Source organism: Bacillus sp. FSL R5-0709, from assembly GCF_038004785.1.
GTDB lineage: Bacteria > Bacillota > Bacilli > Bacillales > Bacillaceae_G > Bacillus_A > Bacillus_A mycoides.
Genome location: NZ_JBBORT010000001.1, coordinates 1,982,649 through 2,213,334, shown reverse-complemented (window position 1 = coordinate 2,213,334; position 230,686 = coordinate 1,982,649). Strand labels below are relative to the sequence as shown.

Below are 230,686 nucleotides of genomic sequence, written 5' to 3'. Positions count from 1 at the left end.
AAACGCCCTATTTTTTTTATTCTTGGCAATTTATCAACTCATTTCCCTATAAAATATTGGTTTATTCCACACATACAACAATTATAATTCAAATAATTCAGAATTGAAAATTTGAAAGTAAGACATAAATAATCCTACATTGTTACGTCCTATCTCTTTTATCACCATTCATTTTTCGAATATATAATAAGTAATCTCTCCTGAGATCATAAAATAGAAGATAAATTAGGAATACCAAAAAAATAAGTTTATTTACTATTTCAAAATAAAAAATGATTGCATTTCACTAATTGTATATCTATAATGTTTTTATTGATTCTATACAGAATCAATGCGTTTAAGTTTTTAATTTTATAATTCGGATGAACCATTCAGGAGAAGGTCTATTGATCTACCGACGGGGCAAAAAGTTGCTGAACCAACTTTGAAACTCTCAGGTCTTGTTTACAAGTAGAACTGCATGGGGACGAATCTCTGGAGAGACTCCCTCTCGCTTAATATAGCGCGGAGGAAAACGAGCACCGAAGGAGCAAATCCGCTAATCTAGCGGATAATCTCTCAGGTAAAAGGACAGAGACAAGCGAAAGAAAATGCCGATTTGTATCGGTTTATTTTTCTATCCCTTGTTTCTCCAGAGACCATTTCATTTCCTTGAAGTGGTTTTTATTTTTTCTAAAAAAGGAGAATACAGATGGAGACAGTAAGTAAAGTATTAGAACAAATTAATCAGTATGTGTGGGGGTTACCAACTTTGTTGCTACTTGTTGGAACTGGTATCATTCTCACAGTGCGCTTAAAAGGTTTACAATTTAGTAAACTAATATACGCTCACAAACTAGCTTTTAAAAAATCAGAGGATACATCATCTTCTGGAGATATTAGTCACTTCCAAGCACTGATGACAGCTATGGCTGCAACGATTGGTATGGGAAATATAGCAGGTGTCGCAACTGCTGTGACAATCGGTGGACCCGGCGCAATCTTTTGGATGTGGATTACTGCTTTATTTGGAATGGCAACAAAGTATGCCGAAGCAATCCTTGCGGTGAAATACCGTGTTAGTAATGAAAATGGTGAATACTCCGGTGGACCAATGTATTATTTAGAACGTGGTTTAGGGAAAAAATGGCTGGCTGTTTTATTCGCTATATTCGGCACAGCTGCTTCTTTCGGTATCGGTAATATGGTTCAATCTAATTCGGTTGCAGAGGCAATGCGAATCAATTTTTCTTTCCCTCCTGCATTAACTGGTATACTCATGTCATTCTTAATCGCTATCGTTATTTTGGGCGGTGTAAAAAAGATTGGTAGAGTTACTGGATATATCGTTCCTATTAAAGCATTCTTTTATATAATCGCTGGCCTTATTATTATTTTCTATCACTTTGATCAAATTCCAGAAGCATTTTCACTTATTTTTTCTGGTGCATTTCAAGGTACTGCAGCTGCTGGTGGTTTTATCGGAGCAACAGTTGCATCTGCAATTCAAATAGGAATGGCACGTGGTGTATTTGCTAACGAGGCTGGTTTAGGAAGTGCTCCTATTGCTGCGGCTGCTGCCAAAACAGATTCACCTGCAAAACAAGCTTTAGTTTCTATGACTGGTACTTTTCTAGATACATTTATTGTATGTACAATTACGGGGCTAGTATTAATTACTACAGGCGCATGGAAATCAGGTAAAACTGGTGTTGAAGCTACAACATTAGCATTCCAATCCGTATTCGGTACTGCTGGTAGTATGATTCTCGGTATCGCCATTATATTATTCGCCTACTCTACTATTTTAGGTTGGTCGTATTACGGAGAGAAGTGTGTAGCTTATTTATTTGGACAAGGTGCTGTACGATATTATAAAGCAATCTTTATCGTTATGATTGCAATAGGTGCTAATTTAAAGCTAGGTGTCGTATGGACATTTGCCGATATTGCAAATGGACTTATGGCGATTCCAAACTTAATTGGTCTAATCGGATTAAGTGGTATTGTTGTCGCTGAAACGAATCGCTTTTTACAAGCAGAGAAATTGAAAGAAAGTCATAAAAAACAGGCAAGTTAATCACTAAAACAAGGAATGGCTCATTTATAATAAGCCATTCCTTTTTTCTCTATTTCAATTCCTTTCCCTCCTGAACCATATGTAAATAAAGTACAAAATCCATCATTGTAGATGAATAACCAAGTTGACGGATCATTGCTGTTATATTCCCTCTATGATATGTACCATGATTTACGACGTGTTGCACTAACTCTAAAATGGAAGTGTCTAATGCACCTGCATATGGGTTCTCAATAACAAATACAGTATTTACGTCTTGTATTCTACTTAAAAATTCTTTATATTGATTTGCCATGTTTTCAAACATTTTTTCTAATTCATGTAACGATTTAGTTTCGATTTGTTTTCGTAATTTTTCTCGGTCTTGTATTACTTCACTCATACTTTTACCATGCAATATGTGTAACCACACTTGATCTGTAATATAAATATGTACAAAAGTATCCTTAATTGATGGGAATACACTCTGTATCTGTTCATTAAAAATTGTCTCATAGTTTGGTAACTCTTTTAGTCGGTTGAATAATCGTGTATTAGCCCAAGCATGGTAATCAAACTGTTTTAACATGTAATCTTTCAATCTAAATCTCCTCCTTATTGTATGAAACGAATGTTTTGCTTCTTCATTTCCGCTTCTCTATCAGCTTTTACAATCCCTTTTTCTTTAACTTCATGTTTATTTATAGTTTTATATTTTACATATGTATAAAATTCCGTTTTAAATGGAAACGATGTAATTTGAATTGTTTCTTCATCCACCCATTCAGCTTGAATAGGCTTCTCCCCCTTACTATTAAACATTTCTGTTCCTTCAAAACCATCTTTAAATAAATCAATTTCATCTTTCTTTTTTACACCAGGTTTATTCATACATACATATAAAGAAAGTTCATCACAAAACTTTAATAATCTATAATGTTTATCAAACATCGCATATTGTTCTTTTGTTAACGTTTTCAAAATTCTTTTTTGTCGTTCCAATTCATTTTTATAAAAAGACATCATCTCTTCATCTTCCTCATTTAATGAAAATGATAAAAAGTGCTTACTACAAAGTAGCGCCCCGTATGGATTTGACTCTTCAATTGCATTCAAACCAATCGTATAAAAAACAAAGCGTAATGAACTTGGACAATCCATAAATGTATATGGAATATTTTTAGTATCATTCAAAATTGGTACTTTATCAAGCTCTATCCATCCTCTATCATGCTCATATATAGCATCAATTGTCTCTTTTAAGTATATTTTATCTTCAAAAAAATCTTCTATTATATGTCTTGCAATTTCACCAGCTAAAAAACCATGATCATGTTGACGTATTAATATACTTTCTTTCTCATTCTTTTCACGAAAAATCATCCGTATATTCCCCCTCATCCTCATATTACAGCTTGTTGTATGCATCAATTCTTAATTAATCCCTAAATATTAGCAGGGATTCAGTTTCTTTCAACGAAATTAACATAAACATACAGCATTCTTTCTAATCACAAAGTTAGCTTTATCTTTACTAACCATTATACTAAAACATTCATTCTAAAAAATTTTTTATGAGGTGAAAACATGAACAAAACAGAATTAGTTAAAAATGTAGCACAATCAGCTGATATTTCTCAAAAGGATGCTTCTGCAGCTGTACAATCCGTATTTGACACAATTGCTAATGCATTACAATCTGGCGATAAAGTGCAACTAATCGGCTTTGGAACTTTTGAAGTGCGTGAAAGGTCTGCTCGTACAGGGCGTAATCCGCAAACTGGAGAAGAAATTCAGATTGCTGCTGGTAAAGTTCCAGCATTTAAAGCAGGAAAAGAATTAAAAGAAGCTGTTAAATAAACAAGAAACCAGCCATTTTATAGGCTGGTTTCTTGTTTATTTCTTATTTAAGCAGTTCCTTTATATTCTCTGCATGATACACTTCACAAATATAAAATACACATTTGCAGTTACTTACAATTTGATATTTTCTAGTTGGATAAACATTCGCCGCAACAGAACATCCATCAAACAATTCGATAATATTTCCAGATGGCTGATATCCTTCATATAATACGTTTCTTCTTACTTCCATCTTTTCTATAAGGTTTTCAACAGGAATATTTCCACTCTCTAATTCACTCTTTATTGTATCCGGTAAAAACGAAGTGTCTGCAAAAATTAGATTTTCAGATAACACCTTACCTTTATAACTAACATTAGATACGCGATAAAGAAATGTTCCGTTTTTATCAAAGAAATTCTTTGCTTCTTTCGGAATGTATTGTCTATCGAGCGCTTCCTGTTCAAGTACATCAAACTGAACTGTATCTTTTACAAGTTTTTCTAAAGCTAGAATAGATGACGTATTTCTAGAAAACAACATATCTTTAATTGCCTGTACATTATAAGTTAATTCAGTTTTTCTATTTTCCGCTACTAACATGAGGAACACCTCTTCTATAAGAAATTTTATTAAAAATTAACGATGATTTAATAGCAATCCCGCGTCTAACTGCGTAATTTCAGTTACTTCTTTACTAAATATTGCAATGGAAGCCATATAATCTAAACTAGGTCTTACATCTTCCATCATTGTATTTTCTGCTAACTCTTGTCTATCTTTAAAAATCAACAATTTTGGAGGGTCATTTGGAGCTGATACTGTAATTTCTACTGGTGGGATCAATAGTCCTTCACCTGTCGCTTTCAGCACTGCTTCTTTTCGAGTCCAATATGTTAAAAATCCTTCTAGTCGCTGCTCATCAGGTAACTTCATAACTTGTGCTATTTCAATGTCTGTTAATACGCCCTCTGCCATTTTCATAACATCTACATTTGGATTCATTTGCTCAACATCAACACCCACAGGTGCAGATTTAGTAAATGCAACAACAACCCACTCACCCGAATGTGAGACTGATATTTGCGGCATCCCTTCTGGTAACTGTGGTCTGCCATGTTGTAATTTACATACTGGGCACATTCGATCAATTGGCACTTGAACTGGCGACATAGAAAGTACCTTTCCAAGTACTAATCTACTAATTACACAACCTATTATAAAACGCGCACGGTCTGCCGAATGATGATATGAATTTGCTTTCTCTCGCTCTACATCATTTAGTAAATTGCAATGCCATGATTGTAAATCTGAAATTCTTGCCCACCATATTTGACAACTATTCTCATTAAGGGTTGGTACAGAATCTACAACTTTACTCTCTATCATGTAAACTCTCTCCTTTTAAATGCCAATATTACTTTATTTCAAAAGAGTATTAGCATGCTGCAACTCATTCATTTACAACTTCTTTCTCTTTTTGTAATACAGATAACGGCTTTTTATTCTTCTTTGACATTACCTCTTTATCAGAAATACGTAAAGAAAATAGTAATGCTATGAGTAAAAATATTGCTGATCCAATTAATGCTGCTTGATATGGTAAAAAATCTGATTGTGCATTATTCTGTACGTTATTACTTCCAAAACCAGATAGTATACTAGCTAAAACAGCAACTCCTATTGCAGATCCTAATCGGTTTTGCACATTGAATATAGTAGTTGCTCTCCCCATAGAAGGTGGTGCAATATTGTTAAAAGCAGAAAATTGAACCGCACCGACAGATTGACCTAAGAAAATACCAATGCCAAACAATAGTGCCCGAATTTGCCATGGATTCGTATCATGATTTACAAAACTTAATAAAATAAAGATAACCGCCGTACTTACTAATCCAATAGAGATTACCTTTCGAGCTCCTAATTTCTTATATGACCATGGTATAATCTGCGAAGAAATCATTAATCCAATCGCCTCTGGGAATGTAGCAAGACCCGATTCCAGCGCGGAAACTCCTATTACATTTTGATACATAAGCGGAAAAATAAATAACATTCCTAGTAAACCAGCTGATGAAAACAACGAAATAAGACTCATTTTTCTAAAGACCGGTTCTTTTAATAAGTGTAAATCTAACATCGGTTGCTTTACTTTAAGTTCTACAATAATAAACAATGTAAGTAATACAATCCCAGCTATCCCAATACTAATTATTTCTGGAGAAACCCAACCTTTTGACGGGCCTTGACTGAGTGCATAGATGAGCATCGCAAAACCTGGTGCTGAAAGAACAAAACCGAGAGAATCAAAACGACCAGCCGATTTTTCAATATGCTCTGCTAAAAATAGAAGTCCAAATAGCAACGCAATGATACCAAACGGCAGATTAATATAAAATGCCCAGCGCCAAGACATTTGATCTACAAAGAAACCGCCAATAATTGGTCCGATCGCTGGTGCTACAGCAATTGGAAGTACAATAAATCGAGAAATTTTTGGTCTTTCCTCTGGTGAAAATGTTCGGAATAACATCGCCATCCCGACTGGTGTTAAAAGTCCGCCACCAGCACCTTGAATGATACGAAAAATATTTAATGAAGTAATATCATTAGCAATTCCACATAGTGCAGATGCAATTGTAAAAACGAAAAGGGCAGTTAAAAATACTTTTTTCGTACCAAAGCGATCTCCTAACCAACCAGAAATCGGAAGGAAAATAGCTAAGCTAACTAAATACCCAACATTTACAGTCCCCATTGCAGATGGGGGCACTTGCAGTTCTTTGCTTATCGTTTGCAGTGCTACATTCACAATCGTTGCATCCATCGCAGCCATAAACATCGCTGTTATATAAACGATGCTTACAACTACTTTTGGATTTATTTTTACTTTCATTATTGTTTTCCTACTAATATTTTTTCGCTAATTTGATTTTTTTTCGGCTCTAAATCATTCCAGTTAACTTCAACGTATTCTAAGCAAACTTGTCTGCTAGCTTCTTCATGTACGACATTCCATCCAATTGGTACATCGAGAAAGGCAGGCCAGAGAGAATACTGGCCCTCCTCATTCATTAATACTTTATATGTGTAATTATCATTTTCAAATGGATTCGTCATACTTTACTTACCCCTTTCTTATTCTGCAAATATTTCGCTAGCACTTGTCCAATTTCTGTAAGTGGACCTGGCTGACATAAATCTTTATGTCTACAATCAATGTCATGCTGCACGATTTCCCCGTCTAAATAATTTAGCCACGTATTTGGAGAAATAGGATCAAACCAGTCTGGTATAACAGTAGATCTAAAGAATAAAATATCCCCGTTATAAACTTTTGGCACGTATTTCCCTAACAACCCTACTGAATTTACATATGTTTCTTTCAAGTTTAAAATAGTCTCTTCCTCAAGACTTGCTAATGCACTTCCATCTTTGCGAAGTATTGCAACCGCACTTTCCATAGTAAGTGGTTTACCATCCATGTTATCTGGATCATATCCACCTAAAGCAAGTAATGCGATTAACGCTTCTTCTTCAGTAGGTGCTTCCGTATTCGGTAAGAAGTGACCAGGATACGAATCCAGCATAACGAGTAATTCTACTTCTTCCCCTTCATTTTGAAGTTGCGCCGCCATAGCATGAACAACATTTCCTCCAAGCGACCATCCGAGTAAACGATATGGTCCGTGAGGCTGTATTTCACGAACGTGTTTTAAATAATCCGCCGCCATCTCCTCTAAGCTTTTTGGAAGTTCTTCATTTTCAGCGATACCACGTGCTTGTACACCATAGATTGGATAATCTGTTCCTAAAGATTTCATAAGTCCTGCATAGCACCAACTTAATCCACCTGCTGGATGTACACAAAATAGTGGTAATTGATCTCCGCTTGCTCGTAATGGAAGCAACACATCAAGTGCACTTTGACCATTCCCCATTTCAAGTCTTTCAGCAAGCCCTGCAACAGTAGGTGCTGCAAATAAAGTTCCGATATTTAGTTCAACTCCAAGTGCCTCTTTAATGCGACTCATCAGCTGCACTGCAAGAAGTGAATGACCACCAAGATCAAAGAATCCATCATCAATTCCAATTTGAGACACACTTAAAACTTCTGTAAACAAGTCACATAACATTTCTTCTTGCGGTGTTCTCGGTCCGCGGCTAGAAGATGATGCAATAAATTCTGGAGCTGGCAATGCCTTTCTATCTAATTTACCGTTTGGAGTTAAAGGTAACTCATTTACTACTACAAAAGCGTATGGAACCATATAATCTGGCAAACTACCTCCAGCATACTGACGCATTTCATTCGTATCGATCGTTTCATTATTTGATGCGACGATATAAGAAACTAATCGTTTATCCCCTGGTTGATCTTCCCGTACAATAACAGCTACTTGTTCAACTTTAGGATGTTTCATTATTACCGCTTCTATTTCCCCTAATTCAATTCGGAATCCACGAATTTTAATTTGATGATCTGCACGTCCTATATAATCTAACGTCCCATCTTGACGCCAGCGCGCTAGGTCTCCTGTACGATACATTCTTGTACCTGGCTTACCAAATGGATCTGCGATAAAACGTTCAGCAGTTAATCCTGCTCTTCCTAAATATCCACGAGCGAGCCCTGCACCTGCAACATATATTTCTCCAACTACTCCAGGTGGCATCGGTTGTAAATAGTTATCTAATACGTATACTTTAAGATCCGGTATACTGCACCCGATTAAACTATTTGCTCGTAAAGATACAATACTTTCATCTAATTCAATATAACTAACATGTACCGTCGTCTCCGTTATTCCGTACATATTAATAAGCTTCGGTGCGTTATAAGGATGACGACTATACCAATCTTCTAATCGACTTAGTTCAAGTGCTTCTCCGCCAAAAACAACATATCGTAAAGATAATTTTTGACCAACCTCTTCATTTTCACGATCTGCTTGCATCAATTGATAGAACGCTGATGGAGTTTGGTTTAAAACAGTAACCTTTTCCTTAACAAGAAGCTGTAAAAATTCTTTCGGCGAGCGACTTACAGTATGTGGTACTACAACTAAACGCCCTCCATATAATAAAGGTCCCCAAATTTCCCAAACCGAGAAATCAAAAGCGTATGAATGGAACATCGTCCACACATCGTCTGCGTCAAATTGGAACCAATGATCAGTTGCTCCTAAAAGTCTTACTACATTTTGATGAGGTATCATAACCCCTTTCGGTCTACCTGTTGAGCCTGACGTATAAATAACGTAAGCAATATGTGAAGGAGATAACGGCTTCATGCGCTCCATTTCATCTATATTGTCTTCACTATATTTCTCAATTTCTTCTATTACGTTCACATCATCAACTAAAATCTTTAGTGCCTCATCACATTCAATTTCCACATCTGAATTTGTTAAAACACATGATGGTTTCGCATCGTGTAGCATAAACGAGATACGATCTGACGGATAATCCGGATCTAACGGAAGGTATCCCGCACCAGCTTTAAGAACAGCAAGTAAGCTTACAACCATATTTAAAGATCTCGGCATCGCTAAAGCAACAAGTTGATCAGGACCGATTCCTTTCGCTATTAACAAACGAGCTATTTTATTCGCTTTTCTATTTAACTCTTCATAAGTTAGCTTTTCATCTTCAAAGACGACAGCAATAGAATTTTGATTTACATGAGCCTGCTTTTCAAATAATTGTGGCAATGTCATTTCAGGTACAATTTGAAAACCACCATTCCACTTTTCTAAAACTGTATTTCGCTCTGCTAAAGTTAATATTTCTAATCTACCAATTGATTGATCCGGATGTTTCTCTGCATCATCTAATAATAGAATGAATCGTTCTATTAGTTTTTGAACCGTTTCACGTTTATATAAATCGGTACTAAACTCTAACAATCCGTATAAGCCGTTTGGAGTACCATCAACTCTGTTACTCTCGCTAATTTCAAATGTTAAATCAAATTTTGCAGAACCAACACTTTGAATTTCAAGGCTTGCTTCTAAATCCGGTACATTAAACGTTGCTTCTGGCGTATTTTGGAAAGCTAACATAACTTGAAACAGCGGATGACTATTTCGAGTTCGTACTGGGTTTAACACTTCAACAAGTCGTTCAAATGGAACATCTTGATTTTCATAAGCTGCAAGGTTTACCTGTTTCACTCTATTTAATAATTCTTTAAAACTTGGATCTCCTGATGTATTTGTGCGTAACACTAATGTATTTACAAATAAACCAACTATATCCGTGAGTACATCGTCGTTTCTTCCAGCAATCGGACTACCTAATGGTATATCAGTTCCAGCACCTAATCTTGTAAATAAGGCACTTAGTCCTGCTTGCAACACCATAAACAAACTAACTCCATTTTTACGAGCGAGCTCCACTAACCTACTATGCATACCTTCATCTAAATGAAAATGAATTGTTTCCCCGCGATAACTAGTTTCAATTGGGCGCTGATAATCTGTAGGTAACTCCATTTGATCTGGTAAACCTTTTAACTCTTCTTTCCAAAAATCTAATTGTGTTGAAATAATACTGTCTGGTTTTGTTTCATCACCTAATAGCTGTTGTTGCCATAGTGAATAATCTGCGTATTGAACTGGAAGGGTTTCTAGTTGAACACTATCACCTTGACATCGTGCTTTATAAGCCGCTGTAAAGTCTCTCGTTAACGCTTGTAATGACCATCCATCTCCTACAATATGATGCAAAAGAATTAGTAAAACATGTTCGTTTTCACTCACTTTAAAAAGTTGCAAACGAATTGCTGGTTCGATATCAAGATTAAAGCTATATCTTACAGCTTCAGACAGTGTACTTTCTAATTCATCCTTACATGTATTTGTTATAATCATTTTTAAATTCAATTTATCCATTTCTAGAATTCTTTGATATGAACTGCCAAGTGAATTCGGGAAAATCGTTCTAAGTGTTTCATGTTTCTCAACTACATCATAAAAGGCACCTTGCAGTGCTTCCTCATTCAATTTTCCAGACATACGAATGACTAACGGAATATTATAAGTAGGACTTGGACCTTCTAAACAATTTAAGAACCATAACCTGCGCTGTGCAAATGAAAGTGGAACTTCATTTGGCCTACTTACTTTCTTAATAGCTGGTCTTGCGCTTTTTGCACGATCCAACTGGTTCGCTAATTCAGCAACAGTTGGTGATTCAAATAGCTTTCCGATTCCTAATTCTACACTTAACGTTTCACGAATTCTTGCCATTAAACGAGATGCAAGAAGCGAATGGCCGCCCATTTCAAAGAAATTATCATCTATACTAATTCGCGAAACACCAAGTACTTTTGCAAATAAATCACATAGTATTTCTTCTTTCGGATTTCTAGCAACTCTCTCATTGTTCATTCCATTAAAATCAGGAGCAGGTAATTTCTTTCTATCAACCTTACCATTTGGTGTTAATGGTAATTCTTCTAGCACAACAAATGCTGATGGTACCATATAATTCGCTAAACTTTCTGAAACATAAGAGCGAATTTCTGAAAGATGAATCATTTCCTTCTCTTCGGCAACGATATACGCAATGATTCGTTTATCATTTGGACGATCTTCTCGTACCATTACCACTGCTTGTTGTATATTTTCATGTCGTTGTAATACCGTTTCAATTTCAGCTAATTCAATTCGGAAACCGCGAATTTTAATTTGATGATCTGCGCGACTAATGTACTCTAACACACCATCCTTACGCCATTTCACAAGATCACCTGTGCGGTACATACGTGCTCCAGCTTTTCCATAAGGGTTTGCAACAAACCGTTCAGCCGTTAACGCTGGTTTTCCTAAATATCCGTTCGCAAGTCCTTCTCCTGCAATATATAATTCACCGATAACTCCAGGTGGAACAGGCTGTAACCCTGCATCCAAAACGTACACTTCTGTATTCCAAATTGGTCTTCCAATAGGAGGTATACCATTTTCACTGTCATCAATATTCATGAAAGTAGACCAAATAGTCGTTTCAGTTGGTCCATATAAGTTAGTTATAGAGCAACCTAATTCTTTTAATTTATTTGCTAAATGTGCCGGAAGAGCTTCACCGCCAACGAGTACGTTTAGCCTTTGTAACCTCTCTGGATATTCAGTTATTAACGCCTGCCAGAGCGTCGGTGTAGCTTGCATAATTGTCGCTCTTTCTTCTTGTAACAATGTCGTTAATGCAGAAGGCTCTTGGATTACCTCTTTTTGTGCAATTGTTAAACTTGCACCACTAATAAGAGGTAAATAAATTTCTAGAGCAGAAATATCAAACGCAAACGTTGTAACTGCTAATAAATGATCGTTTTCATTTAATGAAAACATATCTTTCATAGCTAATAAGAAGTTACTTAAACCTTTCATAGTAACAATTACACCTTTTGGATTTCCGGTTGATCCTGAAGTGTAAATTGTATAAGCTTGGTTTAAAAGTGATTCATCATTTTTAAATGGTAGATTCATATGAGAATATGTTTTTAACGCTATTTTCGTTTCTTCGCTATCTAATATGATTTCTTTAATATCATTTTCTATAACTAAAGTAGATGAAACAGATGAATGTGTTATGATACAAACTGGATTTGCATCATTTACTATATAATGAATTCGCTCGGCTGGGTATTCTGGATCTATCGGTAAATACGCTGCACCAGCCTTTAGAACTGCTAGCATACTAACTACCATTTCTATTGATCTTGGAAATACTAAGGCTACAAACTGATTTACTTCTATTCCTTCTTCTAATAAATAGTGTGCTAGTTCATTCGCTCGTTCATTTAGCTCTTTATACGTAAGTTTTATCCCGTTACAAGTAACTGCTATTTTATTTGGATTTTTTTGTACTTGTTTTTCAAATAATATAGGTAGATTAATTAGCTCTTCAGCTTTCTTCGTTTCATTCCATTCCAATAAAACTTTATGATTTTCTTCAGGAAGAGTAATGTTTATTTTTCCAATCGGCTCGTCTTTATGATAATTATTTATCACTAATTCTAATAGACTCATAAATCTTTCTTTATGCAATGCTAGTTCCGCGCCGTTATATACTTCCGGATTCGCATCAAAATGAATCATTAACTCATTTTCATCGAAACGTTTATATACATTTATCGATAAATCATCAACAGGTCCTGCTGATAAATTATGTGTAATACCACGATTCCCAGCAAAGTTAAGCCCATAATCAAAAGGCATAACATTCACTAACGGCCCAAACAACCTTTGATTTTCACCTAGTAACTTTAAGTCTCTTCTTAATTCCTCATGACGATATTTATGATGACGACGTACGTCTCGAATTTCTTTAGAAACTTGCTGTATTAATTCTGCAAAAGTTATATTTGGAGTTAACTTTAGACGAAGTGGAACTAAATTCATTACCATGCTTGGTGTATGAATAGATACAGAACCAAGACGCCCCATCATCGGTAAACCTAAAACAATATCATTTGCACCTGTTAATTTATGCATGTAAATACTCGTTACGGCTACAACAAATTCGGGCCAACTCGTTAACGAAATATTAATATCTTCTAGTAAAGTTTTTGTACTAGCATTTGATAGATAAGCAGTTTCTCGTAAAAATCCATTTGATGTTCTCGGCGCTCGTTCTGCTAAACTTATAACTTCCGGTTCATCTGCAAACTTTTCTAGCCAAAAAGTACGATCTTCCTGAAATTGTTTAGATTCACGATACTCATTATCTTCTTGTACAATTTTTGCAAGAAAACCAAATGGCTTTTCATTCTTATTTGTTTCTTCTATAAGTGATGTATACTCATTCGCTACCTTTTGGCTAAGAAGTGAAAATCCATAGCCATCCATCACAATGTGATGGATGCGCTGATACCAAAAGAAACGATTATTTTCAACTTGAATAAGTGCTTCAGTAAATAATTTATCTTCTTTTAAATCTATCGGTACAGATAAATCATTTTTCATCCATACTTTAGCAGCTTCTTCAGGATTTTCTTCTTTACGAACGTCAATAAAATGCATATGAAACGTTGACGATTCCTCAATAACTTGCCATGGGCCAATTTCATCCTCTTCGAAACGAACATGAAGTGCTTCTGCTTCTTTTACCACTTTACGTACAGCTAACTCGAAAATTTCATGATTAATATTTCCGTTTATTTCTATATATTCCCCAGTATTATAAATCGGATTAAGCGGATCTAATTGTTGCGCAAACCACATACCAGACTGCGCAGATGATAACGAATGACGAATCTTTTGACTATTAGGCATTCTTTACTACCCCTTTATTATGTAGTCTATTTGTTACAGCACTTGTGCTGCTTGTGAAGATAGTAAACGGTACCAATCATCAACAGTTGGACGTTCTGCTAAATCTGCAAAAGTGATTTCTTTCCCTTCGCGACGCCATTTCTCTACTAAACTCATAATTCTGACCGAATCAAGTCCTCTATTTAATAAGTCTTCATCAACTTCAATACTCTCTACTGGCTCACGGAGTAGTTGTGCAACTAGTTCATGTACTTTCTGTAAAGTGATTCCTTCACTCTCATCGCTTTTTACACTTTGTAAATCTTTTAATAGTAAGTTTGTTGATGTCGTTACTGCACATCTATTTGATGCATACTGCAATGCTTGTTTATGATGCTCTAGTGAAAAATCAGCAACTGCATCTGCTACAAAAAATGGCTCTATACCATCCATAAATGCTTCACAAGCTGTTAAAAGGCAGCCAATATGCGCATAAATACCGCAAATAATAAGTTGATCTCTTCCCTGCTCATTTAAAATTTCTAATAGATTCGTCTTTTTAAATGCACTATATCTCCATTTGGTTAGGAATATATCATCCTCATCTGGAGTAAGCTCATCGACAATTTTCTTTTTATCTGGTCCAGCAGGAATACCGTCACCCCAAAAGTCTTGTAATAACCCTCGTTGTTCTAACGTTTGTCCACCAGGTTGTGCTGTATAAACAACTGGTATACCAAGTTCCTTGCATCTTTCTCTTATTACCTTAATATTTGAAATTAGTTCTACTTTTGGCGATTCTTTATCGCTATATGCATCAAGAAAATATTCTTGCATGTCATGGATTAGAAGAACCGCACGTTTCGGATCTGGCGTCCAATTCACTTTATTTTTTGGTAGTTCTGATTCAATTGGCATTTTATATACTGAAATAGATGGGATAGCCATCTAATCACTTCCTTCCGATTTTTATTATTGTTTTACTGTAATAAGTTTTTCAGCAATGACTTTACGTAATTCTTTTTTGCTTACTTTTCCAACACCTGTTTGTGGGAATGATTCAATAAATTCAATTCGATCTGGAATCTTATAAGCTGCTATACCACGTTCTCTTAAGAACATTTTTAATTCGTTTGCAGTTAGGACTTGTCCACGAGCGATAACAAAAGCGCAAGTGCGTTCTCCTAAATAATCGTCAGGCATAGATACAATTGCTACATCATGTACTGCATCATGTGCTAATAGATGATTTTCAACTTCTTCCGCAGCAACCTTCTCACCACCACGGTTAATTTGATCTTTATCTCTTCCTTCTACAATGATGTAACCTTGTTCATTTACTTTTACAAGATCACCTGTGCGATAAAAACCATCTTCTGTAAATGATCTTACATTATGCTCTTCCGCTTTATAATAGCCACGAATTGTATATGGCCCTCTTGTTAATAAACTACCTACTTCACCAGGCTTAACATCATTATCATGTTCATCAACAACTCGAACTTCATCAAATGTAGACATCGGTCTACCTTGTGTATGAATAATGATTTCTTCTGGATCATCTAGTCTTGTGTAATTTACTAACCCTTCCGCCATACCGAACACTTGCTGTAACGTACATCCGAATGTAGGGCGTATACGCTTCGCAACTTCGGCACTAAATTTCGCACCGCCTACTTGAATAACTTGCAGGCTTGATAAATCGTTATTACGGGAAGATACCGCATCAAGCCAAATCATTGCTAATGGTGGAACGAGCGCTGTAATCGTAACTTTTTCTTTTTCTATAAGAGCAAATGCCTCATCTGGACTACCTCCAGTTGCCAATACTACTTTTCCACCGGCATAGAAAGTTCCAAATGTCCCTGGAGAACTCATCGGGTAATTGTGTGCTACTGGAAGAACTGCCATATAGACACTTTCTGCATTTAAATTACAAATGTCAGCGCTAACACGTAAACTATAAATATAGTCATCATGTGTTCTAGGAATTAATTTAGAAAGTCCTGTCGTCCCTCCTGATAATTGGAGAAACGCAACATCACTTGGCTGAACTTCTGGTAACGGAATCGGATCCATATAAAGATCAGTTATGTTCACGAATTCTTCTTCTTCCCCCACTACGATTACATGTTGTAAAGCGGGAACTTTCTCTTTCACTTCTCTTGCTAGTTTTCGATAATCAAAGCCGAGAGCCTTATCTGAAATAACGTAAGCACTCGCTTCACCAAACTCGCAAAAATAACTAATTTCACTACTGCGATGAGAAGGTAGTGCAAAAACAGGGAGTGCTCCAATGCGAAATAGCGCAAAGCATATTTCGAAAAACTCTATAATATTAGGTAACTGGATTACAACTCGGTCTTCTTTCTTTATTCCTAAATTCAGTAAACCTGAAGCTAAGCGATCTACCTTTTTATCAAGTTCACTATACGTTATATGCGTATTACTACTTACAACCGCAATTTGATCCCCATATTTTTCAGCACGTTCTTTTAACATCGAACCAAATGTTTCTCCAAGCCAACACCCTTCTTCTCGATAGCGATTGGCAAATTCTTTTGGCCATTCCGTATAACCTATTAACATTCTTTCTTCCCCCTATTTTTCATTCAGCGCATTATCTCTTAACCCTAAAGCCTTCAACATTGTTTGGAACTTAGCTGATGTTTCTGCTAACTCATCTTCTGGCTTTGATTCAGCAACAACTCCAGCACCTGCATATAAGCGAAGTGTATTCTCTTGCACTTCAGCACAACGAATTGTAACAATCCATTCGCCATCTCCATTTAAATCGCTCCACCCTAACATTCCTGTAAAGAATTCACGGTCAAATGGCTCAATTTTTTGAATAGCCTCTCTCGCTTCTTCCATTGGAGTTCCACAAACTGCTGGCGTAGGATGAAGAGCAATTGCTAATTCTAAAGAAGACGTATTTGGGTCCTTTAGTTCACCTTTCACTTCCGTAGACAAATGCCACATTGCTTCACTATGAATAACTGAGGGTTTTTCTGGAACATGTAATATATGACAGTAAGGGCGAAGCGCAGCGGCAACCGATTCAACTACTACCGCATGTTCATGTAAATCTTTTGGAGAAGAAAGTAATTCTTCTGCCCTTCTTTTATCTTCTACTGGATCCTCACTTCGTGGTCTTGAGCCAGCCAACGGATTAGAAATTACTTGCATACCATGACGTGAAACAAGTAATTCAGGACTTGCTCCAATTAACGTCTTACTGTACTCGTTTTCATCTTTCGGCAAATTAACAGCAAATGTGTAGCCGTACTTATTATGTTCCGCTAATTCACGAAGTAGTTTTTGTTGATCAATTTTCTCGGAAGACTTAACATCCAACGATCTAGATAGAACGATTTTTCTTAAATCTCCGTCCTGAATTTTTGCTATTCCTTGCTTCACACCATCCATATAAACTTCAGGAGCTGGAACCGGTGTCATTTCAAATGTCAGTTTCTCATTTCGTTTTATCTCATTTGTTGTCTCTAACTGTAAACGCTCAGTAATTCTACTATGTTCTGGTACGATAAGTTGAACTTCTTTTCTACGATCAAAAGGCAAAGCACCAACAACGATAGGATTCGGATTTCCGGCTTGTTTTGCATTACTTAATACCGCTTGTACAAGTTCTGGAAAACTTTCAATTTCATGATGTTTTACTGTAGTAAACTCTCCTTCTGTCAATATCGTTCGAGTTGGTGAAGCGAAAAAGAACGAAGATTCAGTTTTATAATCTTCTAATAATTTTTCTGACAGTTCCTTTACGGCTATAAGTTCATTCATAGTATTAAAACCTCCTGAATTTTTTATTAAACTCCTAATGTAGCTCCGCCATCGACACATAAATTGTGCATTGTAATATGACTCGCTTTATCAGAAGCTAAAAACAATACAGCTTCAGCAATTTCTGAAGGTTGTGCAATTTTTTGTAACGGAATACCGAGTCTATATGTATTTTGAGAACCAGCAATTATATTTTCAGCTCCATTCTCATCAGCCCATAGTAATCTTTGCATTTCAGTTTCAGTAGAACCAGGAGAAACTAAGTTGCAGCGAATATTGTATGCTGCAAGCTCTAATCCTAAACACTTCATAAACATTGTCGTTGCGGCTTTTGATGCAGCGTACGCAGCCATTTCCATTCTCGGAGTATTTGCCGCATTTGAACCAACTGTAACAATTGCCCCTGACCTTCTTTGCATCATATGTTTACTTACTGCTCGAGACATATAGAAAACTCCTGTAGAATTTACAGAGAAGGTTTTATTCCAATCTTCATCACTTAAAGAGTGAATCGGTCCCATACGTAATACCCCTGCAACATTTATTAATATATCTATTGTTGCTATATCATTTTCAATACCGTTTACCATATCTTCAACAGCAGTACTATCACTCACATCTAAATGAAATGTTTTCATACGTGTTTCATTTAATTCATTTTCATTTAAGAGTACGTTTAACCCCTCTTCATTTTGATCAACCGCAATAACTGTAGCTCCTCTTTCTAAAAACATTTTGGCAACAACACTGCCTATACCTTGAGCTGCACCTGTTACTAAAACCGTTTTTCCATCAAATTCCCCTAAGTTCATTTCCTCTATCCTTTCATTTGAAAATTAATCTAATTAAACAAATAGCAATAATGATAACGATTATCACTATCAATGTAAAAAATAATACACTTACTAAACTAATTGGTCAAGTGTACTTTTCATCAAAATATTATTCATTGATAATGTTTTTCATTTAATATTCTTACACCGAAATGATAATCTTTCTCAATAAACTTGTCAACCTATTTTTATTTTTCAGATAAAATATTTTAGTACTTCTCAATACAATTACATCTAAAAGCATTAATAAGTACTTACATTAAAAAATTTAATTCGTACTCCTCTTTTTAAAATTGAAGAAGATAAACTGTAGATACCTTCATTTACAAAGCCTTACCAAAAACTCAAGTATATATTTTCTCAACATTTTTCTGAAAATATCGAGAAAGTATATCTTGCAATTACCGATGCATGTCGTGTTTATAATTTAAGATTTAATAAGTATTTCGAATATAATATATCAATTTATGATATTCCAATATAATCCAAACGGATACTTTACTCATTTTTTGCCTCTAGAAAATTCCACATGTTGTAATTCATAAAAAAGCATCCTATTAAATAGGGTGCTTTTTAGTAAACATAGTGTTAAAGAAGATTTATATACTTACGCTACACTGCGATACTCTTCTTCTTTTTCTTTTTTCTGCTTAGGCACTTGGATTAAAAGTGCGATAATAAATGATACGACACATAATACGCCGATCACCATGAAAGTTGGTTTGAATCCACCTAGAACTGCACCGATAAAGGAACCAGCGAGCGCTCCAAATCCAAATCCTTGATACACAATTCCGTAGTTCTTACTATGGTTTTTCATACCGTAGAAATCACCAACGATAGCTGGGAAAATAGTGATATTTCCACCAAAGCAAAACGCTACACTTGCTACACATACGAAGTAGATACCATAATTTAAATCTACGAAACTTAAAACCAAGACTGAAGCTGCCATAACAACAAATGTACCAGTAACGATTTTTAAACGGCCGATTTTATCTGATAACGGTCCTAAAATAATACGACCTAATGTATTGAAGATTGCAACCATAGCCACCGCATTAGCTGCTGTCGCTGCGCTAAGCCCTACAAGTTGAACACCAATGTCTTTTACCATACCAATTAAGTATAAGCCACTCATACATGATGTAAACAACATAATAAATAATAAGTATACTTGTTTTGTGCCTAACATTTCTTTCGTTGTATATTCCTGAGTTTTTGTTTCATGAACTGCTCCTTGATCTGCAGCTTGATGGATTAAACAAGCGCCAAGGACAATCATAGCTGTAACAATTAAACCCCAGTATATAAACGCTTGTGATACACCAACTGATTCAATTAACTGTGCGTTAATATATTTAAAAATTAAACTACCCGAACCATATGCAGAGACAGAAATACCAGCAATTAAACCTTTACGCTTTGGAAACCACTTTATTAAATTGGATAATGAAGTGATATATGCTGTACCATCTGCATAACCTACAACAACCCCTGCTAGTACATAAAGCAATATTAATGAGGAAGCTTGTGAACTAAGTATTAATCCACTTCCTAATGCTAGTCCAGCTATCATAATAAGTTTACGAAGTCCCCATTTTTCTTGCAATTTACTCGCAAACAAAGTTGAAAACGCTAAAGACAGGCTAGTAATTGAGAAAGTTATAGCAACAGCGTTAAGACTCCAACCGTATTTACTCACTAAGGGCTGATTGAATAAACTCCATGTATATATCGTACCAAGCCCCATTTGTACTATGACTGTTCCAAGGACAACAAGCCATGGATTAACCGATGATTTTTTCATACCATCTCTCCTCCTCTTTCTATTTCAATGCTATTCGCTAAATATGCTTTTTTTATTTTTATTTTCGCCACCTCATTCGACTTAACAACTTCATTGTATAGGATGTTTTCGCTTATGTAAGCACTTACAAGATGGAGCGTCAAAAATATGGAATCAGTTACAGAAAACGAAGGGTGAAATACAAAAAACTACTTGTTAAATACGTAGTAGTTTTTATAATGTTTTACATCAATACGACTTACGGAGCTTTCACATCCTCTTTTACCAAAAAAATTATCGAATTATCCATGGCTGGACTTCAATATTTTGCTTATCCTATTCTTATTTAACTCTTCAACGTTTATAACATGTTGCGTCTGTATTTCTTGATACAAATCATTTAATAGTCTTGTAATCAAAAATTCCATCTTTTATACATTTTAACTTCCATATATCTTGTTTTTTTAACGAAACATACAGAATTACAACGTTTTTTTACAATTTTATACATAAAAATAGAAAATATATAATTCATTTACATAATGTTGCACTTTAATTTTTACTAAACAACAAATATTTTATTGATAAATAAAACTAAACATTCACTAATATATCTATACGTGGTTTAATATATATAATAAACAAACATTTCTGACTTTTATAAGGAGGTACTATGAAAGCAAACGTAGGCGATACTATACTATTTCAACGAAATAACTTAAAGATCACAGCATCTGTACTAAAACTATACACTGAATCGGTCTTAGTTGAAGTCACAGATGTAAGCGGTGGTACTTTTGAATTTGACCGAACAATTGTAAATCATAAAAACTATAAAATTTTAAATGCAAATAAATAAAACAATACAATACAAAATAGCCCCTGCTTAACAGCGGAGGCTATTTTGTATAATAACAATTCATTAATTTACATATCCTAAAACACTAACAATCTTGCTTGCTTTTAAATTATTAATATAATAATAAATTTCTAACCCTCTTCTCTCAGCTCTTAGCACTTTACCTTTCATTTTTGATAAATGCTGCGAAACAGTCGATTGAGGAATATTCAATATTTCTGTTAATTGTGTTACATTACAAGTTTTGCGTGCACTTAATTCATTTACAATTTGTAATCGTATTGGATGCGCCATTATTTTTAAAATATCCACATCTTCTTCAGTTACTAAACTTTTTTTTATCTCGCTCGTATATGTTGTCATAAGACATTCCCCTTTTATTTGAATTCCTTTTTATTAAAATCTGCTTCTAAATAAAATATTATCTCTAAATATACAATTAAGACCCTTATATAGAAATAATAGGATTTTGATTATTTAAAAACAGCAATACTATACAATTTCATCTATTTGGTACATATACATAATACAATTTCAATTTGTGCTCTATGTGAAGTTAGCATAAATTTATAATGAAGATTTTTCAAACAATTCACATCTAACTATATACTTCCTCATAATACTATCCAGTGATTTTAACATATTTTAGGCATTTGTATATACTATTGCAAAACACATTCTTATTGAGGGGGACTTTATATGCCAACACCGTTACAAGAACAAGTTGAAGAAGCTCGTGAAACGTATGTCAGTCGTATTATTTTAGTTGGTGGTTCAGCTTTATTTTTAACAGGTGGTGTTATATCTGCAATTTCAGCCTTTAAAAGTTATAACCGTTTGGCAAATACGCCACCTTCTTCAAATGATTCATAATTGCATCATTCATTCCTTTAAATAATAAAGATGCCGCCTCTACTATAGAGACGGCTTTATATAAAAACATTATTAAATTCATTTGAACTTAATTGAAAAAACGTTATAACAATTTGGTACAATGTTCAAAGTAAGGATAGATACTTTCAATTTGACAAGCTTATTTCACCACAAACCTCGTCTGACTACACCCATCCTTCTGCTTCGTTACCTCTAATACAGCTGGCATTGCGTTTTTCAGTTCTTGAACGTGTGAAATTACACCGATAAAGCGACCTGATTTTTGCAAGTCGATTAGGGCGTCAACTGCTTTCGTTAATGACTCTTCATCTAATGAGCCGAATCCTTCATCGATAAACATCGTTTCGATGGAAATACCACCCTCATACGCTTGAATTACATCTGCCATTCCAAGTGCTAAGCAAAGTGATGCGTTAAATTTCTCACCGCCAGATAATGTTTTTACATCTCGGGTTTGACCTGTATATGCATCATATACATCTAATCCTAATCCACTTTGTCGATTCCTCTTTTCAACTCGTTCGCTTCGTTTTAAATAAAATTGTCCATTTGATAATTTACGTAGTCGTTCGTTCGCAATTTGAACAATTTGTTCTAAATACTCAATTAAGATGTAACGTTCAAAGGATATACGACTATCATTATCCCCTTTCATTACTTCATATAAATCAACAAGTTCTTGGAATGCTTTTTCTTCCTCATGAATTTGTTCATCAATTCGTTTAATATTTTCATGTAAATCCGTAATATATGATACGGCGTTTTGAGCACGTTGTCGTTTTTCTTTAATAATATCAAGGCTAATTTCCAATTCTCTCACTTGCTCATCTAATGAAGAAATGTCCATATACTCTTTATCTTTTAAGTCTGCTTTTAATTCGTCAATTTGTTTTGTAAGTACTTCTAGAGATGAGTAATAACTTTGGATTTCTTGTTGTAACTTATCCATCTCAGCATCATTTAATTTGGATTCTTTATATGTTAATTGATCTGTAAATCCGCTTTGTTCTAGCTCTTTCATAAAGCGTGTAAACGTCTCTTCTTTCTTCTCTTTTGCACTATTAAATTGATTAGAAGCATTATCATGTTCTGCTTGAATACGTATATTTTCATTTTGCCAATGTTGATACGCCTCTTGTACTTTCTCCCATTCATCTTCCATTAACCTAAGTTCTTGCAGAGCTTGGTCAAACTGTACTTTCCAAGCTTGTACCGTTTGCAAGCTTTCCGGAATATTTTGCTTATCATGTTCATATGACGTACGAAGCTGCATACACTCCATTTCAGTACGGTGCTGCACAGTTTCTACTTCACGCTTTTGTTTCTGGAGTTCTTCTACTTTTTCTTCTACGCTTTTTATATTCACAGCAATTTGCTTACGCGTTTCTTCACTTGCTTTTAACGCATTAACTTCTGCTGCTAATTGCTTTCCTTTTTGAACGAGCGCACTATATGTTTCTACTAATTCTTCTGAGCGATAGCCTCGCTTTAGCACTTCTTCTATCACTTGTTCATATTGAACTCGATAGAAATTCCACTTTTCTTCTAATTGAACATGTAATTTTTCCGCAATATTTTTCTTTTCTCTTAGCTCATTTAACTCTTTTTCATCAATTGCATTACTTTGCTCTGTAGCTTTTTTCGGGTGGTCCATACTACCACATACTGGACAAGATTCACCATCATGTAAATGAAGAGCTAATATACCAGCTTGTTCACTTAACCAGCGGCGTTCAATATTTTCATATGTACTAACTGCCTGTTGCATCTTATGAAACGCACTTTCTTTTTCTAGCTCGTATTTTTGTTTTTCTTGCCATACATCATATGCCTGCTTTAATACTTTTGCATCTTCTCGCATATTCGTTAGTGCTTCTACTTTAGCTACATATTGTTCAAGCGCTGCTTCTAATTGCTGTAATTCGCCAGACATTCTTTGTTTTTCATTTTTATGCGCTTCTAGTTGTTCATCTAACTTTTGCATACCTTCTTTTAATTTTCCTATTTGAATTTCAGCATTTTGCAAATTTAACTTTTTCTCAGCTAATGATGCAATAATTGGCTGTAACTCTTCTAGTCTTTGAACTTGTTTTTTAGCATTTTCTCGCTCGGATGCCTTATTCTTTAATGCTTCATATTTCTCCTGAGCAAGTGCAAAACTGTTCATTATATGCTCTTTTTTTGCGATTATCTGTTTTAACAAACTTTCAGACTGCTGTTCATATTGCATCGCTTCCTCATACCATTGCTCAAATGGTAATAATCGCTTCGCCTGTTCCGCATGTTTAAAAGATTTTTCTTTCATTTCGATTACGGCACGGTTTTCTTGTAAAATACTGTACTTCTCATTCTTTTGTTCTAAATCTTTGAATTTCTCATTTACAGCTTTTGCTGCATGAAAACGTGCCTCTGCTTCTTTTAATTGTTTCGTTTTGTCATTTTGTTCTAAGTGTAATTGCTCAACCTCTGCATTGTACCAAACTGTTTCTTGTTCTAATGCCTCTACTACTTGATGTGTATTTACATGCTCTTGTTCCACTAATGTCTCTAATAATGCCCCATCACGTATTGGTAATTTAAATACATTACGGAAATATAGCTCACGTTCTTTTTGTTTTTCTTGTAAGACGTCTTTCCATTGTTTGCGCTTTTGATCTAATATCTCACGCATTAATTTATAACGATCTGTTTTAAAAATGCGGCGTAGTATTTCTTCTTTATTTTCCGTTTCAGATGTTAATAATTTTCGGAACTCTCCTTGCGGTAACATGACAATTTGGCTAAATTGATGTTTACTTAATCCAATTAAATCTTCAACTTTTTTATTTACATCCGTTACATGAAAACGATCGACACATGGAACTTTTTCCTCATCAATTACTTCATATAATTCGACTGCATGTCCTGTAATTGTTTTATTTCCTTGTTTTTTATGGCCCAGTTGTCGTTTAATTTCATAACTTTTTCCTTTTAATTGAAAAGTTAATTCCACACTTGTATAAACATCATCATCAGCAAATTGGCTACGAAGCATGTTTGTATCACTGCGCTCTTCTCCACTAGCCTCTCCATATAATACATAACAAATCGCATCAAAAATCGTTGTCTTTCCAGCTCCTGTATTTCCAGAAATAGCGAAAATACGATGCTCACCAAGATCTTTAAAATCGATTACTTCTTTCTGTTTATATGGACCAAACGCGGTCATTATAAGCTGAATCGGTCTCATCCTCGCTCACCTTCCCGTTCTTGCACTGTTTGCAAAACATCTAAAAATAGACGTTCTTTCTCTTCTGATAAATCTAGCCCTTTCATTTCTTTATAAAATGCTTTTAAAAGAGATAAATCATCCGTTTTATGTCTTGAAACAGTTACTTCATTTTCATCTGTGAACTCTCGTCTTTGAATAGATCTTTCAACATGCATTGCATTTGGGTATACAGAACGTATTTTTTCCATTGGCTGCAAGACAGGATTTTCATCTAATAATTTCACAAATACATAATCTTCACTCACTGGATGAAGCAATAAATCGTCTATTTTCGCTTCTACTGTACGCATTTTACGACGTGGTGTAAGTAAACGTTTTTCAATTGTTGTTTCACCTTTTTCATCCAGTTCCACAATATAATATCCTTTTTTATGCTTTTCTTCAGAAATAGAATATGCAAGTGGTGAACCTGAATAACGAATTGTCTCATTACGTACAAAATGCGCTTGATGTAAATGGCCAAGCGCCGTGTAATGAAACTTATCAAAATAATGGCTATTTACATATTCAGCACCACCAATTGAAAGTGGTCGTTCCGCATCACTCGTATTTTCCTCTGCCTCTCCTGAAGAAGTTACAAATGCATGTCCTACAAATATGTGTCTCGCTTCTTTATCCATCGTTTCAGAGAGTTCGTTCATAAAAATACGCATCGCATCATCATGAGAACGAACATCTTCATTTTTCAATATATGTCTAACAATACTTGGATCTGCATACGGAACGAGATAGAAATGAACCTCTCCGTATTCATCATTTAAAACAACAGGATTGTATGGAAACTGGAATTGTCCAACAATATGTAATCCTTGTTTTTTCATTAAATTACTACCAAAATGTATGCGGTCCGGACTATCGTGGTTTCCTGCAACTGCAATTATTGGTGTTTGTAAATCAATAACTATCTTTTGTAATACATCATTTAATAAGTCTACTGCTTCTGTAGGTGGAATTGCTCGGTCATATAAATCTCCTGCAATAATTACAGCATCCGGTTTTTCCTCTTCAACAGCTTGTACAAACTGATCTAACACAATTTTTTGATCTTCAGTCATATATACACCATGAACAAGCTTACCTAAATGCCAATCCGCTGTATGAAAAAACTTCATATTACCCTTCTCCTTTTAGTTTACTGATTGTAGTGAAACAAGCTGATAGTTTAGTGTAGTTTTTCCGTTCTCCCATTCTAACTTTTGGACAATTGCACTACCGATTCTTTCTTCGTTTGATTTATATAAAGGCAATATTTCTTGAATAGTAAATAGATGATAACCATCTAAAATTAATTGAAATAAATTATCTTCTATATGTAATCTTACTTCTTTTTCATTTGAAATAATTTTTGTATGCATCTCAAATTTCATGCTAGATACAACCCCTTTTTTCTAATCTCTACATTTTAATAGTATAGTGGTCATGCAAGATTGACAAGTAAATACACCGCGATGTACATACTTTTTTAATTATAAATATTTTATGTTTTTTTATATGAAATACGGTATGTGAAATTATTAATCTACAAAAATAAAAATGCCCTTTCAGGCATCCTTATTTTTGTAAGTACTCTTTCATAACGTAGTACAATACAGTTATTAAGACAATCGCTACAAAAAACGCAAATACGGCCACAACATACCCATCTTTATTTAATAAAAAGCATATGGAAATAGATATTATAAAAATCGGAAACACGAGACGTACCTTAGCCTTCACTTCTTCTGTCGTATCTGTATGATGAAAATACTGTGTAATTCCTACCATAAGAGATGACAAAATAATAACCGACAATAGTAAAGGTCCTGGCATTCCGATCTCTCCTTTCTCTATTTCTAATTATATACAAACCCCGCGCTCTTTAAAAGTTAGATAATTCAGCCTTTTAACTTTTTCTACATCAACTCTTTAATTTACGCCACGTATACTAACTCAATATAAGTTATACATATAATAGCGCCTTCAACACGACATTTTCAAATAATAGCACTTACAGTAATGTTGTAATATTCCTCTTCATTCTCTGAAATCCTGCAAATATAACTCGTCAAAATATGCGATAAATACTAACACTAAGCACCTAATTTGGACAAAAATTATAGAGGACATTTCAGCATGTATCAAGAAATAAGAATAGAAAGATAAGTAAGGGAGGATTTATAATGACTGAACACGTTTTATTTTCTGTTAGCGAAAACGGCGTTGCATCTATTACTTTAAACCGTCCAAAAGCACTTAATTCTTTATCCTATGACATGTTACAACCAATTGGGCAAAAACTTAAAGAATGGGAGCAAGATGAGCGTATTGAACTCATCGTTTTAAAAGGAGCTGGGACGAAAGGTTTTTGTGCAGGTGGTGATATTAAAACGCTATACGAAGCACGTTCTAACGAAGTTGCATTACAACATGCAGAGCAGTTTTTTGAAGAAGAATATGAAATTGATACATTTATTTATCAATACAAAAAACCAATTATCGCTTGTTTAGATGGAATTGTAATGGGCGGTGGTGTCGGTCTGACAAATGGAGCGACGTATCGAATTGTAACAGAGCGTACGAAGTGGGCAATGCCTGAAATGAACATCGGTTTCTTCCCTGATGTCGGTGCTGCTTATTTCTTAAATAAAGCGCCTGGATATACTGGTCGATATGTTGCTTTAACAGCATCTATTTTAAAAGCTCCTGATGTATTATATATTAACGCTGCTGATTACTTTATGACATCAGATTCATTACCAAATTTCCTTACCGCACTTGAAAATGTAAATTGGAAAAAAGAAGATGTACATACTCATTTAAAAGAAGTTATTCGTACATTTGCAACTGCTCCAAACTTAGATGGCAATCTTTCTTCTTCAGTAGAAGAAATTAATTCGCATTTTGCATTCGATACAATTGAGGGAATCATTCAATCGTTAGAGAAAGATCAAAGTCCATTTGCCCAAACAACGAAAGAAAAGCTATTATCCAAATCCCCTGTTTCATTAAAGGTAACATTAAAACAGTTTATTGATGGCCAAGAAAAGTCAGTTGAAGAATGTTTCGCGACAGATCTTATACTCGCTAAAAACTTCATGCGACATGAAGATTTCTTTGAAGGAGTACGCTCCGTTGTAGTTGATAAAGACCAAAATCCAAATTATAAATATAAACAATTAAGTGATGTTTCAGAAGAAGATGTAAATCGATTCTTTAACTTACTTAACGCTTAAACAAAGAGGCCATATATTGTAGCACACTCTCAGCTACTCTATATGGCCTCTTCTTTTTAGTTAAATATAATTTAATTTTATTTAACTAAAATGTATGTTAAACTAACGTTAATCGAATTTTCTAAAAACAACAAAGGAAGGCGGATAACATTATGGAAAATTTTTTTCTGTTTATTATTATGTCTATATGTCTTATTATTCTACCCGGTCCTGATACAGCAATGGCTACGAAAAACACATTGATTGCCGGCAAAATCGGCGGCGTAAAAACTGTTTTTGGTACTTGTGTTGCGCTTTTAATTCACACTTTAGCTGCTGTAATTGGTCTTTCAGCACTTATTGTAAAGTCTGCTCTTTTATTTTCTATTTTTAAATATGTTGGTGCTGTATATTTAGTCTATATTGGTATTAAAGCCCTTTTAGCAGTAAGAAACACAGAAGACTTAAATACAAATGACGTTCCAATAAATAATGACAATAAACATACTTCTTGCTTTCGCCAAGGGTTTCTTACAAATTTACTAAACCCTAAGATTGCAGTCTTCTTTTTAACTTTTTTACCACAGTTTTTAAATCCAAATCATAATACATTTATACAACTTCTCATTATGGGACTTACTTATCTCATTTTAACCGTCATTTGGTTTGCTTTTTATATATTTTTAATTGATAAAATTAGTGCTTTTATGAAAAAACCGAAGACACAGCGTTATATTCAAGGGATTACAGGAATCGTCTTAATTGGGTTTGGTATTAAATTAGCCTTTGAAAGAAATAGTTAACACAATACAAACGAAAATACACTACTCCATTATGAGTAGTGTATTTTCGTTTGTATTATTTTTATAATGAGTGGGAATGCACCCCACTCATTATCATTTCACTTTATTAAAACCAGCGCTCAGTTACAACTTTTTTACGTGTATAAAATTGAACGCCATCCGTACCATTTGTACCAAGATCTCCAAAGAATGAAGCTTTGTTTCCTGCAAATGCGAAGAATGCCATTGGTGCTGGAACATTAACGTTTACACCAATCATACCAGCATCAATATTGTCTCGGAATGTTTGTGCATGTTTTCCATTTGATGTATAAATAACAGCACCATTCGCAAATTTCGATTGATTTGTCAGCTTAATACCTTCTTCTAAATCTTTTACTCTTACAATACTTAATACTGGAGCGAAAATTTCATCTTGCCAAATTTTCATTTCTTGATTTACACCATCAAAGATTGTTGCACCAACAAAGTAACCTTCTCCAACTTCTTCATTGATTTTACGGCCATCTACTAGTAAAGTTGCTCCATCTACTACACCACTATTAATATAGCCTAAAACACGTTCTTTATGAGATTCACGGATTAATGGTCCAACATAATTATCTTCGTTGAAACCGTCACCTACTTTTAACTTCTTCGTTTCCGCTACTAATACATCAATGAATTCATCAGCAATTTCATCAACTACTGCTACTACTGAACATGCCATGCAGCGCTCTCCACTACTTGCAAACGCAGACCCAATTACACCTTGTACTGTTTTCTCAAGGTTGCAATCTGGCATAACAACTGCATGGTTTTTCGCACCTGCTAACGCTTGTACACGTTTACCATTTTTTGTACCAGTTTCATATACGTAGCGTGCCACTGGCTCAGAGCCAACAAACGAAACTGCTTGAATATCTTTATTTTCTAAAATACTATTTACAACATCTTTTCCGCCTTGTACTAAATTTAATACCCCTTTTGGAAAACCAGCTTCATAGAATAACTCTACAAGTCGCTCAGCTAAAAGTGGCGTTCTTTCAGATGTTTTTAATACGAATGTATTACCGCAAGCAATTGCAAGTGGGAACATCCATAATGGAATCATCATCGGGAAGTTAAACGGTGTAATACCAGCAACAACTCCGATTGGGTAGCGCCAAATCGATCCATCAATTCCACTAGCAATATTCGGAAGAGCTTGTCCCATCATTAAATTTGGTGCTGATGTTGCAAGTTCTACCGCTTCAATACCACGCTGTACTTCACCAGTTGCATCCGTTAGCGTTTTACCGTTTTCTAGCGTAATGATTTTTGCAAGCTCATCTTTATTTTCTTGTAACAGTTGTAGATATTTGTATAGTTGTCTTGAACGATTTGGAACTGGCACTTTAGACCATGTTTTGTATGCCGCTTTTGCCGCTTCAACAGCTTTTTCAACATCTTCTTTTGGAGAAAGTGGAACGTAAGCGATGATTTTTCCAGTTGCCGGATTCGGAACCGCTTCTACTTCCGTACCAGTAGATTCTACCCATTCGCCATTAATATGATTTTTCACTCGTTTAATTTCAGTTGTAATCATTATATTCTCTCCTTTTTTATCATGGTTTTTATAAGTGCACTATTTTTGATTAGAAATTAATTGTTCGCTAACTTTCTTATATAAAGCAGCCATATCGTTTTCACCATATCCTGCCTCACTCGCTTCTTCATATACATTTAATAGCATCTCACTTACCGGTAAGTGAAGTTCACTTTCTTTAGCTAACTCTATCGCAAATCCTAAATCTTTCTTTAATAAATTTACAGTAAAGCCTGGCTCATAATTTTCTGATGCAATGAAACTTTTATAATTACGCTCATAAATTCTACTTTGACCGTAACTTACATTTAAAATATCAAACATTTTATCTAAATCCATATTGTTCTTTTTCGCTAATGTTAAAGCTTCACTCACACCAGCTGTATAAAAACCAATTAATAGATTATTAATTAATTTAACAGTTGTACCACTATCAATCTGCTCACTAACATGGAAAACATTCGCTCCAAGCACTTCCATGACAGATTCAGTTTTCTCATATACTTCTTTCGATCCACCAACCATAAACGTTAATGTACGGTTTTCTGCACCAATTACCCCACCGCTAACAGGTGCTGCTAAAAAGTCTACTTTCTTTTCCTTCGCCGATTCCTCTAATTGTTTGTTTAATTGTGGAGATACTGTACTTGTATCAATTAAAGCTACATTCGAGTGGCTATTTTCAAATAATCCTTCTTCCCCAAAATATACCGCTTCCACAGCACGAGGTGAAGGCAAACTTGTAAAAATCACATCGCATGTCTCTGCTAGTTTTGAGATTGATAGGCCGATAATTCCTCCTTCTTTTTCAAAGGAAGCTTCCGCCTCTTTATTCAAGTCCACTCCATATACTGTGTAGCTAGATTTAACTAAATTTTTAGACATTGGAAGACCCATGTTACCTAAACCGATAAAACCAATCTTTTTCATATCGCTTTCCTCCTATTTACACAATATATTTCCCGCGATTTATAATAACTTTCGCAATATCTCTCTTTTTCGTAAATAAGTTTGAGTATAAAGGCACTAATAATTGACGGATTTCAGCTAATATTTCTTGTCTATTTTGTTCTTCTGTGACAGCTGCTGAAAGAATGGAAATCGCAGCTTCTTCTACTTTACGATATCCTTCTTCACAAATAACACCTGTTATCATTTGCTTCGTACGCTCTTTTTCCTCACCATTTTTACTAACTGCTTTCCTCGTACGTAAAAATGCTGATTCCATGACGTACACGTCCGTCAACATATTTGATAATACGCGTGAATATTCTTGCTCTTGCTCAATTTTTATTCCTGGAGTTTTAGAGAGCGTTTTCAAAGATTGTTTCAACAATTTTTTCGCTAATAAAATGTAACGATGGTTTCTTTCTACATTTGCTACATCAATTTCTACTTCAGCATCTTCTATTTGCTCGATTTGCTTCATTAACATTTTTGCAACTGTTAATCTATTAATTTCATTCGTTCCTTCAAAAATACGACTAATTCTAGCATCACGATATAATCGTTCTACTTCGTATTCTTGCATATAACCGTAACCACCATGAATTTGTACAGCTTCATCTACGATATAAGCAAGTGTTTCAGAAGCGTTTACTTTATTCAGTGCACATTCAATTGCAAATTGGGACATTTTTTTCATAAGATCTTCATCACTCTCATGAATTGCTTCATCAATTACACCCGCTGTACGGTAAGCTGCACTTTCTGCTCCATATGTAGAAATAATCATATTGGCAATTTTCTCTTGAATCATCGTAAAATCTACTAATTCCGTTTGGAACTGTTTTCGCTCTTTTCCATATTGAACTGACAAACCGATTGCTTGTTTTGCTGTTCCAATATTTCCAAAAGCAAGTTTTAGTCTAGCGAAGTTAAGAATATTAAGAGCTACGTGATGCCCTTTCCCAACTTCCCCTAAAATATTTTCAGCGGGGATGACAACATCTTCTAAAATAAGCGTCGCTGTTGAAGATCCTTTAATCCCCATCTTCTTTTCTTCTAATCCTATTGATACACCTTCACATGTTCTTTCGACAATAAACGCTGTCATTCCTTTATTTGTCTTCGCAAAAACAACGTATACATCTGCCATATGAGCATTTGTAATCCACTGCTTCTCACCATTCAACTTCCAAGCAGTACCATCTTCATTCAATACTGCACTCGTTTTTGCACTTAATGCATCAGAACCAGCATTTGGCTCAGTTAAAGCATAAGCCCCAATCCATTCTCCCGATGCGATTTTCGGTAAATATTTTTCTTTCTGTTCTTTCGTTCCATAATATATGTAAGGCAATGTACCTACACCGGCGTGTATATTAAAAGAAACGCTAAATGCACCAGCGTAACCCATTTTCTCTGCTACAAGACCTGAGACAGCCTTTCCTAACTCGAATCCGCCATAATCTTCTGGTACCTCAATGCCTAATAATCCAAGTTCCCCAGCTTTCTCAAATAATTGGCGAGAAACTTTATAGTTATGTTGTTCAATATTCTCAATTTGCGGGACAATTTCTTGTTTAACGAATTGTTCTGTCGTTTTTGCAATTAAATCTTCATCCCCTGAAAAATCTTCTGGTGTAAAGAAAGTATTATTCACATCTTTATTGAGTGAAAAAAATTCATCCCATGGTAACTTCGTTTTCTCCATCTGAATCCCCCTATCATTTCGGCCTTCGTTGATCTTTGCATATGCTCGTCTACGATGAGTGGAATATCTTATTATTGAAAACAGAAGGCGATGATTTTTCACATCAAGCAGTTCGTTTTGCCAAAGATGTATTTTCATCGCCTAAATCCTTCTACCTATTGATCTTCAGATAATACTGTTTTTGCAATTCCAGTATCTAACTCTTCAAAGTCATGATATGAAATTGTTTCATATAATTCACTTCTCGTTTGCATATTAGAAAGTGCATCTTTTTGAGAACCTGTTTCCTTAATTAGCGTAAACACATTCTCATATGCTTTTGCAGCAACACGAAGTGAAGTTACAGGATAAATTACCATTTGGAAGCCCATATTCGCAAATTCCTCTGCACTATAATATGGTGTTTTTCCGAACTCAGTCATATTTGCTAGTAAAGGTGCATTCACTTTGCTAGTAAATAAACGGAATTCTTCTTCCGATTGAAGCGCTTCTGGGAATATTGCATCTGCTCCTGCTTTTACATATGCATTCGCTCTTTCAATCGCTGCATCTAATCCTTCCACGCCGCGAGCATCTGTGCGTGCTACAATATATAAACTTGGCGCAACTTCTTTAATCGCTTTAATTTTTTGAACTAATTCTTCTGTAGTAACAAGTTTCTTACCATTTAAATGTCCACATTTCTTTGGTAATTGTTGATCTTCAATCTGAACAGCCGCAACTTTCGCTTCCACCATTTCTACAGCTGTTCTCGCTACGTTTAGTACTCCACCAAATCCTGTATCAATATCAACAAGAACTGGTAAATCTGTAGCTCTAACTAGATCCCTTGCTCTCTCTGCTACTTCAGTAGACGTCACGATTCCTAAATCTGGTAGTCCTTTACTTGCAGTGTAAGCAGCTCCCGATAAATATAGAGCTGAAAAACCTGTATTTTTCGCAACAAGAGCCGCCATTGCATCATGAGCACCTGGAATTTGCAAAATTTCATTTGCTTCTACTAAAGCTCGGAAGCGATTCGTAAGCTCCTCTTGTGTCGACTGTTTATTCACAACCCAAGCCATTCTAAATTCCCCCTATTATTAAATTAAGAATAGATCTACAAATTCGTTTACATTCATATTTTCTAGTTTTTCTTCATTTAGACAAGCTTCATGGATTTTTTCTTGTTGCTTACTAGAATAATGACCTGCCATATTTGCAGTGAATTTTCGAACAACTTTTGGAATTGCTTCGTCTCTACGGAAACGGTGGCCAAGTGGATATTCACATTCCACATTTTCTGTTACAGTACCATCTTTAAAATGAACTTGAACAGCGTTGGCGATTGAGCGCTTGTTCGGGTCAAGGTAATCTAAACTGTACTGTTTGTTTTCAACAACAACCATCTTATTACGTAATTCATCTACACGTGGATCATTCGCTACTACATCCTCATAATCATCCGCAACGATATCTCCTTTTAATAAACCTATTGCCGTAATGTATTGTAGGCAGTGATCGCGATCAGCTGGGTTATTTAATGGACCTTCTTTATCGATAATACGAATTGCTGACTCATGAGTTGTAATTGTAATACGATCAATTTCATCTAATCTTTCTTTAAGTTCCGGATGTAATTTCACTGCACATTCTGCAGCTGTTTGTGCATGGAATTCTGCTGGGAATGACACTTTGAATAATACATTTTCCATTACATAAGCTTCTAGCGGTCTTGCTAATTTTAATTCTTGCTTGTTAAATAACACATCTTGGAATCCCCATCCTGGTGCAGATAATGCCGTTGGGTAACCCATTTCACCTTTTAATGCAGTCATTGCAAGATGAACACCGCGGCTCGTCGCATCACCTGCTGCCCATGATTTACGTGAACCTGTATTTGGAGCATGACGATATGTACGAAGACTAGAATTATCAATCCACGCATGTGATAATGCATTAAAGATTTCCTCACGCGTTCCGCCAAGCATTTTTGCAACTACTGCAGTCGTCGCTACTTTTACGTATAATACGTGATCAAGACCAACACGGTTTAAACTGTTTTCTAAAGCAAGTACACCTTGAATTTCATGTGCTTTAATCATCATTTCTAGTACTTCACGTACTTTTAATGGTTCTTTTCCTTCTGAAATACGAACGCGGCTAATATAATCTGCAACTGCTAAAATTCCGCCTAAGTTATCAGATGGATGTCCCCACTCTGCTGCAAGCCAAGTATCGTTATAGTCTAACCAACGGATCATACATCCGATATTAAATGCGCCTTTTACTGGATCTAGCACATAAGATGTTCCTGGTACACGTGTACCATTTGGCACGATTGTTCCTGGTACAACTGGTCCTAATAATTTCGTACACTCTGGGTATTGTAGTGCTAAAATTCCACATCCAAGTGTATCAAGTAATACGTAGCGAGCCGTACTGAATGCCTCTGCACTTGTAACCTCTTTATTTAATACATAGTCCGTAATTTCTTCTAATAATGCATCTTTTTGTTTAATTTCATTTGTTTTAATCATGCTATTCTTCCCTTTCTGTCGAAAATTCGTTATTATTAATGATGGGTGTCGGTCAAACACCCATCTGGCGGGCGGCGCTAACAACTCCCCAGTTGTTTTTATTTACTAAATGCATGTCGCTCGCCAATATAATTTACACGTGGGCGGAACAAACGATTGTTCGCATGTTGCTCAATTACGTGTGCACATAGCCCTACTGTTCTAGAACTAAAGAAGATTGGTGTGTAAAGTTGAATTGGAATACCAAGCATCCAATATACTGGAGCAGCATAATAATCAAGATTCGGATAAATCCCTTTTTCCTTCTCCATAATTTTTTCTCCAGCTTCACACATTTCATATAGTGTATAATCGCCTTTCACATCACATAACTGCTTTAATGCTTCCTTCATCATAAGTGCTCTTGGATCCATCTTTTTCATATAAACACGGTGTCCAAAGCCCATAATTTTTTCTTTGTTATATAGTTTCTTCTGTAATAACTCTTCAAATTTCTCAACATTACCAGCTTCTAAAAGCATGTACATAACCGCTTCATTCGCACCGCCATGAAGACTTCCTTTTAAGGATGCAACTGCTCCTGTTAAAGCACCGTATAAGTCGGATTGCGTTGATGCAATAACGCGTGCTGTAAATGTAGAGTTTGGCATTTCATGTTCACTATATAAAACAAGGGAACGATCAAAGATTTTCTCTTCAAGTTCAGTTGGTTTCTTTCCAGTTAACATATAGAAGAAATTCGCACTATATGACAATTCTTGAAGAGGCTCAATTGGTTCCTCATTATTTAAAATATGGTAGCTATTCGCTACAATATTTGGCACTTTACTTAAAAGCTTGTATCCTCGACTTTTATTCACTTCTAACGAGCGGTTTTCGATATCACTATCGTAACCAGCTAATGCAGACACACCTGTACGTAGCCCATCCATAGGATGCGTTTCCTTAGGCAATGCCTTTAGAACATTGAATACACCTTCTGGCACTGTATATTCTTCTTTTAATTTCTTTTCAATTGTTACTTTCTCATCCTCATTCGGTAAACGTTCTTCTAATAAAAGGTGCACAATGTCTAAATACTCTTTTGTTTTTGAGAGTTCGATTAAATCATACCCTTGAATTACAATTTCACCTTTTACTGTGTCAAGAAACGAAATTTTCGTTTCCGCTGCTACTACACCATCTAATCCCGGGGAAAATTTTTCTTCAGCTTTCATCATTATTTCCTCCAATCCTAATAGATCTTCGTGCACATAACTGTAAGCCTTTACAATAATATGAAACTACATTTCTATTTCAATGTATCAGAGTTTTTAGAAGATTTCAATTTATTTTATAATGATAAGTTTCCTATACTTTTACCGATGTAATAATACAATTTTTCAAAAATAACTTTCATCTTTTATAAAGAAAGGACAGACATCCTTTTACAATTTTTTAAAACGAAATATAACAATTATCCATATAATCCCACTAAATATACCTTTAATCCCTTTTTCTTCAACAAACATAAAAAACCGAGCTGCACTCATGCACAGCTCGGTTTTTTATAATATTTATTTCATATGCCCATAAATATAATTCTTATATAAAATTTATTTATTTTTAATAAAATTATTATTTTACATAATTAAATTAAATTTCTTCCGTTTCTTTACGATAGCTTACAACTAATTCATAGTTTTGAAAGTACGAAAGATCATCAAAATCTATAAAAATAAACTACCGTCTTTCTCAACTGACACTATTTCCCCATCTGATTTTTCAGAAATAATCCCTAAAGAATATCCGGGCTGAATTGAGCTATTTCCTCCGTACCTTACAATACATCAAATAGATTCATCATGCTTTATACGCAATTCTTCCTTAAAGCATCGTCGAGCATCATGTTCAATTGAAATTTTCATCTTCGCTCTTCCTGTTTACGCAAAATCCTTTTTGCCTAATCTTTGTTTTACAAAAATGACAAATATAATTAAAGCTATTAATCCTGAAATTGCACTACCTGCGAATAAAATACGGTAACCAAACATTTGTGAAACAACTCCAAGTAAAATCGCACCTAATCCAATACCTAAATCAAATGCAGTAAAGAATGAAGCGTTAGCAACTCCTCTTTTACTAGGATCAACAATTGTCAGCATCGCTGCTTGTAAAGCGGGCTGTGCTGAACCGAATCCAACACCATATAATGCCGCTGCAATCATTACACCTATCAAACCATTTGAAATCGTTAGTACAACTATCGCTAAAATAGTAATACATAGTGCCGGAAGTATGATAAAAACTTCTCCATACTTATCTAATAGTTTTCCTGAAATAGGTCGTACAATTGTTAAAGCAATTGCATATACAAGAAAGAATGTCCCAGGATTCACATCAATTGATGACGCGAATAACGGTAAAAATGTTGTTATTCCTCCATATGCAAATGATAAAAAGAAAACAACAACCGTTATTGATAAAACGGATTTTTCAAACAGCTGAATTTTCCCTTTTTCTTTTTGTGGCGTGAATGGCATTTTCGTTATTAACGATAATACGACTGCCATAAAGGATAAAAGAGTTGCTAACAAGAATAGACCATGAAATGAATAATTTTGTACAACCCATAATCCAATCATCGGGCCAATTGCCATCGCGATTGTCATCGCCATGCCATACCAGCCCATCCCTTCACCACGACGTGAATCTGGAATAATATCAGTTATCGCTGTTCCAACTGCTGTTGTAGAAACAGCCCACGTCACTCCGTGAATAACGCGTAAAACAGCTAAAAGGGCAATAGTCGATGCTAAATTATACGAATACATCGTTATCCCAAAAAAGATGAGTCCGAAAATAATAAAAGATCTTCTACCATATTGATCTAACATTCCTCCAATAATCGGTCGTATTACAACCGCAGCTATTGTAAACATTCCCATCATCAGTCCAACTTGTGATTCATTTCCACCAATCTCTTTAATAAAGAGCGGGAGCGTTGGAACAAGTAAATAAAACCCTGTAAATAAAAATAACATCGCGATAGTCATTTGAATAAATGATTTCGTCCATAATCGTTCCATTAAAATTCCTCCATAAACACGTAAAATATTGCAATCAACATATCAATTGTATATTTTTCATGTTCCCTTGCCCTCCGCTAATAGACGTATCTTTTCATAATAAATGGTCTATCCTCAATTTAAGTTGGTCTTACGACTTTATACCTATGTTTTAAGCAAAAACCCTATATATGTACCTTTATATGTTCTAAAAGAATATACTATTTTATTATTAAACTTAGGAGTGATCGTTTCATGTGGGTATCACCAAGAATAACCGCCGTTGTCCCATCAGCTCCCTCAATACATGTTCCTGCCGTTCATACAGCTAGTTCTGATGTTGGTATCGAACTTCCTGCCGCTTGGCAACATTATCAATCGCCTGACCAAGTCACCCCTTCATTTTGGCATCATGGTACACACCCTAGTAGTAGTACTACTTTTTATAGCCCTAGTTATCCAATACCACCAACTCAAATTTTTTATCATTTCCCATCAATTTACTTTCAAAATTTCTATGGTACTTTTAACATTTAAAAATAATATTAACCTTTATAATATAAAAAGCACCAAAGGAACCGTTTTATCGGTACCTTTGGTGCTTTTATATACATTACTTATTGTCCATTATTGGCAGGGACTTCTCCTGTGTTCCCGCCAGTAGTTGGTGGCGTTGTTGCTGGTGGCGTTGGAGTTGTATTCCCTTGGCCTCCTCCACCGTTAGTCGGTGGGGTAGTATTTCCTTGATCCCCACCGTTGTTCGGTGGCGTTGTATTCCCTTGGCCTCCACCATTGTTCGGTGGTGTTGTATTTCCTTGGCCTCCACCATCGTTCGGTGGTGTTGTATTTCCTTGGCCTCCACCATTGTTCGGTGGTGTTGTATTTCCTTGGCCATTTCCATTATTTTGTTCATTTTTCTTATTTAATTCATCCTGTTTCTTTTGCTCTTCTTGCTTCTTTAGCTCTTCTTGTTTCTTAAGTTCATCTTGTTTCTTTTGCTCTTCTTGTTTCTTAAGTTCTTCCTGTTTCTTTAATTCTTCTTGCTTTTTCTCTTCTTCAGTTTTTTGCTGTTGGTCTTGTTTTGGTTGTTCCGTTGTATCCGGTACGCTCGTATTTGGAGATGAATCACGTTTTTCACCTTTTATACGTAACTCACTACCTTCTTGAATAACACTACTTGGCATTTTAAAGCGTGATTTATCTGTAGCCATCTTGCTCATCATTTCTTTAAAGATCAACTGTGCAATTTTCGTATTTTTACTACTAATATACTCGTCTTTACCATCTTTCGTATATCCAGTCCATACTGCCATCGTATATTGCGGTGTATATCCTGCAAACCAACTATCACGAGTTGCACTTTCTGGAATTCCATATTGTGCTAGTTGTTTTGAAGAATAGTTAGTTGTACCTGTTTTACCAGCTACATCTAAAGAGGCCACATTTGCCGATGTACCAGTACCTGATGTAACTACAGAACGAAGCATATCAGTAATCATATATGCTGTAGAATCCGCCATAACTGGTTTTGGTTTTTGTCCAAAACTTTGTGACTTGCCGTCTGGATAAACTACTTTCTTAACAAAATGCGGCTTCGTATACTTACCGTCATTCCCAAATGCCGCATAAGCACCTGCAATTTCAGTTGGTGACGCTTCATTTGTACCGATCGCTGTTGATTCTGTCGGTGCTACATTAAATGTAATACCTAATTTCTCAGAGAACTCTTTCGATTTACTAATACCTACCTCTTTAGCTGTTTTAATAGCTGGGATATTACGTGACTTTGTTAGTGCTTCACGCATTGAGATTGGCCCTAAATGACTTCTATCTGCATTTCTCACTTCTTGGCCAGTTGAATACTTAAATGGAGAGTCATCGATTTGATGATACGTAGCCCATTTTAAATATTCAATAGCCGGTGCATAATCAAAAATTGGCTTCATAGTTGAACCAGCTGCACGATCTAATTCAATCGCCATATTATGCCCTTTAAATACTGCTTTATTTTCACCACGACCACTACCTATAGCACGAACTTCACCAGTTTTCGTATCCATAAATGTGAAAGCCCCTTGGAACTTATCGTTTGGATAATTAATAATATTTGCATTTAAAAGCTGATCAGCAAAATCTTGCGCTTTTGGATCCAAAGTTGTATAAATTTCTAAACCGTCAGATCCAATATTAACATCTGGTATTTCTTTTTCTACTTCTTTCACAACTGCATCCATAAATGCAGTATGTGGCATCGCTTGTAGTTCAGCTGCACTCTTAATATTTTTATCCACTGGTACTTTCGATGCTTCTTCCATTTCTGCCTTTGTAATATAACCATGTCGATTCATTAACCCTAGTACAGTATTTCTTCTTTCTGTTGCCCTTTGAACATTTTCTTTTTTCGTTGGGTCATAGTTATTCGGTGCTTTTGGTAAACCGGCAAGCATCGCAACTTCTGGTAATGTTAAATCTTTCAATTCTTTACCGTAGTAGTTTTGTGCTGCTGTTGCGATTCCATATGAACGATTACCTAAATTAATTTTATTTAAATACATCTCTAAAATTTCATGTTTTGAATACTGTTGTTCTAGCTTATAGGCTAAATATATTTCCTGAACTTTACGTTTTGACGTTTTTTCCATCGATAAGAAGTAGTTTTTAATAACTTGCTGCGTTATCGTACTACCACCTTGAGAGCCATAATCTCCCTTAAGACTAACTAAAACTGCACGAGCAGTACCTTTAAAATCTACTCCGCTATGCTCATAAAAACGCGAATCTTCTGTTGCTAAAAATGCATTTTCTACCAATTTAGGGATTTGATCATACGTAACATTCGTCCGCTTTTCTTTCCCATATTCATATACCAAATTCCCGTCTTTATCATAAATTTTTGAGGATAACGGATTAACAAGTTTTGCTTTCTCAAGTTTTGGTGCATCCTTAATCATTACGAAAAAGGTAGCAACCCCTGCCACTAATCCTACAATACCAAGTAGTAAACAACTGATTAAAAATTTACGAAAAAACGATGTTTTACCTTTTGGTTTTGTTTTTTTAGAAGCTGGCTGTTTTTTCTTTTGAACTTGTCGTCGCTCCTCTCGAGAACGATAATTTTCTGACATGTTACTTTCTCCTGCCTTTCAATTCTCCCGTTGATTTACTTGAAAATATTGAGGTCACTTTCCCAAATACATTTAATCAAGAAAGTATATCGACCTGGATCATTCAATATTTTCCCAATTCACAGATTATACATTTTAGAATACTTCTTATACAAACTATTTTCACTTCTATTTTTTCTAATAATACTGCCCCTTAAAGCATAGAATGTAAGAAGTGAATTTTTAATACCTCGTATAAATAATATACCTTTTTTTCAAATGGTCAATATTTTCTTATTTATAAATCAAAGGTGAAATAAAAATAGCACAACGATATGTACTTCGTGTGAACTTCCTTATAATTACGTATAACAAACATTTAATATATTGCATATAAGTATAATACTCCTTTAATTATTAGGATTTCAACACGACAATCCCCTTCTCTACAAGAAACCATCTAAAATGAAAAATAAGGAGTTGCGTAATGATGAAGCTATCTCCCGTTATTTCAAAAAAATTAGTTGCTGTTGGCTATAATCCTTTTTCTATGATTTTACGTATTCAACTAAAGAATGGTATGTATGATTTCTTTAATGTGCCAGAAAGCATTTACACCGGTTTATTAAACGCACACTCTAAAAGTTATTATCATAATACTTATATTAAAAATTCTTACCGCTATACTAAAATTTAAACTTGATTGGCATACAAAAAAGAAAGGCGAATCAAATCCCCTTTCTTTTTTGTATGTCAATCGCAATTTACCTTCTATTTCTTTTATTAATTTCATCATACGCTTGAACTTGTTTTTTAAGTCGCCTGTCGGCTTTTTTATCATGTACGACAAGAACTGCGTGTATCGCGCCTGGAACCCAAAAAATTAAGGTTAAAATGAAATTAATAATCGCTTGAAACGGCTTTCCGCAAAATAAAACAGCTACCGGCGGAAGTAAAATTGCTAATAAGTACATCATGTCTGAAAAACTCCTTAATGTTTATTTTTCGATTCTTCCCCATCCATCTCCTACACTATCAAACCTATGAAATCATGTTATTTCTAAAAGCGTATATAAGAACTCATCATTACAAAAATCACATATAATAGTATAACTAAATGAGAAGCCTCTCACTAACGTTAACAAGTTATTTTCACCTGTTCATTTATATGTATATTCTACGCCTATATGAAAAAGCCTACAAAAACAATTAACACATCCATCTTGTCCTACTTCTAAAATTGAAATACTCCAAACTTCATTGAAATGAGTATTTCATCACCTTTTCTTAGATTCCAATCGTTGTTCCTCTACTATTTCGGTTAATCCAATTGCTGAAATTACAGTACCTATTGCCTGTATCCAAATACCTATTAGCCCTATTATACGTTGATCTTCTTTATCTATATTACTGTCTTCTTTTCCCTTTTCTTCTTTTGGTATATTTTTAATACCTTCATATGCTTGTAATCCCGCACCTAAACTTTGCATTGAATTCCCTAATACGATAATCCACTGTATTCCATTTATCTCATTCAATGCTACTTCTACTCCTAAAAAAGCGCCAATTGATTGCAAACTATTTCCAGTAATTATAAGGAAATCATTTTCTTTCATTTGTTCATTGAGATTAAAATACGTTCCTATTACATTTGAAATATTACCTAAAGCTAATAACTCAATCCCCGTTTTCGCTAGCGCTTTATTTTTATTATCTATAGTTACCTCTTGCTTCTCACATTTATCTTCATCTTTCGCATCATTAGTTGCTATAATTTGTAATATATATCCGAGAGCTTGTAATGAACTCCCTACAATAACGAGATCCGACTCAATCTTTTCTTCTCCTGCAAACCCTCTAGTTGTTCCAATTGCTGCTATAAGATTTCCTCCAACTTGAAACCATGCCCCTGTCAATTCTAAATCGCGTAGGTTCATTTTCCATCACCTATATTAAAATTTTCTAGTACATTCGAAATAAACAAATATCACCTTTAATTCATTATTCTATTTTTCATATGTAATTTTGTGCATCACATAATGTACTAATAATACAAAAGAGCACCTTTCTGGCGCTCTTTTTGACAAGGAGTTTCTCAATGAATGTATGCCGGACATGTCAATGACTCACCGTTTTTATCTATTGATATATTTAATATATAATGAATTGCTTTATGTGACCACATTTCAGGTGTAGGAGATTCTTTTACATATTGAGGTGCACATAAGTGAAGCATTGGAGTGCTAATACTGCCACCTGGATCTAAAGCAACTACTGCCATACCATTTGGTAGTTCCATTGCCATTGACTGCGTGATACCTTCAACAGCAAACTTCGAGGCACAATATGGCGCAAGTTCAGCCTCGCCTTCTCTTCCCCAACTAGAACTCATGTTAATAATAATTCCTTCTTTCCTAGCTATCATCGCCGGGACGAACGCCCTAATGACATTTACTACCCCGTTCACATTTACACTCATTACACTTTCAAATTCTTGTGCGGTAACTTTCCATAGAGGTGCATTTTGATTAACAATCGATGCATTATTTATTAACATATCGGGAGCCCTATACTTATTAAGAATACGACTTGCCCACTTACTAACTTGGTGATGATTTGAAACATCAATTATTTGAAAATCATGTGAAGCACCGTAATATTTATTAAGCTCTTCAATTTTATTTTTTGAGCGTCCACACCCTGCTATGTTCCACCCCAATTCATGAAACCTATCAACCATTGCACGTCCTAACCCTTGCGTTACTCCAGTAATAATTACAAGTTTCCCAATGTCGTTTCGCTCCAACTTCATCTCCTCCTTTCCATTAATATTACTCTTTTTATTCTTATTCAACTTCTCACTTAAGTATCAATTCATTTCATACTTTAGAAGTATTTTTGATATTACATATTACAAACAAAAAGAGTAACCATCATAGTTACTCTTTTTGTTTGTATCGTTATTATTTTTAAATTGTATCTTCTATTCCCTACATTTCTCACATCGATAAATATAGGTTACACCTTAATGAAAGTATATTTATGTTTACGGTTCGATTTATCCAAATACTTTTCAATCCACTTTTTCAACTTAACAGAGCCCACCTCTATCAATAAATTTCCACCTAGTCTTATAACATACTTTTATTTAAATTCTCAATCTCATTTTGCAACTTTTTAAATTGCTCAAAATGCATTGTTATAGATTGAATACTATTCCTTTCAACATTTTGCTTTACTAATAAAACGCCTGTATCGTGAAAAATTGCTTCAAGTTCTTTCCTTATAGATACTTTCGTAATATATGCGGTTTTAATTGCCGATAAAATTGCTATTTCATTAAACTTTAATTTTATTTCATTAGGACAAAATGCTTTTTCGATCAATGTGACATCATTACTATAAATATAAGCAACAAGTTTACTTGATTCTGCATCTGTTAAATCCACTGTTTTTATAACATTATCCATTACATTTTGCCTCCTTTAATTCCATATATATTAATTATTCAAATTTATTCTTTTTAAAATTCAGCTCTTCATTAATTTTAACATACTTTTTGCTCGATTGATTAAACAAAGCTTCAAACATTTTTCTATTCCGGAATATTTGTCAAATGAACCAATTAGACTATACCTTCATATAGTAATGCAAACAATTACTTATAAAGTAGGTGAAAATTATGCCCTCAGTTGTTGGGAATTTAGTTGTACAAAATAGTAACGGATCTTTCAACTTAGGTGATTTCTACAATGTTTCTCCAAAAGAGAATACGAAAGCTTATAACGGCTCTGGCGCATCTAACGTTGGTTTCGTAGTGAACACTTTTAGTGGGGTTAGCGCGACTAATACATTTGATTCTGATCTAGCAGATCAAAACCAAGTTGGTACGGCCTAACCAGATCTGTAATCATTTTTGTATAACATTTTAAAATTTGTCTATACTATACTCAGGCTGATACACAGCTATCATTGATTTTTTGAGTGCCAATCTTTTTCTCCCTTTCCCTGGGGCTAAGCAGCTAGCTTGCAGCTAGCTGCTTTTTCATTTAGTTCTTCACCTCTTCAAAAAATTAGGTTTTAACAGGTAGCCTGACTCACAGCCGAATTTTGAGGTGTGAATCTGCCTGTCCGTAAATAGCTAGATAAATTAAAGAAGCTAAACTTCAAAATTCAGCTTCTTTTAGGTTACATCAATTATGTCCATTGCAGAAAATATATATGTTTTATAAAATGCATCTGTACATTTTACAATTTGTTGAATTGGATTTATATGAACCACTGTCATATAACTCGTAAGTATGTATCCTTCTTCAAAATATGTCACTAACATCTCTTCTTCAGACAATAATGAAGTTAATAATTTGTCTGAAATGCTGTCTTTCGCTTCATTTGTTATTAGCGGTCTTTGGACTTTTAATTTCTCTCCAATAATTTTTTTCATACTTAATAATTGTTCCGACATTACTGTAAACGGAACCCACTCTCTTCCTTTTTCCTGTATCTTTACATAATTCATTTTCTTTACTCCTCAATTTTCTATATCTATCCATTCTTGAACTACCCCACTTTCACTTCGTTTAGAAGTGGGGGATTCCTAAATAAAGAGTTCTATCGAACTCTACTTTATTAGGCTATCTCCGCAGTCCTTGCGGTTAGAAGCCTTATCGCTTCATTCTTTATCCATCTCTTATTTATATGTAGCGTAGCTTTCCAATTCAAAACTATTTATGAATTTGTAGAAATCTCCACTTCGAAAGAACATTCGTTCTAATTATACACGAACGAACGTTCTTACGGAAGTGCAACATGTAAATTTTTCAAACAAAATGCAACTTTAATATATGAAGTTTATTCATACTCATTTATTACTCCCTTTTATTAATCAAATTTCTTTGCACTTCCTATCGCATCATAGAATACGTGTAGCAACAATAAAAGCGACTCCACCTAATGTGAAGTCGCTTTTATTGAACTAATTATATTTCTAATTTTACTTTTCTATCCTAACTAACGTTCTTTCTGGAATACAAATTTCAGCTATATCTCATTAACCATCCTTCAACAAAAGCATACACTTTTATTATGAACGAACTCACAAAGCTTTAGAAACTTATGATGTAAAACAATTCATTCCTCATAAGTTTCATACATATCGACAATTACTACCATTTATCCTGCTATTTGTAGGCAGTAAGATTCACACTCATCAATTTTTCACTTTCTTTATTGAATATGCTTGGGTTGCATTATAATATGTAATTCTCTTTCTGTTTCTGTTTTTTTCGGATTCCGATAATATTCCAGTTTATATTCTAATACTTCATACTCAACCATCCCAATCTTTATCCCTTTTGTTTCTTTTAATACAGCTAATAGAACGCTTATATTTTCATTAGATGATTCAAAAATTTTCCCTCCGCCTTCTCTCTTAAAAATAACTTTCATATATTCTCCCCCAAATTAATTTAATAATCTAGTAAATATAAAAATATTCATCCTATTTTAATAAAGTGAAGGCTAATAATCAGTGGGGGTTTTGTCCATCACCCACTGATTATTAGCCTTCACCAATCGGGCTTTTACGAGCAGTAAGACTCCCACAAATAGCGGGATAAATAATTCTTATCATCATTAAGAACATCCTTTTGTACTAAATGTTCAACATGTCACTTCCTATAAAGTTAATTTATACTCCAATAAATATGATATGTACCATTCTTTAAATTATGTCCTCAATTCACTCTCCACGAAAATATATTTAGTTTATATTTAACAAAATTAATTAACTAAAACATTATCATTTCAATATTTTACGAATTTAATTGCTTATTCCTTTTATCTACATCCAAATTTTCCTATTGTAATTCTTAATATTTAAATGTAATATTGTATTGTCTTACTATCTATTTATAACTCACACACTAACGCGAAAAGGGAACTCTATATGAGTTCCCTTTTCTATTGAAAACAAAAAAACAGAAATATAGCATTATGCTAAATCTCTGTTTTTCTTCTAAACCTTATTTCTCATCTAAGAATTTAAATGTATCTTTAAATTCTTTATCTGTTACTTTAATATCTGCTTCTTTCAATAGATCATTGATTACTTGTTGTTTCCATTTACCTGTCGCATCTTGCAGTCTTTGTTGTTCTAAATCTTTTCGAATCGTATCTTTTACTTCATCAAATGGTTTCAATTCTTTTTTATCCGTCACTTTTATTATATGATAACCATAAGATGTTTTTATTGGCTCACTTACTTGTCCTGCATCTAATTTATACGCAGCTTCCTCAAACTCTTTCACAGTTTGACCAGGAGCAAAACCAGCTATTTCTCCGCCCTGTTCCTTTGAACCAGTATCTTCCGAATACTGTTTCGCTAAAGCAGTAAAATCTTCACCATTATTTATTTTCTCTTTTACTTCTTTCGCAGTTTTTTCATCTTTCACTAAAATGTGACTTACCTTCATTTCAGGTTTATGGTTATCTTTCACATCTTTATCTGTGACAGTCGCTCTAATCGCTTTCTCAAGTGCAATTTCTGGCTTCATTCTCTCTTTTAATTCATCTTCATTCTTTAATCCTACTTGCTCTAAAGCAACTTTAAACTTGTCACCCATTTGTTCCTTCGCTGCTTCTACTTGTTTTTTAGCTTCTTCATCTGAAACTTTATATTTATCTAGCAATGCCTTATTTAACATCATTTGAGATAAAGTACTTTTTCCATATGTTTGCCTTAATTCTTTACTTAACTCTTTCTCTGTCACGTTTCCTACTTTTGATGTTGCAACATTTTCTGAGGAACCACACGCAGACAATGTTAGCGCCACACATGCAATAATAGTTCCCATAAATAGCTTTTTCTTTTTCAATTCAAATACCTCACTTTGATAAATGTATATTAGGAACTATACAGCGCTATTGTGAAATCAATGTGTTTTCTGCAAGTATTTCTCTTCATGCCAGAGACAAGCTTTATTAAATAAAAAAGCCGGCATAAAGCCAACTTTTTTATTTAATCTGCACATGTTCTTCTTTGATCCATTTGTTCCCACCTATATCTATATATCCATCTTGACGATTCCAAATACGATAAGGGACCTTCCCATCGACCGCACCTGTATCATTCCCGTTTGGCCCATCGTACGTTCTAATTTCATATCCAGGTGTGTACTTTGAATATGCATAAAACCATTGTACATTAAAATGTTCTAACTTAGCCCACTGTTGTTCACCACCTAAACAAATCATATCTTTTTCGCCACCTCCCCAATAACCTTTATAGATTAAATATGGGATTTTTTTCGTAAGTCTTCCTATAAATTGCGGATTCGCAGGATTTTCATATAAATTAATTCCGTATCCATCATCATATTTTGAAACTGCAATACCAATTCCATTTGGTTGCTTACTGTCTCCAATACTAGATTGATTTGTTTGATTTGAACCTATAAACCAAGAAAGATTTTTATTCCCAATTAATTGATTCAAATCACATTTTCCAATACCAGGAACATTTCCTGAATCAGTATATTGCCAAATATCACAAGGATATGTTGGTTTATTCCCTCCATAACGAGGAATCCAAATAAAATCAGCATCAATATTGCGAGCTCCAAATGATACATACGTGTGATGTCCTACATATAAACCAATTTTTTTTGCACCTAATCGGCGTAATTCATCAATAAATGCTTGAGTCCCGCCTTGCATATCTACCATTGTTTGAACTTCTACATCTGCCACCCAAAATTTAGCGTTTTTATCGCCACGATTCCAAAAATCTTGCGCTTCTTTTTTTGCATCTGAAATAGATATAAAACGGCAAAATGCATAATTCCCAAATGGGATACTACGTTTCTTCATTTCTTTCACATAACCTTGATACATAAAATCGACCGTATTCGAACCATCTTGAACTCTAGCAATAACTAAATCTAGCTGAGACGCTGCAATATCCCAATTAATATTTCCATTCCATTTCGAAATATCTACAATATAACCCATTACTAATCAACTCCTTTTTATTATCTTATTCAAAGCTTGTTTTATTGCTAGACCCATACGCCTAATAGCAAGCTTCTATAAGACAAATAAATATATTTTCATCATTTTTTAAAACTAAATAATTTCTTTTTATCCATAATAAATAAGTCCTTCTTTTTTTCATTTGTAAACGATAAACTTGCGTTTATTTCATACTAAATATTGAGATAAAACTATAAATAATGTACATACTACATATAAGCAATTTTTGCTTATACTCATGAATGACCTCCAAGATTTTTCAATCTCCCTGTAAAAAGGCAGCTAAAAAAAGCTGCCTTTTTACAATTTATTATATAGAGACAAGTTAATTAACGCTTATTCCCTCATATTAGTCTGTTTTTAAGCTTTTTATAAACATGATATATATTTTTTCACAACACTATTTTGATACGTAATAGAAATTACATCAACTCATACAGTATATGTAATAATCAACTACAATAAAAATTACATATTATATTAATATGTCTTCCTAATTAAAAGGAAATAAACATATAACCTCTGTTATGTAAGGAGTTTATTTAATGAAAAAAATCCCTATCGTATTCAAAGTTCCCCCGAATTCAAAGCTAAAAGTTACATTCTATGGTCCTTGTAACGAAGTAATTACAAATGTATCTTTAATTAATCAACTACTCACCCCTACCTGCCAAACTGTATCTCAATATCCAGACTTCAAGAAATATATAACTGAAGTCCGATCATTATCAAATTGTTAATCGTATAATTTTATGATTTATCATTTCGAACAGTACGATAACAAAATAATAAAAAGAGCCGCATCTTTCAAAAGAAACGGCTCTTTTTCATTTCACAAAACATGACTTCATTAAAAAACTAAAATAACTCATTAATTGATATTCTGTTGATATTTTATTGATATTTTACACATATTAATGAAATGCGCATATATTATCGTATGGAGATTCTCCACTCATAAAACCTATCTTTTTTTGAGCATACTTTATTTGTATGCTCCTTTTTTATTCTTTACTTAACGGCTTACCCTGTTAATATTTCCAAATATCATCTGAACGAACATTGAATATTTCAATTCTTTCTTATTATGTGCTACGAATATAAGTTTAATAATTTATCTGTAGCTACATTTTCAGTATCACTTAAATCGACAAAATAATGAAGTTGCCACAATTGACTCTTCTTAGCTTGATTACTAATAGGTTTATCCCAAATAGGGTAAACCCTCATAGCCATTTTCCCTTTTTGATTTTGAGTTTTTAATATTTTTTCTTTTAGAAGAATCTCTTTTGGAAAAATAAATTGTCCTAGTTTATTATCCGCTATACAAGTGATAACTAAAAGGTTAGGAGCTGAATCATAAGAAAATGCCTGATTGCTCATAGAGGCATTCTTCTCCCAAAAAGAAACAAATTGTCCAATCTTATTAGGCGTAATTTTTGATACCCTAAATCGGATGCTTCTATTATTTAGCTGGAATACCCCTCCTGCATATTCTGAATTTTGCTTTTCTTCTTTTCGTTTAGTAATTAATAGATTATTAGGTTTGTAAATCATTTCATCTAGTTTTTCAATTATATTACCAAAATTTGTCATGTAAACGCACCTTTTTTATTTTCCAGTATACCAAGAACATTCGTTCTTGTATATTAAACTTAAACAAATGTTGGCTTTGAATAGTCGTTCAAAGATTATTTTATCTACTCCATCCATAACTTCAAATTTACTTTTATAGTATTTATTACATTACTCTTCCAATTCCTTGTATTCTTCATTATTTCATTAATATATTAATAAAAAACGAGGTACATATTACATGAATCCATCCAAAATTGACTTCGGCTCCATAGAGCAACCTTTATTCCTATTAATTTTATATCTTATCGCAATTCTTTTAACACTCGGCATTACATTTAGTATATGTCATTCCCTTTTACTAAATTTAAATGCACCGAGATGGGTAGCAAAACTGTTAGCTATCGTATTAACTCTAGGTGTTGCTTATCAAGTGTTTATGAACTTATTTTAATATATTACCAATTTAACACCTTTAACTAAAAGGCCCTACCATAAGGTAGAGCCTTTTTCAAAAAAATAGTCCATAAATCACAAACATGTCTTTTATTTTATTGGAGATGGGAATCTTGCAGCCTCAAAATGAGAACCGTCTTCTGTACTACTAATAACCCCATCTATACTACTTTGTGCAAAAATCTCGACAATATCACCTGCATGTAATTGAAGTATTGTTGAAACACTTACGACATTACCGAAATTTATTGGACCAAAAAAGTCGTTATCTATAGCAATTGCCGCATTTCCATTCACTCGAACTTCTACACGCGCTCTATAATTTAAATTTGTATCGTTCGGAAAGAAACCAATCGTCCCAATTACGGAATAAACTCCTCTAGTCTTCGGAGTAAAATCTGATGTTGCTGGGTTATATTCGTTCGCTAAATCAAATTGTTCATTTTGAAATAATACTTTAACAAAAGTATTAGCTGGAAGGTTTTGATTAACTGTATTTACAGCTCTAAAAGCAGATGCTCTTACAAGGTTATTCTCCTTATGATCGCAAGAACAGTCATCACATCTTTTACCGCACTTATTATAATAATCACTTCTTTTTTTACAGCAATCATGATTTTTCTTTTGGTAACTCTCACAATTCTTACAGTAGTAATAACAAGACATATATAGTGCTCCTTTCTAATCTACTACTGCATAATATGTATGCTAGACTTGGAAAGTTTGGACAGGTTATTGCGATTACAAAAATAAAAATGCTCCACCATAAGGCAGAGCGAAGAGAAAGTATAACTTTTAAAAACAAAGCACTCATGTAATATTCTGGTTAAATCAGTAATACAAATTATCTAGTTTCATCAACTCGGATTTTCAGAAAAAACTCCTCTGTACGATTTTATTATTATTGAATAGATTATATTGTTAAGTGAGATATGCAATATTTCATATTTTATTATTTCAATATTCCTTTATTATCGTTGAGTTGTAAACATTCTCTTAAAAACACTTTAAAATCAACACTTACTCTATAGCAAATACTTTTTCATCCTTCAGAATTACCTGTAAGCATTATATTAAAATATTATTATTGTAAATTATTGACCTGTACAAACGTATAATTTTTGTGTATTCTATGGACAAGGAGTAAGGTAAGAGTTACTCTTTGCCATTTTAGGAAAGGCCCTGTTGGAGACAACAGGGCCTTTTTTCATATTTTTTTATAGTAAAACACCCAAAATTTATAGACGGTTGGCAATAATTTTTGCCAAATTCCTCTCTCATCATTCTTATCGTCACCTTTCATTTTGGAAAAATAATATCCCCCACTTAAGAATCCTTGCGTTGTATATAACTCATGAGGTTGTAACATTCTCATTCCAATATCTAAAATTTTATAATTGTTCCCTAGATACGAATCATTTCTTATAAGGGCGCTCTGTACTTGCGCTCTTATATAAATACTTAAATTTATTCCCCCGCATATTTTTATAAATTGTATACAGTTCCATATGGAATTGTTGAAACAGAAATTCCGTATGGTGTAATATGATGCATTGGGTAATAATACTCCATAGATGGATAGTACGGTTGTATGCCTTGCTGTATTTGTTGCATTTGCTGCTGTGCTTGTAACGCTTGTTGAACAGCTTGAATTGTAGTTTGTGCTCCGCTATACGTAATACCCGCCGTACCATACGGACGCATTCTATCTCGGGTATCAAAATATGAATAAAACATTATTATTCAACTCACTTCCATATAAGTTATTACAAAGTATGTTATGATTCTTAATTTCAGTGAGTGTTAAAAACTAGTCCACTAGCTTTTATTCAAATAGCGTTTTTGTTCACCTTCCTTCTTTTGACCCTCACTCTTTCCCGAAATATTCCGGCGATTTTTCGCATTCAAGGCTAATCTTTTCACCGACAATCAATCGGTCTACATTTGCAAGCATCCACGGGTATTCAGGATGCTGCAGGATTGCATTTCTGCGTTGTACCTTTAAATCCCGTACGCTTGGAATCGACTTATGGCATCTTGTAACTTTTCGGCATCGATAGACGTTGTCATGATACCTTCTTGCTCCTGTGGATCAGCTTTACCATAGCCATTGTGCATGGACATCGGGTTTTCTAGCATCTAGCTCACCTCCTTAAAAAATGCAGGATTTTCCTTTCCATTATCGAATTAGTAATGTTTGAAAAGGGGGTGTAATATGGCAGAAATTAAAGTAGGACTTACACAATTTTTAGACTTCACACTGAAAAGTAGTGCAGCTAAAACAAACTTTGTAAAAAATCTAAAATCTCAACCGGAATACCAACCAGCTTTTGATTACTGGAAACAATTACGAGATACTGTTATTAAATTTCATCAAAACGAACTACCTTTTGAATGTTTCGAAACATTAGTGCAAACGGTTGATCAGAAGAAAAAGCAAAACTATATTGATGTCATAAAACAGTACAAAAAATTTATTAAAAACAAAGACGTCTCTTGGTTCGATCCAGGTAAATCACATTGGATATCAGATGATTTAATCGTCCGCTCATCACCTGAACTCGGTTTGCTCATTAATGATGAGCCGCATCTTATCAAACTGTTTTTCAAAGGAAAAAAAGAGCGAATTGATAAATACAACATCAACTCAACGCTGACATTATTAAACGAATCGACATTTTCAAATGAACATAACGATGTGAATTATACGGTTCTTAACATCCAAAAGAACAGAATGTATACGAATAACTCTATTAATAATGATCATTTAATAGCGCTTGAATCAGAAGCTAACCAGCTTTGTTATATATGGAATAAGATGTAAAGAGTACTATTCATCTCTTTCAATACCTTTTCCATGCATAATTTGGGCACAATTTTCACAGATCCTATCAGTTTCGTTTAATTGAAGCTCACCTTCTTGTTCCTCACAAACAATGCAGGGTGGGCGTTTTTTCGAAAATAGTTTCTTTAACCATTTCCGCATCCTAACTCACCTCCTCCGAAAGAGTGATATAATGAGCTCTCTCCACTAAATCAGCGTTAACCCCCTGGTTTTTTAACCGATGAAGAAGATCTTCGTTTTTTAGAACATGCAAAAGAAAACCGTTATTATATCGCTTATCTTCTTGCTATTACATGTGGAATGCGTAAAGGTGAAATCTTAGGTCTACAATGGAAAAAGATTGCTGATTTTACCTGACATTACTTTAATGGCACTAAATGACCATCTGCAAAAAATCTCTGAGGAAAAAGAGCGATATGATGAAAGCTATAATGACTACGATTTGGTCTGCCGTTTCAGAAGTTTGACACAGCTCTGGAAAAAGCTTATAAAGAAAAGTGAGGTTCCTGATATTCGGTTCCATGTTCTGAGGATTATGTTAAAGCAAGGTATACATCCGAAGATTGTGAGTGAACGATTGGGGTATAAAAAAGTAGGTATCACCTTGGACACCTACTCACATGTTGTACCAGGCCTACAAGAAAAAGCAGTCGAGGATTTTGCAAACAACCTATTTCAAAAACACTAATGTTTGCAAAATGTTTGCAAACACGGATTTTGCATAAAAATACTAGCTTATCCGTGTGACATTGAGAGGAGTCAAAAACATGAAAGAAATCAAAGCTGAACAAGAATTCAAAGACATCATCGCAAGCGAGGAGCCAGTAGTTGTTAAGTTCTTTACTACATGGTGCCCAGATTGCGTGCGTATGGACAACTTTATCGGAGATGTAATGGAAGAGTTCAATAAATTTGAATGGTATTCTATTAATAAAGATGAGTTCCCAAGTATTGCTGAAGAGTATCAAGTAATGGGTATTCCAAGCCTACTTGTATATCAAAATGGCGAAAAGTTAGGTCACTTACATAGTGCAAATGCAAAAACGGAAGAGCAAGTTACTGAGTTTTTAGAAGCATACTAAGAAACGAAAAACCTCTGAAAAATCATCAGAGGTTTTTTTCGTTTTCAAATTGTTCTTTGCCTTTGTCTCTTTCTGGAAAGTGAATATTATAATGCTTTCTCCTCTTCTTATTGAAGAATTTTGTTATCATTTCTTATATATTACTCACATGAGGAATTACAAAGAGTCATTTTGCGAAAAATATATATGAAAAAAATTTTGAGAATCATTATTCTCGCCCTCTTTCCATTTGCCATAATCATCATTAATTGTTTAATAAATTTCCACTTTGTACTTTTCAACATATTTTTCCTTAACGAAACTTTGTTATCCCCTTCTTAAAAAGCTATAAAACGTCAACAATGTTTGTATAGACCCACACGAGTTTCGTTTGATACTCTATGTATAGAAAGAAATTCCTTGTAGAAAGGCGAGTGATTAAAATGGATTCTCTTTCTCATAAAGAAGCTGATAAAGGTGCTATTGTCAGCATTATAGCCTACATATTTTTATCCTCTATGAAAATCATCATCAGTTATATTACCCTCTCTAGCGCATTACGTGCTGACGGTTTGAATAACTTAACGGATATTGGTGCTTCTTTAGCAATATTAATTGGCCTGAAAATTTCTCGTAAGCCTCGTGACCCAGATCATCCATATGGGCATTCGCGTGCAGAACAAATCGCATCACTTGTTGCTTCCTTTATTATGGCAACGGTCGGATTAGAAGTTGTTATTAGTGCAATTCAATCGTTTTTCAATCCGAAACAAGCAGCACCTAATGTACTTGCTGCATGGGTGGCTTTATTTTCTGCTGTCGTTATGTACGGTGTATACAAGTATACGAAAAAGATTGCAATGCGAACAAAAAGTAAATCATTAGAGGCTGCTGCAAAAGATAATTTATCAGATGCTCTTGTAAGTATTGGTACAGTAGTAGGTATAGTCGGAGCACAGTTCCAAATGCCTATTTTGGACCCTATTGCTGCTTTACTTGTCGGTCTTATTATTTGTAAGACCGCGTGGGAAATTTTCGTAGAAGCTTCTCATATGCTAACGGATGGAATTGATCCTGAAAAAATGGATGAATACGCTGATGCTATAGGGCATATTTCAGGTGTAGAACATATTGTAGATATTCGTGCTCGTATGTATGGGAACCAAACGTATGTGGATATTACAATTGAAGTAGATGCTCGAATGGATGTTAGCGAAAGCCATTGTATTACTGACAATATTGAAGATATGCTTCGAAAAAAATTCGGAATTTACCATGCTCATATTCATGTGGAGCCCATGCAAAAAGAACCTATTATGACATAGGTTCTTTTTTAATGAACGCCTTATGAAATATAATACATAAAACGAGCCAGCTACCGCCCGCTGCCCATCCGGCTAATATGTCAGATGGATAGTGTACGCCAAGATAAATTCGGCTAACTGAAATAGATAATACAACGAAGCTTGCTATAAAAATAATCAGCAACTTTTTATGCAATGAAATACGATCTTCTGTAATTGTGACGTATGCAATAAATCCTAAAAAAGCAGTAGCATTCATCGTATGACCGCTCGGAAAGCTATATCCAGTTGCTGTAACAAGCTGCGTCACATCAGGTCGTGCTCGTTCATACCATAGTTTGAGCATACTGTTCAAATAACGTGATCCGTAATAATTAATTGTTAGAAGTAATGCACTTAATATTTTTTTTCTAAGAAGAAAATACATTACAAGTATAATGAGTAACGGGAAATATATTCTTTTTGAACCGATAAAGGACACCCAAGTAAAATAGGTTGTCAAATACTCGTTTCGGAAACTTTGAATAAAGTGTGCGACTACATTATCAAATTTTTCAATACAAGCGGTATGATACGAAAGTGATAGTGCGACAAAACAAATGAGTAGTGTACAACTTAACAAGTATAAATGTCGGTATCGTTTCACATACATAACCTCACTATGCAAAAAAATGGAGCGGTTGTTTTAGTTTTCCTCTCCATTTCTTTTTTATGCATAGTTTATTAAAAAATATTATTGTTAATTTTTTGCTGCATCGTTGGAATATCTTCGCTTGTTACTGTAAAGCGAATAACCTTCTCATCAAGATCAAGCGCTTCTGCGAATAAACCAGCCAATCCACGTGATTTTCTATCTACTTCCATAATAATTTCTAATCGATCGTGGGCACTTGGCAAAATTAATAATTCTAATTCATCTAATTTCCCATAATACTCTCCGGAAACTGGAATAAACTCAAATTCTTGCGCGAATGGAACTTGCTTACGTAATCGATACGGTAATTCTTCGCATTCTATATGACGCGCTTTAAAACCTAATTGATTTACACTATTTAATACACTGTTCAATAGCGCATTCGGCAATACTTGAATATAATCACGGTCACTTGGATCAATACTACGTTTAATATCAAGACCTGTATGAACCCAAACCGTTTTCATTCCAAGTGTTAGTGGTGCTTCAATTGGCATTAAAAACGAAAATGGAATTTCCACTTTTTCATTTGGCTCTACAGAAAATGGATCTGTTAAACGAACTCGCTCTAAATCATACGATGCAGTTACTTTTTTATCATCCACTTCTCTTACATATGACGTCGACAACGTTAAGTAAATGCTTTCAATTTCTTGGCTAACTGAACCTCCAGTTATATGAACCTTCCCTACTATCTCTTCTCCAACTGTATACTCATCTCTTTCAAGAACGGTATCTACTTTTGCACTACCAATACCAACACTTGCTAAAAACTTTTGAAACATGGGGTCTCCATCCTTTCTAAAGCGTAAGCTACATCTTTTTTCAAATCTTGTACATTTTCATAGTATGGCGCTTTCATTTGTAACATTCGCATCAGCATGTCGCGATTATATTCTTCCAGCACTAACTCTTCATACCAAGGTTTTTCCTTTTTTTCAGTCGATTGATAACTAGCATACAATAAAAATAATACGAAATGACCGAGCGCATAAAAGTCGCTACGAAAGTGAACTTCTCGCATCAAAGCTTGTTCACCTTCATAAGTTATAGCACGCTCATCACCCTCACCTTTCAATTTAGCCAATCCAAAATCAATAATACTAATCTGATTTTCTTTCATTAATATGTTTGGAATACGTAAATCTCGGTGAATGATACCTTTACTATGAAAATACGAAACAATTCCTAGTACTTCATATAAAATTTCAAAAACTTCACGTTCATCATATACTTGCCCATCTAAGAAAATATGATCTTCGAAATTTTCCCCCGGCATATACTCCATCACAAAAAAGTTCTTTTTCTCCCATATGAAATGATCATGTAGATTAGGAATTGACGCATGATTTAATGTTTGTAAAATCACTTTCTCTTGCTCAAATGATTTTCTACCAGACTCATATCTTTGTTTACTTTTCCTTAATTGTTTTAAGACTTTATATTTATTTATTTGTAAATCATTAACGACATATGTAACCCCATAACTGCCCATTCCAATTACTGATTCAATCTTATAACGCTCTGCAACGATTGTATTTTTTCGCAGTGGTCTATCAAATAAAGCTAGTATACGACGCCATTTCATCAGCTACTTGAAAAGAAGCTACGGCTTTTACGTTTTCTTTTATAATGCTGATGCCCATAACCAGATGAACGTCGTTTATAGTCGCTACTTGAATACGAGCGCCCTCTATGACGATAATCACTACTTGAATACGAACGATGTTTTTTCTTTCCTAATAAAGAATCAATAATTTTTTTGAACATCCCTTCACCTCTTGTATAAAATTTTCTTTTAATTATACCAACAATTCTTGTCTATATTTGTGACAAGTTTGTAAAGAGTAAAAAACGACGAGTTAAGCCCGCCGTTACTTTCAATCTTCCTCTTCATCAAAAACTTCATCAATCATGCATTTCTCTAATAAATACTCAAATGTAATATCTGCCAGGTCCTCAATTTCTTCTCTTTTTGGAACGTACCCTCTTTCAATTAGTCGCTCATAAAAAAACTCCGCAATCTCTTCCGTGTCAATTACGACTTCAATTTCCTTCATGAGCATCACTCCTTTATTTCTGTTTTATGAAAAAATCTCAAAATTATGTATATGAGATTAGAAAAATAGTTTTTCTTTTTTTATAAGTCATATCATGTAGGTAAAGGGCATACGATGTTAGTACAAGCTATCCAAAGGGGGAAATAATAATGGAATACCAATACGAAGTAGAGCAAACAAAAGAAGAGTTCATGCATGAAGATCAATGGGCAGACTCTCTTATTAAATGGCTTTTTATTTTTTTAATAATTGTAGGCATACCTTATACTGCATATGTTGTTGTTCAATTTATTCTCTCTTTCTAGTTAACTATTTTTTCTCTGTCAATTTAACTAAATAATTTTGAACAACATCCATAACAATTTTATATTCTTCATCTTTAAATGTATCGAACAATAAATGATAATCATTATAAATATCTAATAACCCATCAATAATTTCTTGGCGATTCGTCTTTACACTTACTTTTTTCGAATTGTTAATTGACTTCAATTTTCCTAAATCTAATTTATTCATACCAGCTTTATCTTGTTTCATTTTCTTCAAAATTGCATTTGCCGTTTGTGCATTGGCAAGTAATGTTAAATCTGATTCATCAGCTTCTAACCATTCACCATCAGTAATTCGTGACAATTCATATATAGTATCTTCCCATGCATCATTTTTATATCTCCATACTTCTGTACGAAAACCAACAATACGAAAAACATCTTTATCATATCCAGTTACTTGCACGAGATCACCAAACGTAAAGTTATAATTTAATTCAATCCACTCTGTGTCGCCCTTTTTCATTTCTTGCTCTGTAACATGCTGCAAAGTTTGTTCTACATAAAATCCATCGTGATTATTTACTTCGTATACGTAAACTCCATCTAAAACTTTCATATTTGTAACTTTCCCAACGGTTCCATATAGCGTAATCACGACTATGTCCCCTACGTTATATTTAGGTTGTTTTTTCCTTGCCATCAATATCTCTCCTTTTTTAAACGTCGTGATTTTGATAACAGTATATGCAACCTACATAAAAACGCTTATCACAGAAGCTTATATTCATAAATTTTTTCAATAAAAAAGTAGAATTTGTATATAACTTAAAAAAGCTAGTATTTAAACTAGCTTTCACTTTTTATTTATGTTCTAACAGCAAGACGTATTGTAAATAAAAAAGCATAATGAATACTTCACTTCTTTCAAAGTAATGTATTCATTATGCTTTCATTTTCCTAAAACTTCATATCGTTATCTCTCTTGTATATATAAATCCCATGCATCATCAAATATAGACATACTTTCTAGCATTCCACTTAACTCTAAGTATGAACTAATTACATCATAGTCTTCAGATTGCTTCGGAAAACTTAAATCATCATACATCGCCTCTGCTAAATCTGATATTTCATTTTTAAATAAAGCTGCACGGTGCTTCATCATATAATGGTAAAATGTCTTTTTCAAAAATATTCCCTACCTTTCTAACTTGGGTACATTATACAAGGCAAAAAAGAAAAAAACCAGCATAAAAGCTGGTTAAAAGTCGAAATAATTCCTTTTTAATAAACGTGGTCTTCCCATCAACTCTTCGTATGTTAGTTGTTTTGGCAAATCTTTCGTATAAATTAAAAACAACTGATCTTCAATTTCTTTTACAGTATGGTCTGCTTGATAGTCCATTCCACATGAGGAACAAGTAATACATGGTGTCTCTTGGATTTCAATGGCTTTCGTACCATCTGGTAATTCCCAATATACAGTATTCAAGCTTTCTTTCGCTTCTGTACTGTCACACCACATACAATTCATACTACGTCACCCTCATTTTTTTTGTCATCATCTAACTTTGCTATTTGTGCTTGATATTTTTTATCTTTTAATTGATCACGCTTATCACGTTTATCTTTTAAAGAAGCATGCGTTTCATTGACTTCATAATCTTTGCGGCGATTCATACGTTGTAAATCATCTGGAACAAGATTAAATTTCTTATCACTCATCAATCCTGCAACGCCGATATCAGAACGTTTCTCTTCATAAGTCGGATAAATTTCTTTAAAGTAGCCTTCTGCTCTTCCTGGGATATAGTTTTCTGGTTCTGGATACGTTGTAATAACCCCTTCAAAGTTACGAAGAACAACTTTATCCGCACTTTGTGAAATTAAATAGTTTGGCTGAAGCGCAATTTTTCCGCCTCCACCCGGTGCATCGACAACGAAAGTTGGTACTGCATAACCAGACGTATGTCCACGTAAGCCTTCAATAATTTCAAGACCTTTCGAAACTGGTGCACGGAAATGACCGATACCTTCTGATAAATCACATTGATAAATGTAATATGGACGAACACGAATTTTCACTAAATCATGCATAAGTTTTTTCATAATTGGAACGCTGTCATTAATTCCAGCTAAAATTACAGCTTGGTTTCCAATTGGAACACCTGCATTTGCAAGCATTTCACATGCTAGTTTCGATTCTTCTGTAATCTCAATAGAAGTGTTAAAATGAGTATTTAACCATACTGGATGGTATTTTTTAATTATGTTACACAGGTTTTCTGTAATACGCTGTGGGAATACAACTGGTGCTCTCGTTCCGATACGAATAATCTCAACATGCGGGATTGCTCGTAAATTCTTTAATACATATTCTAAAATTTTATCATTAATTAGAAGTCCATCACCGCCAGAAATTAAAACGTCACGTACTTGTGGTGTTTCACTAATATAAGCAATCGCATCATCTAATTGCTTTTTCGGTACGCCCATTCCAATTTGTCCACTAAAACGACGACGTGTACAGTAACGACAATACATAGAACATTGATTCGTTACTAAAAATAGTACACGGTCTGGATAACGATGAGTTAATCCTGGAACTGGTGAATCTTCATCTTCATGAAGAGGATCTTCTAAATCATATTTTGTTTTATATAACTCTTCCGAAATCGGTACTGATTGCATCCGAATCGGACAGCGTGGGTCATCAGGATTCATTAGCCAAGCATAGTACGGTGTAATGTTTAACGGGATCGTTTTCGTTGAAATTTTAACGCCTTCTTCTTCGTCAGGTGTTAAGTTAATTACTTTCTTTAAATCATCTAAAGTTTTGATCGTATTCGTTAATTGCCAAACCCAATCATTCCATTGTTCTTCTGTAACATCTTTCCATAATTCAATATCCTTCCAGTGACGATTTGGTTTGTATACATCATGTAACATTGCTATTCCCCCTTTTTATACGCTCATCCTTTATATAAGCAATAATTATGCCAACTTCATATTCTTGATAAGTAAATGCGAGAAATACCCTATTATATAAGAGAATAAATATTTTTAAGTGCTGTACTAAAACGATATTTACTATCATATTCATTACTTGTTATATATGTAAACGCTCTTTTATTGGTGCAAACACACAAAAACCGCCGATTATTCGGCGGTTTTGTCGTACTTGCTCAGTTTATATTGAAGCGTTTGACGAGGAATACCTAACATTTTTGCTGCTTGCAAAATATTCCCTTCCGTTTCGATTAACGCTTGATCTATTAATTCCTTTTCCGTTTGATGAAGAGCTTCCCTAAGCGGTAATATACTTTTCTTCTTCGGAAGTTTCTCTTTCCGAAATGTTCGTGGCAAGCAATTTGCTGTTAAAGAATTCCCTTCTGTAATAATGACAGCATGTTCAATCGTATGCTTTAACTCACGAACATTTCCAGGCCATTGATAAGCTTGTAATCTTTCTTTCGCTTCCTTATCAATTTGAAGTACACCTTTTTTATAACTTTTATTATATTCTTTCAAAAAGTAAGACGCTAATAACAGTACATCCTCAGTTCTTTCGCGAAGCGGCGGGATATATAATGAAAATACATTTAATCGATAGTATAAATCAGTGCGAATTTTATTTTCTCTTAAACATACTTCTGGAGGCTGATTCATTGCAGTAATAACGCGAACATCTACTTTTCTCGTCTTATTATCACCAATGCGACGAATAACTCCATCTTCTAATACACGTAGCATTTTTGCTTGTAAATCAAGCGGCATTGAATTCAGTTCATCTAAAAATAATGTCCCTCCATCTACAAGTTCAAATAATCCTGCTCGTTCGATTGCCCCTGTATAACTACCTTTTGTCGTGCCAAACAGCAAACTTTCTAATAGCGACTCTGGCAAAGCTGCACAGTTTTGTGCAATAAACGGCTTATTTTTTCGTTTAGAAGCTTCATGAATCGCTTGCACAAATAGCTCTTTCCCCGTTCCAGTTTCACCATATATTAAAACATTCGCATCGGTTGGCGCTACTTTTTGTGCTAACTCTTTCGTCTGTTTAAAGCGGGAATCATCAGTTACAATTGTCTCGAATGCAACATGCTTTTTCACCATTTTTTTGCTAGTCGATCGTTTTATTTTCGATTGTAGATCTACAATCGTATCAGTAAGCTTTTGAATAGTAGAATAATCTTTCGCAATTTCTACAGCACCAGCAATATTTCCATCTATTAAAATAGGTAACGTTGTATTGACCGTACAAACGTCTTCCCCATTTAAATTTTGGTAATGTTGAACTTGGTGTACGATTGGTTTTTTTGTATCTAATACTTTCATCAACGTACTTGTTTCTCTGGATAATGACGGGAATGCTTCTAATAAATGCTTTCCTAGCACATTTTCAATTTTAGATCCATCATGTTTTGCAGCAACTGTATTATAAAATATTGTAATCCCATTTTCATCTACTGCATGTATGGCCTCATCTATACTGCCCAAAATCGCTTCAATGACTTCCTGTGTCGAAACTGCTAGCAATGTCATCCCCCCTTTTGCCGAAAATCCAGCAAATTCAACGCCGAATTTTCGGCACCCTCTGTGCGATTATAAGCATGACGATTCCGTTCTATTATTTTGATGAAATGTGTATATATTTTTATTGCTTATTTATGGTTAAGTGAAACTTTAATCAGTGGGGCTTTATTATTAACCCGACTCCCACCTAACTTCTTTGCTTTACAGCCGAATTTTGAGGCGGGAGTCTTACTGCTTTCGAATAGCTGGATAAATCTTTCACCCATATATTCATATCTTCCAACTTATCAAAAATGTAGCAATTATTCGCAAGCCTTCCCGTATATGTATAGCCTAATTGATGAAAGGCTGCATTCATACCGAAAGATAGCGAGCGAGCAATTGTATAAGAACAAAAAATAGATTTTTCTTGGAGCTCTTCCTCCAATTTAATTAACAGACTTTTCATGAAACCATGTTTTCGATATTCAGGTAATGTAGCACAATTCGTTAATTCTGCATTACCTTCTTTCACGTTCATTTCAGCAGATGCTGTACTAATAATTTTCCCCTCGAATTCATAAACATAGTAAATTGTATCGTCTTCCTTCATCGTCTGCTTTACATAATTCCCATCATTTAAAGGTGTCGGATAAACTTCAAATACTTTTCCAAAGACAATTGCTAATTCTTCCGCATCCTCTTCTGTCGCTTTTCTTAACACAAATTCCTCTGGGACTATTTTTTCTTTCACTTCTTTTTCTTTTACACCACTTAAAATAGTATCTTCCTCAGTCCAATGAATACTATTTCGTCTTTCATCATTATGATATTTCACGAAGAAGTGCGCATCGTGCCCTTGAAAATAATGAGGTATTGTTGCTTCCAGTAAGAAACCGAAAGAGAGCCATGTTGAAACATGCTCTCCCTTTCCTTTAATAATACATTTAGTGAAAGAATGTTTCTTTGCTAATTCATCGATTGTTTGTATGATGCTTTCAACATTTCCTGTATAGTGATCAATTCTAATACGTTTATTAAAATAATCTAAAACCCCTTCTACTGTATAATGCTTTGTCTGTTCACTAAAAGATTCATAGTATTTCATTTTTTCACCTCACACCAATCTAGTAATGTACATGCAATTATTTTTGCGGCAGCAATCATTTTATCAACTTCTATATATTCGTTTGGATAGTGTGCTACTTTCGTCTCTCCTGGACCAAATACTATCGTGGGTACGTTAGCTATTTGTGTGAACAAACCTCCATCTGTTCCCCATGGCGAAGCTTCTATAATCGGCTCGTTCCCTTCGATTTCAACAAAGTTATGTTGAAGCGTTGTAATAAGTGGATGATTTTCTTCTAGTTCACCAGGAACCCATCTAGCCCCAAACCATTCTACTTCTACAGGATTTTTTACAAACCAACTATCCACATCTTTTAATTCACCAATCCAGCCCTCAAACTCTTCTTTTGCTGCCTCTATAGTCTCATTCGGCGCAATACCACATCTTCCTTCTAAAATTAATGAATCGGGAACAGAACTTGGCCAGCTTCCCCCTTCAATTTTCCCAACGTTAATTGGAATTGGAATCGGAATCCCCTTAAATAACGGATCTGTAATTCTACCATTTCTCTTCTCTTCTAATTTTCTCAAATGCTCTACAACAAACATACTTTTTTCAATTGCACTTACTCCTTCATAACGTGTACCACCGTGTGCTGCTTTTCCTTTTATATGTAGACGAAACCACATTGATCCTTGTTGTTTCGGAAAAAACTTCATATTCGTCGGCTCAGGAATAATAACGCCATCTGCCTTATATCCTCGTAAAATAGCGGCTAATGTTCCTGCCCCACCGCTCTCTTCTTCTATTACACTTTGAAAATGTATATCACCTTTTAGTTCAATACCAGATTCAATAATCGCTTCCATCGCAAGCATAAGTGAGACATTGCCGCCTTTCATATCTGTTGTTCCACGTCCATATATGCGGTTTCCTATTTTCTCTCCACTATATGGATGATGGTCCCACTGATTTACATCCCCTTCTGGCACGACATCAATATGCCCGTTTAAAATCATAGATTTCCCTTCGCCACTTCCTTTTAAAGTCGCTACAATGTTCGGGCTATCTGTAAAACTTATACGAGGTGATACGAAATAAGGGTGATCTTTCATTTCCTTAAAAGCAGGCTCCCAAATATCAAGATCTAGACCTAACTCACGCAACTTTTCAATAACAATTGCCTGTGCACCACTTTCATCACCAGATACGCTCTTTTCTTGAATTAATCGTGTTAAAAATTTTACACTCTCTTCTTCATGACCCTCAATATAATCACAAACTTGTTTTTTTAATTGCTCCATATATTACAACTCCCCTCATTCAATTACTAGTAAATTTGAGCTTATATGAAAATCAGCTGTCGTATGTCGTTTTACATCTTCTACAGTATATGGACTCATTAATTCTTGTAAGACAAGTCCTCTTTGGGTCACTTCCATGACAGCCATGTCTGTAATAATTAAATCTACACATTTTTTCGAAGTTAATGGCAATGTACATTCCGAAACAATCTTTGCATTTCCGTATTTATCAACATGATTCATCACAACAACGACCCGCTTCGCTTTTTGCGCTAAATCCATCGCTCCTCCAATACCTGGAACGCGTTTTCCTGGTACAATCCAGTTCGCTAAATCACCATTTTCACTTACTTGTAACGAACCAAGTATCGTAACATCAAGTAATCCTTTTCGAATCATGCCAAACGCCATGCAGCTATCAAAATAACTTGCTCCTGTAATAAGAGATGTTGGTAAACCAGCTGCGTTACATAAATTCTCATCTTCATTCCCTTTACTTGGCGTTGGTCCCATACCAACAATACCGTTTTCCGCATGAAACATAACATTCATATCTTCTGGCAAATGATTCGGTACAAGCGATGGAATTCCAATACCTAAATTTACAAGCATACCATTCTGAATTTCTTTCGCTGCACGTCTTGCAATCTTATCTCTTACTTCTACGCCCATACCCATTTCCAATTCACTCCTTCCGATGGCACGATATAATTTACAAATACACCTGGGACGACAATTTCTTCTGGATCTAAACTTCCAAGTGGAACAATTTCTTCTGCTTCTACAATCGTTATGTCACCAGCCATAGCTACGTGTGGATTCATATTACGAGCGCTTTTATCAAATACAAGATTGCCAAACGGATCCGCTTTTTTCGCATATACAATTGCGACTTCAGCCGTTAAAGCTGTTTCAACTAAATATGTCTTTCCATTCATTTCAACTGTACGCTTTCCTTCTTCTACAATCGTATCAACACCAACATCAACTAAAATACCACCAAGCCCTACACCACCAGCGCGAATACGCTCTGCGAGTGTTCCTTGCGGAGAGAATTCAATTTGCAATCTTCCTTCATTTAATTGTCTTCCCGCATTTGGATTTGACCCAATATGAGAAGTAACTAAAGATTTAACCCTTTCATTCGTAACAAGACGACCGATTCCTACATCAGGAAATCCAGTATCATTTCCTATTAAATTTAAATTTGTAATGCCTTTATCTAAAACAGCTTGAATTAAAGATGGAGGTGATCCGATTCCTCCAAATCCCCCAAACATTAATGTCATATCATCATGGAACAAAGAAATTACTTCCTCTATTTCTTTTAATTTACCGAATGTATTTGTAATAGTTGTCATGCGATACTATGCCCTCCTTTTTGCATCATCTCTTCCACGCTCTTTACAAAAATTGAAAGTAATTCATCTAACTCGGAATATGTAGTTGTCATTGGTGGTGCAACAAGCAGTGCACTATCCTCTTTTCCTGCTTGCCCTGAAACAGCTTGGTATAAGAGCAGTCCATTTTTAGCAGCAACTGAAATAAGCTCCGACGCTTTTGTAAACGGTTGCAATTCTATTCCAATTAGCAATCCTTTTCCACGCACATCGGCAATGATTGTCGATTGTTGTTGAACTTTCTGCAAACCTTTTAATAAATACTCTCCCTTTTCTGCTGTTTTTTCAGGTAAATTATGTTTCTCCATATATTCAATAACTGCTAAAGCCGTTGCTGCAGACAATGGATTTGCACTAAGCGTATGCCCGCTCATTACAGAACGTGATCCACGTAAAATCGGCTCCATAACACGGTCACTTACTATTGTCGCTGCCATTGGTGTATAACCCGCTCCTAGCCCCTTACCAAGGGTCATAATATCCGGTTCTACACCCCAGTGCTCCATAGCAAACCATGCACCAGTACGACCAAGTCCAGTCATTACTTCATCCGCAATAAATAATATATCGTAATGACTACAAATATCTTTAATTACTTTATAGTATTCTTTCGGCGGGACAACCGCGCCTCCAGCAGCTCCGATAATCGGTTCAGCAATAAAAGCTGCAATATGTTCTGCACCAATTCGATCAATCGCTCTTTCTAGTTCAGTCGCACAAGAAAGTTGACATGTTGGATATACCTTTTGTACAGGACATCTAAAACAGTATGGAGCTGGAATAGTCGGATAATCTTCCAAAATAGAAACGAAACGTTGTCTGCGCAGTGGATGCCCAGACATAGATAAAGCTCCCATTGTAATCCCGTGATAGCTCATCCACCGTGACAAAATTTTATGTTTCCCTTGAATGCCACGCTCCTGAAAATGCTGAATTGCGATTTTCATAGCTGTTTCATTTGCTTCCGTACCACTATTCACAAAAAAGCTCCAGTTCAAATCTCCTACAGATAAATCACTTAACTTCTTCGCTAATTTTTCAGCTGGTTCACTCGTAAACTGTGATCTATAAACGAAAGCGATCTCCTCTGCCTGTTTTTTAATAACTTCTGCTATCTCTGCTACGCCATGTCCAATACCTGCCGTAATCGCTCCAGACGAACCATCAAAATATTTATTTCCGTTTTGATCATACAAATACACACCTTTTCCATGTGAAATCATCGGATACGGCTGACCAACAAGTGGTTTAATTAAGTAATCGCGCATAGCGCTCCCCCATTTCTCCAATTTGTATATGTATATGAAGAAAATTGACGTTTCTTTCATAAAAAAGAATCCTCTGCAAAAGCAGTGAATTTATCAAAAAACTATTATAAAATATACAAATGACTGCTAAATATTATTTTAAAAACAGAAAATTCAGAACTTAAAATGAAGACCAATCTTACCTATACGCTTAAATACCCCTTCCTGATTTAAGATAACAGCAAATTGAATATTTTTTTAATATAATATCAACTTCCCTCAATTGCTGACATTGTGTAAACTTCGACGGAACTCCCGTTATTCTCCTTCCTATTATCCTACTTTATATTGCATATTTTCAAACAAAATTCGACATTTTACTTCGCCTCATTTATCATAACTATTTCTTAACAAATAGTACCACCTGTTTAGAACAATAAAAAAAGAACCGATTAACCACATTAATCAGTTCGGCACGACGCTCTTTTATCGGTATTACCTTATCCAACGCATCACTAAAATTAATAGAAATACTCATAATACAAATCCATAATTCGTCCCACAGCCTATAGCACCAAATCCTCCATAACTTCATTCCCAATAACTATGGGGATATCCCCATCCCAATGGTTCCACTCCTTCCATCAAAGTCAAACTACCTTTCCTTTATAATTTATGTAGGACAATTATCGATTTGTATGTGTGTTTGCCTATAAATAAAAAAATCCCCATTTTAACTTTTCCTTCTAGAAAGGCAAGTTTTTTGCATAACCTCTTTCTAGCTTCGCATATATTTGTAATGATGATAAAGGAGGAATGTTCATGACTCAATCCGAAATTGAAAAATACGGCCAAGAAGCTGCACGTTACGAACAGCTCGCTCGTTACTATCAATATAGCAATCCTAAAAGATATGTAGAACTCTATATGAAATACTATGATGCAATTACAAAACTTGTACAAGCATATGAAAAGAGAGATTCACAAGAAGCGACTTTACCGTCACATATGAGAATCTTCCACACAGCTCCCCATACACCAGCAGTTGATATTATAATAAACGGACAAAAGGTTATTAAAAATATTTCTTTTAAACAATTCAGTCCGTATTTATCATTAGTGCAAGGTAAATACCGTATTGATATTGTCCCTGTCGGAAACGAAACTCCAATATTTTCAGCATTAGTACCAATAATGGGGAATCACACTTATACCCTTGCAGCGGTCAATAGCGATAATCATCTCCAATTACAACCCATTCTTGATAATACTCATTTACCATCTGGTCAAGCAAAAATACGGTTTGCACATTTTTCACCAGACACTCCAGTTGTAAATGTAAATTTAAAAGATGGGGATCATTTATTTGAAAATGTACTCTTTAAGCAAATAACAGATTTTTTACAAGTTAGCCCTGGTACAGCAGATATTGAAGTTTCACTTGCTGATACAAAAAAAGTACTATTAACCATTCCAAAATTCAACGTTGAACCAAATACAATTTACACAATTTCAATAGTTGGTTATTCAACTGAGGATCCAAAATTAGAGACCGTTATACTTACAAATTAAAACAGTCTACACCATTCGCATGGTGTAGACTGTTTACTTTTGAAACGTAATTTGAAATTCTGTCCAATCGTTATCCGAACGACACAATATGGATCCTTTATGTTTTTCTACAATTTGTTTACATACAAATAGTCCAATACCAGTTCCTAGCTTTTTAGTAGTTACAAATGGCTCAAAAATAGTCTCTACATTGTCTGCTGGAATCATAGGTCCATTATTTTTTATAACAATGCAAACAGCCTGATCCTCTTCAAATACATCAATGATAATTTTTCGCTCTTCTTTCACCGATTCAAGAGCATCAATCGAATTCATTAAAATATTTAAAACTACTTGCTTCACTTCACTCCGGTAACCAACGAGTGGAATAGGATACGGCAAATTCTTTTCAATCAAAACATTTGCATTAACTAAACTTGGATATAAGAATTGTATAATATCTTGAAATAAGTCATTTACCAAAAAACGTTCAGATTCATTCCACATTTCTTTTTTCGATACAAGTAAAAATTGCGAAATCCTAAAATTTAATTGATCTAATTCATGTGAAATAATATCTAAATACGATAGATTAGGGTGATCTGTCTTCAATAACTTTACAAATCCCATAATCGAAGTTAGCGGATTACGAAATTCATGCACAAAACTAGCCGACATTTGCCCTAGAATCGTAAGCCTTTCTTTATGTGTTTCATTTATATATTGCTGTTTTTCTTCTAAATTTCTCGATATAATTTCTGAGTATTTTAAAACGGTATAATAAATTAATTTGTCAAAACAAGTATGTATTTTGGCCATAATCGGTTTCAGTTCACGAGCGCTTACATCCAATTCGCACATTGCTTCAAAAAGTTCATTTCTTCCCACATTTGCATTGTAAACAAAATCTCCAATATTCACATCTGCCCCTGCACGCTCAATGGCAATTTTCTCACATAATGGCTGAAGATAATTAATGTCTTTATCTTCCATAATAAGTTCGATAATTAACTCTAATAAATTCGCTCCATTTTGAACTACCTCTTGTTTAAATGGATCTTTTTCGGAAATTATCATTTTGTTTTTCCAGTTCTCTACGAATTGGTGCCTGTTGTTTTTCAAGTGCGAACAAAATACTTCTTTAATATCCTTATCGATTGGAAAAACCTCCATTCCCTCCATTTCCATACGACGAATACCCTTTATATTTTGAATATTAACACAAAAAATACATTTCGTTAATAGATTGTTGTCACATTTTGTTAATTTCTGTTGATAAAATTTATTTTTCCCTTCTTATTTAAATAAGTTTTATTCATATATCCCTTTTCTCTTCTCATTTTTTTAATTATTTTCCTGTTCAAAACTACTTTTTTTTGCATCCTTTTTAATTCTTGCGTACAATAAGAAGTGAAAGGTGTGAAAAATATGGTAAATAAAAATGTGGAAGACTATCTCCAAGAAGGCATATATGGCCAAAAGCAAAACAAACCAGAAGAACGTAATATGTACTTAACTACATTACGTGAGCGTGTAGAAATCGCTTTAACAATCGGTCAAGTAATGCAAAGTAATGTGTATACAGAAGTAACGGGTAACATACGTTCTTCTCAATCATTACAACTATTCCTAAATGGAAGCATTGCTTACCCACATTTATCAAAATACATTAAATTAGCAACTGAAAAAAATATTCATTTTACAATTGTTCAAAATAAAGGTACTGAAACACCAATCGGTTTAGTACTCTCTCATAGCACTGCTGTAGATAAAGAACATATTTATGTCGAAGATGATATTTTCAAACAAGAAATGAAGTAAAAGGTACACTTGATTAAATGAAATCGTTCCGAGAAACGTAAAACAAACAATAAAAAACGAGTATGGAATCGTAAACATTTCCTGCTCGTTTTTTATTGCGGTGTTTAAGCTCGATCTACTTTATTTTTTAATACACACTAATTTCATTTCTGTCATTTCTTCTATTGCATATTTAATCCCTTCACGGCCTGTGCCACTCTCTTTCACACCGCCATAAGGCATATGATCTACTCTGAACGTTGGAATATCATTAATCATGACACCACCGACTTCTAATTCATCAATTGCACGCATTGCCTTACATAGATTGTTTGTAAATACACCTGCTTGTAATCCATAACGTGAATTATTTACTTGTTCTAAAGCCTCATCAAATTCTTTAAATGTATTTACAGTCATAAGTGGACCAAATACTTCTTGGCACTGAACAGATCCATAATCTGGAACATTTGTTAATACAGTTGGTTCAAAAATCCTTGCATCACGTTTGTTACCACCGTATACAACATTAGCTCCTTCCTTAACTGCCTCTTCCACCCATGAATTTATACGTTCTACATCTTTTTTTGAAATAAGTGCTGATACATCTGTTTCTTCATGAAGCGGGTCTCCTACTACAACGTTTTCCATTGCTTTCGTTAATTTTGTAATAAACTCTTCCATTTTGCGTTCATGCACAAAAACACGTTGTACTGAAATACAAACTTGTCCATTATTCACAAACGCGCCCCATTTTACACGTTCAATTATTTCGTCTGTCAATTCAACATCTTCATCAATAATTACTGCAGCGTTCGATCCTAATTCTAACGTCACTCGTTTCAACCCGGCTTTTTCCTTAATTCCAATACCTACTTTCGGACTTCCTGTAAAAGTAATACTAGCAACGTTCTCATCTTTTACTAATGCCTCACCTACAACAGATCCAGGTCCAGAAATTATATTGAAAGCTCCCTTTGGTAAACCAGCTTCTTCAAATAATTCTACCAATGCATACGAAGAAAGTGGCGTTTGGTCGGCAGGCTTTAGCACAATAGTATTTCCAGCCGCAATTGCTGGGCCTACCTTATGTGCTACTAAATTAAGTGGAAAATTAAACGGTGTAATAGCACCAATAACCCCGATTGGTTGTCGAATTGTATACGCTATACGGCCACCTGCTCCTGGTGCAGCATCTAATGGTAACGTCTCACCATATATTCGCTTCGCTTCTTCAGCTGCAAACTTATATGTTTGAACAGTGCGATCTACTTCTCCCCGTGCAGCACGAATTGGTTTTGCAGCTTCTTTTGCGATAATCTCTGCAAACTCTTCTCTTCTCTCATCCATTTTTTGTGCAACCTTTTCTAAAATAGTTGCACGGTCGTATGCGGATAATTTTTTCATTTCTTTCATTGCATTTTTGGCCGAAACTATTGCTTCCTTAACGTCATCTTCTGTACCTTGCGCAATCTCCGCTAATGTTTCTTCAGAATATGGTGCATACAATGGTTTATACGTCTCTACTGATTTCCATACCCCATTTATATATAAATGTTTTTTCATAGTGGTTCTCCTTCCGAATATATGTATACAATAATACATTTCATTTATTTCACCTAGTGAAAGGTCTGACTTGTGTAATTGTATCATAGCCCTAATACATCAAAAAACATTTTGCTCAAAAAAACTCTGCTACAAAGCAGAGTTTACGAACTAATTTGTTCTTGGAGCGAAATCTTTTTTTCATCTCCTACAATAACAATCGATTCTGAAGGTTTCGTTACTTCTAATCTCTTAATATAGTGTCCATCTAATTTTTTTACGCAAAATTTATAATTTTCAATCTCAATGGTATCACCCTCGGAAATCTCAATATTTTTTGTTAGGATCCAACCGCCAATCGTATCGACATCATCGTCGTCAATAGTCAAACCTAATAATGCGTTCACTTCACTAACAAGTACTTTTCCCTCTAAAATCGTTTTCGTCTCACTAACTTGTTGGATTTCCGGTTGTTCATCAGTATCGAACTCATCTTGAATATCCCCTACAATTTCTTCTAAAATATCTTCAACGGTTACAAGACCTGATGTACCACCATATTCATCAATTAATATAGCGATATGTGTTCTTTCTCTTTGCATTTTTAAAAATAGATCATGAATCGGGATAGATTCAATAACTAAAATAATTGGCCTAATATATTGCTTCACTGTCTTTTCACTAACAACTCGGTGCTTCACAAAATCTGTAAATATATCTTTAAAATTCACAAAGCCTATTACATGGTCCTTATCACCATCAACAACCGGATACCTCGTATATTTTTCATGAGACATTTTTTGTAAAGCCTCTTCAGCAGGCATTTCTTTATTTAAAATATTCATCTCTGTTCGTGGTACCATTATTTCTTTCGCAATACGATCATCAAATTCAAATATTTTATTCACATACTTATATTCAGATTGATTAATCTCACCATTTTTATAACTTTCTGAAACTAACAACCGCAATTCTTCTTCTGAATGCACTTCATCATGCCCTTTTGGTGGTTTCAACCCAAGAAACTTTGTAATTAACCGAGCTGATCCATTTAAAATCCAAATGAATGGGAATGCAATACGATAAAACAAAATGAGTGGCTTAGCAACAAAGAAACTCACTTGTTCTGCTTTTTGAATCGCAAATGTTTTTGGAGCTAACTCTCCTACTACCACATGGAAAAATGTGATAAACAAAAATACTAAAATTATAGCTAAAATGTCTGCGAGTTGAGTAGGGACGTTCCAATTTGCAAACAACACATCAAACATGTGCTTTAGCGCAGGTTTACCAGACCACCCAATCCCAAGAGCTGTAACAGTTATTCCTAATTGACAAGCTGATAAATATTCGTCTAAGTTTGTAATGATTGTTTTGACAGATATTGCACGATTATTTCCTTTTGCAATTAAATAGTCAATTCGTGAACTCCTCACTTTAACAATTGCAAATTCTGCTGCAACGAAAAATGCCGTTAAGGCAATTAAAACAATCACTATACTTATACTATATATGTCCAAATACTTTTCCTTACTTACAGTGTAAGCAAGGAAGCCACCTCCTACTTAAATTTATTCAAGTGAAGTAAGCATTCTTATACTCTAATAAAATTCTACATTAGTAACCACCTTTTTATATATTATATGCATACATAAAAAAGATATTTATAATTATGATAATCTAATTAGCTTATTATCGTCAAACTATAATAAGCCCAATTTTCCGATAACTAAAAATGATTTATATAAATAGTATGTGCTAAACAGCTGAACTTCGTGAAAAAACACTTTCTTTGCCGATTCCACACTTCTTTTGTCACACCTGAAGGGAACTTGCTACATAACTAGAAATCATTCAACAGGATATATATAGGAGGGATTATTTTGGAATATAAAACACCATTTATCGCAAAGAAATTAGGTGTTAGCCCAAAGGCTGTTGTCCGGATTGCACAACAATTAAATCTTACGATTAAAAAAAATAAATATGGTCATTTTATTTTCACACAAGGTGATTTAGATCTAATGTTAGAATACCATCGCTCTCAAATGGACCAGCCTCAAAACTCTCAAACTACTCAAAAACCATCTTCAAATGATGTAGAAAAATTAAAAACTCAAGAAAACACAATTGTTCAAAACACATCATCGAATGATTTTGAGCAATTAACAGCTCAATTTACCACAATTACGAGAAGACTAGATCGAATGGAAGAACAAATGCAAGATAAAGCAAATGATGTCGTTACATACCAACTTTTACAACATCGCCGCGAAATAGAGGAAATGTTAGAACGAATTCAAAAACTAGAAGCTGCCCTAAAAAAAGAAGAACCAATATACATTACTCCTGATGCAAAACCAACATATGAAAGAGAAAAGAAACCGAAGCGTCGTAAAATGATTTTTAGTATATTTGGACTATAATATTTTAGACCCTTATTCTGAGAATAAGGGTCTACTTTTTGTATGAAAACAGATGCCCGTAATAAGTAACTCTTCTTCATACTATACATATTCATATATTTTCATTTTGTTAACATAATATTTTTACTGTATTCTGCAATAAGTGCCTGCGCATGAGCATTCCCTTGAATAATATCACGGAATTCTTTCAAAGAATACAGATGTGTAGCCCCTTTTCGAGCATGAATTCGCACTGGTACACCTTGTAAAGTATCATGAAACTGGAATGGACTATCTATCGGTTCGATTGGAAAACCGAGTGTAAGTAAATACATATACATTCTTTTTGTAACTGCTGCAATATACCATTCCGCTTTCGTCTCTAACGCATGCATAAATAAAATAGCTGCCAGCCTTTTGAAATGTCCTCTCCCCCGAGACGTTTTCGCAATACTTAACTTTCCTATTTCATACACATTTTTCAAATCTTTCACTAAATCATTTTTAGAAAACGGATAGAAAAACTCAGAATTTGATTGTTCAGGTACTGTAAACTTAATACATTCTACTGTACCAATATGATGTTCATCTTCTATTAATAAAAATCGTGATGGATTTAAATTACGTTCTACAAACATTAAGTTTCTTTCTTCACAAAAATCTCCCCACAGTTGCTCGAACCAAAAATGCTCTTCCTTTGTTTGAACACGCTGGAACATATTTAACCGCCTTTCCCATCGCCGCTCTGTTTTTGATAACGCTTTCACTTACTATCATATAAGAACAAATCTTCGTATGCAACTAAAAATATTTATGTCTTATTATATTCTGCAAAATGAATTAAATTCCTACTTATTAGTCATTAATAAACCCCTTAATTCCCCATACTGTTACAAACATAACAAGATTCAATTACTCTAATAAAAAAATGATAATCACTATCAAGTTCGAACCGTATAATGTGTCTTTCCGTACTGCATATAATTCTTCTTAACCTAAAGAAATCCTTCATTAAAAAGGATTTCTTTTACATTTTATTACTTTTTAACCATTTCTCAAAAATTTGAATCATCCCATGCTTCCCAGCCAACTTCTCTTCTCCTTGTTTCGTTTTATATGGATATAGTTGTAAAAACACTCCACATCCAGATTCAATTTTTTTACTATGCATATGGCTACCTGGATATACACAAATCACTTCATAAATCGCTCTTCGCTTAAAAATTCGTTTACCATTCTGTTCTTCTACATACTTAATAGACCAGTATTTATACATTTGCTCCGTTGCTTTCGTATTACCGACAGGCTGAAAAATATTGTACATAGGGCTGTATTTCACTTCGATAATAATAGAAGATTTATATACATACTTCTCTTCTTCCTTTACATAACAATCTAAACGAATATCCGGCTTCTTTGTGTCCTCTCCGTTATAAAAATTACTTCCTTTGCTTAGTGCAATAAGAGGGTGTGTTTCAATTAAATCATTAAACGCGACGTGCACTTTTATATCATCTCGATGTAAAATCACTGTCGTTCCATCTTGTAATCCGTCTAAATAAAAATGTTCTTGTATTTGTTCACGAATAGGATTCTTATCTTCAAATCCGATTTGTTCTAATATAGAAATAACGATAAAAAAAGCGTAATACTCATACACTAAAAACGTTGGTTTATATACGAATAATAAAGATGGGGGTTGCTCCGTATGTTGCGGTAACAATTCTAAATGGTGGATTAATTGTTGATGCGGTATAGATAAAGTGTTCGAATTAATGGTAGCTGTTTCAGAAACTTCCCTCCAAAATGGAGAATACAATAAATTTCGAAAGTATTGCACACTTTCATATACGATATGAGCTAATATTTTATATTCTTGTATTTTCACAGAACTTTTCCGTAAATCTGCTTCTTTCAGTAAATGTAGATTTCTATATTTTTGTTTTTCCCTATCCGTCACGGATCCATTTCGTTCAATCGTTTTCATAATTGTTTTAACAGCTTGAAATTCATCTGACTTTTTCTTCTTTTCTCCTTCTAGTATTTCAATAGTTTTACGTACAAAAATTTCTGCTTCAAGTAAATAATAATAGAATTGCATCGTTTTAAATTTAAGAAATGCATTTTCAATACTATTTTTTTGCTCCTTAAATTTACGGTTGTAATATTTCGCATAAAGCTTTCTTTCTGTCATAATGGCAGTTTTTCTCGTTGTCTTCCGCGCTTTCGTTTCCCATTCATATTCGTGTACAAATTCCGCATTCGATTCTACTTTTTTAAAAATTTGTTTTATTCTTTTCATTTTTTGTGGCAACTTTCTTAACAATACCAAATAAGAAGAATCTTCAATATCGCTAAGTGCTGAGAAAGTTTTCTTGTAATAACCTCTATCTAAAATTAACTCGTTTAAAATTGACTTCACATAATCTTGAATCATTTCAAATTGGTCATCAAAAAAGTTTTTAGGAACCACTTGAAACGCACCATAATAAGTTTTATCTTCTATACGCACTTCAAAATGGTATAAGCCACAGCGCCACGGATAAAAAAATTCAGTTTTTCCATGTTCATACACTAATACTCTTTGTTTTTTTTCATTTAATTCATATTGTGACTCTTTTATATTCTTTTGTCCCTCATATACTTTATTCCATATGAATGTAATATCCATTGGATTTTGATAATGGAAATGTAATTTCAGTGGTTTTAATTCCTGTACTTTATAAATACATTGAACTAATGCTGTAGTAGACGTACAAAGCCGGTTTAAAAGGATAAAATCGCCTTTCCCCTCAGTACCAATAATTAGCTTCAATACAAACGGGAGCGTTTCTTTCGTATCGACGATTGCTGTTTCATAACGCTCCTCATTTTGCATAGCCATACAGCTCCAGTTCTCTACGCTTTTGTCTTATATAAGCTAAAGAATGTTCAAATGTAGATACACGATTTGCAAGCGGAGACTGTAAAAGTGGTATCAATGTCGCTCCCCTTTTTGCTTCTTCAGAAAGTAGAGGGCCCACTGTCATTTCTGTCCCCCTTAATTTCGTTAATACACGCTGCTTTATTTGCAAATCAAAACCTTCTTCCCTGCTAATCATATAAGACTGATTATTTTGGAACGGTATATTTTGCAAATACGTAGCGATTGCGCTTGCACATCGGAAAGAAATTCCTTTTGATATATCGTGTGATGATAATACATCATGTAACTTATCCAATAACTCTAATTCCTCTTCAGTATACACTTCGATCATCTCTTTATTCCTAAACCAATTGAGTCGAAATTCTCCCGTTGTTACTTTCAGCGGAGGTTGCTGAACAACTTTCTCATGTTCTATACTCATCTCGCAAAACGGAATTTTTTGTAATGTAATCAAATTTGTTCGATCTAATAATCGATCGGAAAGCTCTTTCGTCGTTTCATCAAAATTTACAGTGCCTACGAAAATAATATTCTCACCAATTTCCACTGAAGGTGGAATTTGATTTTCTATTTCTTGTACTTTCTCATACAAACTCAAAATACGATTTTTCTTTTCAAGTTGAAGAACGGATAGAAACGGAGTAAACCAATGCTCAATATGTGACATGTTCATTTCATCGAACACAATTATATACAATTGATTTGGATTTTCTTTAGCCTTTAACAATGTCCGAACTAACTTCGTTTCACTTTCAATAAAATTACCATTCGGATGAAGGTAACCGAGAATATCATGTGGTTCTTGATACGATGGTGAAATCGGAATCCAAATTAATTCTTCCCCATAACGTAAACCAAGTGATTCTGCATAAGCTTGCACAAAGCGTGATTTCCCAACACCTGGTATACCACCAACAATTGTTAACATATTGGTTTTAATACTAATGTGAAAATTATATATATCTGTATCATCCAAATATAACCCTTTATTACGAACCATACTTTGTACATACTGCAAAAAAGAGGATTCACGCTCATCCCATTCCCAGTCATCCTTTTGCATTTTAATATCTTCTACTTCAACTAACTTACCTTCTTCAGCAATTCGTTTATTTAGTTGGTCATACACATTTTCACTTACAAAATATAAATGATCATCTACTGCTATTTCTACATGTTTCATCCAATCGTTTATTTCAATATATTTGCATTCTTTTCTTTGCTCAAAATATGAAATTGAACTTATTGATGATTTTAACGATAAATTTCCATATAGCCTTCCTTCATGCCACAATAATTCTGGAGGCTCAAAGTCTTTTGGTAATTTAGGCATAAGAAATGATAAATAACCGTTGCTTAACTTCCGTTCCAAAGACGCTCTCTTTTTATAATTTGAGACCTTTGGTGAAGGAATCACTTTATATGAAGATGCTATTTCCCGAGGCTCTTCTGTGCATATTAATTCCAGAAATAAATTTCCACGATCATAATAAAGACGAAACATAACCAGTTGCTTTTCTAATTTATGCTTCTTTAAATCAGTAAAGATTTTTTCATTCTTTTTATTACTGCATAATCCTTCAAACAAATATTTTCCAGTCGGAAATAACTCTTGTAAAGTTAAAGGTATTGAAGAAAGACATTGTACAAAGAAATTTTCTCCATTCTTCTCTCCCTCAGCTTTTGCAAACTTCCCAATAAACCTCATATAATACATTCGCTTTATAAAACTTGGATGAAGAGCTTTATGTAATTTCAACGTAGTCACCTTCTTTTTTTCATACTATTCTTATTGTATGAACTACAATCTAAAACTAGAAATAAAAAACCTGACGTCATCCGTCAGGTTCAAAATTAAAACGTATATTAATGAGAAGGAAATGCTTTTTTTTCTTGTAAAATGGCATTATGAGCGATTTTCATTTTAGCAAGTACGTACCGTAATCGATCTTCGGCATTTTCATCTTTATTTTGCTGCAAACTCGCCAAATTCTCTACAGAACTCGCTAAATTTTCAATCACGCCTCGAAGTTCAGGATGATGATTAAAAAAAGATTCTTGTACTAATACTTTCCTTAAATCACTAGCTAAATCCATAATTCTAGACAACTGTTCTTTTTCTTCCATTTTCATCCCTCCTGAATATCTTATGTATTAAATATTCTCTAGACAAGGAAAAAAGCCCTTTAAATTAAAAGGACTTTTACATTTTTATAGTTCCTGTCAGTAACATATAAAGTGATGTAATAGCTGCAATAACAATTGCCCACATCACATATCGCTCTTTGCCTGCAAAACAACGATTCCCTTTTTCTTTTCTTGCAAACATATACACGAGAATCCCAATACCATATACGATTGAAACAAGCAATAAATTCTTTAAACCAGCTGCATAAATTAACCATACAGAGTATAGGGAAGCAATTAATGCTAACAATCCATTTTTTACTCTCGCAACTTTCAGCTCTTTCGTGATGACTAATTTCAATTGAAATAGCGCTGATAATAAGTACGGCAGTAATATAGATGTTGACGCAATAAAATACATAATTTGATATGTCGATTGTGAAAACAGAACGATTATAAATATAGTTTGGGCAACGATATTTGAAATCCACAATGCCATATGCGGCGTTTGTTTCTTATTTGTTTTCGTAAAGACTTTCGGAAACACGCCGTCTTTTCCTGCTACGTGAGAAATTTCAGAAACAAGTAAAAACCAGCCAATTAATGTACCTACAAGTGACGCAACTAATCCAATATTAATTGCCATTGCACCCCATGGCCCAACAACATGTTCTAATACATGTCCCATTGAAGGAGTCTCTAATACTGAAAGTTCTTTTCTTGTCATGGCTCCCATTGACAGAACAGAAATTAAAATATAAATAGACATTACTAAAATAAGTCCAAGTACTGTCGCTTTTCCAACGTCTCTACTATTTTTAGCTCTTCCTGATAATACAACTGCTCCTTCAACCCCAATGAACACCCAAAGGGTTACAAGCATTGTATTTTTCACTTGACCTAGTACAGAGGAAACTGAGATAGTTCCTTCGCCCCAAAAGTCATGTGTAAATGTATCCCAGCGAAACGCTGTTACCATCACGACAATAAATAATAAAATCGGAACTAATTTCCCAATCGTTGCGATAACATTCATAATGGAAGCTTCACGAATTCCAAATAAAATTAGAAAATGCAATGTCCATAATAAAAGTGATGCACCTACGATTGACGCAACATTATTTCCGCCTTTAAAAATTGGGAAGAAGTAACCTAATGTACTAAACAGTAACATAATTGTTGCAACATTCCCTAAAATCCCTGCTAGCCAGTATCCCCAAGCACTGTTAAAACCAATATATTCACCGAATCCAGCTCGTGCATAACTATAAATTCCGCCCTCAAGCTCCGGTTTTTGTCTTGCTAACGTTTGATATACGAGCGCAAGTGGAATCATTCCCATTGCTGTAATACACCAACCAATTATCGTTGCACCACTATTTGCTCCTACTGCTAAATCATGCGGTAAACTAAAAACACCGCCACCAACCATCGTTCCAACTACTAATGCGATTAACGGAAAAAATCCTAACTTCTTTTCTATTTGTACCACCCCATCTGTCATTCTAGGTGTTATGTTCGTTCAACTATTAAAGTCACCTTTTTCTCTAATAGACGTTTCTCTTATATTTTTTCAGGAAAACATTACTTATTCTAAAAGAAAATGAAGAAAAATGGAATACTTTTTTGAAAAAATGTATAAGTATGCACAAAAAAACCGTTCATTTTGTAATGAACGGTCATTTCATACATATAAAATTGTATATTTATTGTAAAATTAACGAAGTAACTTCTCTTTTTGTAAAAATTGTTTTGCGACTTCTTCGCTACTTTTCCCATTCACATTTACTTCATAATTCATTTTTCTCATTTCTTCATCTGTAATCTTTCCAGATAATTCATTTAATACTTTTTCGAGTTCAGGATATTTCTGTAACGTCTCTTTTCTTAATAATGGTGCTCCTTGATAAGGCGGGAATAGTCCTTTATCATCTTTTAGCACTTTAAGCCCATATTGCTCCAATTCACTATCTGTTGAATATGCATCGATTACGTTAACATCTCCCGATTGTATTGCACTATAGCGCAGTTTCGGTTCCATCGTTTTAACATTTGAAAACTTATAGTTATATAATTTTTGCATTCCTTTATAACCATCTTCACGATCAGCAAATTCTAATGTAAATCCTACTTTAGCTTCCTGTGCAATTTTTCCTAAATCAGAAATTGTATTTATGTTATTTTGATCTGCTATTTTTTTCGGCATGGCTAGTGCGTATGTATTGTTATACTCCATTGGCTTTAACATAACCATATTATATTTCTTTTCCATTCCAATACGAGCTTGTTCATATACTTCATCACGATTTGTACTTTTCGGTTCTTCTTTCACGAAAGTAGATAAAGCTGTACCTGAAAATTCTGGGTATATATCTACTTCACCTGATTTTAACGCTTCGAATACAAATGCTGTTTTTCCAAGGCCTGGCTTTAATTCCACTTGTAAATCTGTATCCTGTTCAATAAGTTGCTTGTACATTTGAATTAATATTTCTGGTTCAGATCCAAGTTTACCAGCAATAACTATGTCTTTCTTTTCGGTATTCCAAAGAAATGGAGCAGCTATCATTACTACAACTATACATATCGTCAATATAACGCGCTTAGAAGAGCGTTTCGGGCTCTCAAGTATGCGAAGTACTATATCAAAGAATAAAGCGAGTAACGCAGCTGGTACGGCCCCTAAAATGATAAGCGCATGGTCATTTCGATCTATACCTAATAATATGAGCTTACCGAGCCCACCAGCGCCTATTAAAGCAGCTAATGTAGCCGTTCCAACAATTAATACCATCGCTGTACGAATACCAGCCATAATAATTGGCAATGCGAGCGGAAGCTCTACCTTCCATAATCTTTTCCAGCTATTCATCCCCATAGCTCTCGCCGCTTCTATAAGTGATTCATCTAATTCCCGTATTCCTGTATATGTATTTCGTAAAATAGGTAATAGTGCATACACAACTAATGCGATTATAGCTGGCAGTTTTCCAATTCCTACTAACGGAATTAATAGTCCAAGTAAAGCAAGTGAGGGCACTGTCTGCATAACAGCAGAAGTCCCTATAATAAATTCAGCCATTCGTTCTTTTCTCGTTAATATAATGCCGAGCGGCACTGCAATAATTACTGCAAAAAATAGTGAAATAAGCGATATTTGTAAATGCTCACTTAATGCACTTAGCAATTCTACTTTTCGTTCTTGGAACGTTTGAATAAAATCAGTCACTGTTTAGCCTCTTTCCTTCATTTGTTCAACAATGTAATTGACAATATGACGACTTGTTAACGCTCCAACATATTGACCATGCTCTTCAACCGGCACTGACTCTTCAGTTTGTAAGCGGACTAGTGCTTCTTGTAATGACGAATGTAAAGATAAAGCATTCCCTTCAACTCGTATACCCTCGTCTAGCGGCAATACCTCTTCTATACTCTTCCCCTCATACCAAGGTCGTCCACGATTTCCAATGAACTCCTCTACAAACTCATTTTTCGGGTTATGTATAATTCCTTCTGGTGTATCTAATTGAACAACTTTTCCTTCTTTCATTACACAAATACGATCACCAAGTGATAAAGCCTCTTGCATATCGTGCGTTACAAACACGATTGTTTTTTGAATCTTTTTTTGCAGTTGTACGATATCCTTCTGAAGCTGCTCCCTACTTAACGGATCTAACGCACTAAATGGTTCGTCCATAAGTACAATTTTCGGGTTTGCGGCTAATGCCCGTACGACACCAACACGTTGTTTCTGTCCTCCCGACAATTCATCTGGCATGCGATCACGATATACATCTGGATCGAGCCCAACCATCTGTAGCAAGTCATCGACACGTGCTTTTATTTCCTTTTTGGTCCATTTTCTCATTTCAGGGACAACTGCAATATTTTCAGCAATTGTCATATGTGGAAACAGCGCAATCTGCTGCAACACGTACCCTATATTCCAACGTAGTTCGTTTATGTTATATTGTTGAATATCTTTTCCATCGATTAAAATTGATCCTTCCGTCGTTTCAATTAAACGGTTAATCATCTTCATTGTCGTTGTTTTCCCGCAACCACTCGGACCAATGAGAACAAAAAATTCTCCTTTTTTAATTTCTAAATGTAATGAATCCACTGCTTTTGTGCCATCTTCATACGCTTTTGACACATGATTAAATTGAATCACAGACACAACTCCTTTCATGTTGTTTCCTTTATTTTGATGGAATATAGCATTCATTTCAAATGATACGCTTTATTATACAAAAAAAGAGCTCTCATTTGAGCTCTAACGGTCGAACAATATTGTTTTCATAATTGCAGCATATTCACGCACATACGCTTTTTTCTTAGAGCGTCTCGGTGTTTCAGCAGCCAAAGCTTCCATCTTTATCCCTAAACGCTTTGCAATTATTTTCGTTCGATATAAATGATACGTATTACTTACAACTACCGCATGCTTTACATCATATAAATCCATACTAAACTTTAAATTTTCATACGTATTTGTAGAGCGGTCTTCAATTAAAATACGATTCTCATCTATACCATGTACCATTAAATAGTTTCTCATACTGTGAGCTTCCGGTATATCTTCATCTTCCCCTTGACCACCTGAAACAATTACTTTCACCTCAGGGTGAGCATGTAAATATTCCAACGCTATATCCAAACGATTTTGAAGAGATAAAGACGGTCTATCTCCAAATAACTTTGCACCTAATATAAGAACGTATGGAGAGTGATTACTCAATGTTTCACGAGCAACTTTATTCATTCGAAACGTCATATAAATGATGTATAGCGGAGGTAGTAATAAGATTATAAGCAATATCCATTTGTTCATAAATAAGTTAACACTCCCTTTCTTTTTATTATATAGAAAAAGAAAAGGAGGCAGAAGTATTTTTTAAACAATTGATTTATTAGACACATTCGCTTCCGTTTTACGTTTTGAAATTACATAATAAAAAGCAATCCCTAATGATAGGATCAATATACAGCTCAGTACATAAAACGGGATCATCACCCCTGCTTTAGATACGCCTGCCGTAAACAACATTAATAATACAATTCGAATTCCTGTGCCAATTAATCGAAATAAGCTGTCCACACGTCCCATTACTTCATTTGGAATTTCTTCCATCATCAATACATTTCTCGCCACTCTCGTTCCAGCATTTCCAATCGCATGAAAAATCGCTAGTCCATATAATAACATAATGGAAGGCTCAATAATCATTACGGTAATTGAAATTACATAAATGAACATCGTCATAACGATTGAAACTTCTGTTTTGACATATTTCATCATGATTGGAATACTTATTCCTGCAAGAACCGCTCCGACACCGTACATCATACCTTCAATTGCGTATACAGAGGCACTAGCTTTGAGTATATCTGAAATATATACTGGGATTAAATAATTTGCCATCATGACACCGATAAACGGCATATAAGTCGCGAGTAAAAACCAAAATAACTTAGGGCGCTTTTTCATAAAGTGAATTCCTTCGAACAATTGCTTCTTAAAGGTTACTTTCCCTTTTACTTCTTTTTTCTTTACATATGGTATACATAAGAACAGGAAAAATGCTCCTGCAAAAGTTAACATATCCACTAACAAGATCCATTTCAAAGAAATAATCTCAATTAAAAAGCTAGCAGCTGCACCTGAAATAACTTGCGTTAATTGTCCTTGTATTTCCATCGTGCCACTTAAACTTTTATAATGCTCTGATTGAAATATTTCTTGGTTAAATGCAAATATTGTGGGATAGAATAATAGATAATAGAAAGAACCTGCTATATAAATAATAATGTAATGAATAGAATTGTATGATTGCCCAGCAAATCCCCAAATGGCCATCATTCCTATAATGGCTATCCCGATACCTTCGTTACATAACAATAAAGATTTTCTTGAAAAACGATCAATGCTTTGCCCAATGAATGGTGTTAGTAAAAACATGATGAGAGTTGCAACGATAGAAATATACCCAAACGTTGTCTCTCCCCCACTTTCCTTAATCAATAGCCACGGAATCGTTATCATAACAATCCCAGAGCCAATAGCAGATAAACTATTGGCGCCTAGAATGTAATACAAGCGAGAATCATGATAAAGAGAGGACATATCACTCAACTCCTAATTGTTTTTTCACCTCTTTATATACGCTCATATATGCTTTTAATTCTTTAACTAAATCATGAATTAATGGTTTTGCATCTTCTCCAAGTTCACTATCTTGCACATGTAATCCATCAAGCACGACTTGTTTTGGAATTGCGTTTGCGTAAACGCCTCTAGCGACAGTGCGCATACTATTTAATGCGTTTATTCCCCCTTTACCTCCTCCAGCAACTGCTAGTAATGCGACAGGCTTATGGATGAATTCACTGCTACTTAAGTAATCTAACGAATTTTTCAGCGCTCCACTCATCGCATTATGATATTCCGGTGTACATAGTACTACTCCATCCGCAGCTTTCACTAAAGCTTTTAATTTTTTTACTGCCTCTAATTCACGTTGTGATTCTTCTCCATTATATAAAGGCAATTCCGCTACTGCTAAATCGTATAACTCCCCTTCAAATTGCTCTGCAATATATTTTGCCACAACGCGAGTTCTACCGAACTTTCTTGGTGTACCGTTAATAACGACTAGTTTCATAATTATTTCTCCCCTTTGTTTTCAAGTTATATTTATATATTATCAGAAATTTCTATACAAAACACAGTAAAAAGAGGGAAAAACTTTCATTAAATAGTATGAGAAATAAAAAAAACTCATACTTTCGTATGAGTTTCACAAAACTAATATTTCCTATTTTTTCACAACCTCATGTCCACCGAATTGATTACGAAGTGCAGAAACCACTTTTCCGTGGAATGTATCATCTTCTTGTGAACGGTAGCGCATAAATAATGACATAGCGATAACTGGTGCCGCTGCTTGTAATTCAAGCGCAGTTTCAACAGTCCATTTCCCTTCTCCTGAAGAGTTCATTACACCTTTAATGCCATCAAGTTTTGGATCATCTGCAAATGCTTTTTCAGTTAAGTCCATTAACCAACCACGGATAACTGATCCGTTCGCCCATACTTTTGCAACATCTTCATAATTGAAATCAAAATCACTTTTATCTAGTACTTCAAATCCTTCAGCGATTGCTTGCATCATTCCGTATTCAATACCGTTATGAACCATTTTTAAGAAATGCCCACTACCGACGCGGCCTGCATATGAATAACCATTTTCTACTGCTAAATCTTTAAATAAAGGTTCTAGTTGATCATAAATTTCTTTTTCTCCACCAACCATTAAGCAAGCACCGTATCTAGCTCCTTCCACACCGCCTGATGTACCGATATCTACATAATGTAAACCAAAGCTTTTCGCTTCTTCAGCACGGCGTAACGTATCTTTATAGAATGAATTTCCGCCTTCAATAACGATATCGCCTTCCTCTAATAATGGATATACATCTTTTAGTACTGACTCGACAACTTCTCCTGCAGGTACCATTACCCAAATTGTACGAGGTGCTTCTAGTTCAGCAATCATTTCTTTTAACGTATGACGGGCAGTAATCCCTAATTCCCCTGCCTTTTCAACAAGCTCATTATTTACATCGTATACAACTACTTCATGCTTGTCTTCATGTAAGTGTTCAGCTAATGGAAATCCCATTTTTCCTAATCCAATTAAACCTAGTTTCATATTAATCAATCTCCCATTCTATACAAATATATTTAATAACGAAATTAGCCCAAGTGCTACAACAGATAATATTGTCTCCATTGCAGTCCATGTTAATAATGTTTCTTTCACAGTCATTCCGAAATACTCTTTAATCATCCAAAATCCTGAATCATTTACATGCGATAAAATTAATGACCCTGCTCCTGTTGCAAGTGCCAGTAACTCTACATTTACTCCTGGTGTACTTGCTGCAATCGGTGCTACAATTCCAGCTGCTGTCATCATAGAAACAGTAGCCGATCCCGTTGCAACTCGGATAAGTGCAGCAATTCCCCAACCTAATAATATCGGTGAAATATGCGATTCTTTCGCCATCTCCGCAATTGTAGTTCCGATCCCAGAATCTAATAACACTTTATTAAATGCGCCCCCTGCACCGATAACTAACAGTATGTTTGCAATCGGACCTAAGCAATCGTTTGTAAATTGTAAGACTTTGTCTTTAGAAAATCCTTTTGCATAGCCAAGACTAAAGAAAGAATATATCGTTGCAATTAATAATGCGACTATTGGATCTCCAATAAAGTGCAATACTTGTGCAAGTTGACTCGTTTTGCTTAACGCTACTTCCGCAATGGATGCACCAAGCATAAGAAATACTGGAAGTAAAATAGTAAACAATGTATTTCCGAAACTAGGAAGTTCCTTCTTCTTATCTCTTTCAATAAATTGCTCCGCTATTTCTAATGGTACTTCTTTATGTATACGAGCACCGATCCATTTCCCATAAAGCGGACCTGAAATTATTGCAGTTGGAAGTCCGACAATTAATGCATATAAAATTGTCTTCCCTACATCTGCTTTAAATATACCTACCGCTGCCATTGCTGCTGGATGCGGTGGAACAAGTCCGTGTACAACCGAAAGACCTGCTACTAGCGGAATTCCGATTGTAATAAGTGATACCCCTGTTTCTAACGCAATTGTAAATACTAACGGAATTAATAGTACAAATCCAACTTGGAAAAACACCGGAATCCCTACTAAAAATGCAACGAACATCATTGCCCAGTGAACACGCTTTTTCCCAAAACGTCCAATTAATGTGTTTGCAATTCGTTCAGCACCGCCAGACTCAGCCATCATTTTTCCAAGCATTGTTCCTAAAGCTAAAACAATCGCTAAAAACCCTAACGTATTACCAAGACCTAATTTAATAGAATCGATAATCCCCGGATGTTGTGGTGAAGTTCCAATTAAGGGCATCCCCATTGCTAGCCCAACTCCGATTGCTGTTAAAATTAACGCGACAAATGGATGCCATTTTACTACCGTAATTAGTAAAAGTAATATAACAACAGCCGCTAGTACGATCCCAACTACCATTTCTCCCAATCCCCCTATTGTTTACGTTGGAAAGCAGCTATACAATCAAATTCTTCTTTCAAACGATTGTAAAGTCGTTCATACATATAAAACAGCTCTAAATATAAAGCCGTATTTTCTTTATTCGGTACATGGTGATGGACAATATCAATCCAATCCTTCACCTCTTCAAGAGAATCAATTTTCCCAATTGCATACAAAGCAAGTGCTGCTGCCCCAAGCGCAGATGCTTCATGACTTTCTGGAACAAGCAATTCTTTCCCCATCATGTCAGATAACATTTGTCTCCAAAATGCAGATTTCGCAAAGCCACCTGAAACACGTATTTCAGTAAGTGGCCCTGTACAATCTCGAATGGCAAGTGCTACTGAATACACACTCATACAAACACCTTCCATAACTGCACGTATGAAATGTTCACGTTTATGCTGAAGGTTTATCCCGAAGAATGTACCTCGAGCATTTGCATTCCAGTAGGGTGCACGTTCTCCAGATAGAAACGGTAAAAATAGTAATCCATCTGCTCCAGCTGGTACACTTTCTGCATACTTAATTAATAAATCATAAGGATCAATTCCAAGCTTTCTTGCTACCTCTTGCTCTGGGCTACCAAATTCATCACGTAACCATCTCAGTAATATTCCGCCGTTATTCGTTGGCCCACCGATAACCCAGTGCTCATCTGTTAATGCGTAACAAAACGTTCTTCCCTTTTCATCTGTATTGACATTTGATGAAATTGTTCGAACTGCACCACTTGTTCCAATCGTAATTGCAGCTGAACCAGGCGATATTGCACCGACACCTACATTTGCAAGAACACCATCACTCGCACCAATAACAACTGGAGTATCTTCATGAATGCCCATCTTTTGTGCTAATTCCGGTTTCATTCCCGATAAAATATATGTAGTTGGTACAGGTGTTGATAATTGTTCTGGTGACATATTTAACATAGTTAAAACATCTTCATCCCAGTTTAATGTTTCTAAATTAAATAACCCAGTAGCTGATGCAATTGAATGATCAACTACATAGCGTGAGAATAATTGATAAATGACATACTCTTTAATGGAAATAAATTTATACGCAGTTCTGAATAACTCCGTTTCTTCTTCTTTCATCCACAGTAATTTAGAAAGTGGTGACATCGGATGAATCGGTGTACCAGTTCTTCTATAAATGTCATGACCATTCATTTGTTGTAATAGTTTTTCTGATTGCTTTGTGCTTCTATTATCTGCCCAAATAATAGAGCGCGTTAACGGCGCACCGTTTTCATCTACTGCAATTAAGGCGTGCATTGCTGTACTAATACCGATTGAAGAAATATCTTCCGGTGACACATTACACTTTTCGATGGCAACGCTTACAGTTTTATATACAGCAGCACATATTACATCAGGATCTTGCTCAGCCCATCCGACCTTCGGTTGAATAATTGGATAATCAATTGCATGTGAAGCAACGACTTTTCCTTTTTCAGTGAATACAACCGTTTTCGTACTTGTGGTACCGATGTCAACCCCGATTACTCTCCCCCTTGTTTCCATGCGAACCTTCCCTTCGTTTCTAGCAAAATACGATCTAGTAAACCGTTTACATGAATTAGTATATAAAATATTTTTTCATAAATCAAGTTATGAAAAGAAAATTTTTTTCAAACCAAAATGTACCTCTCATCTTCTTAATCATTCTCTTTATCTTTTTTAAATAACCTTTTTAATTTATCAAACATTCTTTCCCCTCCACCTAAAGATAATAATATATAAGTTCTCGTTTTCTTAGCTTGATGGACATAGGGCGTGGCTCCCTACTATCACTTTTTTACCTTGTAAATATATGTCCCATACTATAAAATCTAATAGTATTTATATTTTTCTGAAAAATCAAAACAAAATATGAATTTTATTGTATAATGTTGTAAAAAGATGTCGGAGGGATTTAATGTTATATAAAATATCTCAATTCACAATAAAACTTTCATCAATTCTTTTATCACTCTTACTATTACTAAATTTACCTTATTTATTTATCACTCAACAGGGATTCACTTTTCAACCAATTCATTTTTTTAATCAGATCGTTACTATGTTAAAACAGGTTTTCTCCCCTGAATCATTAGTAGTTATAGGATCAGACCCGAAATTTGGTCATTTCAAAAAGACACCATTATTTCCAACTGTTTTAGAACCCTACCTATATTCATTTACTGTATTATTTATAGCCTTTTTGCTTGCACTCTTTCTATCATCTAGTATGGCATTTTTTTATTTTTTAGCAAAAGATTATATAAAAAAATGGATAAACCGAATTGTGTTCATATTAGAAGCTGTCCCTGATATGATGATGATGATTTGTTTGCAAATATTTTTCATATGGGTACTTCAGAAATTCGGGGAATCTCCTGTCACCATTATTTCTTTTAATGAAAATCGAGCTTATTTACTCCCTATTTTATCTTTAGCAGTCTTACCTACATTACAAATGTTTCGGATGATGGTGTTATACATAAAAGAAGAACATGAAAAACATTACGTAGAGGTTGCATATGGAAAAGGACTTTCATCAAGTTATATACTATGCATTCATTTATTCAAAAATATATCTATCCACTTCTTTCACCATTTAAAAACGATTTTTGTTTTTTTACTTTCTAACTTATTCATTTTAGAATTTGTTTTTAATATGGAAGGCATTATTCAATTTTTATTTAAGAAGGCGTTTATATCACCTCCAGCTGCATTTATCATACTTGTTATGATTATTTTACCGTTTTATGCCATTTTTCAAATAATCTCATTCATGATGAATAGATGGCAAAAGCAATTGAAAGGAGCAGCATTATGAAATCTATTTGGAAATCAAAACGATTTTTAATCGGGTTTACTTATCTATTCATACTTGTTTCAGCTAGTTTTATTTATAGTTGGTTCTTTAAAGATAACATCCCAAAACCTCCTCAGTTACTTTACAATGACAATAACGAATTACTTGGAAAGGCCCCCTTTTCGCCATCGTTAATGCCACCTTTTGGATCTGATCGTTTTGGAGAGTCTGTTTTCTTACAAATTGTAGAAGGAGCAAAATTCACCATTTTATTAGCCGTGGCAATTAGCTTCTTTCGAATTTTATGCGGAACATGTATAGGAATCCTCTTAAGTTTATACGCTCCAAGATTCAAGAGATTTTTCCAGGCATGCTCAGAAGTTTTTTATTATATCCCAACTCTATTTATCGCATTCATACTCATCACGCCCGTTAATATTGTAATTACATCAAATGCTGATAGATTAGATCCAAATATTTCATTTACGTTTTATCAAGTTCTCGTACTTATTTTCGTCGCTCTACCTACACTTTCTTTATATATCTCCTCTGAGGTTGATGAATTTATGAAACGAGATTACATTTTAAGTTCACAATTACTGGGTGCTAGCCGTTTTCATATTATCAAAAAACATTTACGAGTCTTATTACTTGATCGCTTATTTGTGTTATTCATGGAACATATCGTCCAAGCACTCATACTCGTTATCCATTTAGCGTTGCTTAACATTGTAATTGGCGGGATACAAATGCGGGAACTCTATGACGGAGTACCCAAACCTGTTTCTCTATCTAATGATTGGGCAGGTCTTATTGGATTAAATCGTTATGAAATGCATCTTTCATGGTGGATTATTTTTTATACTCTCGTTTCATTCTTTATTACGATTCTTTTTATTAAGCTTATGACAATCGGGATTCAAGATGCACTGAAAGCAAGAGATTCGCAAGTTGTAGCAATTCAAACCGTTCCAGATCATAAAAAATTTGTTAAAAATAAAGATTCTTTTTCGTTTGCAAATAAAGTGAACTTTTAATCATGTCTCATCAATCAAGTATTAATTGGCATTGATATTAGTAGAATATAAAAAAGATGATCCCTATTGAATACGAGGGATCATCTTTTTTATGCCGTCTAACTTTTTTACATATCCTTTGCTAGACTCATGCTTTTTATATTTAAAATGAATTATTTACAATCACAATTATGCTGTTTAAAATCGATTACCATACGTCCTTGAATTCTACCTTGTTCCATTTCTTCGAATACATTTTGTACTTTATCTAGAGAACACGTTTGAACAACTGGCACTACTTTTCCTTCTGCGCCGAACATAAATGCCTCCTCCAGATCCTTACGAGTACCAACTAGAGAACCAACTACTTCAATCCCGTCTAATACAAGTCGTGGAATGTTTAAATCCATAGTTTCTACTGGTAAACCTACCGCAACTACTTTACCGCAAGCACGTACTGCATCAACTGCTGAGTTGAATGCTACTTTAGAAACTGCTGTTACTACAGCAGCATAAGCACCACCAAACTCCTCTTGCACAATTTTATCAGCAGGACCTTGAGAAATCGGATTGATAGTCATATCAGCACCAACTTCTTTTGCTAAGGCTAATTTGTCGTCATTGATATCTACTGCAATTACCTTTGCACCAAATACGTTTTTAGCATATTGAATAGCTAGGTTACCTAATCCACCACAACCATAGATTACGATAGGTTGACCAGGTTTAATGTCTGATACTTTTATAGCTTTATATGTAGTTACGCCCGCACATGTGATTGATGATGCTTGAGCAGGATCCAATCCTTCTGGTACCTTCACCGCATAATCAGCTGTAACAATACATTGTTCAGCCATACCACCATCTACTGAATAACCAGCATTTTTCACTTCACGGCAGAATGTTTCTCTCCCCGTTACGCAATATTCACAACGTCCACAAGATTGGAACATCCATGCAATACTTACACGGTCACCTATCTTTAGTGAAGTAACATCATCAGCAATTTTAGTAACAATACCTACACCCTCATGACCAAGGATGCGGCCATCGGTGTTTCCAAAATCATGATTCGCAACGTGTAAATCAGTGTGGCAAACTCCACAATACTCTACATCTACTAGCGCTTCACCCGAGTGTAACGGACGTAATTCTTTTTCAATAACTTCAATATTTGCTTTGCTGTTTTTATTAACTACTACTGCTTTCATATGTGATCTCCCCTTTAGTGTTTTAGAGTTTTAATGAGTTTATCTCACAACTACTGTCCTCACTATTTTGGCTAATTATTGTACCAAATTTAAGTGTTCAATCATCATTACAGGTTCATCATAACATGGAATTTCATAAGCTTATTGTAAAACATTGAACAATATTTGAATTATTACCCAATACGTATTTTGATGTATCAAGCTACTTGTTAAATTTCATATGCAAAATATCGAGGTTTAAAAAATGAATGGTCTAAAAGATGAGAGATTATTATTATAGGTAATTGGCATACTTCTATAGACACTTCGAACAAGTAGATCTAGAGGGTATATCAACAGACTACTCGCCAATATAAAAAGCTCTTCATTTGAAGAGCCCTTTATATTCGCTTCATCGAAATAGTTTCACGTATACTTTGTAAATTTTGTAGTGTTTCCTCTTGTCGCTGCAATGACAATCCCACATACAAAGTATCTAATAAACTAAGCTGCGCTAATCGTGACGAACTTGCTTCTGTACGAAATTCTGTCTCACGCGTCGAAGTATATAATGTTATATGAGCAAGTTGGCTTAATGCCGATTTTTGATAGCTCGTAATCGCAATAATTTTGGCCCCTCTTGCTTTCGCTACTTCTAACGCTTCAAGTAAACCTTTATTACTGCCTGAATGAGAAATTGCAATGACCACCGCTTCTTTTGTCAACAAGCCAGCTCCCATAATTTGAAAATGTGAATCCGTATGAGCAATACAAGAAATACCCGTTCTCATAAACTTATGATAAGCATCCATCGCAATAATACCTGAACCACCATTTCCATAAAACTCAATTCGTTTCGCTTCATTCAGCGCACTTACTGCCTGTTCCAACGCGTTATCGTTTAACAAATGTAATGTATCTTGCAGTCCTGTAATATGTGAATGAAAAACTTTTTTAGCAACAGTGACAATATTATCTTCTACCGATACTTCCTCATGAATATTTTGCATCGGGGTATGTACAATCTCACGAGCTAATGTAATTTTCAAGTCTTGGAACCCTTGAAAACCTAAGTGTTTGCATAAGCGGAATATCGTTGCTTCGGAACTATTCGTAACTTCCGCTAATTCCGTAATCGATTTATGTACAACATCTTGTGGATGTTTCAAAATATGTTCGGCAATACTTCGTAATTTCGGTGATAAACCATTTAACGAAGCCTGAATCTTTCCAATCCCACTTTTTGTACCAGGCATAGCGTATCTTCCCCTTCCATAGTAGCTTTATCCCGTATTAACGGGCAGTAAGACTCCCACCTCAAAATCCGATGAATGCAAGGGAGTTAGGTGGGAGATCAACTGCCCGTAAAAACCCGATTGGTTCAACTAATAATCAGTGGGGATGGCCCCCCCATTGATTAAAGTTTCACTTTATTGTACCTAATTATTGAAAGAAGAAAAACCTTTATTCGGCATCTCTATACATTTTATTTGCTCCTATGTATTCTACCGTAACATATGACACAATTATTCATACGTATTTCTAGTTTTCCCCATGCTTTACTGCGTATAAGGCAGCTTGTGTACGATCATCTACTTCCAATTTAGCCAATACGTTAGAAACGTGTGTTTTCACAGTTTGTTCTGTAATATGAAGTTCTGCTGCAATCTCCTTATTGCTTCTTCCCTTCGCAATTTCACGAAGTACTTCTTGCTCCCTTTTTGTTAACATAGAAAAAGGATTCTCTTTTTCTTTCTTGACTGCTGATCGTCCTAATAGTGCTGGTGTTACTTTCGGGTGAAAATTTGCATTTCCTTGATATACCGCAACGATTGACGCAACGAGTTGATCTGGCTGCACTTCTTTTAATTGATAACCATCTGCCCCAGCTTCTAATGCTGGTAAAACGTAATCTTGTTCTGAAAAACTACTGAGCATAAGAATTTTTATTGTCTCATCGTATTGTTTTATACGTTTTGTCGCTTCAATACCATCCATTTTCGGCATTGATAAATCCATTAATACTACATCTGGCCTTTCTGCTTGGACGAATGTTAATGCTTCTTCACCATTTGCTGCTTCCCCAATAATTTCAAATTCTTCTCTCGTCTTCAAAAAGAATACGAGTCCCCTTCGAACGATATGATGATCTTCTACAAGTAATAATTTAATTTTCACTGACGTTCTCCCTCTCAAACCGGTAATTGAATTTCTATCTTTGTCCCCTTTTCCGGTTCTGCTTTTATTCGAAAAATTCCCCTCATTAATTCAATTCGTTCTTTCATGCTTTTCAAGCCAAGTGCTGACTCTCTTACTTGATCCTGTATAAATCCTATTCCGTTATCTTCTATGTAAAAATGCAACTTATTATTTTCTATCCTTAAATGAACACATACTTTTTCACATGAGGCATGTTTTTTACAATTATGTAATGCCTCTTGGCTTATACGCCATAAAACTTCTTCTATTTCATCTTCAATTAAAACCATTCCATCAATTCGAACTTCCACTTGAATCCCTAACAGTTTTCCGTAATTTTGAATCGCTTCTGCTAAACCTTTCTCTAATCCTTCAGGCCTTAATTGCCAAATCAAAAGTGTCATCTCTTGTAATGCTTCCTGTGATAATTCTCCAATATAACTTAACATCTCTTGCAAGTCTCTATCCTTCGTCATATTTAGAGTCCCTTTCGCTGTTAGCATAATTGAAAATAACAATTGTTTAACAGAATCATGTAAATCACGAGCCAATCGATTTCTTTCAGCTACAACTACATATTTTCGTTCTTTCTCAACTAATTGAATACGTTGTATTGTCGTTCCAATTTGAAATGCAATCGCTTCTAATAACGCTAACTCCTCCTCTGAAAAATGTGTTTTATGAGGCGAGGCTACATTTAATAGACCAAATTTCTCTGATCCAGATCTTAGCGGGATTGTCGCATGATGTGTAACATCTTCTGTCTCGCCCCAATTACATTCAATCGCATCCTCTATTCGTTTACATTCAATAATATTTGTTGCTTTTTCCAATCTTCCATTCACAAAACGTTCTACACACCAACAATCGCCTTCACACATCGGCTTCTTTTCCTGCCATGTAAGAGCTGGGGGTAAGTTTTGGTCCACAAGCATACGATGCTTTCCACTTTCATCAATAAAGAATATCCACCCTGTTTGTAAATTCATAACTTGTAATAATGTATGTAATACTTTTCCTAACATTTCCTGTAAGTTTGTTGCTTCATTTAGTAACTCAGCAATTTCTTTTAATGCCTCTAAACGATGCATCTCTTTTTCATCTATGTTCATTCTCATCACCAACTACCATTATAACATTAAGAAATTTCAAAATACTACAAACAAAAAAGAACCGAATTCCTTCAGCTCTTTTTTCGGAGATATCCCATACAGTTCATTCAAATCTAAATTCTAAACCAAAACAGAAATTAGCTAGTTTTCATTAACTGTCTGATAAAGATTGTCCCACATGGATATTCTGTAAACTTTCAGTGTTAACGAACATATTCGCTGCTGGCATTTGCACTTGATTTTTATGAAAAATAGACATTAATTCAAATCTTACTTGTCTAGAAGTTTCAAAATAATCTTCCGGTTTAATCAAACCTGTAATACAAAATTCATATCCAACATATTTAAGATTAGGATTTAAGTCTGTAACTCCAACATATTTAAATGGTTCAACAGCTTCATCATCTACTCTATAAAGACCTTGATCCAATTTTTCATTACAAATAACACACACTTCTTCTAACAATTCCTTAACTCTTGTAGGATCTTCCTGATAACTTACCGTGATGCGTTCAATAACTCGCATCCATCCTTTATTAAAATTTTGTATCGTTCTAATCTCTCCGTGTGGTATGGTAAGGAGTTTTCCTGACCATTCACGAATTTGCATAAAACGAATACTAATTTCCTCAATGGTTCCTGAATTTGTTCCGTTAAAAGTAACAAAATCGCCAACACGGAACTCTTTGTCCGCTAATCTTGCAAAGCCTAATATTACATCTTTTAGCATCTGTTGTGCAGCAAAACCGATGACAACTCCCGCTATCCCTGCACCTGCAATAATACTTTTTATATCTACAAATTGACTAATTAAATATATGATAAGACTGATGATAATGATATACCTAAAAATAGATCGAATTACACTTTGAATTGTCTGCTCTACCTCTTCATCAAAAAAGCTTGATTTTCTAAAAAACCAATCAATAATGCGATTTATAACAAAAGAAATAATGATAAGAACTAAAGCAAATAGTAAAAACCTTAAAAGTAAAAATTCCCTTACATAATTAAAAAACTCTTCAGTATACGTTAATAAACTCATCCATCCACTTCCTTACTAATAAAAATTTCATACAAAGCTACTATATTTTAAATACGCATTTATCATCTCAACACTTGTTTTCGAAATATCTTTTATCCTGATCTTAAATCGTACTTTCTTAACTATGTATTTGTATTCATTGTTCATCTTCAACAATATAACCCTTTAATGAATCTTTCAACTTCAGATGTTCTTTTCTATTTACTATAACCCTTTTTAATCCTCTAAAGGGATATTACAATAGAATTTTTTATAAACGACTTTCTTTTAAGTCCGCAATACTCACCTCGTTAAAAGCAGACGAAGCTAAATCATTACATGTACAATTTTTTGATTTAAATGGGCTACCAGAAAAGATTAGCCCGTTCATTAAAAAGTTAATTCAACAGCAAGTCGTCTCTATTTAAATGTGAAAAAGAGACCTTTTGAAGGCCTCTTTTTTTCACTTCACTTCTGCATTTAAACAAGATTTAAAATGTCCAAGTGCATATTCATGCCCTTGCGCATTAAAAGATGCTACTGCTTTTTCATAAACCACAATTTGAAACCCTTTGTTATAAGCATCTACTGCTGTATGAAGGACGCAAATATCTGTACATACACCTATAAGATGCACTTCCTCTATTCCTCTTTCTCTTAGCTTCATTTCTAGATCCGTTCCTGCAAAAGCACTGTAACGTGTTTTGTCCATATAGTATACATTCTCTGCATTTTTATATTTCTCGCATACATCTTGTAATTTACCAAATAAGTCTCTTCCATTTGTACCTGCTATATTATGAGGTGGAAACAATTTCGCTTCTGGATGATATACATCATTGTCTTCATGTTTATCGATCGCAAATACTACGTAATCACCTTTTTCAATAAATTGTTTCGTTACACTTACAAGTTCCTTCTCAATTTCTTGACCTGGTTTCCCGCATGTTAAAGCACCTTTTTCAGCTACAAAATCATATGTATAATCAATATTTATAAGAGCTCTTTTCATAACTACAATCTCTCCTTCTTCTGTTTCACAGTAAACAATAGAAAATTTGTTATTACGACATCGTATGTACTATTCGACATTTCAAATGAAATCCCTACATTTCCAACTCAATACTTACCTTAATCCGAGTTTATCATAAAGCGAAACTTTAATCATAGGGGGGGTATTATCCTTCACCAATCGGGCTTTTACGGGCAAGTTGATCTCCCACCTAACTTCCTCGCATGTGCCGAATTTTCAAGTGGGGTTCTTATTGTCCGTTAAGGCTTGATAAAACCGATACACAATGACAAAACATACAGCTCCAATTAACAAGTCATGAATGTGATAATTGAGCGTAACTTCAACCGCCTCTTGTAAAGTAAACCAAATGACCGAAAACATTATAATAAATAAGAAAATACGAATAACTCGTTTCAAACTTTCAATTCCTTCCTCTTACATGATAGTAAAGGATAAGTTCTTTCTATTCATTCGTACTAGAAAGTGAAACAAATTATTCTCAATGACATAATTCAATCCAAACTAAAAAGTACACTACTTTTGAGTAATGTACTTTTTTCCATATTAAGACGCAGGTTTCGTTTCAAACGTCGCTTGATTCAAGCTAATGACTTTTCCTTTTGGGTCATTGTTTTCAAACTGAGCTGCGGTAATCGTATGACTACCTGTCTCAAGCGTCTTTTCTTTTAATTGTACTGTTGTCTGTGTTGTACTAGTTACTTGATGTTTATCTGCAAATATTTGATCTACAAATACAAATGTTTCTTTATCGTTTTGAAAATTTGAAAGTTCTAATTCGACTTGCTGAATTAAAGTATCCTTTTTTATGAATACAGTTGGTATATTGCCATTTTCAGAAGTACCATCTGGAGTAGTTACTTTTACTTTCCCTTCTCCGATTGGCACTGCTCCTTCAGGAAATACGACCATATTCTCATCACTTGCATTTACAACTTGTTCTTCCTGGTTTGACTGTGCATCCTCTTTTTCCTTTGGAGTACCACAGCCTACTAATAACAATACAGACAATCCAGCGATTATGAATTTCTTCAAAATTCATTCCCCCTGTTATTTCATTATAATTTATTATACAAAAATAATTTCTTGATTTTAAAACTAGTTTTTAACACTTTCATGAACAAATATTAGCTTGCTCACGATTACTGTACCATACTTTCATTTTAAGAACATTAATTTTTTTAAAGAAATAAATAGTAATTCCACTCTATTCATCATTTTAGCCCAATTCACTAAAAAAATATCCATTCAAAATAAAAAGACATTGTCATTTCAATGTCTTTTCTACATAACATTTAGAAAATAAATGTTGTAATCTCATCAACTTCTTTTCGAGAAAGTTTCTTCGGCTTATCTTTCGGAAACCCGAGTGAAATTACCATATTAATTTGTTTTTGAGGCTCAATTTGTAAATATTGTCGCAGTTCATCTTGAGCTAATAATACAGGTCCTGTCATTGGACAAGTACCCAGTCCTCTCGCATATGCAGCCAACATTAAGTTTTGTGCTGCTAAACAGCTACTCTTAATTCCTTCCTCTTCCCATACTGAATCCGGAACGAAGGCAATTGGATCAAATATCTTTTCACGAAACTTTGATTCATATGGTGTTGCCAAACATACGATTAATACTGGCGCCTCAGAGAAAGCTGTCGCATATGGACCGAAAGAACGTGTAAGCAATTTCCCTGCTTTCTCTTCTCCATTTTCTGCTGCTTTTGCCGCAAGTTTATGTAATGCATCCCATGTCATTTGTTCAATTTCTTTAATTTTCTCTCTGTTCATAATGACCAAGAACTCCCACGTTTGTGAGTTCGTATCACTCGGTGCATAACGAGCACAATCAATAATTTCTTTTATATCACTAGTGGATACTTCTTGTTCTGTAAACTTTCTAACACTTCGTCTACCGTGAATTACTTCTTTAAAATCTTCATAATTCATATATTAAATCCCCTTTTTACAGCGTTTTCAAAACTTGTCCTATGGTTGAATTATATCATGAAAAAAAGCTGGGGGAATACCAGCTTTTTCCCTCATTATTAATTTGTCACTTTAAACAAACTAATACTTTCTTCATATGCAGCTTGTAGTTTTTTCGTAATTGGTCCTCTTTCTCCGCTTCCAAACTTCTCATCACCAATTTGAACAACAGGGAATATTTCAAGTGGTGTCGCTGTAAAGAAACATTCGTCAGCCTCGTATACTTCTTGCAATGAGAATTCACGCTCTTCTACTTCAATATGTAAAGCTTTCGCTAATGTAATAACGTAGTGACGAGTAATGCCATGTAGAATGAAATTATCGGCCGGATGTGTAATTAATTTATTATTTTTCACCATAAAGAAATTCGAATGACACCCTTCTGTTACAACTCCATCTCGTACTAATATCGCTTCTTGATACCCTTGCTCGTTTATTTTATTTTTAATCATGATATTAGGTAGAAGGTTTAAAGATTTTATATGACAGAACTTCCAGCGTATATCCTCTTCTACAGTAACCTTTATTCCTTGTTCCATAGTAGCGGTAGGTCTTGGAAACAAAACAATATTCGCAAAATATGTTGGCTGTAAATCTTTTTCATACACATGATTTCGAGCTTGAGCTCCACGTGATATTTGAAGATACACATTCCCATCCTCTTGAAATTGATTTCTTTCAATCATTTGATGAAGTTCTTCAACTAACTCTTCCTTTGTAAACGGCGGAACAATATTTATTTCCCTCATAGATTTAAAAAAGCGTTCCAAATGTAAGTCTAATAAATGAGGCTTCCCATCGTATAGCCTAAATACTTCATATATGCCATCACCAAATTGGAGTCCTCGCTCTTCCAACGCAACCATCGGCTGTTCTTCTTTCGTATTTACAATTCTTCCGTTAAACAAAATCCAATCTTTATGAGTAGCTTTCATTCCTTTCCACTCCTTTATTCCATGATTGGTTTTATTGTACAACTTATCCACACTTAAAAGAAGGAATTTTCTGTATTTAACTAAACAAAAAAAGTACATCACCTATTTAAAGTGATGCACTCAACCATTCATTTATTTCAAAAAATATTTTTCAATATCATCTAGCATTAAGTTTGCAGCTTTAATACCGCCTGCTGTATTCCAAATTACTTCATCCACTTGGAATACTTTATTGTCTTTAGAAGCCTGCAGCTGCTTAAAGAGTGGGTCTTCTGTCCATTCTTTTGCTAACGTGGTTCCTTCGTTATTCTTATCCGCATCTTTATCAGATGTGAAGTAGAATATGTAGTCCCCATCCATATTCGGAATTTGCTCTTTTGTAATTCCTTTTATCGCAAACTCATCTTTATCTTGTAGTGGTGGTCGCTTAAATCCAATATCATTTAAAACAGCACCTGAGAATGAGTTTTTCTGATAAATACGAACGTCACCTGGTACGAAGCGAATAATAGAAACTTTAGAATTCAATTTATCTCCTAACTTCTCTTTCATTCCTTCAATACGTTTTTTATAATCTTCAAGAGCCTTTTGCCCTTCTTTTTCTTTATTTACAGCTTTTGTATAGAGTGTAAAGTTTTCTTTCCAATCCCCGCGCAATGTTTCAGCGTACACAGTTGGCGCTATTTCGTTCAATTGCTCATATATTTTTTCATGACGCATTTTATTCCCGATAATTAAATCTGGCTTAAGCTTCATAACTGCCTCTAAATTAATATCACGCTCAGTACCTACAACTTTCGTATCTTTTAAATCTTTCGCTAAATGAGGATACCATTCATCACCAGCACGTGGTTTTGTAGTTCCAACTGGTGTTACTCCGACAGCTAAAAGCGCCTCCGCACCCTCATTTGTTAAAACAACTACTTTTTTAGGTGTACCATTTACTGTTGTTTCACCCATTGCATGCTTTACAGTATACGAATCTTTTGCTTTAGCCGATGTATCATTTTCTTTTTTCTCTTCTTTGCTACACCCTGCGATTATTACCATAAGTATCATAATGCAGAACATAAATATTTTTTTACTATGTACCATATGTCCTCCCTAGATGAAATCGATTATCATTAACAATTAAAGATTAATGTATATTACATACATTGTCAATGTATATCAGAAAACTTTTTCAATATATACATTTTAGATTCTATCCGCTATTCAAATGTTTATTTTTAAAATAAAGTGTATAAGTATGAAAATAATAAACGTTCTTAAAATGCGTATCTACGTTATACATAAATACGCATTCGTATTACATTATAAACTCATTTCCTAATATTGATTATATTTAATATATGATGGATCATTATACACCCATTGATTTCCACCAAGGTTCAACCAACCGTTTTGATTAATATATACTAAATAAGATTCTGGATTATTTAATTTACGAATAACTGAAGAAGATGTTGATGGACCACTTCTTAAGTTCACATTCGTTCCTTGTATATAAGCGACACCAATTGGACTTCCATCACTATTGCTCGTCTTTACAAAATTAATGTACGAAGGGTCATTATACACCCATTGTCCATTTCCTAAGTCTAACCATCCGTTACTTTCCTGATATACGACATACGATTCTGGGGCGTTTAGTTGACGAATAACTGAAGAAGACGTTGATGGGCCACTTCTTAAATTCACATTTTTCCCAAGTATATAGGCAATCCCCTTCGTTTGTGGTGTTGGTTGTGGATTTGGAGGATTCGGATTTGGAGCTACTCCAAAAATAGCTGCTATTCCGTTTGCATACGCTTGGCTTAGATCTTCGATAAATTGTGGATTTTTCAATAAATTAGCATCAAACGTTGTATCAATAAAGGCAGTCTCTGTTAAAATTGCATCCATTGCAGTCTCTCTTAGTACCGCATAATTTGCTTTTTTGGCTCCTCGGTCACGAAGACCGTATTTTGTTAATACAGGATTGACTGCTGCATGCATTTTTTGTTGCTTTTCATATGCGGAACTACTATTAGATAGCGCGTTGTAAATATAACTTTCAAATCCAGTTCCACCGCCACTATTAATGTGAAATGAGATAAAATAATCTGCACCAAATGAATTAGCAATATTAGCACGTTCTGATAAAGAGATAAACACATCACTATCACGTGTCATTTTAATATTGATTGGATAATTTGCAGATAAAATATCTCGCACACGTCTAGCAATTTGAAGTGTTAACTCTTTTTCCACTAACCCATTACCAACAGCACCAGAATCATATCCACCATGCCCTGCGTCTATAACAAGTTTCATATATCTTTTTCGTTCCTTTCTTTATTGTAATAAGCTTTCATTTCTACTCGTCCTATTTTATGTTAATTGTACAAGTTCCGTTACAAGTACAAATAAAAAAACCCCCTTATGTAAGGCGGTTTCTATCGCTTTGCTTTAGCCAATTTAAAATGAATATATACGATTGATAATGGATGTAACGTATGCAAAATAAAAGAAATAAAAGAAATATCCCACCGCCGCTATATAGCAACCCAAACTTCAAAAAGATGTTCAAAAGAGGTGGGAAATACGTTATGTTTTGCAATACAAATAGCATACAAAACAAAATTAAAAATACGGGAATATATTGTAATTCATATGGTCTTCTCTTCTTATACATTCTTTTCCGAATAAAAGTCTGGCATAGTTCTGCTACTATAAAACAACCTCCAACTAATACAAGACCAGAAGTTATCGTCATACGTCCACCTACCTTATATTCATATCATCACCTAATCAATATTCACTATATTTTCTTTACATATATTCCATTTTCCTCAATAAAACCAGATCCCTCTATGAAAGATTTAGCTTGTTCCGTAAACATCTCTTGCAATACTTTTATTTCTTTCACATTTCTCTGTCTCATCATTTCTTCAAATGTAAAATACGTATTTGTCCCGTATCCATAACCTTGATAATCAAAATGAATAATTAACTGTGACAAAATAGCACTCTCTTCTTGAACGCTATAATCTATTACGCCAATATATGTATCATCAACCTTTACACAATACTGAACCTTTTTCTCATCTAAGCTGTGTGAGTGAAACATTTCTTTTACAGCGCTTTCATTTTCTGTATTTACTTTCTCAAACGTAATCATATGTTGTCCATCCTTTTACTATTATTGTATCAATAATAAATGCAATTTATGAAAAAAACCTTAAGATCGAATGCGACCTTAAGGTTTTTTATTAAACTAAGCTATACGCACGCTTTGTTTCTTCGTGGAACTTATTCGTATCGTATTTATGCTCAACATAAATTTGATGCCATACCATAAACGCAAGTACAGTCCAAATTTTACGGCTATAATCGCCTTTATCTGCACAATGTGCTTCCAGTAAGTTTAATACATACTGTTTTTCGATTAAATGCTCAGTTTTGCTTTCTTTAATAATATTTACAGCCCAATCGTGCATTTCATCTTTTAACCAGTGACGAATTGGTACTGGGAATCCAAGCTTTTTACGATCTAACACGTGATCCGGAACAATTCCACGAGCAGCTTCACGTAATATAGCTTTCGTTGTTCCGTTTGCAATTTTAAATTCTGTCGGAATTTTAGATGCAACGTCAAATACTTCTTTATCTAAGAACGGTACACGAAGTTCTAATGAATTTGCCATCGTCATTTTATCAGCTTTTAATAAAATATCGCCGCGTAACCATGTGAACATATCAATGTACTGCATTTTACTTACATCATCATAATCTTTAATTTCGTTATACAATGGTTTCGTGATATCCATATAGTTAACACTTTCATCGTAATACTTCATTAATTCAGCTTTCTCTTCTTCACGGAAGATTTTCGCATTTCCATAGTAACGCTCTTCGATTGGCGTACATCCACGCTCTAAGAAGCTTTTTCCTTTAAACCCTTCTTTAAGAGCACCACTTAATGCCTTTAGAACACTCTTTCCTGGGCTAGGAATGTAAGAGAACATTTTTAACGAGTTTGGCTCACGATAAATGTTATATCCACCAAACAACTCGTCTGCACCTTCACCAGAAAGAACAACCGTTACGTGTTTACGCGCTTCTTTCGCAACGAAATACAATGGTACAGCTGCTGGATCCGCTAAAGGATCATCCATATGCCAAATGATTTTTGGGAACTCATCCATAAATTCTTGCGCTGTAATGAATACGTTATGGTTTTTAACTCCTAATTTCTCAGCAGTTTCTTTCGCAACATCAACTTCACTGAAACCACGTTGTTCGAAACCAATAGAGAATGTTAATAGATTTGGATTCATTTCTCTTGCGATAGAAGCAATAATAGATGAATCGATACCACCAGATAAGAAAGAACCTACTGGTACATCACTACGCATATGTACTTTTACAGAATCGTATAATACATCACGAATTGCTTGGATATGCTCCTCTTTCGTTGCACTTGAAGCGTTGAAATAAGGATTCCAGTAGCGATGGATTTCCATCTCTTTACCGATTTCTTTTACGAAGTAATGACCAGGCTCAATTTTGTTAACATCAATTGTTAATGTTTCTGGCTCTGGACCATATTGGTACGTAAAGTAGTGTTGTAGTGACTTTGGGTTTACCCCTTTGTCTTCCATTACATGCATAATACTTTTCTTCTCAGATGCGAAGAATGTAGTATCACCTTGTTGTGCGATGTATAAAGGCTTAATACCGAAGTGGTCACGTGCACCGAAAAGTGTCTTTTCTTCACGATCCCAAATCATAAATGCGAACATACCACGAAGGTAGTCTACACATTTTTCTTTCATATGTGCATACAATGCAATGATAACTTCTGTATCAGATTGTGTAGCAAAAGTTGCACCTTTTTCAAGTAACATTTCACGTAGTTCTACATAATTGTAAATTTCACCATTAAAAATAATTACATATCGATCATTTTCATAAGTTAACGGCTGATGTCCTGCCTCTAAGTCAATGATACTTAAACGGCGGAAGCCAAATTGTACATGTTCATCACGAAAATATCCTTCGTCATCTGGACCGCGGTGGAAAATCATCGTGTTCATATTTTCAAATTGATGTTTTTCTGTTTCTGAAAACTCTCTAGGGTTTTCACATAAACATCCTACAAAACCACACATACTTCTTACCCTCTTTCAGTTTTCATTCTGTCTCAATACTACTATATCAACCCTATTTATACTAGCATAATCAACTGAATATGGCGACCAAAAACTATAAAAAACTCACTCCATTTCACATTTTTAACATTTTTTTATGAAAACATGAAAACTAGGCACTCACCTTTCTCCGCTTTTGTCATATGATATTGCAAATTGATTTCTAGGAGGTAATACCATGAGTGAAGAAAAAAAAGATTCTTCTCGCCCACCGGTTCGTAATTATTTAAAACAAATTGATGATTTTTTCGAACAAACACCTCTTCGTGGCGTAATTGCTGATTTAAATCATTTTTTCCAAAAAGGAAACCGTTTATTAACATTCCCAGTAGATTTATACGAAGTTGGTGACGAACTCGTCGTTACAGCCGAACTACCAGGTATACAAAAAGAACAAATTCAAATTGAAATACAAAGCGAATACTTAAAAGTCTCTGTAAAAGAAGATATACTTGAAGAGACGGAAGAAGAACAGACATCTCATAACTATTATCGCCGGGAACGTTCCATTTCAGAAACGTCAAGAATTATTAAGTTACCATATTTAATTAATAAAAAAGCAACGAAAGCTTCTTATCAAAACGGTGTATTAGAAATTCGCGCACCGAAATTACCACAACAGCATGACATATTATCCATAGACTGAATACTAATAAAAGAAGGGTGCTTAGCACCCTTCTTTTTAATCAGCTAATCGCTTCATATCACGTATAATATCTTCGTATGGCGTATTGCTAATGCCGCTATATTTTTTCATTACTTTTCCATTTTGATCGACTAAGAAAAATGATGTACCGTGTATTACTTGCCCATTCTCTGGTTTATCTACAAGCGATTGGAAGTTATCTTTTGAAAACTTTGTAATATCCTCCAGTGAATAACCTGTTAACAAGTTCCAATTACTTGTATCCTCTGTAAACTTTTGAATGAATGCTTTCAAATTTTCTGGTTTATCAAGTTCAGGGTCTACACTAAACGAAACAAACTGAACGTCTAATTTCTCTTCCTTAGCCATTTTCTGTAATTTCGCCATATTAGCAGTCATTGGCGGACAAACCGTTTGACAGCTTGTAAACATGAAATCAGCTACCCAGACTTTCCCTTTTAAATCTTTTGTACCAAACGGCTTTCCTTCTTGATTTGTAAATTGGAAAGTTTCTAAATCCCAGTTTAACGGTTTACGTAATTTTGACCCTGAACTGCTACAACCTGCAAGTACAAAGAGACAAAATACAACCATAAGACCAATTAACTTTTGATAACGCTTCATTATTAAACCTCTCTTCTCTATCCTTAATTTATGTAAGTTATGTATATCATAACAAAAGTAAACACTATGAGAAAATTGTTTACATCATTTGTTCACGAAATCGTACGAATTTACGTATGTTACTTCTTTATTTCAAGCGAATTACTAGACAAAATATATTTTACTACTATTATTTCTCTAACCATTATTTGCGAAACGAAGTTCATTGTTAAATTTGTAAATAAATCCCCCTATTTTTTTACAATTGCTTAAACATTAATCCATGTTAAACACTGTATTCCTTAACAACATTTCGGTACAATACAACTACAACGATTTTAAATGAGGTGATGTTCATGGCAAAGCGCTATGAAAATATGGATAATGCAAGTACAAAAAAATCAATTCGCTCCTTCTTACGTTGGCGTAAAGAGAGAAAGCAAAACAAAAAAGACTTTTCTTTTCTAGTAGAACAATCACCTGTTAAACAAAGTAAATTTCTACTAAATAACTTTGAAAAAACGACTGTCACATGGATTGGTCATTCAACTTTTCTCATTCAAACGAACGGCTTAAATATTTTAACAGATCCAGTATGGGCAAATAAATTAAAGTTAGTTCCACGACTTACTGAGCCAGGGCTCACTATAAAAGAACTACCTAAAATCGATATCGTTCTTATTTCACACGGTCATTACGATCATTTAGACTTTTCATCTCTTCGTCAACTAAATGATGATGCCTTATACCTTGTTCCTATTGGGCTAAAAAAATTATTTACTCGTAAAAAATTCACCAATGTAGAAGAATACAACTGGTGGGAAAGTACAACAATTGATGAAGTCTCTTTTCACTTCGTACCTGCCCAGCACTGGACGAGAAGAACATTATTTGATATGAACACCTCTCACTGGGGAGGGTGGATCATTGATAATATGACTTCTTCAGAAACCATTTATTTTTGTGGTGATAGTGGTTATTTCCAAGGATTTAAAGAGATCGGCAAACGTTTTTCAATCGATATTGCACTTATGCCAATTGGTGCCTATGAACCAGAATGGTTTATGAAAGTGTCTCACGTTTCACCAGAAGAAGCTGTGCAAGCCTATCTAGATATAAAAGCTACACATTTCATTCCCATGCACTACGGTACTTTTGCTTTAGCAGATGAAACACCAAGGGAAGCAGTAACACGACTACGAAATAACTGGAATTTACGAATGCTACCGTGGGAACAGCTACATGTTCTCTTTTTAGGTCAAACTTTCACTTATAGCCCTATTGTCCCCGTTAAAGAACCAGTAAAAATCACAGAAACTTCTCATGTATAATAGTACTAATTTTTACGAGTAATTTATCATATACTTTAAAAAATTGAAAAGGGTGTTTTCCATGAAAGATTATTTACAGACTCGCTATATAATTAGCGGTAGCGCCTGTATTGCCCTTCTCATTTCTTATTTTCTGTCCTGAAATAATAAAAAAGCTACTTGAAAATTCATTTCAAGTAGCTTTTTTATTACTCTGCTAAATACATAAAACCAATTGCTCCTGGTCCTGTATGAGTACTGATAACTGGTGTTGTATAGAAAATCTCTGATTGAGTGAATCCATTCACTTTTTCAACAGCAGCTTTTACACTTTCTGCTAAAGGAATTGCTTTAGCATGTGGAATCGCAACAGCTTTCACCACTTTTCCAGCAGTATCTTCCTCGAATAGTTTAGCCAACGTTTTTACAATCTGCCCTTGGCTACGTACTTTCGTTACCGGATTATATACGCCGCCTTCTAAACTTGCAATTGGTTTAATATTAAGTAAAGAACCAATAAGTGCCTTACCTTTACCGATGCGTCCACCTTTTACTAAGTTTTCTAATGTATCTACGACAACATATAAACGAGTATTCTTTCTTACTTCATCAATACGTTTTAAAATATCTTCTAGTGAGCATTCTTCTTTTGCCATTTTTGCCGCTTCAATTACTTGATATGCTAAAGCATGTGTAATAAATTGAGAATCAACAACTGTTACTTTTGTATCTGTCATTGATGCAGCGCTATTCGCTGTTGCGACAGTACCGCTCATTCCACCTGTCATATGAATGGAAAGTACTTCACTTCCATCTTCGCCTAGCTTGTCATACATTTCTACAAATGTACCCATAGCCGGTTGTGATGTTTTTGGTAATTCTTCTGATTTAATCATTTCTTCAATAAATTCATCCGGTTGCAAATCTACACGATCTAAGTATGTTTGTCCATTTACAGAAATAGATAATGGTAAAACATGAATATCATACTTCTCAATTATATCTTTTGATAAATCTGCCGTTGAATCTGTTACAATTTTAATTTTTTGCATATTATATTCTTCCCTTTCCAATACGCTCTCCCTGTTATTATACTAGCATTCCCGATGCTTTCAACAATTTCGAATGAATTTCACCAAATTAATTATATTTTTATACCTAAAATAAAAAAGACAGAGCCTATCTAACTCTGTCCCTGCTGTGTATTATGCATTCTTTTCAAGAGTATTTGTCTTATATACATTTGAATAATCATTCCACTTCAAACAACTTTGTAAATATTCACGGAAAGAGTACGAGAATCTTGGGTTTTTATGTTTTTGAATTTTCGCAATAAACAATTGAAGACGAGACTGAATTAGAAACGCTAATGGATGCTGTGTTTGTAGGACAGGGATTTCAAATATTTTAATACAATTCCCTGTTGCATGAGTGAAATAAAAACTTTTCGTAATCACAATATCAATCCTCTTTTTCGTTGGATTTTTGAACTTCCTCCACTTTATTCTTTAACACGTTTTTTAGTGTAGGTTTCCTATGAATACTAAAATATCCTTAAGCTGCCCCATTTAGAAGTTAATACTTCATTTATATCCACCTAATTCGAACCCTGTCCTATATATCCTTTGAGACGGGAGTCTTATTATCCATATATAGCTTGATAACTTCAGTATAAACTTATAAAAATGAAAAGTTTGTCTAAATTTTGGAGATTCTATAATTTTTTCCTTCTATATATTGTATACAATTATAGCTAGAGTATAACAAATAAATTAAAAAGTGCCTTTATAACGAGGCACTTTTCGACTGTATTTCTTCTCTTTTCTGTTTTCGTTTACTAACTATCTTTGATAAAGCGATACTGATTTCATAAATACAAATAAGCGGTACCGCTACTAAACTATGTGATAAAAAATCTGGCGGCGATATACATGATGCAATTATAATCAACACGACATAAGCATATCTTCTTATTTTCTGAAGAAATTCTGCCGTTAGAAGACCTATACTCGTTAAAAACATAACAACTACAGGTAATTCAAATATAACAGCAAACGGAACTGTTAAATTTAATACGAAATGAAAATATTTTTCCGTTGTAAACATCGTATTAAACATCTCATTACCAATTGTAGTTAGGAAATGAAATAAAAATGGCATGACGATAAAATAACCGAAAGATAGGCCTGCTATAAATAATATAGACAATACCGGTATATACATTAATGTCATTTTTTGTTCATTGGGATGTAAACCTGGTTTTACAAATAACCAAATTTGTATCGCAGCAAAAGGAATTGTACAAACGATAGCAAATACTGTAGCAATCGAGAAAAAAATCCACAACACATCACTTGGACCGAGAACAGTTAATTTCATTGGTAAATCTTTTACAAGCCAAAAATAAATATCCTTCGTAAAAGTAAATCCAATAATTAAAAATAATACAAAGGATAATACTGTATATATTACTCGTTTGCGAAGCTCAACAATATGTTCTACTACGCTCATTTCCCGATCTTCCATCTCGTTCACCACACTTTATTTATCCATTCCGAGAAAAACTTCAGCATATTCTTTTATTTATTTATTTTTTTCTTTCTCTTGAAATGCCTCATCAGTCAATTCTTTTGTTGATTTTTTAAATTCTTTTAACGTTTCCCCTAAAGCTTTCCCAATTTCCGGTAACTTTTTTGGGCCAAATAAAATTAACACTGCTACTAAAATTAAAATTAACCCTGGAAAGCCAATATTTGAAAACATTTCCCCATCCCCTTCATAAGTAGATTCCTTGTCCTACTATTCCATAAGTTCATTTTGTCAAAAAATTTCGTAAACGTCAATGTATCCGTTGTCTTTTATCAAAAAAATTCGAAAATATAATCAATTGAATATCATTTTCTATTCCTTTTGTATATGATATGGTTAAGGAAAATATAACTTATCTCAATACAGTGAAAGGAATTAACATTATGACGCAAAAAATTAAAAGAATGACCCAATTTGTAAAAGAAGAAATTGCGAATGCAATTACCCATGGTATCGGTGCCATTTTAAGCATCCCTGCCTTAATCATATTAATTATTCATGCTTCCAAACATGGCACAGCATCTGCTGTTGTTGGCTTTACCGTTTATGGTGTAAGCATGTTCTTGCTATACTTATTTTCTACACTGTTACATAGTATCCATCATCCAAAAGTAGAAAAGTTATTTACCATTTTAGATCACTCCGCCATATATTTATTAATTGCCGGCACGTATACACCATTTCTACTCATTACACTGCGTGGTCCGCTCGGTTGGACTTTACTCGCAATTATTTGGACCCTTGCGATTGGTGGCATTATTTTCAAAATCTTCTTTGTTCGTCGCTTTATTAAAACATCAACATTATGTTATATCATTATGGGCTGGCTCATCATCGTTGCCATTAAACCCCTTTATGAAAATTTAACCGGTCACGGCTTCTCACTACTATTAATAGGAGGCATTTTGTATTCTGTCGGAGCTATATTCTTCCTTTAGGAAAAGCTTCCGTTCAATCATGCCATTTGGCATCTCTTCGTACTAGGCGGTAGTACAATGATGTTTTTCTGCGTACTGTTTTATGTCTTACCCGCAGCATAAAAAAAGTTTCAGCTTGTTTAAGCTGAAACTTTTTTATTACTTATGTAATTGAGATGCAATAATATCTTTTGTATGCTGGGTTAACTCTTTAGCATCCATACTTGCATATTCTTCAGGTGTAATTGGCTTAGAAATCGTTACTGTTGCATGAGCTGGTTTCATACGATTTCCATTCGCTTCAAACATTTTATATGTACCATCTAACGTTACAGGTAAGATTGCTACACCAGATTTTACTGCTAGGTGAAAACTACCCGCTTTAAACTCTCCAATTTCGCCACCCTTACTTCTCGTTCCTTCAGGGAAAATTACGATAGAATGTCCATTCTTTAATAGTTCAATTCCATCTTTAATTGCCTTAAGAGATTGACGGCGATCGCTGCGGTCCATAAACACACAATTCATTAGTTCCATCCATGTTGGTACAACCGGAAACTTTTTAATTTCCGCTTTTGAAACGAATCCAATTGGCTTATTTAAGTAACCTAGTAAAACAGGAATATCCATATTACTTTGATGATTACTTACAACTAGCACCGGCTTGTCTTTTGGAACATTTTCAAGTCCCTTTACTTCTACAGTCGATCCAGTTACACGCACCATTTTCTTACCAAACCAGTTTGTTGTTTTATACACAACACTATCTTTTTCTTGCGGTGACATCGCATTTGCTTTTCTTTTTATACGCCACAACCTTGGTGTAATCGCAATTACGATTAAAATTAAATAAAAGATTTTAAAAAACGTTTGAATCATACAGAACCCCCACCTATTATCATTCCGACCTTCATTATACTAGACAAACGAAGGAAAAAGAAGAAAAAATGTCCAAACAACAAGTGTTTGGACATTTTGAAGTTTTCTATATTAGAAACGTTTTGCTAATTCGCGTGCACTTGCAATTGCTGCTTCTTTAATGTCTTGTGCTTTTTCAGGATTTGCATTCATTCCTTCAACTGCAATATATTCAGTGTCTGATACACCCATGAATCCTAATACTGCATTTAAATGATTGCGACCGAAGTCCATAGATGCGTATGCTCCTTCAGAGTAAACGCCGCCTGTAGCTTGAATATGAAGTGCTTTTTTTCCTTCTAGTAAGCCAACTGGACCATTTTCAGTATATTTAAATGTTTTACCTGCGATTGATAAGTTATCTAAGTATGCTTTCACTACTGCTGGGTAGCTGAAGTTCCACATTGGAGTCACGAATACATAACGATCTGCATGCATAAATGTTTCTAAGTTATTGTTCATTGCTGCAACTTTTTGTTGCTGATTTTCACTTAAAGCTTCGAATCCTTCGCCTGCTGCAAATTTACCCCAAGCAGCGAATACGTCTGCATCGATTGCTGGTACAGTTGTATTGAATAAATCAATTGTTACAACTTCGTCTTGTGGATGTTCGTTTTTATATGCTTCGATGAAAGCTTCCCCTACTGCCATACCGAAAGAACCTTCTGCTGAATTTGGATTTGCTGTAATAAATAGTACTTTTGTCATTGTATTATCTCCCTTTTTCTATTTTATCTTTAATTCGAGATTTATTATTTTATAGTAAATAACTTACCTTATGTAAGTATAATACAAAAAGTTTTAATGGATGTCAATAAAAATAGCTACTTTTTTTTCGTAAGTTAATAAGTTATATTATTTCAGTTAGTTTTTGTATATAAATATTAAGGTTTTAATCAAATAAAAAACTATCTCCATATTTCATGGAGATAGTCTTCTTCAATTACTACTTTTGAAAAACATGTTTCACTTTTTCAGCTGGAATGTTACTTCCGCCTCTACCTTTTACATCTTCAATCATCATTGTAATGACCATATCTGGTGAATTTAAATCAAATGCAGCGAACCAGCCTAGTTCTTTTCCTTCGGCCTCTTTGGATACTTTTAATTCCGCTGTACCTGTTTTGCCAGCAAGAGTCATACCATCAATTTTAGCAATTTTTCCAGTACCATCTGGATCGTTAATTACTTTCGTTAAAGCCGTTTTCAATATATCTTGATTTTCTTTAGAAATCACGTTCTCTTTCCAAACTTTTGGTTGTTTATCTGTTTTAATAAGATACGGTGACGGAATCTTTCCATCATTTACAATCGGTGCATACGTTAAAGCTAAATGAAGAGGAGTCATTAAGACTTGTCCTTGTCCATATCCTGTATCTGCCATTTGAATATCATTTTTTATGCCATCATTTGCGATTTTAGAAGCTGGGAATCCGTATTCAATTGGTAATTTCTCATCAAATCCGAATTTTTTCGCCTCAGCCATAAATTTATCTTTTCCAATTTTCAAAGCTTCTTGTGCGAAATAAATATTATCCGAGTATTTCATTGCCTTATCAAAATCAATCGGATTCGCATCTTTTACACGTGTTACGTAATAATTGCCCCAAGAAGAATCTTTCGTCCATTTCAGTCCTTCAATTTTCAATTCTTCTTTTGGATCGATTGTTTTCGTTTCAAGACCAATTGCACCTGTAATTGGCTTAAATACAGAACCTGGTACCGATAATTGTGTAAATCGATTCGTCATCGGTTTTTTCGGATCATTATTCCAAGCCTCACGTTGTGCTTTTGATGTTCCTCGTGCAATTAAATTAGGATTATAAGCTGGACTACTTACAAGAGCAATTGTTTCTCCACTTTTCGGATTAATTGCCGCACTTGAACCAGCTTCTCCCTTCATTTCATTATACGTTTTTTCTTGAACAACACTATCGATAGTTAAAGTTACATTTTCTCCATCAACAGCATCTGTTTTCGCTAAATTTTTAATTTCTTTTCCCTGTGCATCTTCCATGAAGACACGGCCACCTTTTTTCCCGCGTAGCTGTTCTTCCAATACTTGCTCTAATCCAGCCTTACCAACTGGTTCATCGGCTTGATAGCCTTTCTTTTGAAGCGTTTTTAAATCTTCAGCATTTACTTTTCCGATATAACCAGTAAGATGCGCTGCTGCTTCCCCTAACGGATATGTACGAACATTTACAGGTTTTGCTACAACACCTGGTAAATCGATGTACGTATTTTGCGTTGCTCCCTCAGGCAAAATTCCAATTGGTACGAGATACCCTGGTTTTACCCATTTCGCAGCTAGTTTTTGATCAATCTCTTCTACAGACATATTTAACAACTTCGCTACTGCTTCTTTCGTTTGCGGAGCAGTTTCATCTAATTTTTCTGGAATAATTCCAATCTCAGAAGCTTTCCCATTCGTCGCAAGACCTTTTCCATTACGATCGTATATTTCACCACGTTTTGGTTGTGTTGTTTGCATACGCACTTTACTATCTTTTGTCATGCCAGGGAAAATGAAATCAGGTGTCCAATCTATTTTCCAAGATTCTTTATCTCCATCTTTTTCTTTCACCATTTTTGCTTCATGACCAAAAGTGATTTTACCACCAACTGTATCCATGCTTACTTTAAAAGGAACAGGGCCTTCATCTTTTTTATCTTCTTTTACTTCCCCTGTTTCTACCTTTAAGTCTTTTACTTCAATACCAGAATAAATTTTTTCATATTTCTCAGTAAACTCTTTCTTTGAAATATCTTTTTTTGCATTTTCTGATAATTGATCGTACATATCTGCAAATTTTTGTTTATTCCATGCTTTTACATATGTATCAAACGCTTCTTGTGGTTTTTCTTCTTTACCACATCCAACTAACATGAATGTTAAGCAAAGAAAAAGAATCCCCCATATTTTTCTCAACTGATTCTCCTCCTCTTTCTATATTAATACTTTTGAAAATTTTAGCATTTTTCACATGCTACCTTTCATTATAGCACTATTGAATATCCTCTATAAACTTACATTTATAAATACAAATAAAAAAATTGATGCGAATACTCACATCAATTTTTATTATTATTGTTGTTTCTCGTATACATGGTAATAATACGTATACGGATTTTTTTCATCCGTTAAACCTTTTTCTACAAAAATCTCTTTCCAATTTGTCATATCCATTTCTGGGAAGAATGTGTCCCCTTCAAATGCGTGGTGGATTTTTGTTATATATAACTTGTCTACATAAGGTAAAAAGAGATCATAAATTTGCGCTCCGCCAAAAATAAAAATCTCTTCTTCATTTTTACATAGTTCAAACACTTCTTCTACAGTATGAGCTACTTCGCAGCCTTCTACATGATACCCTTCATTACGAGTTACAATAATATTACGTCTTCCAGGCAATGGTCTACCAATTGCTTCATAGTTCTTTCTCCCCATAATAAGTGGGTGACCCATCGTCGTTTTCTTTACATACTGTAATTCACTCGGTAAACGCCAAGGTAAGTTATTATCTTTACCAATTACTCTATTCTCGTCCATTGCGACCATAAATGAAACAATCATCTTGTCATCTCCTCTACAATTACACTGCAACCGGTGCTTTAATCGCTGGGTGTGGATCATATCCTTCAATCGTTAAATCTTCCATCTCAAAATCAAACACAGATTTCACATCTGGATTTAATGTAAGTTTAGGGAACGGGTGTGGTTCACGTGCCAACTGCTTTTCGACTTGTTCAAAATGATTCGTATAAATATGTGCATCACCAATTGTATGAACAAACTCTCCTACTTCAAGACCACATTCATGTGCTATTAAATGTGTTAGAAGTGAATAGCTTGCAATGTTAAATGGGATGCCAAGGAATATATCTCCACTTCTTTGATATAGCTGACAAGAAAGTTTGCCATCCGCTACATAAAATTGGAATAGGGTATGACAAGGCGGTAATGCCATACTTGGTACATCTTCAGGATTCCAAGCAGAAACAATTAGGCGACGTGAGTCTGGCGTTTTTTTAATCATTTCAATTACATCTTTTAATTGATCAAGTGTCTCACCAGCTGTCGTTTTCCAAGCACGCCATTGCTTTCCGTATACGTCTCCTAAATAACCATATTTATTCGAAAAATCATCATCTTCTAGAACGTTCTTTTTAAACAATTCCATTTGCTCATCGTACTGCACTTTAAATTCCTCATCTTGTTGTGAACGAAGACCAAAATCAGTCATGTCAGGGCCAGTATATTCGTCACCTTCTACCCAGCTCTTAAATGCCCATTCATTCCAAATATTATTATTATGTTGCAATAAATAACGAATATTTGTATCACCTTTCATAAACCAAAGCAGTTCACTTGCTACAAGGCGAAACGGGACTCTCTTTGTCGTTAATAAAGGAAACCCTTTACTCAGATCAAAACGCATTTGATATCCAAATACAGATACAGTTCCTGTCCCTGTACGATCTTCTTTCTTCGTACCGTGCTCCATTACATGGCGGCATAAATTTAAGTATTCATATTCAGCATGTTTCATATGTAGGAAAACCTTCTTTCAATCTTATATGAAATTTATCATAACATGAAAAACAATAAATTTAATAATCTTGATAAATAAAAATTATTTCAGTAATTCTTACAAAATTATTAACTTTCCATATTTAAAAAGGTTTTCATTTTCTATTACCGAAAGTATAGTGCGGTAGGACAAAATTTATATTTGGAGGTTAGAAGTATGTCTAAAATTGAAACTCCTGTTATGACTTCGTTACAAACAACGGTTGAAAAAATGATGAAGGATTTAAACGTTCCTGGTGCTGCTGTAGCTGTTATAAAAGACGGTGAAGTTATTCTTTCAGAAGGTTTCGGATATCGAAATATAGAAACAAAAGAACCTGTTACACCGAGTACTCGGTTCGCAATCGGTTCCTCAACGAAAGCTTTTGGCACACTTTCATTAAGCTTGTTGGCACAGCAAAAAAAGTTTAATTGGGATACTCCTGTCCAGTCTTATATACCTAACTTCTCTTTATCTGAACTACTTGCTAGCTCACAAGTTACAGGACGAGATTTGGCTTCCCATCGTACTGGGGTAAGTCGTCATGAGGCTCTTTGGTACAGCTCTTCCTTATCTCGAAAAGATCTCGTTGAAAAAATAAAACATTTACAACTTGATGCACCGTTCCGCACAGCATTTCTTTATAACAACTTAATGTATGCAACAATTAGCTACATTGTTGAAAACATTACAAATCAAACATGGGAGCAATACGCTACAGAACATATTTTAGAACCTTTAAATATGAGACATACAAATTTCTCTGTTACAGATTCACAAACTACAGATGATTATGCTTTACCTTACATTGAAAATGAAGATGAAATAAAAGAAGTTCCATTCCGTAACATCGATACAGTCGGCGCTGCTGGATGTATTAATTCTACAATTGAAGATATGGCAAATTGGGTACTTCTTCACTTAAACGAAGGAAAGTTTGGAGATCATGAATTAATCTCCTCTGAATTATTACAACAAATGTATACACCACACAATTCAATTCCAGATCAACCGATTTTATCACTTCCCGAATCTCCATTAAATAGTTACGGACTTGGTTGGTTTATTAGCGCTTATCGTGGTAATAAGGTGGTTCATCATGGCGGTAATATTGATGGATTTTCAGCGCTCGTTTCATTCATACCAAATGAAAACATAGGCCTTGTCATTTTAACAAATGCTGGAGGCACATTACTTCCTACTTATCTCGCTAATCAAATTTATGATGAACTACTTGAATTAGAATCCATTGATTGGCATAAACGTGCTGTAGAAGATACTGAAAAAATGAAGGAAATGATGAAAGAAGCAACTGAATCACTTCCTGAACAAATTAAAGGAACTACACCTTCTCACAAGTTAGAGGATTATACTGGTACTTTTGAACATCCTGCATACGGAACATTACAAATATACAAGCGAGATGATTCGTTAAATGTACAATTTATGGAGATGGATATTCAATTAGGGCATCATCATTACGACATCTTCTCCGCAGAAGTTGAGTTATTCCAAATGAAAATGAGTTTATTATTCGCTTATGAAATGAGTGTGAGTGGTGAATTCCCATCCCTTCAGTTACATGTACCAGCTACGTTAAGTACTCAGCCGCTTACATTTAAGAAAATTTAATAATTATTTTAATAATAAAAAAGTAGGTGTGAGATAACACACCTACTTTTCCTATTCTTCATTTATCATTTCACTATCAAACCAAATCGGCTTCGATAATTCAAAGTTTTTATGATCCTTTAAAACTATAGTAAGACGTTCTAACGTATCATCTAACATATGCGGTGCTGCTCGTAAGGACCAGACAACTGATGAGAAAACTGTCATGCCAACGTACACCGCATATAATTTCCAAAACTCCTCTGGTATTCTACCATTAAAGTATCCTTCTATTTGTCCAATTGAATACGGAATACTAATGTCCCTTGCAAATAGTGCAATTTTCACGAAATCATGAAGTGGATCGCCCCAGTCGTATCCATTAAAATCAACAACACCTACATATTTCCCATCCCGCACAATTATATTTTCTAAATGAAAATCATCGTGTTGAAATCGATTTGGGCGGTTTTGTAAATACATTTCATTATCATCTATAAACTTTATGATTTTATCATCATTTTTTATTTTTATTCCACATGTTTTATATGCCACTAAATATTTCCGGTGTTTTTTCATTGCTCTTTCATACCATGGAAATATATCCTTAGGAGCTTCATATGTATGCATTTTTGCTAAATCTTTTCCTGCCTCTATACCAATATTATATTGTTCTTTTGGTGAATACGTAGGCAATAGCTTCTTCGCATCTTCTCCTTCTATATACGAAAAAACACCGTAGCATAAACCTTCTTCTTCCAACAAACCCATTTCAATTGGCTTTTGTGCTTGCACACTACGTTTTTGCATTTCATTTAAAATTTGAAACTCTATTTTCTTTCTTTCAAACTCTTTTATATCGCCTGTCCGTAACAAATACTTTTCATCTTCAATAGTCGTAATTATATATTTTTTATCAGGAGAGAAACCTTTAGAGATTTCTTCAATATTTGCTGCATCTTTTACTATTTGTATATTGCTTTGCCGTGCTGTAATTGTCTTCATGTTTATTCCCCTTACATTTCTACATTTGGTGTATACGCTACTTCTATAATAAATCCATTCGGATCGTAAAAATCAATAGTATAGTATCCGTCCGAATAATGACTCATTTCTATCGGACCACGTATTACCTTCACTTTTGTACTAGCAAGAAAATCTGCTACTTCATCAACTACTTCTCTACGAATAGCTTGGTAACAAATATGTCTAGGCCCTAAAGTCCTTACAATTTCCCCGTCCACCTCTTTAAAATATATTTCACTTTCTCCCGTACTATATGCTACTTCATTTAACTTTCTCCATCCAATTATCAAAAACAATTTATCATAAAAAGAAATAGACTCCTCTAAATTCGCGACCCAAAATTCAATATGATGAATACCTGCTCGAAGTGTATTCATATTAAGAATGTGCCCCCTGTACGACTTGTAAAATTTCCATAGGCGTATGAACCATATAATCTGGTGCATCTTTTTCTACTGTTTCAATGACATCATATCCCCAAGATACCCAAATTACGTTCACACCAGCCTTTTTACACGCTGCTACGTCTCGCTGTTCATCACCGACATATAACATATCTTGCTCTGTTATTTTTTTTGATTTTAAAAATCTTTTTATCATTTTGTCTTTACCAAATAAATTTTTAGAACAATACACTTCTTGAATATTTTCGATACCATTATTGTGTAAAAACGCCCGAATATGCTCTTCTGAGTTCGATGATATGACGGCAATCCCGTAGCCTTTTTTATGTAATTCATCTAATACATCCTTCATCCTATGGAACAAAACGAGATCTTTTATAGCAGGTTGATACAATTTATAAAACTCCAGCGCTAATATCGGTAGTTTATACAGTGGTACATCGAGTTGCTTACATCTCTCTGGCATCGTTAATTTACGTAAATACTCAATTTCTTCTTCCCTTACCGTTTTATATCCGTGCTTTTCAGCAAGTTGATTATAAATCGGTACAAATATATTTTGTGAATCTACTAATGTGCCATCAAAGTCAAAAACGATATATTTTTGCATCCCCATACTCCCTTTTTTCTTTTTTCCTAAACATATGTTATTCAACAACATAAATGTCGTATCCTTTCATAAAGAAAAAAAGAACAAGATTTTCTCTCGTTCTTTTTAAGACAACCATTTCGGCGGTACATTCGTATTCCAATAAATATTTCCTAACTCATGGTGTCCTGAATATCCATCATCAAAACGATGATAGTGGAAATTAAAATAATATCCATCTTGCGGTGGATGATCTCTCCTCACATGAAATCGCAGTAAGTCATTTCCTGATTTCGTGTCATAAACATGAAAAATCTTTTCATTATTTCCGCCAGCCGGTCTTTGAGAAATCGCTAATGATTGTAACGATTCTTCTGGCACATCATTTGCAAGTTCCGCAATTGCCTCTTCAATTTTAGGTAATACAACATCTTTAAATTCATCTTCAATTACAGGCCCAATTTTAGAGCCGAATTTTTGCATAGATTGCTTCTCTGCTTCTTGCATCGCATAGTTAACAAAAGTATCGGTGGTTAACCTATCATTTGTTTCTTCATATGTATAGGACGTACTCTCCAAATTTTGTTGCCCAGCTGTGCTCGTAGGCTTGTCCGCAGCTTTGGCATTATCAAGTAATATGGAAGGAGGCGTCACTAAACCAAACGTAAATACGGTAATTAATGCGACTAAGGTTTTTCTAAACCAATTTGGCATTTATGTTCCCTCCCCTTTCACTCATTATATTTTATATAACGGTTGTTTCTTCTATTATACAAAATGATTGTAATTTTTGCACTTTACAATTTTGTTAACGTTCACATATTTTTCACTTGAATATGAAATTGTAAGATTTCATACACTATAAATACAACAACAATGAGGGGGACAATCAGATGACTTTAGATGTCGTGTACTCAGCCGCAAGCATACTCCTTTTAGTATATTTTATTTACCAGTGTGTTACAGACTAGAAAAAGAGCCATTTCCGGCTCTTTTTCTATGGTAAAAATACAATCCAACCAATCCATACTATAAAAATAATCCCGGCAATTACAGCTGGTAATAAATAAAAATGAGAAAGTATAACTATTCCATACAAAAGTATTACTGGAAGTAATAAATAGCGATCTGCCTTCCATCTTAACAATAGTAATTTGCCTTCATCACAATATAAATGTAGAAACATTTTTTTCGTAAATTCATTCCAATAATCGCGTGCATAACGAGAAATTGCAACTAACGTAAATACGAGGATAATAGCTGCAATCCACCTCGGACTCATCATAATACTTACCGTGCTTATACATACAATTTGAATATAAAATATTCGTGCACTACTTGTACGGAAAAATTCTTTCAAAAAAGATTCAACGATACGCGAATCAGCTTTTTTCCCTAAAAGTCTTTTAGAATGTGGGAACATCCACGGTTTTTTACTCGAACTACTCGGTTTAGCCGCATGACCACCAACTTGCATAATCCCACTCGTCCAGCGCATACTTTCTTCTTTCTCTTTCTCAACTTCTTTAAAAAAGCAATTTTTATAATTTAGTTTTTCTTTTATCAATACGATAATTAGAAAAACTGCTAGACCGATACATAGTATAGAATAAAATGGATTTTTATAAATAAGAAACAGACTCAATCCAAAAAAGGATAGACTTATAGAAAATATTACATTTTTTATAATCCATAGTAGCCATCGTTTCCCCACACGTATATGAATAAATCTCGTCAACAACGACAACATAAATCGAAATACAGTAAAGAATGTCCAAAATAATACGATTTGTATCTTTGTCGCTCCGATACTTTTCATTAACACTGGTAACATAACAACTACTACCATTACATCCGTTATCGCTATTCGAATAAATGTATATATCATGCCATACTGAATTAATTTTCGCATATGAGTTGGATACGAAATTAAAAATAAACTATCTGCTTGTTCAAAAAACGAGCGTACACCTCTCGAATATGTTACAAGATAAAATGCGAGTAAACCTAATCCGAAATACACAGTCTCTTCCATCGATAATGTTTCCGTCCATAGTGATCGATAATAGATTCCCATAAATATAAGTGCTGGAATAATTATATATAACGCAACTGTCCAATCTGTTACCGAACGTATGGACTTCCATTTCCGCTCAAGTTCATGGCGTAATCTTTTATAAAATTGTTTTTTAATCATGCTGTTCACGCCTTACGATTACATCAAAACAGTCTAATAATGAACTCCCCGGCATTTCCGCTAACGTTTGAATAGACTCTAAATGTCCATCTGCAACTAATGTACCTTGTGAAATGAGCAAAAATCTTTCGCAAATTCTTTCAGCAGTATCCAATACGTGCGTACAAAGTAAAATTCCTGCCCCGCGCTCTTTTTCTTTATATAAATAACTTAAAAACTCTTTCGTAGCTACTGGATCTAATCCGATAAAAGGTTCGTCAATTATATAAAAATCTGGCTTAGTTAAAAACGCCAATATAAGCATCGATTTTTGTTTCATCCCCTTTGAAAACTTTGATAAATACTCATGCTTATGCTTATCCATTCGAAACATATGCAATAATTCTTCAGCTTCCCTTTCCCAGCTTCCTACTTCATTCTCACGAGCAGCCATTAATAATTCAATATGTTCCCAGAGCGTCAAATAATCATAATATGTTGGATGTTCCGGCACATATGCATACGGATTTTTCTTTTCACCAAATGCTATTTCACCATTCATATTTACAAGTAAGCCTAGCATCGTTTTAATCGTCGTACTTTTCCCGGCACCATTTGCGCCAATAAGAGCAACTAATTCACTTTTTTCAATTGAAAAAGCAATATCATGAATTGTTTTTTCACCTATTTCATATCCAGCTGAGCGGATATTCACCTTCAACATACATTCCCCTTCTTTCCATTTCCAATACAATCAAGGAAAAGAATAACATATAGCTATCTGTATATCATTATAAAATATTTATTTTCATAGCAGGAAAAAACATTTTTTAACAGAATATTAAATGTTTGATTACATTTTATTGGAGTGAATAATATGTCTTTTCAAATCCGTGAAGCGACGATAGATGATATAGATGCACTTTGTTCTTTAACGAAAGAATTAAAAGGTTCCTCTATTTCCTATGAAGATATGAACAACCGATTGCAATTCGTACACATGAGTCCTTTTGATTTTTTATATGTTTATGAGGAAGAAGAAACTATATTTGGATTACTTGGGTTTCGTATACGTGAAAATTTAGAAGATGTAACTCGTTATGGAGAAATTTCAATTATTAGCGTCGATTCCACAATACGGCGGAAAGGCATTGGACAAGTGTTAATGAATTATGCAGAACAGTTAGCAAAGAAGCATAATTGCATTGGAACATGGCTAGTTAGCGGAACAAAAAGAGTGGAAGCACATCCTTTTTACAAAAAATTAGGTTATGAAGTAAATGGATATCGATTTGTAAAACATTTTTAAACTACTTTTTAATTGAAGGGACTATAACTATGACAAACATTAAAGCAATTTTCATTGATCGTGACGGTACAATTGGCGGCGACACTACAATACATTATCCTGGATCTTTTACATTATTCCCCTTTACAAAAGCAGCTCTGCAAAAACTAAAAGCTCAAAATATAAAAATTTTCTCTTTCACAAATCAACCAGGTATCGCGGATGGAATAGCGACTGTAGCTGATTTTGTACAAGAATTAGAAGGTTTCGGTTTTGATGATATTTACGTTTGTCCTCATAAACACGGGGATGGTTGTGAATGCCGTAAACCAAGTACAGGCATGCTTCTTAAAGCAGCGGAAAAACATGGGCTTGATTTAACAGAATGTGCTGTAGTTGGTGATCGCTGGACTGATATTGTGGCAGGAGCAAAAGTGAATGCGACAACAATATTAGTTCGAACAGGCGCTGGATACGATGCTTTACATACGTACCGAGACAACTGGGCACATATTGAGCCAAACTACATTGCAGAAAACTTTGAAGATGCAACAAACTGGGTTTTAAATCAACTATAAAACAATTTAAAAGAGACGTTTTCATTTTGAAAACGTCTCTTTTAATCTTACATTTTTTAAAATGTTAATTCATAATGGAAATAACGATTATCTCTTAAATAACCATTTTCAGCGTATAATCGCTGTGCTGATAAATTATCAATCTCTGTTTGTAATTTTACACCTTTTGCGCCATTTTCTAATGCGAATTTTTTAGCAGCTTCTAATAATTTTTTACCTGTTCCAGATCCGCGCTTCGCTGCCTGTACAAACAGATCATTTAAAATCCATAATTCTTTCATTGAAATGGAAGAAAATGATGGATATAGTTGCGTGAATCCAATATATTCACCGTCTTCAACTGCTACGAAAATAACGGATTCTTTTCTCTCGATACGATTTCGTAAAAATACTTTTGCACCTTCTAAATCGGAATCTTGTCGGTAAAACATACGATAGTTATTAAAAACTGATGCTAGTCCATCTAAATCTGCAATTGTTGCCTCATATATTCTCATTTTACTCCATTCCCCTTCCAATACTGTCTCATTATATCCGTTACCCATTTAGGCTGTTGTATTTCTTCTTTCGGCATAAACTCTTTCATTATTGGCTTTATATCCAATATAGGGGTGCCATCAATAGCGTCTAATCCCTCAACAATAATTGATTTACCGTCTCTTTTTATCACTTTTACAATTGTTACACCTAAGCGATTCGGGCGATTTTTCCCGCGCTGTGCAAAAATGCCTACTTTAGGATAATCCTTATTATTTCTAGGATGTCTAGCAACATATTGAATTTGTTCATCCGTTACTTTATGAAAATAAAAAACAACTTCAATATGAGAAAAATCTTCAATCCCTTGTATACTTTCCTCTGTATACAATTCAGTTAAAGTAATACAGGATCTTACTTCTCCCCATTCGTCATCTTTTATTTCCTTTCTTTCATTATGTACAAATGCGATTGGTTGAACTGAAAACATACGCATCCCCCTTAAATGTAACCACTTACATTATAAAATATTTTCTGAATGTTTTCCAGATACATGAACTAAGTTTACATAATATAATTATAATCTATTTTCTAAAGCCACATTTACTGCTTCCATTGCATGTATAAAAGTTGTATCAAATATCGGAACTAATACGTCTTCCTGCTTTATTAATAATCCTATTTCTGTACAACCTAAAATTATGCCCTGTGCTCCTTTTTGCACTAGCTCTTCTATGACTCTTTTATAATACTCTCTAGATTGTGATGTTATTTTTCCTAAACATAATTCTGTATAAATTATTTCATTTATTTTTTCTCTATTTTTTTCTACTGGCACTATTACTTTTATATTATTCTCTTCTATACGTGACTTATAGAAATCTTGCTCCATTGTATATTTTGTTCCAAGTAGACCAATCGTTTGAATACCTTTTCTTTTAATTTCTTTTGCAGTAGTATCAGCAATATGTAATACGGGGATGTTAATATTCTCTTTTATTTTCTCCACTACTTTATGCATTGTATTTGTGCAAATGATTATAAAATCTGCTCCTCCCTTCTGCAATGAATACGCCGCATTCCCTAATACTTCTCCTGCTCCATCCCAATCCCCGTTAGACTGGAATCGTTCAATCTCTTCAAAATCCACACTATTAATCAAACATTTTGCTGAGTGTAATCCTCCTAATCTACTTTTTATCTCTTCATTTAAAATTCGATAATATTCTGAAGTCGATTCCCAACTCATACCACCTATAAGCCCTATCGTTTTCATATTAACCACCTACCTAAACTTTTTTCTAAACTAATAACAATGTTTTATTATGTATATTATACACAATAAAACAAGACTTTAAGTTTATAATATAAAGTCTTGTTTTAACTATATTTCCAAGGAAATTTTATGAGAATATTCTGAAATTAGTTCCCAAATGTTTTTATAGAATCTTCATATTGATAATTAAAACATTGTCGATACAACTGTTTAATTTCATTATAAGAAGGAACTCGTGGATTATTTCCTGGGCTACCACTTTCAATTGCATCCGAGGCCATTTTTGAAATAGCATTTTCAAACTCAATTTCATCAATTCCATATTCTTTTAAATTTGGAATACGAAGATCGAAACAAAGTTTCTTTATTTCAGCAAGCGTGTAATTCGCTACTTCTTCCTCAGAATATGAGTAGAGATCTTTGTTTAAATTGCGTCCAATCTCGGCTAACCTTTTCACTGCACTTGTTTTTGTGAACTCTAAAACTGTAGGTAATAGTATGGCGTTCGATATACCATGCGGTACATGAAATAGTGCACCTACTGGCCTTGACATACCATGAACTAACGTAACTGATGCATTTGAGAATGCAATTCCAGCTTGTAATGAAGCGATCATCATTGCTTCCCTTGCTTCCATATTATCTCCATCTTCATATGCAATACGTAAATATTTCATAATACTTTCAATAGCCGAAAGAGCAAGTACATCTGTAAGTGGTTGTGAAAATTTAGAAATATATGCTTCAATTGCATGGCATAATGCATCTATACCTGTCGCTGCCGTAATATGAGGTGGTACCGAACTTGTTAATATCGGGTCAATAATCGCTACTTGTGGGGTAAAACTCGGATGCTTCATCATCATTTTTACATCTGTTTTTTTATTCGTAATTACTGCTACACTTGTTACTTCTGACCCAGTACCTGAAGTTGTTGGAATTGCAATGAGTGGTAGTGGATCATTTTCTATTTCAACATCTTTTTGGACGTAATATTCAATTGTTCCACCATTAGTATGTAACACCGCTACTGCTTTCGCAGCATCAATACAACTTCCACCACCAATACCGATAATAAAATCACACTTTCCTTCTTTACAAATCGTTAACGCTTCTAATACGTGTAAATTTGTAGGCTCAGCATTCACTTTGTTATATGTAATAACAGTAATACCTTTCTTATTTAGCTGTTTTATGCACCTTTCAACATACCCTAATTTCTCCATAATTGTATCAGTAACTATAAAAGCTCTTTTCCAAAACTTCTTTGATTGTTCCCCCAGCTTTTCAATCGAATTTCTTCCATATAGTACCGACTTCGGCATACGAAACTCAGCAACTTCTTGCAAGTACTCCACCCCTTCTTCCCCTTATTAATGTTTTAGTTTATAAAATATCAACTAAATAAATCTTTACAATTCATATAGTATCTATTATTAATAAATTCCTGTAATAGTATAGAATGCGATAACTAAAAACACAGCAAGCGTTTTCAAAACTGTAATAGCAAATATATCTTTATATGACTGTTTATGTGTTAAACCTGTTACTGTAAGAATAGTAATAATAGCCCCGTTATGTGGTAATGTATCCATTCCTCCTGATGCCATTGATACGATACGGTGCATAACTTCTAATGGAATATCAAATTGATTGGCTGCTGCAATAAATTTATCCCCCATTGCACTTAAAACAATCCCCATTCCTCCTGATGCAGAACCTGTAATACCGGCTAAAATATTCGTCGTTACCGCTCCATTCACTAAAGGATTTGTGAACGTTGCAGAAATGCCGTCTCTCATAATTGCAAAGCCTGGAAGTGCTGCAATGACACCACCAAAACCAAATTCTGCTCCTGTATTCATTGTTGCAAGTAGCGCACCACCAATACTTGTATTCAATCCAGCTTGAAATCCTGTTACTACCCGTTTCCAATATAATAAAAGAGTTGTTAAAATTCCTATTATAAGTGCCAATTCTACAGACCATATTCCAACTACCGCACTCAATTCTACTTTTCCAAATGCTTTCATACCAATTGCTGAAAAGTCAAAACCGTTCGGATACCACTTCGGTATCATAATAGTAAACACTTTATTCATTACACCTACTAAAATAAGTGGTATAAAAGCAATAAGTTGTTGTGCCCTCGTAATTTCTAAACTATTTAACAGCGGTATTTCTTTCTGCTCTAATTCCAAAGATGCTGCCATTTCAGTATTCCCATTGTTAAAACCAAAATACCCTTCACCTGCTGCTTTTGCCTTCTTACGCCTACTCTCTAAATATAATAAACCTAACGTGAGAACAAAAATTGCCCCTACAATACCAAGTATCGGTGCAGCATAAATGTCCGTTTTAAAAAATGTTGTAGGTATTACATTTTGAATTTGTGGTGATCCAGGAAGCGCATCCATTGTAAATGTTACTGCTCCAAGGACAATCGTTCCAGGTATTAAGCGCTTTGGAATATTAGCTTGTCGAAAAAGCTTAGCTGCAAACGGAAATATAGCAAATACCACTACATATACACTAACACCACTATACGTTAAAATAGCACCCATTAAAACAATCGCTAAAATCGTACGTTTTTCTCCAACCAACTCTACAATCGTCTTTGCAATAGAATCAGCAATTCCTGACATTTCTACTACTTTCCCAAAAATTGCTCCAAGTAAAAACACCGGGAAATATAGTTTAATAAACCCTACCATTTTCTCCATAAAAATATTAGAAAAGAAAGGTAATACAAAACTAGGTTCTGTCAAAAATACCGCAAATAATGCAAAAATCGGTGCAAATAAAATAACAGAAAACCCTCTATACGCTACAAACATAAGTAAGCTAAGTGCTAATAATATAATAACTAGCTCCAATTATACCCCTCCTTTAAACTGAAAATTCAATCTTTTGCTGATAAACTTCTACTAATCTTTCATTTCTGACATCCCCCCTCTAATTCATACAAATTTTTCATACTAAAATGTCTAATTATACATATTCGATTACATATGAAAAATCCCTTTAAACAAAAACGATTTCATCGTCATACGTTATAAAGGGATTGTTAGTCTCTATTTTTATTTTTTTATTAAACCATTTTCTATACAAAAATGGTGTAGTTCTTCTATATCCTTCGCTATATGAGTCGCACTAACTTCAATCAACTCATTTTCACTACCATAGCCATATAAAACACCAATTGAAGCAATTCCATTATGATTTGCACCTATTATATCGTGCTTTCTATCTCCAATCATGACAACTTCCTCTTTATTAAGTCCTTCATTTTGTTGTAAAATATGAGCAATTATTTCTTCTTTTTTTATTCTCGTTCCACTTAAATTACTTCCAATGATATCTTCAAAATAATTCGTTAGTTGAAAATGCTCTATTACTTGTCTAGCAAAAATAGTAGGCTTTGAAGTAGCTATAAATAAACGATTTCCGGTATCTTTTAATTGTTTTAGGAGATTTGGAATACCCTCGTATACACTATTCTCCAACAACCCACGTTGCTTTAAATACTCCCTGAAATAAAAAACAGCTCGTTCAACTTCTCCTTCATTCATATTATATCTCTCTACGAATGATTGCTGAATAGGAGGACCAATAAATGAATCTAACTCACTTACATGTAATTCTTCAATTCCAACCTTTTCTAACGCGTACAAAACTGAATTTACAATCCCCTTTTTAGGATCCGTTACTGTTCCATCTAAATCAAATAAAAATGTTGTATACATATTTAATCCCCCACTCATCCTACTTTACATGTAATACTGAAGGTTTTTTACTACTCTACCTCTACTATACTATCATTATTTATTTTTCGAAAAATTACTTTTTCTATGTTACATAGTTTCAGTTACAAAATACGGATAGATATGATAAAGTAAAAAAGTTACAATTAATTCAATAGAAACTGGTGAAACAAATGTCAATTACATTAATTTTTATAATGGCTTTCACAATTGTCATCCACGCAGTCGAAACTAGTTCTTATAGTATTCGATTAGCTGGTGTTCGTTTAAAAAAGATTGTCGTTGCCTTATCTGTCGTAGGAATGGTATTACTTATTTCAAGAACGTCAAATTTACTACAAGCCTTTTTAATTGGCGGGATTGTCGATGACGCAAAACGAGATGCTTCTATTAATTTAGAGCATACTATACGACTTGTACTATTATCTGCTTCCATCGGTACATTACTTGCGATTATTCTTTATCCAACTTTGACAAAACTATTTGGATATGTCATTCAAAACTTTGAAACAGATGGTTCTTTCATTCGAATGATGAAAACAAATAACATTCAAAAATTAAAGTACACAAAAAAATATGTGCGCTTTCCAAGATTTGAAATGATTCATAGATTGCGTATCGGTGGTATCCCAAAGCGTATTATGCTTATTAACATGTTTGCTACTGCAATTTATACAGCAGGTGTTCTTTCTGCCCTTTATGCTTCTTTTCTAAATCCAGATTACGCAACAAATGCAAGTACAGCTTCTGGCCTTGTGAATGGTTTTGCTACAATTTTATTAACAGTGTTACTCGATCCACGTATAGCACTTTTGACAGAACGTGCTTTACAATCAGAAAATGGCGCTGAATCTATGAGTAAAATGTATGGTTGGCTAATGATTTCTAGACTTCTCGGCACCTTATTAGCACAACTTTTATTTGTACCAGGTGCTCACTGGATTTTATGGATTATTGAGCTGATGCATTAATCTACTAGGAAGGTGTATTTATCAATGAATATAAAAACAGAGCAAGATTTAATTCACTTAATAGAAAACGACGAATGGATGATGAATGTATTACAATTGGCAAAATCACTAGAGCTACCTGATTGGTGGATTTGCGCTGGGTTTGTCCGTTCTAAAATTTGGGATACTTTACATAACTACGAAGTAAGAACGGCTACGCCAGATGTCGATGTCATTTATTATGATCCATTACATAAAGATGAGGCGTACGAACAATCATTAAAACAGAAGCTGGCGAATATGGATGCCTCTATCCCTTGGTCAGTAAAAAATCAAACTCGCATGCATGTAGTGAATGGAATGCCACCATACTCTTCTTCTGTTGATGCTATTTCTAAATTTCCTGAAACAGCAACCGCTTTAGGAGTTACGCTTGACGAGCAAAACAATGTCATATTAACAGCTCCATGTGGAATTGAAGATGTACTTTCATTACAAGTGAAACCTACACTTCATTTTCTTGAAACGAAAGAACGAATACATATGTACAACAAAAGAGTTAATCAAAAGAAATGGCAAAGTAAATGGCCTAATATTACAATCACTTATCCAGAAATTTAAAATAGAGCGCTTCGCATTATACGAAGCGCTCTTTCTTTTTTAGTTCAAAAAATGAATGACTGTTTCAGCAAATCGATCAGCTTCCTCATAATGTGGTGTATGGCCACTCTCTTCGAATATGATATGCTTCCCATTTCGAGCATCTTTATTAAATGTTTCAATTTGTTTTTCACACGTTACTACATCATATTTTCCTACAATTAATAACATTGGATTTTCTACATCTTTTATTTTTGATAATAATGACGTATGAAATGATCTTTCTGCTTTTAATCTATCAAAATGGATTTCGGAACGCTTTGAAAATTCTTCCCACTCTTCATCACTATATAAACTATAGTCAGTTTTAAACTCCTTATTTTCATAAATCTCCATTCTTTTTTCTTCTAATTCATCGCTTAATCTTATGTAGGTTTCTAGCAACTCCTCTGAACTAGTATTGCTAGATGAATAAGCGAGGCACTCTTCTGCTACTTCTTCTTTTCCATACTTTGTTAATAACGTTCCTGTCCTTTGTAATAGAGCCCTACTTGTTAATGCAAAATCGAAAGTCGGACCTTCAAATATTATTTTCTCTATTGAATTTGGATACGCCCTTGCATATAACAATGCTACATATCCACCGAAAGAGTGCCCGATTACAGACCATTTCTCAATTTGTAGTAGTTTTCTTATTTCCTCACAGTCTTCAACTAAATCATTTAATCCAAAAGATTCTTCCTCAGTAATTCCTTCTGATCGACAAACTCCTCTTTGATCTATCATAATTACATATAAGGAATCTTTTAATCGTTCCGCTTGATGAAATGAAAAATCATAACAGCTTTCACCTGGACCACCGTGTAAAAATAATACTGGTTTATTTTTAGGACTTCCATGTGTTTCAACGTATAGCTTTTTCCCTCTAATGTTCATGTATTTCCCTGTTTCCATCAAATTCGCCTTTATAATCATCACCTTCTTTTTTACTGAATATCTTAACATTTATTGTTAAATAATTCCTATTACATTTAAAAAGACAATAATTATTGCAAGTGGTGCTACAAACCGAAGTAAAAATGCCCAGCAAGTAAATACTTTCTTTCCGTAATTTCCACCTACAAAAAATTCAGCTTCTAGCACTTTCTTTTCCATCTTGAATGATACGAAAATACTAATGAATAGCGCTCCAAGCGGCATTAATATATTACTAGATAAGAAGTCTACTGCATCAAAAATATTCTTCCCAAAAATCGTAATATCACTCCATACTCCAAATGATAAGGCCGATGGTATACCTACTAGGAAAATGCAGAAACCGATGATCCATGAAAGTTTAGCTCTTCTTTCTTGTTCACCATTTGCTAATGCTGAAACTACCGTCTCTAGTAGAGAAAATGCCGATGTTAATGTCGCAAATGTAAATAGCGCAAGAAATACCGTTAAGAACAATCCTCCTAATGGAATTTGACTAAATACAGATGGTAATACGATAAATAGTAAGCCTGGCCCTTCTGTCGGCTCCATGCCTAACGAAAATACTGCTGGAAAAATGGCAAGACCTGCAAATAAAGAGACGAATAAATTCAATCCAACAATTGTTATTGCTGATTTTGGTAAACTTTCTTTTTTATTTAAATACGAGCTATACGTAACCATAATCGAAATCCCTATACTAATCGCAAAGAATGATTGGCCCATTGCGAATAAAATACTTTCTGAAGTAATCTTCGAGAAATCTGGTTGTAAGAAAAACTTCACGCCTTGCATCGCATTATCCAGTGTTAATGAACGAATAATAAGAGCGACAAATAAAACGAACAATGCTGGTAGCATATATTTACTTGCTTTTTCAATTCCATTTTGTACACCTTTTGATACAACCCATATCGTAATGAACATAAAAGCGAAATGTCCAGTAATAGCCCAAAGCGGATTTCCAATTGTTTCAGTAAATAACGAACCGTAATTTTGTCCCGGAGTAATAAGTTGTCCAGTTACTCCTCTGAATAAATAAATTAGTACCCATCCACCTACAACACTATAAAATGAAAGTAATATAAAACAAGTTCCAACGCCAAGACGTCCAATCCAGTGCCATCCTGTATTTGGTGCGATACTTTTAAATGCTCCAACTGCTTGTTTCTGTGTACTGCGTCCAATCATAAATTCAGCTATAAGTAGCGGTAGTCCAATTAATACAGTAAATAATATAAAAATTAAAAAGAATGCTCCTCCCCCGCTCTTCCCAGCGATATAAGGAAATTTCCATATTGCGCCAAGTCCAATTGCTGATCCTGCTGCTGCCATTATAAAACCTAATTTCGAAGTCCATTGCTCCGTCTGTTTCATCCTATTTTCCTCCTGTTAAAATCATTTTATATTAATAAATAAATATTATTGATCAATCTGAATAAAACCTCCATTTCTTTTTCTATAAAATAAAAAAATGGCCCAACGTCTCTATATAAAGAGACGCTAAGCCATTTACTTAACGCGGTACCACCCTTATTGATTCCATTATGAATCCACCTTAGTAGTAATCGTTTGATTACAAACCTAATATCGAAGGTTAACCGTTAAGATTTACTAAGAATGTGATTCCGTTCCACCTTACTGCTCCTAGGCGAGTTCAGGATGTCATTTGACTATGTCGCACCAACCCATAGCTCTCTGCACAAATACATGACCTTACTACTCCTATTCAACACATTTTAATATTTAGAATATATTTTCTTTTGAAATTAATATGAAGTATATCGGTTATATTTATAACTGTCAAGGGATATATTATTTTTTTGTCGAAAAGGATTTTTATAAACTTTCAATGTAAAAATGAAAGAACAGTAAAAAAGCATCTTCGCGATAATCGCGAAGATGCTTTTTTATGGTATAAGACGTGTACAATCTCTCGGAAAAGCACTCGCCTCTCGGACATTTGTTAACTCTAAAAGTTTATATACAACCCTTTCTAATCCTATCCCAAAACCACCATGTGGTGGACAACCGTATCGGAATGTATTTAAATAAGATTGAAATTTCTCTGGATGTAATCCTTTTTCTTTAAAAGAAGCAAGTAACATATCATAGTTATGAATTCGCTGTGCACCTGATGTAATTTCTAATCCTCTATATAATAAATCGAATGAATCAGTAATAGTTGGATTTTCTTTATTCGGTATCGTATACATCGGTCTCGCTTCTTTCGGATAATGTGTAATGAATACAAATTCACTATTATATGTTTCTTTCACATATTTCCCTAGTAACTTTTCACCTTCTGTATCTAAATCCCCTTCAGGAGATTCTTTCCGATACTTCATTTTCAAAATTTCTTGCGCTTCTGCCAATGTGATTTTAGGAATTTCTGTAATGACAGGTACTTCTATTTGTAGTAGTTGTAATTCTTTTTCACAGTTTTTTGCTACTTGTTGAAACATATATCGTAAAACATCCGTTTCTAATTGCATTACTTCATGAAAATCATGAATAAATCCAAGTTCTACATCTAACGATATATATTCATTTAAATGTCTTGAAGAGTTATGATGTTCAGCCCGGTACACAGGAGCAATTTCAAAAACACGTTCGAGTCCTCCGGCTACCATCATTTGTTTATAAAACTGTGGTGATTGAGCTAAATACGCTTCTTTTTGGAAATATGGAAGTTTAAAAACATTCGCGCCTCCTTCTGCCCCCTGCGAAACAATTTTCGGAGTAAATATACGTGTGAAATCGTTCTCTATCAGAAATTCACTAAAGCTCTGAACGAGTATAGATTTCACTTTAAATATCGCCGCGATTCGCTCATGTCTTAACGATAATACTCGCTCATTCAATAATTGATCTAGGCCAACTTGTAACTTTTTTTTATTTATTTCAAATGGGAGTGATTCTGCTCCATTTAGTACTTTCACTTCATGTGCAAGTATTTCAACACCTAATTCTGTTTTCGGTGTCTCTACTATTTCTCCAATTATTTGGACCACACTTTCAACATCAACTTTGTATCCGGCTAACTCGTTTTCTAATACACATTGAATAACTCCCGTTCGGTCTCTTAATAATAAAAAACTAACATTCCCTAGATGACGAATCTTTTTTACCCATCCTTGTAGTAATACAACCTTCCCGCCATGTTCCGTACATTCTCGTGTGAGTGAACGCTTCATTATTTGATCCATTACATTTCCCTCCAATAGTTTTATTTTTATTTACATTATTGTTGTCATCGTCGTCATCCACGGTCACTCACCTCCTTTCAAAGAATACAAAAATCCGCCCCTATAAATAGGGACGGATTTTTCCGCGGTACCACCCAAATTGTCATAATGACCATCTTAGCCCTGATAACGGTAGGTACCGTTTGCTTTTACTAATTATCACGTTCAAAGCAACACTCACAGGTGTCTTTCCATCATGCGGTATCGCAATCTTCCCAGCAATCGATTGCTCTCTGTAGACCCTTGCATCATGTACTTTTCCTAATCATCACTTTTTATATTTACAGAGTATTCTATCTTTTTATTTTATAAAACGCAAGCCTTTTTAGAAAAATATTGCGATTTCTCACTAAACAGACCCCTTCTAAAGGTATGTAATATGAACATTGAACTCTATACAATTATCATTTGACAGCTTAGAAATGTTTTATCCTTCTCAAATTCTTTCAATTGAATTTTTCCCATTTTATTACATGTTTTACGCATTTCCCACGCATATTATTATTAAAGTTTTATCGGAGGTGTACATATGAAAAAAACAATTAGTTTCTTTCTCCTATTATTATGCTTAGTTGTAGTTAATGAAGCATATGCCTATTCACCAAAATCTTTACCAATCTCTCAAAATTCTGATCAATGGCAAGTAAATATTGATGAAGTAAAAAGAACGAGTGAAAAATTGTTACAACCAAAAAAAGGTGTATTTCAAACATATCATTTCTCTGTAAAAAATCTTGGGAAAAGTGAAGTGTATAATGTACAAGTTGAAGTTTTTCGGAATGAACCAAATACGAAAACAAAATATGAACTCTTTTCCCTAAAAGAAAGTCGTCTAGCGCGCGGTAAAACTGGATTTGAACACGCTAATTTTCCAGTTTCTACAAAAGCGGATAAGGTTGACGTGATCATTACGTGGCAAGAACATCCTTTCCGCTCCATGAGAAACGGTCAAAAAGTTGAATCTAGAAAATTTAAAGAGCATTTTGTTTTTAAAGAAGCAGTAAAGTGAACTTATCGGTATATATACATTATTACCGCTACCAATAAATTTTCTAGTACCAGTTTTCTTAAGCAAATAAAAAAGTCGTGGCTTTTAAACGCCACGACTTTTTATATTAATTCGTACTAATCCCTCTCGCTGCCCAAATGCGATCAATTTCAGTCGCGTGTTGTCCGCCGTATAAAAGAGCATCCGCTTGCTTAATTGCTTTCGCTCCATCACGGAATTTCGCATTTGGCGTTAATGACCAATGTGATTGTAAAATAATTTTTGTTGCTACATCACGTCCAAAAGATTGCGCCATTTCGTATTGACCTTGAGCCCAAATTTCCCCATCATTATGCACTTCATTCGTTATATCTTTCGGGTATACTTTATTCGTATCTAATCGGCGTAAGCACGTCGGATCTGAACTAGAATAAGCAGCCGCATCCCATTCACCAATGCATGCTTTCCCGTATCCTGTTGTCGAAACTGCATCTTCATAAGTAGCACCTAAGAAATCTCCAAATCCTTCTCCCATCGCTCCACCTTCTGGTGAACTTCCGAAGCCTGGCACTTGATTATCTTGAATAGAATGACCATATTCATGCGCAATAATGCCAGCATCTTCTGCATCATCTACTCCGCCAGTACCGAAAGTTAAAGCTTTCGTTGATGGAGAATAGAATGAATTATCGTCAGTTGTACCATTTACATTCACTTTAATCGAACGTTTATTAATATTTTGAAAGCCTAATCCTTGAATGTAACGCTGTAATGTATCAATATGATAATATGACATAACATCTTCAAAACTATCATTTGCACGTGTATAGTTAAATTGTAAGTTTGTAGATTTCGTCTTCGCTTTTGAAGAAATCGTAACATACTCACCAATTAAAAATCCTGTACCATCTAAACCTTTTAACGTAACAGTTTTCAATTGATTCGTTAATGCTGTTGAATCTGCATCATTATTATCTTTTAACCCTGCTAAACTTCCACTAGATACGACAGGGTTAGGTAAAAATACTTTTCCTGTTCCTTCTGCTTTTCGGTTTATATCAACTTTTTTAATTAACTTTCCATTTTCCGCATCAATGAATGTTTCCCATGCACCGAATGGATTATTAGAATGGACTACCACTTTATATACAGGAATAGCGACTCCCTCTTCAACAATATATCCGAATTCTTTTTCTGTAGGAGCCCATAAGTTTTGCTCACTTTCTCCTCCAACATACGCCATCGATTTTTGTTCTGCATCTTTTTCACTAATTTTTTTCGTAACTTCCTTCACACCTGTAACAGGCTGATAATCAGAAACCGCAAGTAAGCCTTTTCCCTCTCCGTTAAGAGTAACTGTAATTTGTTTTGAAAATACAGGCGCACCATTGACCACTTGTTGGAACCTAACATATGAAGCTACTGATGTTTCTGTTGTAGAAATATATTGCAAGTCTGAAAGGTCTGCCTTCAATCCATATTCCGTAGCATGTCCCTTTAAATATTCAATTGCTTTTTTCTGTGGTGAATAAGCTTCTAGCTTTACTTGCTGTTGTTTTTCCAATGCCGAAACCGTAGAAATCGTCCCCATTACTAATGGCACAGTCATTGCCATTGCCACCATTTTTTTGTTTAACATAAAACCACTCCCCCTAATAAATTGAATCCTTTACCCCATTCCTATAAAGCTATTACTGTCCACAAGTAACGAGATAAATTGAATCTACGAGTAATTCTATACAAACAATTCTATTACCTTTACATTTTGGGTAAGTGAAATTTTCTCAATATTTATGTGTAAAACGAGAAAAATACTGTAGAAATATATTTCTTTTGTAAATTTCTTTACATTATGCTTTTTAAAGTAATGTGTAAAAAAATAAGTTACTTTTTACCTAACGATAGGTTGAAAATAATATTAATGAATGATACGATTTATGTAACTTTTTTTATTAGGAGGACTTATCATGAGCAAAAGTGAAGAAACACTCTCTTCCATAGTCGAAGCAAGTTATCGACTATTTGCCGGACACGGCATTGCCAAAACGACCTATACAATGATTGCTGAAGAAGTTGGTATTGCCAAGCCATCTATTTATTATTACTTTAAATCTAAAGATGCATTAATTGAAAGTATTTTTAATGAATTATGTGCAGCGATGCAGTTCTCCTCATTCTTTCATACAGAAGAGTTTACGAAAGAGAATTTCATTGAGAAATGTGTTGAAATTGGCTTTAAAATGATAAACGAACAACAGAAAGATCCTTATTTTAATCGTGTATTACAAGAATATGTATTACTATCTTCAAGAAACGATATGTACAAAGATCGATTACTAACTGTACAAACAGAATATTTAAACGGATTTGAATCACTCCTAACAAAAGCAAATGAACTTCAACTCATTCAAAATAAAAATCTAGTTTCAAAAGCTCATATGTTAGCATTAGTACTTGATAATATCGGAAACTTCATGATGTTTGATGTAAATATGAATTATAAACAAATATGGATTGAAGCTGTCCACAGCATATTCGAAAGAAGTGATTCGTATGAAAACTAAAAAACGAATTTTCGGCTTAGATTTTGCTAGAGCGTGGGCAATGTTTGGAATGTTACTAGTTAATTTCATGGTGATAACAGGGGCGGAAGGAAATGGGCCTCCTCTGTTAAAAACCTTTATGACGCTTTTTGAAGGTAGAGCTTCTGCCTTGTTTGTTATACTTGCTGGGATTGGCATAACTTTAATGACTAAATCATCTGTTGCTAGCCAAGAGAAAATAAAAATCAATACCAGCCGAATATTGATTTGGAAACGATCACTATTCTTATTTATTTTAGGATTATTATTGTATGTAATGGAATGGACGGGTGATATTTTACACTACTACGGCGTTTACCTTTTCATCGCTGCATTACTAATTACTGTACGAAGAACTATACTAATATGGCTTTCTATCATTATTTTACTTGCTGCACAATATCTCCAACTTACTTTCAACGCCTTCGAAGGATGGGGAGGCACAATCCCATTTATAAACTATATAGACTTTTGGACCTTAGCAGGTTTTCTTCGCAACTTATTTTTTAATGGCTATCACCCTATTTTCCCATGGTTTTCTTTCTTCTTAATCGGTATGATAATTGGCAGGTTAGATCTTCATAATAGGAAAATTAGACATTGGTTGTTCTTACTGGGTTTAACAGTAACCGTAATTATAGAGCTATTATCAAAAGGGTTAACACACCTTTTTATCCCATACATTGGTGAAGCAGCCTCTACATTTTTGTTTAACACAGGACCCATTTTACCCAATATATTATACGTCGCATCCGCTACAGGATCTGCTATTGTTATATTAATAATTTGCCTCTACATTGCTGAAAAATATGAAAATAATTGGTTTGTTACTTCCATTATACAAACAGGACAATTAACATTAACGCATTATGTAAGTCATGTATTTATCGGTATTGGCGCATTGATTGTATTAAATCGTATGGAACATCAAACACTACTTTTCGTTTTATTATTTGCTACTGCATTTTTCATTTTCAGTATTTTATTTAGCGTATTATGGCGAAGGAACTTTTCTAGAGGACCTATCGAATGGATTATGCGGAAAATAACTGATTAATTTATCTTCATACAAAAAAGGAAGTTGGAATGATTCCAACTTCCTTTTTTCTTTAATTAGCCGCGTTTAATTTAATTCGGATCTTTGTCTCACCTAAAGAAAGTTCATCGTCCTCATTCGTTAAGTGACCAAATGTAAATTGCTTGACGAGTAAGTTTTCTTCCAATAAATCTTTATGATTCGTTAACGTTTGCTGTAGTTCTTCTTCTGTATCAAGAATTACATCCACTCGTAAATTAACTGGTAAATTCAACTGCTTACGATATTCTTGAACTGCACGAATAAATTCACGTGCTACTCCTTCTTGTAACAATTCTTCCGTTACATTCGTATCTAACATTACCGTATATTGACCGTTAGTCGTATTTGAAAATCCTGATTTCGCAACTTTCTCTACTAATACATCTTCAGCTGTTACAACTACTTCTTCTCCTGGTGCTACTTCGTAAACTGCTCTTTCTGTAGATACAAAGTGTTGTACTTCTTCTTTTGATAATTGTTTTAGCCAGCCATTTACTGCATTCACACTTTTACCAAACTTCGGCCCAGCCGTTTTAAAATTCAGCTTTAATTGATAGGACGTGTATTTCGTTTCATCGAGTTCAACATGGAACGCTTTTACATTTAGCTCATCCATGATGATATCACGATAAGATTCCCAATCCATATCATTTTCATTATGCGCTAGTAATACAAGTTCTGCTAACGGCTGTTTTACTTTTAATGAATGTTGATTACGATTACTTCTTCCAAGTTCAACAACTTGTAAAACAGCATCCATTTCTGCTTCTAACTCAGGCTGGATAAGTGATTCGTTTACAACCGGATAATCTGCTAAATGAACGCTGCTTCCTTCTAAATTCAGATGAATATCCTCAGCTACAAACGGTGTAAATGGTGCGATTAATTTACTAATTGTTACAAGCACTTCATGAAGCGTTTCATACGCAGCTGCTTTTTCAGGATTCATACCAGATTCCCAGAAACGATTACGTGATCGTCTTACGTACCAGTTACTCACTTCATCTACAAGCGCCGCGATTTCACGAGCTGCATTCGTAAATTGATAATCATCAAGTGCTGTTCTCACTTTTTTTGTTGTGCTATGCAATCTTGATAATACCCATTCATCTAATTTCGTACGTTTAACTTCATACTTTTCTTCCGGATTATACTCATCTAAATTTGCATATAAAACGTAGAAGCTATATACATTGACTAACGTATCTACAAATTTAGATTTTGCTTCCAGTACTGTTCTTTCAGAAAAACGCTTTGCATTCCACGGAGCACTGTCAACAAGTAGAGCCCATCTTAAAGCATCTGCACCAAACTGATTTACTAAATCAACTGGATCTAGTGCATTTCCTTTACTTTTAGACATTTTCTGTCCTTCCTCGTCTAGAACATGCCCTAGTGATAACACTCGTTTATAAGGTACTTTTCCTGTATATAGTGCTGATACTGCTAATAAACTATAAAACCAGCCGCGTGTTTGATCAATTCCCTCTGCAATTACATCTGCTGGAAACTGTTCTTCAAATAACTCTTTATTTTCAAATGGATAATGATATTGTGCAAACGGCATGGAACCACTATCAAACCAAACATCGATTACTTCTGGTGTACGATTCATTGTACTTCCGCATTTTTCGCAGCAAACTTGCACTTCATCTACATACGGCTTATGCAATTCTAAATCTTCAGGTGTTTCTTTCGTACTATGCTTTCTTAATTCGGCGATGCTTTTCGGTGAGAATTGATGATCGCAGCTTTCACATTCCCATACGTTTAACGGTGTTCCCCAATATCTATTCCGGCTAATATTCCAGTCCACCATGTTTTCTAAAAACTTACCAAACCGTCCATGCTTCATATGGTCTGGATACCACTTAACAGAATCATTATTTCGTAAAAATGTTTCTTTAATCTCAGTTGTTCGGATTAACCAGCTTTCTCCTGCATAATAAAGTAATGGTGAATCACAGCGCCAGCAATGCGGATAGCTATGTTCATATTTTTCTTTATGATATAGCAAACCTTCTTTAGCTAAATAACGAACGATATCAACGTCACATTCTTTTACAAACTTACCTTTAAGAAATGGTACTGCATCCGTATACTCACCTTTCTCATCTACAACATGTAAGAACGACAATCCTTCACTTTGAACGACTTTATAATCGTCCTCCCCATATGCTGGAGCGATATGAACGAGTCCTGTACCACTATCTGCAGTTACAAAATCTGCTGCAATTACGTGGTACCCATTTGTAACTTCCTTCATCGGAAACGGTGCTGTATAAGATGTGTTTACTAATTCTTCGCCTTTATGAACGGATAATACTTCATAGTTTTCTTTTAGTACTTCTTGTACACGCTCTTTCGCAACAATGTATACATACCCTTCTTGTTTCGCTTTAACGTATTCCATATTTGGATGTACGGCAAGTGCAACATTCGCTGGAAGTGTCCACGGCGTTGTCGTCCATCCAAGGAAATATTCATTTTCACTATCTTTTACTTTAAACTTAACCGTTGCGCTTAAATCTTTCACTGTTTTATATCCTTGTGCAACTTCATGTGAACTAAGCGATGTTTGACAGCTTGGACAGTACGGTGAAACTCTATGCCCTTTATATAACAAGCCTTTTTCATGAATCGTCCCTAAAATATTCCATACACTTTCGATATATGGATTCTCTAGAGTAACGTATGGATCATCCATATCTACCCAATATCCAATGCTCTCCGTAAATTCACGCCACTGCTTCTCATATGTGAATACACTCTCTTTACACTTTTGAATAAATGGCTCAATGCCGTACTCTTCAATCTCATGCTTACCTGAAATACCAAGTTGTTTTTCAACGCCTAATTCTACAGGTAATCCATGTGTATCCCAGCCAGCTTTTCTTAACACTTTATATCCAGCCATCGTTTTATATCTTGCTACTAAATCTTTAATTGCCCGACCAAGTGCATGGCCGACGTGTGGTAAACCGTTCGCCGTTGGTGGTCCTTCATAAAACACAAACGATTGTGCGCCTTCTCTATTCTGAATTGATTGTTCAAAAATGCCCTGTTCGTTCCACTGCTTACGAATACGTGTTTCTCTCCCTACAGCTGACTCTTTTACATCTACTTTCTTCATGTACAATCACTCCTTTGAATGTTTTAAAAGCACACAAAAAACCCGCCCCTATGAAGTAGGGACGGGTTTACCCGCGTTACCACCCTAATTCTATTAGCTTTTCACTAATAGCACTTAGCAACGTACTAATATACGCGTTCTTTGTAACGGTAGACATCCGTCCGAGCTTACTTTATTCAGCCACGGCTCCTCGGAGATGATTTTCAAATAACGTCTGCACACCGGCTTTCAGCAATACACCGGCTCTCTGGAGAACAGCTCACTATTTTACTCTTTCTCGTCTTCAGATTTGTATACTTTATTAAAAGTTATTTTATGCCATTAAACAATTAATTGTCAACTAATTCGAAATATATTTTTATTTATACCCTTTTTCTCTATTCTTATACAATCACTTTTCAAATTCTCGCAATCCTGCTAAATCTTCATCTTCCTCTGCAAGTTCAGCGAAAAATCCTGTTTCATCTTCACGAAGCACAATTTCAAGTTCATCTCTTGCCTCTTCATTTCTGTTTAATGATGTTAAATAACAAGCATGATCGTATCTTGCTAGCAAGTCAGTAGCATCAATTGCTAATATTTCACTTGTTATTTTTTCTGCCTTTGTCGTTTGCCCAGCTCTATGATACGAAGATGCTAAAGCAAGAAGAATTGCTGTTTCATTTGGATGATGTACAGAAGCGTCTTCTAATAACTGAATCGAGTCCTCAATTCTCTCTTGACTTTGATATATTTCTGCTAAAGCAAGGAATCCTCTACTTACAAATGGCGTTTTCTCAATTAATTGCAAGTGAATTTTTTCGGCTTTTCTTTCTTCGCCTAGCTTACATAATACATTCGCTTGTAGAAGAAGTGTATCATAATCATCCGGTAGCTCGCGAACCATTTGTTTCGTTAATTCAAAAGCATCTCGTAACATATCTTCTTCTTCACACTCAATGAAAAGATTTACAAGTTGCTTCGCTACATCATAATCCCACTTATTTTCTAACGATGTTTGTAAAACCTCTATAGCTTCTTTATTCATCGCCGCATTCTCATAAAATATTGCGAAACGCTGCGCTGCCATACTATTTTTCGGATTTAACTTTAAGGAGATTTCAAATAAATCGATAACAACTGTAATCATTGAAATTTCCTTCGCACGATTTTTCATGCGATAAAATGCTCTTGTAAATATAGATTTTTTCGGTTGCTCATTTTGCTGTCTTTCTACTAATCTTTCGGCAACCGCAGTAGCTGCATACATAAACGCTATACTTCTTTCTGCTTTTTTCACCTTTAGCGTATGAAGTACGTCTCGTATCTGGGATAATTTTTTATGTTGTTCCATTGCTTTTACGTACACACCAAAAATACGTTCACTTTCCAAATCTTTATGCATTACTTTCAGCGCAACTTCGATTGCTTCTGCACTCTGCTTTTTAACTAGCAATTTCGCATAATGATATAGTACTTCCACATGCGCTTCATCTATTTTCATTGCGCATTCGATATATTCTTTTTCTTTATCTATGTCATTCATCGCGCCAAACACGTATGCAATCGCATCTAAACGCCATGTTTCAGGAACTTCTTCCTCCAATTTTTCTAGTTCAACTAGCAATTCTTCCTGAAGATTCATTTCTACTGAAAGCTGCGCTAAATATTCCATATTTATATGCATTGGTTCTTCTTTCATCGCCTGGACCATATGCTTTTGTTCTTTGGAACGATTCTCTTCTTTTTCGTATATTTCAGCAAGCTGCAAATGTACACCTAAGAAGTTCTTATCCCTTTCTAAACATGTTTCATACGCATGCTTTGCTTCTTGAAATTGCCCTAACGCCATGAATGTTTCACCGATACGGAAATACGGCAATGAATCTTGTTTTTTCTTAAGTGCATCATTATACCGTTTTATCGCCTGATCATACTGTCCAATAGATTCATATAAAACACCTGCGTAACAACCGTATTCAATTACATCCTCTTTTTCTTTTTCTAACGTTCTTAAAAATGCTATGCCTCGTTGCACAAAAGCTGTGTCTTTTATTCGATTTACATACTCATCCAACACGCTCGCTATATTAGCGTATACGCTTCGTATACCGTTCTCTAATTTAGAAAGTGCAAGTTTTAACTCTTTTTCATCCTCACCTAATGCCATTTCAGCATCCCATAACACCATACCAGCATTCATAAGGAAATCTTGATTGTCTTCAAATTGCTTATTAATACTGACAATATAGTTTTTTGCATCCTTATATTGTTCCTTTGCCATATAAACTTGAATTAAACCGAAATGAGAATATACATCTTCATTATTTTCTTCTAAAGAACGCTTATATATAGTTTCCGCTTCTTCAAGTTCATCATTTTGAAAATGAAAATCTCCTAAACGAACATATAAAGACGCCTGATCTTCACAATTTTGAATTCCTTGTAATAGAATTTCCTTCGTATTTTTCTCATCATCCAAATCCGATTCATAGATTTCCGAAAGCTTCGTATATAAATAGGCTGCTGTTTTATCTAATTGAATCGCCACTTTAAGTCCTTTTACCGCCAAATACACTTTCCCTAAATACTGAGCACATCTTGCACGTTCATACCATATGTGCGCTTCATATTTATATTCTTTTAATAAACCATTAAAGAATCCATATGCTTCTTCATATCGTTCTAAATCTATTAAAATTAAACCGTGATTTACAAGTGTAAACCTTTCTGGACTACGTTCTATAGCTGTTAGAGAATACTCTAGCCCCTTTTCAGATTGATCCATATACATGTATGATAATGCTAAGAAACTCCACGCAACTGGTTGATCTGCATCCAATTGTAATGATGAACGAAAACTAGCAATCGATTCTGCATAATTATCTTGCTCAAAAGAATAACGTCCATTTATAAAATGATACAACGCTTGATTGCTTTTCTTCTCCACACTTTGAAGCATCTGTCCTGCTTTTTCCATATCCTGCAGACGAATAAAACACTGTGCACTATGCAATTTCACAAAGTCAGAGCTCGGAAACTTTTTCATTAATTTTTCTATACAAAACTGAATAAAATCTTTATCTACTTCAGCATCTAAATGTTTAATCGTATATAACCAAGTGTTTGGGTTTTCACTTGTTTCTTTTAAAAATAGTACTAACTTTTCAATTCCCTCTTTATCTTGCTCACCTAAATGATCTGTAAGAGAAAAGATTGTTTTATAATAAGTGTGTTCTTTCTCATTTAAAAATGAAAGTTGTTCCATTCTATCTTTTGGTATAAACGTAATAGCTAAACAATCTGTATAACGATATTTTTCTTGCAACTTATCATATTCCACAAGAATCGGTTCCAAGAAATTCGGATCTTGAATATAAAAAGCTTGCAGTACATCGTCATAACCAGAAAGCACTTGTACATGGGAAGCGTGCTCAATATCTATACTTAATAAAACGGGAATACCTTGATTGAGTAATCTCTTATAATTTTCCTCATTCCCTTGAAAATAACGATATTCGTAACCTTGCTCTTCTATATATGTAACTGTATCTGAAAACTTAGAACCTGTTACATCAAAAATATGTTGTGCAATTTCATCTTGCGTACGTTTTTCTCCCCATACCCCTAACATCATTTCCAAACTTGTCGGAACGCAATAGTTATCCTTTTGTACAACCGGAACTATCGGTAAACGAACCTTTTTTCCATCAGGATTTTTTTCTATATGATGATATAGCGAATTTTTTAAACTCTTTTCACTTTTCAATAGTGCTTGCAAATCGTGAATATTATTCATTTTATAAAATGCTTCTGCACGTAAATGTATAAAATAAGTTGTATATGCATGATGCGGAAGCATATGATTGATTTTATCTATTACCGCTAACATTTCTTCATAGCGCTCTAAATCTAATAAATATTTTACTTTTTCAAAATAGAAATATGGTACTTGAGGGAACTTTGCAATCGCATCATTAATGAGTTGTAACGCTCGCTGCTGTTCACCTTTATATGCATATAATTGCGCCAATAAGTACGTAGCTAACTCTTCACAATCTTTATGCTGCTGACCGGATAAAAGTTGTTCCTCTGCCTTCTCCCACTCACCAGTCTGTATATATAAGTAACCCCATTTATCAAAAACTGCACGCGTACTATGCTTTTCCGCCTTTTGCATATAGGCATAGGCCTCTTCATTTCGCTTCATATCTAGCAAACATCTAACTAACGTAAAGTATGTTTTCGTTAAAACATCCGCATCAGTTTCCTCTTCATTTACCTTTTCCAAAGAATCTTTTAACAATTGTTCAGCATCAAGGATTTTACGCTCATCAATTAATTCATCACAATATAAAGAGAGCGTTCTCATATTTGGGAATTTTTTATAAGTATAACGAATTAAAAAGGAGCTATATTGATGCATCAAACCTTCATCAGCAAGACGAATTAATGTATCAAACTCCTTAGGTGACGAGACGTTAGAAAGCCAGTTCTTCACGTATGATAACTTATTCGTTTCTTTTATATGCGCAATTTCATTATTTATCTCATGTAATCCATCTAGGAATCTCTTTTCTTTCAAACAAATCTCTAATTGCTTAAAATCTAGCATGCATTCACCTCAAATTATTATTTATACTGCCATTTGCAAGCAGTATTCTAACCTACTTGCTTAGATTTTACACATCATATAGTATGCATTCAACTAAAACCTCATATAATGAACGATATTATTTAATATTATTCAAGTTTATAACTAAATATCTTAAAAACGATACTTTTTCTCGTTATTTTGTTTAATTTGATGAAATAACATATATTATTCGAAGATGGGTTTTATCTTCTTTTTTGAGGCTTCATTCAGTGGATGAAATTATATTAACGATTTCCTGAATATCTATTGTAACTTACAATAGATCAACGATTTGATAAGATATATCGATTTACCTAAAAAAATGACAATCATCCTATCTTTTATTTCACTTATCAAATTTTAAATCTATAAAAACACCGTAATGATCACTTGGAAATACGTGTGATGAAGTTAATGCTAAATCTCCAAATACAGATACATTTTCTATATTTAGAGATTCAAACGAATCCTTCTCTTGTATCAAAATCCAATCATATCGTTCTTCTTGCTTTTCATCCCCTATTAAATTTGTATTCTTTCCATAATCTAAAGTTGGCTGAGCAAGAATGTTATCTTGATTTTCTTTAAGCTGAGCCACGTCTATCCATTGATTACTTATTAAGTATTGATGCACCCCTGAATGTGGTTCATCATTAAAATCACCACATAATAATTCGTAGCCACTACCTCTGTTTTTAATCCAATTATTCACCGTATCCAATTGCTCTTTTCTTACCTTACTAGATTTCCAATTTAAATGAACATTCGTTATCCCGAGCTTATACTCTTTATATTTTAACATAATTCGAATGGCACAATAATTCGATTCCTCTATATCTGTTTCCCAAATAGCTTCTTCAGCTAAAATAGGAACTTTACTTAAAAAAGCTAGGCCTTCATCTGGAGAATCTGGATACTCTTTAAATACACAGACCGGATATCCAGATTGATCCGCTATATACTGCGCAACATTTTTCTTCAATTCATACTTAGCACAACTTCCCACTTCCTGTAGAGCAAGAATATGCGGGGAAATATTGCGAACCTCCTCACAAATGGCTTCTAATCTCTCAAACCAAAAACTCTCGTGATTCCATATATTGAAAGTAGCAATTCGAATTACATCACTACAATTTAACATTTTATTTCACCAAATGTAATTTTCATATTCGGAGCATAAACTAAAGATGCATGTATATGAAACACTTCAAAAAATCGTAGTTCTGCTTCATATTGAGCGAGCGCTTCAGCAAATGTTAATCCCCGACTCATTAAACGTTCTATAAATTGCTGTTTATCACCCGGATTGCCTGCAATCCCCTCTTCTTTTAGAGAATTATATAATCCTTGCTTATCATTTTGATTTAAATTAGAATCTAAAAAATTCACTTTATCACTTACTCTACATTCAATATTTTTAACACCCAATTCACTTAAATACATAGGTATTTTCATACCGATATTTCCATCTTTACCGTTTCTCTGTGTATCTCTTTCAAATAATCTCTGCAAAACACCTAGCTGGATAATTTCCGATTGATTCTCTCCATCTAATACGTATGAAGACATATTTGACATCCAATGTGGTTCAAAACAGATTATTTTACCACCTTGTTTAATTGAATGTATCATCTTCTCTAGCATCGTTTTTGGGGAACTCATATGTAATAAGAAAGCATGACTGACAGCTATATCATATTTATTTTTCAATTCAATTTCTGTCGCATCCCCCTCAATAAATTCTGTTTCATATGGGAGTGCACGAAACAACTCTCTCGCTTCAGCTATTAATGTTTCTCCCCTATCAATCCCTGTATACTTTGATCCAATTGGAAGTAAAGGCAACAAAATTAAACCTAAATAACCATATCCACAACCATAATCAACAATATGTATAGGATCAGTAATCTTCCAAACTGAATTGACTAAAAAACTTAAATAATCATCGTTATAATATAAATCTCTCGTATTTCTTAAATATGCTAGCTTACTATTCCAATCATACTCTTCCAGGTCCAACACCTCCTTTTATATACAAAACTAAAGTTCTCCATTTAATAGTCACATTCCTACACTTCTAATAAAAAAAGCTAGTATACCTTAAACGATACACTAACTTTCCCACTCACATAATTTAACAATTACAATCAGTATAATCAGTACAAGCTAATGTACTGCAATCACAGTTTCTATGTTCGTCATTTCTTTTTAGGTGAAAATAGAGTAACACAATAAATATTGTACAAATAACAAAAGCAATTACTGCTTCTATATTTCTTTCATGAATGAGAAAACTAATCCCGCTTCCTCCTGAAATAAGAATTAGAACTGAGTAAATTCAAAACATGTAAAGTTCTCCTTCCATTAATATATGCTTTTAGATGTTATCCATATAATGCTAGAGGCAATAAATAGCCCCATACCATTACCGCTTAATAAACCGGTCGTTACTCTTAGTAAATTTGTGCTGCTTCTCCATTTCCATTTTTGGGTGAATCCATCAATAAGTAACGGAATTTGAGCGGAAAATGATAGTATTATTGCAAGTAGAAACGAAGGTGTCATATAAAAATAAATTGGAAACATTAAAATACCGATAAGCATGCCTGTACAACGCGCACATAAAGGTATGTATTTTTGTAGTTTAAGGAAACTTCTTTCCGATCTTCTATGACAAGGAATTTGTAAAATAAAAGTTCGAATCAATATGAATCACCCTCTCTAAATAGATTTTAATTGATTTTGCAAAAAAATTATATATCCAATAAAAAAACAAACCAGGTTCATACTAGACCCGGTTTGTCAGTTTATTACTAAGTTCATAATAATTCTTTTCATATTTACATCTCCTCAGGTGCCCCTACCCCAAGTAAACGTAATCCCTCTTTTAATACAACCGTCACAGCGTAAGCTAATGCGAGTCTACTCTCTTTCTCTTCGTTCTCTTCTAATATACGAACATTTCCATAATATTTATTGAACGCTTGTGCTACATCTAATACGTATTTTGAAATAGTAGATGGCTCATTTTTGTTGAAGGCCGCTTCAATTACTTGCGGGAATTTATTAAGTAATTTTACGACACTCCAGCTATAATCATCTTTTAATGCAAACGTACAAGTTTCAAATTCTACACTTTCTTTTCTTAAAATTGAACAAGCACGCGCATGTGTGTACTGTACATATGGTCCTGTTTCTCCTTCAAATTTCAACATATTTTCTAATGAGAATTCGATATTATGCATACGCTCATTTTTTAAATCGTGGAAGATAACCGCTCCAACACCGACTTGTTTTGCCACGTCTTCTTTTTGTTTTAAATTCGGATTTTTCTCTTCAATATTTTGTTCCGCAAGCGCAACAGCTTCTTCTAACACTTCTTCTAATAAAATAATTCTGCCCTTACGTGTCGACATTTTCTTACCATCTTTTAATATGAACCCGAACGGTACATGTTCCATTCCATCAACCCAAGTATAGCCTAGCTTTTTTAATACAGTGAAAAATTGATTAAAATGTAAACTTTGTTCTGGTCCAACTACATAAAGTGCTTTATCAAATCCATATGTGTTTTGGCGATATAAAGCCGCCGTTAAATCACGTGTTGCGTAAATAGTTGCACCATCTGATTTTCTAATTAAGCATGGCGGCATACCTTCTTTTTCTAAATTAACGACTAATGCGCCTTCTGATTCTTCAAGTAAATCGTGCTCTTCTAAAATCCCAATAAAGTCTTCCATTTTATCGTTATAGAAAGCTTCTCCTTGAAAGTTTGTAAATTCCACACCGAGAAGTTCATAAATACGAGAAAATTCTTTTAAAGACTCATAACGGAACCAATTCCAAAGTTCGACTGCTTCTTCATTTCCTTCTTCTAGTTTTTTAAACCATGATCGTCCTTCTTCTTCTAGTTCTTTGTTCTCTTTTGCTTCTTCATGAAACTGAACATATAACTTAAATAACTCACGTATCGGATCCTCTTTAACTAACTCTTCATTTCCCCATTTTTTATATGCGGTAATTAACTTTCCAAACTGCGTGCCCCAATCGCCAATATAATTGATTCCGACAACTTCATACCCACATTTTTCGGCGATATGTTTCAGCGAATTACCAATCATTGTAGAACGTAAATGCCCCATTGAAAAAGGTTTCGCGATATTAGGAGAGGAATAATCGATAACTACCGTTTTTTCACATCCAAAGTGATTTTGACCGTACTCTTCTTTCTCCGCTAAAATTATTTTTAATACTTCATCACTTACTGTTTCACGATTAAAAAATACATTTACATAAGGACCAACAGCCTCTACTTTCGTAAAGAACGGATCATTTAATTTCTCCGCCAATTCCTTCGCTATAATAGCTGGTGATTTTTTATATTGCTTCGCTAGTGAAAAGCATGGGAACGCTGCATCTCCGAATTCATCTTGTTTCGGTGTTTCGATTAAATCTAAAATTTGATTTTGTGTTAATTCATTCGTAAAAATATTCGATAAACTTTTCGCAAACTGCGTTTTATAATTCATACTATAACCTCCTTATTTTTTAAAACACAAAAAACTCGTCTCTAAAAAAGAGACGAGTTTTAACCCGTGGTACCACCCTTGTTGTTCATTTCGAACCACTTTCCCGTTTATAACGAGGACAGGGGGCCTCGGCTTACTCTACTATTCGTTCAAGAAGCATCTCCGAAGTGCGCTTCATCTTTTTCTTCTGCACTAGGCTCACACCATCCCTAGCTCGCTTTCCTTCTGAAAAAGACTACTCTCTTCATCACAGACAGTATATTTAATTAATTATTGCTTATTATACATCTTTTCAAACAATTAGCAAGGATCAATTACACCAAAGTGAAACTTAGCACTTTTTCTTTTGTATACGTGAAAATTATGTTTTTCAAATCTAGAACTACGGAAATGATCTTTCAGAACGACACGCTTTCTCGCCACACGCTTCGCTTCCGCAATTGTTTCGTCAGTAATATCATGATACAAAGCGAAGTGTTTTAATCCTTTAATTCCATCTGATTCTATGACAGTTTCTTCGAACATTGGATCAAGGTAAACGACATCATAACTATTATCTTCACATTGTTTTAAAAATGAGTAATGCTCCGTTTGCTTCACATCGATTCGTTGCATTGCCTCATCAATTTCAGAAACAGATGAAGACCATGTTTTTAAACCATTTCCCATAATATAAGCCATATATTCATTGCCTTCAAGTCCCGTTACTTTTCCGCTTTCACCAACAATATAACTAGCTACAATACTATCTGATGCCATACCGAGCGTACAATCTAATACTGTCATTCCGCTCTCTAATTTAGCAGCTTGTACAAACGGATCGTGCTCTCCGCGCATTAACCTTTTCACACGAAACATCGCTGAGTTTGGATGAAAGAAAAACGACTCTTCCGTACCTTTTGGATAAATGGCTAATCGATTTTTCCCTACGACAAGTACATCTTGTTCATACTGCTCATGCAGTTTATGTACTGGTATGTCATTACGTTTAACGAAAGAAAGATTTAATTCTGCTGCTACCTTGTTTGCATAATCTTTCATTTCTTTATTTGTTCTTCCTGCTGTTGTTACTATCATTTTTTCACCTCTATATAAAGAAAAGAGGGAGATTCACTCTCCCCCTACTTTAGCAATTCTTTTCGAAAGCTTGTTCTAAGTTTGTAATAATTTCGTCCATTGTTGCGCCTTCAATTTCATGACGGTGAATGAAGTGAACAACTTCTTTTCCTTTTAGTAATGCCATAGATGGTGAAGATGGAGGAATTTCTCCGAAGTATTCACGCATTTTTACAGTAGCATCTTTATCTTGACCTGCAAATACAGTTACAAGATGATCAGGTTGTTTTTCAGCACGTACAACCGCTTGACCTGCTGATGGACGTGCTAAACCAGCTGCACAACCACAAACAGAGTTTACAACTACTAAAGTTGTACCTGATGCATTCTCCATAAATTCTGTTACAGCTTCTTCTGTAGTTAACTCTTCAAATCCAGAACGCACTAACTCTTGGCGCATTGGAATTACCATTTGACGCATGTATTCTTCATATGCATTTGACATCTTGTATCTCTCCTTCAACTTTCATTCCAAATTTATCATATCACGCTCTATTAATAGGTGCAAAAGAAAGATAACGATGATTTCATTTTTTTGTAGGGATTTCACAAACCCCTTCACGACAGTGTCCAACTGGGACAAGTTTTCTATTGTTGGCAATATAATCGTATACTTTACTTCCAAATCCAAGTACGATAGATAGTTTTATAAAAGGTACTGCAAACCAATAAGATGGAACGGCCTTTGCTAATACGTTAATGCTATGAATTCCGTCATACCACTTATTATTTTTTAAAATATACAATCTTTGTTCCATCTTACTTTGTAATTCTTGAGAAAGTTCATACTTCTCAACTACATCTTCATCTCGAAATGAAACAAATTTCATCTTACCCTTTTTATCTAATCTTTTCGTACGTTCTGCAACCGCCGTACACATCGGGCACCAACTATCATAGAAAACAATCATAAACTATTCCCCTTTACGAGACTCCGTCATTTGCTTCCATACTGATCCTTTTGCTTCTTCGCCGCCTTCAATACGTTCTAAAGCTAAACGTGCTTGCATCGCCACTTCAAACTCCGGATCATCTTCTGCTGCTTTTAGTGCCGGAATTGCACTTTCATCACCAAGTTCAAATAAGAACATTGCTGCACGCCAGCGTACTAATTTACTTGAATCTTTCAAAGATTTAATCATAACGAACATCGCTGCTGGATCACCTACGTCTGATAAGCAATCTCCTGCTGTACGACGAACGCTTACTGAACGATCTAATAACGCTTTATATAATAACGGCAATACTCCTTCACCTTTTACCATACCTAAATAAGCTGTTGCTAAACGGCGGATAGATACTTTCTCATCATCTAATGCCATTTTCAATACCATCATATCTTCTTCCGTTGGATCCATTTGTTCTAAAGCTGCAAAACGGTTTTTCCAGTCAGAATCTTTCATCATCTCTTCTGTTACTTTATATGGCTCACGCTTTTGAATCGTTACTTCAACAGCACCTGCTTGATCTAATAATTCTTTAACCGTTTCATTTACACGTTCTTCTGAATAAGCAGCAATAATTTCTTCTACTACTTCTTTCCCGATTTCTTCAAAATTACCGTAACGTGTACTTTGCTCTACCCACTTACGCTCTTTCACAACGTTAGGTGCAGACATTTGCACTTTCATAATTGATTCTTTAAAACGATCAGGTAAACCAACACGCTCTTCTGAGGTTCCATCTGTTAACTTCACTTGCATCGGAATTGTAAAGAACATTTGAACAAACACTTTCACTTCTCCAAAATGAGAAAGTTGTTGTTCTTCGCTTTCTTCCACTATTTCTTCACCGAAAACAGCACGAACTTGTTGTAATAAAACTTTCCAGTCATACTTCGCATTTCGCTCTACTGCTAAAAAGTCTGCAACATGATACACACCTTTAATGCCTTCAATCTTCAAAATTTCTTGCACTTGCACTGGTGCTTGTTCTTTATTTTCATTTGTATAATTATTACGCGCTCCTGATGGTAATACTTCATTCAAAATAACTTTCATTGTATTTGGACTTGGCGTCGGTTCAATTGCTTTAATCTTCACGTAAAAAACTCTCCTTTATTGCGTGTTCTTAGCTGTATTGTAACATGTTACCCCTTTATACTCCTACTCGGATGCTTAATTTTATTGATTTCTTCCCATCATCATACTTTCTCTTTCCACCTAATTAATCCGAAACTATCATTAAAATTCTAATATTATTGCGATGCACTCTCCCGCCTTCTCTCTAAAAATGTAATATTCTCAATCAGAACTTCAGTTCTATATACTCTCTTTCCTTGTTCATCATCGTAATTACTCGTATGAATACGCCCTGTAATCCCAACAAGTGAGCCTTTCGTACAATATTCTGTTACATTTTCAGCCGACCTTCTCCATACAACACAATTAATAAAATCTACTTGTTGCTCACCTAAACTATTTCGAAAACCTCTATTCACCGCAACACATATTCGTGCATAAGCGACACCTTGTTTTGTGTAGTATAATTCTGGCTCCTTTGTCAATCTACCGATTAATACAACTCGATTCATCATAAGTTATACCACCTCACATATTTTTCTTCATTGTAAAGAAAAATGTTGGAAGGGTAAAAAGCGCAAAATGATATGTTTGTAAGCAAAAATTATTACTTTATATCTTACAAATCAAAAAAAGAAACCCTACATAGTATAAACATGTAAGGTTTCCAAAAATATTATACTTCACTGCAAGATATGTAATATCCTCCCCGGGCCATCTTTATTTCAGCGCGGTACATTACATTTTCTAAGTAGAAAGTAATCGGTTTAACTTTACTCTCAATTTTTAATTGTTCATTACATTTAGCCGCATAGCTTTCAATAGCTGAACGAATAACTTCTGCTGATGGATATGTTAAAGCGTCATCTAGTTCTATGAAAAAACTTTTAGAAAATAGTTTTTTCATAATCCCTTTTTTCTCTTTCATCATATTCCATCCCCCTTCAATTTAAGTCGCCAACATCCATATTTTCAATTTATCTTTAAAAATAAAAAAACCTGCACATTTCATGCAGGATTTTTTATTAGTCATTTTTCGTAAAGTAAGAAACGAAACGAAGAATTTCTAAGTATAACCATACTAGCGTCATCATTAGACCCATTGCACTGTACCACTCCATATATTTTGGAGCCTGGCTACGTGCACCATTTTCGATTAAATCGAAATCTAGTAATAAATTTAATGCAGCAACTACAATAATAACTGCACTAATGATCATACCAATTGTTCCACCTTGGTGAATATATGGAACAGAAACACCGAACATGTTTAATAAGAATACGATTAAATACATAACCATAATTCCCATTGTTGCTGCCATAACACCTGTGCGGAATTTATCAGTTACCTTCACTACGCGTGTTGCATATAAAACTAACATCGCAAATAGAATTGAGATTGTTAGTAATACAGCGTTTAAAACGATAGAATCCTGAAATTTCATTGCATAAACTGCTGAAATACTTCCTAACACTACCCCTTCTACTGCCGCATAAATCGGTGCACCAATTGGTGATATGCGCGGGAAGAAGATAGATGCAAATGCAACGATTGCCGCAATAACTAAAGCACCAATTAATACTGGCATTTTCATCGTACCATTTGACATCTGTATGTATGAATAGACAGACGTTGCAAGCAGCAAGATAAGCATGATAAACGTTTTGCCTACTGTTCCGCCAATAGTCATCGCAGAAGTATTTGCTCCCTCTTTACGGAATGCCTCTTTTTTCAACATTGGATTAGATGTTCTCATTTTTTCCCTCCTAAAATAGGTTCTACCAATAGTGTAAAGTTTTTCTCTTTACTTTTCAATATATGCAGCTTGTTTTTATTTTAATCCTTCAACGATGTCGGATAGTTCACTCCATCGTTCCATCGTTTTTTCTAGCTCTTCTTCTATCTTCTGCCCTGCTTCAGATAATTCTTGGGCCTTTGTGAAGTCAGATCCAACATTCGTAAGTTCTTCTCCAATTGATTCAAGTTTCTCTTCTAGTTGTGCAATTGTATCTTCAATTGTTTCCCATTCACGCTGCTCATTGTAAGAAAGTTTACGTTTACGTTGTTGTTTCGGAGCCTCTTCTACTACTTTTTTCTCCTTTTGAACTTCTGCTTTCTCAATGAGTTCTCTCGTTTTTTCCATTTCTAAATACTCTGTATAACTACCTAGGAATTCACGCACTTCGCCTTCGCCAGTAAAGATGAACAATTCATCTACTACTTTATCTAAGAAGTAACGGTCATGCGATACAGTTAAAACGACACCTGGGAAATCTTCTAAATAATCTTCTAGCACTGTTAATGTTTGTGTGTCTAAATCATTCGTAGGCTCATCAAGTAATAGTACGTTTGGTTCTCCCATTAAAATACGCAATAAATATAACCGTCTTCTTTCGCCACCAGATAGTTTACCAAGCGTTGTTCCATGTGAATGCGGTAGGAATAAGAAACGTTCTAACATTTGAGATGCGCCAATTACTTTTCCGTCTGTCGTATGAATAACTTCCGCAATTTCTTTAATGTATTCAATCATACGCTGGTTTAAATTCATCTCTTCATTTTCTTGCGTATAATAGGCAACTTTTACAGTTTGTCCTACTTCAATTTCACCACTATCAGGAGAGAATTTTCCTGCAAGCATATTTAATAGTGATGATTTTCCGCTTCCATTTGCTCCGATGATTCCGATACGATCACCAGGCTTCACAATATGATTAAAGTTATGTAATACTGTTTTATCACCAAATTTTTTCGTTACATCTTTTAATTCAAGTACTTTCTTTCCTAAACGACTTCCACTTAGTGCAATATCAACTGATTGCTTCGCTGCTGGTCCTTCTTGTCCCTTTAGCTCATCAAAACGCTGAATACGCGCCTTTTGTTTCGTAGAACGGGCTTTTGCACCACGGCGAATCCAAGCAAGTTCACGACGATATAAATTTTGGCGTTTTGATTCTTGTGCCGATTCTTGCTCTTCACGAAGTGCTTTCGCTTCTAAAAATGTACTGTAGTTTCCTTCGTAGCTATACAGTTTACCGTTATCTAATTCAAAAATACGGTTTGTCACACGATCTAAGAAATAACGATCATGGGTTACAAGTAATACCGCACCTGTATATCTTGCTAAATATTCTTCTAACCATTCAACTGTCTCATGGTCAAGGTGGTTCGTAGGCTCATCCAAAATTAATAAATCAGGTGTTTCAATAAAACATTGCGCCATTGCAATACGCTTTTTTTGTCCACCAGATAGGTTTCCAACAGTTGCTGTAAAATCAGTAATTCCTAATTTCGTTAATAACGATTTTGCATTCGCATTTGCTTCCCATGCACTCATCGCATCCATACGTTGCTGCACTGCAAATAATTGTTCCTGTACTTTTTCATTACTTGGATCTTTTTCGATATTTAATAACGATTGTTCATAATCACGAAGAAGACGAATTAAAGGTGTATCACCATGGAACACTTGCTCTAATACTGTTAGTTTTTCATCAAACTCTGGTTGCTGTGATAAATAACTAATTGTATATCCACGTGAATGCGTCATATCACCTGTATCAGGAGTTTCTAATCCTGCAATAATTTTTAATAACGTTGATTTACCAGTACCGTTTACACCGATAATTCCGACACGTTGTCCTTCTGTAATACTACATGATAATCCATCAAATAACGGTTTTTCTCCGTATGATTTCGATAAGTTCTCCACAGTTAACATTTTCATATTTGTGCATTCCACTCTTTCATAAATTGTTCAATAAACTGTTCCATATAACGATGACGAACTTCAGCCTCTTGTTTTGCTGCGTTCGTGTTCATTAAATCTTTTAGTTTTAAAAGCTTTTCATAAAAATGATTTAAAGATGGATCATTATTTTTTCTATATTCATCTTTCGTCATCACTTCTCGAGGAGGGATAGTTGGATCATACATTAATCTCCCTTTCGCTCCTCCGTATGCAAACGTTCGAGCTATTCCAATTGCACCAAGAGCATCTAAACGATCCGCATCTTGAACAATTCTACCTTCAAGTGACTCAACTGTGCCACCATGACCGCCCTTATAAGACATATTGGCGATGATATGAAGAACATGCTTACTTTCATCTTCTTCAACACGTAACTCTTCTAACCAATCAGAAACTTTTTTCATTCCTGCTTCTTCACTCTCATTTAACTTCTCATCTGCTACATCGTGAAGTAATGCTGCCATTTCAATTATAAAACGATTTCCCCCTTCTTGCTCGGATAAAGAAATCGCCAATTTATGTACGCGTTCAATATGATACCAATCATGCCCACTCGCATCTTTTTCTAAAATATGCTTTACGAAAGTTATTGTTTTTTGTATTTTTTCTTGTTTTATCATTTTATCTTCACCCAGTTACTTATTGTAACACGCCCGCATTTTTTCATCACATATTTTCTTGTCCGCCCATACACTAGGTGGTAGGCATCATTATGAAGGAGGAATAAAAATGTTCTATAATAACCAACCGCCTTACCCACAACAACCATTTTCCCCTCAACATCAGGAACAAAGATATGCCGAACAATATGAGGAGCAAGAGACACAACATCAAGAGCCACAATACGAACAAAATCCATACGCAACACCGCAAACTCAAGGAGCTGAATATCAACAAAATCCATATGACACACGTCCAAATTATGAATATCCTCAAAACCCATATGCAGCATCACCAACTCAAGAACAACAATATCAGCAAAATCCATACACAACTCAGTACACTCAAGAACAACAAAATCCATATGTACCGCAGCGCACCCAAGAACAACAATATCAGCAAAATCCATATGCAAATCAGCCACAACAGCCAATGTATCAACCAAACTCCGAACAACGTGCCTCCCCACCTGCACCACCAACTATCGATCCGACGCAACCACAAATTTTACCGCCTGGTCCAACATTCGATATTACACAGCCACAAATTTTACCACCAGGACCTATTACAGAACCAACACAACAACAAATTCAACAAGTTGTCGGTACACAGTTTTTACCTTTAAAGAAACCTGTACTAGATTTCGTAAAACCTTGGGTAGATTACGGTTTAAATGAAGCAAAACATACATCACATCAACACGCTTTAACTGAGGTTGCTGCAATTATGTTCTTAGTTGGTAAAGGATTCAACCCAACGATTGCTCATTATATTGTTGAATCTTGGGAGAAGAATGAGCAGTTTTAAGGTGGTTCATTTTATATTATATAAAACTAGAAAAGTGTCACAAATGCCTGTTATACAAGCATTTGTGACACTTTTTATTTGTTATATTATATTCTATTGCAAAAGGGGATTTCATATTTTTTCACGTGTTTTTATATTATTTGTGAGCAATGTTTTCCCCTACTACTCACAATACAACTATAACATGCTAATTCCAAAACAATCGGCACATATACTGCCAAAAAGCGGTCACGACTCTGCCAATTATTTTAAATTCCTCCTGTGTTGCTGATCTATCGATTTTTGGTAAGAAAGATAATTGTTTAGTCATGTAGAACCACTCCTTTGTATTTTTTTACTTTTATCTTAACGCTCCACGTCTACGTTCATAACGTGGTCCACGAACTCCCATTAACTCTTCAATTTCACAAGTACTAAATTTCTCTTTTCGTTTTTTCTTATTTTTCTTCTTTGCTTGTTTTGATTGCTTTTTCCACTCACGTAACTAATCCTTTAGCACCTTCATTTCCCCATCTCCTTTTTCAAAATAAAAAGGACACCTATTCTTAAAACAGCTTTAACTGCTACTTTAATGAATTGGTGTCCTCTAGTTTTCTAGCCGGACTGTATTCTGTTTTCATTTATTTGATAATACCAGCCTGCACAAAGATACTTCTCCAAGCTTTGTTAACTTGATATTTATCAACGGCTATCGCACGACGAGCAATAGCTCTTCTTATTTTCTTTTTCTTTGCATTTGCCATTCTCCTCATCCCTTTCATGCAAACGTCTCTCATTTTCATTTTGGAGCGTTTTGCTCCTTTTGATACCTATTACATTCAAAAATAATCTAAACGTGAATTGTACCTATTTTATAAATTCCTTTTCCCCACAAAAGGATTATTTTATTAAGTTCTCTATGAAATACTTTCTTCTATCTCTTGGCTTTCTTCTCTTATTTGACCGATTAATGAAACTACTGAACCGACCGCTTGGACCCAACTCCCCGTAATCACTATAAGCTGTCCATCCTCCTCATCGCCTTCCGAAATTCCCTCCACTTTATCCCGACTAGCTTTCAATTCATCTATTCCACCTATTGCCTGTAATGAATTGCCAGTTGCTTGTAACACATTCCCGACAATGTTATACGATTCATCTATATTGGAACTATCCTCTATTTCCCCACCTATTGATGTAACACCACCTAATGCTTGTATCCAATTTCCTGCAATCACTAATTTTTTTTGTGTTTCATCTTCAAATTCTATAATGAGTCCTGTTAGAACCGTTACATTACCAATTGATTGGATTTCGTTCCCAATCAATTCAAGGGATATTTCTCCTTGTCCATCAGCCTCCAGACCATTCCCCGTTGCCTGTAATACATTCCTCCATACGTTCAAGTCTTTTCTTAATTCGCTGTTCAATCTTTTTAAAGGTGTACTCCCAATCGCAGCAATAATTGTCCCTACTGCAACAAACCAAGCGCCAACTATCTCCTTAATCGGATCATCCATTCTCAATCTACCCCGTCATTAATTTAGTACTTACAGGATATGAATTGGCACATCTTCATGTTAATGGCCTACTCCTCTTCCTCCTGAATAAAACTCAATATTTCGTCAATACTATACATACATCTAGAGTTAAATCCCTGTTTGGAGCAGTTAGCTTTTGCTAGCTGCTCTTTGTTTTTAAAAATGCACGTAATTGACTGGACACACATAAAATATTTTGTGTTCCTTTTTATATAAAATAAGTTAGTCGTTACAAATGGATAATCTCGTCACGAGAGCACTTTATTAAGTGCTCTATTTATGTTTTAAACTACTACAAAATGAAATTTTTATAAAAAGCTTTCTCAACACCTAATTGGCGGAAATCATTTTCCTTTTATGGTAATCTATTGGTAATTACATGAAGGTTTAGTGTTTCCTTAAAAGGACCCGTCCCCTAATCGGGTCCTTTTAAATGTTCTCTACTTTTACGCTTTATATTAATGGCATTATTCAAACAGGCGATACTATTACTGGTGTGACTACTACAGCTGCTACTATTGTAGGCGGAGCCGTCCTAGATGGAGATACTCCTATTGCAATTGAATTTACTATAACGTAACTTTAGTTGTCTTTTTAGAGGTTTCATTAAAAGAAACCTCTAATTTTAAAAACTAACATTAACTTTAGTAGCAACTACATAATACAGTGCATATACTAGTATAGAATGATAGGAATTTATACTCACTCTCGAAAAGAGCACTTATATATAGTGCTCTTTTTGGTATGGAATGTGAAATAAAGGCTTGCTCTTAAAACCTTTTATGTAATTATTGTAGGTTTTTTCCTTACACCCGTGTGTCTGTTTACTCATAAGTTGTTAAAGTATAAATATACATTGGTAGTTAATTTATAAGGGAGGTGTAAAAATGAGTAAATTTAAAAAGAATTGTCACATACCCTTTCCATGTTCCTTTCCTTTGCCTCAAATAGGGCCTACTGGAATAACTGGACCTACCGGAATAACTGGAGTAACTGGACCTTCCGGCATAACCGGAGCAACTGGACCTTCTGGACCTACCGGAATAACTGGAGCAACCGGGCCTTCTGGTGGACCTCCAGGACCTACTGGACCTACTGGACCTACTGGACCTACCGGAGCAACTGGACCTTCTGGCGGACCTCCAGGGCCTACTGGACCTACCGGAATAACTGGAGCAACCGGGCCTTCTGGTGGACCTCCAGGGCCTACTGGTCCTACCGGCATAACCGGAGTAACTGGACCTTCTGGTGGACCTCCAGGGCCTACTGGACCTACCGGATTGCCAGGAACTGGTGGACCTCCGGGGCCTACTGGTCCTACTGGCATAACCGGAGCAACTGGACCTTCTGGTGGACCTCCAGGACCTACTGGACCTACCGGATTTCCAGGAACTGGTGGACCTCCGGGGCCTACTGGTCCTACCGGCATAACCGGAGCAACCGGACCTTCTGGTGGACCTCCGGGGCCTACTGGACCTACCGGAATAACAGGAGCAACCGGACCTTCTGGTGGACCTCCAGGACCTACTGGAGCTACTGGGCCTACCGGACTTACAGTATCTGGGTTATCTCATTATGCTTATGTTTTCAATACATCAGCTCAAGTTGTTGCCTTAGAAGCACCTATTCTTTTTAATTCACATGGTAGAATGACATCTGGTTTTACTCATACGCTGGGAACTTCTCAATTAATGGTTCTTAATGCAGGAGATTATAAAATTTCTTTTTCTGTATCAGGAGTTGAGCCTAATCAATTCACACTTTTTTTAAATGGTGCTCCGGTTACCAGCGCAGTTTATGGATCAGGTGCAGGAACTCAACCAAACAACGGCCAAACAATCCTCGCTTTAGCTGCAGGTGATATTATTACCCTTAATAATCATACTTCCGCTGCTGCAGTTACTTTGCAGACTTTGGCAGGTGGAACACAAACAAATATAAATGCTTCGATTGTAATTGAAAAATTAAATTAATTTAATCATTTATTTCTTGAAACTCTGGCAGTAAATAACCTAGAGTGGATTCTTTTTTAACAAGCAGTTAGCTTTTGCTAGCTGCTCTTTTAATTAAAATAACGATTTTATTTGAACCCATTCACCAATTTCATACTTTTACATACTATAAATACTACCTTTCTATATAATGCGCGCTCGTCATTTTCATTATGATTAGGCATAAAGAGTGCTCTCAATCAGCGCTCTTTTTTATTACTTTGAATACATTATTACCAATCCATGGAATACACAGGTTTCTCTGGACCAGTTACCTTGTATTCCTTGTATTCCTTGTATTCCTTGTATTCCTTGTATTCCTTGTATTCCTTGTACACAGAACCCGCTATAACTAGCGGGTTCTGTTTATTTTTATCTATACAATAACTATTTTGTTTAATTTATAAAATACAAGCGCTTGTCCATTTCATTTTGTTCTACCCCTACATTTACTATTAGTAATAAGAACTGAACTTTCCAGAGGTGAAAATATAATGGACGAGTTTTTATCTTCTACTTCAATAAACCCTAATTTAGTTGGACCTACTTTACCACCCGTTCCACCATTCACACTACCGACTGGACCAACTGGATCACTATCAGTAGCTTACGGAACTTTTTGGCAAACGGAAATCATTACAGTCCCTTTCGAATCCCCTTTTTCTTTTAATCAGGCTGACCCTATGGTGGTGGGAATTTCTCTGTTAAATCCAACCACAATTAATATCACACAAGCTGGGGATTATCGAATTTCTTTCATTTCCTCGATTAACTTGACTGTAGCCCTTTCATTTCCTTATTCGCCTACCATTTCTATACTATTAAATAACAGTCTGATTCCAAATTTCAAAGCTACTATGCTGAACTTAAGGAAAAAGGACTATCAAATGGTACAATCAGCAATATCCATCGCTGCCTAAGATGCATTTTCAAACATGCTGTAGAATGGGAAATCATACATGATAATATAATGAATAAAGTAAAAAAACCACGTGAAGAGCAAGGTGAGATGAAAACATGGTCGAGCGAAGAATGTAATCGATTCCTCCAGTATCTAAAAGAAAAAAATATTAAGTACCATATGTTCTTCTTACTTGCAATCTATACAGGTATGAGACGTGGAGAATTACTTGCACTAACATGGAAAGATATTGACTTTGATAATAAACGTATCCTGGTTAATAAATCACTTGTAAAAACAGAAAAAGGACTATTTAAAGCTGCTACAAAAACTAAATCTTCAAATAGAAGCATTAGTATCTCTTCTTTTGTTATAGGGAAGTTACAATCCTACTACTCTTATAAAAAGAAAGAATTTTTCCGCTGGGGTATACACTTGAATGAAGAAGCCTTTATTTTCACCGGCAATACGATACATTCACCCTTACATATAGATGCTCCTCATCGCTTTTTGAATGATCACTATAAAAAAGCTGGTGTTCCTCGAATTCGTATACACGACTTACGACATACTCACGCTACACTCATGCTTCAGGCTGGAGAACACCCTAAAATCGTACAAGATCGCTTAGGGCATTCCTCTATTCAAATGACTTTAGACAAGTATAGTCACATCACACAGAACATGCAGCAACAAGCAGCAGAAAACTTCGAGAGTATAATAAAATCTAATGAAAACACCTGATAAAAAATGAAAATATTTAATGTGAGCAAAATGTGAGCATCCAGGAAAATCACCACTTAGAAACCCTGATATAATAAGGTTTTCCATACTATCTCGTTGAATCTTGGGAGAAGAATGAGCAGTTTTAGAATTGTTGATTTTAAAAAACATAAAAACCTCAAAAATGCCAAATCCCTTATGTCACAAAGGATTTGGCATTTTTAAGTTTCTAGAAAAACCCGCTAAATATAAAGAGGAATTAAAAGTCATAAATCCGGTACAATACTGTATCCACGCCCAAGGAACTGTCAAATGAAATGACGCGTCTAACTTTTTGGAGTCTATTGACCTTTTCAAATCCCCTTATATTAATGCTCGCTATTAAGACCTTCTCCTTCTAGGACCTACAATTAATTTGATTGCTGTTCTTTCTTGATTATCGATAGTAACCTCTTGAAACGCTGGAACAAGAACCAAGTCAATGCCACTTGGAGCTACAAAGCCTCTTGCAATCGCAATTGCTTTAATCGCTTGATTTAAAGAACCAGCTCCAATCACTTGGATTTCTACTTTGCCACTTGCTCTTAGTACGCCCGCTATTGCACCTGCCACTGAATTCGGACTTGATTTTGAGGATACCTTTAATATATTTTCCATGTAAGTTGCTCCCTCTATTATTTAATCTCTCTTTTCTTACTGTTTGAAATATAACTAACGTATCTTTAACTACTATTCGAAATAAATACAAACAATTCTGTATAATTACATTCATTCGATATTTTTTGCCTTCTTCCTGCACAACTACATAAATAAAAAGCGACGACTAAGTTAAAAACTTAATCATCGCTTTATCCATTTCTCTGTTTCACTAAAATGCTGTCCTTTAAATACTTCTCTTCTTTACTTTGGCGATATACTATCTTAAAGTTTAAATACTTCAACATTTTAAAACCTTGGATAGAGTTATCTGCTAAATATTCATCTCTTTTCTTCTCCAAAATTCATTACATAGAATATTCTAACTCCATTTTTTTGAAAACTATATCTCCTCATTAGAGCACTTTATATTATGCCAGCTTTTTATCCCAAATCTATTACCTTATATATGGACAAGTATACACGCCAATTGCTTTTCGATTGCATAAACTACTATGTGTTATACATTTATTAATAATAGGAGGTAATATATTGGGTTCATACTATCATTCTTCAAGTTCATATAAAAGATCTTCATGCCACTCTTCTTCTAGTTCATATAAAAAATGTTCGTGTCATCAATCTTCCAGTTCGTATAAAAAATGTTCATGCGACCATTCACATAAATCATCTAAGCCTGCTTACGGCACTTTTTGGCAAACTGAGTTTATAACTGTTCCTTTTGGCGGTTCTTTTCCGTTTAATCACGTTGGCCCTTTCGCAGGAGGAGTTTCCTTATTAAATCCGACTACTATACAATTTAGTAAAGCTGGTGATTATAGAATTTCTTTCATTTCAAGTATTAACACTACGTTAAATCCTGTATTTCCCCATATTCCAGTCATAACTATATTTTTAAATAATAATCCACTTGCTAATAGTCAAGGTGATTTCGCTTTTCAAATGAATACTTCATCAAATAACGAATGCCTTCAACTAGTTGGCGAAACTATTGTTACGGTGCCTGCTAATTCAACTCTTCAACTTAGAAATAATAGTGGTTTCAATCATCAAAGTATTGTAACTTGTGATAATGGTATAAATTCAGTTGAATTAACAGTTACAAAACTAAGTTAATACTATTCCCTCACATTCAGATACTAATTTAGTATCTTTTTTTATTGCATAACGTTTTTTTGATTCCTATCGTCCTCTTATAGAACATAAACTCCTATTTCACTTTTCTATTCATCTAATAAACATGAAAAAGTGCCGAAATCCTTCTGCCACAAGAATTCGGCACTTTTTTTATTAAAACCGATTCATTCTTTCCTACTTCTCCACATAAACCGATTTAACTATCGTACGATTATAAGGTTGTCCTTCCTTATTCATTCCTTTCATATCAATTGTAACGTTATATACACCTGGCTGTTCTATATTTTTCAAAGCACCTGTAAATGTAGTTGTATTAATGTTTTTCGATTCATTTGATTCAGAAACTAATTTTCCATCTTTATTAATTACTCGTACTGTTACTGAAAGATCGCCTTTCATTTCTGGAGCTACAGGTGATTTTTTGAGTTTATACTCTGCTTTATTTACTTTAACCTTTGCCGGCATTTGAAGGACGAACGGAGCATCTTTTTTGTAATCGGTCACGATTAAATATGCATCTTTCGGCTGCTTCGCCATCATTTTAACTTGCCATTCTCCTGCTTCCATTTTATCAAATTTAAATGTTCTTATAGTGGCTCCTTTAAAGAGAGATTCACCTTCACCAGTAGATACAGCACTATCTTTATTTGTATAAACTTTTCCTTTTGGAGATATTAGTTGTATTTCTACATCTGAAGAAGCTGTTAAAATAGAAACTACCCCTTCTGCTTTTTTATCAACTGCGACAGTTTGTCCTACCCACTCATTTTGTGACAACTCTCCTCCTAAAATAGCTTGATTAGAAGTTGTGTTTAATTGTTCTACCTTATCCTCTGAACTATTACTCGGGGCTAATAAAGCTGGTACTGGCACATTTACTGTCCGTAAATATGGTTCAATTCGTGCGAAAACGGCTGAACCTTTTCGTATATTATCATGATCAAATCGTGAATCTGTAAATAAATGTGTTCCATATGGTAACTTAGCACTCCATTCGTTCACCAATCCATCATTAGAACCGTATGATGACAAATACAACCCGCCCATAGATAGTGCTGAAAAAACAGGTCCCCAGCTTGTCCCAGTAGCCGTATAGTAACGGTTTAATTTAGCTGCAGGATTATTATCTATTGTAGAACGAAACTTTGCCATTTCACCTATTTGCAATGAATATGTCCCATCATCTTTTTGACCTAATATAGAGGCAAGCCATCCTGCCCACCAACTATATGATAAATCCGCTAAATTGGATCCGTAATGCGGAGTGGCAAGAGTAATAACATTTCCAACAAATCGATTCGCTCCATATCCAACTAACGCAGCTTGTGTATCAATACCACCTTTACTGTGAGCTACAATATTTACTTTTTTGCCAAAATGATTATAAATCTCTTCAAGCTTTTGTGCTAACAATTTTCCATTGTCCCATTGGCTAGCTGATCCTTTGCCCGCGGCATCATATAATTGAATAAATACAGTTTGATAGCCTGCTTTCAAAGCATAATCGTACATATCATTCATCTCATGATATACTGTCTTTCCATACCAACTATCCGCATTACCATTTCTTCCTTGTACAAAGAGAATTGGTGTTTTATTCTCATCATAATTAGCAGGTTTCTGACCTAAAAACCATTCTCCAGGAGTAAATACTTCTTGATCTGGAAAGCCAGTCTTAAGCTCTGTTACAACCTCCGCGTGTACATTTGCACTAAAAACCAGCGGACTCATAAAACAAAGTACAATAAATAATGCGATACTCCTTTTCATAATTCCCATTAACATCCCCCTTTTTCTCCTGAAAGAAAACGCTGCCATTCCGTTGAACACCAATTGTTTTAAATTCCATTTAATCAATTACTTTTACGTTACAATATAATAAGAAATTAATAGCCGCATTCCTTTCTTATCAAACGTTATTCTCTCAACATTTCTTCATTCCTTTTTACAATAAGCGTTTTGAATATTTCTCAATAAAACTTTCTCTTTACAAAAAAAACTGCGTATAAAAGGTCTCTTTAATAACCTTTTATACGCAGCTTCTTTATTTAAAACTCGATGATGTACTCATCATCATATTTATCGTATTGCAAACCCACTCCTATTTTGAATTCTGTAACTTGATCTCTTAGAAATGGTGCATCTTCTATTTTACTAGTTGCTATTTCAATCCCATATTTTTTTGTTAAATGCGCTAATTCTATTAAAAACCATTCTCTTCGTAATACGACTGGAATATCATACGTTCGTCTTTTCATATATACTAGCACCTCTTCTATTTTCATTATTGAAAAGAATATCACTTCTACTTTCGATACACTTTTTAAAACTATCGTTCATCATCAAAGGCCAATGAAACATTATAGTATATGCATGTCCGTTTTAAACGTGCTATGGCAAAAATAATATTAAAAAACTTAAAAAGTCTTATTTAGTTTACATAAAAAAATTATGTAATAGTAAAAGGGGAAGGCTTGTCCCTCATCCTTTTACTATCAAAAGCTAAATTAAGAACATCTTGGTACACCTAAAGCTAAGAATAAACCTGCTACTCCCGCAGTAATCGGTACTTTTAACGTAATAACATCGTCTACTTTCGTTACTAAAAAGAAAGCATTACCTTCTTGTAATATACAAGTTACCAATAATTGAAATTCCATTTAAACCCCCCTCCTTTTAATCGATATATTATACTTTATGAATTCTATTTAAAAATGTAATAGGAAATATATCTATTTTTCCTTATATATAAAATAAATGTTTATAAGTCTATTAAAAATACTAATTTTCTAAATTTATATAAATCGTGTAATATCCAATAAGTTCCTATATAATCAATAGTGAAAATCTTACAAATGGAGGTATAAAAATGGCGATTTTGAGTAATATTGGTGCAGCTTTATTTTTTATTGCTTTTATTCTTTTAATACTATGTATTATTTCATTCTTTAAGAAAACTGGAAAAACAAAACAATATGGTCGTCCTACTGTTATTCTTTTTATGATTTCAATTCTCTTAATAGGAATGGGCACTACAAAATCTGAACACCCAGTCATCGATTTTTTTGCTACTTTAAGTTTAATTTTATTTATTTTTTTCCTTGTTCTAGCAATCTTATCCGTAATTAAAAAGACAGGTGTAGCAAAAAAACAATTTATTATCACTGCTATTTTATTTGTCATTTTTGTTGCATTATCAAGTATTTCAGCTCCTTCTTCTGAAAAGACGGCAGCCACTAGTAAAAAAGTTGCTTCTAACAATGCAGAACAAAAAGAGAGCGAGAAGAAAAAAGAATTAGAAAAGAAAGAAGCGGAAGAACAAGCTCTTAAGCAAGAAGCGGAAGAACAAGCTCTTAAGCAAGAAGATGAAAAGCGTCTAGCTGATGAACAAGCTCGTAAACAACAAGAAGAGCAAAAACGTCTAGCTGATGAACAGGCTCGTAAACAACAAGAAGAGCAAAAACGCCAGGCTGATGAACAAGCTCGTAAACAACAAGAAGAGCAAAAACGCCAGGCTGATGAACAAGCTCGCAAACAACAAGAAGAGCAAAAACGCCAGGCTGATGAACAAGCTCGCAAACAACAAGAGGATCAGCAAAAAGTACAGCAAGCTCAAACACAACCAGCTGCAAGTAACAATAGTAATGTAACTTACAAAAATTGTACTGAAGTTAAAAATGCTGGAAAAGCTCCATTATATAGAGATCAACCAGGTTATAGCTCTAAACTTGATCGTGATGGCGATGGAGTTGCATGTGAAAAATAGTAGTAAAAAAGAAGCTTCTAGTAAGCTTCTTTTTTTATTATCAGAAACTATTGCGACAAATTACCCTCCCTCTCCCTTTTATAAAACTCATTTTATTATTCTCAAAAATGACACATAATAAGTGATTTAAATCACCACATTGATTTTAATTTATCGCTATTCTTGATTTAGATATTACATTTAAATTTTATGGAGGCATTCATATGAAACATACATTTACTGAAACTTCAATTATCGGTGAGATTGTAACACAATTCCCGAAAGCTAGTGATCTTTTTAAATCATATAGAATAGACTTTTGTTGTGGTGGTAGTAGACCACTTATTGATGCAATTAATGAAAGAAATTTATCAGTAACAGAGGTAATCACAGAGTTAAATACGCTTTATAATAATACGAAACTATTAAACGAATCTGAAATTGATTGGAAAAATGCTTCTTATCAAGAATTGATTGATTATGTGATTAATAAGCATCATCGCTATTTAAATGAAGAGTTGCCACAGCTAAGTCCCTATGTGACGAAAGTATTACGCGTTCATGGAGCAAATCAGCCTCATTTAGCTCAAATTCATAAACTATTTCATGAACTTAAAATGGAATTAGAACAACATTTAATTAAAGAAGAAACGGAAGATTTTCCGTTAATTTTAGAATTCGAACAAAATCCAACTGATGAAAACTATGCAAAGTTACGTAAAGTAGTAGACGAATTGGAGGATGAACATAACCACGCTGGCAATATTATTAAAGAACTTCGTAAGGTGACAAATGACTTTACTCCACCAGAAGGAGCTTGCGGCACTTATCGCCTTGTTTACCAGCGCCTTGAAGCCATTGAATCTGATTTATTTGAGCATATTCATTTAGAAAATAATATTTTATTTCCGCGTGCAATTTCAAGAGCATAAATAAAGTGCAGGACATGAGTATAAATGCTCATGTCCTGCTTTTTCATTGTGTGAAAAATATTCACGCTTCCCCCGCCTTTTCACTGAGTAGCTTGATATAATCTAATTTATTGAAGGAATATGTTAGATTGCATTAAGGAGTTGTATTTATGAAAGAAAAAATGATTAAACAACATTTACGAGAGGTCTTCCTCTTTTAAGAGATTTCAGAAGAAGAACTACATCCTGCCTCTCTTCTTTAATCCCACTAAAAAACAAGTCCTCTCATAAAGTAAAACTTCTAATCAAATGTTCACTCCTTTAATACGTCTCTCTTACATACCCTTACTATAAGGGGGGGTAAAATACAGATGTGACATTTCGCACAGTTCAAGAGATTGTCAAAAATTCAGTAGAAAATAAGTTTGAGAGAAATTATTCGGAAACAAAGGTTTCTTTGTTCGGTTGTGAAGTTTTAGGATCACCCGTGATTATTAGGAGAATAGGAATTAGAGGCTACACCTATTTTGCAAAAGAAAAAACGCAGGAGACATTCCTACGTTTTTCTTTATAAATATAAAAAAAGTTTTGATATTATTTCAAAAATGCTATAAGAAAAAGATTATAAATTGTATGTAAGGAATTTATTTTTTTCAACGCTACTATTTTATATCAAGACATACTTTACACAAAACTACAAATCATTATTTACTGTATTGCCCTTAATTACGGAAACAATTATACTAGATGTTATCTACATATATAATCTGAATATTCATAAAATTACGAGTAGGATTTCCTTTGGGGACATAGAAATTATAAAGTATATCACCATGATTTTTTAACATTTAAGTTTTTCCTATTTATATAAGTTCTCAATATGAACTTATATAAACCATTCCTACTTACCTCTTAGATTACTATTATACTGCATAAAAATGAAGGAACTCCTTTTCTTTAACATAAAAATGAATTAGAAACGATAATAAAATTAGGAGGATTACGATGCCCCAGCTTGATTCATTACATCCCATAGTAGAAAAAATAATCACCAATATTGAAAAATTAATGGTCGGAAAACGAAAAGAAACGATCTTAGCTTTGACAGCTCTCTTAGCTGAAGGTCACGTACTATTAGAAGATGTTCCTGGCGTTGGGAAAACAATGCTAGTACGTGCTCTTTCTAAATCAATTGATGCTGATTACAAGCGTATTCAATTCACACCTGATTTACTGCCGTCAGATGTAACAGGTGTTTCTATTTATAATCCAAAAGAACTCCAATTTGAGTTCAAGCCTGGACCGATTATGGGGAATTTTGTACTTGCTGATGAAATTAATCGTACATCTCCAAAGACACAATCTGCCTTACTTGAAAGTATGGAAGAAGGCACTATCACAATAGATGGCATTACAAGATCGTTACCAAAACCTTTCTTTGTAATGGCTACACAAAATCCGGTCGAATATGAGGGAACATATCCTTTACCAGAAGCTCAGCTCGATCGTTTCTTGTTGAAGCTAAAAATGGGATATCCTACACCAGAAGAAGAATTTGAAATTTTAAACCGGATGGAAAAAACAAATCCACTCTCTCATTTACAAGCTATTACTACAATAAAAGAATTACTTTATTTACAACAAAGCGTACGGGAAGTAAGCATGGACAAAGCAATCAAGCATTACATTGTAAAGCTTGTTACTCAGACGCGTTCTTATAGTTCTATACAGCTAGGTGCAAGTCCGCGTGGCTCGATCGCTTTAATGAAAGCTTCACAAGCTTATGCATTCATCCATGGCAGAAATTATGTTATTCCAGACGATGTTAAATTTTTAGCTCCTTACGTTTTAGCTCACAGACTGATTCTAAAAATGGAAGCAAAATTTGAAGGAATTACAGGAGAACAAGTTATCGCAAAAATCGTTGCACGAACTACTGTGCCGACTCAAAGGACGAAGAACCTTTGATGAAACGACTACTACGGGCGCTATATCACGTTACGAAGTTATTGCTAATACCTTTATGCCTAGTCTTAACATTTGTATACGCTATGCTTCAAGGAGGATTTGTAAGTTGGTTTTTGTTTTACAGTACGATTCCTATTGGCCTTTATTCACTACTACTTCCCTTCTACGCTTTACGAGACGCTGAAGTAAAACGAATAACAAACCAAAACGAATATGCAGCAGGAGAACAATTTTTAAGCACTATTACAATAAAAAGAAGATTTCCTTTCCCCTTACTTTATTTAATTATAGAAGATGAACTGCCATCACAATTTACAAATTGTAGACAAACGAAGGTGAATAAGGTAATACTCTTTCCAGGATTGAAACGAAATATTTCGTTTCAATATGCAATTGACACAATCCCTAGAGGAGAGCACACTTTTTCAAGCGTACGTGTCAAAACTGGTGATCTATTCGGAATGATGGAGAAAGAAGTAACTTTTTCAGTTCCAGATACATTTTTAATCTATCCCCAGTACGTAGATATAACGTATCGACAATTGGAAAATCATTTCGAACAAGGAGCGCTTTCAGCAAATATAAATTTAGTAAAAGACTCTACAATCTCTGTCGGTGTCAGAGACTATAAACCTGGTGACCGCTTTTCATGGATTGATTGGAAAGCAACTGCACGAACAAACAACATTATGACGAAAGAGTTTGAACAACAGCGCAGCCATAATATTATGATATTTATGGACAGAACTGAGTCCCCTCTATTCGAATCAGTCGTAACGTTTACTGCCTCTATTGTGAGGGCTGTCTTGAAGCAAAATTCACCAGCGTCATTCGTGTCTGTCGGAAAAGAACGAACTTTTTTCCCTTTAGACAATGGAGATAGTCAGTTACAACAAATCTTTTGTCATTTAGCGAAAGTACAAGCAGACAGTGTATTCCCGCTCTCTCGAAGTGTAGAAATGGAATTAAGAAAAATTTATGAGCCCGTAACGATTATACTCGTGACAAGCGATCTTTCTCCCGATATTCAAAAGGCGGCTGACTATGCCGCTATAAAAAACAGAAAATTAATGGTGTTTGTCGTGAAAGAAAAAACAAATCAACTCTCACATCGAGAACTAAGTATTCTAGAAACTCTACAAAAACGAAAAATATTTGTAAATGTGGTTTATGGGAACCGGTATACAAACGTGTTTTTTGAGGTGAGCAAATGATAACATTACAAACAAAATACAAATGGGATATGAGCAGATTCTTCATGCATGCATGCGCATTTTTACTTTTACTAGAATGGCTAAGACCCCTTATAGGTATTACAAACGTAGGTAGATTAGATATTTTTGTAATATTTATAGGAATTTGCTTCACTCTCTCTTTTTTTCAAACAAGGTGGCAGATTCCAATAAAGATCGTCACGATCTTATTCATCATTCATTTCCTGTATTATAAAAATGCTTTTATAAATCCATCTTGGCTAACAAAATTTTTTGCTGATATTTCTCGAAATTCCTCTCTGTTTTTCCAGGGGGATTTGCTAGATATTTCTCCAGTTTTTCCAACATTATTATTTTTTCTATCATTTTGGTTTTTGAGTTCTTTCAGCTCTTTTTGGGTTATTCATAAAAAACGTGGGTTGTTATTTCTTGCATTGACTATTATTTATATCACAACTTTTCATAACTTACATTTATACAATGCAAACTACGCTATTATTCGTACTGTTGTCATCGGCTTTTTTATACTTAGTCTTCTTCAAATAGAACGAATAAAAAAGATGGAACACTTACAAAATTATGCTAGAGCAATCTCAAAATTACTTAGACCTCTTACAATATTTATTGTATTGTCAGCAACCATCGCATACTTTGCTCCAAAATTTGGCCCTCAATGGCCAAACCCAATGGATTTTTTGAAATTCAACACATCTGAAGCAAGTAAAGAACAAGCAGTTTCTAAAATTGGATATGGTCTAGATGACTCGCAATTAGGCGGTCCTTTTAAGCCGGATAATACAATTATTTTTACAGCACAAACGCAAAACAAACAATATTGGAGAGTAGAAACAAAAGATTTTTATACAGGAAAAGGTTGGGATGTTTCTGAAAATCGAAAAAAAGTTTCTTTTAAAAATAAAAACGACGTCGTGAGCTGGTACGAACCAAATACAAAAACGGAGATAACTGAGGCAACAATCACCATGCAAAAAAGTTATCCTCACCTTACCTATCCAGCAGGATTAGTATCAGTTGAGGCTTCTTCTGATGTATCATACAGCGTTGACCCATTTTCAGAAAAAATCTATACGATGCACGGAGACTCTTCTACTACTTTAAATTCGTATAAAGTAACATATGAGGTTCCGGAGTTTTCCATAGAAAATTTGAAATCTGTAAAAACGAATGAAGGTCATGAAACAAGTCCTTATTTCATGACAAAGTACACACAACTTCCCGAATCATTACCGCAGCGAGTAAAAGACTTGGCTGTCAATCTTACAAATGATAAAGACAACCGATATGATAAAGTATTAGCTATTGAAAATTACTTTACAGACAATTCTTTTGTATACGAAACAATGAATGTCTTATACCCTGCCAAAAACCAAGACTATGTAGATCAATTCCTTTTCGATACAAAAAGCGGTTACTGCAATAATTTTTCGACATCTATGATCGTGTTACTTCGTTCTGCTGGGATTCCTGCTCGCTGGGTAAAAGGATTTACAGAAGGAACTCTGGAGAATACACTTGCCTCTGCAGAAGGTGAGAATGTTTATACAATCGCGAACAATAACGCACACTCTTGGGTCGAAGTATATTTCCCAGGATACGGATGGATTCCATTCGAACCAACAAAAGGATTTACCAATCCCTATAATTTTACAAATAATACTCCTGCTTCTACTTCACAAAATAACGAAGTAAATAATTCTAATAACGAGCCAATACACCAACGGAACAATGAAGCAAAGCTCAAAAGTTTAATAGAAAATACAGAAGAAGCCTCTACTAAAAAGATTACAAATTCCAAAAATGATTTTTCTTGGTGGTACGTATTCCTCTCTACGATACCGATTAGTATCATCGGATACATTCTCTTCACCACTAGAATGAAATGGATTACATTTTTTATTATTCTTTTCTATAAATACCGAAAAGATGATGCTGTTTATCAAAAAGCTTACGGTGCACTTTTAAAACAATTTGCGAGAATCGGCATACCACGGGGTGAAAGTCAAACATTCCGAGAATACGCTCTCCACATCGATACACTTTACAATTCGGCCGATATGCAACAACTTACTTTCAGTTATGAGAATGCTATGTATCAAAAGGAACAGGCCGCATGGAAGACATCCGTACACTTATGGGAAGTGCTTATGAAAAAAGCAGCTTCTCTGCCTAAATCAAACGACTACGATAGAGTGATTTAATCTTGATAATGTGAGTTTAAAGAAAACACCTCAAAGAACTACATTGTTCTTTGAGGCGTTTTTTAATAAAGTGAAACTCCTAATTATTCCCCAAGCACCTTCTCAATCTCAACCTCTAAATCCATCGGCTTCGTCTGTGGTGCAAAACGTCCTACTACTTTCCCGTCTTTTCCAATTAGAAACTTAGTAAAGTTCCATTTCACTGCTTTCATACCGAGTAAACCTGGCGCTTGTTCTGTCATGTATGTATAGAGAGGATGAGCCTTATCACCTTTCACATCAATCTTCGCAAACATCGGGAAGTTCACACCGTAGTTCAATTCACAAAAACTAGTAATATCAGCTTCTGTGCCTGGTTCTTGTCCCCCAAATTGATTACAAGGGAAACCGAGTATTTCTAGTCCTTGGTCTTTATATTTATCATATACTTCCTGTAACCCTTTATATTGTGGTGTAAATCCACATTTACTAGCTACATTTACAATAAGCAGTACTTTTCCTTCGTAATCTTTTAACGATTTATCTTCTCCTGTTATTGTTTTAGCTGAAAAATCATAAACTGTCATTGTTCATACCCCTCTCTTCACTATCATTCTATGTTTATACTATACTACATTCGTGAATATACAGCTCTTATTACGTACTCACATACCGGAATGATAGCGCTTTATTTCCGTTCGAAAATTCGACACAATATACTAGACTTTTATGATGGAAAGTTTTACAATTAATTTGTGAACAAAATGTGACAGTTTATATTTCCATTATAATAGAAAAGGATGGTGTTCATTATGAAAACTGCACAACATGAAACGATTTCAAATCGCGAGTTTTATTTCGTACTATATATGATGTTATTGTATGTTATTGGCTGGGTAATCGATGTAAATGGTTTATTTTTAAGCTCCTACTTTAATTTAGCAGGAGAAATTATGCTTCCGATCGTTGGCGGCATTGTTGGACTGTTCGTTATGTCTATCAATAAAGAACAAACGAAATAACTACATTACAAAAGGGCAGAAGACGAGCTTTCGTTTTCTGTCTTTTTCTATTTTTAGCGTATAATAGATACATACCGTATATAAGGAGTGGTAAGTATGAAAAAAGTAGAACAACTATCTTCTCATCTATATCTTATTGATGATTATGACTTACAACATGATGAACGCACCGGTACATACGTTTTATTAGGTGACGATATTACTTTAATTGAAACTTGTGCGGCCCCTTCTCTTCCCTATATTTTAGACGGCTTACAGCAATTACATATTAATTTAAATGATGTAAAAAACATTATCGTTACACATGTTCATTTAGATCACGCAGGCGCAGCAGGGTTAATGATGGAAAAGTGCCCAAATGCTACTCTATTTGTGCATCCGCGCGGGTCTCGTCATATGATTGATCCAACAAAACTAATTCTTGGTGCAAAAGCTGTGTACAAAGAAGATTTTGATAAACTTTTTGATCCAATTCTTCCAATTGAAGAAGAACGTGTTCATATTGTACAAAATGGTGATACATTAAAAATTGCAGAAGACCGTACACTCACATTTTATGATACACCGGGACATGCGAAGCACCATATTAGCATTCACGATTCATTAACAAACGGCATTTTTACTGGCGATACAATAGGAATTTATTATAGAGAACTCGCAGACCTTGATGTAGAACTATATCTACCATCAACGTCTCCTTCACAATTCCAGCCAGATGCGATGATTGCTTCTAAAAATCATATTCAAAGTATGAATGTAGATACTATTTATTTCGGTCATTACGGCGCATCATCCAATGTTACAGAAGTATATAACCAACTTGAACATTGGTTACCTATTTTCGTTAATACTGGAAATGAAATTTTTCAAAAACATACTGATTTCGATGAGGCTACTAAAGCTTTAAAAACTTTATTAATGGATAAAATCACTTCTCATCTTACAAAATTAAATGTCCCATCAGATCATTCCGTATATAACATTTTACATCTAGATATAGAAATTAGCGCGATGGGTATTATTGATTATTTCACGAAGCAAGAGAAATCCAAATCCACTATCAACTAACAGTAAAAGAAGAGATATATAACAGTAGTTATTGTATATCTCTTCTTTTTTTGAATATATTTTTTAATAAAGGATGGTGGAATGGAATGCAAAAATTGATACTTTACCTCTGCTTTACATTATTTATCATCTTATTATTATTTGTAGGAGTAAAAATTCAATTTTATTTAGAAACAGACGCGCAAGTGAACTTTAACTTTTATCCAAGGTTATTCTACTTTACACTCTTCCCTCTTTTGTTCGGCATTTTATTACGATTCCTACAATCCATTAATCGCGAAACGAGCAAACAAAACTGGAGCTTTCAGCCGGATAAATTTATCGCTATTACGTTGCCAACACTATTCATTTCCTTTTCTCCAGCCCTACTCTTTTCACCAGTTGGCAAATACCTACCTTATTTAACTACTATTATTCTTGTGAATACAACTTTCGTTACCATTATTAGTTTAATAGCTGGTTACTCACTTTTAGATTGTTTGATACAAAAAGACAAGGAGAATAGTAAGGAATATAACTAAGTGATTTCCCACTTTCACTTTATTAAGCAAATCAAGATAATTCTGCCCCTAACTTGTATGCAAAAGAACCTAATGTTCAATTTTTAAGTGTCGTTGGTTATGGTGGTTTATTTATAAGTGCAATACTCCTTGTAAGAGTTGCTATACATGTGGTAAGGAAATTTAAGTAATAACAAAACGAGTATGAAATCGCATAGATTTTATACTCGTTTTTTATTGTTCATATATTTAATTGGTAATAGGAAATTTATGTTAAACTAAAGAAAGTCGCGCACTAAATCAAAATACATTTCAAACAAGGGAGACTTATTATGAAATTAGGGACTTTCTCGTTTCTAACGTTTATCACAAGTATATGTTCTTTCTTTATTTTAAGAGGACCTAATGCAAATTTAACATTACTTATTGTGCTTCTAAGTATTCTTTCATTACTCGGTATTATTTTTGCGATTGCATCAAAGAATTGGCTATTTAAAATAGTTGGTACGACATTAAATGGAGTCATACTAATATTTGTATATTTCTTATTGCTAGCAAAAGGAATAGGTGGTTAATATATTTACGTTTCAATAAGAAAAGCTCACAGCTTAAGCTATGAGCTTTTTTACTTATCTCACCTTTTCATCTACATACTCCATAAACTGTTCTGCTTTAATAAATCTTTCTTTATACGCTTCAGGTACTTCTTCTACTGTTATCCCACCACTCGATTTCGCTTTTACTAATACAGTTTGATATGACATTAACGCTTCCATATATTGTTCATACTCTTCTGAAGTTAATACTTCTTTACTAGATTTATGGCCATTTAATTTATCAAAATACGGCTGAAGTTCCATTTCTACCTTTTTCATTTCCTCTTTTTTAGCTGGTGATAATTGATCATAATCAATATTACCGTTCGAATCCCCGTACTCAAGCTTTGCATTCGTTAATTTCTTTAGTTCTTTTGTAAACTCTTCATATTCCTTCGCACCCATTTCGTCTTTCGCTTGTGATAACTTTGCATTAAAACGCATGTATCCTTCTAATGTTATAGCTCCGGCATGTTTTTTTAAGTTCTCAAAAGATCCGTATATACCATCCGCCATAATAGATTGGTAAGCAAAACCAGTCGTTGGGATTAAAAATGCGGCTGCAAGCACTCCTGCGATAAGGCGCTTCTTCCTTTTACTTCCCCCGCTCTTCATTTTTATTTGAACAATTACTTTTTCTTTTAACTCCGGCGGGGCAATAATCCCCTTCGCTTCTTCTTGTATAGATTCTCTAACTCTACAATCTAAGCTCATTTCACATTGCCTACCTCTCCTAAAAAGATTTCTTCTACTTGCTCTTTTTGACGTAGTTTCTTTAATGCCGCATGAATTCTAGACTTCACTGTACCGATTGGAATATGTAATATTTGTGCTACTTCTTCTTGAGAGTAATCGTGTAAGTATCTTAAGATAATAACTTGTTTCAATTTATACGGTAACTTATGAATGAGTTCGATTAATTTTTGATTTGATATTTTACTTACAACATCGCTAGAAAAATCAATTTGTACTGGTTTTCTTTGCTCTTCTGCTTTTTTTACAATTCGTAGTCGCATCCACCTCTTTCTTCTATAAGAATGAATTTGTTTAATCGCAAGTCCAATTAGCCAAGGTCTAAATGGCTTCTCGCTATCATATTTACGAAGCGATTCATATAGCTGTATGTATATTTCTTGAACGACATCATCTACATCTGCTTTGTCTTCTATTAAAAAATGTGCTGTCTTATATATTTCTTGAATCGTTTTATCATACAATTCGCTATATGCTTCTTTATTGCCTGATAAAGTTAATTGGATTAAATCTGAATACACTGTTTCCCCCTTCATGTACCATCCCTCCTTTGTCCTACACTATATATTGGCAAGAAAACGATATTTCGTTCGATTTCTTTCAAAGTTTTTTCAAATAAATTAATATAATGATGCAATGACTTCATAAGCTTCACTTATAACCCTGCATAACAATTATATAATTTTCCAATTTCTAATAAAGATTTAAAATAATATATATATTCAAATTTAGGAGGATGTATATGAAAGCTATCGTTGTAACTTCGTTCGGTGGTCCTGAAGTGATGAAATATACAGATATGGAGATGCCGGCTATTTCAGACAATCAAGTTTTAATTCGTGTTGTTGCTACTAGTGTTAATTTCGCCGATATTAAATCACGCTATGGCAAAAAAGGAAACAAAGCATTACCTTTTATTCCAGGTATAGATGTAGCTGGTATTGTAGAACACGTAGGTTCTCAAGTGAAAAATATTCATTCTGGACAACGTGTCATCGCTTTCCCTCAAAACGGATCTTACGCAGAATACGTTGTCGCAAACGAAAATCTTACTTTCGTTTTACCTGATGAAGTCGATTTTCAAGCTGCAGCTGCCTGCCCTATCGTATCTTTTACAAGCTACAATTTACTTGCAAATGTTGCAAGACTACAAAAAGATGAAACAGTTCTAATCCATGCAGCTGCTGGTGGAATTGGTACTACAGCGATTCAACTTGCAAAACTATTAGGGGCTAAAAAAGTTATCGGTACTGTTGGAAATGAAGCAAAAAGAAAAATTGCTTTAGATGCTGGCGCTGATTATGTTATTTGTCATCAAGATGAAGATTTTGTAGAGAGGATAAATCACCTTACAAACGGAGAAGGCGTTAATATTATTTTAGATTCTATTTCTGGTACTGTGTCCGAAAGAAGTTTAGAATGCCTTGCTTATTACGGTCGTCTCGTCCATTTCGGCAATGCTAGCGGAGAAGTTGGTAGTTTTCAAACGAAAGATTTACACGCAAGTTGCCGTTCTATACTCGGTTTCAGCTTTGGCACTACACGGAAAAAACGTCCTGAATTGCTTCAAGAAACTGCGAATCAAGTTTTCCGTTATTTACGCGATGGAAGTTTACAAATTAAAGCTACGAAATCTTTTCCTCTTCAAGATGCAGGGAAAGCACATGAATGGGTCGAAAGTAGACAAAGTACAGGGAAAGTAATACTCCACGTTCAGACAGCTCCCTAAAATGAATACATGAAATAGAGGTGTTATTCATGGGATCACGAATTATGCATATCATTATCGCGAGCGGTATTGCAGAGAAACTATCTATTCAAGATAAAACTTCTTTCTTACTTGGTGGTGTAGCTCCTGATGCTGTTCATTCAAAAAAAGAAAAAGGAACTTCACATTTTTACGCTGGTACAACGAAGAACTATACGAGAAGAATAGATTATGATTCATTTATTCATAAATACGAAGATCATCTGGATTCCCCTTATATTTTAGGTTATTATACCCACCTCATTGCCGATGATAATTGGCTAAGCGGCTTTTTTCTACCTTGGCTTAAAAACAGAATAGAAAACGACGAAACTATCGCACCTATGTACTATAACGATTTTAAATTATTGAACGCACAATTGTTGCATCATTACGATAAAGAACAGCAGCTCTTCGCCCTACTTAATCAAGAGGCTAACATTGTGAATATAGAGGAGATTTCTAGAAAGAATGTTTTAGCTTTTCGGCAATATATTTTTGAAGATATGCTATATCCTGAGCAACACTTGCACGAAAACTTACAAGTGTTTTCATTTGATCAAATCGTTGGTTATATTGAGACTGCAATTGAAAAAGGAACATTTTTTATAGAACAACTCGTTAATAAAAAATTGACTTCAAATATTTAATCCCCCTCATTATTTACGAGGGGGATTTTCACATAACTATATAATTATTTATTTTTTCCCATTACTGCAAAGTAATTCCCTTCACTATCAGCAAAGTTAAACCATTTACCAGTAGGCATAGTTACGTCTTCCCAATTATTTATCTAGGCTTTTTCTTACCAGTAAAAGCTGGTTTCTTTTTCTTTGGTGCTGGTGGTTTCGATTCTACAAATGTTCCTTTGAACATTTCTTGTTTCGTAAACACGATACCTAATTTTTTCGCAAATTGAAGTAATTTACGCTCTTCTTGTTCTGTTACAAGAGAAACAACTGTTCCTTCTTTGCCCATACGTCCAGTACGTCCTGAGCGGTGAATATATTGGTCTACTGTGTCTGGTAACTCTAAGTGGATTACGTGTGTTAAATCATCGATATCTAATCCACGTGCTGCAATATCAGTAGCAAGTAATATTTCTAATTTCCCGCTACGGAACGCGCGCATCGTTACTTCACGCTCTTGTTTGCTTGCCTCTGCATGAAGTGCTGCTGCTTTCATTTTACGGAACTTCAGTTTTTGAGTAATTTCATCTAAACGGAATGGATCATTTAAGAAGGCAACTGCTTTTACATTTCCCATATGCATAACTCTTCTAATATAATCATTTTTTTCACGACGCTCACAAACGATATACGTATGTTCAACTAGGCTCTGTGCCTCTGAACGTGTTACACGTACTAATTGTGGTTCAACTGTCAAATCACGTGCCGCATCTTCTGCAGCTTTTGTTATTGTCGCCGAGCAGAATACTAATTGACGATCGCGCATCGTTGATTTAATTACATCAAGTACAGCACCCATCATCTTTTGTTTTACAATTTGATCAAACTCATCAAATACAATCGTTTTCACTTCATGCATCTTTAATTTTTTCATGCGAATCAACTCTAAAATACGTCCTGGTGAACCGACAATAACTCTCGGATGTTTCTTTAATTTTTCAACTTGGCGCTTAATATCCGCACCACCAATTAAAGACGCACCTGAAATATCCGTTCCTGCTGTAAACTTTTGAACCTCTTCATGAATTTGCATAACAAGTTCACGAGTTGGCGCTAAAATTACAACTTGAGGTTGTTTAACTTCAGGATTAATTTTATGTAAAAGTGGTAATAAGTACGCTAATGTTTTTCCTGTTCCAGTTGGAGATTCAGCAATAACGTCTTGTCCTTCTAAAATAGTTGGAATCGCTTGTTTTTGAATTTCAGTAAATTCTTTAAAACCAGCCTTTTCCCAAGCTTGTTGTAAAAATGGTTGCATATCTTTTATCATTTGTTTTTCTCCTTTATCTCTATTTTTGAAGAAAATGTTGTATTGTTCGCACCGTTTCTATCATGTGTGAAATAACAGCTATTAAATCATCAACATGGTCTTCTGTAATCGATTTTTGAAATAGAACCTCTACCTTATTATGATATGAAATCGCTTGCTTATTATATTCGTATGAAATTTTTTGCGTAATCATTCGCTCTTTTCCCCATATAGAATGCAATAAAGTTTCAATTTCTTCGCATCCTATCTCTGGTTGCTCCATTTCGAACGAGAATTCCAGCTTCATTTCACAACCTGGTATAAACTGAGGTACTTCTAATATTTCACCTGATAAATTCTTTGCATCAACAGATAGTGAAAATGTCGCCTCTACCATCGTTTTAAATGTTTCTGTTAGTTGAAATGAAATACTATACATACGACTTAATGAAGCAAGGTCCATCACATCTTTTCGATCCGTTACGAGAATATCACCGTGTAAATCGAAATCATAGACAGCTCCTTCCACAATTACCTTTAAATTTTCAAAAGCAGTTGGATCAAACATAATTTCCTCCAAAAAACAGGCGCCTTTCGATGGAAAGGCGCCACTTGATGTATATATAGTTTACAGATAAACGAGATGAATTACAACCTTTTAGAATAAACCTACTGCTTTTCCATCTTCATTTACATCCATTTGTAGTGCTGCTGGTTGTTTAGGAAGGCCTGGCATTGTTAACATTGTTCCTGTTAACGCAACGATAAACCCTGCACCGATAGATGGTTTTAATTCACGAATTGTAACGATAAAGTCAGATGGGCGACCTAATTTTGTTGCATCATCTGAAAGAGAGTATTGTGTTTTCGCCATACAAATCGGTAGGTTACTCCAACCTTCTCCCTCATATTGAGCTAATTGCTTACGTGCTTTCGGAGCAAATTCAATATCTTTTGCGCCGTAAACTTTTTGAGCAATTGTACGAATTTTTTCTTCTAATGGTAATTCTAATTCATAAAGTGGTGCGTAGTTGTTTTCACCTTTTTCAATTTCTTTTAACACTTTCTCAGCAAGGTCAACTCCGCCTTGGCCACCTTTCTCCCAAACTTCTGTTAAGGATACTGCATAGCCACGCTCATTGCACCATTCTTGTAAGTATGCAACTTCTGCATCTGTATCAGTAATGAATTTGTTAATGGCAATTACGAAAGGAACACCGAAGCTTTGAATTGTTTCAACATGCTTCTGTAAGTTCTCCATACCTTTTGCTAACGCATCTACATTTTCTTCTTTTAATTGATCTCTCGCCACACCACCGTGCATTTTAAGCGCACGAATAGTCGCAACAATAACTACCGCTTCTGGTTTAATACCAGCTGCACGTGCTTTAATATCTAAAAACTTCTCGGCACCTAAATCTGCACCGAATCCAGCTTCTGTAATAACATAATCACCTAATTTTGCTGCCATTGTCGTAGCGATAACACTGTTACAACCGTGAGCGATATTCGCAAATGGTCCGCCATGAATGATAGCTGGTGTATTTTCTAATGTTTGTACTAAGTTCGGTTTTAATGCATCTTTTAATAGAAGTGTTAACGCTCCTTCTACTCCTAAATCTTTAACTGTTACAGGTTGATTTGAAAAATTATAAGCGACAACAATGCGAGATAGACGTGATTTTAAATCTTGAATATCTGTTGCAAGGCAGAATACGGCCATAATTTCAGATGCTACTGTAATATCAAAACCGTCTTCACGTGGTACACCTTGAACCGGTCCACCAAGGCCAATTACTACGTTACGAAGGGCACGATCATTTAAGTCAACACAGCGTTTCCAAACGATTTTACGCGTATCAATTCCAAGTGTGTTTCCTTGTTGGATATGATTATCAATAAACGCCGCTAATGCGTTATTGGCAGTTGTAATCGCATGAATATCTCCAGTAAAGTGAAGGTTAATGTCTTCCATTGGTACTACTTGAGAATAACCGCCACCTGCTGCTCCGCCTTTTAATCCCATTGTTGGTCCAAGAGATGGTTCGCGAAGTGCAATTACTGTTTTCTTACCAATTTTATTAAAAGCTTGGCCTAAACCAACTGTTACTGTTGATTTACCTTCTCCTGCTGGAGTTGGGTTAATCGCTGTTACTAAAACAACTTTACCGTCTTTCTCATCTTGTAAACGCTTAAAAATATCAAGAGATAACTTGCCTTTATAATGTCCGTATGGCTCTAGTTCTTCTTCTAAAATATTTAAATTAGCTGCAATTTCTTGAATCTTCTTCATACTTGCTTCTTGTGCGATTTCAATATCAGATTTAACTGTTGTAGTAGTTGTCATATACCCTAGTCCCCCTTTAATTGATTCTGATGATATTGTATCAGTTTTTTGTATTTTCTGCACTTATTTACCTCCTAAAACCCTTCAATTTTGTTATACGTTTTTTAACATAAATACCCATAAAAATGTTAACGCTTGTTGTAACTCTGTAGGTAGCTGACCTAACATCTTCTCATTTACTCCGCGCTTATATACGCCGGTACCATCTACAACTTCAAATCCTTGTTCTTTTGCTAACTGTTCAAATTCCCAAGGCATCATCGTATTGCAAACAACGTCTTTGCCATATAGGCGCGGATAACTGTTCTCTCTCGGTTTTGCTGTCGGTCCTAAAATTGCAATACATGCGTATCCATCTTTCTTTAAAACACGCTTTATTTCATTTAATGCTCGCAACGGCTCCTCGGTCCATTCTAAAGAATTAATTGCCATAATTGCTTCAAATTTCTCATTTTCAAATGGTAATGAAGAAAGATCACCTTTTATAAAAGATAAGTTTGGGTCTTCTCCGCGCTCCTTACCCTTTTGAATCATAACTTCCGATAAGTCCACCCCAACCGCTTTGTAGCCAGTAAGACTTAATTTATATGTACCATACCCATCACCACAGCCAACATCTAACACTTGTACTTCCTTTTCCACGTACTGCTCAAAAAATGGAATGATTGTACTCCTGCTCCCGCTATCCCACATTTCTTGACTATTTTGATTCCAAAACTCTGCATCGTTATCCCATTTTTTCTCTGCCGATTCATGCCAATTAAACTTCGCCATACATTCCCCTACCTTCACGTATTATCATTCATTTCATTCTACATCATGTTCCAAAATCCCTGTTTATCTTCATAAGGAGATAAAGTGAAACTTTAATCAGTGGGGTGTTTGTTCGCCCCCACTGATTATTATTTGAACCAATCGGGCTTTTACTGGCAGCCCGACTCCCATCTAACTTCTTTGCTCCAGCCGAATTTTGAGGTGGGGGTCTTACTGCACGGCAAATAGCGGGATAAACAGGATAACAACGGAATCTATTTTCTCCAATTTTTGCTTTACTTGGGTTTAACTCATACTCATGTTCTGCTCCTTATGAAAGATACTATAGATACACCCAATTGAAAGAGAGGGATGTACATGCGAAGAAAGAGAAATCATCATTTTAAAAGTGGTGAAAAAAACGAAGAGTATGCAGCTGAAATATCTCCGGCTGGTATTCCGATTAGACATGAGCGCAAAGAAATTGCAAATGAAATAGAAGGTACAAATACCGGTGCAATGATTGGCTATGTCGCATTATTTCTTTCGTTATTCTCCATTGCTTTTTATCCTGTTACACTCGGCTCCCTTGCTATTTTAGTTGGCTTATTAGCTGTCAATTTTGGAGCGAGAACACTTGGATATACCGCAATTGGTTTTGGTAGTTTTTCTGTTTTATTTACTTTACTCTATCCGCTTGCTTTGTCAGCGTTTTAAAAAAAACACACCAAGTTATACTTGGTGTGTTCATTCATGATACAACATGATATGACCGCATCCACAACAATGCTTCGCTGTAATTTCTTGAAAAACTGGATAATTTTCTTCATCTCTATGCTCAATAAACACCTTTTCAAATCGGTACATGTTTGGCGCATATGCCCAATCTTGTTTCGTACGTGCATATAATGTTGAAGAAAAAAACTCCTCACCACCACAAACGATACATCCCTTCTTCATCCATACCCCTCCTATGCTTGTCTTACTTCATCTATATGAACATAAACATAAAAAAAAGACCTTCTATTACTAGAAAGTCTTCTCTGAAACAAAAAGAAATGTACCGAATATACCTACTCCGCTATATTCTTTCATAACACCAGCTTCTGTTTTATACGTTTGCTTTACAGTCATAAAGAAAACACCATTTCGTGCATCAATACTTTCAAACTGTAATTTCTCTTTTTTTTCATCTACATTTTGCGTGCATTCAAAGCTACTCTCGTCACATTTCAATGCATACTTATCCTCTAAATACAATTTAAAATCTGATTCTTTCGGACAAGTTATAAGTAATATTGCCACGAGAATAATACTTACAATACCCACAATTGTATAATATTTCTTCATTTGTTCTCCTTTCAAAAGACAAGAAAACTTGACTTCATGCGCCAAGTTTTCTTAGTCTACAACCCATTGCCACTCTTGTTCTTTCTTATCAAAAATGAGCCAACCCGTTTCTGTTGCTTCCGCTTTCAATTCATCGATATTATCTAGTACCTCATCCGTACTTTCGAATGATCCTACTACATATACCGGAATTTCAAGACCTCTTCTCGACTCAATTTTCCCCGCTAAATCAATGTATAACCCATCTTCCATTAACGGCATAAGCCCAAGGATAACTTCCTTTGAAATTGCTGGGAAAATTTTTGATTTTTGGAAGAAAGTAAAACGTTTCTTTCCAAACGAACCGAGTTTATATGGAATCACTTTACTCAGCATTCCTACAAAATCACCGATTCTACGGTAATACACTTTGTTGTACCAACCGTCATCATGTGAAAAATAAACGAATCTATTCTTCAACAATGGGAAGAACGTTCTTCCAAGTGGTTCTTTTTTGTGAGCCAAATATAATAATTCTGCAATTTCTTTTGGCTCTAACTCATCTAAATCGCTTGCATCATCGAAATCTACCCAACAAAATTCATCAAATTCATCAATCTCTGCTTGAATGAGTTTATGTATGTTTTCTTCCTCAACATATTCAAATAAAGTATGATAATGAAAATCTGTCCACTCAAAATTATGCTTTAAAAGCAATACTTGATGAAGCGGTGAAGGGATGTTACTTGCAAACTCTTTAAACGTAATTCCAGATGTAATAAAACAATGACCCCGACGATTACCATTAATATATATCATATTGTTTACTTGGTCAGATCCTCCAGACAAAGCACCTAGCCACCTTCGTTTTATATGTTTCAATTCTATAGCATATTTTAACATGAAAAATTTTAGAAACATAGAAAAAACTTCAAAAACTATTTACAATTTCATGTGTTTTATTACATACTGATTACAAGAAAAAACGCCTGCTTATGAGCAGGCGTTTTTAAAGGATTTCATCTGGGTTTTGAGGGTGATGATTTCCCTCTTTCTTTTCATCTGTTTGGAACATCGATTGAATTTTATCAATTGTTTGTGGAGCTAATTCAATTATTTTTTCTGCTAAATGTGTCGCATTTTGTAAATGAAGAATATTTACCCCGTCTTTATTCACGACTAGAAATGCTACTGGTGTAATAGAAACACCACCCGCGCTACCGCCACCAAATGCAGGGTTACCGTTCGCTCTTTGTCCATCATTCGTTTGGAAATCAGAACCTCCTGCTCCAAAACCGAACGCTACTTTAGAAACCGTTAACACTACACCACCGTCAGCCGTTTGAACAGGCTCTCCAACAATCGTATTTACATCGACCATTTCTTTTAAATTTTCCATTGCTGCTTTCATTAATCCTTGAATTGGATGATCCACCGTTCATAACCTCCTTTGTCATATCTTTCCTAGTTTTTCCGAAAGTTGGTGAACTAAACATAAAATTTTATATTGATTTCAAAAAACTTAAGTTGTAATATTTAGAAAAATAAAAAAGAGGTCGATTTTTTATGATGAGAAAATTAACAAAGAAAGATCATGAACAAGTATTCGGTTACCTAAAAGAAGAAGCAGCCCTTAACTTGTTTATTATTGGGGATTTAGAAGCTTTCGGTTATGAAACAGACTTTCAAGAATTATGGGGCGTATATAAAGAGAATGGAACATTAAAATCCATTTTACTTCGCTTTCACGATACATTTATACCGTATAGTAAAGAAGAGTTTATGGTTACTGACTATGAGGCACTTCTTTCCGCATATAAGCCGCTTAAACTCTCTGGCAAGTCAACTATTGTAGAAAGATTTGAAACTGCTCCAAGTGTACAACTAGGCGCCAAAAATGAAATGTATTTTTGCGAATGTCTAAATGACAGCAACTTACCTAGCACACCAATTCATGAAACAATTAAACTTGCCTCACTCGATGATATAGAACGAATTATGAAATTACGAAGTGACATCGCTGAGTTCCCGACTGCTCATGAATCTGAAAAAATGTTAAGGCAAGCTATCGAAACAAATACAGGACGTACATATTATATTGAAAAAGACGGTGCAATCATCGCATCCGCCTCAACTTCCGCTGAAAATTCATTATCCACTATGGTAGTTGGTGTATGTACACACCCGAATTATCGCGGAAACGGATATGCTTCACTCATATTACAGAAAATGATTCAGGACTTTACGAAAGAAGGCCGAACACTTTGCCTATTTTATAACAATCCAACTGCTGGACGAATTTATAAACGACTAGGGTTTAAAGATATTGGAATGTGGACGATGTATCGATAAGCTTTTTCTCAACAAAATTAAAAGGAGTCGCACCGTTTTATATTAACTAAACGAGTGCGACTTCTTTTTGCTAAGTTGATGCTTTCTTTTGTACCTATATCTCATCATTTCTTCTTATTCCCTATGCTACTAAATTCTTTTTTGTACTCTTTATATTTATCTTTGGCAGTTTCAGTGTTATCTTTTTTACTACTAAAATACACATATATTTGCTGACTATGTGTTAACATTTTACCTTCATCATTTTTCTTCTCATAGTCAATTGAAATTGTTAATTCTGTTATTTGCATTGGGTGTTTTTCATTATCTATTGAATCATTAAAGTTAAGTACAATTGATGTATTTCCAAATTTATCATATTGCAATTTTAATTTATCATTAATTATTTCTTGAAATTGTGCTTCTGTTAAAGTGAATCCAACTGAATTTGGTTCATTTAATTTTTTTCTATTACCACCTGTTTTCAGTTGTAATTTCCCTACACCGTGTAATCTATTAAATATCAATTTCACAGGAGAAACATCCAAATTTGAAGCCGAACCTTGAACTTTTCCGTTTTGATACATAAAGTTTGTATTATATTTTTCTTCCTCTTTATAATTAATATCCTTATGTCTATCCTTTTCATCTATTGTTTTACTTGTTATTCTTTGAGACGTTTTTCCATATAACAATTTTTCTTTCAAATTATATATACCTTCAGTAGTTTGATATAACGTATTATAATGGTTTTCATCACCACTTGTTTCTATAGTAAAATCAACAATCCGCTCTTTCACATAAGCATACCCATCATCACTAGCAGACATAACGTTTCCCATGTCACCTTCATCCAATGCCTTAACAAATGACTCATACTCTATCTTTTTTTCAAAAAAGCTACATGCTTGTAGTAGGCTGATTGCTACTATTATAGTAATCATTTTAGAAGCCCTTTTTTTGTTCATTTCATCATCACACTACTCTCTCTCTATTCAATCAGATAAGCTTTATCTTACTTAGTTGAAGAAGAATCATTTTTTCACTTCTATATTCATTGCAACTATTTTTCAATATACTTATTCCACTATATTTTATACTTAGCAACGAATTACTCTTTAATAATGAATAAGGTTCCACCATGACTTTATCCCTTCAATTCACACACTCACTTAATCACTTATCATTTTTATATTGTTTTTCATAATTCACATAATCTTTTTTAGCTTCCTGATCATTATCCTTTTTATCACTAAAATTCACAGATATTTGCTGAGTATGTGTTAATAATTTCCCCTCACTATTTTTCTTTTCATATACAATTAAAATTGTTAATTGTATTATTTGCATTGGATGCTGTTTCGTATCTTTAGAATCGTTAAAATTAAATGCAATTGATGCTTTTTCAAAACTATCATATTGTAAATTCAATTTATCGTTAATTATTTCTTGAAATTGTGATTCCGTTAACATAAAACCAACTGTATTTGGTTCATTAACTTTCTTTTTATCTCCCTCTACTTTCAGTTGTAAATTCCCAACACCTTGCAATCTATTAAAAATTAGTTTTACATGTGAAACATCCAAGCTCGAATCAGAACCGTAAGCCTTTCTATCTTTATACATGAACCTAGTGCTATATTTTTCTTCTTCTTTATATTTATTATCCTTATGTCTATCTTTTATGTTCGTAATATCACTTGTTATTTTTTGATTGGTTTCTCCATATAATAAATTTTCTTTCAAATTAAATATACCTTCAGAAGTTTGATATAGCGTATTATGAATTCTGTCATCACCATTTTTTTCTGTGGTAAAGTCAATAACCCGTTCTTTCACATACGCATATCCATCATCACTCGCAGACATAACCGTCTTCATATCACCTTCATCCAATGCCTTTACTAATCTCTCATACTCTATCTTCGTCTCCCCAAAACCACATCCACTTAATAAACTTGATACTATTGACAGAACTATCATCATCTTAGCTTTCTTCTTTAACTTCATACTGACACCCCGTTGATTTCTCTAGGCATTTTTAAGTTCATTATGTTCTTTTTTGGAAAGTAATACATTTCACCTTTACTACTGGTATTTTTTCACTTATATGAATTATATTAAAGATACTTTAATTTTTAATACCATCGATATATATACAATCCTTAATTGTTTATATAATCTGTTCGAATTTTCAGAAATCAAAACTTATTTTATTTCTTTCGCTTTCTTTTCCTCTCTCTCTTTATAACGCTTTAAGAATTCCTGGCGTTCCCTATCATGTTCCTCCCATGAAATATAAAATGATGGAAATTTAAATCTGCAATAGGCTAATAATTGGAACTCTGCTGCACCTATTGCTACTGCGTACATTACAAGGGTTCCTGCCATATACCCCACTAAAACCCCTGTTTCATAATTATTATGAAAATAAATTAAAATAAGAAGGGTTAGTACATATATCGTAACACCAATCATTGCATTGCCTTTTGTTTTACTAAAAAATGAAGTTGCTCTTTCATCCATACTAAATGCTCCACTCTCTGCTTGTTTAAAGGTATCAATCGTTGTCACCAGATGAACAAAAACTGCCCCTAGAAACAATAAACCCACATACAATAATGTAATTTGATCAATTGAATAATTCGAAATTGCTGGAAGTATAAATAATGTGAATCCTATAGTTCCTAGCTGAAATGCAAATAATAATATCACAAATGCTTGCAACTTTTGATATTTGAAACGAGCTTTTGGAATTAGATATAGAATGAAAAAGATTACTTGCAAACCATATAACACTAATTCAATACTAACAATTATTTTGTCAAAGAGAGTTGGATAGTAACCCCAGCCAATCTTAATTAATGCTACCAAAATAAAAAGCATGAATAATGAACTATAAACTATTCCTCCAAACATAAACACCATAGAATCTTCTGGGCTTAAGCGATTTCTACATGTAATTTTAAATTCATCTAAATCTTTTTCTTTTATATTCCACATATAATTACACCATCTTTTCTAAAATCATGTAATAACTCTATTTTTGTAGACAAACTGAGAGTAAATAAATGTTTTTGGTATTTCATATTAAACTAGCCTTTTTTACTTTGTTTAACAAACACAAAATACATCAACATACAACTTAACCTCAGCTTGTACAACTATCTTTTCAAAAGGAGTTAGAGAAATCTTGTCACCGTTCAACAAAAAATCTAAAAACATAATAAGCATGGGTATAGAAGTATATGCAAAAACTCCCCCATAAAAGATTCTTATATAATCCGGACTTAATCGGTTTCTATTTTCAATTGCAAAAAGGCCAAAATCTTCTTCCTTTATTTTCATCATTTATCCTTCTTTCTCATTTCTTATTAAACTCTTAGAAATCCTTTCTATATTCCAAATCCAGGCTTATCACGTTCTAGACATTTCAAATATTTTTCATACTCTTAAATACGATCTCTATTATTTACTTTTCGTTTTAGATTGTTTATTTTACTTTTGAAGTCTTCCCCATTTAGTTGTTCCACCTTTTTTTAAAAATCACATTTTATTTAATAACTCTTAGAAATTCCCTTAACCCTTTTACCCAGTTCCACCCCCTTACTTAAAATGCCTCTCCTAATTATTCATTCTTCTTATACTTTACTTTGTAATCTATATATTCTTTTTTTGCATCTTGATTATTACCTTGTTGACTATCAAAAGATGTGTGTATTTGTGATATGTATTCTACTAACTTGCCTTCTTCATTTCTCTTCTTATAATTCATTACAATACTTACTTCCAATATCTGCTCTGAACCATTTGTAAACTCAATATGCAGTGCGATCGATCCACCACCATATTCATCATATTGTATTTTCAACTTATCATTAATAATACTCTGAAACTCTGATTCAGTTAGTTTATATCCAACAGTACTAGGTTGATCAAACTTTTTTATATCATCTCCTGGCTTCATCTTTAGTTTCCCTATCCCTTTTAAACGATCTACAATTAAGTTCACGTATGAAACATCCAGACTTGAATCCGCACTTTGTACCTGTCCATTCTCATAACTAATATTTGTACTATAATTAACTTCTTCTTTATAATTTTTATTATCTACTTCCGAGGTAATTTCTTGTGTTGTATTTCCATATAAACTTTTATCTTTCGTATTATATATACCTTTCGAAGTTTGATAGATTGTTTTACTGTGCTCTCCATCTTCCTTTTGCTCATATGTACTATATATACCTCTTTGTTTCACATACGCATATCCATCATCACTAGCGGACATAACCTTTTTCATGTCACCTTCATCCAAAGCTTTGACAAATGGCTCATACTCTATCTTTTTTTCAAAAAAACTACATGCTTGTAGTAGGCTGATTACTATTATGATAGTAATCATTTTAGACACCCTTTTTTTGTTCATTTCATCATCACACTACTCTCTCTACATTTTCAATTAGATAATCTTTTAATCACCTTACATAATTAAAATTTCTTTTGGTAGTTCAAATACTCTCCTTTAAATCATTACTTTTTTTACCATCAAAACTTACAATACACACTTTCTTTATGCCTTACGTTTCGATTTACTTTTTTTATTTTTCTTTTGATATCTTGGAGTTTCTCTTTTATGTTGCTCCCACGAAATGTTAAATGATGGAAATTCAAATCTACAATAAGCTAATAATTGAAATTCTGCTGCACCGATGGCTATCGTATACATTAAAAAGCTCCCTACTACATACATAAATAAATCATCAAACCCATAATCGTTATGAAAATATATCAAAATAAGAATAGTTATTGCGTATAGTGTAGCCCACTTCATCATATTCCCTTTTGTTTTACTAAAGAAAGAAGCAGACCTTTCATCCATACTAAACGCACCTTCACTCGCTTGTTTAAACGTATCAATTGTTGTCACAATATGAAAAATTACTGCTCCCAAAAGCAATAAACCCGCATACATTATTGTAATCCAGTCAATTGAATTATTAGCCATTTTAGTAACAGTCAAAGCAGTAGGTGCTATTGTTGCCATTTGGAATGCATATAATAATACAACAAGGGTTTGTAGTTTTTGAAATTTAAATTGAGCTTTCGGAAATGAATAAATAATTAAAAGAATTATTTGTAGGATATATAAGAACACTTCTAACTTAACAATTCCTATATTAAAGAGAAGCATACAGTAATCCCACCCAGCTGATAAAACAATAGAAAAAATGGTTATTGAACTAAATAGTATTCCTCCAAACATAAATCCTGTAGCACCCTCAGGACTTAAACGATCATTACATGTCATCCTAAACTTATCTAAATCTTCTTCTTTTATATCCCACATCCAAGTTTCCCACCTTTAACTACCTTTACTTAAATCATGTAGATTTAAAATAAAAACCTTCTCATTTACATGAAAAGAGAAGGTTCTATTGGCACCATATAGCTTTATACTATTCAAAACTATCTCTTTTGAGATGCTTCATTTATAACAGATAAAAAATTTTTCAAAAATGAAATCAAGTTACTGCTCCTATTATATTACTGCGCTTCATCTTCTGGAGCTAAAACGTTCATATGATATTCTTCTAGCTTAGCAACTAATGTTTCTCTGTCTATTTCTAATAAGTTCATATGAATATTAAACGGTACAAATCCAGTACGCTTATTAATTCGATACATCCGTTGCGCTTTCGTTGGTAAAGAAGCTATATATTGCTCTTCAACATCATCCTCTATCAAAACTCCTAAGAACGACTGCCTGCGAATTTTATAGGGTAAAATACTATTTACATCTTTTAAAGCGATTTTCACAGGATATTTAGCATCATTAATAACCGTAATATACTCTGATTCTAAAATGGCTACTGGTGTTCTATTCATAATCTTCTTAAATATTTTCCACAAAGCAACTAACATGATTAATGCACCGATCCCAACTATAGCCCCCCTTACATAGTAAGCTTCCTCAGACGAGAAAGTGAATATAACAAAAATAAGCAACAAAACTTCAATTACAACGAATAAAAAAAACCTTCTGATTAATTTAACTTTCGATTCATAAATATAATATTTTTCCATATGATTCTCCTATTAATTTCGGTATTATAAATCTATTTTGATTTGTGCCTCTACATCACAACACGTTCTTGATTTATCCTATCATCATGTAACTCCTACTTAATCTCCCGACATGTTTAAACTATCGCTCTTTCTGCCCATGCTATTTCTAAGATAAAAAATGAAGGAACGGGCTAAGATCAGATACGTATAGCTGGACAGTAGGGTGTATGACATACTTTAAATAATGATTAAAAGCCAAACCGATATACAGACAAAAGAAGATAATCAACCACAAATAATAGGTGATTATCTGTCTTTTAATAGACTTTTTTTATTTTCACTTCGTTCATGTAATAATTATATTTTTGTAGATAAATTTAACGCCGCACAAAAAGCTTTTTTAGTTTGCAACATAGAATTAACCCTTTTTACTTTTTCTAACAAACACAAAATACATCGATAGCATTATTATTAAGCCTATCCCACCAACCAATACACCTCCATATTCTTTCTGATATAAAAAAATAAACATAGTAACAATAAAGCTCGGTATTGACAAGATAATGAGCCATTTCCCCAGAAACTCTGCTACTTTATATAAAATTAAAAAAATAAACATAATCCCGACAATAATAGGTGCTATTACACTTTCAAATAAACCTTTTTCTGTTTTTGCAGTTTTAGGATCTTTATCCAAGGCGTTACATTCCTCTCTCTACTATTTAACTTATAAATAATGTTTTCATTCCATTTTCAAAATTCCCTTTTGATAATTGAGATAAAGTAAATGTACTATTATCGTCTAGTTGTGATAAATCAAATATAGTACTATCTTCTAAATGAGATAATATCCATTGTGTATGTGCTGTTTCAATAATAAAGAAACCTTTATCTGAAATAACCTCACCTTTGTCTTGTGTATCAAGTCGCATAACACTGTATATACTTTTTGTTGTTTTTATATCATTTAGGAAAACTTCTGCATGTGAAGGTTTTACACCGTTCTCAATTAAAATATTTTTCCCCTCTTCAATAGACAAAGTAATAAGATTACCAATTTCTTGTACTACATGATTTGGTAAAGTTTCTTCTAAATCAATATTTATATTTTGTTTTTCAATCTCAATTTGCAATAGATTTTTTGCTTCTGCATACAATTCATAATCTGATAAATTTTTAATTGTATGTACAATTCCATTCGTACTTTGATATGAAATATTAAAGTCACCTTGATTATAAATATTACCAGTGATTGTTATATCATTTTGAAAATCAATTTTTTGCAATAAAATAGAAATAGATGGACGATTAAAAATATTAAATAATATTTCTACATCAGGCTTTGGGAATACTTCTTGTTTTTGTTCATCAAATGTTAGTAAATTCCTTGCTAATAAGGAATGTGCTGCTGTTAAAAAGATCTTTTCTGTTTCCGTTTCTTTAAGCTCATCATAAACTATTTGTAATAGTGATTTGGCAAAGGGTTGATTATCTTTATAATTTAATAGGAATGCTAATTCTTCTAAAGAAAACGTATATTTTTTTTCCATAACTGTTAAAAAGTCTAGTTAAAAGACTTTTATTCCCCTCTTTTCTTTAATAAGTTTATTCAAACCATTTTTTTATAGATTTTGTAAAATTCGATGCATATTCTTTCATTTTTTTTCGTGGTGCAATATATTCAAATGCTTTACTAAACACTGTACTTCCTACAGTAGCTCCAATTATTCCACCTGCAATAGCTCCAACAGCAGTACCGATACCAGGGCAAATTAGTGTACCTAATGCACCTCCCGCTTCTACACCACCTACACCTCCAGCCCACGAAAAGTAAGTATTACCTGCAACTTTTGCTACAGAATAAGTGACGTCGGTTGCCTGCTCAACCCCGGTTTTGTCTGATTTAAGAGCTGTATGAAGTTCACCTACTTCAAATGCAGAGTTTATTAATACCGCCGGTATACCAAAAGGTTTCAAATTTTTTATTATATGTTTTGGAACATTAATTGCTTTAATACTGTTCTCAGGTAATGAGTGATTTAAATTCCCTACTTTTGCAGCTACTTTCTCAATTGTGGAAAATTCTTGTGCAACTTTCCCCATAGTTGTAACTGCCTTCCCGACTAATGGAATTTCCTTTAGCCCTTTCCCAAAAAGACTCTTAGAACTTGCTACAGAGAACGCTGAATTTACCCCTTTAAGCCATTTACTCCATGTATTCGCGATTTTTCCATTCGCTAAGAAACCTTTTTGAATATCAATAAGATCAGCACGTTTAGGTTTAGCATTTTGAACAAAATTTAATGCTCCTAATACGAATCCCATTTTTCCAGTTATAACTGTTCCTTTCGTTGCAAGCATTAAAAGAATATCTCCAATGCTCAATCCATCTCCTGAATTTCCATTACTCCCCCCCGTAGTGCTATTATTTATGGTTCCGTACCACTTGCTAGACATAATTTTTTCTATTGAACTACTAGAAAAATCTCCACTATTAGTTCGTATTTGATTCATTCCACTGTCTAATGCATGCATCATTTCACGAAACGCTTGCAGGTCATTTTGTTGACTGTTATAAGTTTCTAACTTTTCAAGCGTGTCACTAATTTCTTTTTGGCTTTTTACAGATCCTTCCGTAATTCCTGAGGATGATGGATATTGAATTGCAATAATATCACTAATGGATCCTACCGTTTGTCTCGCTTCGTCATTAGAGTGATTAAACCCTTCATTGTATCCATTAATTCTTTTCTTTACATCATCCAAATAAATTCCGTAAATTTTGACATCTGCATCACTGTCAACCGTAGAACTGAAATCCTCCATTGTTTTTTGAAATTGACCTTTTAATAACTCAGCTGATTCCATATAACTAGAAATAATTTTCCCATGAACCATGGCTAAATACCCTTTAATTCCATCAGCTGTTTTCCCTTGAAAAGAGCTAATTTGTGTAACACCCATTATTTTTTGTAATACTGATTCGAAATGTTGATTTAACTCTTCAACATTTGAATTAAAGCGCGTTTGAAGTTCTTTCACTTCCTGTAATTCAATATTTTTGTCCACCTTACATCCCCCCTATTTCAAAATTAATGGCCCGGAATGCTGCTTAAACTTTTTTCAAGTTGTTCATCTTGTTCGACTATTTTCTCCCCGGCTTGTTGTATGTTATTTAAATCATTTTCTAATAACTGTTCATATTGCTGCACCTTTTGAGATAACATTTCGATTGCTTCACAAAATTGAGTTAATCTAGTCAAATTCGTACGACTCAACTTCATATCATTAAATTTCGTTTTTCCTAAATCACTAGCACCACTTTTCAAATCACTTACTTTCGCATCAAATACCCCTTTATTTAATTTAATTTCCCCCATTTATCATTTCCCCGCCTTCTGTACTTCTACTTGAATACTAGCGTCAACCATTGAAACACTTCTACTTAGAGAAAGAATACTAGACTCACATGCAGCGATTTCTCTTTCAAGCCGTCGTATGGCTTGATCGATGTCTTCTTGCACTCTCCCTAGTTCTCCAATAAATCTCCCTAAATTAGAAATGACTTGTTGTTCATACGTTTCTTTAAAAGTAGTTGCTCTTTGCCCCTTCCAACTACTCTCGTTTATTTCTAAAGACTTAAACTGCTCTTGATTTTGTTTAATTGCTTCAAGATTATTTACAAATTTCCCTTTAGCAGTTATTAGCCTTCGTAGTTTCATTTGTAATTCAGCCAATTGCCCTTGTTGATAACTTATACTACTTAACAAACCAGATTTCTGACTATTTAATTGCTCTATCCCCATGCAAATCCCCCCTTAAATAGTTGGCACTTTAATTCTAGTAGCAAAACGATTTTCAACAAAATACCCTTCAAATGGATTTAATTTTGTACTACTTAAATCTTTATTAGATACATCGAAGACCATTTGGCCTGATGATTTTCTAAGTAAAATAACATGAGATTGCGTTTTTATTGTTTTTGAAACTAAGTCGTATCGACTGTCAATTGAATCAACATCACAGCCAATTACGAAGTGGATGCCCATAAATGCACCATTTGTTATTAATTCCGCCAAACTATATATATCGCTATCTTCTAAATTACTTAAAATATCATTTACATCTGCAATTACGATTACAATCGGCTTAAATCTCTTAATAAATTCAGCGGGGTTCACTGTTTCACTTGATGCTTCCTGCTCCTCTTTAAACGCCGCTTCTCTCGATTTATAAGCATTTGTAACTTGTTTAATCGTTTTCTCAATTCCTGTTTTTTCAGCTACATATAAAGCGGCGCTCTCTCTATAGTTTGAGAAATTACGTGTTCTTGTATCAATTAAACCTAGGTCAAAGTGTCCACTGTCAGCTAACTGTTGAAGGAATTGATGAACTACATTTTCAACTTGATCTTTCTTGATTCCCCCTACAACAATATTAGACGCTTCCGTTAAATCTAATTCGAGAGGCGTAACGTTTTCTGTCTCTACACCAAATGTTAGTTTGCCTGCTTCAATAATTTTTCTTGTTTCTGGCCATGCAATAAACTCTTTGTATTCCAGAACTTCAGGTACCATAGGAATTGCTTTCGGTCTTTCTCCATCCCAGAAGGAATCCATCTCTTTTCCTTCAGCTTGTATATTTTCAATTCGAGTAAGTACATCTTCTCCATCTGTCGGTAAAGCTGTTTGGAAGATTGTTGGTTCGTCAATTTTAACTAAACCACGTCCTGCTAATTCTTCAATTTTCAACTCTGTTCTTCCTACAATGGCTCTAGATTCTGCCTCATCTATCATATATAGAGCAATTTGTAGTTTAATATTTGTATTTACTTGTACTCTCAATGCATTTTGACGTGTAGCCGTAAGCATTAAATGAATTCCTACCGCTGCCCCTTCACGTACAATTTGTGCAACAATGCGTTCAAAGTCTTCGACAAATCCAGCCTCTCTAACAGCATCATAGTTATCTAACGTAATTAATACTGTTGGTAATACTTCTTTACTAGCTCTCTCATACATTTCAAGACTTGCAACGCCATATTTACTTAGCAATTGCTTTCTATCTTTTAATAGGTCTTCTATACGACGAAGAAACTTCTCACATTTTTCAACTTGGTCTAGTGTAATGATGTCTGCCACATGCGGTAAAGATTTTAATGGCATTAAACCATTTGTTCCGAAGTCTAATAAATACACATGCAAATGCTCCGGACTATGCTGACGAGCTACATCCATAATGACTGATTGTAAGAATGTTGATTTTCCGTAGCCTGGACTTGAGAAGACCGCTACGTGTCCGTCTTTACTAATATCTAGTGTTAATGGTGTTTGTGATTGTAATTCAGGCTGATCTAGTAGACCAACTGTTGCTTTTAATGGTTTCTTTTCTTTCGTCCATGCTTCTTTGAACTGAATAGCGTGTAAGTCTTGTAAATATACGCTTTCTGGAAGTGGTGGTAACCACGGTCTAGCTAACGCTTCAATTTCATTTATTTCTGCGTAATCGTGAATGTAGTCAATAACAGCATCCAATTCAGATGGTACGCTTATTACTTCTTTACTACTACCAAGTCCACTTAAGTCTTCACTTAATATTTCATATTGTCCTAGATCATTTATTGCATAGATTGTTGCGTCTAAATGTTCTTTATCCTCTTTATTTTCTACATAGTCTGCTCCGCTCCAAGCTGATTGGAATAGTTCATAAATTTCATTGTTCCCAACTTGTAAGTACGCACGTCCTGGTAATGTAATTTCAGCAGCATCTGGTGTTTTTAAAATTTCATTACTATCTGACGTATTTTGAACTTTTAATGCTAGTTTGAATTTCGAGTTACTCCAAATTTGATCATCTACAACACCACTCGGTTTTTGCGTAGCTAATATTAAATGGATTCCGAGTGAACGACCGATACGCGCTGTTGAAACTAACTCTTTCATAAATTCTGGTTGTTCTGACTTCAGTTCCGCGAATTCATCACTAATTAAAAATAGATGTGGCATCGGTTCACTTACTAAGCCTTCTTTATACAATTTTTGATACTGGTTTATATGATTTACCTCATTTCCCCCAAATAATCGTTGCCTTTTTTGTAATTCGGCTTTAATTGATGCGAGCGCTCTCATACTTTGTGCTCCATCTAAGTTCGTAATTGTTCCTAATAAATGCGGTAAGTTTTTGAATAAATTCGCCATACCGCCGCCTTTATAGTCAATTAGTAGAAAGGCTACTTCGTAAGGATGGAAATTGACTGCTAGAGATAAAATATACGATTGTATAATTTCCGACTTACCTGAACCTGTTGTACCTGCTATTAGCCCGTGTGGTCCGTGTGCTTTTTCGTGTAAGTTTAAGTTTACGATATCTTCTTTACCACGTAATCCAAGTGGTACAGCTAAAGATTTATGCGCTGCATTTTTCTGCCAGCGACTTGTAATGTTTAACTCTTTTATTTTTTCAACACCGTACATTTCTAGGAATGTTACGCTTTCTGGAATACTATTTTTTAAGTTTTGCAAATGGTTTAACGGTGCCAATGCACGTGAGACATCTTCTAAATTGAACCCTTTCGGTACATGATTCAATTTAAATTGACGGTTAACAAGCTCTCCTTGCTCTAAGATGATGTTCCCTTGTTTTGCATCTCTTATATCAATTACCGTTTTCACGTGCTCCGGTAAACTTTGCATAACATCTTGTACAAATACAAGTGATACACCTAATTGACTCGGATCATCATTAAAGAATTCCATAACAACATGGTCTAGTATTAGTTTTTCATCTGTAATGAGAACGACATAGTGCGGTGCAAAGTACATTTTTTCATTAGTTGAACTTTTTTCATCTAGTTTTAATTTTCGTTCTTTCAATATTTGATACAAACTATTTAACACTTGATCACGACTACGATCATGGTATACAAATCCACGTACATTTATATCTCGAACACTTCCATGAGGTAGCCAGCGCATCCAATCCCATTTTTCTTTTTCTTCTTCAGGAAAAATAGTAATAAACTGCAAGTCATAATAACTATGGAATAACGCGGTTTGCACAACTAATAATTGTAATTGTTCTAACACTAAAGAGCGTTGTCCAATATAGCCAACCGGTCCATTTATCAAATCTGTTACAACAGGTACATCTTCCAAAGAAAGATAACGCTGTCTTAGTTCACGTGCTATATCAATTAATTCATCTTTCGTTTGACTAAATTCTTCTTCATTAAATTGGATTTCAAAACTCGTATTAGCTTGTCCTGTCCCAACGCTAAATGTTAAGAAATCATGATGTAGCATTGTTTTTTCATATATACGTGGATTTACTTGCACAGCCATATTACGTATTACTTCAACATTTGGATTATGAAATTGTAATGCATGACGCTGCTTTTCACTTTCTGCATGTAAATCTTTCGTTTTTTGTTTTATATACGCTCTATAACTTTTATCACGTTCAACAATGTCAATTTTATATTGCTTTAAATTTTTTATATAAGATGTGACAGAAACAATAATCGTTACTAATGTCATCGCTATCGATGCAATAATAAACATTCCATATTTCATAAAGATAGCGAGTAATACCGTTACGACAATCATGACAAGAGATGGTGCAATAATTCTCGCCAAATGCTCAGTCGGTTTTGACGGCATACTTGAAGGTTTTGCAATTGTCATTTTCTCTTCTGGTTCACGGTAAATAATACGTGGTGAACGATGATAGTCTGGATAACCACTTTGATAATTCGTTTCGGATTCTACTAAAATAGGTAACGTAGATTTAACGTTCTCTTCTGAAGACAATACTTGAATATCTTCACTGCCTATCTCTACTAAAACACCATCAAAATATAATTGATCTCCTGCTTCTAACATAGCGCTATCTTTTAGCTTCGTATAATTATGAAATACATCCCCTTCATATACGTTTACTCTAAAAGAATCGTACAACGTTTCACGAGATAGCATTAAATCCACATTTGTCCCGATAATAGAAATATCATCATAACTGTTTTGACTAATTGTAAGAGAATGTTTCGTTCCGATATCAAACACTTTAGTTGTACCAATAATAGATATAAAGATTTTCAAGCTCACATCTTTAGTTTTTCCAATCTCAAATTCCTTATTGAACTCTATTAATTGATTTTGTACCATCCAAGCGTTCACTTCATTATTCCACTTTAATTCTACTTCTTGTTCTAAACTTGGATTCGTAATATCATTTGTCCACTCTTTTCCAATCGACACTATTGATTGCTCATTTGGATGTAATGTGCACTTATATATTTTGTCTCCATAAGTCAATACTAATAGTTGCTCCATCCGTGTTCACTGCTCCTTTTCAACTGTCTCATCAAGTCCTTGCTTACTCTTTTTTCTCTGTGGCCGACAAGTCTTTATCGCTTGATGAATTACCATATTTCTTTTTATACTCATCTAATTGTTGCTCATATGTTTTTAACTTTTGATCACGCTCTTCTCCTGACAAGTCCGGATTATTTTTCAGCGATTCAATTTGTTTAACAAGGCCGTACATAATAAGCTGCGGATCATCAAGTGTCTTAGCTAAATCTAATGATTTATCAAAATCACCTTTTCCGTTATACATCCAATAAAGTAAATACTTTTCATCACTTTTCAAACTAATATTTTTCATAATTGCTTTCTTTTGATTTTCACCTAGTTTTTCAGCTGTAATGTATGCAAATGCTAACTCATATTTAGACGCAACCGGTAATGATTCAAATTCCTCTTCATTTAATTGAGTAATTACTTTGTCATAATCAGTTGCTATGAAACTCGCATTTGCTTCTAATAATTTATTTTGATAAGGAAATTTTATAAAAGTGAAATATATTAAAGGAGCAGCTAAAATCACAGTCGCCGCTATGAAGGAAAAAGCTAAGTATTTAAACGATTTATAGCTTTTTTTAGGTACTAACTGCATATTTTTTTCTGTTTTTGTTTGTTCCTTCTCAAAGCTGTCATCAAGAAATTGCAGTAATGCATCTAAGCTTTCCATTTGAGCAACCGTCTGTTCAAATGTTGTTTCTTTTGCATCTTTTAGTAACCCAGCATACAAATCATCAAAATTGTGCTTTTGGGAGAATAAAGCGATAATTAGACACTTATATTGTGTTAAAAATTGCTCTTCTAACAACGGGGTTGGTGGAACAATATCTCGAATTCCTCTATGTATAATACTTGGCATTAAATTAGCATTAAAAACTATATTGTCCGGATGTAAAAAGAACGTGATTCGTTTATTTAAATATTTACGAAACTGCGCAACATTTCGAAGCAGTCTTAATTTCTCATTTCTTCCAAAACGGCTAAGATCATCCCACTTATATAATTTTTTATCCACTTGAAATATAAAGGTAAACATATCATCCGTTTCCTCTATCGTTAATGGTACAAATTCAGATGATGCGCCCGTAATTACATCAAATTGACGGAAGTCTTTTATACGTGTTTGAGATTTTGTCATCTCCAATTTCCAATTTTCCTTTTCTATTTGAAATTGATAGTTCATTGCATCAATTTGAATTGTTTTTTCCGTCATTTTTATCCTCTTCTCCTTTTCTTTATAACCCGTAATAACTTATTTTCAAATAACTAAAAGTAAACATATTCTTTATAAAACTTGTAAAATATCTCCATCTGTTATTTGGTGATCGATTAAACGATCATTATCTGTTAAAACAATTGACTTATTCTTTACTTTAATTACAAAATGTGAACCTTCATGATTATCAATCTTTAGCGTATCTAATAAATTTTTCAACAAATATTTAATAGATTGATGATTCGGAATACGTAAATCATATGTATTTTCATTCCATTTACTAAAATCTACCGTTACATTAATATGTGTTTGTATTGCCATTACTTTACCTCCAACTTTTGCGAAGAACTGTATAAATACCGATGCAAATAAGTACAATGCCACCGCCAAATAATAATATTATTGTTGTACTAATTGGCTTTTCATTCATTGTTTCATTATTCGCTACTTCATCTGCACTTTTTCTGACAACGTATTCACTGCTAAACAAACTATTTTTCGTATCTTTAACACCATTTATTTCTTTTTGTTTTATAAAAAGAGAATCTCGTAAAGCTTCCATATCTTTTTGTTCTTTCTTTTTCTTTTTCTGAATTTCTTCTTCTATTTCTTTATTAAATAACTCAATCGATGCTTTATCTAATTCCGTTTCCTTATGTTCCTTTTTATTTTTTTCTTGGTCGCTTTCTTCAACACGGTCTACTTTAAACTTAATCTTCCCATCATCACCAAGATAACTGTCAGCCGCGCTCCTTATCGGTAGCGCGACAAACAGTAAAAGGATAGAGAGAAATGATAACTTAGCCACTATGCTCCATTGTTTGATCATTTACTTCTTTTTCCTCCCATTTCTTATGCCATACAAATAGATTACTAACTAATCCGATAATGGCAATTACAAACAACACGATGAAAATAACTTTTCCAGTATCTTTACCGCTAATAAAATCATTTAGAAAACTTTCTATATACTGAAGTGGTGAGAACTGACGTACCTTTCCAACAGACGACATTTGATCTACTTTACTTCCAACTGCTTCAGTTAAAAATAGGTACATACTTAAAAATACTAATAGAATAAACATCCCTACCATTTTTATTTGTCGTAATAAGTATGTTGAGACCAATACAAACGCCATCATAATGATTGTGATAAACGCAATCCATAATAAACTTTGATCTTGACCGAACTGTAAAAGACGTCCAGAAATGATACCTATACTAATTCCTTCCACAATTGATATACCGAATGCCACTACTGTAGTTGGTACATTCATATCAATTAATGAGAACTTCTCTTCAAAATGATCTGATTGCGTTCGTTTCTTTTCTTGATTCGCAATTGCGTATGCTGTAAATAACGCAACAATAAAACAAGTTAATACAATTAAATATGGTGTAAAAGCATTACCAGCTACAATGACTCCATCATTTTGTTTCTGAACTGGACTAGATAAAAATTGATATAACATTTCATTTTGGCGATCACCAATTCGGCTATTAGCCAAAATTTTAGTAAAGTTTTTGGAGAATGATTTATCATCGTCCATTTTCTTTGTAAAGTCATTTAATAATGAATCAGCCTTTGAAACAATTGTCGTTCCGCTTTCTTGAATTTCTTTTGCTTGTCCATTAATTTGATCAAATGTTTTATATACATCGTCTGATGTTGTTAAACTATGCTTCGAACTCTCGACCAATGACTGACTTTGCATCATTAATGATTTAATACCAGAATCTAACGATAAAACAGCTGTTTGCTCACCAGTATTATTTGTTGTTAGCACTTGCTGTTCTTCAACTAGCTTTAAGCTACTCTCACGCCATTTCGCTAAACCTTTTAAATACTCTCCTAAATTTTCATTCATACTAGTTGCTTGCTGCGTCGTTACATTTAATTTCTCCGCTAGTAGCATTGAATTTTGATCCGCACTAGTAATGAATTGTTGATAAGAGTCTATTTTTTGTTTTAAACCTGTCATATCTTGCTTTACTTCTGTCGTAATACTTGATGAAACAAGATTTGAAATTAAATCAATTAAGCTTTGTTTATTTAATACGTAGTACAAAGATTGTTCAGTTGCAATTGCATCTAAACTTCCCTCTTCTAGCTTAGGACCTACATCTTTCGTTCTTAAATCAATCCCATAATACATTTCGTACAGACTAATTAAACCTTGATAACTTTCAACTGTATCTACTGCTTCTTTTATTAATACACTAGATATATTTTTTGTTAATTCTTCTGATTTTTGATGTACAACTTGATTCGTCGTACTTTCAATAGTCGTTGAGTTACCACCTTGATTTTGGTTTCCTCCGTTACCTGTTCCAGGGTCTGGGTTTCCTCCATTACCTGTTCCGGGGTCTGGATTTCCTTCATTACCTGTTCCAGGATCTGGATTTCCTTCATTACCTGTTCCAGGATCTGGATTTCCTTCATTACCTGTTCCAGGATCTGGATTTCCTTCATTACCTGTTCCGGGGTTTGGGTTTCCTCCATTACCTGTTCCAGGGTCTGGGTTTCCTCCATTACCTGTTCCAGGGTCTGGGTTTCCTCCATTACCTGTTCCAGGGTTTGGGTTTCCTCCATTACCTGTTCCAGGGTTTGGGTTTCCTCCATTACCTGTTCCAGGGTTTGGGTTTCCTCCGTTACCTGTCCCAGTTCCACCTTCTTGGTTTCCTCCGTTACCTATTCCAGATCCACCTTCTTGGCTTCCTCCGTTATTCCCTGTTGTATTTTCCATTTTTTTGATAATAGGTTTTTTAGCATTGTGTACTAACGGCATTATGCCATACTGTGATTTATGAACCACATTTTCCACCTTGCTGTTTTCAGTTTGTGTTCCTTTATCTTCTTTATTAGGTTCTTCTTTTTCAGAACTAGTTTCTTTTTTATGATTCCCACTCAATTTCCAGTCCCACATTACAGGAGAGAAAACATCTATATTGATGTTTGTATTTTTTAACTTCACATGCAGATTAATCTTTATATCCCCTTCATTACGAGGAGGTATTGTAATTTCTCCTGCTTCGCTTTGAAGAAAGTCACTTGTACGATCCACATCATCAATATGTAAAGCCTCTGTATTTCCATATAGTTCAAATTCTTCTGGAATATTTATCTTCAAGGTTTGTGAAGATTCCATTTTAATTACGTTCGCCGTATCACTAAATGTAATTCCCTCTTTATAAAGTCTATCCTTTACTTCTTTAATGGCATTTCCTAAAGATATTTTATTTACAGGGTCATAATAAAAATTATTTTCTTTATTATATTTATTTGTAAATTGGATTACATTTTGCAGTTGTAATTTCGTTGCATCTGGCAATTCACTTTGAACGATTTCTTCCATGTTTAAACTAGGTAATTTTGCAATTAAACTTTCGATTTGTTTCTTTATTCGAACATCTGGTTGTTTCATTAATGTATTTATAAAGATCTCTTGCTTTCCATCGTTCGACATAGATTGCTTTAACTTTTTAATTATCGTCCCTTGAATATCACTTTCTAACTTTTCTGCAAGTTCTGTATCATATTCTGACACTTGTTTTTTTACATCTGTTAAATTTTTTTGAATTGCTGAAGCATCAGCTAAAATATTTGGTTCTTTCTCTGAAAGCGTAAATTGATTTGTAATAACTTTATTAGCAGATTCTAATGCGCTTAACTGCTTTAAAACATCGCCTGTATTCATATCACTCATGTATTGATTAAATTGATTCGTGAAATTATTCGCTAACAGATTATTATCAGTTTGCATTTTTTGAAAGTTATTAAAACCATCTAAATACGTATTGTTAGATTTATTCCCTTCATCTAACGCTAAACCGAAACCTTTTAAAACATCCTGAAATCCTTTGAAACTAGTAACAGAAACCCCAGTATAATCTTGCACTGTTTTAAATTGATTTGTATAATTTGCCAAAGGACTATGTACATCTTTTTTGTACATAGTTGTTTGAACGTTTCCTTTTTCAATTATTTTGCCTATATTATCTTGTGCACCTTGCAACTTACCGATAATACTTGCAAAATAAACGTCGATGATTTGCTTATTGAAATCCTCTAAAATTGTAGACGCCGTATTTTCAGCCTCAGCTTTCAAATCTTTATTCCCAGTTGCATTTACTTTGTAGTTTAACGTTAATTTCTCTGGTAGTTCTGAATCAATCGCAACAGCTTTCCTAGAAAAATCATTAGGTATTACAATCATCATATTGTAATTATTATTTTTCAAACCATTTTCTGCTACTCCGCGACTAACTACGTACCATTCTTGTTTCGTATTTTTATTTACATTTTTAACAAATTGATCTCCAAACGCTATTTTATTCCCTTCAAATACAGTTCCTTGATCTTCATTTACTAATGCAACTGTCATTTTTGGCGTGCTATTCTCATTAGCTTTCTTAACATTTTGATTTAATGCTAAATAGGAGACTCCTGTTGATAGCACAAGAGCTAAAATAATAAACAACAAGATGCTCCACTTAAACTTTTTCACTACTTATCACTCCTGCGGCTGCGAGTCTATTAAGTTAAGGACTCCTTATCTTACTCTAGTTTTAAAGCAATTTAGCCATACAACAAAAGTTGCATGGCTAAATTATATATTTCTTTTGCCCGTTTTTATTGTAGACCGAAATTACGAGAAAGATCTTCGTCGTGTCTAGCAACAGCCTCTGCAGTTTTATTAAGCTGCATATTAATTTCTTGTAATAGCTCTGCGAAGTTTTGTACTTTTGGTTTTAATTGATTGAACTGTTGATCAAAACCTTCGAAAGCACGACCTTCCCATTCTCCTCTTAATTCATTTTGTAAGTTTTGTAACTGACGTAAAATGTCCTCAATTTGATTTGCACCTTGTCCATATCGAGTCGCTTTTGATTTAAGCTCCTCTGGTGACATACGAATTTGTCCTGCCATTATTAAATCCCCCTTAAAATTTTAAAATAGTAAAATTAACCCAAAATCAATTCTACAAATTGATTATATCAATAATTTAAAAATTTCTAAACAAAAAAATGATATTTTTCCAAAATTTCTCTTTTAACATAATAACATTATATTATATAATATAAATTTATTGTTTTTTTAAAAGGACTGCTAAGCGTTCTACCTCTATTTAATAATAAAAAGAAAACTTTTTTTACCCAAAATTCAGAATATAAACTTTACAAATTACATACTCATTTTCTTTTTCTTGTTTCTTCGCCCACTTAAAATCGTTTTCTCACTTCAACGTCATGATTACTTGTCTTTCAACGAAGCCAAAATCTTCGTACATTTCTTTTGCAAAGTTCCCTGTAAATACATTCAAGCGAATTTCTGAATACTTTTCTTGTAGTTCCTTGATCCCAGCTTTCATTAGTTTTCGTGATAATCCTCTCCCGCGATACTCTGAAAAAACATACAATTCATAAATAAAACCGAGTTTTTCACGAGAGAAATAGTCCACATTTTCTCCTATTAGTATCCATCCCACTACTTTATTTTCTTCCTTTGTAACTATATAATATGCCCCTTTTTCTACTAAAGGTTTTGTAATTTCAATCGCTTTTTCCGTACTTAGTTGACAATTCCCTCTCGTTCCTTCGAAAAGTGATTGAGCTGCATAATGTAATATTTGTTTCGTTTCTTCCTCATCTGCTTTTGTAATCATTCCTTTCTCCCTCCTGCCCTCTAATCATCATTGAAATACCATTTTCAAGACCGTCTGACTCAATTACAATTGCCATCAATCCTTTTTCCGTACTCGTTTCATGTAACTCTCCCTTCGCCCAAAACGCAGCTTGTCCAGCTCCTATCTTCACTTTTTCTTTATCTGATCCGCAAACAAATCCTTCTCCTTGTACAACTAGAAGCAGTTGAGATACAACTGCTTCATGATATCCAATAACTCCATTCGGTTGTAGATGCATAGAACCGATATGTATATTCCCTTGATGTTTTAATATTTTTGACATTATAAAGTTAGATTGAAATGCTGATATATGCTCTCCCACTTTTTCACTGAAATCAAAAATTTTCATTTCTGATCCTCCTTATATGTATAAAACCATTCTCACTGTTTGCAGCATATGCCCTTCGAAATCTTCTTCAAATTGCTCTAAAGCCGCAAAACCTTTTGCTTCATAAAATCGTTTTCCTTTTTCATTTTCCGCTTCTACATGAATGTACATTTTTCGAATCCCTTTTAACGTCGTGATCCCTTTTTGTAACAAAGCTGTCCCTATCCCTTTCCCTTGCTGATCTGGCAACAAATAAATCGCACCTAATTCTGCTTCGTTTTGCAGTCTAATTGGTGAAAAATTTGCAAAGCCAATTACTTCTCCCTCTTCTTCCGCAACAAATAAATGTGTATTTTCAAGGCGATATTTCATTTTTTCATCGGAATACGCTTCATTTAAAAAGTTGTCTTGAATCTCTCCCGGAATAATTCCTTCGTAAGTATCATGCCAAGCTATTTTCGCTACGTTTTGTACAGCATGAATATCTTCTTGCTTCATTTCTCTAATTACATATGTCATCTCGATGTCTCCATTCTCTTTAAATTACACTCTGCTAAAATACTAGAAGAAATGGCAAAACCATCTTCATAATTTACCTTAATTAATTTTAACTTCTCAATCGAAGCTAGTGTAACATCAAACTTTTCATATATATATTCCATTACACTTAAAAATTGATTTGAATTCAACCCATTAGCAATCGTGCAATGCGGAACCCATTTTCCTGGTACGTAATATGACTGTAGATTATCATGAAAAACTTTGAAATAATCATGATAAGAATGATGAAGTCTTAATAACTCATCAGTAATGGTTGGTGCTAGAAAGATCGTTCTATTAGTAGGAAAAGTTCCAACAGAAGGAAAAGTTACAGCAGCAATGTTCTCTTGAAAAACTACAAACTCCTCTAACTTCTCAGTATATAAATTAACATCTAACTCATTATAATCAGCCAATGTAATATGTGGTTCTACTCCGGCTAGTGGATTTGTTCCAATTATATTTGTTAATTCATTTTGCAATTCTCTAATTTTATTAGTGAACACACAATCAAATGTAGCAATGATAGCGTACATGCTTCCTCACCCCTTCGTTACACATAGCACTTCCCATTCTTCACGAATCATTCCCATTCGAATAGAATCATAGTATGTCCCGTTATAATATCGGCATTTTCGCATTCTTCCTTCTAAGCTCATTCCTATTTTCTCTGCTACTTTCATCATTCTTTCATTGCCAGACCAAGTTGTAAGCCCTACTCTACCAATCTCCATATTTTCAAATAGTAAGTCCCTATATAATGTTAATGCTTCTGTACCATATCCACCATTCCAGTATGCTGGGTCATAAATTACGATTCCCATTTCTAACCAACGCGTCGGTTTATGCTCCCAATAAAATCCGACTGTCCCTATAATTTGACCGTCATTTTCGACAATTAAATTCGATAGCGGCTCTTCTATTAAACGTTTTTGTGAGTTTTCTTTATATCGCGTATATTCTTGCATTGTTATTGGAAAGTATGGTGCATCCCATTTTTTCCACTCTGGATTTTCTTCTTTATATATGAAGCTCCATAATGTTTTGATATCTGATTCTTCTATTGTACGAATTGTAACTTTGTTCCCCTTTAATATAACGTTTTGCATAATTTCCTCCTACATTCCTCTTTATTTCATATACAATTATAATATTTTTTCAGAAAAATCAAAACAAAACTCCACTCTATTTTATATAATTTTGTTATATGATACGAATTATTTATATAAATTAGCCAATTTTTTCGAGTTTAATTTAGAAACTGAACTTCGGAAAAAATTGGATGAAGTACGAGCTCGTAGCATAGTTAATAAAAAACAGGAGGTTATATCCCTCCCATTTTAGCTAAATATTGCATTTCCCTTCTTTTCTACCTCAAGTAGAATTCCTTTCTCTATCCAGCCTTCTACACCATCTTTTTTAATTAAATCATATCCCATGCAGCTACCATCAATTAAAGAAACTGTATCCCCTTTTCTAATACTGATTTGCGCACAAGAAATATCCGTTTTCACTGTATACTCACCTGATTCAAGTTGCTTTATATACTCGTTTTTCACATGAAGTAATTCATTTGTTCCTAGTTGTTTACATACGGTAAAACCTTTCATTCTCTCCACAGGTTCTATGTAATAATGTGGATATGTAACCCCACCCTGCATTACTGAATTCGCATTAAAATCGGCCAATACTTCATACTGCGGAAAATGATCTACATATGTATAAGAAAACGTATCACCTGAAGTTGTCCTCTGAATAATAAATGCGTTTAATTGCCCTGCTTCTTTAATCGCATTACCACCATCAATCGCAATAATTTTTTTCTCCTTATCAATAACTGGATTGTTAGACGGCGCCTCTTCGGAATAGTTCACAACAGGCCAATGTCCAACAATTACGTACTTATCTGCTCTATGTGATTTATTAAAAAACTCTGGCATTGCAATTGCATTTTTCCTGTCTGTTTGTCTCCAATTCTCTCTATCTTCAAGGCCAGCATGTACAAAGATATAATCATCAGTTTCAATAGCAGTTGGCAATTCTGTTAGCCACTTTATTTCTTTTGAAAAACGGCCCATCAATATGTTTTTCACTTCACAAATATCACTTTCTTCATTAACGGTAACGTTCAATTTCGCTAGCCATTCATTAAAAATTGTATTCTTTCTCGTACATAAATAATTTATTAGCGCAGGGTTTTCATTTACAAACGCTTCAACTACAGCTTCACAATTCCCTTCAATTACATAAACATTTGGCTTGCTAACTACTAAATCCATCACATAGTTTACGACGCCAATGCTATCGTTCCCCTTCTCACAAAGGTCGCCATTTATAATTAAATAATCATCATCTTTAAAATTAACTTTATGTAATAATTCCTTTAAAAGATTTAATTCGCCATGAATATCAGATATTACGATAACTCTTACACCTTTTGGGATTAATAGTTTCTGAATTTTTTCCAAGTATAAACTCCCCTAACCTTCTTTTAATTCAATATTATCGTCTCAATTATAAAGAGACTATTCGACAAAATAAGTAATTAACCCTCCTCATTCTTCAATTCTAAATTAAAAGGGGGTTCCATATGTTCTCACACATAGAACCCCCTTAATATTATAATTCTTTATAAAAAGAATAGCTTACCTTATCATAGCCTTCTCTTTCATAAAAACGATGGGCATCAACTCTTGGAAACGCTGATGTAAGAACGATAGAACTGCACCCTTTTTCTTCCCCCCATTTTTCTACATATGACAGCAGAACCTTGCCATATCCTTTTGATCTGTGAGCTTCTGCAGTTACAAGATCATATACGAAAACATGTTTCTCATTATAAAAATTCGTACAAATCGCTACACCAGCTAGACTAACAACTTCGTCATCTTCATTCTGTAACGAGAGTAGTTTATAATTTTCTTTTTTCATTTTTTGAAATAAAGAACTTGCTTCTTCTCTTGAAATTTTTGTTCGTAATTGCTGTAATACGGGGAATACATCATGTAAATCAGCTTCTGTTACTACTTCTCTAATATTCATTATGATTCTCTCCTTACTATTTATAAAATTTTCTAAATGTTATATCATTATTATAAAAAGTAACTGCCCCTAACTTAAGTGACAGTTCGATTATTTTTTATATGGCCAGTTTTTAAAGGAGAATTCATAAAATGGATCTTACTATCCCATTGCAATTAGAAAGTAAAACACCAATTTATTTACAAATTTACGAATATATGAAACGAGAAATCTCTCAGGGATCACTGCCTGCCGGTACACGCCTTCCTTCTCACAGAAATTTAGCGGTACAACTTAATGTTAGCCGTATTACTGTTGAATCTGCTTATCAACAATTACTAGCTGAAGGTTATGTAGAAAGTAAACCGAAACGTGGGATTTTTGTTGCAGAAGTTGATATTGATGTCATTCAAAATAAACAACAAGTTGTGTCAAACAGCGCTAACAATATAAAAAAAGAACAATATGACTATGATTGTAGCCAAGGACTGATTGATCAAAAAGCTTTTCCAATTACAAACTGGAAAAGAGCGTTACAAGAAACTTTATTCCAGTATGAGAATGAATTATTTGCTAGAGAAGATCCTCAAGGTGAGTTCGTTCTACGAGCGCATATTTCAAAATATTTATACCATGCCCGCGGGGTACATTCTTCACCTGATCAAATTATTATCGGAGCCGGTACGCAGCCTCTTCTTTGGCTACTACTTCAACTGCTTGGTTCAAAAAAAGAATACGGAATCGAAAACCCTGGATTTCACCGTATAACTGCCATGATTCAAAGTTCTGGTCTCCCTGTTCACCCTATTTCATTAGACGATAAAGGGATTCGTATTTCAGCTTTACGTGAATCACGTTCCAATGTAGCATACGTCACTCCATCACACCAATTTCCTCTTGGAATGATTATGCCATTATCTAGAAGGCTCGAATTATTAAGATGGGCCAATGATTGCGGAGGATATATTATTGAAGATGATTATGACGGAGAATTTCGTTATGTAGGAAAACCTATTCCCTCTTTACAAGGACTAGATTCAAATGAACGCGTTATTTATATGGGAACTTTCTCGAAATCCTTCTTACCTTCTTTGCGAATGGGGTATATCGTGTTACCAACTCATCTATTAAAAATCTATACAGAGCTTGAAGGTATGTTTAAACAAACTGTTTCCACAATACAGCAACTCGCTTTTGCAACCTTTATTCACAATGGTGATTGGGAGCGCCATTTGAACCGTAGTCGTACGTTATATAAAAGAAAGCACACACTACTAGTTAAATCTATCAAAAATGACATGGGATCTCGTGTTCAAATACTTGGCGAACAGTCTGGACTGCATATCGTACTTCATGTTCATAATGGTATGAACGAACAAGAACTTATTCATACTGCTGCAAACCAACAAATCAAATTATACCCACTCTCTACATATGATTCTGTACATAATTTAAGAGAGGCGTCCTATGTACTACTCGGTTTCGGCAGCATTCCCGAAGATAGTATCGAAATTGTAGTCAAATTACTAAAGGAAGCCTGGTTCCCTAAGTAAAATAACTCCACATAAGTTATACTTATGTGGAGTTATTTTACACACTATTTTTCTGATACGTCTCCTGATCGAGCAGTCCTTCCTGGACGCTTAACACCAGTTGTTTCTGTTGAATAGGAAGCTTCAATTATAGCGGTTGGATCTACAGAGAGAACGAGATCTTTCATTTTTGGATAAATGAAACGGTTTGTAATACAATAAATGATTTTCTTGTGCTCTCCTAAAAAACCACCTTCTCCATGTAGATACGTAACGGATAATTGCAATTCTTTCATAAACAAATCGCCTATTTCTTTATTTTTCCCAGAAATAATCATAACGCTCTTTCCTTGATTAATACCATCTAATATGAAATCAATCATTTTCGTAACAATATAGAAAATTGCTAATGAGAACATCGCTTGCTCAATTGAAAATAAAATAGCAACAAATACAAAAATAACCGCATTTACAGCAAGTAAAAATGTACTAATTGGTACTTTAAAATGCTTGTTCATCCAAACAGCTAACATTTCTGACCCATCAATTGCTCCACCCATTTTTACAACAATCCCAACACCAACACCAAATAGAACTCCTCCATAAAGTACAATTAATAATTCCGAAGTTGTAATTGCTGGAAATGGCTTTAAATAAATCAATCCAAGTGTTGTAACAACATTTGCATAAGACGTACGGATAAAGAACTTCTTACCCATTACTTTTGCAGTAAATAGTAAAATTGGGATATTAAGTCCTAAAAATACTCCATAAAGCGGTAATCCAGCAACTTTATTTGCCATAATAGCAATGGCCGTTACCCCGCCATCTACTAATCCATTAGGTGCTAAAATAAGCTCTAATGAACCCGCTACAATAATCGATCCAATTGTTAATAATACGTATTCAAATACTCTTTTCATTCATTACCCCCAAAACATATATATTTTCTTAGTATTATTTTAACGTAATTTTACTACTAATTCAAAGATATCAGTTTATATACACAAAAGTTTCACCTTTATAGTGATTTTTTATGTGATTTATTTATAAAAACACACTTACGTATTTCAGTAAGTGTGCTCCAAACATTTATTTAAGTTTTAAGTATGAATTCACTTTCATTTTAAATATTTCATCAACTGCTCTATTATACCCACCAGCATTTCGAAGTGACTCTCCAACTTTACGACTATTTTCCTTAAACGTTACATCATACATTACTTTCTTTACAGTCTCACGTAACAATTCAGAAGTTAATTCTTTACGATTAAGCCTTATTCCAGCTCCTACTTCACTCACTCGTTTCGCAACTAAAGGCTGATCTCCTGTTACCGGAATTACAACTAACGGGACACCGTAATATAGTGCTTCACTCGAACTATTCATACCACCGTGTGTCACGAATACATCAGCGTACTGTAATACTTCTAATTGCGGCACATAATTATACAACTTAAAGTTATTCGGAATGTTTTCAAATTGACTTATATTTATCTTCTTACCAACAACTAATACGACTGTCGCTTCTACATCTTTAAACGCTTCAAAACATTTTTCATATAACTCAGGTTGTTCATTAAAAACTGTTCCCATAGAAATGAAAATCAATTGTTTATCTTTTAAATCTTCCATAGGAAAGCTATCTACTTCTTTTCGAGTAGCAATTGATGGACCGACAAACTTATACGATTCATCGAATACATCTGAACGCGGCTGATATTCCTTTGAAGTATATACAATAGTAATATCACCAGGATGATTCATAATATCATACATATTAATACATTTCATTCCATACTGCCTATTCCATTTTTCCATTCCCGCTAAACAAGATTGATATAATGGATTAGTTTCATCTACTTGTCTCGATTCTTGTTCATCATTAAAAGTAATGTACTGATTAAAAGCAAACGTTGTACAAGAAGAAACGCTAGGTAATTTTAAAACATTCGCTATAATACGTCCTACTGGAAAATGATTATCGTATATCAAGTAATCGTACTTTTCCCCTTTTGTTTCTTCTACAATTTGAGTAACAATACGCTCTGATGCTTCAATCATATGAGATAGCATCGTCAAAGGACTCCCACCTTCATTTACTCGTTCCATAATATTAATTTGAGAGAGGAAATTCTCAAACACTCGGAATTCTGCACCTGTTGCTTCAATCTTCTTTCTATAATCTTCAATACAATACGAAACAACTGTTTCCCCTCGCCGAATTAACTCACTTACAATAGCTAAAGTCGGATTTATATGACCTTCTCCAGGGAAATTTATTACGAGTACATTTGCCATAATATTCTCTCCTATCTAATATAATCAATAGTTAATCATATTAATTAATTTAAAACTATTAAGTAATCTATTCTACTTCTTCATATTTTTCTCTTCATTTTATTATTGAGAAATATTTTTCATAACCTACATTATAACTCTTATAAAAGTAGACTTAACCTTTCATTTATTGAAAAATACGGGATTTACATTCAGGCATTTTTCAGATTTATCATCAGAAACATTATTTTGATAATTCATACAAAACTAGAAAAATATAATTTTCACACTGATTTCTCACCATAAATTTATTTAAGTTCTATGTTGTCCCCATCATTATCCACTTGGTACATATTCTGTTATATAATGAATTTATAGAATTTACAGAATAAGGAGTCCTTTCATGCTACAACAACTATTCATTTCACCTATTATATCTGTTCAAGCACTACATCCGGGCTATGAAGACCATGCAAGCGACGTGTTTCTTGTTAAAACAGAAACTGAAGAAGTTATTGTTCGTTCCTCAAAAATGAATGAAGAGCCCAACAATGATTTTTGGTGGGGATGTAAAAACCTTTTTGGAATTGATCCAAGGCATGTACATCATTTAGAAACAATACACGCATTATTGAAAAGCATACTACCTTGCCCATCCCGACTATTTTGCAAAAACATGTTTTAAATGAGCAAGAGTATGTAATCGTCGAAAAACTAACCGGAAATACGCTGCAATCATTTTTCGGACAACCTGATTCTATTTTATTCAGCCTTGGAAAAGGACTAGCAGAAATTCATTCGTTTCAAGCAGAGTTTATAGGAAACCCATCAAATACTTTCCACATTCCACTAGAAGAATTTAAATCTCACATATTAAAAGTCAGTAAAGATCTTGTAAATAGGTTCTATTCCGATAACGCGAGCATCCAAAACGCATTTCATACTTTTGAGTCACAGCTATCTTCCTTGCCGTCACCGAAGGAATCTACACTCGTTTTAATTGATATGGATCCTACCCAGTTTTTATCAGATGATCAATCTATTACTGGTTTAGTAGATACAGAAGCTTATGCAATTGCTCCACGAGAGTTTGATTTTATTGGATTAGAATATGTACTTACAGAAAAAGAGGCTCATGCTTTTAAACAAGGTTACGAAACCATTATGCCCATTCCTCGTCTTGAAGAATGTAGACATCCCTATCGATATTTGTACCGGTTATTATCTGTTCAGGGCAGTGTGGAGTTAGACAAGTGGTTGCGTCATCCATCCTATTTTTAAATACGAATGAGAGGGATTATGAAATGAATATTGAACAAAAGAAATCTTTAACAGCAAACGAAATTCAGCAAATGAAAGATTTATCTCATATTTGCGGACAACACGATCAAATTGATTACTCGTCAGATTTACATATAAACTTTTTAACTGCCCGTAATATAGAAGTGGTAAATGATTTTCTATTTTATGATGATACTCAATTAATCGGTGCATTAAGTATGTATGACTTTGAGAGACCAACAAAACTGGAGTTAATAGGGTTTGTTCATCCGAACTATAGGAAACAACATATAGGCACTACTCTTTTACAAACCGCAATGAAAGAAATACAAAAAAGAGAGGCAGATGAAGCCCTTCTTATAATTAATGGTGACTCTATTTCAGGGAAATCATTTGCAAAACAAATGAACTTGCCTTATTTATACAGTGAATACGGTATGGAGTTCAAAACAAACGAAGCACAAAAAACAATGAAAAATAATATTAATCTTACCGTTGCATCTTCTGAATTACTTCCTGATCTTATAGAAATCGCTAGTGAAGCTTTTGGAGATTCGGCAGCAAATACATCCACATGGTTACAAAAGATGATGAATTCATCTTCCCATCAAGTTTACAGTGCTCTTATCGATGAAAAAGTGATAGGAACGATTACAGTTACTGAGCAAGAGCAATCTACTACACTATCAGGATTTGCAGTTCATCCTTCTTATCAAGGTAAAGGATATGGTAAAGATATTCTTAGTTATATGGTACATACACTTATTACAGAAGGAGTTTCAACAATTGAACTAGACGTCGAAACGAAAAATAACAATGCTTTAAAACTATATACACAATGTGGTTTTGAAATTATGACAAAGTATGATTATTATAGATTGTTGGAATAGGAGTGACTTTTCTACCGAGGAAGCATGTTATTTTAGAGACGAAATTATTACCTCTTTAAAATCTGTAGGATGTAACAATATACAACTACACGGTATAAATAGAACATTTTTCATTTGTCAAAAATAAAAAAACTGAATCATATCGATTCAGTTTTTTCTTATTTTTTTCTTAGTATATTTACAACCGCAGTCGTTTCATCATTTTTTTTATAAACACGTGGAATTCTTCTATCCAACATGCATGTAACTTCATAATTAATTGTACCTAACATATCTGCTATTTCTTCCACCGCAATCTCTTCTTCACCTTGTTTGCCGTAGAATACAACTTCGTCTCCTACTTGTACTGGCATTGCATTTGTAACATCTAGCATAAGCTGATCCATACAAACACGGCCAATTACAGGTACTCGTACTCCGTTTATTAGTGCATGCCCTTTATTAGATAGCTGACGATTATAACCATCAGCATAACCAATCGGTACAGTTGCAATCCATTCTTCGCCCGTTGTTACATAAGTATTCCCATAGCTAACACCACGATTTTTCTTCGCATGTTTAACATGAGCTACTTTTGATTTTAAAGACAACGCTGGCTGTAAGGAAGCAACTGTATGATCCACTTCTCTTGAAGGATACATACCGTAAATTCCAATACCGACACGAACCATATTTTGAAATGTGTTACTAAGTTCCATTGATCCTGCACTGTTTGAACTATGAATATATGGAAAATGAATTCCTAATTCTTCCGCTGTATTTACAGCTTTTTCAAACAAACTTGTTTGCATATTTGTATAAGTTTTATCTATTTCATCGGCGGTAGAGTAATGTGTAAACATCCCTACTACTTCTACATATCGCATACGTTTTAACTCTTCAAAAAACGGTTTAACTTCTTCTTCCTGTAAACCAATACGGCTCATTCCTGTATCAATTTTCACATGAATTCGCACTTTCTTTTGAAGATGGTTTGCAACTTCATCTATACCTTGTAAATCTTCTACTCTATAAACAGTCATCATAACGTCATATTGAATTACATCTTCTACAGCTGCTACTGGTGTATATCCTAAAATTAAAATAGGTACAGTGATTCCAGCTTCTCTTAATTCAATTGCTTCGTCTACAAATGCAACTGCAAGTTGGTTTATTCCTGCTTCAATAGCCGATTTCGCAACTTCAACTGCCCCATGACCATACCCATTCGCTTTTACAGCAGCCATCATTGCAATATTTTCATCATTCACACGTTTTTTAAATTCTTTTACATTATGTTTTACCGCATTTAAGTCAACTTCAACAATTGTATCTCTTCCATATTTCAAGCTCATTGGTCTAACTCCTAACTCAATAATTACATTCCATTCTATTTCACGTTTCATATGACCTTTTACAATATAATACTTTTCACTATGCTAGTCAAACTACTAGAATTTTCGGAATTTTGAGTATGATATAATACCCTTAAGAAACTATTATATACGGAGGTGAGAATAATTACAATGTTTGTTCCATCTGCATTGAATCAAGTTAAAATTGCTATCGATACTTCCATTCAAATACTGAACCAATATACTGAAAGTGATTTGAAAATAAAGCCGATTGAATCAAAGCGGTCATTATTTGAAATGTGCACACATCTTTCCCTTATTTTCCATGCTGATTTACTCATATTAAATGGTATTACGGAAAAAGACTTACATACCTTTTATATAGAACAAGCACCAGAAACAATTACTCAAATACAGCAAACGATGATACAAGGGTACGATTTACTTTCTAAAACTTTTTTATCCTATTCCAATGAAGAATTAGCGGAAATTATGACTGCTTATTGGGGTATTTCTTACTCTCGATTCGAATGGTTGCTTGAAATCGTTGCACATTTTTATCATCATCGCGGGCAAATTCATATTTTATTATGTGAGCACGTTAAAGATCCTAACATACCTTTATTTCAATAAAGGTATGTTAGACGACATTAAACTTTTTTAAGGCAAATAAAATACCACCTTCACTCGCCTTCTTTGTAACGAAATCTGCTCTTGTTTTTAACTCTTCTCCACCATTC

The 230,686-nt window shown here is 34.3% G+C and carries 221 protein-coding genes, 11 pseudogenes, 1 riboswitch and 4 other annotated features (2 of these 237 only partly in view); of the genes and pseudogenes, 57 read left to right on the top strand and 175 right to left on the bottom strand.

Annotated elements, in window-relative coordinates; genetic code table 11:
* Positions 1-29, bottom strand: partial view of a hypothetical protein gene (locus MKX37_RS11335; protein ID WP_002168437.1) — the 5' end (the start) only. Its footprint begins 790 nt before the window's first position; 29 of the gene's 819 nt are visible here — the first part of the coding sequence; its start codon is at positions 27-29; its stop codon lies beyond the left edge, outside the window.
* Positions 30-464: 435 nt separating this feature from the next.
* Positions 465-584, top strand: a riboswitch (glycine riboswitch).
* Positions 585-691: 107 nt separating this feature from the next.
* On the opposite strand from MKX37_RS11335, the gene MKX37_RS11330 reads away from it, so the two are divergent.
* Entirely contained in the window at positions 692-2,059 is a 1,368-nt protein-coding gene (locus MKX37_RS11330; protein ID WP_002012784.1) for an alanine/glycine:cation symporter family protein, read from the top strand.
* A gap of 49 nt (positions 2,060-2,108) precedes the next feature.
* On the opposite strand, the gene MKX37_RS11325 is transcribed toward MKX37_RS11330, so the two are convergent.
* Together MKX37_RS11325 and MKX37_RS11320 are read right to left on the bottom strand one after the other, a co-directional pair.
* On the bottom strand, positions 2,109-2,639 hold the full coding sequence (locus MKX37_RS11325; RefSeq protein WP_002085719.1) for a DinB family protein: 531 nt from the start codon (positions 2,637-2,639) through the stop codon (positions 2,109-2,111).
* 14 nt (positions 2,640-2,653) lie between these two features.
* Complete coding sequence (locus MKX37_RS11320) at positions 2,654-3,421, bottom strand: DUF3891 family protein (protein WP_078422255.1); 768 nt, start codon at positions 3,419-3,421, stop codon at positions 2,654-2,656.
* 204 nt (positions 3,422-3,625) lie between these two features.
* Here MKX37_RS11320 and MKX37_RS11315 point away from each other — a divergent pair, with 204 nt between their 5' ends.
* Positions 3,626-3,898 carry an HU family DNA-binding protein gene (locus MKX37_RS11315; protein ID WP_002012780.1) on the top strand — a complete coding sequence of 91 codons (273 nt, stop codon included), beginning with the start codon at positions 3,626-3,628 and terminating at the stop codon, positions 3,896-3,898.
* A 43-nt stretch (positions 3,899-3,941) separates the two neighbouring features.
* On the opposite strand, the gene MKX37_RS11310 is transcribed toward MKX37_RS11315, so the two are convergent.
* The 10 genes from MKX37_RS11310 to MKX37_RS11265 form a co-directional block, all read right to left on the bottom strand.
* Positions 3,942-4,484 carry a hypothetical protein gene (locus MKX37_RS11310; RefSeq protein WP_002012778.1) on the bottom strand — a complete coding sequence of 181 codons (543 nt, stop codon included), beginning with the start codon at positions 4,482-4,484 and terminating at the stop codon, positions 3,942-3,944.
* A gap of 36 nt (positions 4,485-4,520) precedes the next feature.
* On the bottom strand, positions 4,521-5,270 hold the full coding sequence (gene sfp / locus MKX37_RS11305) for a 4'-phosphopantetheinyl transferase Sfp (protein ID WP_002185911.1): 750 nt from the start codon (positions 5,268-5,270) through the stop codon (positions 4,521-4,523).
* 64 nt (positions 5,271-5,334) lie between these two features.
* Positions 5,335-6,777: an MDR family MFS transporter gene (locus tag MKX37_RS11300; protein WP_078422254.1), complete on the bottom strand. Its 1,443-nt coding sequence runs from the start codon at positions 6,775-6,777 to the stop codon at positions 5,335-5,337.
* The gene (locus MKX37_RS11295; protein ID WP_000184075.1) at positions 6,777-7,001 is read right to left on the bottom strand and encodes an MbtH family protein; all 225 of its coding nucleotides are present in this window, start codon (positions 6,999-7,001) and stop codon (positions 6,777-6,779) included. The genes MKX37_RS11300 and MKX37_RS11295 overlap by 1 nt, the downstream gene beginning before the upstream one ends.
* Positions 6,998-14,158, bottom strand: a complete 7,161-nt coding sequence (locus MKX37_RS11290; protein WP_078422253.1) for an amino acid adenylation domain-containing protein — start codon at positions 14,156-14,158, stop codon at positions 6,998-7,000. Before MKX37_RS11290 ends, MKX37_RS11295 begins: the two co-directional genes overlap by 4 nt.
* A gap of 33 nt (positions 14,159-14,191) precedes the next feature.
* Positions 14,192-15,085, bottom strand: coding sequence for an isochorismatase family protein (locus MKX37_RS11285; protein WP_002012770.1), 894 nt, complete (start codon positions 15,083-15,085; stop codon positions 14,192-14,194).
* Between the two features lie 24 nt (positions 15,086-15,109).
* Positions 15,110-16,726 carry a (2,3-dihydroxybenzoyl)adenylate synthase gene (locus MKX37_RS11280; RefSeq protein ID WP_002168442.1) on the bottom strand — a complete coding sequence of 539 codons (1,617 nt, stop codon included), beginning with the start codon at positions 16,724-16,726 and terminating at the stop codon, positions 15,110-15,112.
* A 12-nt stretch (positions 16,727-16,738) separates the two neighbouring features.
* The gene (gene dhbC, locus MKX37_RS11275) at positions 16,739-17,938 is read right to left on the bottom strand and encodes an isochorismate synthase DhbC (RefSeq protein ID WP_078422252.1); all 1,200 of its coding nucleotides are present in this window, start codon (positions 17,936-17,938) and stop codon (positions 16,739-16,741) included.
* 26 nt (positions 17,939-17,964) lie between these two features.
* Entirely contained in the window at positions 17,965-18,750 is a 786-nt protein-coding gene (dhbA, locus tag MKX37_RS11270; RefSeq protein WP_002127287.1) for a 2,3-dihydro-2,3-dihydroxybenzoate dehydrogenase, read from the bottom strand.
* A 628-nt stretch (positions 18,751-19,378) separates the two neighbouring features.
* Entirely contained in the window at positions 19,379-20,581 is a 1,203-nt protein-coding gene (locus MKX37_RS11265) for an L-lactate MFS transporter (protein WP_002127286.1), read from the bottom strand.
* Between the two features lie 652 nt (positions 20,582-21,233).
* Here MKX37_RS11265 and MKX37_RS11260 point away from each other — a divergent pair.
* Positions 21,234-21,419, top strand: a complete 186-nt coding sequence (locus tag MKX37_RS11260; RefSeq protein ID WP_002012762.1) for a YkvS family protein — start codon at positions 21,234-21,236, stop codon at positions 21,417-21,419.
* A 63-nt stretch (positions 21,420-21,482) separates the two neighbouring features.
* On the opposite strand, the gene MKX37_RS11255 is transcribed toward MKX37_RS11260, so the two are convergent.
* The gene (locus MKX37_RS11255) at positions 21,483-21,782 is read right to left on the bottom strand and encodes an ArsR/SmtB family transcription factor (protein ID WP_002012759.1); all 300 of its coding nucleotides are present in this window, start codon (positions 21,780-21,782) and stop codon (positions 21,483-21,485) included.
* Between the two features lie 336 nt (positions 21,783-22,118).
* On the opposite strand from MKX37_RS11255, the gene MKX37_RS11250 reads away from it, so the two are divergent.
* Positions 22,119-22,292, top strand: coding sequence for a hypothetical protein (locus tag MKX37_RS11250; RefSeq protein WP_002031929.1), 174 nt, complete (start codon positions 22,119-22,121; stop codon positions 22,290-22,292).
* Positions 22,293-22,452: 160 nt separating this feature from the next.
* On the opposite strand, the gene MKX37_RS11245 is transcribed toward MKX37_RS11250, so the two are convergent.
* From MKX37_RS11245 to MKX37_RS11230, 4 genes are all read right to left on the bottom strand, one after another.
* Positions 22,453-25,542, bottom strand: coding sequence for an AAA family ATPase (locus MKX37_RS11245; protein WP_002185915.1), 3,090 nt, complete (start codon positions 25,540-25,542; stop codon positions 22,453-22,455).
* Positions 25,539-26,696, bottom strand: a complete 1,158-nt coding sequence (locus MKX37_RS11240) for an exonuclease SbcCD subunit D (RefSeq protein WP_078178871.1) — start codon at positions 26,694-26,696, stop codon at positions 25,539-25,541. Before MKX37_RS11240 ends, MKX37_RS11245 begins: the two co-directional genes overlap by 4 nt.
* A 15-nt stretch (positions 26,697-26,711) precedes the next feature.
* On the bottom strand, positions 26,712-26,951 hold the full coding sequence (locus MKX37_RS11235; protein ID WP_002085739.1) for a DUF2584 family protein: 240 nt from the start codon (positions 26,949-26,951) through the stop codon (positions 26,712-26,714).
* A gap of 184 nt (positions 26,952-27,135) precedes the next feature.
* Positions 27,136-27,393 carry a hypothetical protein gene (locus MKX37_RS11230; protein WP_002012747.1) on the bottom strand — a complete coding sequence of 86 codons (258 nt, stop codon included), beginning with the start codon at positions 27,391-27,393 and terminating at the stop codon, positions 27,136-27,138.
* A gap of 350 nt (positions 27,394-27,743) precedes the next feature.
* Here MKX37_RS11230 and MKX37_RS11225 point away from each other — a divergent pair, with 350 nt between their 5' ends.
* Together MKX37_RS11225 and MKX37_RS11220 are read left to right on the top strand one after the other, a co-directional pair.
* The gene (locus MKX37_RS11225) at positions 27,744-28,796 is read left to right on the top strand and encodes an enoyl-CoA hydratase/isomerase family protein (RefSeq protein WP_002065275.1); all 1,053 of its coding nucleotides are present in this window, start codon (positions 27,744-27,746) and stop codon (positions 28,794-28,796) included.
* Positions 28,797-28,945: 149 nt separating this feature from the next.
* Positions 28,946-29,578, top strand: a complete 633-nt coding sequence (locus MKX37_RS11220; protein ID WP_087995738.1) for a LysE family translocator — start codon at positions 28,946-28,948, stop codon at positions 29,576-29,578.
* 106 nt (positions 29,579-29,684) lie between these two features.
* On the opposite strand, the gene MKX37_RS11215 is transcribed toward MKX37_RS11220, so the two are convergent.
* The 8 genes and pseudogenes from MKX37_RS11215 to MKX37_RS11180 all read right to left on the bottom strand — a co-directional run bounded on the left by MKX37_RS11215 (position 29,685) and on the right by MKX37_RS11180 (position 39,388).
* The gene (locus MKX37_RS11215; RefSeq protein ID WP_078178873.1) at positions 29,685-31,145 is read right to left on the bottom strand and encodes a CoA-acylating methylmalonate-semialdehyde dehydrogenase; all 1,461 of its coding nucleotides are present in this window, start codon (positions 31,143-31,145) and stop codon (positions 29,685-29,687) included.
* A 39-nt stretch (positions 31,146-31,184) separates the two neighbouring features.
* Positions 31,185-32,075: an NAD(P)-dependent oxidoreductase gene (locus MKX37_RS11210; RefSeq protein ID WP_002012741.1), complete on the bottom strand. Its 891-nt coding sequence runs from the start codon at positions 32,073-32,075 to the stop codon at positions 31,185-31,187.
* Between the two features lie 16 nt (positions 32,076-32,091).
* Complete coding sequence (locus MKX37_RS11205) at positions 32,092-33,801, bottom strand: acyl-CoA dehydrogenase family protein (RefSeq protein WP_033713290.1); 1,710 nt, start codon at positions 33,799-33,801, stop codon at positions 32,092-32,094.
* 155 nt (positions 33,802-33,956) lie between these two features.
* Positions 33,957-34,865, bottom strand: a complete 909-nt coding sequence (gene prpB, locus MKX37_RS11200) for a methylisocitrate lyase (RefSeq protein WP_002168448.1) — start codon at positions 34,863-34,865, stop codon at positions 33,957-33,959.
* Positions 34,866-34,883: 18 nt separating this feature from the next.
* On the bottom strand, positions 34,884-36,320 hold the full coding sequence (gene prpD / locus MKX37_RS11195; RefSeq protein ID WP_002127277.1) for a 2-methylcitrate dehydratase: 1,437 nt from the start codon (positions 36,318-36,320) through the stop codon (positions 34,884-34,886).
* A gap of 98 nt (positions 36,321-36,418) precedes the next feature.
* The gene (mmgD, locus tag MKX37_RS11190; RefSeq protein WP_002168449.1) at positions 36,419-37,540 is read right to left on the bottom strand and encodes a citrate synthase; all 1,122 of its coding nucleotides are present in this window, start codon (positions 37,538-37,540) and stop codon (positions 36,419-36,421) included.
* 415 nt (positions 37,541-37,955) lie between these two features.
* Positions 37,956-38,227, bottom strand: a pseudogene (locus MKX37_RS11185) (HesB/YadR/YfhF family protein).
* A 15-nt stretch (positions 38,228-38,242) separates the two neighbouring features.
* Positions 38,243-39,388: an MFS transporter gene (locus tag MKX37_RS11180; RefSeq protein WP_002168450.1), complete on the bottom strand. Its 1,146-nt coding sequence runs from the start codon at positions 39,386-39,388 to the stop codon at positions 38,243-38,245.
* Positions 39,389-39,622: 234 nt separating this feature from the next.
* On the opposite strand from MKX37_RS11180, the gene MKX37_RS11175 reads away from it, so the two are divergent.
* The gene (locus MKX37_RS11175) at positions 39,623-39,904 is read left to right on the top strand and encodes a hypothetical protein (protein ID WP_002185918.1); all 282 of its coding nucleotides are present in this window, start codon (positions 39,623-39,625) and stop codon (positions 39,902-39,904) included.
* 80 nt (positions 39,905-39,984) lie between these two features.
* On the opposite strand, the gene MKX37_RS11170 is transcribed toward MKX37_RS11175, so the two are convergent.
* Positions 39,985-42,492, bottom strand: coding sequence for a transglycosylase domain-containing protein (locus MKX37_RS11170; protein WP_002185919.1), 2,508 nt, complete (start codon positions 42,490-42,492; stop codon positions 39,985-39,987).
* Between the two features lie 466 nt (positions 42,493-42,958).
* Between MKX37_RS11170 and MKX37_RS11165 the strand changes: the two genes are divergently transcribed.
* Positions 42,959-43,168 (top strand): KTSC domain-containing protein, encoded by a 210-nt coding sequence (locus MKX37_RS11165; protein WP_002085762.1) that lies wholly within the window; start codon positions 42,959-42,961, stop codon positions 43,166-43,168.
* A 67-nt stretch (positions 43,169-43,235) separates the two neighbouring features.
* Here the strand turns inward: MKX37_RS11165 and MKX37_RS11160 are convergent, their stop codons facing one another.
* From MKX37_RS11160 to MKX37_RS11145, 4 genes are all read right to left on the bottom strand, one after another.
* Positions 43,236-43,448, bottom strand: a complete 213-nt coding sequence (locus MKX37_RS11160; protein WP_002085763.1) for a YqaE/Pmp3 family membrane protein — start codon at positions 43,446-43,448, stop codon at positions 43,236-43,238.
* A 300-nt stretch (positions 43,449-43,748) separates the two neighbouring features.
* Positions 43,749-44,408 carry a DUF6944 family repetitive protein gene (locus MKX37_RS11155; RefSeq protein WP_002035373.1) on the bottom strand — a complete coding sequence of 220 codons (660 nt, stop codon included), beginning with the start codon at positions 44,406-44,408 and terminating at the stop codon, positions 43,749-43,751.
* Positions 44,409-44,566: 158 nt separating this feature from the next.
* On the bottom strand, positions 44,567-45,277 hold the full coding sequence (locus MKX37_RS11150) for an SDR family oxidoreductase (RefSeq protein ID WP_002085764.1): 711 nt from the start codon (positions 45,275-45,277) through the stop codon (positions 44,567-44,569).
* 325 nt (positions 45,278-45,602) lie between these two features.
* On the bottom strand, positions 45,603-45,941 hold the full coding sequence (locus tag MKX37_RS11145; RefSeq protein ID WP_002127270.1) for a hypothetical protein: 339 nt from the start codon (positions 45,939-45,941) through the stop codon (positions 45,603-45,605).
* A gap of 212 nt (positions 45,942-46,153) precedes the next feature.
* On the opposite strand from MKX37_RS11145, the gene gerPF reads away from it, so the two are divergent.
* The gene (gene gerPF, locus MKX37_RS11140; protein ID WP_001141569.1) at positions 46,154-46,369 is read left to right on the top strand and encodes a spore germination protein GerPF; all 216 of its coding nucleotides are present in this window, start codon (positions 46,154-46,156) and stop codon (positions 46,367-46,369) included.
* Positions 46,370-46,654: 285 nt separating this feature from the next.
* Here the strand turns inward: gerPF and MKX37_RS11135 are convergent, their stop codons facing one another.
* The 4 genes from MKX37_RS11135 to MKX37_RS11120 all read right to left on the bottom strand — a co-directional run bounded on the left by MKX37_RS11135 (position 46,655) and on the right by MKX37_RS11120 (position 50,481).
* Positions 46,655-46,990 carry a YolD-like family protein gene (locus tag MKX37_RS11135; RefSeq protein ID WP_002085766.1) on the bottom strand — a complete coding sequence of 112 codons (336 nt, stop codon included), beginning with the start codon at positions 46,988-46,990 and terminating at the stop codon, positions 46,655-46,657.
* A gap of 707 nt (positions 46,991-47,697) precedes the next feature.
* A complete protein-coding gene (locus tag MKX37_RS11130; RefSeq protein WP_002012623.1) occupies positions 47,698-47,919 on the bottom strand; it encodes a hypothetical protein in 222 nt (73 codons plus the stop codon).
* Between the two features lie 575 nt (positions 47,920-48,494).
* The gene (locus tag MKX37_RS11125) at positions 48,495-49,346 is read right to left on the bottom strand and encodes a peptidylprolyl isomerase PrsA (protein WP_002031835.1); all 852 of its coding nucleotides are present in this window, start codon (positions 49,344-49,346) and stop codon (positions 48,495-48,497) included.
* 139 nt (positions 49,347-49,485) lie between these two features.
* Positions 49,486-50,481: a glycoside hydrolase family 25 protein gene (locus MKX37_RS11120; RefSeq protein WP_078422250.1), complete on the bottom strand. Its 996-nt coding sequence runs from the start codon at positions 50,479-50,481 to the stop codon at positions 49,486-49,488.
* A gap of 566 nt (positions 50,482-51,047) precedes the next feature.
* Between MKX37_RS11120 and MKX37_RS11115 the strand changes: the two genes are divergently transcribed.
* Complete coding sequence (locus MKX37_RS11115) at positions 51,048-51,242, top strand: hypothetical protein (RefSeq protein ID WP_002085768.1); 195 nt, start codon at positions 51,048-51,050, stop codon at positions 51,240-51,242.
* A 352-nt stretch (positions 51,243-51,594) separates the two neighbouring features.
* Here the strand turns inward: MKX37_RS11115 and MKX37_RS11110 are convergent, their stop codons facing one another.
* Entirely contained in the window at positions 51,595-52,098 is a 504-nt protein-coding gene (locus MKX37_RS11110; RefSeq protein WP_002127264.1) for a MepB family protein, read from the bottom strand.
* 220 nt (positions 52,099-52,318) lie between these two features.
* Here MKX37_RS11110 and MKX37_RS11105 point away from each other — a divergent pair, with 220 nt between their 5' ends.
* Positions 52,319-52,531 carry a hypothetical protein gene (locus MKX37_RS11105; RefSeq protein ID WP_002012629.1) on the top strand — a complete coding sequence of 71 codons (213 nt, stop codon included), beginning with the start codon at positions 52,319-52,321 and terminating at the stop codon, positions 52,529-52,531.
* 92 nt (positions 52,532-52,623) lie between these two features.
* Here MKX37_RS11105 and MKX37_RS11100 read toward each other — a convergent pair whose 3' ends face one another.
* The 4 genes and pseudogenes from MKX37_RS11100 to MKX37_RS27435 all read right to left on the bottom strand — a co-directional run bounded on the left by MKX37_RS11100 (position 52,624) and on the right by MKX37_RS27435 (position 54,672).
* The gene (locus MKX37_RS11100; protein WP_002127263.1) at positions 52,624-53,199 is read right to left on the bottom strand and encodes a C1q-like domain-containing protein; all 576 of its coding nucleotides are present in this window, start codon (positions 53,197-53,199) and stop codon (positions 52,624-52,626) included.
* A gap of 819 nt (positions 53,200-54,018) precedes the next feature.
* Positions 54,019-54,270, bottom strand: a complete 252-nt coding sequence (locus tag MKX37_RS11095; protein ID WP_002127261.1) for a DUF3947 family protein — start codon at positions 54,268-54,270, stop codon at positions 54,019-54,021.
* A gap of 133 nt (positions 54,271-54,403) precedes the next feature.
* Positions 54,404-54,538, bottom strand: a pseudogene (locus MKX37_RS11090) (YqaJ viral recombinase family protein); the annotation flags it as partial.
* Positions 54,535-54,672 carry a hypothetical protein gene (locus tag MKX37_RS27435; protein ID WP_002127259.1) on the bottom strand — a complete coding sequence of 46 codons (138 nt, stop codon included), beginning with the start codon at positions 54,670-54,672 and terminating at the stop codon, positions 54,535-54,537. The pseudogene MKX37_RS11090 and the gene MKX37_RS27435, both read right to left, overlap by 4 nt.
* A 76-nt stretch (positions 54,673-54,748) precedes the next feature.
* On the opposite strand from MKX37_RS27435, the gene MKX37_RS11085 reads away from it, so the two are divergent.
* On the top strand, positions 54,749-55,357 hold the full coding sequence (locus MKX37_RS11085) for a hypothetical protein (RefSeq protein WP_002012636.1): 609 nt from the start codon (positions 54,749-54,751) through the stop codon (positions 55,355-55,357).
* A 6-nt stretch (positions 55,358-55,363) separates the two neighbouring features.
* Here MKX37_RS11085 and MKX37_RS11080 read toward each other — a convergent pair whose 3' ends face one another.
* Positions 55,364-55,519 carry a hypothetical protein gene (locus tag MKX37_RS11080; RefSeq protein WP_002127258.1) on the bottom strand — a complete coding sequence of 52 codons (156 nt, stop codon included), beginning with the start codon at positions 55,517-55,519 and terminating at the stop codon, positions 55,364-55,366.
* A 199-nt stretch (positions 55,520-55,718) separates the two neighbouring features.
* Here MKX37_RS11080 and MKX37_RS11075 point away from each other — a divergent pair, with 199 nt between their 5' ends.
* From MKX37_RS11075 to MKX37_RS11065, 3 genes are all read left to right on the top strand, one after another.
* Positions 55,719-56,066, top strand: coding sequence for a hypothetical protein (locus MKX37_RS11075; protein ID WP_002127257.1), 348 nt, complete (start codon positions 55,719-55,721; stop codon positions 56,064-56,066).
* Positions 56,067-56,145: 79 nt separating this feature from the next.
* A complete protein-coding gene (locus tag MKX37_RS11070) occupies positions 56,146-56,460 on the top strand; it encodes a thioredoxin family protein (protein WP_002012639.1) in 315 nt (104 codons plus the stop codon).
* Positions 56,461-56,882: 422 nt separating this feature from the next.
* A complete protein-coding gene (locus tag MKX37_RS11065; RefSeq protein WP_002085782.1) occupies positions 56,883-57,764 on the top strand; it encodes a cation diffusion facilitator family transporter in 882 nt (293 codons plus the stop codon).
* On the opposite strand, the gene MKX37_RS11060 is transcribed toward MKX37_RS11065, so the two are convergent.
* From MKX37_RS11060 to MKX37_RS11040, 5 genes are all read right to left on the bottom strand, one after another.
* Entirely contained in the window at positions 57,754-58,389 is a 636-nt protein-coding gene (locus MKX37_RS11060) for a phosphatase PAP2 family protein (RefSeq protein WP_002127255.1), read from the bottom strand. The genes MKX37_RS11065 and MKX37_RS11060 overlap by 11 nt on opposite strands.
* Positions 58,390-58,466: 77 nt before the next feature.
* Positions 58,467-59,222, bottom strand: coding sequence for a sporulation protein (locus tag MKX37_RS11055; protein WP_002127254.1), 756 nt, complete (start codon positions 59,220-59,222; stop codon positions 58,467-58,469).
* Positions 59,204-60,025: a serine/threonine protein kinase gene (locus MKX37_RS11050; protein ID WP_002127253.1), complete on the bottom strand. Its 822-nt coding sequence runs from the start codon at positions 60,023-60,025 to the stop codon at positions 59,204-59,206. Before MKX37_RS11050 ends, MKX37_RS11055 begins: the two co-directional genes overlap by 19 nt.
* The gene (locus MKX37_RS11045; RefSeq protein WP_000473368.1) at positions 60,025-60,207 is read right to left on the bottom strand and encodes a hypothetical protein; all 183 of its coding nucleotides are present in this window, start codon (positions 60,205-60,207) and stop codon (positions 60,025-60,027) included. The genes MKX37_RS11050 and MKX37_RS11045 overlap by 1 nt, the downstream gene beginning before the upstream one ends.
* Before the next feature lie 110 nt (positions 60,208-60,317).
* Entirely contained in the window at positions 60,318-60,497 is a 180-nt protein-coding gene (locus MKX37_RS11040) for a YozD family protein (RefSeq protein ID WP_002012644.1), read from the bottom strand.
* Positions 60,498-60,646: 149 nt separating this feature from the next.
* Here MKX37_RS11040 and MKX37_RS11035 point away from each other — a divergent pair, with 149 nt between their 5' ends.
* Positions 60,647-60,802 (top strand): DUF3930 family protein, encoded by a 156-nt coding sequence (locus MKX37_RS11035; protein WP_002018281.1) that lies wholly within the window; start codon positions 60,647-60,649, stop codon positions 60,800-60,802.
* A gap of 4 nt (positions 60,803-60,806) precedes the next feature.
* Here the strand turns inward: MKX37_RS11035 and MKX37_RS11030 are convergent, their stop codons facing one another.
* The 10 genes from MKX37_RS11030 to MKX37_RS10985 all read right to left on the bottom strand — a co-directional run bounded on the left by MKX37_RS11030 (position 60,807) and on the right by MKX37_RS10985 (position 70,325).
* Positions 60,807-61,469 carry a hypothetical protein gene (locus MKX37_RS11030; RefSeq protein ID WP_002012647.1) on the bottom strand — a complete coding sequence of 221 codons (663 nt, stop codon included), beginning with the start codon at positions 61,467-61,469 and terminating at the stop codon, positions 60,807-60,809.
* Between the two features lie 273 nt (positions 61,470-61,742).
* Entirely contained in the window at positions 61,743-61,958 is a 216-nt protein-coding gene (locus tag MKX37_RS11025; RefSeq protein ID WP_002085796.1) for a YozE family protein, read from the bottom strand.
* Between the two features lie 72 nt (positions 61,959-62,030).
* Positions 62,031-62,303, bottom strand: coding sequence for a YokU family protein (locus tag MKX37_RS11020; RefSeq protein ID WP_002085797.1), 273 nt, complete (start codon positions 62,301-62,303; stop codon positions 62,031-62,033).
* On the bottom strand, positions 62,300-63,718 hold the full coding sequence (gene ablA, locus MKX37_RS11015) for a lysine 2,3-aminomutase (RefSeq protein WP_002012651.1): 1,419 nt from the start codon (positions 63,716-63,718) through the stop codon (positions 62,300-62,302). Before ablA ends, MKX37_RS11020 begins: the two co-directional genes overlap by 4 nt.
* 210 nt (positions 63,719-63,928) lie before the next feature.
* A complete protein-coding gene (gene rocR / locus MKX37_RS11010) occupies positions 63,929-65,314 on the bottom strand; it encodes an arginine utilization transcriptional regulator RocR (protein WP_002065240.1) in 1,386 nt (461 codons plus the stop codon).
* Between the two features lie 178 nt (positions 65,315-65,492).
* Entirely contained in the window at positions 65,493-66,392 is a 900-nt protein-coding gene (gene ablB / locus MKX37_RS11005) for a putative beta-lysine N-acetyltransferase (RefSeq protein ID WP_002127248.1), read from the bottom strand.
* A complete protein-coding gene (locus tag MKX37_RS11000; RefSeq protein WP_002127247.1) occupies positions 66,389-67,657 on the bottom strand; it encodes a peptidase in 1,269 nt (422 codons plus the stop codon). Before MKX37_RS11000 ends, ablB begins: the two co-directional genes overlap by 4 nt.
* A gap of 15 nt (positions 67,658-67,672) precedes the next feature.
* Positions 67,673-68,335 (bottom strand): CoA transferase subunit B, encoded by a 663-nt coding sequence (locus MKX37_RS10995; protein WP_002127246.1) that lies wholly within the window; start codon positions 68,333-68,335, stop codon positions 67,673-67,675.
* Positions 68,320-69,018: an acetate CoA-transferase subunit alpha gene (gene atoD / locus MKX37_RS10990; protein ID WP_002085805.1), complete on the bottom strand. Its 699-nt coding sequence runs from the start codon at positions 69,016-69,018 to the stop codon at positions 68,320-68,322. Before atoD ends, MKX37_RS10995 begins: the two co-directional genes overlap by 16 nt.
* Positions 69,015-70,325: an aspartate aminotransferase family protein gene (locus MKX37_RS10985; protein ID WP_002185938.1), complete on the bottom strand. Its 1,311-nt coding sequence runs from the start codon at positions 70,323-70,325 to the stop codon at positions 69,015-69,017. The genes atoD and MKX37_RS10985 overlap by 4 nt, the downstream gene beginning before the upstream one ends.
* Positions 70,326-71,126: 801 nt before the next feature.
* Between MKX37_RS10985 and MKX37_RS10980 the strand changes: the two genes are divergently transcribed.
* Positions 71,127-71,876 carry a DUF4397 domain-containing protein gene (locus MKX37_RS10980; protein ID WP_002012659.1) on the top strand — a complete coding sequence of 250 codons (750 nt, stop codon included), beginning with the start codon at positions 71,127-71,129 and terminating at the stop codon, positions 71,874-71,876.
* 33 nt (positions 71,877-71,909) lie between these two features.
* Here the strand turns inward: MKX37_RS10980 and MKX37_RS10975 are convergent, their stop codons facing one another.
* On the bottom strand, positions 71,910-73,043 hold the full coding sequence (locus MKX37_RS10975) for a BA2291 family sporulation histidine kinase (RefSeq protein ID WP_087995732.1): 1,134 nt from the start codon (positions 73,041-73,043) through the stop codon (positions 71,910-71,912).
* Positions 73,044-73,283: 240 nt separating this feature from the next.
* On the opposite strand from MKX37_RS10975, the gene MKX37_RS10970 reads away from it, so the two are divergent.
* On the top strand, positions 73,284-73,676 hold the full coding sequence (locus MKX37_RS10970) for a YueI family protein (RefSeq protein ID WP_002141658.1): 393 nt from the start codon (positions 73,284-73,286) through the stop codon (positions 73,674-73,676).
* Positions 73,677-73,796: 120 nt separating this feature from the next.
* On the opposite strand, the gene MKX37_RS10965 is transcribed toward MKX37_RS10970, so the two are convergent.
* Together MKX37_RS10965 and MKX37_RS10960 are read right to left on the bottom strand one after the other, a co-directional pair.
* Positions 73,797-75,221: an aldehyde dehydrogenase family protein gene (locus MKX37_RS10965; protein ID WP_078422249.1), complete on the bottom strand. Its 1,425-nt coding sequence runs from the start codon at positions 75,219-75,221 to the stop codon at positions 73,797-73,799.
* A 143-nt stretch (positions 75,222-75,364) separates the two neighbouring features.
* The gene (locus MKX37_RS10960; RefSeq protein ID WP_078422248.1) at positions 75,365-76,720 is read right to left on the bottom strand and encodes a hemolysin family protein; all 1,356 of its coding nucleotides are present in this window, start codon (positions 76,718-76,720) and stop codon (positions 75,365-75,367) included.
* A gap of 363 nt (positions 76,721-77,083) precedes the next feature.
* Between MKX37_RS10960 and racA the strand changes: the two genes are divergently transcribed.
* Positions 77,084-77,626, top strand: coding sequence for a chromosome-anchoring protein RacA (gene racA, locus MKX37_RS10955; RefSeq protein ID WP_002127236.1), 543 nt, complete (start codon positions 77,084-77,086; stop codon positions 77,624-77,626).
* A gap of 101 nt (positions 77,627-77,727) precedes the next feature.
* Here the strand turns inward: racA and MKX37_RS10950 are convergent, their stop codons facing one another.
* The 13 genes from MKX37_RS10950 to gntK all read right to left on the bottom strand — a co-directional run bounded on the left by MKX37_RS10950 (position 77,728) and on the right by gntK (position 93,300).
* Complete coding sequence (locus MKX37_RS10950) at positions 77,728-78,324, bottom strand: hypothetical protein (RefSeq protein ID WP_002085820.1); 597 nt, start codon at positions 78,322-78,324, stop codon at positions 77,728-77,730.
* 308 nt (positions 78,325-78,632) lie between these two features.
* Positions 78,633-80,483, bottom strand: coding sequence for a hypothetical protein (locus MKX37_RS10945; protein ID WP_002165879.1), 1,851 nt, complete (start codon positions 80,481-80,483; stop codon positions 78,633-78,635).
* Positions 80,473-82,290 (bottom strand): AAA family ATPase, encoded by a 1,818-nt coding sequence (locus MKX37_RS10940; protein ID WP_002012669.1) that lies wholly within the window; start codon positions 82,288-82,290, stop codon positions 80,473-80,475. The genes MKX37_RS10945 and MKX37_RS10940 overlap by 11 nt, the downstream gene beginning before the upstream one ends.
* A gap of 107 nt (positions 82,291-82,397) precedes the next feature.
* Entirely contained in the window at positions 82,398-82,658 is a 261-nt protein-coding gene (locus MKX37_RS10935; protein WP_002085825.1) for a hypothetical protein, read from the bottom strand.
* A 76-nt stretch (positions 82,659-82,734) separates the two neighbouring features.
* On the bottom strand, positions 82,735-84,162 hold the full coding sequence (locus MKX37_RS10930) for a basic amino acid/polyamine antiporter (RefSeq protein ID WP_002085826.1): 1,428 nt from the start codon (positions 84,160-84,162) through the stop codon (positions 82,735-82,737).
* Positions 84,163-84,375: 213 nt separating this feature from the next.
* Positions 84,376-85,887 (bottom strand): ABC transporter permease/substrate-binding protein, encoded by a 1,512-nt coding sequence (locus MKX37_RS10925; RefSeq protein WP_002127232.1) that lies wholly within the window; start codon positions 85,885-85,887, stop codon positions 84,376-84,378.
* A gap of 3 nt (positions 85,888-85,890) precedes the next feature.
* Entirely contained in the window at positions 85,891-86,838 is a 948-nt protein-coding gene (locus MKX37_RS10920; protein ID WP_033709046.1) for an ABC transporter ATP-binding protein, read from the bottom strand.
* Positions 86,839-86,940: 102 nt separating this feature from the next.
* Positions 86,941-87,498: a YdcF family protein gene (locus tag MKX37_RS10915; RefSeq protein WP_002127228.1), complete on the bottom strand. Its 558-nt coding sequence runs from the start codon at positions 87,496-87,498 to the stop codon at positions 86,941-86,943.
* 63 nt (positions 87,499-87,561) lie between these two features.
* On the bottom strand, positions 87,562-88,791 hold the full coding sequence (locus MKX37_RS10910; RefSeq protein ID WP_002127227.1) for an MFS transporter: 1,230 nt from the start codon (positions 88,789-88,791) through the stop codon (positions 87,562-87,564).
* Between the two features lies 1 nt (position 88,792).
* On the bottom strand, positions 88,793-89,329 hold the full coding sequence (locus MKX37_RS10905) for an NADPH-dependent FMN reductase (RefSeq protein ID WP_002031805.1): 537 nt from the start codon (positions 89,327-89,329) through the stop codon (positions 88,793-88,795).
* A 153-nt stretch (positions 89,330-89,482) separates the two neighbouring features.
* Complete coding sequence (gnd, locus tag MKX37_RS10900) at positions 89,483-90,379, bottom strand: phosphogluconate dehydrogenase (NAD(+)-dependent, decarboxylating) (RefSeq protein ID WP_002127226.1); 897 nt, start codon at positions 90,377-90,379, stop codon at positions 89,483-89,485.
* Between the two features lie 18 nt (positions 90,380-90,397).
* On the bottom strand, positions 90,398-91,747 hold the full coding sequence (locus MKX37_RS10895; RefSeq protein ID WP_000260210.1) for a GntP family permease: 1,350 nt from the start codon (positions 91,745-91,747) through the stop codon (positions 90,398-90,400).
* A 14-nt stretch (positions 91,748-91,761) separates the two neighbouring features.
* Positions 91,762-93,300 (bottom strand): gluconokinase, encoded by a 1,539-nt coding sequence (gene gntK, locus MKX37_RS10890; RefSeq protein ID WP_078422247.1) that lies wholly within the window; start codon positions 93,298-93,300, stop codon positions 91,762-91,764.
* Positions 93,301-93,694: 394 nt separating this feature from the next.
* Here gntK and MKX37_RS10885 point away from each other — a divergent pair, with 394 nt between their 5' ends.
* Both MKX37_RS10885 and MKX37_RS10880 read left to right on the top strand, forming a co-directional pair.
* Positions 93,695-94,597 carry an ABC transporter permease subunit gene (locus MKX37_RS10885; RefSeq protein ID WP_002127222.1) on the top strand — a complete coding sequence of 301 codons (903 nt, stop codon included), beginning with the start codon at positions 93,695-93,697 and terminating at the stop codon, positions 94,595-94,597.
* A complete protein-coding gene (locus tag MKX37_RS10880; RefSeq protein WP_002127221.1) occupies positions 94,594-95,613 on the top strand; it encodes an ABC transporter permease in 1,020 nt (339 codons plus the stop codon). The genes MKX37_RS10885 and MKX37_RS10880 overlap by 4 nt, the downstream gene beginning before the upstream one ends.
* A 152-nt stretch (positions 95,614-95,765) precedes the next feature.
* Here MKX37_RS10880 and adhP read toward each other — a convergent pair whose 3' ends face one another.
* The 5 genes from adhP to MKX37_RS10855 form a co-directional block, all read right to left on the bottom strand.
* On the bottom strand, positions 95,766-96,803 hold the full coding sequence (adhP, locus tag MKX37_RS10875) for an alcohol dehydrogenase AdhP (RefSeq protein WP_002012687.1): 1,038 nt from the start codon (positions 96,801-96,803) through the stop codon (positions 95,766-95,768).
* A gap of 380 nt (positions 96,804-97,183) precedes the next feature.
* Positions 97,184-98,038 carry a MurR/RpiR family transcriptional regulator gene (locus tag MKX37_RS10870; RefSeq protein WP_002012688.1) on the bottom strand — a complete coding sequence of 285 codons (855 nt, stop codon included), beginning with the start codon at positions 98,036-98,038 and terminating at the stop codon, positions 97,184-97,186.
* Between the two features lie 286 nt (positions 98,039-98,324).
* The gene (locus MKX37_RS10865; protein WP_002127217.1) at positions 98,325-98,960 is read right to left on the bottom strand and encodes a response regulator; all 636 of its coding nucleotides are present in this window, start codon (positions 98,958-98,960) and stop codon (positions 98,325-98,327) included.
* A 14-nt stretch (positions 98,961-98,974) separates the two neighbouring features.
* Positions 98,975-100,072: a GAF domain-containing sensor histidine kinase gene (locus MKX37_RS10860; protein WP_220089392.1), complete on the bottom strand. Its 1,098-nt coding sequence runs from the start codon at positions 100,070-100,072 to the stop codon at positions 98,975-98,977.
* A gap of 172 nt (positions 100,073-100,244) precedes the next feature.
* Positions 100,245-101,138, bottom strand: coding sequence for a mechanosensitive ion channel family protein (locus MKX37_RS10855; protein ID WP_002127215.1), 894 nt, complete (start codon positions 101,136-101,138; stop codon positions 100,245-100,247).
* Between the two features lie 287 nt (positions 101,139-101,425).
* Between MKX37_RS10855 and MKX37_RS10850 the strand changes: the two are divergent.
* Positions 101,426-101,545, top strand: a pseudogene (locus tag MKX37_RS10850) (NUDIX hydrolase); the annotation flags it as partial.
* 35 nt (positions 101,546-101,580) lie between these two features.
* On the opposite strand, the gene MKX37_RS10845 reads toward MKX37_RS10850, so the two are convergent.
* The 10 genes from MKX37_RS10845 to asnB all read right to left on the bottom strand — a co-directional run bounded on the left by MKX37_RS10845 (position 101,581) and on the right by asnB (position 110,223).
* Positions 101,581-102,129 (bottom strand): cysteine hydrolase family protein, encoded by a 549-nt coding sequence (locus tag MKX37_RS10845; RefSeq protein WP_002127214.1) that lies wholly within the window; start codon positions 102,127-102,129, stop codon positions 101,581-101,583.
* Positions 102,130-102,366: 237 nt separating this feature from the next.
* Entirely contained in the window at positions 102,367-102,549 is a 183-nt protein-coding gene (locus MKX37_RS10840) for a hypothetical protein (RefSeq protein WP_012260876.1), read from the bottom strand.
* A gap of 147 nt (positions 102,550-102,696) precedes the next feature.
* A complete protein-coding gene (locus MKX37_RS10835) occupies positions 102,697-103,185 on the bottom strand; it encodes a hypothetical protein (protein WP_002065200.1) in 489 nt (162 codons plus the stop codon).
* Positions 103,186-103,445: 260 nt separating this feature from the next.
* Positions 103,446-104,093 carry a nitroreductase family protein gene (locus MKX37_RS10830; RefSeq protein WP_002127213.1) on the bottom strand — a complete coding sequence of 216 codons (648 nt, stop codon included), beginning with the start codon at positions 104,091-104,093 and terminating at the stop codon, positions 103,446-103,448.
* Positions 104,094-104,191: 98 nt separating this feature from the next.
* Positions 104,192-105,067: a D-amino-acid transaminase gene (gene dat, locus MKX37_RS10825; protein WP_002165885.1), complete on the bottom strand. Its 876-nt coding sequence runs from the start codon at positions 105,065-105,067 to the stop codon at positions 104,192-104,194.
* Positions 105,068-105,199: 132 nt separating this feature from the next.
* Positions 105,200-106,162, bottom strand: a complete 963-nt coding sequence (locus MKX37_RS10820; RefSeq protein WP_002127211.1) for an ABC transporter substrate-binding protein — start codon at positions 106,160-106,162, stop codon at positions 105,200-105,202.
* Positions 106,163-106,396: 234 nt separating this feature from the next.
* A complete protein-coding gene (locus MKX37_RS10815) occupies positions 106,397-107,383 on the bottom strand; it encodes an N-acetylmuramoyl-L-alanine amidase (RefSeq protein WP_002127209.1) in 987 nt (328 codons plus the stop codon).
* Positions 107,384-107,489: 106 nt separating this feature from the next.
* Positions 107,490-107,825 carry a hypothetical protein gene (locus tag MKX37_RS10810; RefSeq protein ID WP_012260872.1) on the bottom strand — a complete coding sequence of 112 codons (336 nt, stop codon included), beginning with the start codon at positions 107,823-107,825 and terminating at the stop codon, positions 107,490-107,492.
* A 45-nt stretch (positions 107,826-107,870) separates the two neighbouring features.
* Positions 107,871-108,230: a GNAT family N-acetyltransferase gene (locus MKX37_RS10805; RefSeq protein WP_033730134.1), complete on the bottom strand. Its 360-nt coding sequence runs from the start codon at positions 108,228-108,230 to the stop codon at positions 107,871-107,873.
* Between the two features lie 91 nt (positions 108,231-108,321).
* Entirely contained in the window at positions 108,322-110,223 is a 1,902-nt protein-coding gene (gene asnB / locus MKX37_RS10800; protein WP_002012706.1) for an asparagine synthase (glutamine-hydrolyzing), read from the bottom strand.
* A 217-nt stretch (positions 110,224-110,440) separates the two neighbouring features.
* Here asnB and MKX37_RS10795 point away from each other — a divergent pair, with 217 nt between their 5' ends.
* Positions 110,441-110,908: an Hsp20/alpha crystallin family protein gene (locus MKX37_RS10795; protein ID WP_078422537.1), complete on the top strand. Its 468-nt coding sequence runs from the start codon at positions 110,441-110,443 to the stop codon at positions 110,906-110,908.
* A 36-nt stretch (positions 110,909-110,944) separates the two neighbouring features.
* Here MKX37_RS10795 and MKX37_RS10790 read toward each other — a convergent pair whose 3' ends face one another.
* Positions 110,945-111,532, bottom strand: coding sequence for an SCO family protein (locus tag MKX37_RS10790; RefSeq protein WP_002012710.1), 588 nt, complete (start codon positions 111,530-111,532; stop codon positions 110,945-110,947).
* A gap of 335 nt (positions 111,533-111,867) precedes the next feature.
* Here MKX37_RS10790 and MKX37_RS10785 point away from each other — a divergent pair, with 335 nt between their 5' ends.
* Positions 111,868-112,842, top strand: coding sequence for an MBL fold metallo-hydrolase (locus MKX37_RS10785; RefSeq protein ID WP_002065197.1), 975 nt, complete (start codon positions 111,868-111,870; stop codon positions 112,840-112,842).
* A 188-nt stretch (positions 112,843-113,030) separates the two neighbouring features.
* Here MKX37_RS10785 and MKX37_RS10780 read toward each other — a convergent pair whose 3' ends face one another.
* From MKX37_RS10780 to MKX37_RS10765, 4 genes are all read right to left on the bottom strand, one after another.
* Positions 113,031-113,873 (bottom strand): DegV family protein, encoded by an 843-nt coding sequence (locus tag MKX37_RS10780; protein WP_033707617.1) that lies wholly within the window; start codon positions 113,871-113,873, stop codon positions 113,031-113,033.
* 153 nt (positions 113,874-114,026) lie between these two features.
* Positions 114,027-114,278, bottom strand: coding sequence for a DUF2535 family protein (locus MKX37_RS10775; RefSeq protein ID WP_002012715.1), 252 nt, complete (start codon positions 114,276-114,278; stop codon positions 114,027-114,029).
* 328 nt (positions 114,279-114,606) lie between these two features.
* Positions 114,607-115,347 carry a twin-arginine translocase subunit TatC gene (tatC, locus tag MKX37_RS10770; protein ID WP_033708120.1) on the bottom strand — a complete coding sequence of 247 codons (741 nt, stop codon included), beginning with the start codon at positions 115,345-115,347 and terminating at the stop codon, positions 114,607-114,609.
* Positions 115,348-115,404: 57 nt separating this feature from the next.
* Positions 115,405-115,584 carry a twin-arginine translocase TatA/TatE family subunit gene (locus tag MKX37_RS10765; RefSeq protein ID WP_002012719.1) on the bottom strand — a complete coding sequence of 60 codons (180 nt, stop codon included), beginning with the start codon at positions 115,582-115,584 and terminating at the stop codon, positions 115,405-115,407.
* Positions 115,585-115,793: 209 nt separating this feature from the next.
* Between MKX37_RS10765 and trhA the strand changes: the two are divergent.
* Positions 115,794-116,450 (top strand): annotated as a pseudogene (gene trhA / locus MKX37_RS10760) (PAQR family membrane homeostasis protein TrhA).
* A gap of 36 nt (positions 116,451-116,486) precedes the next feature.
* Here trhA and MKX37_RS10755 read toward each other — a convergent pair.
* The 5 genes from MKX37_RS10755 to MKX37_RS10735 form a co-directional block, all read right to left on the bottom strand.
* Positions 116,487-117,206 (bottom strand): lysophospholipid acyltransferase family protein, encoded by a 720-nt coding sequence (locus MKX37_RS10755; protein ID WP_002185951.1) that lies wholly within the window; start codon positions 117,204-117,206, stop codon positions 116,487-116,489.
* Positions 117,207-117,317: 111 nt separating this feature from the next.
* On the bottom strand, positions 117,318-117,953 hold the full coding sequence (locus tag MKX37_RS10750) for an FMN-dependent NADH-azoreductase (RefSeq protein WP_012260865.1): 636 nt from the start codon (positions 117,951-117,953) through the stop codon (positions 117,318-117,320).
* A 238-nt stretch (positions 117,954-118,191) separates the two neighbouring features.
* Positions 118,192-120,177: a penicillin-binding protein 3 gene (pbpC, locus tag MKX37_RS10745; RefSeq protein WP_059038163.1), complete on the bottom strand. Its 1,986-nt coding sequence runs from the start codon at positions 120,175-120,177 to the stop codon at positions 118,192-118,194.
* Positions 120,178-120,333: 156 nt separating this feature from the next.
* Positions 120,334-120,822 (bottom strand): dihydrofolate reductase, encoded by a 489-nt coding sequence (locus tag MKX37_RS10740; protein WP_000637202.1) that lies wholly within the window; start codon positions 120,820-120,822, stop codon positions 120,334-120,336.
* A 19-nt stretch (positions 120,823-120,841) separates the two neighbouring features.
* A complete protein-coding gene (locus tag MKX37_RS10735) occupies positions 120,842-121,798 on the bottom strand; it encodes a thymidylate synthase (RefSeq protein WP_002127201.1) in 957 nt (318 codons plus the stop codon).
* 198 nt (positions 121,799-121,996) lie between these two features.
* On the opposite strand from MKX37_RS10735, the gene MKX37_RS10730 reads away from it, so the two are divergent.
* Positions 121,997-123,451, top strand: a complete 1,455-nt coding sequence (locus MKX37_RS10730; protein ID WP_002127199.1) for a serine hydrolase — start codon at positions 121,997-121,999, stop codon at positions 123,449-123,451.
* A gap of 51 nt (positions 123,452-123,502) precedes the next feature.
* Here MKX37_RS10730 and MKX37_RS10725 read toward each other — a convergent pair whose 3' ends face one another.
* From MKX37_RS10725 to MKX37_RS10700, 6 genes are all read right to left on the bottom strand, one after another.
* Complete coding sequence (locus tag MKX37_RS10725) at positions 123,503-124,435, bottom strand: aminoglycoside phosphotransferase family protein (protein ID WP_002127198.1); 933 nt, start codon at positions 124,433-124,435, stop codon at positions 123,503-123,505.
* A gap of 11 nt (positions 124,436-124,446) precedes the next feature.
* Positions 124,447-124,833, bottom strand: a complete 387-nt coding sequence (locus MKX37_RS10720) for a VOC family protein (protein WP_001094650.1) — start codon at positions 124,831-124,833, stop codon at positions 124,447-124,449.
* Between the two features lies 1 nt (position 124,834).
* The gene (locus MKX37_RS10715; RefSeq protein WP_033734641.1) at positions 124,835-125,470 is read right to left on the bottom strand and encodes an HAD family hydrolase; all 636 of its coding nucleotides are present in this window, start codon (positions 125,468-125,470) and stop codon (positions 124,835-124,837) included.
* A 105-nt stretch (positions 125,471-125,575) separates the two neighbouring features.
* On the bottom strand, positions 125,576-126,163 hold the full coding sequence (locus tag MKX37_RS10710; RefSeq protein ID WP_002031682.1) for a YpjP family protein: 588 nt from the start codon (positions 126,161-126,163) through the stop codon (positions 125,576-125,578).
* A gap of 283 nt (positions 126,164-126,446) precedes the next feature.
* Positions 126,447-127,646 carry an ABC transporter permease gene (locus MKX37_RS10705; RefSeq protein WP_078422321.1) on the bottom strand — a complete coding sequence of 400 codons (1,200 nt, stop codon included), beginning with the start codon at positions 127,644-127,646 and terminating at the stop codon, positions 126,447-126,449.
* Positions 127,639-128,349, bottom strand: a complete 711-nt coding sequence (locus tag MKX37_RS10700) for an ABC transporter ATP-binding protein (RefSeq protein ID WP_002127194.1) — start codon at positions 128,347-128,349, stop codon at positions 127,639-127,641. Before MKX37_RS10700 ends, MKX37_RS10705 begins: the two co-directional genes overlap by 8 nt.
* Before the next feature lie 153 nt (positions 128,350-128,502).
* Here MKX37_RS10700 and MKX37_RS10695 point away from each other — a divergent pair, with 153 nt between their 5' ends.
* Together MKX37_RS10695 and MKX37_RS10690 are read left to right on the top strand one after the other, a co-directional pair.
* Positions 128,503-128,934 carry a GNAT family N-acetyltransferase gene (locus MKX37_RS10695; protein WP_002127192.1) on the top strand — a complete coding sequence of 144 codons (432 nt, stop codon included), beginning with the start codon at positions 128,503-128,505 and terminating at the stop codon, positions 128,932-128,934.
* Positions 128,935-128,963: 29 nt separating this feature from the next.
* A complete protein-coding gene (locus MKX37_RS10690; RefSeq protein ID WP_002127190.1) occupies positions 128,964-129,491 on the top strand; it encodes an HAD-IIIA family hydrolase in 528 nt (175 codons plus the stop codon).
* A gap of 56 nt (positions 129,492-129,547) precedes the next feature.
* Here the strand turns inward: MKX37_RS10690 and MKX37_RS10685 are convergent, their stop codons facing one another.
* The 6 genes from MKX37_RS10685 to MKX37_RS10660 all read right to left on the bottom strand — a co-directional run bounded on the left by MKX37_RS10685 (position 129,548) and on the right by MKX37_RS10660 (position 134,990).
* The gene (locus tag MKX37_RS10685) at positions 129,548-129,988 is read right to left on the bottom strand and encodes a GNAT family N-acetyltransferase (RefSeq protein ID WP_033708121.1); all 441 of its coding nucleotides are present in this window, start codon (positions 129,986-129,988) and stop codon (positions 129,548-129,550) included.
* On the bottom strand, positions 129,985-130,458 hold the full coding sequence (locus tag MKX37_RS10680) for an SAM-dependent methyltransferase (protein ID WP_002127188.1): 474 nt from the start codon (positions 130,456-130,458) through the stop codon (positions 129,985-129,987). The genes MKX37_RS10685 and MKX37_RS10680 overlap by 4 nt, the downstream gene beginning before the upstream one ends.
* An 87-nt stretch (positions 130,459-130,545) precedes the next feature.
* Positions 130,546-131,244 carry an aspartate/glutamate racemase family protein gene (locus MKX37_RS10675; protein WP_002127187.1) on the bottom strand — a complete coding sequence of 233 codons (699 nt, stop codon included), beginning with the start codon at positions 131,242-131,244 and terminating at the stop codon, positions 130,546-130,548.
* 146 nt (positions 131,245-131,390) lie between these two features.
* Positions 131,391-132,593 (bottom strand): iron-containing alcohol dehydrogenase, encoded by a 1,203-nt coding sequence (locus MKX37_RS10670; protein ID WP_078422331.1) that lies wholly within the window; start codon positions 132,591-132,593, stop codon positions 131,391-131,393.
* An 87-nt stretch (positions 132,594-132,680) separates the two neighbouring features.
* Positions 132,681-134,120, bottom strand: a complete 1,440-nt coding sequence (locus tag MKX37_RS10665) for a GntP family permease (protein WP_002127185.1) — start codon at positions 134,118-134,120, stop codon at positions 132,681-132,683.
* Between the two features lie 204 nt (positions 134,121-134,324).
* Entirely contained in the window at positions 134,325-134,990 is a 666-nt protein-coding gene (locus MKX37_RS10660) for an HAD family hydrolase (RefSeq protein WP_078422322.1), read from the bottom strand.
* Between the two features lie 191 nt (positions 134,991-135,181).
* On the opposite strand from MKX37_RS10660, the gene MKX37_RS10655 reads away from it, so the two are divergent.
* Both MKX37_RS10655 and MKX37_RS10650 read left to right on the top strand, forming a co-directional pair.
* Positions 135,182-135,979 (top strand): lipid II flippase family protein, encoded by a 798-nt coding sequence (locus tag MKX37_RS10655; protein WP_002141610.1) that lies wholly within the window; start codon positions 135,182-135,184, stop codon positions 135,977-135,979.
* Positions 135,980-136,003: 24 nt separating this feature from the next.
* Positions 136,004-136,579 carry a nucleotidyltransferase family protein gene (locus MKX37_RS10650; RefSeq protein WP_002127181.1) on the top strand — a complete coding sequence of 192 codons (576 nt, stop codon included), beginning with the start codon at positions 136,004-136,006 and terminating at the stop codon, positions 136,577-136,579.
* 39 nt (positions 136,580-136,618) lie between these two features.
* Here the strand turns inward: MKX37_RS10650 and MKX37_RS10645 are convergent, their stop codons facing one another.
* The 3 genes from MKX37_RS10645 to aspS all read right to left on the bottom strand — a co-directional run bounded on the left by MKX37_RS10645 (position 136,619) and on the right by aspS (position 140,742).
* Positions 136,619-137,533, bottom strand: coding sequence for an alpha/beta fold hydrolase (locus MKX37_RS10645; protein ID WP_078422323.1), 915 nt, complete (start codon positions 137,531-137,533; stop codon positions 136,619-136,621).
* A gap of 36 nt (positions 137,534-137,569) precedes the next feature.
* Complete coding sequence (locus MKX37_RS10640) at positions 137,570-138,910, bottom strand: sodium-dependent transporter (protein ID WP_002127179.1); 1,341 nt, start codon at positions 138,908-138,910, stop codon at positions 137,570-137,572.
* 116 nt (positions 138,911-139,026) lie between these two features.
* Positions 139,027-139,275, bottom strand: a binding site (T-box leader).
* Between the two features lie 168 nt (positions 139,276-139,443).
* Positions 139,444-140,742, bottom strand: coding sequence for an aspartate--tRNA(Asn) ligase (aspS, locus tag MKX37_RS10635; protein WP_059038153.1), 1,299 nt, complete (start codon positions 140,740-140,742; stop codon positions 139,444-139,446).
* 105 nt (positions 140,743-140,847) lie between these two features.
* Positions 140,848-141,059, bottom strand: a binding site (T-box leader).
* Positions 141,060-141,310: 251 nt separating this feature from the next.
* Here aspS and MKX37_RS10630 point away from each other — a divergent pair.
* Entirely contained in the window at positions 141,311-141,790 is a 480-nt protein-coding gene (locus MKX37_RS10630) for a hypothetical protein (protein ID WP_078422324.1), read from the top strand.
* Positions 141,791-141,896: 106 nt separating this feature from the next.
* On the opposite strand, the gene MKX37_RS10625 is transcribed toward MKX37_RS10630, so the two are convergent.
* On the bottom strand, positions 141,897-143,408 hold the full coding sequence (locus MKX37_RS10625; RefSeq protein ID WP_002127175.1) for a M36 family metallopeptidase: 1,512 nt from the start codon (positions 143,406-143,408) through the stop codon (positions 141,897-141,899).
* Between the two features lie 328 nt (positions 143,409-143,736).
* On the opposite strand from MKX37_RS10625, the gene MKX37_RS10620 reads away from it, so the two are divergent.
* Together MKX37_RS10620 and MKX37_RS10615 are read left to right on the top strand one after the other, a co-directional pair.
* Complete coding sequence (locus tag MKX37_RS10620) at positions 143,737-144,333, top strand: TetR/AcrR family transcriptional regulator (RefSeq protein WP_002127173.1); 597 nt, start codon at positions 143,737-143,739, stop codon at positions 144,331-144,333.
* Positions 144,323-145,408 carry a DUF418 domain-containing protein gene (locus MKX37_RS10615; RefSeq protein ID WP_078422325.1) on the top strand — a complete coding sequence of 362 codons (1,086 nt, stop codon included), beginning with the start codon at positions 144,323-144,325 and terminating at the stop codon, positions 145,406-145,408. Before MKX37_RS10620 ends, MKX37_RS10615 begins: the two co-directional genes overlap by 11 nt.
* A 52-nt stretch (positions 145,409-145,460) precedes the next feature.
* Here MKX37_RS10615 and ileS read toward each other — a convergent pair whose 3' ends face one another.
* From ileS to MKX37_RS10535, 15 genes are all read right to left on the bottom strand, one after another.
* The gene (ileS, locus tag MKX37_RS10610) at positions 145,461-148,562 is read right to left on the bottom strand and encodes an isoleucine--tRNA ligase (RefSeq protein WP_002127171.1); all 3,102 of its coding nucleotides are present in this window, start codon (positions 148,560-148,562) and stop codon (positions 145,461-145,463) included.
* Positions 148,563-148,616: 54 nt separating this feature from the next.
* Positions 148,617-148,855: a binding site (T-box leader), on the bottom strand.
* A gap of 98 nt (positions 148,856-148,953) precedes the next feature.
* Positions 148,954-153,156 carry a bacteriocin-processing peptidase family protein gene (locus MKX37_RS10605; protein ID WP_078422326.1) on the bottom strand — a complete coding sequence of 1,401 codons (4,203 nt, stop codon included), beginning with the start codon at positions 153,154-153,156 and terminating at the stop codon, positions 148,954-148,956.
* Between the two features lie 367 nt (positions 153,157-153,523).
* Entirely contained in the window at positions 153,524-154,318 is a 795-nt protein-coding gene (locus MKX37_RS10600) for an endonuclease/exonuclease/phosphatase family protein (protein WP_002127169.1), read from the bottom strand.
* Positions 154,312-155,196, bottom strand: a complete 885-nt coding sequence (locus MKX37_RS10595; RefSeq protein WP_002127168.1) for a class I SAM-dependent methyltransferase — start codon at positions 155,194-155,196, stop codon at positions 154,312-154,314. Before MKX37_RS10595 ends, MKX37_RS10600 begins: the two co-directional genes overlap by 7 nt.
* A gap of 345 nt (positions 155,197-155,541) precedes the next feature.
* Entirely contained in the window at positions 155,542-155,883 is a 342-nt protein-coding gene (locus MKX37_RS10585) for a DUF2085 domain-containing protein (RefSeq protein ID WP_002127167.1), read from the bottom strand.
* 134 nt (positions 155,884-156,017) lie between these two features.
* A complete protein-coding gene (gene argS, locus MKX37_RS10580; protein WP_003188971.1) occupies positions 156,018-157,706 on the bottom strand; it encodes an arginine--tRNA ligase in 1,689 nt (562 codons plus the stop codon).
* 45 nt (positions 157,707-157,751) lie between these two features.
* Positions 157,752-157,966, bottom strand: a binding site (T-box leader).
* A 40-nt stretch (positions 157,967-158,006) separates the two neighbouring features.
* The gene (locus MKX37_RS10575) at positions 158,007-158,783 is read right to left on the bottom strand and encodes a class I SAM-dependent methyltransferase (RefSeq protein ID WP_002127165.1); all 777 of its coding nucleotides are present in this window, start codon (positions 158,781-158,783) and stop codon (positions 158,007-158,009) included.
* A gap of 49 nt (positions 158,784-158,832) precedes the next feature.
* Positions 158,833-159,267: a BrxA/BrxB family bacilliredoxin gene (locus MKX37_RS10570; RefSeq protein WP_002012568.1), complete on the bottom strand. Its 435-nt coding sequence runs from the start codon at positions 159,265-159,267 to the stop codon at positions 158,833-158,835.
* A gap of 82 nt (positions 159,268-159,349) precedes the next feature.
* Complete coding sequence (locus MKX37_RS10565) at positions 159,350-159,733, bottom strand: thiol-disulfide oxidoreductase DCC family protein (protein WP_002085930.1); 384 nt, start codon at positions 159,731-159,733, stop codon at positions 159,350-159,352.
* Positions 159,734-159,736: 3 nt separating this feature from the next.
* Positions 159,737-160,864 carry a conserved virulence factor C family protein gene (locus MKX37_RS10560; RefSeq protein WP_002012566.1) on the bottom strand — a complete coding sequence of 376 codons (1,128 nt, stop codon included), beginning with the start codon at positions 160,862-160,864 and terminating at the stop codon, positions 159,737-159,739.
* Positions 160,865-161,019: 155 nt separating this feature from the next.
* Entirely contained in the window at positions 161,020-161,358 is a 339-nt protein-coding gene (locus MKX37_RS10555; RefSeq protein ID WP_002012564.1) for a single-stranded DNA-binding protein, read from the bottom strand.
* 161 nt (positions 161,359-161,519) lie between these two features.
* Complete coding sequence (locus MKX37_RS10550) at positions 161,520-161,774, bottom strand: DUF4318 domain-containing protein (RefSeq protein ID WP_002012563.1); 255 nt, start codon at positions 161,772-161,774, stop codon at positions 161,520-161,522.
* 94 nt (positions 161,775-161,868) lie between these two features.
* Positions 161,869-162,600, bottom strand: a complete 732-nt coding sequence (locus MKX37_RS10545) for a Bax inhibitor-1/YccA family protein (protein ID WP_016126856.1) — start codon at positions 162,598-162,600, stop codon at positions 161,869-161,871.
* A gap of 75 nt (positions 162,601-162,675) precedes the next feature.
* Positions 162,676-164,571 (bottom strand): ABC-F family ATP-binding cassette domain-containing protein, encoded by a 1,896-nt coding sequence (locus MKX37_RS10540; RefSeq protein ID WP_002127139.1) that lies wholly within the window; start codon positions 164,569-164,571, stop codon positions 162,676-162,678.
* Complete coding sequence (locus tag MKX37_RS10535; protein ID WP_002012557.1) at positions 164,568-165,215, bottom strand: HD domain-containing protein; 648 nt, start codon at positions 165,213-165,215, stop codon at positions 164,568-164,570. The genes MKX37_RS10540 and MKX37_RS10535 overlap by 4 nt, the downstream gene beginning before the upstream one ends.
* A gap of 109 nt (positions 165,216-165,324) precedes the next feature.
* On the opposite strand from MKX37_RS10535, the gene MKX37_RS10530 reads away from it, so the two are divergent.
* A complete protein-coding gene (locus MKX37_RS10530) occupies positions 165,325-166,062 on the top strand; it encodes a hypothetical protein (protein WP_078422327.1) in 738 nt (245 codons plus the stop codon).
* Positions 166,063-166,682: 620 nt separating this feature from the next.
* On the opposite strand, the gene MKX37_RS10525 is transcribed toward MKX37_RS10530, so the two are convergent.
* Positions 166,683-166,805 carry a DUF3983 domain-containing protein gene (locus MKX37_RS10525; protein ID WP_087944756.1) on the bottom strand — a complete coding sequence of 41 codons (123 nt, stop codon included), beginning with the start codon at positions 166,803-166,805 and terminating at the stop codon, positions 166,683-166,685.
* Between the two features lie 153 nt (positions 166,806-166,958).
* Positions 166,959-167,561: a DUF6944 family repetitive protein gene (locus MKX37_RS10520; RefSeq protein WP_050000690.1), complete on the bottom strand. Its 603-nt coding sequence runs from the start codon at positions 167,559-167,561 to the stop codon at positions 166,959-166,961.
* A 457-nt stretch (positions 167,562-168,018) separates the two neighbouring features.
* Here MKX37_RS10520 and MKX37_RS10515 point away from each other — a divergent pair.
* From MKX37_RS10515 to MKX37_RS10500, 4 genes and pseudogenes are all read left to right on the top strand, one after another.
* Positions 168,019-168,162: pseudogene (locus tag MKX37_RS10515) on the top strand (DUF4183 domain-containing protein); the annotation flags it as partial.
* A 307-nt stretch (positions 168,163-168,469) separates the two neighbouring features.
* Positions 168,470-169,555: a collagen-like protein gene (locus MKX37_RS10510; protein ID WP_078422328.1), complete on the top strand. Its 1,086-nt coding sequence runs from the start codon at positions 168,470-168,472 to the stop codon at positions 169,553-169,555.
* A gap of 512 nt (positions 169,556-170,067) precedes the next feature.
* A pseudogene (locus tag MKX37_RS10505) lies at positions 170,068-170,430 on the top strand (exosporium leader peptide-containing protein); the annotation flags it as partial.
* Positions 170,421-171,218: pseudogene (locus tag MKX37_RS10500) on the top strand (tyrosine-type recombinase/integrase); the annotation flags it as partial. The pseudogenes MKX37_RS10505 and MKX37_RS10500, both read left to right, overlap by 10 nt.
* 360 nt (positions 171,219-171,578) lie before the next feature.
* On the opposite strand, the gene MKX37_RS10495 reads toward MKX37_RS10500, so the two are convergent.
* On the bottom strand, positions 171,579-171,854 hold the full coding sequence (locus MKX37_RS10495) for a stage V sporulation protein S (protein WP_002035358.1): 276 nt from the start codon (positions 171,852-171,854) through the stop codon (positions 171,579-171,581).
* Between the two features lie 531 nt (positions 171,855-172,385).
* Here MKX37_RS10495 and MKX37_RS10490 point away from each other — a divergent pair.
* Positions 172,386-172,970: a hypothetical protein gene (locus tag MKX37_RS10490; protein ID WP_002165905.1), complete on the top strand. Its 585-nt coding sequence runs from the start codon at positions 172,386-172,388 to the stop codon at positions 172,968-172,970.
* A 195-nt stretch (positions 172,971-173,165) separates the two neighbouring features.
* Here the strand turns inward: MKX37_RS10490 and MKX37_RS10485 are convergent, their stop codons facing one another.
* The 3 genes from MKX37_RS10485 to exsG form a co-directional block, all read right to left on the bottom strand.
* The gene (locus MKX37_RS10485) at positions 173,166-174,776 is read right to left on the bottom strand and encodes a lipase family alpha/beta hydrolase (RefSeq protein WP_370671436.1); all 1,611 of its coding nucleotides are present in this window, start codon (positions 174,774-174,776) and stop codon (positions 173,166-173,168) included.
* A 263-nt stretch (positions 174,777-175,039) separates the two neighbouring features.
* The gene (locus MKX37_RS10480) at positions 175,040-175,249 is read right to left on the bottom strand and encodes a hypothetical protein (protein WP_078214046.1); all 210 of its coding nucleotides are present in this window, start codon (positions 175,247-175,249) and stop codon (positions 175,040-175,042) included.
* Positions 175,250-175,498: 249 nt separating this feature from the next.
* On the bottom strand, positions 175,499-175,651 hold the full coding sequence (exsG, locus tag MKX37_RS10475) for an exosporium protein ExsG (protein ID WP_000395678.1): 153 nt from the start codon (positions 175,649-175,651) through the stop codon (positions 175,499-175,501).
* A gap of 209 nt (positions 175,652-175,860) precedes the next feature.
* Between exsG and MKX37_RS10470 the strand changes: the two genes are divergently transcribed.
* The 5 genes from MKX37_RS10470 (at position 175,861) to MKX37_RS10450 (ending at position 183,048) form a co-directional block, all read left to right on the top strand.
* Positions 175,861-176,757 (top strand): excalibur calcium-binding domain-containing protein, encoded by an 897-nt coding sequence (locus MKX37_RS10470; RefSeq protein WP_078422574.1) that lies wholly within the window; start codon positions 175,861-175,863, stop codon positions 176,755-176,757.
* Between the two features lie 203 nt (positions 176,758-176,960).
* Positions 176,961-177,668 (top strand): iron-sulfur cluster repair di-iron protein, encoded by a 708-nt coding sequence (ric, locus tag MKX37_RS10465; protein WP_078422573.1) that lies wholly within the window; start codon positions 176,961-176,963, stop codon positions 177,666-177,668.
* A gap of 984 nt (positions 177,669-178,652) precedes the next feature.
* Positions 178,653-179,615, top strand: a complete 963-nt coding sequence (locus MKX37_RS10460) for an AAA family ATPase (protein ID WP_033730211.1) — start codon at positions 178,653-178,655, stop codon at positions 179,613-179,615.
* Positions 179,615-180,829, top strand: a complete 1,215-nt coding sequence (locus MKX37_RS10455) for a DUF58 domain-containing protein (RefSeq protein ID WP_033730212.1) — start codon at positions 179,615-179,617, stop codon at positions 180,827-180,829. The genes MKX37_RS10460 and MKX37_RS10455 overlap by 1 nt, the downstream gene beginning before the upstream one ends.
* Positions 180,826-183,048 carry a transglutaminase TgpA family protein gene (locus tag MKX37_RS10450; RefSeq protein ID WP_033730213.1) on the top strand — a complete coding sequence of 741 codons (2,223 nt, stop codon included), beginning with the start codon at positions 180,826-180,828 and terminating at the stop codon, positions 183,046-183,048. Before MKX37_RS10455 ends, MKX37_RS10450 begins: the two co-directional genes overlap by 4 nt.
* A gap of 83 nt (positions 183,049-183,131) precedes the next feature.
* Here the strand turns inward: MKX37_RS10450 and bsaA are convergent, their stop codons facing one another.
* The gene (bsaA, locus tag MKX37_RS10445; protein ID WP_033730214.1) at positions 183,132-183,614 is read right to left on the bottom strand and encodes a glutathione peroxidase; all 483 of its coding nucleotides are present in this window, start codon (positions 183,612-183,614) and stop codon (positions 183,132-183,134) included.
* 225 nt (positions 183,615-183,839) lie between these two features.
* Between bsaA and MKX37_RS10440 the strand changes: the two genes are divergently transcribed.
* From MKX37_RS10440 to MKX37_RS10425, 4 genes are all read left to right on the top strand, one after another.
* A complete protein-coding gene (locus MKX37_RS10440) occupies positions 183,840-184,049 on the top strand; it encodes a DUF3925 family protein (protein WP_002127081.1) in 210 nt (69 codons plus the stop codon).
* 96 nt (positions 184,050-184,145) lie between these two features.
* Positions 184,146-185,117, top strand: coding sequence for an MBL fold metallo-hydrolase (locus MKX37_RS10435; protein ID WP_033730215.1), 972 nt, complete (start codon positions 184,146-184,148; stop codon positions 185,115-185,117).
* 86 nt (positions 185,118-185,203) lie between these two features.
* On the top strand, positions 185,204-185,638 hold the full coding sequence (locus MKX37_RS10430; RefSeq protein WP_078422404.1) for a hypothetical protein: 435 nt from the start codon (positions 185,204-185,206) through the stop codon (positions 185,636-185,638).
* Positions 185,639-185,949: 311 nt separating this feature from the next.
* Positions 185,950-186,192 carry a hypothetical protein gene (locus MKX37_RS10425; RefSeq protein ID WP_033730217.1) on the top strand — a complete coding sequence of 81 codons (243 nt, stop codon included), beginning with the start codon at positions 185,950-185,952 and terminating at the stop codon, positions 186,190-186,192.
* A 54-nt stretch (positions 186,193-186,246) separates the two neighbouring features.
* Here the strand turns inward: MKX37_RS10425 and MKX37_RS10420 are convergent, their stop codons facing one another.
* Together MKX37_RS10420 and MKX37_RS10415 are read right to left on the bottom strand one after the other, a co-directional pair.
* Entirely contained in the window at positions 186,247-186,927 is a 681-nt protein-coding gene (locus MKX37_RS10420; protein ID WP_002127077.1) for a DUF3600 domain-containing protein, read from the bottom strand.
* Positions 186,924-187,502 (bottom strand): sigma-70 family RNA polymerase sigma factor, encoded by a 579-nt coding sequence (locus tag MKX37_RS10415; RefSeq protein ID WP_002165914.1) that lies wholly within the window; start codon positions 187,500-187,502, stop codon positions 186,924-186,926. Before MKX37_RS10415 ends, MKX37_RS10420 begins: the two co-directional genes overlap by 4 nt.
* A 206-nt stretch (positions 187,503-187,708) precedes the next feature.
* Here MKX37_RS10415 and MKX37_RS10410 point away from each other — a divergent pair, with 206 nt between their 5' ends.
* Together MKX37_RS10410 and MKX37_RS10405 are read left to right on the top strand one after the other, a co-directional pair.
* Positions 187,709-188,695 carry a quinone oxidoreductase family protein gene (locus MKX37_RS10410; RefSeq protein WP_033730220.1) on the top strand — a complete coding sequence of 329 codons (987 nt, stop codon included), beginning with the start codon at positions 187,709-187,711 and terminating at the stop codon, positions 188,693-188,695.
* A 29-nt stretch (positions 188,696-188,724) separates the two neighbouring features.
* Entirely contained in the window at positions 188,725-189,363 is a 639-nt protein-coding gene (locus MKX37_RS10405) for a zinc dependent phospholipase C family protein (protein WP_002135913.1), read from the top strand.
* 44 nt (positions 189,364-189,407) lie between these two features.
* On the opposite strand, the pseudogene MKX37_RS10400 reads toward MKX37_RS10405, so the two are convergent.
* The 5 genes and pseudogenes from MKX37_RS10400 to MKX37_RS10380 form a co-directional block, all read right to left on the bottom strand.
* Positions 189,408-189,494 (bottom strand): annotated as a pseudogene (locus tag MKX37_RS10400) (VOC family protein); the annotation flags it as partial.
* An 8-nt stretch (positions 189,495-189,502) separates the two neighbouring features.
* Positions 189,503-190,672: a DEAD/DEAH box helicase gene (locus MKX37_RS10395; RefSeq protein WP_002012513.1), complete on the bottom strand. Its 1,170-nt coding sequence runs from the start codon at positions 190,670-190,672 to the stop codon at positions 189,503-189,505.
* Positions 190,673-190,691: 19 nt separating this feature from the next.
* Complete coding sequence (locus tag MKX37_RS10390) at positions 190,692-191,219, bottom strand: hypothetical protein (protein ID WP_002065080.1); 528 nt, start codon at positions 191,217-191,219, stop codon at positions 190,692-190,694.
* Positions 191,220-191,309: 90 nt separating this feature from the next.
* Positions 191,310-192,998 carry a formate--tetrahydrofolate ligase gene (locus MKX37_RS10385; protein WP_002031556.1) on the bottom strand — a complete coding sequence of 563 codons (1,689 nt, stop codon included), beginning with the start codon at positions 192,996-192,998 and terminating at the stop codon, positions 191,310-191,312.
* 93 nt (positions 192,999-193,091) lie between these two features.
* Entirely contained in the window at positions 193,092-193,772 is a 681-nt protein-coding gene (locus MKX37_RS10380) for a class I SAM-dependent methyltransferase (protein WP_002186017.1), read from the bottom strand.
* 357 nt (positions 193,773-194,129) lie between these two features.
* On the opposite strand from MKX37_RS10380, the gene MKX37_RS10375 reads away from it, so the two are divergent.
* Positions 194,130-194,468, top strand: a complete 339-nt coding sequence (locus tag MKX37_RS10375) for a hypothetical protein (protein WP_001253195.1) — start codon at positions 194,130-194,132, stop codon at positions 194,466-194,468.
* Positions 194,469-194,498: 30 nt separating this feature from the next.
* Here the strand turns inward: MKX37_RS10375 and MKX37_RS10370 are convergent, their stop codons facing one another.
* The 4 genes from MKX37_RS10370 to ytfJ form a co-directional block, all read right to left on the bottom strand.
* Positions 194,499-194,711, bottom strand: a complete 213-nt coding sequence (locus tag MKX37_RS10370) for a hypothetical protein (RefSeq protein ID WP_002012518.1) — start codon at positions 194,709-194,711, stop codon at positions 194,499-194,501.
* Positions 194,712-194,780: 69 nt separating this feature from the next.
* Positions 194,781-195,101, bottom strand: coding sequence for a hypothetical protein (locus MKX37_RS10365; protein ID WP_002165916.1), 321 nt, complete (start codon positions 195,099-195,101; stop codon positions 194,781-194,783).
* 51 nt (positions 195,102-195,152) lie between these two features.
* Complete coding sequence (locus MKX37_RS10360; protein WP_002085994.1) at positions 195,153-195,929, bottom strand: hypothetical protein; 777 nt, start codon at positions 195,927-195,929, stop codon at positions 195,153-195,155.
* 160 nt (positions 195,930-196,089) lie between these two features.
* The gene (gene ytfJ, locus MKX37_RS10355) at positions 196,090-196,515 is read right to left on the bottom strand and encodes a GerW family sporulation protein (protein ID WP_002127061.1); all 426 of its coding nucleotides are present in this window, start codon (positions 196,513-196,515) and stop codon (positions 196,090-196,092) included.
* Between the two features lie 131 nt (positions 196,516-196,646).
* Between ytfJ and MKX37_RS10350 the strand changes: the two genes are divergently transcribed.
* Positions 196,647-197,432, top strand: a complete 786-nt coding sequence (locus MKX37_RS10350; RefSeq protein WP_078422405.1) for a GNAT family N-acetyltransferase — start codon at positions 196,647-196,649, stop codon at positions 197,430-197,432.
* A 104-nt stretch (positions 197,433-197,536) separates the two neighbouring features.
* Here MKX37_RS10350 and MKX37_RS10345 read toward each other — a convergent pair whose 3' ends face one another.
* The 25 genes and pseudogenes from MKX37_RS10345 to MKX37_RS10225 form a co-directional block, all read right to left on the bottom strand.
* A complete protein-coding gene (locus MKX37_RS10345) occupies positions 197,537-198,355 on the bottom strand; it encodes a DUF3952 domain-containing protein (protein ID WP_404484351.1) in 819 nt (272 codons plus the stop codon).
* A gap of 232 nt (positions 198,356-198,587) precedes the next feature.
* Complete coding sequence (locus MKX37_RS10340) at positions 198,588-199,421, bottom strand: DUF3952 domain-containing protein (protein WP_050000277.1); 834 nt, start codon at positions 199,419-199,421, stop codon at positions 198,588-198,590.
* Positions 199,422-199,619: 198 nt separating this feature from the next.
* Complete coding sequence (locus MKX37_RS10335) at positions 199,620-200,414, bottom strand: hypothetical protein (RefSeq protein WP_078422406.1); 795 nt, start codon at positions 200,412-200,414, stop codon at positions 199,620-199,622.
* 132 nt (positions 200,415-200,546) lie between these two features.
* Positions 200,547-200,762: pseudogene (locus tag MKX37_RS10330) on the bottom strand (hypothetical protein); the annotation flags it as partial.
* 277 nt (positions 200,763-201,039) lie between these two features.
* Positions 201,040-201,813, bottom strand: coding sequence for a DUF3952 domain-containing protein (locus tag MKX37_RS10325; RefSeq protein ID WP_050000274.1), 774 nt, complete (start codon positions 201,811-201,813; stop codon positions 201,040-201,042).
* Positions 201,814-201,981: 168 nt separating this feature from the next.
* Positions 201,982-202,758 (bottom strand): hypothetical protein, encoded by a 777-nt coding sequence (locus MKX37_RS10320; protein ID WP_078422407.1) that lies wholly within the window; start codon positions 202,756-202,758, stop codon positions 201,982-201,984.
* A gap of 197 nt (positions 202,759-202,955) precedes the next feature.
* Positions 202,956-203,495: an STM3941 family protein gene (locus MKX37_RS10315; protein ID WP_003193390.1), complete on the bottom strand. Its 540-nt coding sequence runs from the start codon at positions 203,493-203,495 to the stop codon at positions 202,956-202,958.
* Between the two features lie 400 nt (positions 203,496-203,895).
* The gene (locus MKX37_RS10310; RefSeq protein WP_003193391.1) at positions 203,896-204,174 is read right to left on the bottom strand and encodes a hypothetical protein; all 279 of its coding nucleotides are present in this window, start codon (positions 204,172-204,174) and stop codon (positions 203,896-203,898) included.
* Positions 204,175-204,199: 25 nt separating this feature from the next.
* Positions 204,200-205,027, bottom strand: a complete 828-nt coding sequence (locus MKX37_RS10305) for a hypothetical protein (protein WP_003193393.1) — start codon at positions 205,025-205,027, stop codon at positions 204,200-204,202.
* Between the two features lie 55 nt (positions 205,028-205,082).
* Positions 205,083-206,546 (bottom strand): T7SS effector LXG polymorphic toxin, encoded by a 1,464-nt coding sequence (locus MKX37_RS10300; RefSeq protein ID WP_003193395.1) that lies wholly within the window; start codon positions 206,544-206,546, stop codon positions 205,083-205,085.
* A gap of 23 nt (positions 206,547-206,569) precedes the next feature.
* The gene (locus MKX37_RS10295) at positions 206,570-206,857 is read right to left on the bottom strand and encodes a TIGR04197 family type VII secretion effector (RefSeq protein ID WP_003193397.1); all 288 of its coding nucleotides are present in this window, start codon (positions 206,855-206,857) and stop codon (positions 206,570-206,572) included.
* Between the two features lie 3 nt (positions 206,858-206,860).
* Entirely contained in the window at positions 206,861-207,283 is a 423-nt protein-coding gene (locus tag MKX37_RS10290) for a YwqH-like family protein (protein WP_033730229.1), read from the bottom strand.
* A gap of 12 nt (positions 207,284-207,295) precedes the next feature.
* Positions 207,296-211,807, bottom strand: coding sequence for a type VII secretion protein EssC (gene essC / locus MKX37_RS10285; protein ID WP_033730230.1), 4,512 nt, complete (start codon positions 211,805-211,807; stop codon positions 207,296-207,298).
* 43 nt (positions 211,808-211,850) lie between these two features.
* A complete protein-coding gene (essB, locus tag MKX37_RS10280; protein WP_002127042.1) occupies positions 211,851-213,050 on the bottom strand; it encodes a type VII secretion protein EssB in 1,200 nt (399 codons plus the stop codon).
* Between the two features lie 72 nt (positions 213,051-213,122).
* On the bottom strand, positions 213,123-213,374 hold the full coding sequence (locus MKX37_RS10275) for an EsaB/YukD family protein (protein ID WP_016120098.1): 252 nt from the start codon (positions 213,372-213,374) through the stop codon (positions 213,123-213,125).
* Positions 213,375-213,378: 4 nt separating this feature from the next.
* Positions 213,379-213,882 (bottom strand): type VII secretion protein EssA, encoded by a 504-nt coding sequence (gene essA, locus MKX37_RS10270; protein WP_033730233.1) that lies wholly within the window; start codon positions 213,880-213,882, stop codon positions 213,379-213,381.
* On the bottom strand, positions 213,854-217,561 hold the full coding sequence (gene esaA / locus MKX37_RS10265) for a type VII secretion protein EsaA (RefSeq protein ID WP_341088945.1): 3,708 nt from the start codon (positions 217,559-217,561) through the stop codon (positions 213,854-213,856). The genes essA and esaA overlap by 29 nt, the downstream gene beginning before the upstream one ends.
* A 125-nt stretch (positions 217,562-217,686) precedes the next feature.
* On the bottom strand, positions 217,687-217,983 hold the full coding sequence (locus tag MKX37_RS10260) for a WXG100 family type VII secretion target (RefSeq protein ID WP_000918598.1): 297 nt from the start codon (positions 217,981-217,983) through the stop codon (positions 217,687-217,689).
* A gap of 307 nt (positions 217,984-218,290) precedes the next feature.
* On the bottom strand, positions 218,291-218,719 hold the full coding sequence (locus MKX37_RS10255; protein ID WP_002127034.1) for a GNAT family N-acetyltransferase: 429 nt from the start codon (positions 218,717-218,719) through the stop codon (positions 218,291-218,293).
* Positions 218,700-219,089, bottom strand: coding sequence for a cupin (locus tag MKX37_RS10250; protein WP_002012492.1), 390 nt, complete (start codon positions 219,087-219,089; stop codon positions 218,700-218,702). Before MKX37_RS10250 ends, MKX37_RS10255 begins: the two co-directional genes overlap by 20 nt.
* Before the next feature lie 12 nt (positions 219,090-219,101).
* Positions 219,102-219,587: a GNAT family N-acetyltransferase gene (locus MKX37_RS10245; RefSeq protein WP_002127033.1), complete on the bottom strand. Its 486-nt coding sequence runs from the start codon at positions 219,585-219,587 to the stop codon at positions 219,102-219,104.
* Entirely contained in the window at positions 219,584-220,144 is a 561-nt protein-coding gene (locus tag MKX37_RS10240; RefSeq protein WP_002127032.1) for a 2'-5' RNA ligase family protein, read from the bottom strand. The genes MKX37_RS10245 and MKX37_RS10240 overlap by 4 nt, the downstream gene beginning before the upstream one ends.
* Before the next feature lie 6 nt (positions 220,145-220,150).
* A complete protein-coding gene (locus tag MKX37_RS10235) occupies positions 220,151-220,717 on the bottom strand; it encodes a GNAT family N-acetyltransferase (RefSeq protein ID WP_002012489.1) in 567 nt (188 codons plus the stop codon).
* A 231-nt stretch (positions 220,718-220,948) separates the two neighbouring features.
* Positions 220,949-222,076 (bottom strand): metallophosphoesterase, encoded by a 1,128-nt coding sequence (locus MKX37_RS10230; RefSeq protein WP_003188854.1) that lies wholly within the window; start codon positions 222,074-222,076, stop codon positions 220,949-220,951.
* Between the two features lie 151 nt (positions 222,077-222,227).
* On the bottom strand, positions 222,228-222,650 hold the full coding sequence (locus MKX37_RS10225) for a GNAT family N-acetyltransferase (protein WP_002127030.1): 423 nt from the start codon (positions 222,648-222,650) through the stop codon (positions 222,228-222,230).
* A gap of 131 nt (positions 222,651-222,781) precedes the next feature.
* Between MKX37_RS10225 and pdxR the strand changes: the two genes are divergently transcribed.
* On the top strand, positions 222,782-224,182 hold the full coding sequence (gene pdxR, locus MKX37_RS10220) for a MocR-like pyridoxine biosynthesis transcription factor PdxR (RefSeq protein ID WP_033730240.1): 1,401 nt from the start codon (positions 222,782-222,784) through the stop codon (positions 224,180-224,182).
* Between the two features lie 44 nt (positions 224,183-224,226).
* Here pdxR and MKX37_RS10215 read toward each other — a convergent pair whose 3' ends face one another.
* Entirely contained in the window at positions 224,227-225,084 is an 858-nt protein-coding gene (locus tag MKX37_RS10215) for a YitT family protein (protein WP_003188849.1), read from the bottom strand.
* Positions 225,085-225,253: 169 nt separating this feature from the next.
* On the bottom strand, positions 225,254-226,462 hold the full coding sequence (locus MKX37_RS10210) for a macrolide family glycosyltransferase (RefSeq protein WP_002141425.1): 1,209 nt from the start codon (positions 226,460-226,462) through the stop codon (positions 225,254-225,256).
* Between the two features lie 382 nt (positions 226,463-226,844).
* Here MKX37_RS10210 and MKX37_RS10205 point away from each other — a divergent pair.
* From MKX37_RS10205 to MKX37_RS27430, 3 genes and pseudogenes are all read left to right on the top strand, one after another.
* Positions 226,845-227,722: pseudogene (locus tag MKX37_RS10205) on the top strand (phosphotransferase).
* Positions 227,723-227,745: 23 nt separating this feature from the next.
* On the top strand, positions 227,746-228,612 hold the full coding sequence (locus tag MKX37_RS10200) for a GNAT family N-acetyltransferase (protein WP_002186048.1): 867 nt from the start codon (positions 227,746-227,748) through the stop codon (positions 228,610-228,612).
* A pseudogene (locus MKX37_RS27430) lies at positions 228,605-228,739 on the top strand (class I SAM-dependent methyltransferase); the annotation flags it as partial. The gene MKX37_RS10200 and the pseudogene MKX37_RS27430, both read left to right, overlap by 8 nt.
* A 31-nt stretch (positions 228,740-228,770) precedes the next feature.
* Here the strand turns inward: MKX37_RS27430 and alr are convergent.
* Complete coding sequence (gene alr / locus MKX37_RS10195; protein WP_002127023.1) at positions 228,771-229,946, bottom strand: alanine racemase; 1,176 nt, start codon at positions 229,944-229,946, stop codon at positions 228,771-228,773.
* Positions 229,947-230,117: 171 nt separating this feature from the next.
* Here alr and MKX37_RS10190 point away from each other — a divergent pair, with 171 nt between their 5' ends.
* Positions 230,118-230,579: a DinB family protein gene (locus tag MKX37_RS10190; protein ID WP_033730243.1), complete on the top strand. Its 462-nt coding sequence runs from the start codon at positions 230,118-230,120 to the stop codon at positions 230,577-230,579.
* Between the two features lie 7 nt (positions 230,580-230,586).
* On the opposite strand, the gene MKX37_RS10185 is transcribed toward MKX37_RS10190, so the two are convergent.
* Positions 230,587-230,686 carry the end of a Cof-type HAD-IIB family hydrolase gene (locus MKX37_RS10185; RefSeq protein ID WP_002086022.1) on the bottom strand. 677 nt of this gene lie beyond the right edge of the window, so only the last 100 of its 777 coding nucleotides appear in the window; its start codon lies beyond the right edge, outside the window — the gene reads right to left on this strand; the stop codon is at positions 230,587-230,589.

Excerpts from the sequence above, each read along its gene's own strand:
- MKX37_RS11330 (WP_002012784.1), top strand. The coding sequence starts at position 692 with ATGGAGACAGTAAGTAAAGTATTAGAACAAATTAATCAGTATGTGTGG.
- MKX37_RS11320 (WP_078422255.1), bottom strand. The coding sequence starts at position 3,421 with ATGATTTTTCGTGAAAAGAATGAGAAAGAAAGTATATTAATACGTCAA.
- MKX37_RS11315 (WP_002012780.1), top strand. The coding sequence starts at position 3,626 with ATGAACAAAACAGAATTAGTTAAAAATGTAGCACAATCAGCTGATATT.
- MKX37_RS11310 (WP_002012778.1), bottom strand. The coding sequence starts at position 4,484 with ATGTTAGTAGCGGAAAATAGAAAAACTGAATTAACTTATAATGTACAG.
- sfp (WP_002185911.1), bottom strand. The coding sequence starts at position 5,270 with ATGATAGAGAGTAAAGTTGTAGATTCTGTACCAACCCTTAATGAGAAT.
- MKX37_RS11300 (WP_078422254.1), bottom strand. The coding sequence starts at position 6,777 with ATGAAAGTAAAAATAAATCCAAAAGTAGTTGTAAGCATCGTTTATATA.
- MKX37_RS11295 (WP_000184075.1), bottom strand. The coding sequence starts at position 7,001 with ATGACGAATCCATTTGAAAATGATAATTACACATATAAAGTATTAATG.
- MKX37_RS11290 (WP_078422253.1), bottom strand. The coding sequence starts at position 14,158 with ATGCCTAATAGTCAAAAGATTCGTCATTCGTTATCATCTGCGCAGTCT.
- MKX37_RS11285 (WP_002012770.1), bottom strand. The coding sequence starts at position 15,085 with ATGGCTATCCCATCTATTTCAGTATATAAAATGCCAATTGAATCAGAA.
- MKX37_RS11280 (WP_002168442.1), bottom strand. The coding sequence starts at position 16,726 with ATGTTAATAGGTTATACGGAATGGCCAAAAGAATTTGCCAATCGCTAT.
- dhbC (WP_078422252.1), bottom strand. The coding sequence starts at position 17,938 with ATGAATGAACTTATAGCCGTAAAGGAACTGTCAGAAAAATTATTAGAA.
- dhbA (WP_002127287.1), bottom strand. The coding sequence starts at position 18,750 with ATGAACTTAGGGGAATTTGATGGAAAAACGGTTTTAGTAACAGGTGCA.
- MKX37_RS11265 (WP_002127286.1), bottom strand. The coding sequence starts at position 20,581 with ATGAAAAAATCATCGGTTAATCCATGGCTTGTTGTCCTTGGAACAGTC.
- MKX37_RS11260 (WP_002012762.1), top strand. The coding sequence starts at position 21,234 with ATGAAAGCAAACGTAGGCGATACTATACTATTTCAACGAAATAACTTA.
- MKX37_RS11255 (WP_002012759.1), bottom strand. The coding sequence starts at position 21,782 with ATGACAACATATACGAGCGAGATAAAAAAAAGTTTAGTAACTGAAGAA.
- MKX37_RS11250 (WP_002031929.1), top strand. The coding sequence starts at position 22,119 with ATGCCAACACCGTTACAAGAACAAGTTGAAGAAGCTCGTGAAACGTAT.
- MKX37_RS11245 (WP_002185915.1), bottom strand. The coding sequence starts at position 25,542 with ATGAGACCGATTCAGCTTATAATGACCGCGTTTGGTCCATATAAACAG.
- MKX37_RS11240 (WP_078178871.1), bottom strand. The coding sequence starts at position 26,696 with ATGAAGTTTTTTCATACAGCGGATTGGCATTTAGGTAAGCTTGTTCAT.
- MKX37_RS11235 (WP_002085739.1), bottom strand. The coding sequence starts at position 26,951 with ATGAAATTTGAGATGCATACAAAAATTATTTCAAATGAAAAAGAAGTA.
- MKX37_RS11230 (WP_002012747.1), bottom strand. The coding sequence starts at position 27,393 with ATGCCAGGACCTTTACTATTGTCGGTTATTATTTTGTCATCTCTTATG.
- MKX37_RS11225 (WP_002065275.1), top strand. The coding sequence starts at position 27,744 with ATGACTGAACACGTTTTATTTTCTGTTAGCGAAAACGGCGTTGCATCT.
- MKX37_RS11215 (WP_078178873.1), bottom strand. The coding sequence starts at position 31,145 with ATGATTACAACTGAAATTAAACGAGTGAAAAATCATATTAATGGCGAA.
- MKX37_RS11210 (WP_002012741.1), bottom strand. The coding sequence starts at position 32,075 with ATGAAAAAGATTGGTTTTATCGGTTTAGGTAACATGGGTCTTCCAATG.
- MKX37_RS11205 (WP_033713290.1), bottom strand. The coding sequence starts at position 33,801 with ATGGAGAAAACGAAGTTACCATGGGATGAATTTTTTTCACTCAATAAA.
- prpB (WP_002168448.1), bottom strand. The coding sequence starts at position 34,865 with ATGGCTTGGGTTGTGAATAAACAGTCGACACAAGAGGAGCTTACGAAT.
- prpD (WP_002127277.1), bottom strand. The coding sequence starts at position 36,320 with ATGATTAAAACAAATGAAATTAAACAAAAAGATGCATTATTAGAAGAA.
- mmgD (WP_002168449.1), bottom strand. The coding sequence starts at position 37,540 with ATGATGAAAGCTGAAGAAAAATTTTCCCCGGGATTAGATGGTGTAGTA.
- MKX37_RS11180 (WP_002168450.1), bottom strand. The coding sequence starts at position 39,388 with ATGGAACGATTATGGACGAAATCATTTATTCAAATGACTATCGCGATG.
- MKX37_RS11175 (WP_002185918.1), top strand. The coding sequence starts at position 39,623 with ATGTGGGTATCACCAAGAATAACCGCCGTTGTCCCATCAGCTCCCTCA.
- MKX37_RS11170 (WP_002185919.1), bottom strand. The coding sequence starts at position 42,492 with ATGTCAGAAAATTATCGTTCTCGAGAGGAGCGACGACAAGTTCAAAAG.
- MKX37_RS11165 (WP_002085762.1), top strand. The coding sequence starts at position 42,959 with ATGATGAAGCTATCTCCCGTTATTTCAAAAAAATTAGTTGCTGTTGGC.
- MKX37_RS11160 (WP_002085763.1), bottom strand. The coding sequence starts at position 43,448 with ATGATGTACTTATTAGCAATTTTACTTCCGCCGGTAGCTGTTTTATTT.
- MKX37_RS11155 (WP_002035373.1), bottom strand. The coding sequence starts at position 44,408 with ATGAACCTACGCGATTTAGAATTGACAGGGGCATGGTTTCAAGTTGGA.
- MKX37_RS11145 (WP_002127270.1), bottom strand. The coding sequence starts at position 45,941 with ATGGATAATGTTATAAAAACAGTGGATTTAACAGATGCAGAATCAAGT.
- gerPF (WP_001141569.1), top strand. The coding sequence starts at position 46,154 with ATGCCCTCAGTTGTTGGGAATTTAGTTGTACAAAATAGTAACGGATCT.
- MKX37_RS11135 (WP_002085766.1), bottom strand. The coding sequence starts at position 46,990 with ATGAATTATGTAAAGATACAGGAAAAAGGAAGAGAGTGGGTTCCGTTT.
- MKX37_RS11130 (WP_002012623.1), bottom strand. The coding sequence starts at position 47,919 with ATGAAAGTTATTTTTAAGAGAGAAGGCGGAGGGAAAATTTTTGAATCA.
- MKX37_RS11120 (WP_078422250.1), bottom strand. The coding sequence starts at position 50,481 with ATGGGTTATATTGTAGATATTTCGAAATGGAATGGAAATATTAATTGG.
- MKX37_RS11115 (WP_002085768.1), top strand. The coding sequence starts at position 51,048 with ATGAAAAAAATCCCTATCGTATTCAAAGTTCCCCCGAATTCAAAGCTA.
- MKX37_RS11110 (WP_002127264.1), bottom strand. The coding sequence starts at position 52,098 with ATGACAAATTTTGGTAATATAATTGAAAAACTAGATGAAATGATTTAC.
- MKX37_RS11105 (WP_002012629.1), top strand. The coding sequence starts at position 52,319 with ATGAATCCATCCAAAATTGACTTCGGCTCCATAGAGCAACCTTTATTC.
- MKX37_RS11100 (WP_002127263.1), bottom strand. The coding sequence starts at position 53,199 with ATGTCTTGTTATTACTACTGTAAGAATTGTGAGAGTTACCAAAAGAAA.
- MKX37_RS11095 (WP_002127261.1), bottom strand. The coding sequence starts at position 54,270 with ATGTTTTATTCATATTTTGATACCCGAGATAGAATGCGTCCGTATGGT.
- MKX37_RS27435 (WP_002127259.1), bottom strand. The coding sequence starts at position 54,672 with ATGCTAGAAAACCCGATGTCCATGCACAATGGCTATGGTAAAGCTGAT.
- MKX37_RS11085 (WP_002012636.1), top strand. The coding sequence starts at position 54,749 with ATGGCAGAAATTAAAGTAGGACTTACACAATTTTTAGACTTCACACTG.
- MKX37_RS11080 (WP_002127258.1), bottom strand. The coding sequence starts at position 55,519 with ATGCGGAAATGGTTAAAGAAACTATTTTCGAAAAAACGCCCACCCTGC.
- MKX37_RS11070 (WP_002012639.1), top strand. The coding sequence starts at position 56,146 with ATGAAAGAAATCAAAGCTGAACAAGAATTCAAAGACATCATCGCAAGC.
- MKX37_RS11065 (WP_002085782.1), top strand. The coding sequence starts at position 56,883 with ATGGATTCTCTTTCTCATAAAGAAGCTGATAAAGGTGCTATTGTCAGC.
- MKX37_RS11055 (WP_002127254.1), bottom strand. The coding sequence starts at position 59,222 with ATGTTTCAAAAGTTTTTAGCAAGTGTTGGTATTGGTAGTGCAAAAGTA.
- MKX37_RS11050 (WP_002127253.1), bottom strand. The coding sequence starts at position 60,025 with ATGAAATGGCGTCGTATACTAGCTTTATTTGATAGACCACTGCGAAAA.
- MKX37_RS11045 (WP_000473368.1), bottom strand. The coding sequence starts at position 60,207 with ATGTTCAAAAAAATTATTGATTCTTTATTAGGAAAGAAAAAACATCGT.
- MKX37_RS11040 (WP_002012644.1), bottom strand. The coding sequence starts at position 60,497 with ATGAAGGAAATTGAAGTCGTAATTGACACGGAAGAGATTGCGGAGTTT.
- MKX37_RS11035 (WP_002018281.1), top strand. The coding sequence starts at position 60,647 with ATGGAATACCAATACGAAGTAGAGCAAACAAAAGAAGAGTTCATGCAT.
- MKX37_RS11030 (WP_002012647.1), bottom strand. The coding sequence starts at position 61,469 with ATGGCAAGGAAAAAACAACCTAAATATAACGTAGGGGACATAGTCGTG.
- MKX37_RS11020 (WP_002085797.1), bottom strand. The coding sequence starts at position 62,303 with ATGAATTGTATGTGGTGTGACAGTACAGAAGCGAAAGAAAGCTTGAAT.
- ablA (WP_002012651.1), bottom strand. The coding sequence starts at position 63,718 with ATGTTACATGATGTATACAAACCAAATCGTCACTGGAAGGATATTGAA.
- rocR (WP_002065240.1), bottom strand. The coding sequence starts at position 65,314 with ATGACATTGCTAGCAGTTTCGACACAGGAAGTCATTGAAGCGATTTTG.
- ablB (WP_002127248.1), bottom strand. The coding sequence starts at position 66,392 with ATGAAATACTATGAATCTTTTAGTGAACAGACAAAGCATTATACAGTA.
- MKX37_RS11000 (WP_002127247.1), bottom strand. The coding sequence starts at position 67,657 with ATGGAGCAATTAAAAAAACAAGTTTGTGATTATATTGAGGGTCATGAA.
- MKX37_RS10995 (WP_002127246.1), bottom strand. The coding sequence starts at position 68,335 with ATGGGTATGGGCGTAGAAGTAAGAGATAAGATTGCAAGACGTGCAGCG.
- atoD (WP_002085805.1), bottom strand. The coding sequence starts at position 69,018 with ATGACAACTATTACAAATACATTCGGTAAATTAAAAGAAATAGAGGAA.
- MKX37_RS10985 (WP_002185938.1), bottom strand. The coding sequence starts at position 70,325 with ATGCGCGATTACTTAATTAAACCACTTGTTGGTCAGCCGTATCCGATG.
- MKX37_RS10980 (WP_002012659.1), top strand. The coding sequence starts at position 71,127 with ATGACTCAATCCGAAATTGAAAAATACGGCCAAGAAGCTGCACGTTAC.
- MKX37_RS10975 (WP_087995732.1), bottom strand. The coding sequence starts at position 73,043 with ATGGAAATGGAGGGAATGGAGGTTTTTCCAATCGATAAGGATATTAAA.
- MKX37_RS10970 (WP_002141658.1), top strand. The coding sequence starts at position 73,284 with ATGGTAAATAAAAATGTGGAAGACTATCTCCAAGAAGGCATATATGGC.
- MKX37_RS10965 (WP_078422249.1), bottom strand. The coding sequence starts at position 75,221 with ATGAAAAAACATTTATATATAAATGGGGTATGGAAATCAGTAGAGACG.
- MKX37_RS10950 (WP_002085820.1), bottom strand. The coding sequence starts at position 78,324 with ATGTTCCAGCGTGTTCAAACAAAGGAAGAGCATTTTTGGTTCGAGCAA.
- MKX37_RS10945 (WP_002165879.1), bottom strand. The coding sequence starts at position 80,483 with ATGCAAAATGAGGAGCGTTATGAAACAGCAATCGTCGATACGAAAGAA.
- MKX37_RS10935 (WP_002085825.1), bottom strand. The coding sequence starts at position 82,658 with ATGGAAGAAAAAGAACAGTTGTCTAGAATTATGGATTTAGCTAGTGAT.
- MKX37_RS10930 (WP_002085826.1), bottom strand. The coding sequence starts at position 84,162 with ATGACAGATGGGGTGGTACAAATAGAAAAGAAGTTAGGATTTTTTCCG.
- MKX37_RS10915 (WP_002127228.1), bottom strand. The coding sequence starts at position 87,498 with ATGAACAAATGGATATTGCTTATAATCTTATTACTACCTCCGCTATAC.
- MKX37_RS10910 (WP_002127227.1), bottom strand. The coding sequence starts at position 88,791 with ATGTCCTCTCTTTATCATGATTCTCGCTTGTATTACATTCTAGGCGCC.
- MKX37_RS10905 (WP_002031805.1), bottom strand. The coding sequence starts at position 89,329 with ATGAAACTAGTCGTTATTAACGGTACACCAAGAAAGTTCGGTAGAACT.
- gnd (WP_002127226.1), bottom strand. The coding sequence starts at position 90,379 with ATGAAACTAGGTTTAATTGGATTAGGAAAAATGGGATTTCCATTAGCT.
- MKX37_RS10895 (WP_000260210.1), bottom strand. The coding sequence starts at position 91,747 with ATGGTAGTTGGGATCGTACTAGCGGCTGTTGTTATATTACTTTTACTA.
- gntK (WP_078422247.1), bottom strand. The coding sequence starts at position 93,300 with ATGGAAACAAGGGGGAGAGTAATCGGGGTTGACATCGGTACCACAAGT.
- MKX37_RS10885 (WP_002127222.1), top strand. The coding sequence starts at position 93,695 with ATGTTATATAAAATATCTCAATTCACAATAAAACTTTCATCAATTCTT.
- MKX37_RS10880 (WP_002127221.1), top strand. The coding sequence starts at position 94,594 with ATGAAATCTATTTGGAAATCAAAACGATTTTTAATCGGGTTTACTTAT.
- adhP (WP_002012687.1), bottom strand. The coding sequence starts at position 96,803 with ATGAAAGCAGTAGTAGTTAATAAAAACAGCAAAGCAAATATTGAAGTT.
- MKX37_RS10870 (WP_002012688.1), bottom strand. The coding sequence starts at position 98,038 with ATGCCTGGTACAAAAAGTGGGATTGGAAAGATTCAGGCTTCGTTAAAT.
- MKX37_RS10860 (WP_220089392.1), bottom strand. The coding sequence starts at position 100,072 with ATGCATCGTTTAGAGGCATTAAAAGAAATTGCTGAGTTACTAAATGAA.
- MKX37_RS10855 (WP_002127215.1), bottom strand. The coding sequence starts at position 101,138 with ATGAGTTTATTAACGTATACTGAAGAGTTTTTTAATTATGTAAGGGAA.
- MKX37_RS10845 (WP_002127214.1), bottom strand. The coding sequence starts at position 102,129 with ATGAAAAGAGCTCTTATAAATATTGATTATACATATGATTTTGTAGCT.
- MKX37_RS10830 (WP_002127213.1), bottom strand. The coding sequence starts at position 104,093 with ATGAATTATGAAGATTTTAAAGAAGTAATTCACGGTAGACGAAGTGTT.
- dat (WP_002165885.1), bottom strand. The coding sequence starts at position 105,067 with ATGAAAGCTACTCATAAAGATTGGATTTTGTTTAACGGAAGAATTGTA.
- MKX37_RS10820 (WP_002127211.1), bottom strand. The coding sequence starts at position 106,162 with ATGGTACATAGTAAAAAAATATTTATGTTCTGCATTATGATACTTATG.
- MKX37_RS10815 (WP_002127209.1), bottom strand. The coding sequence starts at position 107,383 with ATGAAACTTGTTATAGACGCAGGGCATGGTGGATATGATTCTGGTGCT.
- MKX37_RS10810 (WP_012260872.1), bottom strand. The coding sequence starts at position 107,825 with ATGACGATAACTTCTGGTCTTGTATTAGTTGGAGGTTGTTTTATAGTA.
- MKX37_RS10805 (WP_033730134.1), bottom strand. The coding sequence starts at position 108,230 with ATGATTACGTTTGAGAAAGTAAATACAGAAAATGAAAGCGCTGTAAAA.
- asnB (WP_002012706.1), bottom strand. The coding sequence starts at position 110,223 with ATGTGTGGTTTTGTAGGATGTTTATGTGAAAACCCTAGAGAGTTTTCA.
- MKX37_RS10795 (WP_078422537.1), top strand. The coding sequence starts at position 110,441 with ATGAGTGAAGAAAAAAAAGATTCTTCTCGCCCACCGGTTCGTAATTAT.
- MKX37_RS10790 (WP_002012710.1), bottom strand. The coding sequence starts at position 111,532 with ATGAAGCGTTATCAAAAGTTAATTGGTCTTATGGTTGTATTTTGTCTC.
- MKX37_RS10785 (WP_002065197.1), top strand. The coding sequence starts at position 111,868 with ATGGCAAAGCGCTATGAAAATATGGATAATGCAAGTACAAAAAAATCA.
- MKX37_RS10780 (WP_033707617.1), bottom strand. The coding sequence starts at position 113,873 with ATGCAAAAAATTAAAATTGTAACAGATTCAACGGCAGATTTATCAAAA.
- tatC (WP_033708120.1), bottom strand. The coding sequence starts at position 115,347 with ATGGAAGATCGGGAAATGAGCGTAGTAGAACATATTGTTGAGCTTCGC.
- MKX37_RS10765 (WP_002012719.1), bottom strand. The coding sequence starts at position 115,584 with ATGTTTTCAAATATTGGCTTTCCAGGGTTAATTTTAATTTTAGTAGCA.
- MKX37_RS10755 (WP_002185951.1), bottom strand. The coding sequence starts at position 117,206 with ATGATTCAAACGTTTTTTAAAATCTTTTATTTAATTTTAATCGTAATT.
- MKX37_RS10750 (WP_012260865.1), bottom strand. The coding sequence starts at position 117,953 with ATGACAAAAGTACTATTTATTACAGCAAATCCAAATTCAGCAGAAGGT.
- MKX37_RS10740 (WP_000637202.1), bottom strand. The coding sequence starts at position 120,822 with ATGATTGTTTCATTTATGGTCGCAATGGACGAGAATAGAGTAATTGGT.
- MKX37_RS10735 (WP_002127201.1), bottom strand. The coding sequence starts at position 121,798 with ATGAAACATGCTGAATATGAATACTTAAATTTATGCCGCCATGTAATG.
- MKX37_RS10730 (WP_002127199.1), top strand. The coding sequence starts at position 121,997 with ATGTCTAAAATTGAAACTCCTGTTATGACTTCGTTACAAACAACGGTT.
- MKX37_RS10725 (WP_002127198.1), bottom strand. The coding sequence starts at position 124,435 with ATGAAGACAATTACAGCACGGCAAAGCAATATACAAATAGTAAAAGAT.
- MKX37_RS10720 (WP_001094650.1), bottom strand. The coding sequence starts at position 124,833 with ATGAATACACTTCGAGCAGGTATTCATCATATTGAATTTTGGGTCGCG.
- MKX37_RS10715 (WP_033734641.1), bottom strand. The coding sequence starts at position 125,470 with ATGCAAAAATATATCGTTTTTGACTTTGATGGCACATTAGTAGATTCA.
- MKX37_RS10710 (WP_002031682.1), bottom strand. The coding sequence starts at position 126,163 with ATGCCAAATTGGTTTAGAAAAACCTTAGTCGCATTAATTACCGTATTT.
- MKX37_RS10705 (WP_078422321.1), bottom strand. The coding sequence starts at position 127,646 with ATGATTAAAAAACAATTTTATAAAAGATTACGCCATGAACTTGAGCGG.
- MKX37_RS10700 (WP_002127194.1), bottom strand. The coding sequence starts at position 128,349 with ATGTTGAAGGTGAATATCCGCTCAGCTGGATATGAAATAGGTGAAAAA.
- MKX37_RS10695 (WP_002127192.1), top strand. The coding sequence starts at position 128,503 with ATGTCTTTTCAAATCCGTGAAGCGACGATAGATGATATAGATGCACTT.
- MKX37_RS10690 (WP_002127190.1), top strand. The coding sequence starts at position 128,964 with ATGACAAACATTAAAGCAATTTTCATTGATCGTGACGGTACAATTGGC.
- MKX37_RS10685 (WP_033708121.1), bottom strand. The coding sequence starts at position 129,988 with ATGAGAATATATGAGGCAACAATTGCAGATTTAGATGGACTAGCATCA.
- MKX37_RS10680 (WP_002127188.1), bottom strand. The coding sequence starts at position 130,458 with ATGTTTTCAGTTCAACCAATCGCATTTGTACATAATGAAAGAAAGGAA.
- MKX37_RS10675 (WP_002127187.1), bottom strand. The coding sequence starts at position 131,244 with ATGAAAACGATAGGGCTTATAGGTGGTATGAGTTGGGAATCGACTTCA.
- MKX37_RS10660 (WP_078422322.1), bottom strand. The coding sequence starts at position 134,990 with ATGTATACAACATTTTTATTTGATTTAGATGGAACAGTAACGGATCCT.
- MKX37_RS10655 (WP_002141610.1), top strand. The coding sequence starts at position 135,182 with ATGTCAATTACATTAATTTTTATAATGGCTTTCACAATTGTCATCCAC.
- MKX37_RS10650 (WP_002127181.1), top strand. The coding sequence starts at position 136,004 with ATGAATATAAAAACAGAGCAAGATTTAATTCACTTAATAGAAAACGAC.
- MKX37_RS10645 (WP_078422323.1), bottom strand. The coding sequence starts at position 137,533 with ATGATTATAAAGGCGAATTTGATGGAAACAGGGAAATACATGAACATT.
- MKX37_RS10640 (WP_002127179.1), bottom strand. The coding sequence starts at position 138,910 with ATGAAACAGACGGAGCAATGGACTTCGAAATTAGGTTTTATAATGGCA.
- aspS (WP_059038153.1), bottom strand. The coding sequence starts at position 140,742 with ATGGATCAAATAATGAAGCGTTCACTCACACGAGAATGTACGGAACAT.
- MKX37_RS10630 (WP_078422324.1), top strand. The coding sequence starts at position 141,311 with ATGAAAAAAACAATTAGTTTCTTTCTCCTATTATTATGCTTAGTTGTA.
- MKX37_RS10625 (WP_002127175.1), bottom strand. The coding sequence starts at position 143,408 with ATGTTAAACAAAAAAATGGTGGCAATGGCAATGACTGTGCCATTAGTA.
- MKX37_RS10620 (WP_002127173.1), top strand. The coding sequence starts at position 143,737 with ATGAGCAAAAGTGAAGAAACACTCTCTTCCATAGTCGAAGCAAGTTAT.
- MKX37_RS10615 (WP_078422325.1), top strand. The coding sequence starts at position 144,323 with ATGAAAACTAAAAAACGAATTTTCGGCTTAGATTTTGCTAGAGCGTGG.
- ileS (WP_002127171.1), bottom strand. The coding sequence starts at position 148,562 with ATGAAGAAAGTAGATGTAAAAGAGTCAGCTGTAGGGAGAGAAACACGT.
- MKX37_RS10605 (WP_078422326.1), bottom strand. The coding sequence starts at position 153,156 with ATGCTAGATTTTAAGCAATTAGAGATTTGTTTGAAAGAAAAGAGATTC.
- MKX37_RS10600 (WP_002127169.1), bottom strand. The coding sequence starts at position 154,318 with ATGTTAAATTGTAGTGATGTAATTCGAATTGCTACTTTCAATATATGG.
- argS (WP_003188971.1), bottom strand. The coding sequence starts at position 157,706 with ATGAATTATAAAACGCAGTTTGCGAAAAGTTTATCGAATATTTTTACG.
- MKX37_RS10575 (WP_002127165.1), bottom strand. The coding sequence starts at position 158,783 with ATGATAGTAACAACAGCAGGAAGAACAAATAAAGAAATGAAAGATTAT.
- MKX37_RS10570 (WP_002012568.1), bottom strand. The coding sequence starts at position 159,267 with ATGTCAAATGCATATGAAGAATACATGCGTCAAATGGTAATTCCAATG.
- MKX37_RS10565 (WP_002085930.1), bottom strand. The coding sequence starts at position 159,733 with ATGATTGTTTTCTATGATAGTTGGTGCCCGATGTGTACGGCGGTTGCA.
- MKX37_RS10555 (WP_002012564.1), bottom strand. The coding sequence starts at position 161,358 with ATGATGAATCGAGTTGTATTAATCGGTAGATTGACAAAGGAGCCAGAA.
- MKX37_RS10550 (WP_002012563.1), bottom strand. The coding sequence starts at position 161,774 with ATGATGAAAGAGAAAAAAGGGATTATGAAAAAACTATTTTCTAAAAGT.
- MKX37_RS10545 (WP_016126856.1), bottom strand. The coding sequence starts at position 162,600 with ATGAGAACATCTAATCCAATGTTGAAAAAAGAGGCATTCCGTAAAGAG.
- MKX37_RS10540 (WP_002127139.1), bottom strand. The coding sequence starts at position 164,571 with ATGAAAATGTTAACTGTGGAGAACTTATCGAAATCATACGGAGAAAAA.
- MKX37_RS10535 (WP_002012557.1), bottom strand. The coding sequence starts at position 165,215 with ATGATAAAACAAGAAAAAATACAAAAAACAATAACTTTCGTAAAGCAT.
- MKX37_RS10530 (WP_078422327.1), top strand. The coding sequence starts at position 165,325 with ATGTTCTATAATAACCAACCGCCTTACCCACAACAACCATTTTCCCCT.
- MKX37_RS10525 (WP_087944756.1), bottom strand. The coding sequence starts at position 166,805 with ATGGCAAATGCAAAGAAAAAGAAAATAAGAAGAGCTATTGCTCGTCGT.
- MKX37_RS10520 (WP_050000690.1), bottom strand. The coding sequence starts at position 167,561 with ATGGATGATCCGATTAAGGAGATAGTTGGCGCTTGGTTTGTTGCAGTA.
- MKX37_RS10510 (WP_078422328.1), top strand. The coding sequence starts at position 168,470 with ATGAGTAAATTTAAAAAGAATTGTCACATACCCTTTCCATGTTCCTTT.
- MKX37_RS10495 (WP_002035358.1), bottom strand. The coding sequence starts at position 171,854 with ATGGAAAATATATTAAAGGTATCCTCAAAATCAAGTCCGAATTCAGTG.
- MKX37_RS10485 (WP_370671436.1), bottom strand. The coding sequence starts at position 174,776 with ATGTTAATGGGAATTATGAAAAGGAGTATCGCATTATTTATTGTACTT.
- MKX37_RS10480 (WP_078214046.1), bottom strand. The coding sequence starts at position 175,249 with ATGAAAAGACGAACGTATGATATTCCAGTCGTATTACGAAGAGAATGG.
- exsG (WP_000395678.1), bottom strand. The coding sequence starts at position 175,651 with ATGGAATTTCAATTATTGGTAACTTGTATATTACAAGAAGGTAATGCT.
- MKX37_RS10470 (WP_078422574.1), top strand. The coding sequence starts at position 175,861 with ATGGCGATTTTGAGTAATATTGGTGCAGCTTTATTTTTTATTGCTTTT.
- ric (WP_078422573.1), top strand. The coding sequence starts at position 176,961 with ATGAAACATACATTTACTGAAACTTCAATTATCGGTGAGATTGTAACA.
- MKX37_RS10460 (WP_033730211.1), top strand. The coding sequence starts at position 178,653 with ATGCCCCAGCTTGATTCATTACATCCCATAGTAGAAAAAATAATCACC.
- MKX37_RS10455 (WP_033730212.1), top strand. The coding sequence starts at position 179,615 with ATGAAACGACTACTACGGGCGCTATATCACGTTACGAAGTTATTGCTA.
- MKX37_RS10450 (WP_033730213.1), top strand. The coding sequence starts at position 180,826 with ATGATAACATTACAAACAAAATACAAATGGGATATGAGCAGATTCTTC.
- bsaA (WP_033730214.1), bottom strand. The coding sequence starts at position 183,614 with ATGACAGTTTATGATTTTTCAGCTAAAACAATAACAGGAGAAGATAAA.
- MKX37_RS10440 (WP_002127081.1), top strand. The coding sequence starts at position 183,840 with ATGAAAACTGCACAACATGAAACGATTTCAAATCGCGAGTTTTATTTC.
- MKX37_RS10435 (WP_033730215.1), top strand. The coding sequence starts at position 184,146 with ATGAAAAAAGTAGAACAACTATCTTCTCATCTATATCTTATTGATGAT.
- MKX37_RS10430 (WP_078422404.1), top strand. The coding sequence starts at position 185,204 with ATGCAAAAATTGATACTTTACCTCTGCTTTACATTATTTATCATCTTA.
- MKX37_RS10425 (WP_033730217.1), top strand. The coding sequence starts at position 185,950 with ATGAAATTAGGGACTTTCTCGTTTCTAACGTTTATCACAAGTATATGT.
- MKX37_RS10420 (WP_002127077.1), bottom strand. The coding sequence starts at position 186,927 with ATGAGCTTAGATTGTAGAGTTAGAGAATCTATACAAGAAGAAGCGAAG.
- MKX37_RS10415 (WP_002165914.1), bottom strand. The coding sequence starts at position 187,502 with ATGAAGGGGGAAACAGTGTATTCAGATTTAATCCAATTAACTTTATCA.
- MKX37_RS10410 (WP_033730220.1), top strand. The coding sequence starts at position 187,709 with ATGAAAGCTATCGTTGTAACTTCGTTCGGTGGTCCTGAAGTGATGAAA.
- MKX37_RS10405 (WP_002135913.1), top strand. The coding sequence starts at position 188,725 with ATGGGATCACGAATTATGCATATCATTATCGCGAGCGGTATTGCAGAG.
- MKX37_RS10395 (WP_002012513.1), bottom strand. The coding sequence starts at position 190,672 with ATGATAAAAGATATGCAACCATTTTTACAACAAGCTTGGGAAAAGGCT.
- MKX37_RS10390 (WP_002065080.1), bottom strand. The coding sequence starts at position 191,219 with ATGTTTGATCCAACTGCTTTTGAAAATTTAAAGGTAATTGTGGAAGGA.
- MKX37_RS10385 (WP_002031556.1), bottom strand. The coding sequence starts at position 192,998 with ATGACAACTACTACAACAGTTAAATCTGATATTGAAATCGCACAAGAA.
- MKX37_RS10380 (WP_002186017.1), bottom strand. The coding sequence starts at position 193,772 with ATGGCGAAGTTTAATTGGCATGAATCGGCAGAGAAAAAATGGGATAAC.
- MKX37_RS10375 (WP_001253195.1), top strand. The coding sequence starts at position 194,130 with ATGCGAAGAAAGAGAAATCATCATTTTAAAAGTGGTGAAAAAAACGAA.
- MKX37_RS10370 (WP_002012518.1), bottom strand. The coding sequence starts at position 194,711 with ATGAAGAAGGGATGTATCGTTTGTGGTGGTGAGGAGTTTTTTTCTTCA.
- MKX37_RS10365 (WP_002165916.1), bottom strand. The coding sequence starts at position 195,101 with ATGAAGAAATATTATACAATTGTGGGTATTGTAAGTATTATTCTCGTG.
- MKX37_RS10350 (WP_078422405.1), top strand. The coding sequence starts at position 196,647 with ATGATGAGAAAATTAACAAAGAAAGATCATGAACAAGTATTCGGTTAC.
- MKX37_RS10345 (WP_404484351.1), bottom strand. The coding sequence starts at position 198,355 with ATGATTACTATAATAGTAGCAATCAGCCTACTACAAGCATGTAGCTTT.
- MKX37_RS10340 (WP_050000277.1), bottom strand. The coding sequence starts at position 199,421 with ATGAAGTTAAAGAAGAAAGCTAAGATGATGATAGTTCTGTCAATAGTA.
- MKX37_RS10335 (WP_078422406.1), bottom strand. The coding sequence starts at position 200,414 with ATGTGGAATATAAAAGAAAAAGATTTAGATGAATTTAAAATTACATGT.
- MKX37_RS10325 (WP_050000274.1), bottom strand. The coding sequence starts at position 201,813 with ATGATTACTATCATAATAGTAATCAGCCTACTACAAGCATGTAGTTTT.
- MKX37_RS10320 (WP_078422407.1), bottom strand. The coding sequence starts at position 202,758 with ATGTGGGATATAAAAGAAGAAGATTTAGATAAGTTTAGGATGACATGT.
- MKX37_RS10315 (WP_003193390.1), bottom strand. The coding sequence starts at position 203,495 with ATGGAAAAATATTATATTTATGAATCGAAAGTTAAATTAATCAGAAGG.
- MKX37_RS10305 (WP_003193393.1), bottom strand. The coding sequence starts at position 205,027 with ATGGAAAAAAAATATACGTTTTCTTTAGAAGAATTAGCATTCCTATTA.
- MKX37_RS10295 (WP_003193397.1), bottom strand. The coding sequence starts at position 206,857 with ATGGGGGAAATTAAATTAAATAAAGGGGTATTTGATGCGAAAGTAAGT.
- MKX37_RS10290 (WP_033730229.1), bottom strand. The coding sequence starts at position 207,283 with ATGGGGATAGAGCAATTAAATAGTCAGAAATCTGGTTTGTTAAGTAGT.
- essC (WP_033730230.1), bottom strand. The coding sequence starts at position 211,807 with ATGGAGCAACTATTAGTATTGACTTATGGAGACAAAATATATAAGTGC.
- essB (WP_002127042.1), bottom strand. The coding sequence starts at position 213,050 with ATGACGGAAAAAACAATTCAAATTGATGCAATGAACTATCAATTTCAA.
- MKX37_RS10275 (WP_016120098.1), bottom strand. The coding sequence starts at position 213,374 with ATGGCAATACAAACACATATTAATGTAACGGTAGATTTTAGTAAATGG.
- essA (WP_033730233.1), bottom strand. The coding sequence starts at position 213,882 with ATGATCAAACAATGGAGCATAGTGGCTAAGTTATCATTTCTCTCTATC.
- MKX37_RS10260 (WP_000918598.1), bottom strand. The coding sequence starts at position 217,983 with ATGGCAGGACAAATTCGTATGTCACCAGAGGAGCTTAAATCAAAAGCG.
- MKX37_RS10255 (WP_002127034.1), bottom strand. The coding sequence starts at position 218,719 with ATGATTACAAAAGCAGATGAGGAAGAAACGAAACAAATATTACATTAT.
- MKX37_RS10250 (WP_002012492.1), bottom strand. The coding sequence starts at position 219,089 with ATGAAAATTTTTGATTTCAGTGAAAAAGTGGGAGAGCATATATCAGCA.
- MKX37_RS10245 (WP_002127033.1), bottom strand. The coding sequence starts at position 219,587 with ATGACATATGTAATTAGAGAAATGAAGCAAGAAGATATTCATGCTGTA.
- MKX37_RS10240 (WP_002127032.1), bottom strand. The coding sequence starts at position 220,144 with ATGTACGCTATCATTGCTACATTTGATTGTGTGTTCACTAATAAAATT.
- MKX37_RS10235 (WP_002012489.1), bottom strand. The coding sequence starts at position 220,717 with ATGCAAAACGTTATATTAAAGGGGAACAAAGTTACAATTCGTACAATA.
- MKX37_RS10225 (WP_002127030.1), bottom strand. The coding sequence starts at position 222,650 with ATGAATATTAGAGAAGTAGTAACAGAAGCTGATTTACATGATGTATTC.
- pdxR (WP_033730240.1), top strand. The coding sequence starts at position 222,782 with ATGGATCTTACTATCCCATTGCAATTAGAAAGTAAAACACCAATTTAT.
- MKX37_RS10215 (WP_003188849.1), bottom strand. The coding sequence starts at position 225,084 with ATGAAAAGAGTATTTGAATACGTATTATTAACAATTGGATCGATTATT.
- MKX37_RS10210 (WP_002141425.1), bottom strand. The coding sequence starts at position 226,462 with ATGGCAAATGTACTCGTAATAAATTTCCCTGGAGAAGGTCATATAAAT.
- MKX37_RS10200 (WP_002186048.1), top strand. The coding sequence starts at position 227,746 with ATGAATATTGAACAAAAGAAATCTTTAACAGCAAACGAAATTCAGCAA.
- alr (WP_002127023.1), bottom strand. The coding sequence starts at position 229,946 with ATGAGCTTGAAATATGGAAGAGATACAATTGTTGAAGTTGACTTAAAT.
- MKX37_RS10190 (WP_033730243.1), top strand. The coding sequence starts at position 230,118 with ATGTTTGTTCCATCTGCATTGAATCAAGTTAAAATTGCTATCGATACT.